195 protein-coding genes, 6 tRNA genes and 1 pseudogene (2 of these 202 only partly in view) are annotated in these 230,686 nt (G+C 58.4%); 119 read left to right on the top strand and 83 right to left on the bottom strand.

Annotated features, from left to right (window positions below; translation table 11 throughout):
• Together CKW31_RS06365 and CKW31_RS06360 are read left to right on the top strand one after the other, a co-directional pair.
• A protein-coding gene (locus CKW31_RS06365; RefSeq protein ID WP_095093531.1) for an ankyrin repeat domain-containing protein crosses the window boundary here: on the top strand, positions 1-204 show its 3' portion. Its footprint begins 858 nt before the window's first position; only the last 204 of its 1,062 coding nucleotides appear in the window; its start codon lies beyond the left edge, outside the window; the stop codon is at positions 202-204.
• 222 nt (positions 205-426) lie between these two features.
• The gene (locus tag CKW31_RS06360; protein ID WP_095093530.1) at positions 427-1,194 is read left to right on the top strand and encodes a lipopolysaccharide biosynthesis protein; all 768 of its coding nucleotides are present in this window, start codon (positions 427-429) and stop codon (positions 1,192-1,194) included.
• Here the strand turns inward: CKW31_RS06360 and CKW31_RS06355 are convergent.
• Positions 1,191-1,781 carry a biliverdin-producing heme oxygenase gene (locus CKW31_RS06355; RefSeq protein WP_095093529.1) on the bottom strand — a complete coding sequence of 197 codons (591 nt, stop codon included), beginning with the start codon at positions 1,779-1,781 and terminating at the stop codon, positions 1,191-1,193. The two genes, CKW31_RS06360 and CKW31_RS06355, sit on opposite strands and share 4 nt — an antisense overlap.
• A 67-nt stretch (positions 1,782-1,848) precedes the next feature.
• Entirely contained in the window at positions 1,849-2,748 is a 900-nt protein-coding gene (locus tag CKW31_RS06350) for a LysR family transcriptional regulator (RefSeq protein ID WP_095093528.1), read from the bottom strand.
• 132 nt (positions 2,749-2,880) lie between these two features.
• On the opposite strand from CKW31_RS06350, the gene CKW31_RS06345 reads away from it, so the two are divergent.
• The 8 genes from CKW31_RS06345 to nadA all read left to right on the top strand — a co-directional run bounded on the left by CKW31_RS06345 (position 2,881) and on the right by nadA (position 10,443).
• Positions 2,881-4,086, top strand: coding sequence for an aminotransferase class I/II-fold pyridoxal phosphate-dependent enzyme (locus CKW31_RS06345; protein WP_095093527.1), 1,206 nt, complete (start codon positions 2,881-2,883; stop codon positions 4,084-4,086).
• 87 nt (positions 4,087-4,173) lie between these two features.
• Complete coding sequence (locus CKW31_RS06340; protein WP_202973086.1) at positions 4,174-4,980, top strand: ABC transporter substrate-binding protein; 807 nt, start codon at positions 4,174-4,176, stop codon at positions 4,978-4,980.
• A gap of 40 nt (positions 4,981-5,020) precedes the next feature.
• Positions 5,021-5,722, top strand: a complete 702-nt coding sequence (locus tag CKW31_RS06335; protein WP_206197296.1) for an amino acid ABC transporter permease — start codon at positions 5,021-5,023, stop codon at positions 5,720-5,722.
• A 2-nt stretch (positions 5,723-5,724) separates the two neighbouring features.
• Positions 5,725-6,471, top strand: coding sequence for an amino acid ABC transporter permease (locus CKW31_RS06330; protein WP_095093526.1), 747 nt, complete (start codon positions 5,725-5,727; stop codon positions 6,469-6,471).
• Positions 6,468-7,196 carry an amino acid ABC transporter ATP-binding protein gene (locus tag CKW31_RS06325; RefSeq protein ID WP_095093525.1) on the top strand — a complete coding sequence of 243 codons (729 nt, stop codon included), beginning with the start codon at positions 6,468-6,470 and terminating at the stop codon, positions 7,194-7,196. The genes CKW31_RS06330 and CKW31_RS06325 overlap by 4 nt, the downstream gene beginning before the upstream one ends.
• Positions 7,196-8,233 (top strand): amidohydrolase, encoded by a 1,038-nt coding sequence (locus CKW31_RS06320; RefSeq protein WP_095093524.1) that lies wholly within the window; start codon positions 7,196-7,198, stop codon positions 8,231-8,233. Before CKW31_RS06325 ends, CKW31_RS06320 begins: the two co-directional genes overlap by 1 nt.
• 188 nt (positions 8,234-8,421) lie before the next feature.
• Complete coding sequence (locus CKW31_RS06315) at positions 8,422-9,099, top strand: RraA family protein (RefSeq protein WP_095093523.1); 678 nt, start codon at positions 8,422-8,424, stop codon at positions 9,097-9,099.
• Between the two features lie 285 nt (positions 9,100-9,384).
• The gene (gene nadA, locus CKW31_RS06310) at positions 9,385-10,443 is read left to right on the top strand and encodes a quinolinate synthase NadA (RefSeq protein WP_087274332.1); all 1,059 of its coding nucleotides are present in this window, start codon (positions 9,385-9,387) and stop codon (positions 10,441-10,443) included.
• Between the two features lie 134 nt (positions 10,444-10,577).
• Here nadA and CKW31_RS06305 read toward each other — a convergent pair whose 3' ends face one another.
• Positions 10,578-12,008, bottom strand: coding sequence for a M48 family metalloprotease (locus CKW31_RS06305; protein ID WP_095093522.1), 1,431 nt, complete (start codon positions 12,006-12,008; stop codon positions 10,578-10,580).
• Positions 12,009-12,156: 148 nt separating this feature from the next.
• Here CKW31_RS06305 and CKW31_RS06300 point away from each other — a divergent pair, with 148 nt between their 5' ends.
• Together CKW31_RS06300 and CKW31_RS06295 are read left to right on the top strand one after the other, a co-directional pair.
• Positions 12,157-12,408: a sulfurtransferase TusA family protein gene (locus CKW31_RS06300; RefSeq protein ID WP_095093521.1), complete on the top strand. Its 252-nt coding sequence runs from the start codon at positions 12,157-12,159 to the stop codon at positions 12,406-12,408.
• 36 nt (positions 12,409-12,444) lie between these two features.
• The gene (locus tag CKW31_RS06295) at positions 12,445-13,515 is read left to right on the top strand and encodes an AI-2E family transporter (RefSeq protein WP_027899147.1); all 1,071 of its coding nucleotides are present in this window, start codon (positions 12,445-12,447) and stop codon (positions 13,513-13,515) included.
• A gap of 103 nt (positions 13,516-13,618) precedes the next feature.
• On the opposite strand, the gene CKW31_RS06290 is transcribed toward CKW31_RS06295, so the two are convergent.
• Together CKW31_RS06290 and CKW31_RS06285 are read right to left on the bottom strand one after the other, a co-directional pair.
• A complete protein-coding gene (locus CKW31_RS06290) occupies positions 13,619-14,092 on the bottom strand; it encodes a peroxiredoxin (RefSeq protein ID WP_095093520.1) in 474 nt (157 codons plus the stop codon).
• A 9-nt stretch (positions 14,093-14,101) separates the two neighbouring features.
• Positions 14,102-14,665, bottom strand: coding sequence for a glycine cleavage system protein R (locus CKW31_RS06285; RefSeq protein ID WP_027899149.1), 564 nt, complete (start codon positions 14,663-14,665; stop codon positions 14,102-14,104).
• Between the two features lie 327 nt (positions 14,666-14,992).
• On the opposite strand from CKW31_RS06285, the gene dapA reads away from it, so the two are divergent.
• The 6 genes from dapA to CKW31_RS06255 all read left to right on the top strand — a co-directional run bounded on the left by dapA (position 14,993) and on the right by CKW31_RS06255 (position 19,281).
• The gene (dapA, locus tag CKW31_RS06280) at positions 14,993-15,871 is read left to right on the top strand and encodes a 4-hydroxy-tetrahydrodipicolinate synthase (RefSeq protein WP_095093519.1); all 879 of its coding nucleotides are present in this window, start codon (positions 14,993-14,995) and stop codon (positions 15,869-15,871) included.
• An 18-nt stretch (positions 15,872-15,889) separates the two neighbouring features.
• Positions 15,890-17,005: an outer membrane protein assembly factor BamC gene (bamC, locus tag CKW31_RS06275; RefSeq protein ID WP_095093518.1), complete on the top strand. Its 1,116-nt coding sequence runs from the start codon at positions 15,890-15,892 to the stop codon at positions 17,003-17,005.
• Positions 17,006-17,764 carry an MBL fold metallo-hydrolase gene (locus CKW31_RS06270; protein WP_095093517.1) on the top strand — a complete coding sequence of 253 codons (759 nt, stop codon included), beginning with the start codon at positions 17,006-17,008 and terminating at the stop codon, positions 17,762-17,764.
• A 28-nt stretch (positions 17,765-17,792) separates the two neighbouring features.
• Complete coding sequence (gene purC / locus CKW31_RS06265) at positions 17,793-18,506, top strand: phosphoribosylaminoimidazolesuccinocarboxamide synthase (protein ID WP_087265306.1); 714 nt, start codon at positions 17,793-17,795, stop codon at positions 18,504-18,506.
• A gap of 93 nt (positions 18,507-18,599) precedes the next feature.
• Positions 18,600-18,689: transfer RNA gene (locus tag CKW31_RS06260), tRNA-Ser, on the top strand.
• Between the two features lie 316 nt (positions 18,690-19,005).
• Positions 19,006-19,281 (top strand): hypothetical protein, encoded by a 276-nt coding sequence (locus CKW31_RS06255; protein ID WP_095093516.1) that lies wholly within the window; start codon positions 19,006-19,008, stop codon positions 19,279-19,281.
• Positions 19,282-19,825: 544 nt separating this feature from the next.
• Here the strand turns inward: CKW31_RS06255 and CKW31_RS06245 are convergent.
• From CKW31_RS06245 to CKW31_RS06235, 3 genes are all read right to left on the bottom strand, one after another.
• Positions 19,826-22,123 carry an autotransporter outer membrane beta-barrel domain-containing protein gene (locus CKW31_RS06245; protein WP_095093514.1) on the bottom strand — a complete coding sequence of 766 codons (2,298 nt, stop codon included), beginning with the start codon at positions 22,121-22,123 and terminating at the stop codon, positions 19,826-19,828.
• A gap of 270 nt (positions 22,124-22,393) precedes the next feature.
• Complete coding sequence (locus tag CKW31_RS06240; RefSeq protein WP_095093513.1) at positions 22,394-23,200, bottom strand: alpha/beta hydrolase; 807 nt, start codon at positions 23,198-23,200, stop codon at positions 22,394-22,396.
• A 125-nt stretch (positions 23,201-23,325) separates the two neighbouring features.
• Positions 23,326-23,976 carry an HAD-IA family hydrolase gene (locus CKW31_RS06235; protein ID WP_095093512.1) on the bottom strand — a complete coding sequence of 217 codons (651 nt, stop codon included), beginning with the start codon at positions 23,974-23,976 and terminating at the stop codon, positions 23,326-23,328.
• 378 nt (positions 23,977-24,354) lie between these two features.
• Between CKW31_RS06235 and CKW31_RS06230 the strand changes: the two genes are divergently transcribed.
• The 5 genes from CKW31_RS06230 to CKW31_RS06210 all read left to right on the top strand — a co-directional run bounded on the left by CKW31_RS06230 (position 24,355) and on the right by CKW31_RS06210 (position 29,626).
• The gene (locus tag CKW31_RS06230; RefSeq protein WP_095093511.1) at positions 24,355-26,043 is read left to right on the top strand and encodes an NAD-dependent malic enzyme; all 1,689 of its coding nucleotides are present in this window, start codon (positions 24,355-24,357) and stop codon (positions 26,041-26,043) included.
• A gap of 329 nt (positions 26,044-26,372) precedes the next feature.
• Complete coding sequence (locus CKW31_RS06225) at positions 26,373-27,008, top strand: methylated-DNA--[protein]-cysteine S-methyltransferase (RefSeq protein ID WP_371856695.1); 636 nt, start codon at positions 26,373-26,375, stop codon at positions 27,006-27,008.
• A 147-nt stretch (positions 27,009-27,155) separates the two neighbouring features.
• The gene (gene rnd / locus CKW31_RS06220; RefSeq protein ID WP_095093510.1) at positions 27,156-28,289 is read left to right on the top strand and encodes a ribonuclease D; all 1,134 of its coding nucleotides are present in this window, start codon (positions 27,156-27,158) and stop codon (positions 28,287-28,289) included.
• Entirely contained in the window at positions 28,286-28,579 is a 294-nt protein-coding gene (locus tag CKW31_RS06215; RefSeq protein WP_027901859.1) for a YcgL domain-containing protein, read from the top strand. Before rnd ends, CKW31_RS06215 begins: the two co-directional genes overlap by 4 nt.
• A gap of 114 nt (positions 28,580-28,693) precedes the next feature.
• On the top strand, positions 28,694-29,626 hold the full coding sequence (locus CKW31_RS06210; RefSeq protein WP_095093509.1) for a D-2-hydroxyacid dehydrogenase: 933 nt from the start codon (positions 28,694-28,696) through the stop codon (positions 29,624-29,626).
• A gap of 446 nt (positions 29,627-30,072) precedes the next feature.
• On the opposite strand, the gene CKW31_RS06205 is transcribed toward CKW31_RS06210, so the two are convergent.
• Entirely contained in the window at positions 30,073-30,666 is a 594-nt protein-coding gene (locus tag CKW31_RS06205) for a nitroreductase family protein (RefSeq protein ID WP_095093508.1), read from the bottom strand.
• A 228-nt stretch (positions 30,667-30,894) separates the two neighbouring features.
• On the opposite strand from CKW31_RS06205, the gene CKW31_RS06200 reads away from it, so the two are divergent.
• Positions 30,895-31,344 carry a YcgN family cysteine cluster protein gene (locus CKW31_RS06200; protein ID WP_095093507.1) on the top strand — a complete coding sequence of 150 codons (450 nt, stop codon included), beginning with the start codon at positions 30,895-30,897 and terminating at the stop codon, positions 31,342-31,344.
• Positions 31,345-31,793: 449 nt separating this feature from the next.
• On the opposite strand, the gene CKW31_RS06195 is transcribed toward CKW31_RS06200, so the two are convergent.
• The 4 genes from CKW31_RS06195 to CKW31_RS06180 form a co-directional block, all read right to left on the bottom strand.
• Positions 31,794-32,168, bottom strand: a complete 375-nt coding sequence (locus tag CKW31_RS06195; RefSeq protein WP_095093506.1) for a DUF2892 domain-containing protein — start codon at positions 32,166-32,168, stop codon at positions 31,794-31,796.
• Positions 32,169-32,254: 86 nt separating this feature from the next.
• Positions 32,255-32,743 carry an RNA methyltransferase gene (locus tag CKW31_RS06190; RefSeq protein WP_087265375.1) on the bottom strand — a complete coding sequence of 163 codons (489 nt, stop codon included), beginning with the start codon at positions 32,741-32,743 and terminating at the stop codon, positions 32,255-32,257.
• Positions 32,744-32,869: 126 nt separating this feature from the next.
• Positions 32,870-33,241 (bottom strand): YajD family HNH nuclease, encoded by a 372-nt coding sequence (locus CKW31_RS06185; RefSeq protein ID WP_095093505.1) that lies wholly within the window; start codon positions 33,239-33,241, stop codon positions 32,870-32,872.
• A gap of 71 nt (positions 33,242-33,312) precedes the next feature.
• Positions 33,313-33,999, bottom strand: coding sequence for a spermidine synthase (locus CKW31_RS06180; RefSeq protein WP_095093504.1), 687 nt, complete (start codon positions 33,997-33,999; stop codon positions 33,313-33,315).
• Positions 34,000-34,092: 93 nt separating this feature from the next.
• Here CKW31_RS06180 and CKW31_RS06175 point away from each other — a divergent pair, with 93 nt between their 5' ends.
• On the top strand, positions 34,093-34,377 hold the full coding sequence (locus CKW31_RS06175; protein ID WP_095093503.1) for a hypothetical protein: 285 nt from the start codon (positions 34,093-34,095) through the stop codon (positions 34,375-34,377).
• Positions 34,378-34,709: 332 nt separating this feature from the next.
• On the opposite strand, the gene CKW31_RS06170 is transcribed toward CKW31_RS06175, so the two are convergent.
• On the bottom strand, positions 34,710-35,186 hold the full coding sequence (locus CKW31_RS06170; RefSeq protein WP_095093625.1) for a cyclic nucleotide-binding domain-containing protein: 477 nt from the start codon (positions 35,184-35,186) through the stop codon (positions 34,710-34,712).
• 106 nt (positions 35,187-35,292) lie between these two features.
• Positions 35,293-37,353 carry a S9 family peptidase gene (locus tag CKW31_RS06165; RefSeq protein WP_095093502.1) on the bottom strand — a complete coding sequence of 687 codons (2,061 nt, stop codon included), beginning with the start codon at positions 37,351-37,353 and terminating at the stop codon, positions 35,293-35,295.
• A 142-nt stretch (positions 37,354-37,495) separates the two neighbouring features.
• Here CKW31_RS06165 and CKW31_RS06160 point away from each other — a divergent pair, with 142 nt between their 5' ends.
• From CKW31_RS06160 to CKW31_RS06150, 3 genes are all read left to right on the top strand, one after another.
• The gene (locus CKW31_RS06160) at positions 37,496-37,984 is read left to right on the top strand and encodes an MFS transporter (RefSeq protein ID WP_095093624.1); all 489 of its coding nucleotides are present in this window, start codon (positions 37,496-37,498) and stop codon (positions 37,982-37,984) included.
• Positions 37,985-38,043: 59 nt separating this feature from the next.
• Complete coding sequence (locus tag CKW31_RS06155; RefSeq protein ID WP_095093501.1) at positions 38,044-38,817, top strand: class II glutamine amidotransferase; 774 nt, start codon at positions 38,044-38,046, stop codon at positions 38,815-38,817.
• A gap of 217 nt (positions 38,818-39,034) precedes the next feature.
• Positions 39,035-39,559, top strand: a complete 525-nt coding sequence (locus CKW31_RS06150) for a DUF2937 family protein (protein ID WP_095093500.1) — start codon at positions 39,035-39,037, stop codon at positions 39,557-39,559.
• Between the two features lie 186 nt (positions 39,560-39,745).
• On the opposite strand, the gene CKW31_RS06145 is transcribed toward CKW31_RS06150, so the two are convergent.
• The 3 genes from CKW31_RS06145 to CKW31_RS06135 form a co-directional block, all read right to left on the bottom strand.
• Positions 39,746-40,924: a VWA domain-containing protein gene (locus CKW31_RS06145; protein WP_095093499.1), complete on the bottom strand. Its 1,179-nt coding sequence runs from the start codon at positions 40,922-40,924 to the stop codon at positions 39,746-39,748.
• A 12-nt stretch (positions 40,925-40,936) separates the two neighbouring features.
• Complete coding sequence (locus CKW31_RS06140) at positions 40,937-41,782, bottom strand: MoxR family ATPase (protein ID WP_027901874.1); 846 nt, start codon at positions 41,780-41,782, stop codon at positions 40,937-40,939.
• Between the two features lie 201 nt (positions 41,783-41,983).
• Positions 41,984-43,051, bottom strand: coding sequence for a DUF748 domain-containing protein (locus tag CKW31_RS06135; RefSeq protein WP_095093498.1), 1,068 nt, complete (start codon positions 43,049-43,051; stop codon positions 41,984-41,986).
• Positions 43,052-43,186: 135 nt separating this feature from the next.
• Here CKW31_RS06135 and cysK point away from each other — a divergent pair, with 135 nt between their 5' ends.
• Positions 43,187-44,161: a cysteine synthase A gene (gene cysK, locus CKW31_RS06130; protein ID WP_095093623.1), complete on the top strand. Its 975-nt coding sequence runs from the start codon at positions 43,187-43,189 to the stop codon at positions 44,159-44,161.
• A gap of 139 nt (positions 44,162-44,300) precedes the next feature.
• Entirely contained in the window at positions 44,301-45,239 is a 939-nt protein-coding gene (locus CKW31_RS06125; RefSeq protein WP_095093497.1) for an aspartyl/asparaginyl beta-hydroxylase domain-containing protein, read from the top strand.
• A 190-nt stretch (positions 45,240-45,429) separates the two neighbouring features.
• Here the strand turns inward: CKW31_RS06125 and CKW31_RS06120 are convergent, their stop codons facing one another.
• Positions 45,430-46,329, bottom strand: a complete 900-nt coding sequence (locus CKW31_RS06120; protein ID WP_095093496.1) for a DMT family transporter — start codon at positions 46,327-46,329, stop codon at positions 45,430-45,432.
• A 409-nt stretch (positions 46,330-46,738) separates the two neighbouring features.
• On the opposite strand from CKW31_RS06120, the pseudogene CKW31_RS30275 reads away from it, so the two are divergent.
• Both CKW31_RS30275 and CKW31_RS30270 read left to right on the top strand, forming a co-directional pair.
• Positions 46,739-47,713, top strand: a pseudogene (locus CKW31_RS30275) (cache domain-containing protein); the annotation flags it as partial.
• 54 nt (positions 47,714-47,767) lie between these two features.
• Complete coding sequence (locus CKW31_RS30270) at positions 47,768-48,619, top strand: methyl-accepting chemotaxis protein (RefSeq protein ID WP_371856700.1); 852 nt, start codon at positions 47,768-47,770, stop codon at positions 48,617-48,619.
• Between the two features lie 123 nt (positions 48,620-48,742).
• On the opposite strand, the gene CKW31_RS06110 is transcribed toward CKW31_RS30270, so the two are convergent.
• A complete protein-coding gene (locus CKW31_RS06110; RefSeq protein ID WP_095093494.1) occupies positions 48,743-49,930 on the bottom strand; it encodes an FAD-dependent monooxygenase in 1,188 nt (395 codons plus the stop codon).
• Positions 49,931-50,000: 70 nt separating this feature from the next.
• The gene (locus tag CKW31_RS06105; RefSeq protein WP_218192130.1) at positions 50,001-50,480 is read right to left on the bottom strand and encodes a MarR family winged helix-turn-helix transcriptional regulator; all 480 of its coding nucleotides are present in this window, start codon (positions 50,478-50,480) and stop codon (positions 50,001-50,003) included.
• Positions 50,481-50,685: 205 nt separating this feature from the next.
• Here CKW31_RS06105 and CKW31_RS06100 point away from each other — a divergent pair, with 205 nt between their 5' ends.
• Positions 50,686-51,963 carry a serine/threonine transporter gene (locus CKW31_RS06100; RefSeq protein WP_095093492.1) on the top strand — a complete coding sequence of 426 codons (1,278 nt, stop codon included), beginning with the start codon at positions 50,686-50,688 and terminating at the stop codon, positions 51,961-51,963.
• Positions 51,964-52,076: 113 nt separating this feature from the next.
• Here the strand turns inward: CKW31_RS06100 and CKW31_RS06095 are convergent, their stop codons facing one another.
• From CKW31_RS06095 to rdgC, 10 genes are all read right to left on the bottom strand, one after another.
• Positions 52,077-52,526 (bottom strand): DUF411 domain-containing protein, encoded by a 450-nt coding sequence (locus CKW31_RS06095; protein WP_095093491.1) that lies wholly within the window; start codon positions 52,524-52,526, stop codon positions 52,077-52,079.
• A gap of 200 nt (positions 52,527-52,726) precedes the next feature.
• Positions 52,727-54,322, bottom strand: coding sequence for a gamma-glutamyltransferase family protein (locus tag CKW31_RS06090; RefSeq protein WP_176469794.1), 1,596 nt, complete (start codon positions 54,320-54,322; stop codon positions 52,727-52,729).
• A 31-nt stretch (positions 54,323-54,353) separates the two neighbouring features.
• Positions 54,354-55,226: an ABC transporter permease gene (locus CKW31_RS06085; RefSeq protein WP_095093489.1), complete on the bottom strand. Its 873-nt coding sequence runs from the start codon at positions 55,224-55,226 to the stop codon at positions 54,354-54,356.
• On the bottom strand, positions 55,226-56,170 hold the full coding sequence (locus CKW31_RS06080) for an ABC transporter permease (protein ID WP_027898078.1): 945 nt from the start codon (positions 56,168-56,170) through the stop codon (positions 55,226-55,228). The genes CKW31_RS06085 and CKW31_RS06080 overlap by 1 nt, the downstream gene beginning before the upstream one ends.
• A gap of 28 nt (positions 56,171-56,198) precedes the next feature.
• The gene (locus tag CKW31_RS06075; RefSeq protein WP_095093488.1) at positions 56,199-57,701 is read right to left on the bottom strand and encodes an ABC transporter substrate-binding protein; all 1,503 of its coding nucleotides are present in this window, start codon (positions 57,699-57,701) and stop codon (positions 56,199-56,201) included.
• Entirely contained in the window at positions 57,698-58,837 is a 1,140-nt protein-coding gene (locus tag CKW31_RS06070; RefSeq protein WP_095093487.1) for an ABC transporter ATP-binding protein, read from the bottom strand. Before CKW31_RS06070 ends, CKW31_RS06075 begins: the two co-directional genes overlap by 4 nt.
• A complete protein-coding gene (locus CKW31_RS06065) occupies positions 58,834-59,841 on the bottom strand; it encodes an ABC transporter ATP-binding protein (RefSeq protein WP_095093486.1) in 1,008 nt (335 codons plus the stop codon). The genes CKW31_RS06070 and CKW31_RS06065 overlap by 4 nt, the downstream gene beginning before the upstream one ends.
• Positions 59,838-60,575 (bottom strand): FadR/GntR family transcriptional regulator, encoded by a 738-nt coding sequence (locus CKW31_RS06060; protein ID WP_095093485.1) that lies wholly within the window; start codon positions 60,573-60,575, stop codon positions 59,838-59,840. Before CKW31_RS06060 ends, CKW31_RS06065 begins: the two co-directional genes overlap by 4 nt.
• 434 nt (positions 60,576-61,009) lie before the next feature.
• Positions 61,010-61,975 (bottom strand): bile acid:sodium symporter family protein, encoded by a 966-nt coding sequence (locus tag CKW31_RS06055; protein WP_095093484.1) that lies wholly within the window; start codon positions 61,973-61,975, stop codon positions 61,010-61,012.
• 182 nt (positions 61,976-62,157) lie between these two features.
• Entirely contained in the window at positions 62,158-63,078 is a 921-nt protein-coding gene (gene rdgC, locus CKW31_RS06050; protein WP_095093483.1) for a recombination-associated protein RdgC, read from the bottom strand.
• Between the two features lie 161 nt (positions 63,079-63,239).
• Between rdgC and CKW31_RS06045 the strand changes: the two genes are divergently transcribed.
• The 9 genes from CKW31_RS06045 (at position 63,240) to CKW31_RS06000 (ending at position 93,243) form a co-directional block, all read left to right on the top strand.
• Positions 63,240-63,315 (top strand) — tRNA-Val (locus tag CKW31_RS06045).
• Positions 63,316-63,335: 20 nt separating this feature from the next.
• Positions 63,336-63,412, top strand: a tRNA-Asp gene (locus CKW31_RS06040).
• 483 nt (positions 63,413-63,895) lie between these two features.
• Positions 63,896-64,621 (top strand): hypothetical protein, encoded by a 726-nt coding sequence (locus tag CKW31_RS06030; RefSeq protein ID WP_095093481.1) that lies wholly within the window; start codon positions 63,896-63,898, stop codon positions 64,619-64,621.
• Between the two features lie 353 nt (positions 64,622-64,974).
• A complete protein-coding gene (locus CKW31_RS06025; RefSeq protein ID WP_095093480.1) occupies positions 64,975-65,193 on the top strand; it encodes an MbtH family protein in 219 nt (72 codons plus the stop codon).
• Positions 65,194-65,196: 3 nt separating this feature from the next.
• Positions 65,197-65,931 carry a thioesterase II family protein gene (locus CKW31_RS06020; RefSeq protein WP_095093479.1) on the top strand — a complete coding sequence of 245 codons (735 nt, stop codon included), beginning with the start codon at positions 65,197-65,199 and terminating at the stop codon, positions 65,929-65,931.
• A gap of 14 nt (positions 65,932-65,945) precedes the next feature.
• Positions 65,946-66,932, top strand: coding sequence for a TauD/TfdA family dioxygenase (locus CKW31_RS06015; protein WP_095093478.1), 987 nt, complete (start codon positions 65,946-65,948; stop codon positions 66,930-66,932).
• Between the two features lie 132 nt (positions 66,933-67,064).
• Complete coding sequence (locus CKW31_RS06010) at positions 67,065-79,901, top strand: non-ribosomal peptide synthetase (RefSeq protein WP_095093477.1); 12,837 nt, start codon at positions 67,065-67,067, stop codon at positions 79,899-79,901.
• On the top strand, positions 79,901-92,272 hold the full coding sequence (locus CKW31_RS06005; protein WP_095093476.1) for a non-ribosomal peptide synthetase: 12,372 nt from the start codon (positions 79,901-79,903) through the stop codon (positions 92,270-92,272). Before CKW31_RS06010 ends, CKW31_RS06005 begins: the two co-directional genes overlap by 1 nt.
• Positions 92,269-93,243 carry an alpha/beta hydrolase gene (locus CKW31_RS06000; protein ID WP_095093475.1) on the top strand — a complete coding sequence of 325 codons (975 nt, stop codon included), beginning with the start codon at positions 92,269-92,271 and terminating at the stop codon, positions 93,241-93,243. Before CKW31_RS06005 ends, CKW31_RS06000 begins: the two co-directional genes overlap by 4 nt.
• A gap of 62 nt (positions 93,244-93,305) precedes the next feature.
• On the opposite strand, the gene fhuB is transcribed toward CKW31_RS06000, so the two are convergent.
• From fhuB to CKW31_RS05980, 4 genes are all read right to left on the bottom strand, one after another.
• Positions 93,306-95,312: a Fe(3+)-hydroxamate ABC transporter permease FhuB gene (gene fhuB, locus CKW31_RS05995; RefSeq protein WP_095093474.1), complete on the bottom strand. Its 2,007-nt coding sequence runs from the start codon at positions 95,310-95,312 to the stop codon at positions 93,306-93,308.
• Positions 95,305-96,216: an ABC transporter substrate-binding protein gene (locus tag CKW31_RS05990; protein WP_095093473.1), complete on the bottom strand. Its 912-nt coding sequence runs from the start codon at positions 96,214-96,216 to the stop codon at positions 95,305-95,307. Before CKW31_RS05990 ends, fhuB begins: the two co-directional genes overlap by 8 nt.
• A gap of 182 nt (positions 96,217-96,398) precedes the next feature.
• Entirely contained in the window at positions 96,399-98,738 is a 2,340-nt protein-coding gene (locus CKW31_RS05985) for a TonB-dependent siderophore receptor (protein ID WP_095093622.1), read from the bottom strand.
• Positions 98,739-98,916: 178 nt separating this feature from the next.
• Complete coding sequence (locus tag CKW31_RS05980; RefSeq protein WP_176469793.1) at positions 98,917-100,605, bottom strand: cyclic peptide export ABC transporter; 1,689 nt, start codon at positions 100,603-100,605, stop codon at positions 98,917-98,919.
• A gap of 620 nt (positions 100,606-101,225) precedes the next feature.
• Between CKW31_RS05980 and CKW31_RS05975 the strand changes: the two genes are divergently transcribed.
• From CKW31_RS05975 to fhuF, 3 genes are all read left to right on the top strand, one after another.
• The gene (locus tag CKW31_RS05975) at positions 101,226-102,560 is read left to right on the top strand and encodes a lysine N(6)-hydroxylase/L-ornithine N(5)-oxygenase family protein (protein WP_095093471.1); all 1,335 of its coding nucleotides are present in this window, start codon (positions 101,226-101,228) and stop codon (positions 102,558-102,560) included.
• A gap of 122 nt (positions 102,561-102,682) precedes the next feature.
• Positions 102,683-102,931, top strand: coding sequence for a hypothetical protein (locus tag CKW31_RS05970; RefSeq protein WP_141230112.1), 249 nt, complete (start codon positions 102,683-102,685; stop codon positions 102,929-102,931).
• Positions 102,932-102,986: 55 nt separating this feature from the next.
• A complete protein-coding gene (fhuF, locus tag CKW31_RS05965; protein ID WP_095093469.1) occupies positions 102,987-103,742 on the top strand; it encodes a siderophore-iron reductase FhuF in 756 nt (251 codons plus the stop codon).
• Between the two features lie 62 nt (positions 103,743-103,804).
• Here fhuF and CKW31_RS05960 read toward each other — a convergent pair whose 3' ends face one another.
• Positions 103,805-104,572, bottom strand: a complete 768-nt coding sequence (locus CKW31_RS05960; protein ID WP_095093468.1) for an ATP-binding cassette domain-containing protein — start codon at positions 104,570-104,572, stop codon at positions 103,805-103,807.
• 527 nt (positions 104,573-105,099) lie between these two features.
• Here CKW31_RS05960 and CKW31_RS05955 point away from each other — a divergent pair.
• From CKW31_RS05955 to CKW31_RS05940, 4 genes are all read left to right on the top strand, one after another.
• Positions 105,100-105,849, top strand: coding sequence for an FKBP-type peptidyl-prolyl cis-trans isomerase (locus CKW31_RS05955; RefSeq protein WP_087265420.1), 750 nt, complete (start codon positions 105,100-105,102; stop codon positions 105,847-105,849).
• A gap of 381 nt (positions 105,850-106,230) precedes the next feature.
• Positions 106,231-106,683, top strand: coding sequence for a YkvA family protein (locus tag CKW31_RS05950; protein ID WP_027899635.1), 453 nt, complete (start codon positions 106,231-106,233; stop codon positions 106,681-106,683).
• Between the two features lie 135 nt (positions 106,684-106,818).
• Positions 106,819-107,166, top strand: a complete 348-nt coding sequence (locus CKW31_RS05945) for a helix-turn-helix transcriptional regulator (protein WP_095093467.1) — start codon at positions 106,819-106,821, stop codon at positions 107,164-107,166.
• Positions 107,163-107,522 carry a hypothetical protein gene (locus tag CKW31_RS05940; RefSeq protein ID WP_176469792.1) on the top strand — a complete coding sequence of 120 codons (360 nt, stop codon included), beginning with the start codon at positions 107,163-107,165 and terminating at the stop codon, positions 107,520-107,522. The genes CKW31_RS05945 and CKW31_RS05940 overlap by 4 nt, the downstream gene beginning before the upstream one ends.
• 185 nt (positions 107,523-107,707) lie before the next feature.
• Here CKW31_RS05940 and CKW31_RS05935 read toward each other — a convergent pair whose 3' ends face one another.
• Together CKW31_RS05935 and CKW31_RS05930 are read right to left on the bottom strand one after the other, a co-directional pair.
• The gene (locus CKW31_RS05935) at positions 107,708-109,483 is read right to left on the bottom strand and encodes a bifunctional diguanylate cyclase/phosphodiesterase (protein ID WP_095093466.1); all 1,776 of its coding nucleotides are present in this window, start codon (positions 109,481-109,483) and stop codon (positions 107,708-107,710) included.
• Positions 109,484-109,877: 394 nt separating this feature from the next.
• On the bottom strand, positions 109,878-111,959 hold the full coding sequence (locus CKW31_RS05930; RefSeq protein ID WP_176469791.1) for a carboxy terminal-processing peptidase: 2,082 nt from the start codon (positions 111,957-111,959) through the stop codon (positions 109,878-109,880).
• Between the two features lie 142 nt (positions 111,960-112,101).
• Here CKW31_RS05930 and CKW31_RS05925 point away from each other — a divergent pair, with 142 nt between their 5' ends.
• Positions 112,102-113,064 carry an NAD(P)H-quinone oxidoreductase gene (locus CKW31_RS05925; RefSeq protein ID WP_095093464.1) on the top strand — a complete coding sequence of 321 codons (963 nt, stop codon included), beginning with the start codon at positions 112,102-112,104 and terminating at the stop codon, positions 113,062-113,064.
• A gap of 138 nt (positions 113,065-113,202) precedes the next feature.
• Here the strand turns inward: CKW31_RS05925 and CKW31_RS05920 are convergent, their stop codons facing one another.
• The 6 genes from CKW31_RS05920 to CKW31_RS05895 all read right to left on the bottom strand — a co-directional run bounded on the left by CKW31_RS05920 (position 113,203) and on the right by CKW31_RS05895 (position 118,554).
• Positions 113,203-113,856, bottom strand: a complete 654-nt coding sequence (locus CKW31_RS05920) for an HAD family phosphatase (protein WP_095093463.1) — start codon at positions 113,854-113,856, stop codon at positions 113,203-113,205.
• A 133-nt stretch (positions 113,857-113,989) separates the two neighbouring features.
• Positions 113,990-114,976 carry an ABC transporter ATP-binding protein gene (locus CKW31_RS05915; protein WP_095093462.1) on the bottom strand — a complete coding sequence of 329 codons (987 nt, stop codon included), beginning with the start codon at positions 114,974-114,976 and terminating at the stop codon, positions 113,990-113,992.
• Position 114,977: 1 nt separating this feature from the next.
• Positions 114,978-115,775 carry an ABC transporter permease gene (locus CKW31_RS05910; RefSeq protein ID WP_095093461.1) on the bottom strand — a complete coding sequence of 266 codons (798 nt, stop codon included), beginning with the start codon at positions 115,773-115,775 and terminating at the stop codon, positions 114,978-114,980.
• Positions 115,762-116,604, bottom strand: coding sequence for an ABC transporter permease subunit (locus CKW31_RS05905; protein WP_095093460.1), 843 nt, complete (start codon positions 116,602-116,604; stop codon positions 115,762-115,764). The genes CKW31_RS05910 and CKW31_RS05905 overlap by 14 nt, the downstream gene beginning before the upstream one ends.
• A complete protein-coding gene (locus CKW31_RS05900; protein ID WP_095093459.1) occupies positions 116,601-117,407 on the bottom strand; it encodes an alkaline phosphatase family protein in 807 nt (268 codons plus the stop codon). Before CKW31_RS05900 ends, CKW31_RS05905 begins: the two co-directional genes overlap by 4 nt.
• Before the next feature lie 79 nt (positions 117,408-117,486).
• Positions 117,487-118,554, bottom strand: a complete 1,068-nt coding sequence (locus CKW31_RS05895) for an ABC transporter substrate-binding protein (RefSeq protein WP_095093458.1) — start codon at positions 118,552-118,554, stop codon at positions 117,487-117,489.
• 361 nt (positions 118,555-118,915) lie between these two features.
• Between CKW31_RS05895 and CKW31_RS05890 the strand changes: the two genes are divergently transcribed.
• Entirely contained in the window at positions 118,916-119,635 is a 720-nt protein-coding gene (locus tag CKW31_RS05890; protein ID WP_095093457.1) for a UTRA domain-containing protein, read from the top strand.
• 170 nt (positions 119,636-119,805) lie between these two features.
• On the opposite strand, the gene CKW31_RS05885 is transcribed toward CKW31_RS05890, so the two are convergent.
• From CKW31_RS05885 to minC, 5 genes are all read right to left on the bottom strand, one after another.
• The gene (locus CKW31_RS05885; protein ID WP_095093456.1) at positions 119,806-121,095 is read right to left on the bottom strand and encodes a M18 family aminopeptidase; all 1,290 of its coding nucleotides are present in this window, start codon (positions 121,093-121,095) and stop codon (positions 119,806-119,808) included.
• Positions 121,096-121,290: 195 nt separating this feature from the next.
• Positions 121,291-121,926, bottom strand: coding sequence for an RluA family pseudouridine synthase (locus tag CKW31_RS05880; RefSeq protein WP_095093455.1), 636 nt, complete (start codon positions 121,924-121,926; stop codon positions 121,291-121,293).
• Positions 121,927-122,006: 80 nt separating this feature from the next.
• A complete protein-coding gene (gene minE, locus CKW31_RS05875) occupies positions 122,007-122,261 on the bottom strand; it encodes a cell division topological specificity factor MinE (protein ID WP_027898645.1) in 255 nt (84 codons plus the stop codon).
• On the bottom strand, positions 122,261-123,073 hold the full coding sequence (minD, locus tag CKW31_RS05870; RefSeq protein ID WP_027898644.1) for a septum site-determining protein MinD: 813 nt from the start codon (positions 123,071-123,073) through the stop codon (positions 122,261-122,263). Before minD ends, minE begins: the two co-directional genes overlap by 1 nt.
• Positions 123,074-123,282: 209 nt before the next feature.
• The gene (gene minC / locus CKW31_RS05865) at positions 123,283-124,023 is read right to left on the bottom strand and encodes a septum site-determining protein MinC (protein ID WP_095093620.1); all 741 of its coding nucleotides are present in this window, start codon (positions 124,021-124,023) and stop codon (positions 123,283-123,285) included.
• Positions 124,024-124,142: 119 nt separating this feature from the next.
• Here minC and CKW31_RS05860 point away from each other — a divergent pair, with 119 nt between their 5' ends.
• On the top strand, positions 124,143-125,075 hold the full coding sequence (locus CKW31_RS05860; protein ID WP_095093454.1) for a lipid A biosynthesis lauroyl acyltransferase: 933 nt from the start codon (positions 124,143-124,145) through the stop codon (positions 125,073-125,075).
• Between the two features lie 19 nt (positions 125,076-125,094).
• Positions 125,095-126,279, top strand: a complete 1,185-nt coding sequence (locus CKW31_RS05855; protein WP_095093453.1) for a patatin-like phospholipase family protein — start codon at positions 125,095-125,097, stop codon at positions 126,277-126,279.
• A 74-nt stretch (positions 126,280-126,353) separates the two neighbouring features.
• Here CKW31_RS05855 and CKW31_RS05850 read toward each other — a convergent pair whose 3' ends face one another.
• From CKW31_RS05850 to CKW31_RS05835, 4 genes are all read right to left on the bottom strand, one after another.
• Positions 126,354-127,130, bottom strand: coding sequence for a DeoR/GlpR family DNA-binding transcription regulator (locus CKW31_RS05850; protein WP_095093452.1), 777 nt, complete (start codon positions 127,128-127,130; stop codon positions 126,354-126,356).
• Positions 127,131-127,461: 331 nt separating this feature from the next.
• Positions 127,462-128,316, bottom strand: coding sequence for a pirin family protein (locus CKW31_RS05845; protein ID WP_095093451.1), 855 nt, complete (start codon positions 128,314-128,316; stop codon positions 127,462-127,464).
• Between the two features lie 367 nt (positions 128,317-128,683).
• Complete coding sequence (locus CKW31_RS05840) at positions 128,684-129,496, bottom strand: VacJ family lipoprotein (RefSeq protein ID WP_095093450.1); 813 nt, start codon at positions 129,494-129,496, stop codon at positions 128,684-128,686.
• Positions 129,489-130,787 carry a serine/threonine protein kinase gene (locus tag CKW31_RS05835; protein WP_095093449.1) on the bottom strand — a complete coding sequence of 433 codons (1,299 nt, stop codon included), beginning with the start codon at positions 130,785-130,787 and terminating at the stop codon, positions 129,489-129,491. Before CKW31_RS05835 ends, CKW31_RS05840 begins: the two co-directional genes overlap by 8 nt.
• A gap of 1,245 nt (positions 130,788-132,032) precedes the next feature.
• Between CKW31_RS05835 and CKW31_RS05830 the strand changes: the two genes are divergently transcribed.
• From CKW31_RS05830 to CKW31_RS05820, 3 genes are all read left to right on the top strand, one after another.
• Positions 132,033-132,881, top strand: coding sequence for a glycine betaine ABC transporter substrate-binding protein (locus tag CKW31_RS05830; RefSeq protein WP_095093448.1), 849 nt, complete (start codon positions 132,033-132,035; stop codon positions 132,879-132,881).
• Between the two features lie 635 nt (positions 132,882-133,516).
• A complete protein-coding gene (locus CKW31_RS05825; RefSeq protein ID WP_002552552.1) occupies positions 133,517-133,828 on the top strand; it encodes a DUF485 domain-containing protein in 312 nt (103 codons plus the stop codon).
• Positions 133,825-135,483 (top strand): cation acetate symporter, encoded by a 1,659-nt coding sequence (locus CKW31_RS05820; RefSeq protein ID WP_027899412.1) that lies wholly within the window; start codon positions 133,825-133,827, stop codon positions 135,481-135,483. The genes CKW31_RS05825 and CKW31_RS05820 overlap by 4 nt, the downstream gene beginning before the upstream one ends.
• 503 nt (positions 135,484-135,986) lie before the next feature.
• Here CKW31_RS05820 and CKW31_RS05815 read toward each other — a convergent pair.
• Complete coding sequence (locus CKW31_RS05815; protein WP_080238018.1) at positions 135,987-136,145, bottom strand: DUF3309 family protein; 159 nt, start codon at positions 136,143-136,145, stop codon at positions 135,987-135,989.
• Positions 136,146-136,377: 232 nt separating this feature from the next.
• On the opposite strand from CKW31_RS05815, the gene CKW31_RS05810 reads away from it, so the two are divergent.
• From CKW31_RS05810 to csrA, 4 genes are all read left to right on the top strand, one after another.
• On the top strand, positions 136,378-136,749 hold the full coding sequence (locus CKW31_RS05810) for a DUF2784 domain-containing protein (protein WP_095093447.1): 372 nt from the start codon (positions 136,378-136,380) through the stop codon (positions 136,747-136,749).
• Positions 136,750-136,866: 117 nt separating this feature from the next.
• Positions 136,867-137,682 carry an SDR family oxidoreductase gene (locus tag CKW31_RS05805; protein ID WP_095093446.1) on the top strand — a complete coding sequence of 272 codons (816 nt, stop codon included), beginning with the start codon at positions 136,867-136,869 and terminating at the stop codon, positions 137,680-137,682.
• 239 nt (positions 137,683-137,921) lie between these two features.
• Positions 137,922-138,254 (top strand): YnfA family protein, encoded by a 333-nt coding sequence (locus CKW31_RS05800; protein ID WP_095093445.1) that lies wholly within the window; start codon positions 137,922-137,924, stop codon positions 138,252-138,254.
• A 149-nt stretch (positions 138,255-138,403) separates the two neighbouring features.
• Entirely contained in the window at positions 138,404-138,616 is a 213-nt protein-coding gene (gene csrA, locus CKW31_RS05795; protein WP_095093444.1) for a carbon storage regulator CsrA, read from the top strand.
• On the opposite strand, the gene CKW31_RS05790 is transcribed toward csrA, so the two are convergent.
• From CKW31_RS05790 to mnmC, 8 genes are all read right to left on the bottom strand, one after another.
• Positions 138,617-138,844, bottom strand: coding sequence for a YheU family protein (locus CKW31_RS05790; RefSeq protein WP_027899418.1), 228 nt, complete (start codon positions 138,842-138,844; stop codon positions 138,617-138,619).
• A 220-nt stretch (positions 138,845-139,064) separates the two neighbouring features.
• Positions 139,065-140,267: an osmoprotectant NAGGN system M42 family peptidase gene (locus CKW31_RS05785; protein WP_095093443.1), complete on the bottom strand. Its 1,203-nt coding sequence runs from the start codon at positions 140,265-140,267 to the stop codon at positions 139,065-139,067.
• 95 nt (positions 140,268-140,362) lie between these two features.
• Entirely contained in the window at positions 140,363-142,111 is a 1,749-nt protein-coding gene (gene ngg / locus CKW31_RS05780; RefSeq protein ID WP_095093442.1) for an N-acetylglutaminylglutamine synthetase, read from the bottom strand.
• A 4-nt stretch (positions 142,112-142,115) separates the two neighbouring features.
• Complete coding sequence (locus CKW31_RS05775; RefSeq protein ID WP_095093441.1) at positions 142,116-143,888, bottom strand: N-acetylglutaminylglutamine amidotransferase; 1,773 nt, start codon at positions 143,886-143,888, stop codon at positions 142,116-142,118.
• Between the two features lie 442 nt (positions 143,889-144,330).
• Positions 144,331-145,410, bottom strand: a complete 1,080-nt coding sequence (locus CKW31_RS05770; RefSeq protein WP_176469790.1) for a lipocalin-like domain-containing protein — start codon at positions 145,408-145,410, stop codon at positions 144,331-144,333.
• On the bottom strand, positions 145,394-147,874 hold the full coding sequence (locus tag CKW31_RS05765; RefSeq protein ID WP_095093439.1) for an ABC transporter permease: 2,481 nt from the start codon (positions 147,872-147,874) through the stop codon (positions 145,394-145,396). Before CKW31_RS05765 ends, CKW31_RS05770 begins: the two co-directional genes overlap by 17 nt.
• A 1-nt stretch (position 147,875) precedes the next feature.
• A complete protein-coding gene (locus CKW31_RS05760) occupies positions 147,876-148,544 on the bottom strand; it encodes an ABC transporter ATP-binding protein (protein ID WP_095093438.1) in 669 nt (222 codons plus the stop codon).
• Positions 148,545-148,810: 266 nt separating this feature from the next.
• On the bottom strand, positions 148,811-150,787 hold the full coding sequence (gene mnmC, locus CKW31_RS05755; RefSeq protein ID WP_095093619.1) for a bifunctional tRNA (5-methylaminomethyl-2-thiouridine)(34)-methyltransferase MnmD/FAD-dependent 5-carboxymethylaminomethyl-2-thiouridine(34) oxidoreductase MnmC: 1,977 nt from the start codon (positions 150,785-150,787) through the stop codon (positions 148,811-148,813).
• Between the two features lie 260 nt (positions 150,788-151,047).
• Here mnmC and CKW31_RS05750 point away from each other — a divergent pair, with 260 nt between their 5' ends.
• A complete protein-coding gene (locus CKW31_RS05750; RefSeq protein ID WP_095093437.1) occupies positions 151,048-155,781 on the top strand; it encodes a dermonecrotic toxin domain-containing protein in 4,734 nt (1,577 codons plus the stop codon).
• 218 nt (positions 155,782-155,999) lie between these two features.
• Complete coding sequence (gene pap / locus CKW31_RS05745) at positions 156,000-157,496, top strand: polyphosphate:AMP phosphotransferase (RefSeq protein WP_095093436.1); 1,497 nt, start codon at positions 156,000-156,002, stop codon at positions 157,494-157,496.
• 173 nt (positions 157,497-157,669) lie between these two features.
• On the opposite strand, the gene CKW31_RS05740 is transcribed toward pap, so the two are convergent.
• The 3 genes from CKW31_RS05740 to CKW31_RS05730 form a co-directional block, all read right to left on the bottom strand.
• Positions 157,670-157,864 carry a hypothetical protein gene (locus CKW31_RS05740; RefSeq protein ID WP_095093435.1) on the bottom strand — a complete coding sequence of 65 codons (195 nt, stop codon included), beginning with the start codon at positions 157,862-157,864 and terminating at the stop codon, positions 157,670-157,672.
• A gap of 192 nt (positions 157,865-158,056) precedes the next feature.
• Positions 158,057-158,458: a YbaN family protein gene (locus CKW31_RS05735; protein WP_095093434.1), complete on the bottom strand. Its 402-nt coding sequence runs from the start codon at positions 158,456-158,458 to the stop codon at positions 158,057-158,059.
• Between the two features lie 10 nt (positions 158,459-158,468).
• Positions 158,469-159,056, bottom strand: coding sequence for a YecA family protein (locus CKW31_RS05730; RefSeq protein WP_027900056.1), 588 nt, complete (start codon positions 159,054-159,056; stop codon positions 158,469-158,471).
• A gap of 187 nt (positions 159,057-159,243) precedes the next feature.
• Between CKW31_RS05730 and recQ the strand changes: the two genes are divergently transcribed.
• Entirely contained in the window at positions 159,244-161,373 is a 2,130-nt protein-coding gene (gene recQ, locus CKW31_RS05725) for a DNA helicase RecQ (protein ID WP_095093433.1), read from the top strand.
• Between the two features lie 302 nt (positions 161,374-161,675).
• The gene (locus CKW31_RS05720) at positions 161,676-162,110 is read left to right on the top strand and encodes a MarR family transcriptional regulator (protein ID WP_095093432.1); all 435 of its coding nucleotides are present in this window, start codon (positions 161,676-161,678) and stop codon (positions 162,108-162,110) included.
• 82 nt (positions 162,111-162,192) lie between these two features.
• On the opposite strand, the gene CKW31_RS30020 is transcribed toward CKW31_RS05720, so the two are convergent.
• Positions 162,193-162,342 (bottom strand): hypothetical protein, encoded by a 150-nt coding sequence (locus CKW31_RS30020; RefSeq protein ID WP_246475610.1) that lies wholly within the window; start codon positions 162,340-162,342, stop codon positions 162,193-162,195.
• Here CKW31_RS30020 and CKW31_RS05715 point away from each other — a divergent pair.
• The gene (locus CKW31_RS05715) at positions 162,341-164,365 is read left to right on the top strand and encodes a FimV/HubP family polar landmark protein (protein ID WP_256582491.1); all 2,025 of its coding nucleotides are present in this window, start codon (positions 162,341-162,343) and stop codon (positions 164,363-164,365) included. The genes CKW31_RS30020 and CKW31_RS05715 overlap by 2 nt on opposite strands.
• A 285-nt stretch (positions 164,366-164,650) precedes the next feature.
• Complete coding sequence (locus CKW31_RS05710) at positions 164,651-164,947, top strand: SelT/SelW/SelH family protein (RefSeq protein ID WP_095093430.1); 297 nt, start codon at positions 164,651-164,653, stop codon at positions 164,945-164,947.
• On the opposite strand, the gene CKW31_RS05705 is transcribed toward CKW31_RS05710, so the two are convergent.
• Entirely contained in the window at positions 164,941-165,822 is an 882-nt protein-coding gene (locus CKW31_RS05705; RefSeq protein WP_095093429.1) for a DMT family transporter, read from the bottom strand. The two genes, CKW31_RS05710 and CKW31_RS05705, sit on opposite strands and share 7 nt — an antisense overlap.
• Positions 165,823-166,138: 316 nt before the next feature.
• Between CKW31_RS05705 and CKW31_RS05700 the strand changes: the two genes are divergently transcribed.
• The gene (locus tag CKW31_RS05700) at positions 166,139-166,966 is read left to right on the top strand and encodes a UDP-2,3-diacylglucosamine diphosphatase (RefSeq protein ID WP_095093428.1); all 828 of its coding nucleotides are present in this window, start codon (positions 166,139-166,141) and stop codon (positions 166,964-166,966) included.
• On the opposite strand, the gene CKW31_RS05695 is transcribed toward CKW31_RS05700, so the two are convergent.
• A complete protein-coding gene (locus CKW31_RS05695) occupies positions 166,963-167,274 on the bottom strand; it encodes a DUF962 domain-containing protein (protein WP_095093427.1) in 312 nt (103 codons plus the stop codon). The genes CKW31_RS05700 and CKW31_RS05695 overlap by 4 nt on opposite strands.
• Positions 167,275-167,355: 81 nt before the next feature.
• Positions 167,356-168,810 carry a TrkH family potassium uptake protein gene (locus tag CKW31_RS05690; RefSeq protein WP_095093426.1) on the bottom strand — a complete coding sequence of 485 codons (1,455 nt, stop codon included), beginning with the start codon at positions 168,808-168,810 and terminating at the stop codon, positions 167,356-167,358.
• 162 nt (positions 168,811-168,972) lie between these two features.
• Between CKW31_RS05690 and CKW31_RS05685 the strand changes: the two genes are divergently transcribed.
• Positions 168,973-169,533: a nitroreductase family protein gene (locus tag CKW31_RS05685; protein ID WP_095093425.1), complete on the top strand. Its 561-nt coding sequence runs from the start codon at positions 168,973-168,975 to the stop codon at positions 169,531-169,533.
• A 110-nt stretch (positions 169,534-169,643) separates the two neighbouring features.
• Here the strand turns inward: CKW31_RS05685 and CKW31_RS05680 are convergent, their stop codons facing one another.
• The 6 genes from CKW31_RS05680 to CKW31_RS05655 form a co-directional block, all read right to left on the bottom strand.
• Entirely contained in the window at positions 169,644-170,975 is a 1,332-nt protein-coding gene (locus tag CKW31_RS05680) for a HAMP domain-containing sensor histidine kinase (protein WP_095093424.1), read from the bottom strand.
• Positions 170,976-171,040: 65 nt separating this feature from the next.
• Positions 171,041-171,478, bottom strand: a complete 438-nt coding sequence (locus tag CKW31_RS05675) for an LTXXQ domain protein (protein ID WP_095093423.1) — start codon at positions 171,476-171,478, stop codon at positions 171,041-171,043.
• A 206-nt stretch (positions 171,479-171,684) separates the two neighbouring features.
• Complete coding sequence (locus CKW31_RS05670; protein ID WP_095093422.1) at positions 171,685-172,362, bottom strand: response regulator transcription factor; 678 nt, start codon at positions 172,360-172,362, stop codon at positions 171,685-171,687.
• A 7-nt stretch (positions 172,363-172,369) separates the two neighbouring features.
• Positions 172,370-172,777, bottom strand: a complete 408-nt coding sequence (locus CKW31_RS05665; RefSeq protein WP_095093421.1) for a translation initiation factor 2 — start codon at positions 172,775-172,777, stop codon at positions 172,370-172,372.
• 170 nt (positions 172,778-172,947) lie between these two features.
• Positions 172,948-173,247 carry a YciI family protein gene (locus tag CKW31_RS05660; protein ID WP_095093420.1) on the bottom strand — a complete coding sequence of 100 codons (300 nt, stop codon included), beginning with the start codon at positions 173,245-173,247 and terminating at the stop codon, positions 172,948-172,950.
• Position 173,248: 1 nt separating this feature from the next.
• Complete coding sequence (locus CKW31_RS05655) at positions 173,249-173,851, bottom strand: septation protein A (RefSeq protein ID WP_095093419.1); 603 nt, start codon at positions 173,849-173,851, stop codon at positions 173,249-173,251.
• Between the two features lie 66 nt (positions 173,852-173,917).
• Between CKW31_RS05655 and CKW31_RS05650 the strand changes: the two genes are divergently transcribed.
• From CKW31_RS05650 to CKW31_RS05585, 14 genes are all read left to right on the top strand, one after another.
• Complete coding sequence (locus CKW31_RS05650) at positions 173,918-174,781, top strand: PHP domain-containing protein (protein WP_095093418.1); 864 nt, start codon at positions 173,918-173,920, stop codon at positions 174,779-174,781.
• 13 nt (positions 174,782-174,794) lie between these two features.
• Positions 174,795-175,424 (top strand): L-threonylcarbamoyladenylate synthase, encoded by a 630-nt coding sequence (locus CKW31_RS05645; protein WP_095093417.1) that lies wholly within the window; start codon positions 174,795-174,797, stop codon positions 175,422-175,424.
• Between the two features lie 119 nt (positions 175,425-175,543).
• Entirely contained in the window at positions 175,544-176,242 is a 699-nt protein-coding gene (locus tag CKW31_RS05640; protein ID WP_176469803.1) for a ScpA family protein, read from the top strand.
• A gap of 204 nt (positions 176,243-176,446) precedes the next feature.
• Entirely contained in the window at positions 176,447-177,214 is a 768-nt protein-coding gene (gene scpB / locus CKW31_RS05635) for an SMC-Scp complex subunit ScpB (RefSeq protein WP_095093415.1), read from the top strand.
• A 135-nt stretch (positions 177,215-177,349) separates the two neighbouring features.
• Positions 177,350-177,541 (top strand): DUF1289 domain-containing protein, encoded by a 192-nt coding sequence (locus tag CKW31_RS05630; RefSeq protein WP_095093414.1) that lies wholly within the window; start codon positions 177,350-177,352, stop codon positions 177,539-177,541.
• Positions 177,542-177,738: 197 nt separating this feature from the next.
• Positions 177,739-178,995 (top strand): 23S rRNA pseudouridine(2605) synthase RluB, encoded by a 1,257-nt coding sequence (rluB, locus tag CKW31_RS05625; RefSeq protein WP_095093413.1) that lies wholly within the window; start codon positions 177,739-177,741, stop codon positions 178,993-178,995.
• 173 nt (positions 178,996-179,168) lie between these two features.
• A complete protein-coding gene (locus tag CKW31_RS05620; protein WP_095093412.1) occupies positions 179,169-181,385 on the top strand; it encodes a DNA internalization-related competence protein ComEC/Rec2 in 2,217 nt (738 codons plus the stop codon).
• Between the two features lie 81 nt (positions 181,386-181,466).
• Entirely contained in the window at positions 181,467-182,141 is a 675-nt protein-coding gene (locus CKW31_RS05615) for a MotA/TolQ/ExbB proton channel family protein (protein WP_027898764.1), read from the top strand.
• Positions 182,138-182,569, top strand: coding sequence for a biopolymer transporter ExbD (locus CKW31_RS05610; protein ID WP_027898763.1), 432 nt, complete (start codon positions 182,138-182,140; stop codon positions 182,567-182,569). Before CKW31_RS05615 ends, CKW31_RS05610 begins: the two co-directional genes overlap by 4 nt.
• Positions 182,569-183,564 (top strand): tetraacyldisaccharide 4'-kinase, encoded by a 996-nt coding sequence (gene lpxK, locus CKW31_RS05605; RefSeq protein WP_095093411.1) that lies wholly within the window; start codon positions 182,569-182,571, stop codon positions 183,562-183,564. Before CKW31_RS05610 ends, lpxK begins: the two co-directional genes overlap by 1 nt.
• Positions 183,565-183,581: 17 nt before the next feature.
• A complete protein-coding gene (locus tag CKW31_RS05600; protein WP_095093410.1) occupies positions 183,582-183,767 on the top strand; it encodes a Trm112 family protein in 186 nt (61 codons plus the stop codon).
• Entirely contained in the window at positions 183,764-184,528 is a 765-nt protein-coding gene (gene kdsB / locus CKW31_RS05595; RefSeq protein ID WP_095093409.1) for a 3-deoxy-manno-octulosonate cytidylyltransferase, read from the top strand. Before CKW31_RS05600 ends, kdsB begins: the two co-directional genes overlap by 4 nt.
• Positions 184,525-185,544, top strand: coding sequence for a UDP-N-acetylmuramate dehydrogenase (murB, locus tag CKW31_RS05590; protein ID WP_095093408.1), 1,020 nt, complete (start codon positions 184,525-184,527; stop codon positions 185,542-185,544). Before kdsB ends, murB begins: the two co-directional genes overlap by 4 nt.
• A 195-nt stretch (positions 185,545-185,739) precedes the next feature.
• The gene (locus CKW31_RS05585; RefSeq protein ID WP_095093407.1) at positions 185,740-186,333 is read left to right on the top strand and encodes an NTP transferase domain-containing protein; all 594 of its coding nucleotides are present in this window, start codon (positions 185,740-185,742) and stop codon (positions 186,331-186,333) included.
• A 275-nt stretch (positions 186,334-186,608) separates the two neighbouring features.
• Here CKW31_RS05585 and rne read toward each other — a convergent pair whose 3' ends face one another.
• Positions 186,609-189,884, bottom strand: a complete 3,276-nt coding sequence (gene rne / locus CKW31_RS05580; protein WP_218192129.1) for a ribonuclease E — start codon at positions 189,882-189,884, stop codon at positions 186,609-186,611.
• 724 nt (positions 189,885-190,608) lie between these two features.
• Between rne and rluC the strand changes: the two genes are divergently transcribed.
• Genes rluC through CKW31_RS05565 form a run of 3 tightly spaced genes read left to right on the top strand, consistent with a single transcriptional unit; the run spans position 190,609 to position 193,265 of the window.
• On the top strand, positions 190,609-191,565 hold the full coding sequence (gene rluC, locus CKW31_RS05575; protein WP_095093405.1) for a 23S rRNA pseudouridine(955/2504/2580) synthase RluC: 957 nt from the start codon (positions 190,609-190,611) through the stop codon (positions 191,563-191,565).
• Positions 191,555-192,253 (top strand): HAD-IA family hydrolase, encoded by a 699-nt coding sequence (locus CKW31_RS05570; protein ID WP_095093404.1) that lies wholly within the window; start codon positions 191,555-191,557, stop codon positions 192,251-192,253. Before rluC ends, CKW31_RS05570 begins: the two co-directional genes overlap by 11 nt.
• A gap of 7 nt (positions 192,254-192,260) precedes the next feature.
• Positions 192,261-193,265 carry a S49 family peptidase gene (locus CKW31_RS05565; RefSeq protein ID WP_095093403.1) on the top strand — a complete coding sequence of 335 codons (1,005 nt, stop codon included), beginning with the start codon at positions 192,261-192,263 and terminating at the stop codon, positions 193,263-193,265.
• Positions 193,266-193,693: 428 nt separating this feature from the next.
• Here CKW31_RS05565 and CKW31_RS05560 read toward each other — a convergent pair whose 3' ends face one another.
• Positions 193,694-194,272 carry a nucleoside triphosphate pyrophosphatase gene (locus tag CKW31_RS05560; protein WP_095093402.1) on the bottom strand — a complete coding sequence of 193 codons (579 nt, stop codon included), beginning with the start codon at positions 194,270-194,272 and terminating at the stop codon, positions 193,694-193,696.
• 105 nt (positions 194,273-194,377) lie between these two features.
• On the opposite strand from CKW31_RS05560, the gene CKW31_RS05555 reads away from it, so the two are divergent.
• The 30 genes from CKW31_RS05555 (at position 194,378) to CKW31_RS05410 (ending at position 220,967) form a co-directional block, all read left to right on the top strand.
• A complete protein-coding gene (locus CKW31_RS05555; RefSeq protein ID WP_027901079.1) occupies positions 194,378-194,905 on the top strand; it encodes a YceD family protein in 528 nt (175 codons plus the stop codon).
• 13 nt (positions 194,906-194,918) lie between these two features.
• Positions 194,919-195,101: a 50S ribosomal protein L32 gene (rpmF, locus tag CKW31_RS05550; RefSeq protein ID WP_002552688.1), complete on the top strand. Its 183-nt coding sequence runs from the start codon at positions 194,919-194,921 to the stop codon at positions 195,099-195,101.
• A 4-nt stretch (positions 195,102-195,105) separates the two neighbouring features.
• On the top strand, positions 195,106-196,113 hold the full coding sequence (gene plsX, locus CKW31_RS05545; protein WP_095093401.1) for a phosphate acyltransferase PlsX: 1,008 nt from the start codon (positions 195,106-195,108) through the stop codon (positions 196,111-196,113).
• 155 nt (positions 196,114-196,268) lie between these two features.
• Positions 196,269-197,207: an ACP S-malonyltransferase gene (fabD, locus tag CKW31_RS05540; RefSeq protein WP_095093400.1), complete on the top strand. Its 939-nt coding sequence runs from the start codon at positions 196,269-196,271 to the stop codon at positions 197,205-197,207.
• A 14-nt stretch (positions 197,208-197,221) separates the two neighbouring features.
• Positions 197,222-197,962, top strand: a complete 741-nt coding sequence (gene fabG, locus CKW31_RS05535; RefSeq protein WP_087265499.1) for a 3-oxoacyl-ACP reductase FabG — start codon at positions 197,222-197,224, stop codon at positions 197,960-197,962.
• Positions 197,963-198,148: 186 nt separating this feature from the next.
• On the top strand, positions 198,149-198,385 hold the full coding sequence (gene acpP / locus CKW31_RS05530) for an acyl carrier protein (RefSeq protein WP_087265500.1): 237 nt from the start codon (positions 198,149-198,151) through the stop codon (positions 198,383-198,385).
• Positions 198,386-198,505: 120 nt separating this feature from the next.
• Positions 198,506-199,750, top strand: a complete 1,245-nt coding sequence (fabF, locus tag CKW31_RS05525; RefSeq protein ID WP_095093399.1) for a beta-ketoacyl-ACP synthase II — start codon at positions 198,506-198,508, stop codon at positions 199,748-199,750.
• Positions 199,750-200,568: an aminodeoxychorismate lyase gene (gene pabC / locus CKW31_RS05520; RefSeq protein ID WP_095093398.1), complete on the top strand. Its 819-nt coding sequence runs from the start codon at positions 199,750-199,752 to the stop codon at positions 200,566-200,568. The genes fabF and pabC overlap by 1 nt, the downstream gene beginning before the upstream one ends.
• Complete coding sequence (mltG, locus tag CKW31_RS05515; protein ID WP_095093397.1) at positions 200,568-201,728, top strand: endolytic transglycosylase MltG; 1,161 nt, start codon at positions 200,568-200,570, stop codon at positions 201,726-201,728. Before pabC ends, mltG begins: the two co-directional genes overlap by 1 nt.
• A gap of 19 nt (positions 201,729-201,747) precedes the next feature.
• Positions 201,748-202,380, top strand: coding sequence for a dTMP kinase (gene tmk, locus CKW31_RS05510; protein ID WP_095093396.1), 633 nt, complete (start codon positions 201,748-201,750; stop codon positions 202,378-202,380).
• Positions 202,373-203,359 carry a DNA polymerase III subunit delta' gene (locus tag CKW31_RS05505; RefSeq protein ID WP_095093395.1) on the top strand — a complete coding sequence of 329 codons (987 nt, stop codon included), beginning with the start codon at positions 202,373-202,375 and terminating at the stop codon, positions 203,357-203,359. The genes tmk and CKW31_RS05505 overlap by 8 nt, the downstream gene beginning before the upstream one ends.
• A 65-nt stretch (positions 203,360-203,424) precedes the next feature.
• A complete protein-coding gene (locus CKW31_RS05500) occupies positions 203,425-203,781 on the top strand; it encodes a PilZ domain-containing protein (protein WP_095093394.1) in 357 nt (118 codons plus the stop codon).
• Positions 203,782-203,792: 11 nt separating this feature from the next.
• A complete protein-coding gene (locus tag CKW31_RS05495; protein WP_095093393.1) occupies positions 203,793-204,578 on the top strand; it encodes a TatD family hydrolase in 786 nt (261 codons plus the stop codon).
• Between the two features lie 479 nt (positions 204,579-205,057).
• Entirely contained in the window at positions 205,058-205,720 is a 663-nt protein-coding gene (locus tag CKW31_RS05490) for a TetR/AcrR family transcriptional regulator (RefSeq protein ID WP_095093392.1), read from the top strand.
• Positions 205,721-205,860: 140 nt separating this feature from the next.
• Positions 205,861-206,466 carry a DUF4823 domain-containing protein gene (locus tag CKW31_RS05485; protein WP_095093391.1) on the top strand — a complete coding sequence of 202 codons (606 nt, stop codon included), beginning with the start codon at positions 205,861-205,863 and terminating at the stop codon, positions 206,464-206,466.
• A gap of 9 nt (positions 206,467-206,475) precedes the next feature.
• Positions 206,476-207,036, top strand: a complete 561-nt coding sequence (locus CKW31_RS05480; protein WP_095093390.1) for a DUF1285 domain-containing protein — start codon at positions 206,476-206,478, stop codon at positions 207,034-207,036.
• A 79-nt stretch (positions 207,037-207,115) separates the two neighbouring features.
• A complete protein-coding gene (locus tag CKW31_RS05475) occupies positions 207,116-208,126 on the top strand; it encodes an aspartate-semialdehyde dehydrogenase (RefSeq protein WP_095093389.1) in 1,011 nt (336 codons plus the stop codon).
• Positions 208,127-208,240: 114 nt separating this feature from the next.
• Positions 208,241-211,108, top strand: a complete 2,868-nt coding sequence (locus CKW31_RS05470; protein ID WP_095093388.1) for a FimV/HubP family polar landmark protein — start codon at positions 208,241-208,243, stop codon at positions 211,106-211,108.
• A gap of 156 nt (positions 211,109-211,264) precedes the next feature.
• Positions 211,265-212,089 (top strand): tRNA pseudouridine(38-40) synthase TruA, encoded by an 825-nt coding sequence (truA, locus tag CKW31_RS05465; RefSeq protein WP_095093387.1) that lies wholly within the window; start codon positions 211,265-211,267, stop codon positions 212,087-212,089.
• Positions 212,090-212,150: 61 nt separating this feature from the next.
• Complete coding sequence (locus CKW31_RS05460) at positions 212,151-212,771, top strand: phosphoribosylanthranilate isomerase (protein WP_095093386.1); 621 nt, start codon at positions 212,151-212,153, stop codon at positions 212,769-212,771.
• 283 nt (positions 212,772-213,054) lie between these two features.
• Positions 213,055-213,975, top strand: a complete 921-nt coding sequence (gene accD, locus CKW31_RS05455) for an acetyl-CoA carboxylase, carboxyltransferase subunit beta (RefSeq protein ID WP_027901098.1) — start codon at positions 213,055-213,057, stop codon at positions 213,973-213,975.
• Positions 213,972-215,279, top strand: coding sequence for a bifunctional tetrahydrofolate synthase/dihydrofolate synthase (gene folC, locus CKW31_RS05450; protein WP_095093385.1), 1,308 nt, complete (start codon positions 213,972-213,974; stop codon positions 215,277-215,279). Before accD ends, folC begins: the two co-directional genes overlap by 4 nt.
• Complete coding sequence (locus tag CKW31_RS05445; RefSeq protein ID WP_095093384.1) at positions 215,263-215,940, top strand: SPOR domain-containing protein; 678 nt, start codon at positions 215,263-215,265, stop codon at positions 215,938-215,940. The genes folC and CKW31_RS05445 overlap by 17 nt, the downstream gene beginning before the upstream one ends.
• A gap of 332 nt (positions 215,941-216,272) precedes the next feature.
• Entirely contained in the window at positions 216,273-216,860 is a 588-nt protein-coding gene (locus CKW31_RS05440) for a CvpA family protein (RefSeq protein WP_095093383.1), read from the top strand.
• Between the two features lie 12 nt (positions 216,861-216,872).
• Positions 216,873-218,381 (top strand): amidophosphoribosyltransferase, encoded by a 1,509-nt coding sequence (gene purF, locus CKW31_RS05435; RefSeq protein ID WP_027901102.1) that lies wholly within the window; start codon positions 216,873-216,875, stop codon positions 218,379-218,381.
• Between the two features lie 18 nt (positions 218,382-218,399).
• Positions 218,400-219,611 carry an O-succinylhomoserine sulfhydrylase gene (locus tag CKW31_RS05430; RefSeq protein ID WP_095093382.1) on the top strand — a complete coding sequence of 404 codons (1,212 nt, stop codon included), beginning with the start codon at positions 218,400-218,402 and terminating at the stop codon, positions 219,609-219,611.
• 11 nt (positions 219,612-219,622) lie between these two features.
• Complete coding sequence (locus CKW31_RS05425) at positions 219,623-220,384, top strand: SDR family oxidoreductase (RefSeq protein WP_095093381.1); 762 nt, start codon at positions 219,623-219,625, stop codon at positions 220,382-220,384.
• 169 nt (positions 220,385-220,553) lie between these two features.
• Positions 220,554-220,629: transfer RNA gene (locus CKW31_RS05420), tRNA-Val, on the top strand.
• A 56-nt stretch (positions 220,630-220,685) separates the two neighbouring features.
• A tRNA-Asp gene (locus tag CKW31_RS05415) sits at positions 220,686-220,762 on the top strand.
• A 128-nt stretch (positions 220,763-220,890) separates the two neighbouring features.
• Positions 220,891-220,967, top strand: a tRNA-Asp gene (locus CKW31_RS05410).
• A gap of 230 nt (positions 220,968-221,197) precedes the next feature.
• Here the strand turns inward: CKW31_RS05410 and CKW31_RS05405 are convergent.
• Together CKW31_RS05405 and CKW31_RS05400 are read right to left on the bottom strand one after the other, a co-directional pair.
• Positions 221,198-221,845 (bottom strand): DsbA family protein, encoded by a 648-nt coding sequence (locus CKW31_RS05405; protein WP_256582490.1) that lies wholly within the window; start codon positions 221,843-221,845, stop codon positions 221,198-221,200.
• Entirely contained in the window at positions 221,842-222,720 is an 879-nt protein-coding gene (locus CKW31_RS05400) for an MBL fold metallo-hydrolase (protein ID WP_095093379.1), read from the bottom strand. Before CKW31_RS05400 ends, CKW31_RS05405 begins: the two co-directional genes overlap by 4 nt.
• 105 nt (positions 222,721-222,825) lie before the next feature.
• Here CKW31_RS05400 and CKW31_RS05395 point away from each other — a divergent pair, with 105 nt between their 5' ends.
• The 4 genes from CKW31_RS05395 (at position 222,826) to CKW31_RS05380 (ending at position 225,679) form a co-directional block, all read left to right on the top strand.
• Positions 222,826-223,728, top strand: coding sequence for a LysR family transcriptional regulator (locus CKW31_RS05395; RefSeq protein WP_095093378.1), 903 nt, complete (start codon positions 222,826-222,828; stop codon positions 223,726-223,728).
• A 124-nt stretch (positions 223,729-223,852) separates the two neighbouring features.
• Entirely contained in the window at positions 223,853-224,824 is a 972-nt protein-coding gene (locus CKW31_RS05390; protein WP_095093377.1) for a T6SS immunity protein Tli4 family protein, read from the top strand.
• A gap of 97 nt (positions 224,825-224,921) precedes the next feature.
• On the top strand, positions 224,922-225,194 hold the full coding sequence (locus CKW31_RS05385; RefSeq protein ID WP_095093376.1) for a colicin immunity domain-containing protein: 273 nt from the start codon (positions 224,922-224,924) through the stop codon (positions 225,192-225,194).
• 107 nt (positions 225,195-225,301) lie between these two features.
• Complete coding sequence (locus CKW31_RS05380) at positions 225,302-225,679, top strand: hypothetical protein (RefSeq protein WP_095093375.1); 378 nt, start codon at positions 225,302-225,304, stop codon at positions 225,677-225,679.
• Positions 225,680-225,857: 178 nt separating this feature from the next.
• Here the strand turns inward: CKW31_RS05380 and CKW31_RS05375 are convergent, their stop codons facing one another.
• From CKW31_RS05375 to CKW31_RS05360, 4 genes are all read right to left on the bottom strand, one after another.
• Positions 225,858-227,480: a methyl-accepting chemotaxis protein gene (locus tag CKW31_RS05375; RefSeq protein WP_095093374.1), complete on the bottom strand. Its 1,623-nt coding sequence runs from the start codon at positions 227,478-227,480 to the stop codon at positions 225,858-225,860.
• A gap of 418 nt (positions 227,481-227,898) precedes the next feature.
• Positions 227,899-228,666 (bottom strand): DeoR/GlpR family DNA-binding transcription regulator, encoded by a 768-nt coding sequence (locus tag CKW31_RS05370; RefSeq protein ID WP_095093373.1) that lies wholly within the window; start codon positions 228,664-228,666, stop codon positions 227,899-227,901.
• Positions 228,667-228,745: 79 nt separating this feature from the next.
• Positions 228,746-229,432: an SDR family NAD(P)-dependent oxidoreductase gene (locus tag CKW31_RS05365; RefSeq protein ID WP_095093372.1), complete on the bottom strand. Its 687-nt coding sequence runs from the start codon at positions 229,430-229,432 to the stop codon at positions 228,746-228,748.
• Positions 229,433-229,612: 180 nt separating this feature from the next.
• Positions 229,613-230,686 carry the 3' portion of an exo-alpha-sialidase gene (locus CKW31_RS05360; RefSeq protein ID WP_095093371.1) on the bottom strand. 51 nt of this gene lie beyond the right edge of the window, so 1,074 of the gene's 1,125 nt are visible here — the last part of the coding sequence; its start codon lies beyond the right edge, outside the window; the stop codon is at positions 229,613-229,615.

Raw genomic sequence — 230,686 nt, 5'->3', positions numbered from 1 at the left:
ATGCTTGATGCGCTCGTGGGGCATTTAGGCAGTGCCGTGCCTTTAAGTGGTCTGGAACTGGCCGAAGCCCGCACGCTCGCTGCCGCACTGAAAAACGGTAACGATCCCGCCGGGCACACCGATCGCCTCTGTGAACTGGCCGTATGCTGGGTCATCGCCAACCCGCAGCCAGTGCTGTTGAGTACGCCTTCCTACGGACGATAAACTCAGGTGCTGCCTTGGTAAGGCTCGCATCAGGTCATGATGAAGACAGGCCCCAAAGGGTATCCTCCTTGTCTTAGCGGCCATGAAGTGGAGGGCAATCATCAGACCTTTTGAAACCTTAGGGCGCGCGATTTGGTACATTGGGCGTACTGTCCCTCCAGAACCCTCGCGTGACGTGTGGTTTTAGGGGGCGATTCAGAATTTGATGTTGGATGTCGTGAAATGAATGTTAGTCCGGATGTTCGTGACTGGGATGAATGTCGAGATATTCGTCAAGGCACGGTTTTTATTGTTGCGTCAGGTCCGTCCGCCAAGGATTTTCACCTTGAGGACTTCGCGCACATACCGATGATCACCATGAACGGTGCTATCTCCAAATTCATCGATGCCGGGGTCAGACCGTTTTTTTACGCATGCACTGATAAAGATTTCGCCAGTCAGCAACCCGCATTATTTTCTCAGGCGATGGCGCTGAGTGAGCGGGTTGCGCTTTGGGAAGAGACCCTTGAGGGACATTCCATAGTGCCTGGAGGGAAGGCGTTTCTCTTGCGCAAAGCGCCCAAGCTCTCATGGGCTGAGCTGGTGGGTGCGGAAGATGAACTGGTGCGAAGCGGGAGCTTGCTGAGCCGCCGCCGTAAGCGTCGAATCGGTTTCAGTAAAAATCTCAAGCGAGGTTTTTTCGACGCGCGCACCGTCGCATACCTTGCTCTGCAAATTGCTTACCACTGCGGTTTCAAGACTGCGGTGATGGTAGGGGTGGACCTGAATCAGTCAGCCCGGCGTTTTTATGAAACGGCAGGCTGCAAGCGTTCTCCTTGTGGATTGGATCAGCATTTTCATACGAGGATTTTGCCGTCGTTCTCGGTGGTTTCCGAGAAGGTCGTCGGCGAACGCTTTCAAGTGTTCAACCTCTCTGACGCATCGAGAATCCCTGCTGATGTCATCCCGAAAGTAGATCTGAATGAGCTTGATCGGCTTATCGACGTCTAGCTATGGAAGCATTCTCGCAGAGCGTTTCGATAGAAATCGAAAGCGTCAATTGCCCCCTGGATAGCCTCGGCTTTCTGCGCCTCATCCAGTTTCAGCCCGTCAAGTAACGTCACGAACTCGCGCCAGTGCAGGGCGCGACCATCGGGGTGGGCAGCGAGGTGGCGTGCGCCGTGTTGGGCGCCAAAGCCCATTTGCTGGGTTTCCTTGAAGAGGAAGGCCGCCCCCAGATTTGAACCCTCGGCGCAATACAGCCAGCCCAGAGCCGCATGGATCGAGTGCGGTTTTACCGCAGCGGGCGCGATCGGTGTTGGCAGGCCTATATCATTCATGTCGGCACGAACGGCATCAAAACGCGGCAACTCACTCAGGCCAGGCAGCAACTGATTCAGCTCGGCATCGTGATACAGCTCATGGATCGCGCCATGAAACCGATGCTGAAGGCGCAGAAAACAACCATAGCGCTGATTGTCTGCGAATGGCCGGGACTGCATGACCAGCGTGTCGACGCTATCGTGGTCGCGGGCGCTCCCTGCTTTAAGGCGTTTACTGAGCGGAAGGTCTGGAGTGGTGGGTGCATCTACAAGCATTGATAAAAGTCCTTTGGGAGCCGCGACAAGTTACCAGATGGCGGGGCTTGCTGCTCGGGCACGCATGTCAGTGAATAATGAACTTGGTGAAGTCGCATGCGTTGCGCGTGATGCCCAGAATGTCGGCCATGAACCTGTCATCTTCAGTGCTGCGGTGCATCGCTTTGTAGGTGATCTGCGGCAACGCTGGCGTGACATCCAGCCGCTGTAACTGTTTGCGATCCAGCACGTGACCCAGACAGTGTAGTGGCAGGCAAGCGGTTGCCAGTCCGGACACCGCCAGGCCGATCTGCGCCAGCAGGTTATTGCAGGTAATGGACTTGACGATGTCGATGCCTTTCATCTTGAACCACTGCCCATAAGCCATGCCCATCCCTGACAGCGCGCCCTGAATGATCAACGTGCGCGATGCCAGTTCTTCCAGCGTCATGCTCGTCTGCTCACCCGCCAGAGCCGGTGTACACATCCAGGCGTTTTCCACTGAATCGAGAATCTCTGCGGAGAAGCGATTGTCCTGAAAGATGTCCGGAACAATGATCAGGTCGATGGAGTTACTCGCCAGACGCTCGTAAAGCACGGGGCTCAGGTCCACCTCCGGGATGATTTCCACCAGCGGATAAGCGCTACGGATGCCGCTGACCAGATCCGGCAACCAGGTCAGAGCAGTCAGTTCCGTGACCCCCAGCCGCAGTTTGCGTTGCAGGTTCTCCGGGCTCTCCAGACGCTGCAGCATGGCATCTCGCTGATTCAGCAGGCTTGAGGCCAGCGCCACCAGTTCTTCCCCCATGGGCGTAAGTTGCGCACTGCGCCGTGAACGGTCGAAAAGCGGTTGCCCGTAGCGCGTTTCAAGATCATGAATGCGCTTTGAAATGGCTGACTGCGTGGTGTTCAGGTGATCGGCCGCCGAGTCGAAACTGCCCAGCCGGGCGACCCAGAAAATCGCTTCAATCTGCTTGATGGTGATCATCTTCAAGTCCTGATTCGTTGATCGAAAGATGCCTTTAAGTGATGAATAAAGCCAACAAAAAATCGCTTTTTGTTCGTTTTGGCAATCAGTAGTCTTCAAGGCAACCGAGCCTAAACCCACAGGTCATTCACCATGTCGTACCCGCTTTCGAACAAACTGAATCGTTTTGCATCGTCCGCCAGTGTTGCCGCGAAGGCGCGGGTCATGGAGCTGGAAGCTGCTGGCAAGAAGATTCTTGATTTCTGCGTCGGCGAGCCGGACTTCGTCACTCCGACCTCGATTATTGAGGCTGCACGCACGGCTGCTCTGGCAGGGCAGACTCGCTACACCGCGACCACCGGCACACAGCAGTTGAAGACCGCCGTGCAGCGCAAGTTCAAGCGAGACAACGGTCTGGATTATTCGCTGGCTGAAATCGTCGTAGGTTCGGGCGCCAAACAACTGATCTACACCGCGTTCACGTGCACGGTGGATGACGGCGACGAAGTGATCATCCCTGCGCCTTACTGGGTCAGCTACCCGGATATCGTCAAGCTCAATGGCGGCGTGCCGGTCATTCTCGAATGCCCGGACTCCCAAGGCTTCAAGCTCAAGCCTGAGCAACTTGAAGCGGCAATCACGCCGAAGACCAAATGGCTGGTGCTCAACTCACCGAATAATCCCAGCGGCGCGATTTACAGCGAAGCCGAAATGCAGGCCATCGTCGATGTGCTGGTGCGCCATCCCCACGTGTGGTTGATGACCGACGAAATTTACGAGTATTTCAATTACGCCGGTGCTGCGTTGCCCGCTCCGGCTGTACAGGCTCCTGAGCTCAAAGAGCGCACCCTGGTTATTAACGGCGTGTCCAAGGCCTACGCCATGACCGGCTGGCGCATTGGTTATGCGGGTGGTCCGCTGCCCCTGATCAAGGCCATGGACAAGCTGATGTCGCAAAGCATCGGCGGCGCGTCGGCGGTGAGTCAGGCTGCCGCAGTGGCAGCGCTGGAAGAGGGTGGTAGTTTCGTCGAAGAGGCGGCGCGAGTCTTTGGTGAGCGACGCAATCTGATCATCGGGCTGTTGAATGATGTGCCGGGCCTCAAGTGCCTGGATATCGAAGGCGCGTTTTATGCGTACCCTAACTGCGGCGGCCTGATTGGCAAGCGCACGCCAGACGGCGTGGTGCTGCAGTCGGATCTGGATGTACGCAACTATTTGCTCGAAAGCGCCAACGTGGCGGTTCTGGATGGCGCGGCTTATGGGCTTTCGCCTTATCTGCGTCTGTCGTTCGCCACGTCCACCGAAATCATTACTGAAGGGTGCCGGCGAATGAAAGAGGCCTGTCAGGCATTGAGTTAACGGTGGTCGTGACTAACAACTGCTTTCTATAAAACTAAAAAAAGATCCGTTTTTATTTCTGCCCTCATTCTTGAAGAGATACCGACCATGATGAAAAAGGTTTTGCTTACTTTGATGGGGTTGATGGCAGCGACCACGGTAATGGCTGACGGCTTACAGGACGTCAAAGATCGTGGCACGCTACGTTGCGCGACACTGACTGACAGCGTGCCTCTGGGCTACCAGGACCCGACCACCCGGGAGATCGTCGGGCTGGACGTTGACCTGTGTAAATCCCTGGCCAAGCATTTGGGCGTAAAGGCCGAGCTGCAAGGCGTTGCCGTCAGTGCGCGGATTCCAACGTTGATTTCCGGTCGCGCCGACGTAGTGGCGGCAGCCCTGGGTTACACCAAAGAGCGTGCCGAGCAGATCGATTTCTCCTCGGCTTACTATCAGGTGCCGATCAAGGTGCTGGTCAAAGGCGACAGCGGGATCAAAACCTTTGCTGACCTGGCCGACAAGCGCGTCAGCGCTATCAAGAGTTCCACGCCTGAACTGTATGCGCGCCAGCAGATCACCGACGCCAAGGTTGTAGGTTTTGAAGACGCACCATCAGCGTTTCTCGCCCTGCAACAAGGCAAGGTGCAAGGCATGGCCATGACCGAGCCTGCGTCGATTCGCTTTCATACCCGCAGCCAGAACATGCGCTTTCTCGATCAGGCGCTGCACTTCGAGCCTAACTGCGTAGGTGTCAAAAAAGGCGAAACCGCACTGACCAACGCCATCAATCAGGCACTAGTGGACATGGAAGCCAGCGGCGAGCTGCAAGCACTGTGGGATCACTGGTACGGCGACCAGACCGAATACAAGCTGGTACGTGAGAAGAAACTCACCGCGCTATCTGATTTCCAGTGATTGAAAGCGGGCCGCTTCACGCGGCCCGATCGAGGTGCTTGTGTCAATTTTCAATGGCTTCGGTTCCCTGCTCCAGGGGGATTACCTGCAGGCGTTTCTGGGCGGTGCAGGGGTAACGCTGCAGTTGTTCTTCATTTCGGCGGTGCTGGCGTTCGTGCTGGCTTGCCTGTTGATGGGCATCCGGTTGATCCCCGGTCGGATCGGCGATTTCGTGGTGGCAGTCTTCGTTGAGTACCACCGCAACGTGCCCAGCCTTGTGCAGTTGTTTGTGTGGTACTTCGGTATCCCGCAACTGCTGCCGATGGCTGCTCAGGACTGGATCAACGGCCACGGCGGTGAAGTGATTTTCGCCATCATCGCTCTGACCCTGAACAGCGCCGCTTATGTGTCCGAAGACTTGCGCAGTGGCTTCCGTTCATTGCCCAACGGCCAGACCGAAGCCGCACGTGCACTGGGCATCAATTACGTGCAGACCCTGCGCAAGATTCTGATTCCACAGGCCATGCGCGCATCGGCTCCGTCGCTGGTCAATCAAGCACTTTCGCTGTTCAAGACCACCGCGCTGGCCATGGCCATTGGCACCGCAGAAATGATGTACATCACGCGGCAAATCGAAGGTGAAACCTACATGACCTTCCAGACCTTTGCCGTGGCGAGTCTGTTCTACCTGATCGGTTCTTGGACGATCATGATTCTGGGTGCCGTCTGGCAGCGACGCATCGACCTGCGGATGGCGAGGTAACCATGCTCGAGATTCTTCACGATTACGGGATTCTGCTGCTGATCGGCCAGTATCCACAGGGTCCGCTGGGCGGTCTGGCGCTGACTGTCATCATCGCGTTGCTTGCGCTGATTATTTCGTTCCCGCTGGCGGTCATGATGGGCCTGGCGCGTACGTCATCTATTGCACCGATTCGCAACGTGGCCATGGGGTACACCTATGTCGTGCGGGCGATCCCTTTGTTGTTGCTGATCTTCTGGTGCTACTTCGCGGTGCCTTTGATCACCGGAATCAACATCTCCGGCTTCGTCACCATGCTGGTGGCACTGGTGGTGTACGAAGGCGCGTATCTGGGCGAAGTGGTGCGGGCGGGAATCAACGCGGTGCCTAAAGGCCAGGTTGAAGCTGCCCGGGCGATTGGCATGAGTTACGGTCAGTGCATGCGCAAGATCTTGCTGCCGCAGGCACTGTTCAACATGCTGCCGAGCATCCTCAACCAATTCATCATGATCACCAAAAACACCTCACTGGCCTATCTGATTGGTACGCAGGAAGTCACCTTCGCTGCCTATCAGATCAACAACCAGCTATTGACCCAGCCGTTCGAGGTCTATGCGCTGCTGGCCGGTTTCTACTTTGTGTTGTGCTTCACGCTGAGTCGTCTCGCCAAATGGCTGGAAGACACCATCAACCGCAAGCGCCTGGGTTCTGCCCGCGTCCAAGATGAAAGCGTCGAAGAAAATCCAGTTCTGGTGGGGCAACCGAAATGATCGAATTCAAGAACGTGAACAAGTGGTACGGCGAATATCGCGCACTGAGCGATATCACCGAGCAAGTATCGGCCGGTGAGGTGGTTGTCGTGTGCGGGCCGTCGGGGTCGGGTAAATCCACGTTGATTCGTACGGTGAACCGCCTGGAAGAGATTCAGGACGGCAGCATTCTGATTTCCGGTGAAGACGTGCACGCGTCGAAAAAGAACCTCAATGCGTTGCGCAGCCGGGTGGGCTTCGTCTTCCAGAACTTCAACCTGTTCCCGCACATGAGCGTGCTGGATAACGTAATGATCGGGCCGATCACTGTGCTTAATCGCAACAAGACCGACGCCGCGAAAACCGCTCGTGACCTGCTGGCGAAGGTCGGGTTGGCGCACAAGGCCGACGCGATGCCGCTGCAGTTGTCCGGTGGTCAGCAGCAACGGGTGGCGATTGCCCGGGCCTTGGCCATGGAGCCGCCGGTCATGTTGTTCGATGAGCCGACCAGCGCGCTGGACCCGGAAATGGTCGGTGAGGTCCTGCAGGTCATGAAAGACCTCGCGTCCGAAGGCATGACCATGATCTGCGTGACCCATGAAATGGGCTTTGCCCGGGAAGTGGCTGACCGCATCTGGTTCATGGACGCGGGGCAGGTGCTGGAACGTGCCGCGCCGGAAGACTTCTTTACCGCGCCGAAACACCCACGTGCGGCCAAGTTCATCTCTGATATTCGGGCCCACTGATGAAACCGCTTGCATCGCCGCACCTGCCCGTTCGCAAGGACTGGCTGGCGAGGGTGGATGAACCGGCGATCGATCCGCAGTTGGCGATTGTCGATGCTCATCACCATCTGTGGGATCGCCCGGAAAACCATTACCTGCTGGATGACTATCTGGACGACATCGATAGTGGGCACCGGATCGTGGCGTCGGTGTATATGCAATGTCGCTCGATGTTCAACACGGATCGGCCCGAGCCTTTCCAGTGTGTGGGCGAAGTGGAATTCGCCAACGGTATCGCGGCGCTCAGTGCCAGCGGGCTTTACGGCCCGGCGCGGATTTGCGGCGCGATTGTGGCCGGTGCGGATTTGCGTCTGGGGCAGGCTGTGGTGCCGGTACTGGAAGAGATGCTTGAGCGGGCCGGCCCAAGGTTGCAGGGGATTCGTAATGTAACGGCCTGGCATGCTGATCCTCGGGTGATCTCCAATCCCAAACCGCCACCGTCAGGCATCCTCATGGACCCCCGTTTCCGCGAGGGCGTGAGCCGCCTCAAAGACTACGAGCTGACCCTGGATGTCTGGGGTTATCACACCCAGCTTGAAGAGGTGCTGGATCTGGCCAGGTCCTTCCCTGATCAGATCATCGTGCTGGATCACGTCGGTGGGCCCATTGGCGTGGGGCCTTATGCTGGCCGCCGGGATGAGGTTTTCGCTGAGTGGTCGCGGCTGATCTGCCAGCTGGCGAATTGCCCGAACGTACGGATCAAGCTGGGTGGGTTGGGCATGAACCTCGGTGGCTTTGATCTGCACACTTATGAATTGCCCCCTGATTCGGACATGCTCGCGACGTTGTGGCGGCCGTACATCCTGCATTGCATTGATGCTTTTGGTGTCGAGCGTTGCATGTTCGAAAGCAACTTTCCGGTTGATAAGGGAATGTATTCCTATGGCGTCATGTGGAATGCCTTCAAAAAGATAACAGCCAACTTCACTTCTGGAGAGAGGCGCTTTCTGTTTAGTCAGACAGCCGCTAGTACCTATAACTTGACGATTGCTGATTAGTGTTTACGGCACGTTAACAGCGAAGGCTGTTATTTAGAATTTTCGAATGTCCGGTATACGGGGTGCGGTTTCGTTCGCCCTGAAGAAAGCTTCATGCAGTTTTTATGTTGTTTGATTTTGAATGTTTATTTAACTCATGACAGAGCAGGGCGGTTGGTTTTGCTCGTCAGCTATTGCGAGGCTGCATTATGTCCAGTGGATTCAGAGTCTTGAAGCGTACCCGTCAGGTCAGCGCTGAACAGGTTGAAGGTTATCGTCAGGTGCCTGTGGCCAATGTCAGCGATTCGATGAACCGCATGACCGCCGGGGGCGTGACTTTGCGGCCCATGCACCGTTCGGGTGTGCTGGCCGGTCCTGCGTTGACGGTTAAATCCCGCCCCGGCGATAACCTGATGGTGCATTACGCTCTGGACATCGCTCAGCCGGGCGATGTGATTGTGGTGGATGCCGGAGGTGACCTGACCAATGCAATTATCGGCGAATTGATGGTCGCTTACGCCATCAAGAAGCGCTTGGGCGGTATTGTCATCAATGGTGCTATTCGTGATGCGGCCAGTATTGCGGCAGGTGACTTCCCGGTATTTGCCGCGGGTATTACTCACCGTGGTCCTTACAAAGATGGTCCTGGCGAGATCAATGTTCCGATTGCAATCAACGGCATGGTGATCGAACCAGGCGACATGATTATTGGCGACGATGACGGCCTGTTAAGTATTCCTTTTGATGAAGCTGACAGTGTACTGAACAAAGCCAGCGCAAAACATGCGGCTGAAACTCAGCAACTTCTGGATATCGCCGAAGATAATAGCGATAGGCGTTGGGTGATTAATAGCCTCAAACAGAAAGGCTGTGCATTACCGGAATAAACGCTACGCAATCATGTGGTCAATTGCCAGGAAATGATCAGGCGCCGCAGGCCGCTGAAACAGATGGTAAATCTGTAGGGGGCTGGCTAAAATCCGCGCGCCTTCTGCGGCTTGAGCCAATCGGACGTGACCGATTGGCCTCAGGACCGAACCACGACCCCTGGTCGACATACTTATAAAGCTGGAAGGCCCGTGAAAATGAGGATCTCCAGCTTTTTTTTGTGTCTGCTTTTCGGGTGTAAACTCGCCTTGTGCGCTATCAGAGCGCTTTCAGGTCCAGCGAACATGACGCAAATTTCCGAACGCCTGTTGGTCCAGGCCCATCTCGATGCCAAACAGCCCAAAGAGCTGAGCATTGAAGAGCAGGCTCATTACCGCGCTGCGATTGCGGCCGAACTCAAGGCCCAGGACGCTGTGCTGGTGGCGCATTATTACTGCGATCCTGTCATTCAGGCGCTGGCGGAAGAAACCGGCGGCTGCGTATCCGACTCGCTGGAAATGGCTCGTTTCAGCAATAACCATTCGGCGAAGACCGTTCTTGTCGCTGGCGTGCGCTTCATGGGCGAAACCGCCAAGATCCTCAATCCTGAAAAACGCGTGCTGATGCCGACCCTTGAGGCGACCTGCTCGCTGGATCTGGGGTGTCCGGTGGATGAGTTCACGGCGTTCTGTGATCAGCACCCGGAGCGTACGGTGGTGGTTTACGCCAATACCTCGGCAGCGGTCAAAGCCCGTGCGGACTGGGTTGTGACGTCCGGATGTGCGCTGGAGGTCGTTGAAAGCCTGATGGACAACGGCGAGAAAATCATCTGGGCACCGGACAAGCATCTGGGTCGTTACATCCAGCGCGAAACCGGTGCGGACATGCTGCTCTGGGACGGCGCTTGTATCGTCCACGAGGAGTTCAAGTCCAAGCAACTCGAAGACATGAAGGCGCTGTATCCGGAGGCGGCGATTCTGGTCCACCCTGAGTCGCCGGAGTCAGTGATCGACTTGGCCGATGCGGTCGGCTCGACCAGCCAGATGATCAAGGCCGCACAGACGCTGCCGAACAAGATGTTCATCGTGGCCACCGATCGCGGCATTTTTTACAAGATGCAGCAGCTGTGCCCGGACAAGATCTTCATCGAAGCCCCAACTGCCGGTAATGGTGCGGCCTGCCGCAGTTGCGCTCATTGCCCGTGGATGGCGATGAATACCCTTGAGCGTACCTTGCAGTGTTTGCGAGAGGGGACCAACGAGATCTTCGTCGACCCGGCGGTGATTCCTCATGCGGTCAGGCCGTTGCAGCGGATGCTGGACTTCACTCAGGCCGCGCGGATGAAGCAGATGGGAAATGCCTGACGGCTAACGGAGCAGATCCTGTAGGAGCGCACGAGCACCGCGAGGCCGCGATGGCGGTCTGTCTGATACACCGCCATCGCGGCCTCGCGGTGCTCGTGCGCTCCTACAGGGGGTCATATTTGTGGCGTGCTGCGCTACATCATGTCCTTGACCATCCGCTCCTGATCCGCCAACTCTTTCTGCCGTGCATCGATGCGTGAAGCCAGCTGGAAGTTGTTATTGGCGCGACGTTTGGCGAAGTCCAGTTGCTGGATGGCTTGTCTGAAATCACCCACCAACGCGAAGTACTCGGCACGGGCCTGATGCAGGCCAATGGTGTTGCCATTCAAGCCACGGGTTTCGGCGACCAGATACCAGATGTCCGGATCATCAGGACGACTCTTGAGCAGCCCGTTCAGAGACTTTTCCGCTTCGGCGGTACGGTTCTGTTTGAGCAGCACATCAACCCGGACCTGATTCAACGGATAGTTATCCGGGAACTGCGTCAGCATCCGGTCAACCCGCTGTTGCGCGTCGTTGAGTCGGTTGTTGGTGATGTCCAGATCGATCTGCGTCAGGTTGTAAGTGATGTCGTTCGGCGACTTGTCGAGCAGTGGCTTGAGGGTTTCCCGGGCTTCGTTGAGTTGCCCGCCTTTGATCAGCGCAATGGCGAGACCGTAGCGTGCAGGTTCGGATTTAGGATTTTCGGTCAGCTGGGCACGAAAGCGTTTTGCCGCGATGCCAGGTGTTTCTTCATAGATCAACGCCACACGAGCACGCATCAACTGATAGCGCACGCTGTCTTCCTTGCCGCCCGGTTTGGCTTGCTCGGCACGGTTGCGGGTATCCGCAATACGCGATTCTGTTACCGGGTGAGTCAGGAGGAATTCGGGCGGTTTGGCGTCGAAGCGATATTGACGCATCAAGCGTTCAAACATGGTCGGCATGTTGCGCGGATCATATCCGGCCTTTTCCAGATTGAGGATGCCGATCCGGTCAGCTTCCTGCTCATTCTGGCGCGAGAAGCGTCGCTGCTCCTGGATGGCGGCAGCCTGTGAGCCCGCGATGGCGGCAATACCTGCGTCACCAGCCCCCGCAGCCGCCATGACGATACCGGCGAGCATCGCCGCCAAGACCGGCACCTGCATACGCTGCTGGGCTTCGACTCCTCGCGCAAAGTGGCGTTGCGACAAGTGAGCCAATTCGTGCGCAAGTACCGAGGCATATTCGCCCTCAGTTTGTGCATTGAGGAACAACCCGCCGTTCACGCCGATAATCCCGCCGGGTGCGGCGAAGGCGTTGAGTTGCGGGCTGTTGATCAGGATGAACTCAAGGCGTCGGTCCTGCACCTGGCTGGTTTCCGCGAGGCTATAGACCGAGGTTTCGACGTAGTCCTTGAGTTGCGGATCCGAAAGTTGCGCCACCTGGGCGCGTAGCAGTCCAAGCCAGGCACGGCCCAACTGGTGTTCCTGCTCCGGCGAAACAATCGCGGAACTGGCATCGCCAAGGGACGGCAGGTCATCGGCATGCGCAGGAACAGTCAGCAGGCATGCGAGCGTCAGCAGGGTGGGGCGCAGAAAATTCATCCATGGAGCTCTGAGTTGGAGAACCTCTACTGTAGCCGTCTCGATGGCCTGATGACCAGAGTGCGGTATTCTTCCGGGCTGTAAGACGTATCTGAAAAAACATTTTGCCTTCCCATGGCAATTTGATGTGCCTGCCTGGAGAGAAACGATGTCTGACGCTGTAACGCGCCCCGAAAGCTGTGACGCCGAAGTCGATGCCAGTGGCCTTAATTGCCCGCTGCCGTTGCTCAAGGCCAAGCTTGAGCTCAACCGCCTGAATCGGGGCGATGTGCTCAAGGTCATTGCGACCGACGCTGGATCCCAGCGCGACTTTCGCTCCTTTGCCAGGCTTGCCGGCCATGAATTGCTTCATGAGGAAGCCGACGCGGGGATCTACACCTACTGGTTGCGCAAGGCGTAACCCAGCGGGGCTTATCCGCTTTCACAAGGATTTTTGATGTTCAACGTGCTTCGCAACTGGGTACAACGTTACTTCTCCGATGAAGAGGCCGTGGTACTCGCGGTGTTGCTGTTTCTGGCGTTCACCATTGTTCTGACGCTAGGCGGCATGCTGGCGCCGGTGCTTGCCGGGATGGTGCTGGCGTTCCTGATGCAAGGGCTGGTGAGCCTGCTTGAGCGCTTTCGGGTTCCGGAGTCCGGCGCCGTCGGGCTGGTCTTCATGTTGTTCATGGGCGCGTTGCTGGTATTTCTGCTCGTCCTCGTGCCGCTGCTCTGGCATCAGTTGATTACGTTGTTCAACGAGTTGCCGGGGATGCTTGCCAAGTGGCAGTCATTATTGCTGCTGTTGCCGGAGCGCTACCCGCATCTGGTTTCTGACGAGCAAGTGCTGCATGCCATTGAAGTCGCGCGGGGCGAGATCGGAAAATTTGGCCAGTGGGCCCTGACGTTCTCGCTGTCGAGCCTGCCGTTGCTGGCCAATATCATGATCTACCTGGTGCTGGTGCCGATTCTGGTGTTCTTCTTTCTGAAGGATCGCCGTCTGATCGGTCGCTGGGTGGTCAGTTACCTGCCGCGGGAACGCGCCTTGATGACGCGGGTGGCCGAGGAAATGAACCGGCAAATTGCCAACTACATTCGCGGCAAGGTCATCGAGATATTTATCTGTGGGGGCGTGACGTACATCGGTTTTGTGGCGCTGGGCCTCAACTATGCGGCCTTGTTGGCGATGCTGGTGGGTATTTCCGTTGTAGTGCCCTACGTCGGCGCGGTCGTGGTAACCGTTCCGGTGGCGTTGATCGCTCTGTTTCAGTGGGGCTGGAGTGACCAGTTCATCTACCTGATGGTGGTCTATGGCGTGATTCAGGCGCTGGATGGCAACGTGCTTGTGCCGCTGCTGTTCTCGGAGGCGGTCAATCTGCACCCGGTCGCAATCATCTGCGCGGTGCTGTTGTTTGGCGGGTTGTGGGGCTTTTGGGGGATCTTCTTCGCGATTCCGCTGGCGACCCTCTTCAAGGCCGTGCTGGATGCCTGGCCGCGGCAAGAACCGACCGTGGCACCGCTTTTGTAAGTGTCCAGCCTTATCGTCGGAATGCCGCCCAGACCAAGCACCGCTCCCACATATGGACTCAATCTCATGTGGGAGCGGTGCTTGCCCGCGATAAGAGCGACGCTTATTTAACTGCCAACGCCTGGGCTTTCTCCAGCACCGCCTCAACATGCCCTGGCACTTTCACGCCGCGCCATTCGTGGCGCAACACGCCGTCTTTATCGATCAGAAAAGTGCTGCGATCCACGCCAAGGTATTCCTTGCCGTACAGCTTCTTGAGCTTGATCACATCGAACAACTGGCAAAGGGCTTCGTCCTTGTCCGAAATCAGCTCGAACGGGAACGACTGCTTGGCCTTGAAGTTCTCGTGAGACTTCAGGCTGTCCCGCGACACACCAAACACCAGTGTGTTAGCCGCCTGAAACTGTTCGTGCTGATCGCGAAAGTTCTGACCCTGAGTGGTGCAGCCCGGCGTGCTGTCTTTCGGGTAGAAATAAATCACGACCTGCTTGCCCTTCAGTTCAGACAGGCTCACAGCCTGTCCGCTGGTGGCTTGCACCTGAAAATCGCTAACTGGTTGATCTACTGCTACAGCCATGGGATTTCCTCACATAGGGGCTTGCGGACGCCACGGTTCAATCAGTGCATCGAGGTTCAGCGCGTCGGCGAAATCCAGGAATTGATCGCGCAGCCAACTGATCTGAATGCCCGCAGGCAGGGTCACGGTAAAGGTTGCGTTGAGCATGGTGCCGCCGGTCTGCGGAGCCAGATAGGTATCGCAGATCAGGTTTTCCAGTTCCACATTGTGATCCATGAAGAACTGGCACAGCTCATTGATGATGTCCGGGCGATACGCCGAGCTGACGTAAGCCACGTAAGGCAGCGCCTCGGGACGGCTTTCCAGCGTGGCACTGCGTACCACACTGGTGGTGAAATCATGTTTCTTGGACAGGCCGGGCAGGCCGGTTTCCAGACGGGCCAGGGCATCCCAGCTACCGGAGACTTGCAGAATCAACGCACTGTATTCGCCGTGACGGGTCAGGCGGGAGCTGACTACCGAGCAACGACTTTCGTGACTGGCACGGCACAGGACGTTGGTCAGCTCCATTGGATTTGCGCCAAGGGCACTGATGACAAGGAATTGTTCGCGAACTGTGGGGGTGGACGACATGCAGCATTCCTAGATGATGAGCGGTCGGTACATTTATTGGCTTGCAGGACCGAATCGACGATCAACAGCGCCAGACACCAACCGCAGCTTCTGGCGAAGTGCGTCTGCCCGATTGACCGAAGGCAGGCTGCAACAGCGCTGGAGCAGGGGTTCTGACGATAAAATCGACCGTTTGAAGGAGGCGCGCAGATGACCAGTACCGATCAAAGAACGAAGGGTAGCGAAAACCATCGCTCAGGGGAATGCTCACAGCGTGGTACTTCGCTTGTACTAGGCTGATAGCGCCAGTACCATTACCGCTCTCTTTTTCCGGCAGGAGCGGTTTGCATGATTGCGGGCAGTATGGTGGCACTGGTCACACCCATGGATGCACAGGGACGTCTGGACTGGGACAGCCTGAGCAAACTGGTGGACTTCCACCTGCAAGAGGGCACCAACGCCATTGTTGCCGTTGGCACCACAGGTGAATCGGCCACGCTCGATGTGAACGAACACATCGAAGTGATCCGTCGTGTGGTCGACCAGGTTGCAGGACGTATCCCTGTCATCGCAGGCACTGGCGCAAACTCCACGCGCGAAGCGATCGAGTTGACCAACAACGCCAAGCGCGCTGGCGCCGACGCGTGCCTGCTGGTCACGCCTTATTACAACAAGCCGACCCAGGAAGGGCTGTATCAGCACTTCAAGGCTATCGCCGAAGCGGTCGACATCCCGCAGATCCTCTACAACGTGCCGGGCCGTACAGCCTGCGACATGCTGCCCCAAACCGTCGTGCGTCTATCCACGGTGCCGAACATCATCGGCATCAAGGAAGCCACTGGCGACCTGCAGCGCGCCAAGGACATCCTGGCCGGTGTCAGCAGCGACTTCCTGGTGTATTCCGGTGATGACCCAACGGCAGTCGAACTGATTCTGCTGGGCGGCAAAGGCAACATTTCCGTGACGGCCAACGTCGCCCCGCGCGCCATGAGCGATCTGTGTGCCGCCGCCATGCGCGGTGATGCCGAGACTGCGCGGGCCATCAATGAAAAGCTGATGCCGCTCAACAAGACCCTGTTTATCGAATCCAACCCTATCCCCGTGAAATGGGCCCTGAATGAAATGGGTTTGATGCCGGACGGTATCCGTCTGCCGCTCACCTGGCTCAGCCAGGCCTGTCACGAACCGCTGCGTCAGGCCCTGCGCCAGTCCGGCGTTCTGGTTTAATTGAGGAAGCATTACGCAATGAAGCGATTGGCCGGACTTTCCGCACTTGCCTTGATTATCTCCAGCACCAGCGGTTGCGGTTGGCTCTGGGGTGAAGATGGTTACTTCCGTGACCGTGGCAGCGATTACCTCGAAGCACAGCAAACTGCACCGATGCAGATTCCACCGGGTGTCTCGGAGACCAAGCGTCTCGACCCGCTGCTGCCGATCCCGCGCAACGTGGCGGACGATACTGTTAAGGGCGAATTCGTAGTTCCTCGCCCGCAACCGCTGTCGACCGTAGCCGATGCGAGCGATTTCAGCCTGCAGAAGAGTGGCAACAACAGCTGGGTGCTCGCTCAGCGTGCGCCTGCCGAAGTCTGGCCAGTCGCGCATCAGTATTTCGAAGATAACGGTTTCCGTATCGCCGAAGATCGCCCGCAAACAGGTGAGTTCAGCACTACCTGGCAGCGTCTGGACGAGTTGTCTGCTGCGGTTGCCAAGCGCCTGACCGCCAGTGGCACCGCCTCCGATGCTGAAACTCGCGTGCGTGTACGTATCGAGCCAGGCGTGCAGCGCAACACCAGTGAAATCTATGTCGTAAGCGCAGAGCGCCCGGCCGGTAGCACCGCTGACGTCGCTTTCACAGATCGCGCTACCAACGTGGCACTTGATGCAGCGCTGACCGATGACATGCTGGCCAGCCTGAGCCGCAGCTCTGCCCAGGGCGGTTCCATTTCGCTTCTGGCAGCACGTGACTACGACACTCCAAGCCGTGTCGCCTTGAGCGAAGACGGTAGCGGCAACCCGGTTCTGAACGTCGGTTCGGACCTGGATCGCGCATGGTCTAGCGTAGGTCGTGCCCTGAATCAGGGTGAATGGCGCGTAGAGGACATCAACCGCAGTCTGGGTCTGTACTACATCAACCTGGCAGAGCGGGCTGATACGCCTGAGAACAAACCTGGTTTCTTCGGCCGTCTGTTCGGCAGCAAGGAAACCAAGGAAGAGATCGATGCCCGTGCCGAGCGTTACCAAGTGCGCTTGAGCAAAGTAGGTGACAACGTTCAGGTTACCGTCGAGAAGAACATCAACACCGTCGCGCCGGCCGATATTGCCCGTCGTGTACTGGGTGTCATTCAAGACAACCTGGGTTAAGTGCGTTTCGCAGTATTAGGCAGCGGCAGCCAAGGGAATGGCACGCTGGTGGCCAGCGGCACTACTCACGTGCTGGTGGATTGTGGTTTCTCCCTGCGGGAAACCGAACGAAGACTGGCGCGGCTAGGCCTGAGCGCGCATCAGTTGAGCGCGATTCTGGTGACCCACGAACATGCCGATCACGTGCATGGCGTGGGTTTGCTGTCTCGGCGCTACAATCTTCCGGTGTATATGAGCAGCGGTACGGCTCGAGGGTTGCGCAAGCCTGTTGAAGTCGCCGGGTATGTGGCAGGCGGGCAGGATTTGCAACTGGGGGCGTTGAACATCCACGTGGTGTCCGTCGCTCACGATGCCCTTGAGCCGACGCAGTTCGTCTTCACCGATGGCACGCGTCGCTTTGGTCTGCTGACGGATCTGGGATCGTACTGCCCGACGGTGCTGCAAAGCTACCACGGCCTGGACGCCCTGATGATCGAGTCCAACCACTGCCGGGACATGCTCGCCCGCGGCCACTACCCGTACTTCCTGAAACAGCGGGTCGGTGGCAGCGAAGGACACTTGAATAACCATCAGGCCGCAAGCCTGGTGAACGAGCTGGGCTGGCAGGACTTGCAACATCTGGTACTGGCCCACCTCAGCAGCAAGAACAATCTGCCGCATCTGGCCCGGCAATGTTTCGTCGACACCCTCGGGTGCGATCCGGACTGGTTACAATTGGCCGATCAAGATTCAGGGCTCGACTGGCGACATATCGCCTAGCCCAACTACTTAGCAAGCGGAGCCCATCATGGAAAAACGTGAAGAACTCTACCGCGGCAAAGCCAAATCGGTTTACAAGACCGACGACGCTGACCGCTTGATCCTGCTGTTCCGTAACGACACCTCGGCGTTCGACGGCAAGCGTATCGAACAACTGGACCGTAAGGGCATGGTGAACAACAAGTTCAACGCCTTCATCATGCAGAAGCTCGAAGCCGCAGGCATTCCGACCCAGTTCGACAAACTGCTGGCCGACAATGAAGTGCTGGTCAAAAAGCTCGACATGATCCCGGTCGAATGCGTCGTGCGTAACTACGCCGCCGGTAGCCTGGTCAAACGCCTGGGCGTCGAAGAGGGCCTCAAGCTCAACCCGTACACCTTCGAGCTGTTCCTGAAGGACGACGCCAAGGGCGACCCGTTCATCAACGAATCCCACGTCGTCGCATTCGGTTGGGGCACCGCCGAGCAGTTGGCGCGCATGAAAGAACTGTCGCTCAAGGTCAACGACGTCCTGAGCAAACTGTTCGATGACGCCGGTCTGCTGCTGGTCGACTTCAAACTCGAGTTCGGCGTGTTCAGCGATGGCTCCATCGTTCTGGGCGACGAATTCAGCCCGGACGGCTGCCGCCTGTGGGACAAGGACACCAAGAAGAAAATGGACAAGGACCGCTTCCGTCAGGGCCTCGGTGACGTCATCGAAGCCTACGAAGAAGTCGCCAACCGTCTGGGCGTACCGCTCTAAGACGGAAAAAGTAACGCAAGCGCTTGATAGCACGAAAAAAAATCAGCAAAAGGTATCGCCTTCTGCGATTGAACTGTTATGATGCGCGCCGTTGGAGAGATGCCGGAGTGGCCGAACGGGACGGATTCGAAATCCGTTGTACTGGCGACAGTACCTAGGGTTCAAATCCCTATCTCTCCGCCATACAAATGAAAGCCCCAGAAGTTATGCTTCTGGGGCTTTTTTGTGTGGGCTGTTGATTTTTAGGTCGTTTTGCATGGGGCGACGGTAACCTCCGTGTTCGCAGCATTGAAGCAGATATTCGCTACAGCAGTGAGCAGGGCTTACGTACCTATCGCCTCAGCTGAATCTATCGGTGTCGGTAGTCAAATGTGGCATAGCTCAGCTTCACCGATGAGGCGTGATTCGTTAAGGTGGGTTATTACTGATGCAGTTGATGATCGCCTGCTGATCGTCGAATGAAGGGCAAGAAACTCACCCGGTTTAGGAATCAGAAAAGATGTCAGTCTCAATTAGAGAAGCCTCTCGTATAGCTGTTGAGGTAGTCGAAGAGCTGTTCGATGATCAATCGATTTCGAATGTCATGTTCGAGGAGGTCGAGAAGGATGAGGCTGGTCATTGGCTGATTACCGTCGGTTTTGATCGTAAGGTTGAGGGGAGAAGTTCTTTACTGGGCGGAGCGGTTGGGAGCTTTGCCAAAACCGAGCGAAAATATAAAGTTGCAAAGATCGACGGTGAAGGTGATCTGGTATCTCTGAGAGATAGGCTTTTGTGATCCATGAAGCCTAAAGTTCTGATCGACACGAATCTGCTTATGCTGTTGGGAAGACCATCAACTGATTGTTACTTCAAATATCCTGACTGAGGTGAGCAATCTCTTGTGGAGCGGGGCTGATGCTCACAAAATTCCTATCCGAGAGATTCTGAAGGATGTCATTACGCTCAGTCGCGAGTATTCACTGGATAGCTCGGAAGTAGCGTCTTGTGCCGAGTTTATGAAATTAGGGTTAACAGATGCTGGCATACTGGAACTGAAGGGGCTGGCGGGCATTATTCTAACTGCAGACCTTGATCTGCATTTGGCAGCACTAGAGCGAGGGCTGGAGTCAGAGAACTTTACTCACTATAGAAAACTTCTTTAGATCAGGTGCCTCTTCGATAGCGTTTTGGTATGCGTCAAACCAGAAGCTGTGCATCTTCATCACAAGTCCTCTATACGGCGAGGAGGGTGGTTGCCCGATTTCATTGCCAGCATTTCTATCACCTGAAACAACAAAGCCCGCATTAGCGGGCTTTGTTGCTTCAGGCTAAGATCTCAATCAGAAGTCGTAACGCACATTCGCGGTGAAGGTGTCGGCGTCGAAGCCACTGCTGGTCAGGTAGTTGTACGTCCCGCCCACGCTCCACGCACCCACGCGGTAGTTCGCGCCCAGTCCCAGCTCGTAGCTGTCGCGGGCCGGTGTTGCGCCGGTGGTGGTGAACGGCGTACCGCCGAGCACGAAGGTGGAGGTGGTGCCGGCCTTGTCGCCGATGAAGTCGTGCCAGGCCATCAGCTTGGCTTCCGGCTCCAGGCTGCCCACGCCTACGTCGAAAGCGGCTGCCAGGCGGGCACCCAGCCCCATCTCGCCGATTTCATAGCGCTGGCTGCCAACGTTGAGAGCGGCAGAGCTGCCTTTTTCACGGTACGAGTCAATCGATACGTTGGCGTAGCGCGCACCGACCTGCGGTTCCACCACCCACTGCTTGTCGAGCTGGAACGTGTAGCCTGCCAGTGCATTAACGCCGAAGATCTCACTGTCGTAGTCGGCCTTGGCGCGAGTGCCCGCGATGTAGCGCTTGGACTCGTTGTCGTTCCAGCCATACATCAGGGAGGTGTCGACGAAGAAGTTGTCACGTGCCCAGTTGCCGTACAGGGTCAGTGCATGGCCGGTGACATCGGTTTTGCTACCCAGGTCGGATTTGACGTCGCTGGTCAGGTAGCTGTAAGCCAGGCCCACGGTGGTATCGGCATTGAGTTTGCCATCGGCGCCCACGGCGATGCCGTTGGTGTTGGCGTCGTAGCCGTCGATACCGTGGCGGCTATCCTGGTTGGCGTCGCTGGACAGCGCCTGTAGCCATACGCCTTGATTGGCCAGGACGTCACCCGAGGACAGACCGTTACGTGCTTTGCTGGCGCGGCGATTCACGGCACTGCTGACCAGATTCTGGCTGTTGGTGGCGGCGTTGATCGCTCCACGGCTGACGTCCGGGGTCAGGGTTTCGGCAAGTTTCGCCAGTTCTTCGCTGGTGGCGGCGTTGGCGAAACGCTGGAATACCGGGTCGCTTTCGTCCAGCTGGCCCATGACCGAGTTTTTGAACGGCTTGATGGCGTTCACTGCATTGCGTGAGCCACGAGCGCCCAGCAGGTCTTCTGTGATCGTCTCATCGCTGCGGGTGGCTACCAGTGCTTTTACGTCCTGGCCTTCAATGCCGAAGTTCTTCACTTCAAGCAATGCCGAGGAGGAAACCACGGACAGGTTTTGCGGCTCTTCCCAGGTGCCAGAGTTGATGAGGGTGTAGCGGGTGCCCTGAGCCGAGGTGCGGAAGTCGTCCGAGCGGGCCTGCAGTTCGACCTGGCTACCTGGAGAGAAGTAGGTATTGCCAGTGACTTTCAGGATTGGCGTATTAGGCTGTGTGTCGTTGTCCAGCAGCAGGCGCAGGCGAGCAGTGTCGCTGTCCATGTCGAGGTCGCCGACGATCGTGGTCTGCGGGCGAAGCAGCGTCAGGCGGCCACCGTCGATATCGACAAAACCGGAACGGATGGTCGAGCCATCGAACATCGCGTCGCCTTGCACCAGCACACCGCTCAAGCCCAGTAGGTCACCCTTGACCTGGCCACCTTGCCAGTAGAAATATGAAGGGGAGGCATTGTCGTCCGCCAGAATTGCTGCGGTGCCGCCTTCGATCAGGCCGCCTGTCTGTCTGATGGAGAAGATGTCGAAACCGCCGGAGGTGTCGAGGCTGACAAAGTGGATACCCACGCCGTCGGCGGAGATAGTCCCGCTGTTGTTGATGTCGCTCTTGAAAGGGGCGCCTGACATAACGCCTGTAAAGCGAGCTTTTTCGATCTCGATACCTGCAGAATCGATGCCGCGAGCGGTAATAGTCCCCGAGTTGTTGATGCTCGCCTGGGTCGACGTAATCATCATGCCATTGGCATTTTCGCCCGTGACGGTGATGTTGCCGGTGTTATTCACTTCACCCGCGATGGTCGCCAGGTACAGGTCCAGCCCCGAGGTACCGTTGCCGGTCACCGTAATATCGCCCTGGTTGACCAGATCACCAGCGACGGTGGAATCGAGGGTCAGCGAGATACCGGCCGGGAAGTCGGTGGAGTTCGCAGCCGTCCGGTTAATCTTGCCCAGGTTGACCAGGCTGCCTTCCAGGGTCACGTCGTTCAGATCTACACCTGCGTTTTGCGACGTCCCGGTGAAGGTGGCGTTATTGAAGACATCGCCGGAGCTGCTGTATGCCCCGGTGCTCAGGTCATAGTTGAAGTCGGGTGCAGGTGCTGCATGGGCAGTGGCAGACGCAACGGAGAGAGCCAGCAACGAGCGGCGCAGGTGGGAAATGTTCAAGGCAGTATCCTTACAGGGCAGAAACTGACAGGGAACAACCGGCGCGTCAGCGTCTGTTTTAGGCATCCCTGCCAGCTTGTCAGTTAAGTGCTGATTCAAGCGGGGGAAAATTTACACATTTGTGTAGGACAATTCATCTTCGAATTGCTGAAATAGGTAAAAAAAAGCGCAAAACTGCGACGCGATAGTTATTTTTATCAGTCTTATCGGATTAGTCAGCAGTAAGCGGAACTTAATGGCGTTTTCTGTGGTCTGCGCCAAGCCATTGCGCTAATGGTCGTCCTGAATCTCAGGATTCTCATGTTCCAAAGGTGTTTTCATCCATCCGCCCCATGTCTTTTCCCATCCCTCATCATGGCTGACTGCTGGTACAGAGATGCATTGGGAAAGGGGCGAGCCAAGCGCCTGTTGATACGCATCTGCCAAACGACCAGGAATAATCAGGTCTGCTTCCCCGATCAGATGACGCTGGGGCAAAGAGGCGAGTCGATCACGATAGTCCAGCGGATCCAGTGAGCCCTCCAGTGGCGACAGGCCTTGCATGGTCGCCCATAGCCGTGGACTTAGATTGCCAGCAAGGGTTTGCACTTGGGTAACATCATTGCGCTGCGCCGCTAACAAGAGTGCGAGAGCGGCTCCTCCGGAATAACCCACGATTTCAAACTCTCGGTTGCCATATCGATGTTTTAACTGATCCAGCGCCTGGCTGAGACGGGTAACCACTTCCTGAGAAAAACGTCGATGGGTCCAGAGTGCTGATTGACATCCCGCCGCCATGACGAACTGGCAGGGGCGCGCCAGGTAGGCGTTGGGCGTCGGGTCACTAACCGCAAGCCGTGGCACCAGCAGATTGTGCGGGCTGGGGTCCAGACTGGGCTGAGTGGCCGTTGCCCAGGAGTGGCCATCACCTTCCAGATAGACGCGCAGGCGAGTCGGTATTTCTGCGCTGCGTGGTGCAAGGATGACGAGGGGGAATTGGGAACCTGACAGGACTTCCAATTGGCGGCCGTGCTCTTCCGCGAGTTGCTGCAACGCCTCGCGCGGCGATTGGCAGGCGATGAGAAGCGCGCTGACCATTACCATCCAGGCTTTACAGAAACCGGCCAACGGCGATCGACAGGGAAAGTGCCTTTTCATAAAAAGTTATACCGCACTTTGGAGGCCGACAAGTTCATCGCTGAAGTGGGCATGATGCCTCGTGGTCAGTTTCGAACAAGACCCAACCCCTCTGCATCAACCACCACCGTCACCCCTTCATAACTCGCCAGCGTCCCATGCTGCGTGTCCATTTCATGCTCATGCGTCGCCGTAATCACCACCACACTCGCGCCCGCTGCTTCAGCCGCTGCAATGCCTGCGGGTGCATCTTCGAATACCAGACAGTCTCTCGGATCAACGCCCAGTCGTTTGGCTGCAAGCAGGAAGCAGTCCGGGGCGGGTTTGCCTTGGCTGACGTCTTCGGAAGTGACGATGTTGACCGGCAGTTTCAGTCCGGCGGCTTTCAGGCGGGCTTCGGCCAAAGCGCGTGGGGCGGAGGTCACGATGGCCCAGCGCTCGGGTGGAAGCGAGGCAAGGAGGCGGGCGGCGTCGGCGACTTCTATGACGCCTTCCACGTCATCGATTTCTGCTTGTGAAATGGCTTCGGCTTCCCGTTCTGCGTCTACGCCGGGCAGATTCAGGTTGCGGATGGTGTCGATGCAGCGCACGCCGTGGATGGTAGGCAGGAAGGTTTTGACGTCCAGGCCGTGGCGTTCTGCCCAGTGGGTCCAGACCCGCTCGGCAGCGACGATGGAGTTGAGCAGCGTGCCGTCCATGTCGAACAGGAATGCCGAGAAGCGTCGGTTGTTGAGCATGGGATACCTCTTTGAAGTGGGGGTAGTGTGAAGATGTGCGCGATTTTGTAGGAGCTGCCGAAAGCTGCGAAATACGGTGTGTCAGGAAAAACGCCTTCGCAGACTTCGGCAGCTCATAAAGAGGCCAACATATTCCGTGACAATTCCGAGTCTGCCCAGCAGTAGCAGGGGGTACGAACCTGATTTTTTGCCATCCTTTCGCCATGTAGTAGCGGCAAATTGTCGCAACACGGTTTTGCGCGAGTAAGATACGCACCTTGATTTCACGACCCCGATTTTTTCGAGGCTGGCCCTGATGCGCTCTTTTGGAGATTCCGGGTTGCCAGTCTCGGTTGTACGGACTGAATACGAGTAGACAAGAAAAGGCGATCACTGAAAATGACCAAGACTTCGCGACCTTTATATATTTCCTATGCCGGCCCTTCGCTGCTGGAAATGCCGCTGCTGAATAAGGGCAGTGCTTTTACCCCGCAAGAGCGGGTCGAATTCAATCTGATCGGGCTGCTGCCGCAGAACGTAGAAACCATCGAAGAGCAAGTCACGCGGGTGTACAGCCAGTATCAGCAGTGCGCGAGCGATCTGGACAAGCATATTTATCTGCGTTCGATCCAGGACAACAACGAAACGTTGTTCTTCCGCCTGCTTGATTCCCACCTCGATGAAATGCTGCCGATCATCTACACGCCGACGGTAGGGCAGGCGTGTCAGGAATTCTCCAAGATCTACCGCACGCACCGTGGTTTGTTCATTTCCTATCCGGATCGCGACCGCATCGATGACATCCTGCGCAGCGCCACCAAGGATCGGATCAAGATCATCGTCGTGACTGACAGCGAGCGAATTCTCGGTCTGGGTGACCAGGGCATTGGTGGCATGGGCATTCCAATTGGCAAGCTGTCGCTGTACACCGCGTGCGGCGGGGTCAGCCCGGCTTACACCCTGCCCATCGTGCTGGACGTCGGCACCAACAATCAGGAGTTGCTCGACGACCCGATGTACATGGGCTGGCGCAACAAGCGGGTGACCGGCAAGGAGTACGAAGACTTCATAGCGCTGTTCATCGAAGCCGTTCAGCGTCGCTGGCCGGACGTATTACTGCAGTTCGAAGACTTCGCTCAGACCAACGCCATGCCGTTGCTGGACAAGTACCGCGACGAGCTGTGCTGCTTCAACGACGACATTCAGGGCACCGCATCGGTTGCGGTGGGGACTTTGCTCGCGGCCTGTAAAGCCAAGAACGAAACCCTCGGTCAGCAGCGCGTTGTATTCCTCGGCGCAGGTTCGGCCGGTTGCGGGATTGCCGAGCACATCATCGCCGCGATGGTGATTGAAGGCCTGACGGAAGCAGAAGCGCGCAAGCGAGTGATGATGGTTGACCGCTTCGGCCTGCTGACCGATAGCATGGACAACCTGCTGGACTTCCAGAAGAACCTGGCCCAGAAAGCGGGGGACGTGGCGGGCTGGTCGAGCGGTACAGGTTATCCGGAACTACTGGATGTAGTGACCAATGGCAAGCCGACTGTATTGATTGGCGTGTCCGGTCAGCGCGGCTTGTTCACCGAGCAGATCATTCGCGAAATGCACAAACACTGCGCCAAGCCGCTGGTTATGCCGCTGTCCAATCCAACGTCGAAAGTTGAGGTCACCCCGCAAGAGGTTCTGACCTGGACCAACGGTGATGCGCTGGTGGCAACCGGTAGTCCATTTGCGCCCGTGACTGTGGGCGATCGCACGTTCCACATTGCACAGTGCAACAACTCCTACATCTTCCCGGGCATTGGTCTGGGCGTGATCGCGGCCAAAGCCACGCGGATTTCCGACAAGATGCTGATGGCTGCTTCCAACGCGCTGGCCGAGTGCTCGCCGATGGTGACGGGCAAAGGCGACGCGGTATTGCCGCCGCTGAAGGAGATTCAGGACGTCAGCAAGAAGATTGCTCTGGCCGTGGCCAAGCAGGCTCAGGCTGACGGTGTGGCGCTGGAAACCACTGAAGAGTTTCTGGTTGAGGCAATCCAGCGTAACTTCTGGCAGCCGAAATACCGGGCGTACCGTCGCAGCGCGGTTTGATCGCGGGCTGACGAATTGAGCTATAGCCGCGACAGGCAAGCCTGTCGCGGCTTTTTTTATGGGTTTAAAATGAAACAGAGTTAACGATCTGAAATGCAATCTCTGTGGGAGCTGGGCTTGGTCTGGGCGGCATTCCGACGATAAGCGCGCTGCGGTTAGTCAGAATGACCGCGTTATCGTTAATGGCGGGCAAGCCCAGCTCACACAGGAATCACTGATGCCGTGGGCGAACATGGAATCTCCCACAGGTTCGGTGTTTGCCGTTAGAAAGCGCTGAGTCATGGGCTCCGCGCGATTATCAGTACCTATATAAAATACAGGAGCATCCGTTGGAAGGATTCGACAAGGCAGGAGCTGAGCTCATCAGCGCCTTCAACGCCGCCCTGAAAACCCTGCTGCAAACCAAACCTGCGAAACCCTGCACCGGCGAGCCCCTGTATTTCAAGCCGCTGGATACACCCATAGGCCCCATGCTGGCCATGGCGGAAAAGCGCGGGCTGGTAATGCTCGAATTCCTGGATCGGCCGATCCTGATGCGTGAAGTCGAAGAACTGCGCAGTCGCTTCGGCTATCTGATCGGGGCGGGTGACCATCCGCATCTGCTGCAGATTGAAGATGAGCTGAAACGCTACTTCGAAGGCACGTTGACCCGCTTTGAAGTCCAGCTCCATACGCCCGGTAGTATTTTTCAGAACCAGGTGTGGGAAGCGTTACGTCAGGTGCCTTACGGGACTACTTGCACGTATGGCGAAATCGCGCTGTTGCTGGGCAAGCCAGGCGGCAGCCGTGCGGTCGGGCTGGCTAATGGCAGCAATCGCATGTCCATCGTTCTGCCGTGTCATAGAGTCATCGGCGCCGACGGCTCGCTGACCGGTTACGGCGGTGGCAAGCATCGCAAGGAATTCCTGTTGCGTCTGGAGCGCGTAAAACTGCCCATCGACGAGCAAGGCCACTTAGCGTTCTGAAAGTCGCAGCGCTGGCCCGATGAACGGTCACTTTTTGCCTGTATTAGCTACAAATCCAAGATGAAGATGTTTAACACTTGCAGGACAGATGCGCGGTAATTGCCGAGGGCGATATATACTGCGCGCCATTCTTCAAGGGAGAGCCGTGTGGCCATCGATATTCACTGGATTCGCGACGACGACAGCCTCGCCCTGCATTGCGCACAGTGGCAGTCATTGCCCTTTGTAGCCCTCGACACCGAGTTCATGCGGGTCGACACTTTTTACCCCATCGCGGCTTTGCTGCAGATTGGCGACGGTACCAGCGCGTGGCTCATTGACCCGCTGCTGATCAATGACTGGCGCCCGTTGGCGGCACTGCTGGAAAACCCTGACGTCATCAAAGTGGTGCATGCCTGCAGCGAAGACCTGGAGGTTTTGCTGCGTCTGACCGGCAGCCTGCCAGCGCCGCTGTTCGATACGCAACTGGCGGCTGCTTACCTGAACCTGGGTTTCTCCATGGGCTACTCGCGTCTGGTTCAGGACGTCCTGAACATTGACCTGCCTAAAGGCGAGACCCGTTCGGACTGGCTGCAACGTCCGTTGTCCGAAACACAGATCAGCTACGCAGCGGAAGACGCGGTGCATCTGGCCGAGCTTTACAGCCTTCTGCGTCCGCGCCTGTCTGACGAAAAATACACGTGGCTGCTGGATGATGGTGCCGAACTGGTCGCCAATCTGCGTCGCGATGTCGACCCGAACGAGGTTTATCGCGAGGCCAAGCTGGCCTGGAAACTGTCCCGCGCTCAGTTGGCAGTCTTGCGTGAGCTGTGTGCCTGGCGTGAGCGTGAGGCCCGTGCCCGTAATGTGCCGCGTAACCGCATCGTGCGTGAGCATTCGCTGTGGCCGTTGGCCAGGACTCAGCCGGACAGCCTGGCTGCGCTGGCAAAGATTGACGACATGCACCCCAAGACCGTGCGTCAGGATGGCGAGTATCTGCTCAACCTGATCAAGACGGCCAGCAGCTTGCCGCCTGATCAGTGGCCGCCGGCGCTACCTGAGCCTTTGCCGATCGAAGCCGCGGCCGTGATCAAGACGCTCCGTGCGGTGGGCCAGGGCTATGCCGAACAACTGGACATGGCGCCAGAGCTGATGTTGCGCAAAAAGACCCTGGAAGCCCTGCTTAAAAGCGGCTTCCCGAACGGTCCCTATCAATTGCCCGATTCGCTGCGTGGCTGGCGTCGCGAATTGATGGGCCAGGCGCTGCTCGACAGCCTGGCCAACGCAGGAGAACAGCAGTGAAGCGTATTTGCTCGATTTACCGTAGTACCAAAAGAAATGAGATGTACCTGTACGTGCTCAAGAGCGATGAGCTCAAACGCGTACCGCCCGAGTTGATGGTTGCGTTCGGCAAACCGTTTCATGCGTTCGATCTGGTATTGAGTCCAGAGCGTGCGCTGTCTCGCGAAGACATCAATAAGGTATTGGAGAATCTCGACACCCAGGGTTATCACTTGCAGATGCCGCCAGCGGAGGACGAGTACATCGAACACTTGCCCGAAGAGCTATTGCGTCGCAATGATCCGGTCTGAGCCAAAGCCAACACCCGTTAGCCGAAGTTATAAAGATTGATACTGGTGAGAGCGCCAAGTCAGGGCGCATTGCCGGTCATTGGTCGCCTGTATTGTTTTTAAGGTTTTGAAGCCATGCGCGTTCTGATCGCCGAACACGATTACCCTGTCTACACCCAACTGCTGCGCAAGGCTGCGCCGGAACTGGAAATCCTCAGCACGGGCGACTCTGCCGAGTTGTCCAGGTTTGCCACTGATTGTCCGGTGTGGCTCGGCCAGCCGGACCTGTTGGCCAACCTGCTGCGTCAGGGACACAAACCCGCATGGATGCAATCGACCTGGGCAGGCATTACCCCGCTGCTGGCCGAAGGTCTTACCCGAGATTACCGCTTGACCCGTGCGGTTGGCATATTCGGCCAGGTGATGGCCGAGTTTGTCCTGACTTACATGCTGGGTCACGAACGTGAAGTGCTGGCGCGTCTGGTCAGCCAGGTCGAACGCAAGTGGGACAACCGCAGCGGCCAGAGTCTTGCAGGCCGCAAGGCCTTGATCGTCGGCGCAGGTGACATTGGCGTGAGCGTGGCGCAGTTTCTGGTGCCGTTTGGCGTGCAGGTCTATGGCATCGCGTCCAGCGCCCGCACCCAGACACCTTTCGTTGAAGTCGGCGCGATGGAGGATCTGGATCGGCTGGTAGGGGAGGTGGATTACGTTATTAACCTGCTGCCTAACACGCCGCAAACCCATGATCTTTACGATGCGAAGCTGTTCGCCAAATTCAAGCCTACGGGGTTGTTCATGAACGTCGGGCGCGGTACTTCGGTGGTGGATGCTGATCTGGTGGAGGCCCTCAAGGAAGGGCATCTGGCGGGCGCAGTGATTGACGTTTGCCGTCAGGAACCGCTGCCGCAGCGTCACCCCTTCTGGACCGCCTGGGGGCTGCTGCTGACCGGTCATAGCTCGGCGCCAACGTCGCCAGTGGCAATGGTCGGGCTGTTTCTTGAGAACCTCAAGGCCTATGAGACGGGTGAGCAACTGCGCGGGGAAGTGGATTTTTCGCGGGGGTATTGAGTCTGGGTCTATCGTTGCATCTGGGGTAGGAGCCAACCTGCTGGCGAGGCGTATCAGGGAAAATTCTCGCGAACAAGTTCGCTCCTACCGGTGCGCTGAAAGCTTCACGCGTCACTTTCAGGTTTTCGCCGGGCCGGGTAGGAGGCAACTTGTTGGCGAGGAGGTGTGTCAGTTACCGCCTCTCGCGAACAAGTTCGCTCCTACCGATGCGGTGAAAGCTCGCGCGTCATTTTCAGGTTTTCGCCGGGCCGGGTAGGAGCCAACTTGTTGGCGAGGCGTTGTGTCAGTTACCGCCTCTCGCGAACAAGTTCGCTCCTACCGATGCGGTGAAAGTTTCACGCGTCACTTTCAGGTTTTCGCCGGGCCGGGTAGGAGCCAACTTGTTGGCGAGGACGTGTGTCAGTTACCGCCTCTCGCGAACAAGTTCGCTCCTACCGGACTGGTGTTTACAGGCTGAAATCACCTTCAGCTGCCAACTGCGCCACGGTCTGGCGTGGGCTTGGCACTTCCCGGCCTTGCAGGTATTCCGGCAAGATCGATTTGTCGCCCAGCTTGCCGATCGCCACTGCTGCGTGCACCGCGTAGCCTTCCGGAATATTCAGTTCTTTGCGGGTCAGTTCCTGATCGAAACCGGCCATGCCGTGTGTGTGCCAGCCGCTCAGGCTTGCTTGCAGAGCCAGGTAGCCCCAGGCGGAACCGGTATCGAAGGTGTGCCAAAGCGCCGGGCTTTCTTCCGTGGCGCCGGGTGCAGTGAAGGTGGTCTTGGAGATCACGATCACCAGTGCCGCGGCATGTTGGGCCCAGTTACGGTTGAACTCGACCAAAAGGCTCAGGTAACGCTCCCAGTTCGGCGTGTCCCGGCGTGCATACAGGAAACGCCAAGGCTGCGAGTTATAAGCCGAAGGCGCCCAGCGTGCAGCTTCGAAAAAGCTCAGCAGGGTTTCCTGAGGAATGCTTTCGCCACTGAACGCGCGAGGCGACCAGCGCTCGGTGAATTGTGGATCGATAGGGAAATCGGCGACGCGAGGGTTTGTGCTCATGAGAATCCTGAAAGGCAAGGATGGAGGAACGCTCAAGCGGTGGGCCGTGGACGGCAGGCATCGCGGGTGTCGTATAGCGGATGTTGTATAAAAGCCGCGCACTAAAGCTACTGCGCCGTCCGTCCGATGACAAGTCTTGAGTACCGGCAGTCGATCACACTTGGCCCGTAGCCCCTGTCGCACTAGACTGGCCGCCTTTTTCCTACCTGATGTTGATAGCCCGAACCCATGGCCGCTAAAGTCGAACCCTTCTGGATCCGCAAGACCCTCGCCCAACTGGACACTGCTGAGTGGGAGTCGCTGTGTGACGGCTGTGGCCTGTGCTGTCTGCAGAAGCTTGAGGATGAAGACGACAACAGCGTTTATTACACGCGTATTGCCTGCAAGCTACTCGACCTGAAAACCTGCCAATGCACCGATTACCCGAATCGCCGTGCATCGGTTCCTGACTGTATCCAGCTCACGCCGGGGCAGGCTGACGAATTCAAATGGCTGCCGCCGACCTGTGGTTATCGTTTGGTCAGCGAAGGCAAGGACTTGCCGCTTTGGCATCATCTGGTGTGCGGTGATCGGGAGAGGGTACATAAAGAACGCATCTCTCAGTCTGGTCGCATGGTCAGCGAGAACAGCGTGCCTGAGGATGATTGGGAGGATTACCTGATATTTCGGGCGGGGTGAATCATTGCGCGTATCGGTAGGAGGCAACTTGTTGGCGAGGCGGTGTGACAGTCAGCACCTCTTGCGAACAAGTTCGCTCCTACCGGTGCGGTGAACGCTTCACGCTTTATTTTCAGATTTGTAGCCGGACAGGGTAGGAGGCAACTTGTTGGCGAGGCGTTGTGTCAGTCAGCACCTCTCGCGAACAAGTTCGCTCCTACCGGCGCGGTGAAAGCTTCATGCGTTATTTTCAGATTTGTCGCCGGACCGGGTAGGAGGCAACTTGTTGGCGAGGCGGTGTATCAGTCAGCACCTCTCGCGAACAAGTTCGCTCCTACCGGTGCGGTGAGAGCTTCACACGTCATTTTCAGGTTTGTCGCCGGACCGGGTAGGAGGCAACTTGTTGGCGAGGCGGTGTGTCAGTCAGCACCTCTCGCGAACAAGTTCGCTCCTACCGATGCCGGGAGTGCTTACAAGCCGTTCTTCGGCTTGGTCAGCGCTTCCAGGCCTTCAGTCAGCGCGTCTTCAGTCGCCACTTCAGCTTTGGTCTTCAGCAGGCTCAGCTCGTCACCGGCACGTTTGATGCGCGATTTGGCGATGTCCAGATCGTTGCGGCTCTTCTCGATCATGCTCTTGGCCGAGCAATGCCCGGTGATACCGCGGGCCAGCACGGCGCCGCCGATAGCCAGCTGGATCAGGCCGAAGAAACCGCCCCGACGCAGGCCTTTGCCCATCATCAATACGCCGCCTGCCAGCGAGCCCACACGCTCCCAGCCTTGAACGTTCTGTTCTGGTTTGCCTTCGATGGCGTCGTCAATGCGTTCTACAATCGGGGTATCGCTCATGATCTTGCTCCATGATGGGATGATTTCGGTTCAGTAAGAACTGACTGTTGCCTTCCGAAACTGTTCAATCCATTTCACTCAGCTGTTTACGAATCAGCCTGTTCCCGGCCGAATTGCGGACCCGAACGAGTGTTGACGCCCTTCGCCATGCGGTCGTAAAGCACCACGTTGACGGTCGCAGCCAGGTTCATGCAGCCCTGAGTCGGGATATAGACGACGTCTTCGCACCAGTCGCGAATTTCTTTGTCCAGCGAACCGTCTTCAGGGCCGAAGATGTACAGCGCACGGTCCGGGTGAGTGTATTCCGGCAGGGCGCGAGCGCCGTCCACCAGTTCCACCGCGACCGGAATGCAGCCCAGCGGCAGAATACTTTTCAGGTCTTCGATGCCGATTAACGGGATGTCCTGATGGATCTTCTTGGTGTCGGTAACGAAGTCCCGGGCGCGCTCATAGCGTTTGCCGGTGTAGAACACCGAAGCCACTCCGTAACAACCCGCCGCACGCATCACGGAGCCTACGTTTTCCGGAGACTTGGGATTGAACAGGCCGATGCAGGCATAGCGTTTGTTTGCCACGGAGAGGTGCTCGCTGGGAAAAGCGGGCGATTATACGGTGGCAAAGCCGCAAGCGGTAAGCTACAAGCTACAAGCGGATTGGGTTGCTCTTACTTGCAGCTTGAAGCTTGCAGCTCGAAACTGCTTCTATTCCTTCTTCATCAACCCCGCCAACGCCGCAAACGGGTTGTGCGTCGCCTTGGCGGCTTTCGGACTGCTGGTGGAGCTTTCAGAGAAGTACTGCTGGTCGGTATAGCGCGAATGTTCATTGTCGTGGCAGTAAAGGCAGAGCAATTCCCAGTTGGAGCCATCCTGAGGATTGTTGTCGTGGTTGTGGTCGCGGTGGTGCACGGTCAGTTCGCTCAGGCGCTTGCCGGCGAATTCACGGGCGCAGCGGCCGCAGACGTGCGGATACATGCGCAGCGCCTTGTCGCGATAACCCATCTCGCGGTCGCGCTGGGCGTCGGCCAGGATGCGATCCAGCTTGGCGGTGTGGGAGGGTGGGTTGGCCGTGCTCATGGGATCACCTGTATCGAATTCGGTCGTTGAAACAATAATGAATGTGCCAAGTCTAGCGCGTCGCGACGGGTTCAGCCTTTGAGTTTTTCGGCGATCCAGATGGTGTGTCGCGTGCCCTTGTTGCCGTGGGCGAAGACTTGCACTTCCTCTGCCTTGAAACCGGCCTTGCGCAGCTTGTCGGAAAACTTCTGATCGGCGCTGGCTGACCACACAGCCAGAATACCCTTGGGGCGTAAAGCCTGCGCACAGGCTGCCAGTCCACCGGACGAATACAGCCAGCTGTTGGACTTCTGCGTCAGGCCTTCGGGGCCGTTGTCCACGTCGAGCATGATCGCATCGAAGCCATGAGGCTCGCTTTTCAATACCTGAGCGACGTCCTGAACGATCACTCTGGCGCGCGGGTCTAGCAGCGGATTACCAGACTTCTCGCCCAGCGGCCCGCGATTCCACTCCACAACACCGGGTACCAGCTCGGCCACCACGACTTCGCCATTCTTGCCCAGATGCTTGAGTGCCGAGGCCAGAGTGAAGCCCATGCCGAGGCCGCCGATCAGTACGCGAGGCTGAACCCGTGAGGCGACTTTCTTGCAGGGTATTTCCGCCAAAGCGTCTTCGGAGCCGTGCATGCGGGTGTTCATCAACTGGCCGCCATCGCCGCCCTGAATCTTGATTACAAAGTCTTCTCCGTATTCGAACAGGCACAAAGCACCGCCGTTATCGGGAATGGCAGTGGTGTCGAGCAGCACGAAACGTTTCATTGAGGACTCATTTGGAGGTAGATTTTTGACCACATGTCGTTGGCCAGGAGTAGGCTGAACGGCACAACAATCGTTTGGCACAGGAGGCCATTGATGAAGCGCGCTATTCTACCGGCGATTATCCTGACTGCGCTCTGGGTAAATGTCGGGTATGCAGATAATCAGTCTGCGGCATCTATCCCCGCATCGGGCTCGCCGGGCACCGCCACACCGACGCCGTATCCTCAGGTCGTTCCGCCTGGGCCTGCACTCATAAACGGCACACAGGGCAACGGGACATTGCTGCCCAAAGTCGAACTGCCGCAGCCACCCAAGGGGCAGCCAGTGCCAGGGCTGGATCAGAATGCCCCGACGCCGATGCCGGCTCGGCCTAAATAGATTCCCCTGAAATCGATGTCATGGAGCGGGTCGAGGGCCTGCGGGAGTTCTATGTTTGCCCGCAAGCTGATTGACGACGTGGGACCGGCTTCAGCCGGGAAGGCGGTATTTCACAGATAAAAATTCAACGTCTGTGCCGGTCTCTTCCCGGCTGAAGCCGGTCCCACCTCATCAGTGAATCCTATGGAAGCGGTGCTGTGTCTGGGCGACATTCCGAGGATCATTAGACGCAGTTTGCAGGCATACCGCGTTATGGTTTATCGCGGGCAAGCACCGCTCCCACATTTAAGCCAGTTTCTGCTCAGACGTTGCGAATTACTTGAGACAAACAACTAAACCTGCTGCGCCAACAGCTGGCCATCAACCATGCGCAAGCGTTTGGACAGCGACGTGGCCAGCGCCCGGATGATTTTCGCGGCAACCCGCGGCGCTTCATCGAGCATTTTTTCCAGCGCGTCCCGGCCCAGATTCAGCAACTGACAATCGGTTGCTGCAATGCAACTGGCCGAGCGACGCTCGCCATCCAGCACGGCCATTTCGCCAAATGCCCGGCCGCGACGCAACACGGCAATTTCCACCGTTTGCCCCTCAGGGTTGAGCTTCTGCACCGAGACCGTGCCCAGGTGGATGATGCTCATGAACGAGCCTGGATCGCCTTCACTGAAGATGGCTTCACCTTTGGCAATCGATGCCATGTTGAAGTAGCCCGCAGCGGTCTGGAAATCAGCAGGCAGCAGTGGGTCAAACAGCCCACAGTCCATGAGCATGTCGCGGATTTCGTTATTCAGGTGTGACGGTTGTTCTGACATGGTCGGGTCTTGTTTTGGCCAATCAACGGTGTTGATGTATTTGAGCAAAGTCGGACGTTTCAAGGTCCGACCCCACAGCTACTAAGACACGGATTTCAAACCGAGTTCATGGGTTGATCTGCAATACCTTGAAGATAAACCCGTATTCGAGTGCCACGTCACGCAAACCCTGATAGCGACCGCTCATGCCGCCGTGGCCTGCGCCCAGTTCGGTTTTGAGCAGCAGCAGGTTATCGTCAGTCTTGTGCGCCCGCAGTTTGGCGACCCACTTGGCCGCTTCCCAATACTGCACCCGGCTATCGTTGTAGCCCGCGATCACTAGCATGGCCGGATACTTTTGGGCGCTGACGTTTTCATACGGCGCATAGGCTTTGATTCGCTCATAAACCTCCGGCTCCTGCGGGTTGCCCCACTCGTCGTACTCGGTGACGGTCAGTGGCAGGTCGGGATCAAGCATGGTATTGAGCACATCAACGAAGGGCACTTCGGCAATCGCGGCCTTGAACAACTCGGGACGTTTGTTGACCACTGCGCCAATCAGCAGGCCGCCGGCGCTGCCGCCACTGATCACCAACTGTTCGGCGCTGGTGCGCTTCACAGCGATCAAGTGCTCAGCACAGCTGATGAAGTCGTCGAAGGTGTTCTGCTTGTGTTCCTGCTTGCCGTTCCGATACCAGGCTTCACCCAGCTCGCCGCCGCCACGCACGTGGGCGATAGCAAAGGCCACGCCGCGATCCAGCAAACTCAGGCGAGCGTGGGAAAACCACGGGTCAAGGCTTTCGCCGTAAGCACCATAGCCATACAGATACAGCGGCGTTGGCTGGTCTGCCAGCTCACGTTTGACGACCAGGCTGATCGGCACTTGCGTACCGTCTTTGGCGGTGGCCCACAAACGCTGGCTGACATAGGCGTCGGCATCGAACGGGCCGAGCACCGGGGTTTCCTTGAGGACCGATTGCTCGCCGCTGGCCAATGTCAGTTGCCGTACCTGGGCCGGGCGATTCAGAGACTGGTAGCGCAGGCGGATTTTATCGCTGTCGAACTCCAGCGTGTCCTGCACGTAAAGGCTGTAAGCCGCGTCCGGCAACTGCACGCGATAGGTCGGCAGACCTTGCGGACGCACCTCGATGATCGGCAAGCCTCCTTCGCGGAGGCTAAGGGTCAGGCCCTTGGCGTTGAGGCTCAGACCCTCAAGCATCACCGTGTCGCTGTGCGGGACCAGTACTTTCCAGTCATTGCGGGTCGGCACGCCGGTGGCTTTTTGCTCAGCCTGATACAGCGCAAAGTTGATGCCGTCCTGATTGCTACGGATCAGCCAGCTCCACACGCCGTCCACCTGGCCGTGATCGATGGAGTATTCATGACCTTCAACGCGCGGCGCCATGCACGCGAATGCGTGTTGCGGTTGATCGGCATCCAGCACCCAGGCTTCGCTGGTGGTCTTGCTGTCGAGCCCGAGAATCAACTGCTTTTCCGAGCTGCTGCGATAGCAATGCAGGAAAAACCGGCCATCCGGCTCGTTGAAAACCAGATCCGCCGCGTCATCACCCAGGCGATGGCGATACAGCTTGTGCGGCCGATGGGTGTCGTCCAGCTCGCCGAAAAACAGCGTCTGACTGTCGTTGGCCCACGTCATGCTGCCGTCGCAATCCTCAAACGGCAGACTGCTGACTTCACCATTGCTCAGCTCTTTGACGTAAAGCTGATAAACCTCTTCGCCGGTAGTGTCCAGACTGTACGCCAGACGCCGATGGTCAGGGCTGATGCTGAATGCACCGAGGGAAAAGAAGCCGCCCCCCGCCAGCACATTGGGGTCGAGCAACACTTCTTCATGGCTTTCGTCGATGCTCAGCGAACCGTCTACCGGACGCGGGCAGCGGTAATGACGGGCGTATTCGTCACCTTCGGTGGTGCGGGTGTAATACAGATACGGTCCCCAAGGGGAGGGCAGCGACAGGTCGGTTTCCAGAATGCGGCCTTTGATCTCCTGAAACAGCGTCTCGCGCAGCGCTTCCTGATCGGCCAGTTGTGTCTGCTGCCAGGCATTTTCCGCCTTGAGGTAGTCGAGCACTTCGTCCGTGTCGCGGTTTTGCAGCCAGGCGTAGGGATCTGCACCCTCGGCTTTGCGGGCAAGGGGGGCAGTGGATGGTGAATTCGATAGGGTCATGCAGGGCTCTCTCGTGGAGGCGCCTGGCGCAAGCGGAAAAAATGAAAAGCCGCTGCGCCGGACTAATACTCAAGCCGGACAAGCCGGGTTGGCGAAAAGCCGTTATCATAAGCGCCTCTTTACCTGCCTTACCACGGATGTCATGACCGAGAACGACTATACGATCGCCTGGGGGCTCTACGCATTTGCTGCGTTGGGCTGTCTGCTGGTTTGGTTTCTGGCGACTCGCTGGATGTGGCGTTACCTGCGCGAGCCCCTGGTGGTGATCGTTGCGGTGTTGCTGTTTACCCCGACAATGATCGACGCCACCAAGGAAATTTACGCGCCCGCCGTTGCCATTACGGCCCTGGACCTGTTGTTCAAGGTGGGCAGTAACGTCTGGAACGCGCTGTCTGATCTGGCCATGTACGGCATGATTGCCCTGGTGGTTTACGTGCTGTTCGCGTTGATTCGCTGGCCTCTGGAAAAAAGCTGGAAAGCTCGCCACCCGGAAAAACCTGTCCAGCCTGAAACCGCAACGGATGTCGAAGACGAGGATGAGCCTTTTTCCGACACTGACCGCCTTGCGCGTAAACCGGTGGCGCCCAACGTCAATACCAGCAGCCGTTCGCGGGTCGAACCGCGCCTTTGAATCGTCCTCCGGCGCTTGTGTCGCCATGCTGCTGAACGTTTGCAATCGAGAACCTGAGCATGTGTGAACTACTGGGCATGAGCGCCAATGTCCCGACTGACATCGTTTTCAGCTTTACCGGCCTGATACAGCGCGGCGGGCGTACCGGCCCGCATCGTGACGGCTGGGGGATCGGCTTTTACGAAGGTCGTGGCTTACGCTTGTTTCAGGACCCCGCCGCCAGCAGCGAATCGGAAATTGCCCAACTGGTGCAGCGTTATCCCATCAAAAGCGAAGTGGTGATTGGCCATATCCGTCAGGCCAATGTCGGTCGCGTATGCCTGTCCAATACCCATCCCTTTGTGCGCGAGCTCTGGGGCCGTAACTGGTGTTTCGCCCATAACGGCCAATTGGCAGGTTTCGATCCCCTTGCTACGTTTTATCGGCCGGTGGGCGACACCGACAGCGAGGCGGCGTTCTGTGATTTGCTCAACCGCGTGCGCGAAGCCTTCCCTGAGCCGGTAGAAGTCGAAGAACTGCTGCCATCACTGGTCGAGGCGTGCAGTCACTATCGCAGCAAGGGTGTGTTTAACTGCTTGCTCAGTGATGGCGACTGGCTGTTTTGCTTTTGCAGTACCAAACTGGCCCATATCACACGTCGCGCTCCGTTTGGTCCGGCACGTCTGAAGGATGTCGACGTGATCGTCGATTTTCAGGCCGAAACCACACCCAATGATGTCGTGACGGTGATTGCTACCGAGCCGTTGACCGAGAACGAAAACTGGAACCGCTACGAGCCGGGTCAGTGGGCGTTGTGGCGGCGGGGTGAGTGTGTGGCGAGCGGCAATACCTGATTTTTGGGAGCGGTACGCAATTTTGTAGGACTGGCTTTAGCCGGGAGGACGTCGGAACATTCACCAAATCTCCGTTGCCTGAAATACCGCCCTCCCGGCTAAAGCCGGTCCTACGAGGTCGAGGGCCCAGGCGCCAGCTTGCAGGCAAACATAGAATCTCCCACAGTAGGGATGCAGTCCAAATCCAATAGATGTGCCTGGTTTGAGAGGGATCTAAATGCTGCGAAGTTATCTGCGATTGGTCTTGTTCACGGCGGGCCTGTTGTTCGGGGTTCAGATACCGGGTTTTATCAGTGATTACGGCAAGCGGGTCGAGGCGCATCTGCTTGAGGCTCAGCAGAGTGTGCGAGGCTACAATGCGACCGCGCAGCAGTTCTTCAAAGGCGATGTGCAGGCGTTGATTCAGCACTACCGCGACAGTGAAGACCCGGTGTTCCGCAGCGACGCCGATACCATCAATACGCTCTTGACCCGCACTCAGGTCCTGGAACGTGAATGGCTGGCCATGCAAGGCCCTTGGTATGCCCGAGCGATTCATGTCGCTGTAGCTTCCGATGCCGATATCCGCAGAGAGACCTGGAACGGTTACACCTGGCAGGTGTTGCTGGCACCAGACGTCATTGCCTGGGGCATCGTCAGCGCGCTGTTGTTGGCGTTCCTGATCGAGAGCTTCTTCCTGATGATCAATTGGGTCGTCAACGGCGGCCGTCGCAAGCATCGGCCGGAGCGGGATTGGCGCTGATTTTAGCCCCGGTATCTCTACACCGCGCTATATCGCGGCAAACATTGGACCTGTAGGAGCGAGGCTTGCCCGCGAAGCAGTCGATGCGGTAAGTCAGACGCACCGCATTATTGTCTTTCGCGGGCAAGCCTCGCTCCAACAGGTTCTGCGTAGATTCAGATAGCTCCGCGCTGTTTGATGAGAGTGCTACTTCGACAAAAACCTCATCCCTTCTTCCAGCCCCCGCAGCGTCAGCGGATACATCTGATCCTCGATCAAGTCCCGCACGATATTGGTTGATGTGGTGTAGGCCCAGGCGTCTTTAGGGTAGGGGTTGATCCAGATGAGCTTCTTGAACTTGGCCGTAAAGCGCTGCATCCACAAATAGCCCGGCTCTTCGTTCCAGTGCTCGACACTGCCGCCCGCCTGGGTGATTTCATAGGGCGCCATAGCCGCATCGCCGATGAAGATCACTTTGTAGTCCGCACCGTATTTATGCAGTAAATCCTGGGTCGAAAAGCGTTCCGAGCCGCGGCGCATGTTGTTCTTCCACACCGATTCATAGATGAAGTTGTGGAAGTAGAAATACTCCAGATGCTTGAACTCGGTTTTGCACGCCGAGAACAGCTCCTCGCAGACTTTGACGTGGGCATCCATCGAGCCGCCGATGTCGAACAGCAGCAACAGCTTGATAGTGTTGCGTCGTTCCGGACGCATCTGGATATTCAGCAGACCTGCGTCGCGAGCGGTGTGGTCAATGGTGCCGTCGATGTCCAGTTCTTCCGCCGCGCCCTGTCGGGCGAATTTTCGCAGGCGGCGCAGGGCGATCTTGATGTTGCGCGTGCCCAGTTCCACTTGATCATCGAGGTTTTTGTATTCCCGCTGATCCCACACCTTGACCGCTTTGCCTTTGCGCTCGCCAGCGTCGCCAACCCTGATGCCTTCCGGGTTATAGCCGCCTGAGCCGAAGGGGCTGGTGCCACCGGTACCGATCCATTTGTTGCCACCGGCATGACGTTCCTTTTGCTTTTCCAGGCGCTTCTTGAATTCTTCGATGAGCTTGTCGAGGCCACCCAGGGATTGAATCTGCGCGCGCTCTTCATCTGTCAGCGAGCGCTCGAACTCCTTGCGCAGCCAGTCCTCGGGGATCAGCGCCTTGAGATGATCGTCGAGTTTTTCCAGACCATTGAAATAGGCGCTGAACGCCCGATCAAACTTGTCGAAATGCCGCTCGTCCTTGACCAGAATCGTTCGGGCGAGGAAATAAAACTCGTCCATATCGGCGAAGGTGACCCGCTGTTTCAGGGCATTGATCAGGTCCAGCAGCTCGCGCACCGAGACCGGGACCTTGGCGGCGCGCATTTCATTGAACAGATTGAGGAGCATGGTCTCTCCGGATCAGCGGTTGCCGCGACGGCTCATGAACGCCAGACGCTCAAGCAGTTGCACGTCCTGTTCATTTTTGACCAGCGCCCCGGCCAGTGGCGGAATGGCCTTGGTCGGATCGCGCTCGCGCAGTACCGCCTCACCGATGTTGTCGGCCATGAGCAGTTTCAGCCAGTCCACCAGTTCGGAGGTCGAAGGCTTTTTCTTCAGGCCTGGCACTTTGCGCACGTCGAAGAACACGTCCAGCGCCTCGCTGACCAGATCCTTCTTGATATCCGGGTAGTGCACGTCGACGATCTTCTGCAGCGTGGCGCGGTCCGGGAAGGCGATGTAGTGGAAGAAGCAGCGGCGCAGGAAAGCGTCCGGCAGCTCTTTTTCGTTGTTGGAGGTAATGATAATGATCGGCCGGACTTTGGCTTTGATAGTCTCGTCGGTCTCGTAAACGTAGAACTCCATCTTGTCGAGTTCTTGCAGCAGATCGTTGGGGAATTCGATGTCGGCCTTGTCGATTTCGTCGATCAGCAGAATGACCCGCTCTTCGGCTTCGAAGGCTTCCCAGAGCTTGCCTTTCTTCAGGTAGTTACGCACGTCGTGGACTTTATCCACGCCCAGTTGTGAGTCCCGCAGGCGGCTGACCGCATCGTATTCATACAGGCCTTGATGGGCCTTGGTGGTGGATTTGATGTGCCAGGTAATCAGCTTCGCACCAAAGGATTCAGCCAGTTGCTCGGCGAGCATGGTCTTACCGGTGCCGGGCTCGCCCTTGACCAGTAACGGACGCTCCAGGGTAATGGCCGCGTTGACCGCCAGCTTGAGATCGTCGGTGGCGACGTATGCGCGGGTGCCTTCAAACTTCATCGGTAAATCCTCGGTAAACAATGCGCGGACTATAGCGCGAGGCCTTGGCGACTGTGAATGTGGGGCGGGTATTCAGTGACTGAATGGCGAGGTTGGTGCGCTTCCCGTAGGGCCGGCTTTAGCCGGGAGGGCGTCGGAACATCCGCCACATTTTCTCCGCCAGAAAAAATGCCCTCCCGGCTAAAGCCGGTCCTACAGGCGTTAGCCCTTGCTGTTGTCATACCGCGTATTGAACGCCTGCACAAACGCATTCCTCAGGATCTGCAGGAACGCCTGAAACGCGCTGACATTCTGCTTGTGCACGCTCCCGCTCAGTTCAACCCGAGTAGCAAACTGGTTTTCGCTCTGGTTCTTGAGCACGGTTTCGCCGCCGCCCACCACGGCTTCCCAGATAGACCGAAAGAAGCCTTTATTCTGGTTTTCGACGTCCTGCTTCCAGTTGAAGACTTCAACATCGCGCAGCAGGGGTTTGATGTAACCACTCAACTGGCCTTTGTTCGCTTGAGCTTCGATCACCAGATCGCCTTGCCCGGCGTTGAAATCGAAGTTGCCGTAGGCAGATGCAAAGTCGTTCAAGCGCTTGAGCTGGATGCCCGTGGCTCGCAGGCGCAAGTCAAAATCCTCGAAGTTGGTGAACGGATCGAAGGTCGCGAAGGCTTCCATTTTGGCGTGGCCTTCAAGCATCGCCTTGCCTTCGAAGCGTGCATCGCGATTGCCTTTTACGTCCTCGACGTTCGTCAGGTTGTAAAGACTGGCATTGAGCGAGTCGGCCTCGATTTTCACTTTAGGCGTCGTGCTGAAGTTGTTGAAGGTGATCCTGCCGTCATTGATTCGGACTTCGTTGAGCGTGATCGGCAGCAGCTTGTTGATTTGCTCTTGCCAGTCGGTGCCCTGACCCGTCTGTGACGCTTGCTTGTTGTTGCCGCCGTCGACGAAGTTGACCTCTGGTTGAGCGAATATCATCTCGGCAACCACCGCATGGTCGTACCACAGATGTTTCCAGCTCACGGCCAAATCGATGACCGGTACTTTGACGAACGGGACCGGCACCTTGCCGTCCACCTTGACGATGTTCAGCCCGTTGATTCTGTAAGCGCCGCGCCACAGGGCCAGATCGACATCCGTGACCTGGCCGCGGTAATCGCCCATGTCGGCGAGCTTGTCGTTGAGGTAGTTGCGGACCAGCAAGGGCAGGGTGATATGCACTGCGATCAATAGCACAACAATCCCGGCCAGGGTCCAGAGTGGCCAGCTATAGCGACGTTTCATGGCAAGGGTCTCAAGTTGCGATGAGTTGTTGACTCTTTGCGTTCGCATCCGTTCGCTGCGACTGGACGCATGCCGGTCATGAGGCATAGGCTTCCAACTCTCTGACATCTGATGAACGTGCACAAGGACACCGCCATGAGCCGTATCTACGCTGACAACGCCCACTCGATCGGCAACACCCCACTGGTGCAGATCAACCGTATCGCCCCCCGTGGAGTCACGATTCTGGCCAAGATCGAGGGCCGCAATCCGGGTTACTCGGTGAAATGCCGGATCGGCGCCAATATGATCTGGGACGCTGAAAGCAAGGGCAAACTCAAGCCCGGCATGACCATCGTCGAGCCTACCTCCGGCAACACCGGTATCGGCCTCGCATTTGTCGCTGCAGCCCGGGGCTACAAGCTGATGCTGACTATGCCCGCGTCCATGAGCATCGAACGCCGTAAGGTCCTCAAGGCATTGGGTGCCGAACTGGTTCTGACCGAACCAGCCAAAGGCATGAAAGGCGCTATAGAGAAAGCCGAAGAGCTGCTGGCCAGCGATCCTGAAAAATTCTTCATGCCAGCCCAGTTCGAGAACCCGGCCAACCCGGCGATCCATGAAAAAACCACGGGGCCGGAAATCTGGAACGACACGGATGGCGCGGTCGATGTGCTGGTCGCGGGTGTTGGCACCGGCGGCACGATCACCGGGGTTTCCCGCTACATTAAAAACACCGCAGGCAAACCGATTCTGTCTGTTGCGGTGGAGCCTATGGTTTCGCCGATCATTACTCAGGCGCTGGCGGGTGAAGAAATCAAGCCAAGCCCGCACAAGATCCAGGGGATTGGTGCCGGTTTCATCCCGAAAAATCTCGATCTGTCGTTGGTCGACCGGGTGGAACTGGTCAGTGACGATGAAGCCAAAGCCATGGCACTGCGCTTGATGCAGGAAGAGGGCATCCTGTGCGGTATCTCCTGTGGTGCAGCCATGGCTGCCGCGGTACGCATGGCGGAAACCCCGGAAATGCAGGGCAAAACCATTGTCGTGATCCTGCCGGACTCGGGCGAGCGCTACCTGTCGAGCATGTTGTTCAGCGACTTGTTCACTGATCAGGAACTGCAGCAGTAAGACCTCGTTTGCACGCCGCTGCTTCTTGTCAGGTCGGCGAGGGTTTATGATGCCCGGCTGGCGAACCATCCAAGATGATGGTTCGCCTTCACGCATGATCACCACGGCAAGACATACAGCGGTAAGCAAGGAGAGTTAGATGACGTTTTCATTGGCTGCCAAGGTGTCGATTCTGATGCTTTTTGTCGGCAGCACGCTGTATGTGCATTTGCGTGGCAAGGCACGTTTGCCCTTGTTGCGTCAGTTCGTCAATCATTCGGCGTTGTTCGCTCCTTATAACGCCCTGATGTACCTGTTTTCCCGCGTGCCGTCCAAGCCTTATCTGGACCGCAGCGCGTTCCCCGAGCTGGATGTGCTCAAGAATAACTGGCAGACCATTCGCGAAGAGGCCATGCACCTGTTCGACGAGGGTTACATCCGGGCTGCCGAGAAGAATAACGATGCCGGTTTCGGTTCGTTCTTCAAGAAGGGCTGGAAGCGTTTTTACCTGAAGTGGTACGACAAAGCGTTGCCGTCTGCCGAGGCGCTGTGCCCGAAGACCGTGGCACTGGTCAACTCCATTCCCAACGTCAAAGGCGCAATGTTCGCCCTGTTGCCGGGCGACAGCCACCTGAACCCGCACCGCGATCCGTTTGCCGGTTCACTGCGTTATCACCTGGGGCTTTCGACGCCTAACTCCGACGATTGCCGGATTTACGTCGATGGGCAGGTGTATGCCTGGCGCGATGGCGAAGACGTGATGTTTGACGAAACTTATGTGCATTGGGTCAAGAACGAGACTGATGTTACCCGCGTGATCCTGTTTTGCGACATTGAGCGTCCGTTGCGTACCCGCATCATGACCCGCCTCAATCGTTGGGTCAGCGCATTTCTGGGCCGTGCGACCGCGCCGCAGAACACTGACGACGAACGCGTTGGCGGCATCAACCAGGCCTATGCGTGGAGCAAGCGTTTCAGCGATACCTTCAGTGGCAAGGTCAAGCAATTCAAGCGCAAGCATCCAAAAGCCTACCGGGTACTGCGCCCAGTCCTGGCGGTGGTGGTACTGACGTTGTTGGGGTATTGGTTGTTTGGTTGAGTGTGACAAAGGATTGCTAGCGACATAAATCCCAGGGGGACTGCATAGATTCCTGTGGGAGCGGGCAAGCGCCCACAGAATCTATGTGATGACGTGGGACCGGCTTTAGCCGGGAAGAGGCCCTTACAGTCACTGAAATGGGGCGCCAGACATATCGCCTTCCCGGCTAAAGCCGGTCCCACGTCGCACATCAGCTTGCAGTTTTCACCACCGCCACAGGCCGTAGCACCAGCCACAGCGACGCTGCAATCAGCACGCCGCCATAGACATGCGCCATCGACAGCGGCTCATCCAGAAACAAAGCCCCCCACAGCACGCCGAACGGCGGGATCATGAAGGTGACCGTCATGGAACTGAGTGGTCCGATGCTGCTCATCAGGCGGAAATACAGGATGTAGGCGAGTGCTGTGCATACCAGCCCCAACCCCAGCAGCGATACCCAGACACTGACGCCACCCCAACTGGCCGGCAGGTCGGTGAACACGCGATAGCCAAAAAATGGCAATAGCAACAACGTCGCGCCAAGCATGCTGCCCAGTGCTGAAAGACGACTGTCCAGTCCGCCCTGGCGGTCCAGCCAGCGGCGGGTCAGGAAGCCGGCGAACGCGTAACACGTGGTTGCCAGCAGGCAGGCGAGGGCACCCATCAACAGTTCCAGATTGAAAGCCACAGGGCCGGCGCGCGTCAGGATGCCGACACCGATCAGTCCCAGAAACACGCCGCAGATCTTCACGGCCGAGAGCTTCTCGCTGAAGAACAACCCGCCGACCAGCACGCCCATCAGGGGCGTCGTGGCATTGAAAATCGACGAGTAACCGGCAGGCAGTGTTTGTGCCGCAATCGAGTAAAGCGTCGCTGGCAGCCCCGAGTTGATTACCCCCAGCAGCATGCAGGTCTTGAGCTTGCCGCGAAAATCCAGGTGCACGCGCATCATCAGGAAAATGATCAGCAGGCCTGCTGCGGCAATCGATACACGGAAGAAGGCAGTCGGCACGCTGCCCAGCACGGGCGCAACAATGCGCATGAACAAAAAGCTCGCGCCCCAGATGGCGGCCAGCACCAACAGGTTGACGATATCGGCAGGTTTCATGAAAGGTCCTTCTTGTTAGAAGGGCGGGAGTTTTACCGGGAGACGGATGCTGTTGCAATAGTCTGTAACGTTATTGGGATTGCTTGGCTTCGATTGCGTGATGGTAATAAACCGGCTAACTCGTCATACAACTGCATGCAGTGTTAATTATCTAATACTTCAGCGTAATGCCTGAATTATCGATATCTGGTCATTAATTTATCTTCTCAGCTGCCGACACAAGGTAATAGGTCGCCGTACTGCGGTAAACACTGCACGGTGACTTTAATCCAACGCCAATGTATTGGCTTCATGCCTTGGAGGGCCCGTTTTCAAAGGGGCTCAGCAATCACCATGAAAAATGCAAATCTATTAAAACTATCGCATCCCACCGTTTTAATCGGTTTGTGATCGGAGAGGAAGTGTCGTAATGGCTTTGAAGTTTCGTCATAAAATTCTGCTGGCTGCTTCGCTCATTGTGGTATTGGCGTTCGCGTTATTCACGCTGTACAACGATTATCTGCAGCGCAATACGATTACCAAAAACCTTGAGAACTCGGTGGCTCAGGCGGGCGAGCTGACAGCGACCGGCATTCAGAGCTGGTTGAGCGGACGCATTCTGGTTCTGGAAAACCTCGGGCAGAACGTCGCGCGGCAAGGCACTCAAAGCGATCTGGGTGGCCTGATCGGTCAACCGTCACTGACATCGACTTTCCAGTTCACCTATGTCGGTGATACTGACGGCGTATTCACGCAGCGGCCGGACGCCGAAATGCCTGCCGGTTATGATCCGCGCAAGCGTCCCTGGTACACCTCGACGGTCACCGCCGACAAGACCATCATCAGCGCGCCTTACCTGGCCTCGGTAGGCGGGCTGGTGGTGACCATTGCCAGTCCGATCAAAATCAACGGCAAGCTTGCCGGTGTCGCAGGCGGCGACTTGAGCCTGGAGACCCTGGTTAAAATCGTTAACTCAGTAGAGTTCGGCGGCCTGGGACATGCCTTCCTGGTCAGCGGCGACGGACAGGTAATCGTCAGCCCGGACAAAGACCAGGTGATGAAAAATCTCAAGGACATCTATCCAGGGCAGACCCTGACGCTGGACAAGAAGTTGCGTGAAGTTACCCTCAACGGCCAGCAACGCTTGCTGTCATTCGCCCCGATCAGTGGGTTGCCGGGGGCGGACTGGTACATCGGACTGTCGATCGATAAAGACAAAGCTTACGCGCCACTGGGCGAATTCCGGACCTCGGCGCTTATTGCCATGGTGGTGGCCGTCATCGTCATCGCTTTGCTGTTGAGTCTGCTGATCAGCGCGCTGATGCGTCCATTGACGGCGATGGGCCGGGCCATGCAGGACATCGCGCAAGGTGAGGGTGATCTGACCCGCCGCCTGAGCATTCAGGGCAAGGATGAGTTTGCCGAGTTGGGTGGTTCATTCAACCGGTTCGTCGAGCGCGTGCATGCGTCCATCTCGGAAGTTTCTTCAGCGACGCTACTGGTTCATGACCTGTCGCAACGGGTGGAGCAATCGTCCAATTCCTCGATTCTGGGCTTTGACGAGCAGAGCGCTCGGACCAATAGCGTGGCCGCCGCGATCAACGAACTGGGCGCTGCCACCCAGGAGATTGCCCGCAACGCTTCCGATGCTTCCGCTCAGGCCAGCCAGGCCCGTGAGCAGGCAGAAGACAGCCGCGCAGTGGTGGAAAAAACCATTCAGGCCATGACCAGTCTTTCATCCAAGATCAGCGATTCGTGCACGCAAATTGAAACCCTGAACACCAGCACTGAAAACATCGGGCAGATTCTCGACGTGATCAAAAGCATCTCGCAGCAGACCAACCTGCTTGCGCTCAATGCGGCGATTGAAGCTGCGCGCGCAGGTGAAGCCGGTCGTGGCTTTGCGGTGGTAGCCGATGAAGTACGTAACCTGGCGCACCGGACTCAAGAGTCTGCCGATCAAGTGCACAAGATGATCGGCGAGCTGCAGCAGGGTTCTCATGACGCGGTGGAGAACATGAACCAGAGTCAGGCCAGCAGCCGCGACAGCGTTGACGTCGCCAACCAGGCAGGCACCCGACTGACCAGCGTCACCCAGCGCATCAGTGAAATCGACGGCATGAACCAGTCAGTGGCGGCTGCCACCGAAGAGCAGACCGCCGTGGTGGAGACGCTCAACGTCGACATCAGCCAGATCAACATGCTTAACCAGCAGGGCGTCGCCAACCTCAACGAAACCCTGTCCGACTGCGCAGCACTGTCTCAACAGGCAGGGCGCCTGAAGCAATTGGTGGCAAGCTTCAAGATCTGACCGGTCTATCGGTGATGTCAGCAAAGGCCAGTGAGCGTTGTAACTCCTGGCCTTTTTTCAGCGCGATGGAAAGCACGATTCATGTCAGTGAGCGCTCGACGTACTGGGTGTTCTGTCAAAGGCTCAGGTTGACTCGTAATCTGGAAGCTCCACCTTCTCCGAATCACGAAGGAACAGATTGGCGAAGGTTTTTCGTATCATCGGCCTGGCTGCAGTCCGCATTGCGCCCCTGAGTAACATCAGCCCAGCGGGGGTGTGAGGCCAGAGCATACGTGGAACGATCTTCGGAACGCCTTGGCCTTCTTTCACGAATGGCCGCATGACCCGCTCGTACGCCGCCAGAGCGGATGGAATATCCTCTGTTCTCGACAACTCGCCCGCCAGTACGTATCCGCCAATAATCGCGAGCGTGGTGCCGATCCCGGACAAAGGAGTCGCGCACCAGGCCGCATCGCCAGTCAGGACGATGCGACCCTCGGACCATCGGTTCATCCTGACCTGTCGAAGCACATCAAAATAAAAATCATCTGTCCTGGACATACCGTCGAGAATGCGCGGGAAGTGCCATCCTGCATTCGCGAATCTCTCCTGCAGGAACTGCTTCTGACGTTCGGCACCCCATTCATTCTCACCCTCGGGCTTCTTCTGCATCCCCATGTAAACATGGACGGTGTCCTGTCGACCGGGCTTCAGCGTCGCACCGATGCCGCCAACTGTATTGTATTGACGGGCAAACACCCCATCCTCGGACGTCTTCGGGATTGCGAAGTAGGCGATCGTCATATCCATCCACTTCGGCTTGTTCTCGCCCGGGAAAATCAATTCGCGGGTGGGTGAGCCAACCCCTTCTGCAACGATTACGACATCGTAGCGATCGCTTGGGCTGTTCTGGAAATGGACAGTGACGCCGTGGGCATCCTGTTCCAGAGCCTTGATTGTCTCGTTGAAGCGAAAAGTCGCCCGCTGACTTGCAGGCTCGTAGATCATGCTGGCGATATCGCCGCGCATTATTTCCAGCTCGGCTGTAGGCCCGTCGCCCATGTCCTCGACTGCAAACCGCGCGATAGTGTTGTCATGCTGGTCGACCCAGTCCGTGCCCGCCTCACCGGTGGTGAGGTCGAGAGCCGCTTGCTCCAGCCCCATCTTTCGCAAGACCTGGCGACCAGCGCCACGCACATCGACGTTCTGGCCGCCATCGCGAAATTGAGGGGCCTTTTCTATAACGGTCACATCAAAGCCATGGCGGGAAAGCCACCAGGCTGTGGTGTTGCCTGCAACACTTGCCCCACTGATGAGGATTCTTCTGGACATGCGGATTCTCCTGTAATCCGCACTTTGTATCACGCGTGATATAAATAAACATCACGCGTGATGCAAAATGTTACTCTTCCAGATTGCCGATGAAGCGCTGGAGCAACGCCACGAAAACCGCAGCCTCCTCTGAACTGAAGCCCTCCAGCCCACGAGCATTGGTATCGAGCAAAACCTGTTTTCCTAATGCTGCTACCTCCTGACCACGTGTTGTGATGTTCACCTCTGCAGCGCGCTTGTTTGTGGCGATAACGGAACGCTGGATGAGGCCTGCAGCTTCCAGTTTGTCCAGAGTCGCAACCATCGCGGGCTGTTTGACGGCAGAGGCTTTCACAAGGTCGCGCTGAAGCATGGGGCCGCGCCATGCAAGCCACAATAAAGGACCGAGGAGGGTCAACGAAATACCGTATTGCCGTAAGGCAGCGTCAGTCGCACGGTTGAACACGCGTTCCGCGTGATTGGCGAGATAGCCCGGAGCGACGGCGGCTTCCGGGTGGATGTCTTTATCATTCTTCATCGGAACATTTTGTCGGATTTTGAAAGGTTCCACTACCTGTTGCTGGGGATTCGCATCAAAGGCGTCGTCCGGTCAGCCTGATCCACGCCTGATCAGACTCTCCTCGTCCGACAAACCTTTGATTTTCTGGCGTAATCCCGGACAATCGCGCCCCTCTTTTCTGAGGGGACGCGAAACTGCCCAGTTTTTCTGACGCGTCCCTGCCATGTTGTATTAACCGGCACGGAGATTCGACCGGATGAATGATCAGGCCAATAGCGTCGAACAGCGTTTCGATGCAGCCGCTACACCGATTGCGGCGTGGAGTCGTCATGACACCACCTGGATGCTCGGGTTGTTCGGCACCGCCATCGGCGCAGGCACGTTGTTCTTGCCCATCAACGCAGGTATTGGCGGCTTCTGGCCGTTGCTGGCCCTGGCGTTGCTGGCGTTTCCGATGACTTACTATGCACATCGCGGTCTAACCCGCTTCGTGCTGTCCGGTCGAGAAGGGGCGGACATCACCGAAGTTGTCGAACAGCATTTCGGCAAAAGCGCCGGCACGCTGATCACCGCGTTGTACTTCTTTGCGATCTTCCCGATTCTGCTGATCTACAGCGTGGCGCTGACCAACACCGTCGGCAGCTTTCTAGAGCATCAACTGCACATTCAGCCGCCGCCACGTGCATTGCTGGCATTTGTGCTGATCCTTGGCTTGCTGGCAGTGGTGCGCTGCGGCGAACGGTTCATCGTCAAGGCCATGAGCCTGATGGTCTACCCGTTCATCGTGGCCTTGCTGTTCCTTGCGGTGTTCCTGATTCCACACTGGAACGGCGGCATTCTCAGCACAGCCACCACGCTGCCGGCGCCTTCGGCATTCCTGCATACCTTCTGGCTGGCGATTCCTGTGATGGTGTTTTCCTTCAACCATTCGCCGATCATTTCTGCGTTTGCCGTTGACCAGAAGCGCAGGTATGGCGCTCAGGCTGAAGGTCGAAGCTCACAGATCCTTGCGCGTGCCCACGGCTTGATGGTGATCATGGTGATGTTCTTCGTGTTCAGCTGCGTGCTGACCCTGTCACCGGCACAGCTGGCTGAAGCCAAGACCCAGAACATCTCGATCCTGTCGTACCTGGCTAACCACTTCAGCAACCCGACCATCGCGTTTGTCGCGCCGCTGATTGCCTTCGTGGCGATTGCCAAATCGTTCCTGGGCCACTACATCGGTGCCAGTGAAGGTTTGAAAGGTATTGTGGTGAGAACCGGTCTGCGCCCGGCGCCGAAAGCACTCGACCGCCTGACCGCGGCCATGATGCTGGTGGTGTGCTGGGTGGTCGCTACGCTTAACCCAAGCATCCTCGGCATGATCGAAACCCTTGGCGGGCCGATCATTACCGCGTTGCTGTTCCTGATGCCGATGTACGCCATCCACAAGGTTCCGGCCATGCGTCAGTACGCAGGCAAGGCATCCAACGTGTTTGTGGTAGTTGTGGGTGTGGTGTCGATGCTGGCGCTGGTTTATTCATTGATGCAGTAGTCGTTGGAATGCAATTCCTGTAGGAGCTGCCGAACGCTGCGAAGCGTTAATCCTGATACACCGCCATTCGCAGCCTTCGGCAGCTCCTACGGGGTTGTGTCTGCAGGGAAAACTCACTGCGCCGGGTAGTCCGCCACTACCTGCTCTTCACCCGAAGCGGTCAGGCCAATGATCTGGTGAGCGCTTCTGCGATTACCCGACTCCATACCCGGCGAGCCCATCGGCATGCCGGGTGCGGCGACGCCGATCAGGTCTTTCCGGGCCACGAGCTCGCGAATCTCCGAGACTGGCACATGACCTTCGACGAACTTGCCGTTGATCACGCCGGTGTGGCATGAGCCCAGTTTCTCGGGCACGCCGAGTTTTTCCTTCACGGCACTCATGTTGTCTTCGGGATGATCATTCACGGTAAAACCGTTTTCCTTGAGGTACGCCATCCACTTGGTGCAGCAACCGCAATTCGGATCGCGGTGCACGTCAATGGTTTGTGGCGCGGCGTGCAGCAGAGTGCTGAAGCCGAGGAGGGCGATCAGGCTGGCCTGTTTGATCTTCAAAAGCGTCATGAGAGATGTGCTCAAGGAATATTCAAAGGGCAAAGGCTACACGGGTTGTGAGGGCTGGAAAACCTTGGCCCTAAACGATGTACGCGGTTCCTTGTGGGAGCGGTGCTCGCCCGCGATGCATGAGACGAAGCTTGAAGACACACCGCGTTATCGTTTCTCGCGGGCAAGCACCGCTCCCACATTTAACCGCGCTTAGTCAGTTAGTACGCAGCGACTAGCCCATCCTTCCGCGGATCAGTCCCACCCACATACCCATGGGCCGTGCGCTGGATGATCTGTGCGCCACCGAAGGCAAACACGCCGCTTGGCTCTTCGACATCGATGTCATGGCCTTTGGCGCGCAGTGCCTTGACCACTTCCGGATCAAACGCACGCTCCACAGCAACCTTCAGACCCGACTCGATCCTCCAGCGCGGTGCGTCGGCGGCGGCTTGCGGGTTCTGTTTGTAGCGCAGGATGCGCATCATCATCTGCAGGTGACCCTGCGCCTGCATCGGGCCGCCCATCAAGCCGAAGGACATCAACGGCGTGCCGTCGGCATTCATCACGAATCCGGGGATAATGGTGTGGAACGGACGCTTGCGCGGCGCCACGTAGTTCACGTGGGTCGGGTCCAGCGAAAAGCCCGCGCCGCGGTTCTGCATGCTGATGCCGGTGCCCGGCACGACAACGCCGGAGCCAAAGCCCATGTAATTGGACTGGATGAACGAGATCATCATGCCGCTTTCATCGGCTGCTGACAGGTACACAGTGCCGCCCGGTTTTGGCGAGCCGTGCCCCGGATTAGCGGCCTGATCGGTGACCAGTCCGGCGCGCTCCATCAGGTACGCCTTGCCTAGCAAATCCTCGGAAGGCACACGCATGTGATCGCTGTCGGCGACGTGTTCGTCAAGATCGGCCAAGGCCAGTTTCATGGCTTCCAGCACCGGGTGAACGGTTTCAAGGCTGTCCACCGGATGCTCGCCCACGCCCAGTGCTTCCAGCATGGTCAAGCCAGCCAGTGTGGCGATGCCCTGGCCATTCGGTGGCAATTCGTGAACCACGGCCCCGGCATAAGGCACTGACAGCGTGTCGATCCAGTCCACGGTGTGCGTCGCCAGATCATCGAGGCTCATGACGCTGCCATTGGCGTTGGCATGGGCAATGATGGTTTCAGCCAGTTCGCCACGGTAGAAAGCTTCGCCTTTGGTCTGGGCAATCAGCTCCAGGGTGCGGGCGTGATCCTTGAGCTGGATTTTTTCGCCAGCCAGCGGCGCCTTGCCATCCGGCATGAAGCACTCGGCGAAACCCGGTTGATCCTTGAGCAGTTGCGAACCGCGTTTCCACAGTTCGGCGATGATCGGCGTGACCTGATAACCGTCACGGGCATAGCCAATCGCTGGTTCCGCCAAAGTAGCGAAGGGCAGTTTGCCGTAGCGTTCGGACAACTCAACCCAAGCGGATACCGCACCCGGCACGCTGACGGCTGGCCAGCCACGTTGTGGCATCTGTTTTTGGCCAGCGAAGTACTCGGGCGTCCAGGCTTGCGGCGCACGACCGGAAGCGTTCAGGCCTTGCAGCTTGCTGCCGTCCCAGACGATGGCAAAAGCATCGCTGCCAATCCCGCAACCGGTGGGTTCGACCACGGTCAGCACCATGGCCGCAGCGATAGCGGCGTCGACCGCATTACCGCCCTTGCGCAGCATGTCCAGCCCGGCCTGAGCAGCCAATGGCTGGGAGCAGGCGACCATGTTGTTGCCCATCACTGGCGAACGTGCGGAAGCGTAAGGTTGGCTGTAATCCAGATCATCGAACATAAGCGTTTCTCTTTGGCAGAAAACGAAAGGTTTAGCCTTTGGGGTCCAGCGCATCGCGCAGGCCGTCACCCAGCAGGTTGAAACACAGGACCGTGATGTAGATCGCCACGCCGGGCGCAATCGACATCCACGGAGCCTGCTCCATGAAATTCTTCGCAGTATTGAGCATCGAGCCCCAGGACGGCGAGGGCGGTTGCTGGCCCAGGCCGAGGAACGACAAGCTGGCTTCAGCCAGAATCGCCGAAGCGATGGTCAGCGTCGCTTGCACCACCAGCGGCGACATCACGTTGGGCAGTACGTAACGCAGGATGATCCAGCGATCCGGCAGACCAATCGCACGAGCACCTTCCAGATAATCCTCGTGCTTGATCGACAGCACCTGGCCGCGAGTCAACCGGGCGAAAATCGGCATGGCGGAAAGACCGATGGCGATCATCGCGTTGGTCAGGCTTGGGCCGAGAAAGGCGCCCAGCGCGATGGCCAACACCAGAAACGGGCAGGACAGCAGCGCTTCCATGACCTGCGAAATGATCATGTCCAGTTTGCCGCCAAAATACCCGGCCAGCAGGCCCAGGGGCACGCCGATAAACATGGCGATGGCCACCGAAACACCACCGGCCAGCAGCGAACTGCGAGCGCCAAACAGCAACCGCGAAAACAGATCCCGGCCCAGTTCGTCAGTGCCCAGCCAGTAGATCAGCGAGGGCGCTTTACGCACGGCGAGGAAGTTGGCTTTGAGCGGATCATGGGGCGCAATCCAGGGCGCCAGAAGGGCCGCCAGGACAAACAGCAGCAACACCGCTGCGCCAATCACCGCGCCTTTGTTGGCGAGGAATTTCTTCAGGAACGGCGAGCGACTGCGGGGCAGGATCGCGCTGTGCGGGAGGCTGGCAATAGCGGTCATCAGGCTGTCCTCAGACGCGGGTTGATCAGGCGGTAAAGCACGTCGGCCAGCAGATTCAGCATCAGGAAGCCAATCGCGACACACAGCACCACGCCTTGCACCACGGCGTAGTCACGGTTGAACACCGCATCGACAATCATCTTGCCGAAGCCCGGAATACTGAAGACCTGCTCGGTCAGCACTGCGCCGCCAAGCAGTTCACCGAACAGTAAGGTGGTCAGCGTGACGATGGGCATCAATGCGTTGCGCAGCGCATGCTTGAGAATCACCGTGCGCGGGAACAGTCCTTTGGCCCGGGCAGTACGCACGTAATCGGTACGCAACACTTCGAGCATCGCGCTGCGGGTGTGGCGCATGAGAATCCCCGACAACCCGGCACCCAACACGAAGGCGGGCAGGATCAAGGTCTTCAGGTTTTGCCCGAAATCCTCTCCCATGGGCACGAAACCGGAGGCGGGCAGCCATTGCAGTTTCACCGCAAAGATCATGATCAGCAGGATGCCCAGCCAGAAGTGCGGAATGGAAATCCCCGACAGCGCCACCACGTTGGCTCCGTAATCCACGGCGGTGCCTTTGCGCACCGCCGAGATGATCCCGGTGGGGATGCCGATCAGCAGCGCAATCAGCAAGGCCAGCACTGCCAGCTCAATGGTCACCGGCAACTTGGACGCCAGCAGCGTGGTCACCGGTTGCTCGGTGCGCAGCGAGGTGCCGAAGTCGCCGGTCAGCACGTTGCCGACCCAGTTCAGGTACTGCAACGGGATCGGGTCATCAAGCCGGTACTTGTCGCGCAGGTACTCCATGACCGCCGGATCGCGTTCTTCCCCGGCCATGGCCAGCACCGGGTCACCCGGCAGCAGCTTCTGCAGGGTGAAAACGAACAGCGAAACCAGAATCAGCGTCGGGATCGAGCTGAGCAGGCGTCGCAGGATGAACATCAGCATGCCGGAACCTCGCAGGTGCGTCCGTCAGTCATGGTTTGAACGCGACGTTGGCCAGACGAATCAGACCGTCCGGGTTTGGCACGAAGCCGGTCACGTTGTTACGCATGGCAATGATGCGCGGGTCGAAATACAGGTACGCGGTCGGTACTTCGTCAGCCAGCAAACGCAATGCTTCGTTGTACAGCGCCTGACGTTGTGGGACGTCGTTGACGGTGCGTGCCTTGTTCAGCAGTTCGTCGAGCTTGGCGTTGCAGTATTTACCGTCGTTCTGGCCACCTTTGCAGGTCACGAACTGGTGGATGTCGCCATCCGGATCAGGACGGCCCGACCAGGCGCTCATGCCGATCTGGAAGTTGCCGCTCTGCTGTTCGCTGAGCATCGTGGCGTATTCAGTGGCGATCAGATTGACCTTGAAGCCCGCTTCTTCAGCCATGGCCTGAATGATCTGCCCGACCTGTTGCGCGATCGGGTTGTTGGCCACTTTCAGGTCTACCGCCAAAGGCAGTTTCACACCTGCCGCAGCCAGCAGCGCCTTGCTTTTCTCGACGTCCCGAACCGGGATTGGCAGCGCCTGATCGTAGTACGGGCTGTTTTTCGGGAACGGCTGAGCGCTTGGGGCGTACAGGCCTTCGAATACCACCTGATTGATCGCATCGCGGTCGATGGACAGCTCGAATGCCTTGCGCACGCGCTTGTCTTTGCCCATGGGCGTATTGGCTTTTTCACCGTTGCCGATATTGAACATCAGCTGCATATAGCCCAGGCCTGGCGTGTTGTAGATCGCCAGCTTGCTGTCGCCCTTGACGGTTTTTACGTCGGTCGGCGCGACGCGCTCGATGATGTCCAGATCGCCGGAGCGCAGGTTGGCCAGGCGAACCGAGGTGTCCGGAATTGGCAGGAACACGACTTTGTCGAAGTGATAGGCCTGCTTGTTCCAGTAGTTATCAAAACGCTCCAGTACGATGCGATCCTGCTGCACGCGCTGGACGAATTTGTAGGGCCCGGAGCAGACAGGTTTGGACGCGAATTCGCCCTGAGCGGCCTTCGGCGCGAGCATCATCCCGGCACGGTCCGAGAGTTGCGAAACCAGTGTGGCATCGGCTTGTTTGAGCTTGATGGCGACGGTTTTCGCGTCGATCACTTCCACGCTGTCCACCGAGGCCAGTTCGCTTTTGCGCAGGGAGTCGGGCAGGGTGCGGGCGCGGTCGAGGTTGAACTTCACCGAGGCCGCATCGAAAGGTTCGCCATCGTGGTAGGTCACGCCGTCCCGCAAGGTCATGGTCAGGGTCTTGCCGTCTTCGCTCCAGTTCCAGGCAGTGGCCAGTTGTGGTGCGTACGTCAGGTCCGGATTGACGTCCACCAGCTTGTCGCACAGCGCGGTGTAGACCAGACGCCCGGAATAGGTGCGCGAGCGATGCGGGTCAAGCACATCGGGATCGTCCTGAATACCGATGCGCAACGTCGATTCGGCAAAGGCGGCGTTGGCGGCCAGCAATAACAATGTTCCTGTCATGACGCGTGCGATTTTCATGGCTGGCTCTCCACTGCAAGGGATTGATGGTTCTTGAACAGATTCAGGCGCTGGGTGTAGGCAGCGCTGGGTGTTGGAAGGATCAAGGTGCCGCTGCCTGCGTTGGCGATTTCACGCCAGAAGTGGCACGCCACCTGACGTTCGGCCTCGACGGTTTCCATGACCGGCACGGCCTCTTTGCACAGCGCACGGGCGTGGGGGCAGCGGGTATGAAAACGGCAACCGGAAGGCGGGCGGCTCGGGCTGGGCATGTCGCCGCCCAGCAATGGCCGTGGCTGGCGCAAATCCGGATGGCTGACGGGTACAGCGGCCATCAGCGCCTGGGTATAAGGATGCAAAGGGTTTTCGAACAGCGCGTTGACCGGCGCGAGTTCGACGATTTCGCCCAGGTACATCACCGCCACGCGGTCGCTCATGTGGCGGATCACTGCCAGTCCGTGGGCAACAATCACCAGGGTCAGGCCGAACTGATGCTTGAGGTCTTCCAACAGGTTGACCACTTGGGCTTGCACCGAAACGTCCAGCGCCGACACCGGTTCATCGCCGAGGATCAATCGCGGCTCGGAGGCCAGCGCACGAGCGATACCGATACGCTGGCGCTGACCACCGGAGAATTCGTGGGGATGACGGCCGCCGTGTTCCGGGGCCAGGCCGACCGTGCGCAGCAGTTCGGCAACCTTGGCCTGACGGTCACTGCGGCTGGCTTCGCTGTGCAGCCAGATCGGTTCGCCGACGATGGATTCCACGGTCATGCGCGGGTTCAGCGACGCGAACGGGTCTTGAAAGATGATTTGCAAGTCGCGGCGTACCTGACGCAGCTTTTCCGGCGGCAGGTTGGCCAGGTTGCGACCTTCGTAAATCACGTCCCCCGCGGTCGGTTGCAGCAAGTTGAGCAGCAGGCGACCGAGGGTTGATTTACCCGAGCCGGACTCGCCCACTAACGCCAGTGTCTCGCCTTTGCGAACCGACAGGTTGACCTGATTGACCGCCTGCACAGGTGGTTTCTTCGGCTGGAACAGACCGCTTTCCACGGCAAAGTGTTTGCTCAGGCCGATGCCTTCCAGAATGGGTTTCTGCGTGCTGCTTTCGGGGCTGCCTTTGCTGCGCTCGGCGATGTCTCGTTCGGAAAGGCTCACGCACTGACTCCCACATGCTGTTCCAAAGGCGCGCGGATACACGCGGCGAAGTGTCCGGGGGACAACTCAAGCAGCGGCGGACGCTCGTCTCTACATTGCTGGATGACAAACGGACAGCGCCCGGCGAAGCGGCAACCGCTGGGCATTTCTGCTGGCGTCGGCACTCGGCCATTGATCGTTGCCAGACGACCTTCACGTGGGCCAATCGACGGCATCGAACCCATCAGGCCGATGGTGTACGGGTGCTGTGGATCGTCAAAAAGCGTCTTCACCGGACCGCTTTCCACCACGCGTCCGGCGTACATCACCATCACGTCGTCAGCGACTTCGGCGACCACGCCCAGGTCATGGGTGATCAGAATCATCGCGGTGCCGGTTTCGGTCTGCAGGTTGGCGACCAGCGAGAGGATCTGTGCCTGAATGGTCACGTCCAGTGCAGTGGTCGGCTCATCAGCAATGATCAGCGCCGGATCGTTGGCCAGCGCCATGGCGATCATCGCCCGCTGCCGCATGCCGCCGGAGAGTTCGTGAGGGTAGGCGTCCAGTCGTTGCCGGGCGTCCGGTACGCGAACTTTCTCAAGCATTTCCAGCGCCCGTTGTCGGGCGTCCTTGTCCGAGAGGCCCTGATGCCGGATCACGCTTTCGGCGATCTGCTCACCGATGGTGAACACCGGGTTCAGCGATGTCATCGGTTCCTGAAAGATCATCGCCATGCGATTACCGCGCACGTCCAGCAGGCGTTCTTCGGACATGCCCAGCAACGCTTCGTCTATAAGCAGAGATTCACTGGCGCCCACCTCGGCCGTCGCGGGTAACAGGCCCATCAGGCCCATGGACGTTACGCTCTTGCCACAGCCGGACTCGCCGACAATGGCCAGGGTCTTGCCGCGCTTGACCGAGAATGACACGCCATCCACCACATTGGCGGGAGCACCTGCGAAGCGCACGGTCAGGTCGCTGACGCTGAGAACTGTGTTATCGGTGGTTGAGGCGGTGGCGCTCATAAGCTGGCCTCCAGGTCTTGATTGATGACGTTATCCAGCGCCTGTTGCAGGGCCCGTAAATGGCCGCGCATGGCCGTGGCGGCCTTGATCGGGTCGCGCGTTTCGATGGCGCTGACGATGTCGTCGTGATCGTGGCTATAAGTGTCGAGGCGGTCGGCGTTGCGCGCCCGTTGACGCAAGTCGCGCCATGCCGGGTCCAGACGGATCGCATCGAGCATTTCGAAAATGTCCAGCATCAACCGATTGCCCGCAGCTTCAGCAATGGCGCGGTGCAGGGAGCTGTCCCAGAGCTCGATGCCTTCCGCATCGGGATGCTCGGCTGCCTGCTGACGGGTGGTGCGCTCGGCAAGGCGGCGCAGGATCGCCATCTGCTCACCGTTGGCCCGGACTGCGGCAAGTGACGCCAGCGCGGGCTCCAGATGCAGACGCGCTTCCATGACCTCGCTGAAATTGGTCCGCCCGGAAAGCCGGGCAAAGCTCATGGCCGCGCTGGGCGGCGTTGGGCCGACAAAGGTTCCTTTGCCTTGCCGCCGCCAGATCTGGCCTTCGGCTTCCAGCACTGCCAGCGCGCGACGAATCGCCCGTCTGCTGACACCGAAATCGGCAGCCAGCTCGCGCTCGGTAGGCAGCGCCCGCTGGGGGAACGCAGCATGCTGGGCAACGATCTGCCGCAAGGCATCGAGCGCCAGTTTCGAGGAGTTGTCGATGGGCGTGTCAGGGTCGAACCTTTGCATCGTGGTACTCGTGCCAGACCAGAAAAAGATGCCCTGAGCTGCCTGCAGGCAGTGATTCGAGGCAACAGGGCTGGTGCAAGAGCGATGCCAATGGAAATTGGTTCGATCAGTTTCCAGGCGCAACAGGCTGTGTGATTGCTAGCGATCAGTGCTGGCGGGGCCAATGTGCAAAGGTTCGGCAGAGTGGTTCGGAGGGATGAACGGTAATTGGTTCGCGGGTGGGTGGACCAATTTCAGGGGAGGTTCAGATTTTGTGCATCAATGCGGGCGTGGTGCGCCGGGGTGGTGCCCGGTATCAAGGCGGAATGCGATTCCTGTGGGAGCGGTGCTTGCCCGCGATAAGGCTGGACGCGATCTAAAGTGATTGTGTTCAGCCTTATCGCGGGCAAGCACCGCTCCCACAAGGATTGCGTTTCAATCCACAGGCGTTTTAATCAATCAACCGCAGCCGACCGAGCCTTCACCGGCTCATCGTCATCCTTCATCTTGCGGAAGTAGGTCGAAAGCAGTGCCCCGGAAATGTTGTGCCACACGCTGAACAGCGCACTTGGCACGGCCGCGAGTGGTGAGAAGTGGGCGCTGGCCAGTGCGGCACCCAAGCCGGAGTTCTGCATGCCGACTTCCAGTGCCAGTGATTTACGCTGAGGCAGCGGCAGTTTGAACACCTTGCCGGTGAAGTAACCCAGCAGGAAGCCGAAGGTGTTGTGCAGGATCACTACTGCCATGATCAGCAGGCCGGATTCAGCGATCTTCGCCTGGCTGGCGGCAACGACGGCGCAGACGATCATCACGATGCTCACCACCGAAATCAGCGGCAGCACGTCGATCGCGTAAGTGACCCGGGCACCCAGCAGGCGCTGGGCCAAAACGCCAAGCACGATGGGCAGCATGACCAGTTGCAGAATCGACCAGAACATATCCATAAAGGACACCGGCAACCAGGCCGACGCCAGGAACCAGATCAGTGTTGGCGTCAGCAGCGGAGCGAGCAGGGTGGTGACCGCTGCAATGGCAACGGCCAGCGCCAGATCGCCCTTGGCCAGCCACGCCATGACGTTGGACGAGGTACCGCTCGGGCAGCAACCGACCAGAATGACACCGACGGCGATTTCTGGCGGCAGTTGGAACACTTGGCACAACAACCACGCCACGCCGGGCATGATCACGAAGTGCGCGACTACACCGAGGGCAACACGCCATGGGTTGCGCGCCACTTCGGAGAAATCTTCAAGCTTCAGGGTCAGGCCCATGCCGAACATCACCAGACCCAGCAACGGCACGATGAGGGGCTTGAGCCCGATGAACGCTTGGGGGAACACGAAGGCCAATATGGCGAACAGAAGCACCCAGTACGCAAAGGTATTACCGACAAAACGACTCAAGGCTGCCAATGCACGCATGGCGGGTTCCTTTCTTATTAGGTTGGAAAAAAAACCTGTAGGAGTGAGCTTGCTCGCGATAGCGGTCTTTCAGATAAAAAAAGGTATCTGGAAGACCGCTATCGCGAGCAAGCTCACTCCTACAGAAAGCAGCTCTCAATTCAGCCAATGAGTTCCGAAAAGAGGCGGATTACTGGTGCTGTTTAAATCCCCTGCGGAATCTCTTCACCGCCCAGCGCTTCAAACAGCTCTGGCAGGAACTCACCGAAAGTCAGCATCATCAGGGTGAAGCTGGCGTCCAGTTGACCCAGGGCTTCGTCGCCGCCGTCCTGTTCTGCTTGATCCTGCAGCAGGTCTTCGAACTTCAGGCGCTTGACCGTCATCTTGTCGTCGAGCACGAAGGACAGCTTGTCTTGCCATGCCAGGGACAATTGGGTCACAACCTTTCCAGTGCTCAGGTGCAGCTGAATTTCATCGCTGGTCAGGTCCTGACGTTTGCAGCGCACGATCCCGCCATCTTCGTGGGTGTCGCGCAGTTCGCATTCATCCAGCACGAAGAAGTTGTCGGCAGCCTTCTGCGTGGTGACCCAATCGGTCATCACAGCGGTAGGTGCGGTCTTCACCGTCAGCGGACGTACCGGCAGGGTGCCGATCACTTCACGCAGCGTCGACAGCAAATCCTCGGCGCGCTTCGGGCTCGCCGAGTTGACCAGAATCAGGCCCTGTTTCGGCGCGATGGCAGCGAAGGTCGAGGAACGACGAATAAAGGCACGCGGCAGGAACGCCTGGATGATTTCATCCTTGATCTGCTCGCGTTCCTTCTTATAGACCTTGCGCATTTGCTCGGCTTCGATCTCGTCGACCTTTTCCTTCAATGCGTCGCGCACAACGCTGCCCGGCAGGATGCGTTCTTCTTTGCGGGCCGAAATCAGCAGGAAGTCGCCGCTGACGTGCACCAGAGGTGCGTCTTCGCCTTTGCCGAAAGGGGCGACGAAACCGTAAGTGGTCAGCTCCTGGCTGGCACAGGCACGGGCCGGTTTGGTGGCCAAAGCGGTTTCCAGTGCTTCGGCTTCAAAAGGCAGATCCTGGGTCAGGCGGTAGACAAGCAGGTTTTTGAACCACATGAGGTGAATCTCTCCTTCTGTAAAAAGTGGGGCATTATTCGCTGCTATTACCCTGCGGCCAACCCTGAGCTAAGCCTTTGGAAGGATTATAAAAATTATTTAAAAAAGTGCTTGCCAGAGGTTAGGTCGCTCCGTAGAATGCGCGCCACACCGAGAGTGAAGGGTGATTAGCTCAGCTGGGAGAGCAGCTGCCTTACAAGCAGCGGGTCGGCGGTTCGATCCCGTCATCACCCACCAACTCGCTCTAAGTGTTACGCGCAGCGGTAGTTCAGTCGGTTAGAATACCGGCCTGTCACGCCGGGGGTCGCGGGTTCGAGTCCCGTCCGCTGCGCCATATTTCGCTTCAAGGCCCTTGAACTCCTTGAAGCAACAGAAAGCCCGCCTAGTGCGGGCTTTTTGTTGTCTGGGTTTTTTGCTCCTGCGATTTGATCAGGCGTCAGCCCGGGAATCTGTAGGAGCTGCTGAAGGCTGCGATGGCGGTGTGTCAGGATGAATGCTTCGCAGCCTTCGGCAGCTCCTACAAAGTAAACAGCGGGTACAGTCTTTTACGATTCTTCGCGCGTCAATTTTCGTATGGGTTCGTCTATTGCTGGATTGTGTCCCCCTCCTTGGTGCAAACGCTGGATCCGTGTAGCCTGAACACCGCAGCTGAACAGAAAGTCGTTGACCAGTGTTGCTCTCAAGAGAATGAGGCAGCTCGTCCTGACGACCCGATTGAACGTCCCAGCGCCTTTGTGCCGGCCCACCAGGTTATGTCGGCGAGCGGTATTGGATAAAGGCAGGACGTAGGTGCTGAGCAGGACAAGGAGAATCTACTATGTTTGCCAGGCAGGATTTATTAGAGTCTTTTGATGTAGTCGATGAGGACAGTTCTGGGCATCTTTTTTTTCAGTATGATTTTCCAAAGAAAACTTTTCGATACTGTTTGAAAAGCTGTGCTCATCATTATGCTGTCGTTGGGTCTGAAAATGTAGATGACCGCCAGTTTGCATCTGCTGTACTGGATCAATTGCCATATTTTCTGTCTCCCGTTAAGCCTACCCTATATAGTCTGCAAGAAAATAGTTATGGCTTTACTCGTGCGATAGCGGTTCCAAAGGATTATCACGGGCATTTGAAAGGGGATTTGCGGGATAAACGTGATGGGCTATTTCTCTGTGTTCCGATTTTCAAGTGTGAATTTTCCGGGAGGGAGAGTGAGGTTGAATTCAAACAATTGGTACGTATGTTGCCGATTTTTGAATGGAAGAGAGCCGTTTTTCCTAAGTTAAATGTTTACTTTGATAATCCCTCCATAGGGGCAGGGACAGATGAAGAGGGTGCGCTATTTAAGTTTTCGACTTTGGTTTCAGAAGTTGAAAATCTAAATGGTGTTGTCAGTGGTTTTATCGAAATAACGAACTATAAGGGCGATGTGATAGAAGTCTTGTCGCCTGCTATCGATGCGTATACGTTGATAAGAAATCGTTGTGATGATGAGGCTGAGACGCCATTGAGTTTTTCCGAGCTTGTGAAAAAGATAGCCGAGTTCTCCCAGCTTTAGTTGAGCTGTTGATGACATAGGGTCGGAAGCAAAGTCGAACTTGATTGTTGGGGGCGATGCCTGCGTTCAGGTTCCACCTCCTCAAGGCCCTTGAACTCCTTGAAGCAACAGAAAGCCCGCCTGGCTCGGGAGCAGGTCGCACGCTTGCGCGGCACGCTGCGCTGACCGTCCTTCGCAAAACACCCGCAACACCCGCAGCACGGTGCAATGCCGGCTGCGGCACAGGCTGAAACAATCTCTCACTTAATCATAATTATTCTCATCCTCCCTTCGTCTTATTGGAAAGCAGGTAAAAAGGCCGACGTAAAAGGCCTTCTACCGATCTATTCGCTGGCGACAGGAGAGTAAGTCCGATGGCATTTGATCGCGAAGACGCGCTGTACAAGGTTCTGATCAATCAGCAAGAACAGTATTCGTTGTGGCCCGACTACAAGGCCGTGCCGGCAGGCTGGCGTGAGGCGGGCAAGCAGGGCAACAAGGCTGACTGCCTGGCCTACGTCGAGCAGGTCTGGACCGACATGCGGCCCCTGAGCCTGCGGCAAAAGATGGACGGGCAGACGGAGGCGCGTTAAGCCATGCAGCGTCCTGCCCTGCGACTGTTCTGTCTGCCTTACTCCGGTGCCAGCGCCATGGTTTATCTGCGCTGGCGTCGCTCGCTGCCAGCATGGATCGAAGTCTGTCCGCTTGAGTTGCCCGGCCGTGGCCGACGTTTTAACGAGCCGCTGCAAACCGATATGCCAGCGCTGGTGGCGCAGCTTGCCGTCGAACTGGAAGGTCGCCTTGATCTGCCTTACGTCCTGTTCGGTCACAGTCTGGGAGCGTTGCTCGCCTTTGAGTTGGCCCACGCCTTGCGGCGTAAGGGGGCACCACCTGCGCGCATGCTGTTCGTCTCCGGCGCACCGGCTCCCGCCCACCGCGAATACCACACTGACTTGCAGGCGGAGCAGAGCGATGAGCAGTTGCTGGCCCGTTTGCGTCAGTTGGGCGGGACCGACGAGGCGGTGTTCGCGGACCCGGAAATGCTGCTCCTGACTCTGCCGGTACTGCGTGCTGACTTTCTCTTGTGTGGCCGTTACCGCTATGACCGCCGGGCATTGCTCAGTAGCCCGATTCATGTGTTTGGTGGCAAGCAGGACCGCATGTCGGTAGAGGCTTTGTCGGCGTGGCAGAACGAAACCGCTGAAGGCTTCTCCCTGGAGATGTTTGACGGCGACCACTTTTTTATCAATGCCCATGAAGCGCACCTGCTCGAGCTGATGGTCGAGCGACTGCAGCCAGTCGGGCCAGTGCAACAGCCGGTCACGGCTTGAGCGGAGAATGCGCGATGGATTCCAGTCAACTGTTTACCTTTGATACGTTGCCCGGCGTTCGCGGCGACCTGCCGTTGTTGGTCCAGGCGCGCCACGAAGGCATTGATCTGCAGGATGCGCTCGCTGAGTTGCGTGTGTTGAGCGCCGAGCGCCTGGAAAAGTGCGGCGGCCTGTTGCTGCGTGGTTTTCACGTCGGCGGTGCCGAGCGCTTCAGAGAGTTCGCGGCAGGCTTTGGTCATCCGCTACTCAACTACGAGTTCGGTTCAACGCCCCGCAGCAATGTGACCTCCGGTGTTTATACGTCCACCGAGTATCCGGCCCATCAGCACATTCCGCTGCACAACGAGCAGGCCTACACCCGCGAATGGCCGATGAGAATCTGGTTCTATTGCGTGCAGGCCGCGCTGGTCGGCGGTGAAACGCCAGTGGCGGACAGCCGCGAGGTCTATCGGCGCGTGCCGCAGGCTATTCGCGAGCGCTTTACCGAACGCGGCCTGATGTACGTGCGCAATTTCGGCAACGGTCTGGATGTTGCGTGGGAACAAGTGTTCAACACCGATAACCAGCAGGAAGTCGAAGCCTACTGCCGTCAGCACTCTATCGAGTGCGAGTGGAAAGACGACGGCGAACTACGCACGCGCCAGCTCTGCCAGGCGGTGGCGCGTCATCCGCGCACTGCGGAGTGGGTCTGGTTCAACCAGGCGCACCTGTTTCACATCTCCAACCTGCCACAGGAAGTACGGGAAAACCTGCTGGAGGTGGTCGACGAGGAGGACTTGCCGCGCAATGTGTACTACGGCGACGGCAGCCCTATCGAAGACTCGCTGCTCGATGAAGTGCGCGGCGTGCTGGAGGAAACCAAAGTGGTTTTTCCGTGGTACAGCGGCGACGTCCTGATGCTCGACAACATGCTGGCTGCCCACGCCCGCTCGCCGTTCAGCGGGCCGCGCAAAGTAGTGGTGGCTATGGCTGAAGGTCATCAAGTCAGCACGCTTTCCTGAAGCGTTGATTACCGCGTCAGCTTTTTAGCTTTGGCTCTTCAGCGCTTGAGGCAAGGCTGACGCGGCTTTTTTCTTTTTTCAGAACTGCCCCGGCGGGCGGGCCACTGCCCGTCGTCCATAACAGGTGATGCCATGAATGACCCCTACGAAGCCGTCAACCTGGTTGAGGTGTTGCAGCAGCGTGCCTGCCAGACACCTGAAAAGATCGCACTGCGTTTCATAGCCGAAGACGGCGATCAACCGCTCAGTTACCGGGAGCTGGACGAGCGTGCACGAGCCCTGGCTGTACAGATGCGCCAGCATGCCGCTTCGGGAGCGCGTGCGGTGTTGTTGCTGCCGAGTGGTCCAGATTACGTCACCGCCTTTTTCGCTTGTCTGTATGCGAACATTATTGCCGTTCCGGCCTATCCGCCAGAATCGGTACGCCCGCAGCATTTGATGCGCCTGCGCGCTATTCTCGACGATGCCGAGCCGAGCCTGGTACTGACCGATTCGACTCTGATCGAGGCTCTGCGCCCAGCCTGCGAGCGTAGCAACGGTGAGTCGCCACTACTGCTGGCGGTCGATCAGGTGCCGAGCGCGCTGGCCGAACAATGGCAACTACCGACGCTGCATGACGACGACATTGCCTTTCTGCAATACACCTCTGGTTCCACGTCGACTCCCAAGGGGGTACAGGTCACTCAGGGCAACTTGTTGGCCAATGAGCGGCTGATTCGTCACGGGCTGTCGATTGGCGATGACGATGTGATGGTCAGCTGGCTGCCACTGTTCCATGACATGGGCCTGATTGGCGGTCTGCTGCAACCGATCTACAGCGGCGTTCCCTGCGTATTGATGTCGCCCCGTTACTTTCTCGAACGGCCGCAGCGCTGGCTCGAAGCGATCAGCAAGTACCGGGGGACCATCAGCGGCGGCCCTGACTTTGCCTATCGTCTGTGCTGCGAGCGACTCAAGGAATCCGCGTTCAAAGGCCTCGACCTGAGCTGCTGGCGACTGGCGTATTCCGGCTCCGAGCCGATCCGTCCCGACACGCTGGAACGCTTTGCCAGCCAGTTTGCCGTGGCCGGATTCGACGAAAACGCCTGGTTCGCCAGTTACGGCCTGGCGGAAGCCACGTTGTTCGTCAGCGGCAGTCGGCGTGGTCAAGGTATTGCCCAGATTGAGGTGGATACCCACGCGCTGGCCGATAACCTCGGTCGCCCGGGCTCCGGCAGTCGTCTGGTCAGCTGTGGCTGGGGCCAGCCACAGCATCCGTTGATGCTGGTTGATCCGGTCAGCACTGAGCCGGTAGCCGAGGGCGGTGTCGGCGAAGTCTGGAGCTCTGGCCCGAGCGTGGCCAGCGGCTACTGGCGCAACCCACAAGCCACTGCCAAGAGCTTCATCGAGCGTGACGGCCGTGTCTGGCTGCGCACCGGCGACCTGGGTTTCATGCACGGCGGTGAGTTGTTCATCACCGGTCGCCTGAAAGACATGATCATTATTCGTGGCCAGAATCTGTACCCGCAGGATCTCGAACGCTGCGTTGAAGAAGAAGTGGACGTGGTGCGCAAGGGCCGTGTTTCGGCGTTCGCCATTGAACATGATGGCAATGAAGGGATTGGCATCGCTGCAGAAATCGGCCGTAGCGTGCGCAAACTGGTGCCTGCCGAGGCGTTGATCAAGGCCATCAGTGAGGCCGTGGCAGAGCGTTTTCAGGAAGTCCCTGTGTTGATCGCGCTGCTTGAGCCGGGTGCCTTGCCAAAAACGTCCAGCGGCAAACTGCAACGTTCAGCCTGTCGCCAGGGCCTGGCCGACGGCAGTGTCGCCAGCTATGCCATACAGCGTGCCGGGCGGATGATCGACGATGCGAAGCAGGACAATGCGCCGCTCAGTGCTGCCGAACAGGCCATGGCCGAGCTATGGACGCAGGTACTGGAGGTGCCTGTGACGCAGCGTGAAGCCAACTTTTTTGCCTTGGGCGGTAACTCGATCAAGGCAGCGCAACTGATGGCTCGACTGCGTGAACGCCAAGGTCACGCAGTGGAGTTGCGCCTATTGTTCGAGGCGCCACAACTGGACGCTTTCGTCGCCGCGCTGGGCAACCAGCCGCAGCACTCGGTCGCCCCCGTCGTGCTGCTCGACCGTCAGGGCCTATTGCTGCCATCTGCTGCCCAGCAGCGTTTGTGGTTCCTGTGGAAGCTCGAGCCGCACAGCGCGGTGTACAACATTGGCGGCCGTTTGCGGCTGCGTGGTCAGCTCAATCTGACCGTGTTGCAGGAGGTTTTCGCGGCCTTGTTGCAACGGCATGAAGTGCTGCGCAGCCGTTTTATCGAGTCTGAAGACGGCGAGGTAACGCTGCAGTTTGCCGCGCCCGGTGCGGTCCCGCTCAGCGAGGTCAACCTCGGTTCCCTGGCCGAGGCCGAGCGTGAAATCGAAGCCCGTGCCGATACCGAGCGCTTTATCGCTAAGCCGTTCGATCTGGCCAGCGGCCCGTTGCTGCGTCTGCGTGTGCAGCAGCTGGACACTGACCGGCAACAGCTGTTGCTGTGTGTGCATCACATCGTTGCCGATGGCTGGTCCCTGAACCTGCTGCTCGGGGAGTTCGCCGAGCTGTACAGTGCACGTCTGCAAGGTCGTGAAGCCGCTATCGCGCCCTTGTCACGCCAATACCTGGACGTTGCCGAGGCCCAGCGCCAGCAACTGCAAGCGGGTGAGGGCGAGCGTCAGTTGCACTGGTGGAAAGAGCGTCTCGGCACCCGGCATGTGCCGCTGGAGCTGCCTTATGCGCTGCCTTACAACCCACAGCAAAGCCGACGTGCTGCGTTTATAGACGACAAACTGGGCGCTGAGCTGAGCGCGCAACTCGGCCAGTTGGCACTGCGCCATGGCGTCACCCCGGCGATGCTGTTGCTGGCGGCGTTCAATCTGCTGCTGCAACGCTATAGCGCAACCCACGACTTGCGCGTGGGCCTGACCCAGGCGGGACGCGAAAGTCTGGACAGCGAAGCGTTGGTAGGTTTCTTCGTTAATCTGCTGGTTCTGCGTTGCGAGCTGCCTGCCGGTCTTACCCTGGCAGACCTGCTGCACCAGGTGCGAGACAACGTGCTGCAGGCGCAGGCGCATCAGTCTTTGCCGTTCGAACAATTGGTGGAGGCCTTGCACCCGGAGCGTGGTCACGGTCGTCATCCGCTGTGCCAGGTGGCCTTCGATTATCAGTGGCAAACCCGTGCCGCCGACAACCTCAGCGGCTTGCAGGTCGAAGCGCTGGAGCAGATCGACCTGCAAACGCCCTTCGATCTGGTGTTGCGTGTGCGTGAAAGCCAGGACGGCCTGCATCTGAACTTCTGCTATGCCAGCGAGGGCTATGCCGCCGCAGGCATGCAGCGTCTGGCGAGTAACTTCCGGCGCTTGCTGCAAACCCTGCTGCAACAGCCTGCTGATCAGCCACTGCAGGCCTCGGCCTGGCTGCCTGAAAGCGAATGGCGTGACACCGCCGATTGGCCAGTGCAGGCTTTTACCCCGCTGAGCGAGCGGATTGCCGAGCAGTGTCTGGCGCTGGGCGACCGCCCAGCCCTGATTGACCAGCAGCATCAGCTCAGTTTTACCCAGTTGGAAACGCGTTCCAACGCACTGGCGAATCACCTCATCGCCCAAGGCATTGGCGCCGAAGTACTAGTCGGTGTGGCCCTGCCGCGTGGAGTGGAAATCCCTCTGGCCCTGCTGGCGATCATGAAAGCCGGTGGCGCCTATGTACCGCTGGATATCGATTACCCGCGCGAGCGTCTGACGTGGTTGATACAGGACGCCGGTATTCACCGGGTACTGACCCACAGCAGCTTGCGCGACCGGTTGTCTCTGCCGGACGGTGTGCTGAGTCTGGAGCTTGATCAACTGGACCTGAGTCGCGAATCTACGCAGCGCCCGGCAGTGACTGTCGAGGCGCAAAACCTCGCGTACCTGATCTACACCTCGGGTTCGACTGGCCAGCCCAAAGGGGTGGCGGTCGCCCACGGCGAAATCGCCATGCATTGCCAGGCGATTGGTCAGCGTTATGCGATGAGCGCTGCCGACCGTGAGCTGATTTTCATGTCCTTTGCGTTCGACGGTGCTCACGAGCGCTGGCTGACGGCGCTGTCGCACGGGGCCAGTGTGCTGATTCGCGGTGACGAGCTGTGGACCGCCGAGCAAACCCTGAATCAACTGCGTGAACATTCGGTCAGCGTGGCGGCTTTCCCGCCGGCTTACCTGTTGCAGTTGGCCGAGGAGGCCGCACACCACGGCCCTGTGCCGAGCATGCGGATCTATTGTTTTGGCGGCGACGCCGTGCCCGAAGCCAGTTTCGAACTGGCCCGGCGGCACCTCAAGGCCGAACATCTGATCAACGGCTACGGCCCGACCGAAACAGTGGTCACGCCTCTCTTGTGGAAAGCCGATGCCAGCGCCAAGTGCGGCGCGGCGTATGCGCCGATTGGCGAAGTGGTCGGCGCTCGTCGCCTGTACGTTCTCGATGACCAGTTGCAGCCTCTGCCACGTGGTGTCGCGGGCGAGCTGTACATCGGCGGCGAAGGCTTGGCGCGGGGGTATCACCAGCGTCCGGCAATGACCGCCGAGCGTTTTATTGCTGATCCGTTCAGCGCGGCTGGCGGCCGTTTGTACCGGACCGGTGACCGGGTTCGCCTGCGTGAAGACAACGCCATGGACTATCTGGGGCGTGTCGACCAACAGGTAAAAATTCGTGGCTTCCGGATCGAACCGGGGGAAATAGAAGCGCGCCTGCAAGCGTTGCCGGGCGTTCATGCGGCGGCGGTATGCGCCCGTGAGTCGGCACAGGGTCTGCAACTGGTAGGCTACGCGGTTGCCGTCAGCGGTCAGTCATTGAGCACCGACAGCTTGAAAGCAGCACTGCGCGATCAGGTGCCGGACTACATGGTGCCTGCACACATTCTGTTGCTCGACAGCCTGCCGCTGAACATCAACGGCAAGCTGGACCGCAACGCGCTGCCGGAACCGCAAGGGCAGGGTGCCGAGTTTGTTGCACCACTGGACGGCCTCGAAAGCCAGGTAGCGGCGATCTGGGGTGAAGTGCTCGGCGTGGCGCGTGTCGGTCGTCAGGATGATTTCTTTGATCTGGGCGGGCACTCGCTGCTGGCGACTCAGGTGGTGTCGCGGATCAAGCGTGACCTGGGCCTGGAGTGCCCACTGCGTACCCTGTTCGAATGCTCACGGTTGAACGAGTTCGCGGCGCGACTGGCTGCCCAGGACGTCTCGACCAGCACTCACCCAGAGCTACGGGCCCTGCCGCGCAATGGCACGATGCCGCTGTCACCCGCCCAGAGCCGCCTGTGGTTCTTCTGGCAGATGGAACCGCAAAGCGCGGCCTACAACGTGCCCGGTGCGCTGCGTTTGCGCGGTGCGCTGGATCTTGCCGCGCTGCGTCGCGCTTTCAATGTGCTGGTACAGCGCCACGAAACCTTGCGTACTCGTTTCGACGAAATCGACGGCCACCCATTCCAGGTCATCGAGTCCGCGCAACCATTGCCTCTGGTCGAACATGACCTGTCTGGCGTCGTTGATGCTGAGCAGCAGGCACGACAATTGGCGGCAACCGAAGCGCTGCAACCCTTCGATTTACGCGAGGGACCGTTGCTGCGTCTAAGCCTCATTCGTTTGGGTGACGATCACCACGTGCTGCTGTTGACCATGCACCACATGGTCTCCGACGGCTGGTCGATCCGGGTACTGGTCAATGAGTTCAGTGAGCTGTATGGCGCATTCACGGCGCAGCGCGAACCAGTTCTGGCTCCGCTGTCGGTGCAATACGCTGACTATGCCCAGTGGCAACGCGAGCTGTTGGCCAGCGCCGAGGGCGCGCGGCAGCTTGCCTGGTGGAAGGAGCGTCTGGGCACCGACCAGACCGTGCTCGAACTGGCGACCGATCGTCCGCGTCCTGCCGTACAAAGCTACCGTGGCGCGAGCCTGGGCTTCGAACTGGACGGCGAGCTTGGTACTCGCCTCAAGGCATTGGCCAAAGCGCATGACGTGACATTGTTCATGCTGCTGCTGGCCGCTTACGGTGTCTTGCTGAGGGGCTATAGCGGTCAGCGTGACCTGCGTGTTGCGGTGCCGGTGGCCAGTCGGCAGCAGATGGAAACCGAAGGCCTCATCGGCTTCTTCGTCAACACTCAGGTCATGCCGTGCCACATAGACGACTCAGCCAGCTTTGCTGCGCTGCTCGCCGAAACCCGTCAACTGGCACTCGGCGCCCAGGCCAATCAGGACTTGCCGTTCGAACAACTGGTAGAAGCCTTACAGCCCGAGCGCAGCCTGGCGCATAACCCTTTGGTGCAGGTGAAATTCAACTTCGGCTTTGATGTCAGTGTGCTGCCGAATGCCGGCGACCTGAAGCTTGAGCTGTTCAGTGAAGAGCAATACGGCGCACGGTTCGACCTCGCGCTGGACATGGCCGAAGGGCAGGACAACGTGCTGCGCGGCAGTTTTGTCTATGCCAGCGACTTGTTTGATGCACCGAGCGTGACGGCCATGGCGCAGACCTTCCGCCAGCTGCTTGCTCGTCTCTGTGAAGCACCGGCCCGGCCGTTGTCCGAGCTGCCGCTGGCGGCATTGGGCGAGGCTGCCGAGTTGCGCGGCGAACTGCAGCAGTGGCCGTTCAGCGATGTGCTGGCCGGGTTCGCCGCTCAGGTCGTGACACGACCAGAGGCGATTGCCGTGCAGGCCTGGGACGGTCAGTTGAGTTATGCCCAGCTTGACGCTGCAACCAATCGACTGGCGCGACGCTTGCAAGCCGCCGGTGTGCAACCGGGCGACCGCGTGGCGCTGTGTCAGGCGCGCAGCAGCCAGTGGGTGCTGATGTTGTTGAGCGTCATGAAGGCGGGGGCGGCGTACGTGCCACTGGACCCGGCGCTGCCGTTGGCGCGGCTGCAACGTATCGTGGTCGAAAGTGGCGCCCGCTGTGTGTTGCTGGGTGATCCGGCATGGCTAACCAGCTTCGGTGATGCGGCACTGTTGGTCGATGCTGGCAGCGAGGACGGTTTCTCCGACGCCGCACTGTCACTGCCTGTCGATGTTACCAACGCAGCCTACGTGATTTTCACCTCCGGTTCGACCGGACAACCCAAGGGCGTGGTGGTCAGCCACGGCGCCTTGGCCAACTACGTTCAAGGCATTCAGGCACGTTTGGATCTGTGCGCCGGGCAGGGCATGGCGATGGTCTCGTCGGTGGCCGCCGACCTGGGCAACACCACGCTGTTCGGGGCGTTGTGCTCCGGTGGCCGACTGTGTCTGGCGAGCCAGGATGATGTAGCGGATGCCGAATGTTTTGCCGCCTTCATGCAACAGCATGCGGTGGATGTACTGAAGATTGTTCCCGGTCATCTCAGTGGCTTGCTCGCCGCACTGCCCGAAGCCCGGCTGCTGCCGCGTCAACTGTTGGTAGTAGGGGGCGAGGCATGCGACCGCAGCCTGCTGCAGCAGGTGCGCGAACTGGCACCGGCTTGCCGCATCGTCAACCACTATGGTCCGAGCGAAGCGACAGTCGGTGTCCTGACCCATGAGCTGCTGCAGGACGCCGAACTGCCGTTGGGCGCGCTGGCAATCGGTCGGCCATTGCCCAACTGCCACGTGCGGATTGTCGACGAGTACCGCAACCCGTTGCCGGTTGGCGTGCCGGGTGAGCTGTTGATTGGAGGTGCCGGGCTGGCTGATGGCTACCTTAGCCAGCCTGAGTTGAGTGCCGAGTATTTCGTGCACATCGACGGTGAGCGTCTGTACCGCAGCGGTGACCGCGTGCGCCTGCGCCATGACGGCCTGATCGAGTTCCTCGGACGTCTCGATGAGCAGGTCAAGATTCGTGGTTACCGGGTTGAGCTGGGGGAAATTACCCAAGCCCTGAAAGCGCTGCCCGGCGTCAGTGCTGCGCTGGTACTGGCCGAGCGCGAAGCCGAGGGGCCATTGCGCCTGTTGGCATGGTGCGTCAGCAGTGCCGGCGACGCTGAAAGCCTGCGTCAGGCACTGGCGGAGCAAGTTCCGGAATACATGCTGCCTGCACAGTTGATGCTGTTGCCGAGCATTCCATTGACTGCCAACGGCAAGGTTGATCGCCAGGCGCTGCCTCGTGGCCCGGTGGTGGAGGCTGGCAGTGCGCCGGAAACGGCGATGAACGAACTGGAAAGCCAGTTGGCCGCCATCTGGCAGGCCGTGCTGAAGGTTGGAACGGTGCGTGCCGAAGACAACTTCTTCGAACTGGGTGGCGACTCGATTCTCAGCCTGCAAATCATCTCGCGTATCCGCAAGCTGGGTTACAAACTCAGCCCCAAACAGCTCTTCGAGCGTCAGAGTGTTCGCCAACTGGCGCAGTGGCTGGAAAGTCGCGGCCCGGCCAAACCGGTGGCGACAGCCGCCGCAGCTGCCGTGGCCGTCAGTGGCGAGTTGCCGTTGGCGCCGGTGCAGGCGCGGTTCTTCGAGCGGGTCCAGAGTGACCAGCGCAATCACTGGAACCAGGCAATTTTGCTGCAACCCAAGTCGCCGCTGTATCTGGACAGCCTGGAGCGTGCGCTGCACTGGTTGCTCGGTCAACACGACAGCCTGCGCTTGCGCTTCGACAGCCGCACCCAGCCTGTGCGGCAGGTCTATGCCGAGCCGGGTTTGCTGGACCTGACGCTACTGTGGCGTCGCCGTGCCAGTGATGAGCAGACTCTGGAACGCCTGTGTGACGAGGCGCAACGCAGCCTTGACCTGAACGCAGGTCCGTTGCTGCGAGCGATGCATGTCAGACTGGAAGATGGCAGCGAGCGCCTGTTACTGGTTATTCATCACCTGGCGGTAGACGGTGTGTCGTGGCGGGTGCTGCTGGAAGACCTCGAAAGCGCCTACCGTCAATTGTTGGCGGGCAAGACTGCGACGCCACGGGTTAAAAGTGACAGCTATCAGGCCTGGGCCCAGCGTCAGCATGCCTTCGCCAACAGCGCCGAGTTGCACGCCGAACTGGGTTACTGGCAGGCGCAGCTGCAAGACGCCCCGGCTTTGCCACAGTCGCGCAGTGATGCTCGCACCACTTGGCGCGAAGCCGCACACTCAGGCTTCAGCCTGGACAACGAAGCTACCCGGCAACTGCTCGGCCCGGCTCAGCAGGCGTACCGCACCCAGATCAACGACCTGTTACTCACCGCACTGGCCCGCGCGCTGTGCAGCTGGAGTGGTGCCGAACAGGCGCTGATTGAACTGGAAGGCCATGGCCGCGATGCTTTTGATCAGGGTGCGGCACTGGACCTGAGCCGCAGCGTGGGCTGGTTCACCAGTCTTTACCCCGTGCGCCTGAGTCCTCAAGGCGATGCCGGTGCTTCGTTGAAAGCCATCAAAGAGCAGTTGCGTGGCGTGCCGCGTGCCGGTATCGGGTACGGCTTGCTGCGCTACCTCAGTCCATTGGGTGCCCAGTTACAAGAGCTGCCGCCAGCGCGAGTGACCTTCAATTATCTGGGGCAGTTCGATCAGCAGTTCACTGATTCGGCATTCCTTCCGGCCAGTGAGTCGGTCGGCCGCAGCCATGCCGATGACGCGCAATTGGGCAACTGGCTGGTGTTCAACGGCAAAGTGCTCGGCGGTTGTCTGCAGTTGGAGTTGCATTACAGCCGCGAGATGTTCGACGCCGCACTGATTGACCAATTGTTGAGCGTGCTGCAGGCCGAGCTTCAAGGTTTGTTGCAGCACTGTCTGCAAGCCGCTCCGGCGCTGACCCCAAGTGACCTGCCACTGGCGGGCCTTGGTCAGGCCACGCTGGACAGCTTGCCGGTGGACGCCAGTAACCTCGAAGACTTGTATCCGCTGGCGCCGATGCAGCAGGGCATGCTGTTCCATGCCCTTGATGTGCCGGGCTCGGCGCTCTACGTCAACCAACTGCGCGTGGACCTGGACAACCTCGACGAAGCCCGCTTCGTGGCTGCCTGGCAGCAGGTGCTGAGCCGCCATGCCACGCTGCGCAGTGGCTTCCTGACTGAAGGCCTTGAAGTGCCTTTGCAGTTCGTATTGCGCCACGCCGAACTGCCGGTGGAGCATTTCGACTGGCGCGAGCGCAGTACCGACCGGGTAGCGCTCGACGCATTGGCCGACAGTCAGCGCCAACGCGGTTTCGACCTGACGCGTCCGCCCTTGCAACGTCTGGCACTGGTACGTCTCGGTGAACGGCGCTTCCACTTGCTGTGGACCTGTCATCACCTGTTGCTGGACGGCTGGAGCAGTGCACGCCTGATTGGTGAAGTGCTGGCCGCCTATCAGGGCAGCAGCTTGCCGCCGGTCGCGGGCCGCTACCGTGATTACATCGCCTGGTTGCAAGCGCAGGATGCCAGCCTCGGTGAGCACTTCTGGCGTCAGCGTCTGGCTGATTTCGACGAGCCGACGCTGTTGGCAACCGCCTGCGCGGGCAGCTATGTCGTCGAACCGACTCGGGAGGTGCGCAGCCAGTTCGATGCTGCAGCCAGCCAGCGTTTGCAGCAGTTTGCCCAGCAACAGCGCGTGACCCTCAATACCCTGTTGCAAGGGGCGTGGCTGTTGCTGCTGCAACGCTATAGCGGTCAGTCGCGTGTAGCCTTCGGGGCTACCGTGGCCGGGCGTCCGGGCAACTTGCCGGGTGCCGAGGACATGCTCGGGCTGTTCATCAATACCCTGCCCATCGTCCAGCAACCGCAGGCCGCTCAGTCACTGGGTGACTGGCTGCGTGAATTGCAGGCCTGCAACCTGGAAGTGCGCGAGTTCGAACACAGCCCGCTGTACGACATCCAGCGCTGGGCCGGGCGTGGTGGTCAGGCATTGTTCGACAGCATTCTGGTGTTTGAGAATTTCCCGATGGATGCCGCGCTCACGCATTCTGCGGCAGGCGAAGACGGCCTGCGTATCCTCGGTCACCAACCGGTGGACTCCACCAACTACGCGCTGACCCTGGTCGCCAGTGCCGGTGAGTGCCTGGATGTGCGTTACGGCTATCGTTCCGAGCGCTTCTGCGCCAGCCAGGTCGAGCGTCTGCGCGAGCATTTCGAGTGCCTGCTGCTGAGCTTCTGTGACAGCGCCGAGAAAGCACTGGCGCACTTGCCGATGCTGGCCGTGACTGAGCGCGAGCAGTTGCTGCATGGCTGGAACGACACCACCACTGACTTCCCTGATCAGGTGCAGCTGCAAAGCCTGATCGAACAGCAAGTCGCCGCCACACCTGACGCCCTGGCGGTGCAGTTCGGCAAGCAGCAACTGAGCTACCGCGAACTCAACGCACGCGCCAACCAACTGGCTCGCTGGCTGCGCGAGCAGGGTGTAGGCCCGGATGTGCTGGTCGGTGTGTGCGCGGAACGTTCGCTGGAACTGGTGCTGGCCTTGCTGGCCATCGTCAAGGCCGGTGGTGCTTACGTGCCGATGGATCCGGACTACCCGCGTGAACGTCTGGAACACATGCTCGGCGACAGCGGTGTGCAACTGTTGCTGACTCAGCAGCACTTGCTTGAGCAACTGCCCGCCAGTGCCGCGCAGACCTTCTGCCTGGACAGCCAGTGGCCTGAGTTGCAGGCGCTGGATGCCAGCGATCTGCCAACCCTGGGCAGCCCGCAGAACCTGGCGTATCTGATTTACACCTCCGGCTCCACCGGCAAACCCAAGGGTGCAGGCAACAGCCATGCGGCGCTGATCAACCGTTTGCACTGGATGCAGAAGGCGTATCAGTTGGATCACACCGACCGCATCCTGCAAAAGACCCCGTTCAGTTTCGACGTGTCGGTCTGGGAGTTCTTCTGGCCGTTGCTGACCGGCGCTGCGCTGGTGGTTGCAGAACCCGGAGCGCATCGCGACCCATTGGAATTGCGTCGTGTGATCAACGAAGGTCAGGTCAGTGTGCTGCACTTTGTGCCGTCCATGCTGCAAGCCTTTGTCATCTCTGGCGAGCTGGAACACTGCCCGTCACTGAAACAGGTGATGTGCAGCGGCGAAGCGCTGCCTTACGAGCTGCAACAGCAGTTCCGTCAACGCCACAGTGCACGGCTGCACAATCTTTATGGACCGACCGAAGCGGCCATCGACGTCAGCTACTGGGCCTGCGATGAAGAAAATGATCGGCATCAGGTGCCAATTGGCCGACCTATCGACAACCTGCGGCTGTACATCCTCGACACATTCCTGGAACCCGTGCCGCAAGGTGTAGCGGGCGAGTTGTACATCGGTGGCGTGGGCCTGGCGCGGGGTTATCACCTGCGTCCGGGGCTGACCGCCGAGCGTTTCGTGGCCGACCCCTTCACCGCGGGCGAACGGCTGTATCGCACCGGCGACCTGGCTCGCTGGCGTGCAGACGGCGCCATCGAATACGCCGGGCGTATCGATCATCAAGTGAAGATCCGCGGATTGCGTATCGAACTGGGTGAAATTGAAGCCCGCCTGCAAGGGCTGGAATCGGTCGAAGAGGCCGTGGTAATTGCCCGCGACACGCCGCAAGGCAAGCAACTGGTGGGCTATGTGGTGGTTCATGGCACTGAAGGCAGCGACAGCGAAAGCCTGCGCCGTGAACTGCTGGAGCACCTGCCGGAATACATGGTGCCTGCGCAGATTCTAGTGCTGCCCGCCATGCCGCTGTCGCCTAACGGCAAGCTGGACCGCAAGGCCTTGCCTGCACCGGAGTTCGCTTCCAGTCCGCGTGGTTATGTCGCGCCGGGCACTGAACTTGAGCAGCAACTGGTCGAGATCTGGCAGAGCGTGCTGGGGATCGAAAAGGTCGGCATCACTGACGACTTCTTCGAACTGGGCGGGCACTCGCTGCTCCTCACTCAGGTCGGCATGACCCTGCGCAAGCGTCTGAACGTGGAGTTGCCGCTGCACCGATTGTTCGAATTGAGTTCCATCCAGGCGTTGGCCGCTCACCTGCAGGCTCAACCTGACGCTGCGCAAAATAAACAGGTTGATCTGGACCTGATGGACGAGTTGTTGGGCGAGTTGGAGAATTTTTGATGAGTAACACCGAACAACAGAAGTTGCAGCAGGTTGCCGAACGCCTGGCCGCTCTGCCGGAAGACCGCCAGCTGATTTTCCTGCGTCAACTGGGCGAAAAAGGTGTGCGCCTGGAGCGCCTGCCGATTGTGCGTCAGCCCTGTGAGCAGGCACCGTTGTCAGCTGCGCAAAGCCGCTTGTGGTTTCTGTGGCAGATGGAACCGCACAGCGCGGCCTACAACATCCCGGCGGCGGTGCGGCTGCGCGGTGAGCTGGATGAAGATGCGTTGCAACGCAGTTTTGCGGCCCTGATCGCCCGGCACGAAAGCCTGCGCACGCTGTTTCGCGAAGTAGAGGGGGAGCATGGCTCGCAAGCGGTCCAAGTGATACTGCCGAGCCTTGATCCAGAACTGCAACGTTTTGATCTGAGCACGCTGCCCGTTGAACAGCGCGAGGCACGTGCCCGTGAACAACTGGAGCACGCGGCCCGGCAACCCTTTGATCTGAGCACTGGGCCGCTGCTGCGTCTGGCGCTGATTCGGCTCGATGCCCGCGAACACATCCTGCTGCTGACACTGCACCATATCGTCTCTGACGGCTGGTCGATGGGGGTGCTGACCGACGAGTTCGCCAGCCTGTATACCGCGCACGTCAGCGGTGCGGCGGCGCAACTGGAAGCCTTGCCGGTTCAGTACGCCGACTATGCGCGATGGCAGCGCTTGTGGATGGCTGCTGGTGAGGGCGACCGTCAACTGGAATACTGGACCCGGCAATTGGGCGGCGAAGCGCTGGTGCTGACCCTGCCCAGTGACCGCCCACGCCCGGCAGTGCAGAGCTACCAAGGTGCGGCGCTGGACTTTCAGTTGCCGGCAGCCTTGAGCAGCGGCCTGCGCGAACTGGCTCGCAGCCAGGGCGCAACGCTGTTCATGCTGTTGTTGGCGGCGTATCAGGTGCTGCTGTTTCGTTACAGCGGCCAGCGTGAACTGCGGGTCGGTGTGCCAGTGGCCAACCGTGGTCGGGGGGAGAGCGAGCGGCTGATAGGTTTCTTCGTCAACACTCAGGTGTTGGGCACGGAGATGAATGAGCACGAAACCTTCGTCGCGTTTCTGGACCGGACCCGTCAGGCGGTACTCGGTGCTCAGGCCCATCAGGACTTGCCGTTCGAGCGTCTGGTCGAGGCTTTGCAGCCAGAGCGCAGCCTCAGCTACAACCCTTTGTTCCAGGTGGCCTACAACCATTTGCCGAGTCAACGCGACAGCTTGCGCGAATTGCCTTCAGCCGATGGTCGTGGGCTGACCCTGGAAAGCCTCGAACTGGACGTTGGCATCGCCAAGTTCGACCTGATGCTGAGCACCGAAGAGAGCCGTGATGGCCGGGTGCGCGGTCAGCTTAGCTATGCTACCGATTTGTTCGATACTGCGAGCATTGCGCAGATGCGCGAGCATTTCCTGCACCTGTTGCAGGCGCTGCTCAATGATCCACGCCAGGCAGTGGGCCGCTTGCCCATGCTCTCGGGCAATGATCGCGAACAGTTGCTGCATGGCTGGAACGACACCACCACTGACTTCCCTGATCAGGTGCAGCTGCAAAGCCTGATCGAACAGCAAGTCACCGCCACACCTGACGCCTTGGCCGTGCAGTTCGGCAATCAGCAACTGAGCTACCGCGAACTCAACGCACGCGCCAACCAACTGGCTCGTTGGCTGCGCGAGCAGGGTGTAGGCCCGGACGTGCTGGTCGGTGTGTGCGCGGAACGTTCGCTGGAACTGGTGCTGGCCTTGCTGGCCATCGTCAAGGCCGGTGGTGCTTACGTGCCGATGGACCCGGACTACCCGCGTGAACGTCTGGAACACATGCTCGGCGACAGCGATGTGCAACTGTTGCTGACCCAGCAGCACCTGCTTGAGCAATTGCCCGCCAGTGCCGCGCAGACCTTCTGCCTGGACAGCCAGTGGCCTGAGTTGCAGGCGCTGGACGCCAGCGATCTGCCAACCCTGGGCAGCCCGCAGAACCTGGCGTATCTGATTTACACCTCCGGCTCCACCGGCAAACCCAAGGGTGCAGGCAACAGCCATGCGGCGCTGATCAACCGTCTGCACTGGATGCAGAAGGCGTATCAGTTGGATCACACCGACCGCATCCTGCAAAAGACCCCGTTCAGTTTCGACGTGTCGGTCTGGGAGTTCTTCTGGCCATTGCTGACCGGCGCTGCGCTGGTGGTGGCAGAGCCGGGTGCGCATCGCGACCCGCTGGAATTGCGTCGGGTGATCAACGACGGTCATGTCAGTGTGCTGCACTTTGTGCCGTCGATGCTGCAAGCCTTTGTCATCTCTGGCGAGCTGGAACACTGCCCATCATTGAAACAGGTGATGTGCAGCGGCGAAGCGCTGCCTTACGAGCTGCAACAGCAGTTCCGTCAACGCCACAGTGCACGGCTGCACAATCTGTATGGCCCGACCGAAGCGGCCATCGACGTCAGCTACTGGGCCTGCGACGAAGAAAATGATCGGCATCAGGTGCCGATTGGCCGACCTATCGACAACCTGCGGCTGTACATCCTCGACGCATTCCTGGAACCCGTGCCGCAAGGTGTAGCGGGCGAGTTGTACATCGGTGGCGTGGGCCTGGCGCGGGGTTATCACCTGCGTCCGGGGCTGACCGCCGAGCGTTTCGTGGCCGACCCCTTCACGGCGGGCGAACGGCTGTATCGCACCGGCGACCTGGCTCGCTGGCGCGCAGACGGCGCCATCGAATACGTCGGGCGTATCGATCATCAAGTGAAGATCCGCGGATTGCGTATCGAACTGGGTGAAATTGAAGCCCGCCTGCAAGGGCTGGAATCGGTCGAAGAGGCCGTGGTGATTGCCCGCGACACGCCGCAAGGCAAGCAACTGGTGGGCTATGTGGTGGCTCATGGCACTGAAGGCAGCGAAAGCTTGCGCCGTGAACTGCTGGAGCACCTGCCGGAATACATGGTGCCTGCGCAGATTCTAGTGCTGCCCGTCATGCCGCTGTCGCCTAACGGCAAGCTGGACCGCAAGGCCTTGCCGGAGCCTGACTTCAGCCAGCAACAGAAGCAATACCAGGCCCCGCGTGATGAGCGCGAGACCCTGCTGGCAGAGATCTGGCAGTCGGTTCTGGGCATTGAACGGGTCGGTATCGACGACAATTTCTTCGAGTTGGGCGGCGATTCGATTGTCTCGATTCAGGTGGTCAGCCGTGCCCGCCAGGCCGGCTTGCAACTGAGCCCGAAAGACCTGTTCCTGCACCAGACCCTGAAAGCCCTGGCCGCTGTTGCGCGTCAGGGCGACAGTGTGGCCGTGGTCAACGCACCGGCCAGCGGCCGCACGCCGTTACTGCCGATCCAGCACTGGTTCTTCGAACAGCAACTGCCACACCGCGCGCACTGGAACCAGTCGGTATTGCTCCGTTGCCAGCAACCATTGGAAAGCGCCTTGCTGGAGCGCGCCCTCGGGCACGTCTGCCAACTGCATGATGGTTTGCGCCTGCGTTTCGGCAATGAGCCGAGCAGTGCCGAATATGCCGTCTACGAACAGGATCCCGAGTTGCTGTGGATTCGTCAGGCCGCAGATGCCGACGAATTGCTGATGCACTGCGAGGCGGCCCAGCGCAGCCTGGATTTGAGCCAGGGCCCACTGTTGCGTGCGCTGTTGGTGGACTTGGCCGATGGCAGCCAGCGCTTGCTGTTGGCGATTCATCACCTGGTGGTGGATGGCGTTTCCTGGCGAATATTGCTTGAAGACCTGCAGACGGCTTACCTGCAACTGGCGAGCGGAGTCAGCGTGCAACTGCCACCACGCAGCAGCTCGTTCCAGCAATGGGCCGAGCGACTGGCGGCCCATGCCCACAGCGCCGAAATGAGCGCCGAACTGAAATACTGGCAGACCAGCCTGCAAGGTCCGAGCGGTGATTTACCAGCCCGTGACCCACAGGCCAGCCTGAGCGGACGCCATGCGCGCACGCACAGTGTTGAACTGGATGCCGCGACCACCGCCGCCTTGTTGCAGCAGGCCCCTGCGGTGTTTCGCACGCAAGTCAACGATCTGCTGCTCACCGCCCTGACCCGCAGTCTGTGCGCCTGGACGGGCGAAACCTCGGCGCTGGTGCAGCTCGAAGGACATGGCCGCGAAGCACTGTTCGACGACCTCGATCTAAGCCGCACGGTCGGCTGGTTCACTAGCCTGTTTGCCCTGCGCCTGCACGACGGTGGTGAGCCGATAGCAACGCTGAAGTCGGTCAAGGAACAACTGCGTGGCGTACCGCAGCGTGGCCTGGGCTATGGTCTGCTGCGTTACCTGGGTGGCGAAGGGCAAAGCCTTGCCGCACTGCCGCAGGCGCGGGTTACGTTCAACTATCTGGGGCAGTTTGACCACAGTTTTGGTAGCGATGCCTTGTTCCAGCCTGCCAGCGAAAAATCGGGCGCCAACCGTGATGCCGAGGGGGCGCTGAGCAACTGGTTGAGCGTTGACGGCCAAGTCTTTGGCGGCAAGTTGAGCCTGCGCTGGACGTACAGCACAGCGATGTTCGATGACACAGCCATCGAAGCGCTGGCCCAGTCTTATGTCGAGCAATTGCAGGGTTTGATTGCACTGTGCCTGGAGGAAGGCGCGGGCGGTGTGACACCGTCTGACTTCCCGTTGGCAGGCGTGGACCAAACGCAGCTTGATGTCCTGCCGCTGGCCGCTCGGCAAATCGAAGACCTTTATCCGCTGGCACCGATGCAACAGGGCATGCTGTTCCATGCCTTGTATGAAAACGAGGGTGGGGTTTACGTCAACCAGTTACGCGTCGACATCGACGGTGTTGATGCCGAGCGCTTCCGTACGGCCTGGCAGGCTGCGCTGGACAGCCACGACAATTTGCGTGCGAGCTTCCTTTGGGAAGGTCTGGCGCAACCGCTGCAATTGATTCATCGGCAACTCAAACTGCCGCTGGAAGTGCTCGACTGGCGCCATCGCGACGATCAGGCCAGCGCCCTCGATGCGCTGGCTGAAGCGCAACGCGCCGCAGGTTTTGCCCTTGATCAGCCGCCACTGTTACGGCTGGTGCTGGTGCGTTGTGACGAGCGGCGTCACCAGTTGATCTATACCCATCACCACATCCTCATGGACGGCTGGAGCAACGCGCAGCTGTTTGCCGAAGTGTTGCAGCGCTACGCCGGGCAAACCGTCGCAGCCAGTGGTCATTACCGCGATTACATTCAGTGGCTGCAAGGCCGTGATGTGGCCGCCAGCGAGGCTTTCTGGCAGACGCAACTGGCGGTGCTGGACGCGCCGACCCGCTTGGCAGAATGTGTGCCGCAGAGCCCTGCGCAGGACGGTTTTGGTCAGGTACAGCACTTGTTGACCGTTGCGCAGGGCGCACGCTTGAGTGCGTTTGCCCGTCAGCATAAAGTCACCGTCAACACCGTGTTGCAGGCGGCCTGGGCGTTGCTGCTGCAGCGCTACAGTGGCCAGGCCACCGTGGTTTTCGGCGCGACCGTGGCCGGGCGTCCGGCTGAGCTGGCCGGGATCGAGCAACAGTTGGGCCTGTTCATCAACAGCCTGCCGGTGGTGGTCAGCCTGTGCGACGAACAGCCACTGGCAGATTTCCTGCAAGCTTTGCAGGTGCAGAACCTGCAACTGCGCGAACACGAACATACGCCGCTGAGCAGCATCCAGCGCGCCTTTGCTCAAGGCGGCGAAGCGCTGTTCGACAGCCTGTTGGTGTTCGAAAACTATCCGGTTGCCGAGGCCTTGCGTCAGGCACCGGGCGGTTTGAGTTTTTCCGGCATGCAGGCGCAAGAAAACACCAACTACCCGTTGACGCTGATGGTTGCTCAGGGCGAGCGGCTGCGCCTGAACTTTGACTACCGCTGCAGCCACTTCCACGCGGAAACCGTGCAGAGCATCGGCGACCAACTGTTGCACCTGCTTTGGCAGTTTTGCGCCGACGGTCGCCAACCACTGGGTGAAATCGGCTTGCTGGACAGCAGCGCACGTCAGCGCGTGCTGCGTGATTTCAACGCCAGCGCCAGGGACTATCCACGGCAGGCCTGCCTGCATCAGTTGATCGAGCAACAGGCTGCGCTCAATCCCCAGGCGCTGGCTCTGGACGACGGCAATGCCCAGCTCAGCCACGCACAGTTGAACGCCCGCGCCAATCGTCTGGCCCGCTGGTTGCGTGCTCAGGGTGCAGGCCCGGATTGTGCGGTCGGCGTTGCACTGGAACGTACAGTGCAGTTGCCGGTGGCGTTGCTGGCGGTGCTCAAGGCTGGCGCTGCGTATGTGCCGCTGGACCCTGAGTTTCCTGCTGAGCGTCTGGCGCACATGCTGGCCGACAGCGAGGTGCGCTTGCTGTTGACCCAAGAGCATTTGTTGAGCGAACTGCCGGACAGCCAAGCGCAGGTGTTCTGCCTGGACCGCGACTGGTCGCAGCTGGACAGTCTGGCCGAGCACGACCTGCACCCGGGCGAATTGCAACGGCCAGTGAACATCAACGATTTGGCGTATGTGATCTACACCTCCGGTTCCACCGGCAAGCCTAAAGGCGTTGCCGTGCGTCATGGCGCAGTGGTCAACTTCATGTCAAGCATGGCTCGGGAACCGGGCCTGACTGGCCGCGACCGGGTGCTGGCGCTGACTTCGCTGTCCTTCGACATTTTCGCCCTGGAGCTGTACCTGCCGTTGCTGGTCGGTGGCAGCGTGCAACTGGTGGACCGTGATTGCGCCCGAGACCCGGCGCGGCTGTTGGCCACTGTGCTGGAAAAAGGTGTGACGGTGATTCAGGCGACGCCGTCGACCTGGACGCTGCTCAGCGCCCATGAGGATTTCTCGCGCCTGCAGGGCTGTCGTTTCTTCTGCGGTGGTGAGGCGCTGTCGGTTGAGTTGGCAGCAGTGCTCAGTGCCCAGGCGGATGAGCTGTGGAACCTTTATGGCCCGACCGAAACCACCATCTGGTCTGCGGCCTGGCGTATCCCTCGTGGCGGTCGGGCGTTGCTCGGCAAGCCGATTGCCAACACCCAGCTCTACGTTCTGGACGCTGCACTGCAACCGCTGCCAGCGGGTGTCGCCGGGGAGCTCTACATCGCCGGTGACGGCCTGGCGCGTGGTTATCACGCACGGCCGGGCCTGACTGCCGAGCGCTTTGTAGCCGATCCGTTCAACGCGCAGGGCGGTTGCATGTACCGCACCGGTGATCTGGCGCGCTGGAGTCAGGACGGTGTGCTGGAGTATTTCGGGCGTATCGACCATCAGGTCAAGGTGCGTGGTTTTCGTATCGAACTGGGCGAAATCGAATCGTGCCTGTTGGCGTGCGACGGTGTGCGTGAAGCGGTAGTGATTGCCCGCGAAACCCCATTGGGCAAGCAACTGCTGGGCTACGTTGTCGCTGACGGCGAAGCCGCTCCTGGGCCCGAGGCGCTGCGCGCTGCGTTGCAGGCTCAACTGCCGGATTACATGGTACCTGCGCAGGTGACGGTGTTGGCGTGCATGCCACTGACGCCGAATGGCAAGCTCGACCGCAAGGCCTTGCCAGACCCGGATTTCAGCAGTTTGCAAAAGCGTTATCAGGCGCCGCGCAGCGAGCTGGAACAGCGTTTGGCCCAGCTGTGGCAGCAGGTGCTGGGGCTGCAACAGGTCGGCATCGACGACAACTTTTTCGAGCTGGGCGGCGACTCCATCATGTCTATCCAGTTGGCTGGCCGCGCACGTCAGGCCGGGCTGCAACTCAGCCCGCGACAACTGTTTGGGCACCCAACCGTCGCGCAACTGGCGCAGGTGATCACTGCTGTGGGCGCGCCTGTAACTAGCAGCGTCAGCGACTCGACCGCTGCACAAACGGGGCACTTCCCGCTGGCGCGTCTGGACGCTGGGCAGATCGAGAAGCTGGGACTGGACCTGACTCAGGTCGAGAACCTCTACCCGCTGTCACCCATGCAGCAGGGCATGCTGTTCCATGCGCTGGACAATCCTGGATCAGGGCTGTACGTCAATCAGATCAGCGTACCGGTCGAGGGGCTCGACAGCACACGTTTCGCCCAGGCTTGGCGCCGCGCCGTGGCTCGCCATGACACGCTGCGCAGTGGTTTCATCTGGCAAAGCGGCCTGCGTGAACCGTTGCAGGTGGTGTATGCCACGGCCCCGGCGCAGTTGTGCCTGCGTGACGATGTGCAGGATATCGTCGCCTTTGCCGAAGCGGATCGTCTGGAAGGTTTCGACCTGGCTCGGCCGCCACTGCAACGCCTGACCCTGATTGATCTGGGCGACGGTCGCCAGCATTTGATCTGGACCACTCATCACTTGCTGATGGATGGCTGGAGTGGCGCGCAACTGATCAAAGAGGTGCTGCAACTGTATGCAGGCGCTGAATTGCCAGCCGTCAGTGCGCGCTATGCGGACTACATCGGCTGGCTGCAACGCCAGGATGGGGTGGCAGCCGAAGCGTTCTGGCGTGCCCGCCTGGCCCAGGTGCAGCAGCCGACACTGCTTGCCGACAGCCTGTCGCGCCCGGCCGAAGGTGAGGGGCACGGCCTGAGTTACAGCCACTACGATGCGACGGCCACCGAGCGCTTGAAAACCTATGCGCGCAGCCAGCGCATCACCCTCAATACCTTGCTGCAAAGTGCTTGGCTGCTGCTGTTGCAGCGTTATACCGGGCAGCAACAGGTGGTGTTCGGTGCCACGGTGGCCGGGCGTCCGGCACAACTGCCGGGTATCGACAGCCTGCTCGGGCTGTTCATCAATACCTTGCCGATTGCCCAGGCACCCCAGGCTCAGGATGATTTGGGCGAATGGCTGCGTCAGTTGCAGGCTTACAACGCAGAAGTACGCGAGTTTGAACACACGCCGCTGTATGACATCCAGCGTTGGGCCGGACACAGCGGTCAGGCATTGTTTGACAGCATCATCGTGTTCGAGAACTACCCGGTAGACGAGGCTCTGCGCCGTGGTGCCGGTAACGGCCCGCGCTTTGGCGAGCTGAGCCTGAAAGATGTAACCAATGTGCCGATGGATTTGGCCATACGTGTGGGTGAAGGCCTGGAGATTGAGTACCAGTACCTGCGCAGCCATTTCGATGCGGTGGCGGTCGAGCGGATTCGCGGCAACATGGAGCAGATACTCGACGCCATGGTCGCTGGTCAAGCGCGCTTCATTGGCGATCTACAATGCCTGTCCGAGGCTGATCGCAGTGCTCTGAGCAATTGCCGTGGCCCGCATCAGGCTCGCTTGACGGCGCCGCCGGTGCATCTGGCGATTGCAGATCAGGCGCGCCTGCGTCCGTCGTCAACTGCCTTGCTGTGCGGCACAGAACAGCTTGAGTACGCCGCGCTGGAGCTTGGCTCCAATCAATTGGCGCATCATTTGATCCGCCTGGGTATCGGGCCGGAAGTGCGGGTCGGCGTGGTGCTGCCTCGCGGGGTTGCGATTCCGCTGGCACTGCTGGCGGTGCTCAAATCGGGCGGGGCTTACGTGCCGCTCGACGCGGATTACCCGCGTGAGCGTCTGGCGTTCCAGATGGCCGATGCCGGAATTGCGTTGCTGATTACCGACAGCCGACTGCGTGAGCGCTTGCCGCTGCCCGACGACGTGCTTTGTCTGGAGCTCGACACGCTGGATCTGAGCACCGAACGCAGCGATTTGCCGTCGGTAAAACTGGAGCCTGAAAACCTCGCTTACATCATTTACACCTCAGGCTCCACGGGGCAGCCGAAGGGCGTCAGCGTGGCCCATGGACCGTTGGCGATGCATTGTGCCGCGATTGGCGAGCTATACGAAATGGACAGCTCGACCCGCGAGCTGCACTTCATGTCGTTCGCGTTCGACGGTGCTCACGAGCGCTGGCTGACCACGCTGGTACACGGTGGCAGTCTGGTGCTGCGTGGTGAAGAGTTGTGGACACCGGAGCAGGTCTACACGGTGTTGCACGAACAGCGCATTGATGTGGTTGCCTTCCCTCCGGCCTATCTGCAACAACTGGCCGAGCACGCCCTGCGTGACGGTAATCCGCCGCCGGTCCGGATCTACTGCTTCGGTGGTGATGCTGTGCCAAACGCCAGCTTTGAACTGGCCAAAAAGGCGCTGCGTCCACAGTGCATCACCAACGGTTACGGGCCAACCGAAACGGTGGTGACCCCGCTGCTCTGGAAAGCCGACGCAAACACGGCTTGCGATGCGGCGTATGCGCCGATTGGTAAAAGCGTAGGTGCACGTCAACTGCATATCCTCGATCCGGACCTGCGCCCGGTGCCATTAGGTGTGGCGGGTGAGCTGTACATCGGTGGCGAAGGTCTCGCTCGCGGTTACCATCAGCGTCCTGACTTGACTGCCGAGCGTTTCGTGGCTGACCCGTTCAGCACAGACGGCGGCCGCTTGTACCGCACAGGCGATCTGGTGCGTGGCCGCGTCGATGGCGTGATCGACTATGTCGGGCGTATCGATCATCAGGTGAAAATTCGCGGGTTCCGTATCGAACTCGGGGAAATCGAAGCGCGTTTGCAGGAGCACCCGCAGGTTCGTGAAGCGCTGGTCGTCGCCCGCGACGGCCATAGCGGCAAGCAACTGATCGGCTATGTGGTCAACCACCCAGGCGTTGCGCTGAGTGGCGACGACTTGCGCAGTTACCTGCGCGCACGGCTGCCGGACTACATGGTGCCGGTGCAGGTCATGCTGCTGGAGCGCATGCCGTTGTCGCCTGCCGGCAAGCTCGACCGCAAAGCGCTTCCGGAGCCGCAATGGAACAGCGGCAGCTCGTATGTTGCACCACGTAATGACACCGAGCAGGTTCTGGCCGCGATCTGGCAAGAGGTGCTGCAGGTTGAGCAAGTCGGCATTCACGATAACTTCTTCGATCTGGGTGGCGACTCGATTCTCAGTCTGCAAGTGATTTCCCGGGTGCGTCAGGCCGAAGGCCTTGGGCTTGAGATCCGTCTGCGTGATCTTCTGCAATACCAGACCATTGCCGGTCTGTTGGAACGTGCCCAAGAGAGCACCGAAGCGGGTCCTGCCGAGCCACAGGCGGTGGCCGAAAGTGTCGGTGATGAAGCGTTCGGGCTGATCCCGATTCAGCAATGGCTGTTCGAGCAGGATCTGCAAGCACCTGAGCACTTCAACCAGGCGATCCTCTTGCAGTGCCGCAAACCGTTGGACGTGGTGCATCTGGCTGCGGCGTTGCAAGCGATACTCAGCGAGCACGCCAGCCTGCGCCTGGCGTTTGTTCGCGGCAACGATGGCCAGTGGCGCCAGCGCTACTGCGAGCTGAGCGAACTGCAGGACGGACTGCGCGCCGACCCGGTGTTGTGGCTGCGTGACGCACTGGACAGCGAGGCCGCGCTGGCGATTGCCAACCAGGCCCAGCGCAGTCTGGACATTACCAACGGACGTTTGCTGCGGGCGGTTTACAGTGAGTTGGCCGACGGCAGTCAACGACTGTTGCTGGTGGCTCACCACTTGGGTATCGACGGTGTCTCGTGGCGGATCCTGCTTGAAGACCTGCAACAGGCTTATACGCAGCTGTGTAACGGCCAGGAGCCGCGCTTCAGTGCGCGTACCAGCAGCTATCGGGCCTGGGCGCAAAGTCTGCGCGAGTATGCTGCGCATCCGCGTCTGCTGGCCGAGCTGCCTTACTGGCTGGAACAGACCGAGCCTGCGGGCCTGGGCGAACCGTCGCCGGACAACCCGCGTGGCAGCCAGCGTGTAGCGCATATGCAACAGGTGCAGTTACGCCTGGACCGCGACTTGACGGCGCAATTACTGAAAGTTGCACCCGAGGCGTACCGCACGCAGATCAACGATTTGCTGCTCACGGCGCTGGGCCGCGTGCTGTGTCGCTTCAGTGACAGCGAGTCGGTGTTGCTCGGTCTTGAGGGCCATGGCCGCGAGGACATTTTCGAAGGACTGGATCACAGTCGCACGCTTGGCTGGTTCACCAGTCTGTTCCCGTTGCGCCTGACGCCGGGGCAGGGCGGTTATGCCGAGTCGGTTGTTGCCACTCGCGAGCAACTGCGTGCGGTGCCTGATAAAGGTATCGGACATGGCGTGCTGCGTTACCTGGGTGATGCCCAGACGCGCCGCTTGCTGGCAGGCAGGGTGCAACCGCGTGTGACCTTCAACTATCTGGGGCAATTCGACCAGAGCTTTGATGACAAGGCGCTGTTTGCGCCGCTGCAGGAGCGTCCCGGCGATGCGTATGCGGCCAGTGCACCGCTGAACAACTGGCTGGAGATCATCGGTCAGGTTTACGACGGTGAGCTGGCATTACGTTGTCTGTTCAGTAGTCGGGTGTTCCGCACCACGACCGTCGAACAACTGATGGCGTTGTACCGCCAGGAACTGCAAGGCCTGATCCAGCACTGTTGCGCACAGGTCGCTGAACGCGAGCAGATGCCGGTATGAGCCGAACACTAGTTAACGAGGTGAGTATGTTGCACCCGGATATTTCTGCCTTTCTCGATATGGTTGACGAAGGCCGCCAGGCCGGACGTCCGGCGCTTCATGAGCTGAGCGTCGTGCAGGCGCGGGAAGAGTTCGAAGCCTCTTCGCAGGCGCTCAAGGCCAGTGCGCCGCTGATGCCGGTCGAGCATTTGCTGTTGCCTGGGCGGCAAGGGCATGAATTGCCAGCGCGTCTGTACCAACCGGTATCCGACGCGTCGGCACCCAGGCCGGTGTTGCTGTATCTGCATGGGGGCGGTTACACGGTGGGCAGTCTGGATTCTCACGACGATCTGTGCCGTTCGCTGGCCCAGGCCTGTGGCTGTGCGGTGCTTGCACTGGGTTACCGGCTGGCGCCTCAAGCGCCATTCCCGGCAGCGCTGGATGACACCCGCGACGCCTGGGACTGGCTGCAAAAGAATGCCGCGTCTTACGGCCTCGACGTGAAGCGCATTGCTGTCGCCGGTGACAGTGCCGGGGCCACTCTGGCCAGTGTGCTGGCCGCCCAATTGGCCAGCGAGGGCGGGCCGCAGCCGCGAGCGCAGTTGCTGTTCTACCCGGCCACTGACGCAACCCGGCGCAGCGAATCTCAAGAGCTGTTTGCGGAAGGTTATTTGCTGGAAACCGCCAGCCTGGACTGGTTCTATCAGCACTACGCAGCGGATCTGGCACAGCGTCATGACTGGCGTTGTTCACCACTGTATGCGGCTGATGCATTGCGCGGCAGTGCGCCTGCCTTGCTGTATGCCGCGCAATACGATCCGCTGCTGGACGAGGGCCTGGCCTATGCCGAGGCGTTACGTGAACAGGGCGTCTCGGTGCACGCGCAGCTGTGTCATGGCATGACCCATGACTTTCTGAGGATGGGCGGGCTGGTGCCCGAAGTGGACAGCTACTTCCGGCAAGCGGCGCAGTTTCTCTCGCGTCACTGGTAAACATCGAGTGAAGCCTGAACAGGCCTCTGTTCAGGCTTCACCACGATTGGCAGCGCAACCGATCAGCGCCGCTGGCGGTGCATTAGCCAGAGGAAGTACGGGCAACCGATAAAGGCTGCCAGCAACCCTGCAGAAACTGGCCACGGGTAGGCGATATTACGTCCCAGCCAGTCGGCTACGAGCATGATCAGGCCGCCGATGATTGCACTCAGCAAGATCTGCGGCGCAGTACGGTGCACGCCGAGCTGGCGGGCGATGTGCGGCGCGATCAAACCAACGAAGCTCAGCGGGCCGACGATCAGCGTGGCGGTCGCGGTCAGCACTGCTGCCACGCCGAGAATCGCCAGGTGGCTGAGACGCAATGGCAAGCCGAGGGCCGAGGCTGTGCCGCCACCCAGGGTCAGCAAGTCCAGCGGCCGCGAAAGCAGCAGGCTGACCAGCAGCATGACGCCAGCGATCACCAGCGCCGTCAGCGCGGCCGGACCGTCGACGTGATAGGTCGAACCGGTCATCCAGCTCAACAGCAAGGTCATGCGCGGGTCTCCGCTGGCCATCAGCAGCGTGCTCAATGCCCCCATCAGCGTGGTCAGGCAGACCCCGGTCAGTAACAGGCGCTCCGGGCTCAAGGCGCTGCGCCAGTTGAACCAGAACAGTGCGCCGAGTGTGAGCAGGGTACCGGCGCAGGCTGCTGGCACCATCAAGGCCTGTGGCTGTGGCACCAACAGGAACAGCACCATCACCCCCAGCGCTGCACCGGAGCTGGCACCCAGTACTTCCGGGCTGGCCATCGGGTTGCCGGTCAGGCGCTGGATCAACAAACCAGCCACCGCCAACATGACTCCGGCGCTGAGCGAACCCATTACCCGTGGCAATCGCCATTGCAACGCGCCGTCGAATTGCTCCGGGCCGCTCCAGTGCCAGCCGTGCAAGCCAATGCCCAGGCTGATTGCCGGTATGACCAGCAACACGAGCAGTACTGCACCGACGCTGATGTACCGGCCAGGGTTGTGAAGCCTGCGCCACGTGCTGCCCTGCTGCGCGACGATGCCGCCGTTGCGCTGACGCTTGAGCAGCCAGAGCAACAGCGGCACGCTGAACACGGCGGTGAGAATGCCGGCCGGCACTTCACCGACAAATCGTGAAAGCTCACGCGCGCACTGGTCCACCAGACACAGCAGCGCTGCGCCCATCAACGGTGCCCATATCAGCCGTTGGCGCAAGGTGCGCGCCCCGCTGAGGCGGGCGATGGCTGGCGCTGCGAGACCGACAAAACCGATGATGCCGACGGCGCTGGTAACGAAGGCGCTGAGTGCCACGGCGACTACTAGCCCCAGGGTGCGCGTGGTCCGCAGAGAAACCCCAAGGCTCGCCGCGCTCTGGTCTTCAAGCCCCAGCACGGCCAGAGGTCTGGCGAGCAAACCGGCGATCAGTGCGGCGACGGCCAGACGAGGCGCCAGATAAGTCACGCCTTCCCAGCCACTCTGGTTGAGTGAACCGGCTTGCCAGAGCAGCAGGTCGACGAGGTAGTCATGGTTGAACAACACCAGCAGTGAATTGATGGCGTTGCAATACAGGCTGATCACCATGCCCGCGAGGATAAAGCGCAGCGAAGACATCGTGCGGCTCCACGCGAAGGCGAACAGCGCCAGCGTGGCCAGTCCGGCACCGACCAGCGTCACTCCCTCCAGGCCATGCAGCAGCAGGGCAGGTGCTGCGATAGTGGCAATCGACAGGGCCAGATTGGCTCCGGCCGCCACGCCGAGCGTGACCGGCTCGGCCAGCGGGTTGCGCAGAATCTGCTGAAACAGCGTCCCCGCCAGTCCTAACGCAGCCCCTACCATCAGGCTGACCAGCAGGCGTGGTGCGAAGCTGAAATGCAGCAGGACCTGACGGCCGTCGTCCAGGTCTGGGGTCCACAGTGCCTGCCACCACAGCGCGCTGGGCAGCAGGGCCTGTAAGCCATGCAACGCGATCAGCATCGCCAGCAAGGTCAGCACCAGAACCCAGGGCAGAGGTCCCTGGAACAGCGCAGGGCGAGGGGCCGCCAGGCCGATAGCCGGTTCAAGCATGCTCTTGTTCTCCGCGATGGCTCAGGTACGCGCCGATCAGTTCGGCCAGGTTGAGTGCCGAGGCAGCCGCGCCGTAAGGGAAGAATTTACCCAGCGCCAGGGTGTTGCCACGTCTTACTGCGGGCAGGTTTTCCCACAGCGCGTTGGTCTGGCGCAGGCTCTGCAGGCGCGCCGACGTCGTCGGAATTTCGATGTACAGCAGGTGCGCGTCCGGGGTTTCGGCGAGTCGTTCGACGCCAATCAGGGAAATGCCCATGGCGCTGCTTGGGCCTTGCCAGGCATTGACCAGACCGAGCCGGTCGAGCACGTCCTGAATCATGCTGTTCTTGCCGTAGACCGTCGCATGGCGACCGTCCTGATTGAGCACTACCACACAGATTGGCGGCTGAGGGCGTTGCGCCAGTTGTGCGCGCAGTTGAGCGAGACGGGTTTCACCTGCCGCGATCCAGCTTGCAGCCTGTTGCTGGCGGTCGATACGGGCTGCCAGCCGGGTCATGAAGCCCGTGGCGCTGGTCCAGACGCTACGGGCGCTGGGGTAGACATCGACCACTTCGGTGGGCGCAATGCCCTGCAGCGAGCGGGCGATGGCAGGCGGCATTTGATCGCTGAGGATCAATTGCGGGGAGAGTTCTTTGATCAATTCAAGATTGGGTTCCCAGTAGGGGCCCACGTCGAGGACTTCGGGAGGCAGTGGCGCAGTGGGCATGCGTCGGCTGTAATAACTGCCGTCGGAGATCGCCAGTGGCGTGACTCCCAGCGTCAACAGCGTTTCGGCGGCAGCCCAGTTGATGGCGATGATACGTTGCAGCGGGGCGGCGAAAAGGCTCATGGCAGGCAGACCGCTGGCCAGCGCAAGGCCGCCGACGGCGAATCGCTTAAGCAGGTGACGGCGGGTCAGAGGCATGTTCGTTCTCCTCGGTGGTAACGGCTCATCGTGATCCTCCAAAAACGACACCGGGCCCCTTGATCAAAGGAGCCCGGCTGAGGGTTCAGCAACGCACTGACACAGTCTGGACAGGCGCTGCCTGCCCGACGCAGCATGGTGCTGCGCGGACAGACGCGTACCCCTGAAAGATCAGGCGTTGATCACCATTTGTATTTCACGCTGGTCAGCAAGGTGCGACGCATGCCCGGGTAGCACTCGTACGAGTCATCGCAAGTGGCTGAATATTTCTCGTCCAGCAGGTTCTGGGCATTGACCGAGACAGTCACGCTCTTATTGAGCGGGTAGCTCGCGCCCGCGTCGAACAGGGTGTAGTTGTCGATGTGGAAGGTGTTGGCGTTATCGCCGTAGAGCACCCCGGTATAACGTGCGCCGCCACCCAGGCTGAGGCCATTGAGAATCGTGTCGTTGAAGGTGTAGTTCAGCCAGGCCGAAGCCATGTGTTTGGGCACGTTGGCCGGACGATTACCCTCGTCGCCAGCGTTGCTCTTGGTGATCTCGGCCTTGGTGTAGGTGTAGGACGCAATCAGGTCCCAGTTCTGGTCCAGTTTGGCCTTGACCTCGGCTTCGATACCGCGCGACTGCTGTTCGCCATTGGCGACCGAGAAAGCGGTATTGCCCAGATCCCGGGTCAGTACGTTGGTCTTGGTCAGGTCGTAGGCTGCCAGGGTCATCAGGATAGCGTCGGTAGGCTGGTATTTGACACCCGCTTCCCACTGGTGCGCTTCGCTCGAATCAAAGCCCCTGCCGCTGCTGTCCAGGCCAGTATTAGGCGCAAAAGACTCGGAATAGCTGACGTACGGCGCCAGGCCGAACTCAGTCAGGTAGGTCAGGCCCAGACGGCCAGTAAAGGCATTGTCTTTCTGGTTCGTCGGGTCAGCGACGTGGTTATCCAGGTCATTGCGCACATAGTCGTAGCGACCGCCTGCGGTCAGGATCCAGTGATCGTCGAACTTGATCTGGTCCTGAATGTAGCCACCGATCTGCTCGATGGTCTGGTCATAGTCGATCGAGCCGATGCTGTTGGCCTTGGTTGGGCGGGTCACCGGCTGGCCGTAGACCGGGTTGTAGATGTTCAGGTCCGGGCCGCGAACGCGCCAGCGAGTGACGTCGGCGTCCTGCCATGTGTAATCCACGCCGGTCAGCAGCTTGTGCGTGAACGGGCCGGTCTGGAAGTCAGCCTGCAACTGGTTGTCCAGCGCAAAAGTGTTCATGTGCTGATCAAAACGGTCTGCGCCACGAATGGTGTTTCCGGTGCTGGTATCAACACTGAACGGCAGCAGGTTCTGGAAGATCACGTCTACCTGACCATAGCGGGCGTTCTGGCGGAATTCCCAGGTGTCGTCGAAACGATGACGGAACTCATAACCGAAGCTGTACTGATCCTGATTCAGGTGGTTGAAGCTGTGATCACCCATCAGCGTATCGGTGGTGTGCCCGTTTGGCGTGCTATAAGCAAACAGCGAGCCGCCGTTACGGTCACGCAGGAAGTCGCTGAGGAACGTCAGGCTGGTGTCTTCGTCCGGTGCCCAGGTGAAGGATGGCGCGATGTACAGGCGGTCATCTTTGACTTCGTGGCCATCGTCGTATTCCACCTGCGTGTTGGTGTCCCGTACCGAACCGACGACGCGATAAAGGAAGTGCTGCTGATCGTCCAGTGCGCCACCGAGGTCGAACTGGCCTTGTCGGCGGTCATAGTTGCCGACTGAAAGCTGTACTTCGTTGACATGGTTGACTTCGGGTTTCTTGCTGACGCGGTTGATGATACCGCCAGCGTCACCTTGGCCGAACAGGGTCGAAGAGGGGCCTTTTACCACGTCGATACGGTCAAACGCATAAGGTTCGCTGCGGAAGAACGCATAGCTGTTGTTCTGCTGACGCAGGCCATTGAGGTAGTCGCTGGTGGATTGACCGTTGAAGCCGCGAATGTACAGCCAGTCGAAACCTTTCGGATCGAGACCATAAGCTTCGACTTTGACGCCCGGGACGTAACGCAACGCATCCGTGACGGTTTGCGCGCCCTGGTCTTCCATCTGCTTGCGGGTGACCACGGAGATGGACTGCGGGATCTCGACCAGCGGCGTATTGGTCTTGCTGGCGCTGTTGCTGGTTTTCGGAACGTAGCTCTCGTAACCCTCTGGCACCGCCGCGCGACCGGAAATGATCTGGTCGGGTATGGTCAACTGGCCGCTGGTCGGTGCCGCGGCAAGCAAGGTGACCCGGCTGCCTTCTATCTGATACTGGATGCCCGTCCCACGGAGCAGCGAGTTCAGTGCTTGCGTTGGTTCAATTTCCCCGTGCAGCTCGGGGCTGCGCAGGTTCTGCAATTGAACCGGGTTGAACACGATTTGCAAGTCAGACTGTGTACCGAGACTGATCAGCGCCGAACCCAGCGGTTGCGCCGGAATATCGATGCGCACCGGCGCGGCAACTGCGTTGGTGGCGGTCAATGCCAGACCCAGGGCGGCGCTGCTGATCAACATCGCCAGATGGCTGGCTGGGTGTTTGAGGGTTGGGGGCTTGCTTTTACCAATCAATTTTTACGCTCCTGGATACTGGTTTTTAATAAAACTTTTTTAGTTTTTTAGTTTTTTGGTATTGGCGATGACAGACAGCTTTTTACAACTACGGCGCCACTGTAATCAGGGGCGCCGTGACGGATCAGGTGAGTGCGACGTCGGGGCTGGTTGACGAGGTGTCCTTGTTCTTGCGCTGGACCTCGACGATGTTTCCCGCGCTCATCCGCAGTAATCGGTCGGCGACATCGAAGTAGCGATCGTCGTGAGAAATCACGATCAAGGTCTTACCCTGGGCGCGCAGCTCCGGCAGCAACTCGGTGTAGAAAATGCGCCGGAACTCAGGGTCCTGGTCTGCGGCCCATTCATCGAACACCAGCACCGGGCGCTTCTCGAGCCAGGCTTGAACCAGAGCGAGACGTTTGCGCTGACCGGTGGACAGGTCGGTGGTGGAATAGCTGTGGTCGTTCAGTGAGACCTTGTGGGCAATTTCCAGCCGTTCCAGGTAGCGGTTGGCTTCGGCGGGGATTTCAGCGCTGTCCTTGAGCAGGTCTTCGAACAGGAAGTAGTCGGCAAAAATAGTCGTGAACAGCTGGCGATAGTCGTCGCGGTTGCTGTCGTCGACAGGTTTGCCATCAATCAATACCTGGCCGCTCTGGGGCACATAAAGGCCCAATAGCAGTTTGATCATGCTGGTTTTACCGCAGCCGTTTTCGCCCGCAATAAACAGAATCTCACCGCGCTGGATGGTCAGGTTGAGCGGACCGACACCAAAACCGGTGCTGCCGTCTTCGGTAGGGTAGTGGTAGCTCAGGTCACGCAGTTCGATCTGCTCAATGTCCAGGGGCTTGCGCTCATCGTCGCGCAACAGCAGGTTGGGCTCCGGAGAAGAGAAGCGAATCGACAGCTCGGCAATGCGCCGGAAAGCAACCTGGGCACGACTGACGATGGGCAGGTTGCCGACCAGATGCTCAAGCGGACCTTTCATGTACAGCAACACCAGAATAAAGCCGCTGAGGGTGGCTCTATCGGTGCTCGGCCAGATTGACTCATAGGCCAGAGCCAGGCCTATGACGATGAAGAACAGGGTGGAGCCGAAGCCTTTGGCGACCACAAACAGGTTGATCGAACGAACCTGGATATCGCAGATGCGATCAATGGTGCCTTGCAGGCGCTCGTTGTAGTGCTGGAAGCGGCGCGGGCGGCTGATACGCAGTTCCTTGGCGCCTTCAGCCAGGGCACGGTAGTGCTTTTGCAGTTCGTCTTCTTCTTCGCGGGCCTGAAAGAACCCACGGATGCCACGGCTGCGCACCAGAAACTGGATGGCGCTGCCAATGATGATGGCGACCGCCGTGGTGAGGAACATCGGCAGCGACAAGACCGCCAGGTAGCCCAGGCAGCTGAGGCAGACCGTCAGCGATACCGCCAGCGGTGCAAAGGCGAACACAAAGTCGCTGATGGTATCGATGTCGTGCGTCAGTACCGGGATCAGGCGATGACTGCGATAGCGCTCGATCTGCTCGATAGGGGCGGAGATGATCTTGCTGCCCAGCTCTTTACGTAACCGTGCAATGGAGTGCTGCCCGACATAGTTGGTGCCGATGTCAGAAATGATCGATCCCACCAGCGCCAGCACACAGAGGCCGGCAAACCCTGCCAGCAAGCCTGATTGCATGCCACCTTCGGCATTCAGGCTGTGGTTGATGGTGGCAAGTAGCGCAGTAATGCTGGCGCCGCCGATGATGCCGAGGACCGTCGCCATCAGCAACTGTGGCCAGAACGGCCGCAGTAGCTTGAAAAGCTCACCAAGGGTGCTTTGTGGGGGAGTCTGCATCATTTTTTCCTAGGCTCTGCGGCCACCGTCGGGCACGCTGGAATTCAAGGGCTGATCGGTGCGTTGGCCCTGAGAGGGGAAGCCAAGCCGAATCATTTTTGTTAAGACGAGCGAGCGAAGGAAAATTTAAGAAAAATTGCATGCTGGCAATTCGCCTTTTATGGTGCGGGATTCTTCGTCTGAGCCAGACCTTTCACGAACAGGCTCGCTGCTGCAAAAAAACAGCATGAATTCAGAGGTTTATGTGGTGTTTCTCAAGCGGGGCCGCGGTGTCTTTGACACCGCGCTCTAGCGCAGTCGGCACTGCCCTGACCGGCACCGAATTTATCCGGGAATGCGGCATTCCGACACTCCCTGCGAGGGGGGGGCGACTGCGCTTTAGCCTGGCGCTCCACTTCTGCGGCCCGATACGCAAATGAGAAACATTACTAAAGTTTTTCTGAGCGCTCTCGTCACTACCTTTGAATGCACTTTTGAAAGCGCTTCTTCTGGCCGATGCGCAGGTGTTGGAAAAGGCAGGCTGCGCCGTGAAGGCGGAGTAACGCCACCCTCAGGGTGAGGAAGATTTATTCCGGCCCGCGTCGTGCTACACAGCTACCGTGAAACAGGACACTGGCATCATGACTCAGTTGATCTCACCGACCTACGACGTACTTGGCATTGGCTTTGGTCCGTCTAATCTGGCGCTGGCGATTGCTTTGCAGGAACAGGCTCTGCAGCAGGGGCGCAATTATCAGGCGCTTTTCCTCGACAAACAGCACGACTACCGCTGGCATGGCAACACCCTCGTCACCCAGAGCGAGTTACAGATTTCCTACCTCAAGGATCTGGTCACCTTGCGTAACCCGACCAGCCCTTTCAGTTTCGTGAATTACCTGCACAAACACGACCGACTGATCGACTTCATAAACCTGGGCACACTTTATCCGTGCCGTATGGAATACAACGACTATCTGTGCTGGGTGGCCCGACAGTTTTCCGAGCAGTGCGCCTATGGCGAAGAAGTTTCCCGCGTCGAGCCCGTTCAAGGTCCTGATGGCATAGAACTGCTCAAAGTGCTGTCCACCGATGTGCGGGGTCAGGAGCGTTTCCGTCTGACGCGCTCCGTAGTCGTCAGTACCGGTGGGACGCCGCGCATCCCGGCGGCGTTCAGTCATCTACGTAACGACGCGCGCGTGTTCCACCACTCGCGCTACCTGGAAAGTATCGCCAGACAGCCATGCCTGAAGAACCCGTCGATGCGCATTGCGGTGATTGGCGGCGGGCAGAGTGCGGCCGAGGCGTTCATTGACCTGAATGACAGCTACCCGTCGGCACAGGTCGACATGATTCTGCGTGCAGCGGTGCTAAAACCAGCGGATGACAGCCCTTTCGTCAACGAAATCTTCGCGCCGAGCTATACCGATCTGGTGTTCAACGAGCCGCAGGCAGAGCGTGAAAAGTTGATCCAGGAATACCACAACACCAACTATTCGGTGGTGGACCTCAACCTGATCGAGTCGATCTATTCGATTTTTTACCGACAGAAAGTTGCCAATCAGCAGCGTCATGCGTTTCTCAGCCGGCGCACTGTCGAGTTGGCCGGTGCCGACAGCAACGGCATCGAACTGACCCTGCGCGACAGCGCCACCGGCGCGACCGAGCAACGCCGTTATGACGTGGTGATTCTGGCTACCGGTTATCAGCGCAGCTCCCATCGCGAGCTGCTCGCGCCGCTCAAGGATTACCTTGGCGACTATGAAGTGGGTCGCGATTACCGTTTGCAAACCGATCCGCGTCTGCGTGCGAGCATCTACATGCAGGGCTTCAGCCAGGACAGCCACGGCCTCAGCGACACGCTGCTGTCGGTGTTGCCGATGCGTGCTGCGGAAATCGCTGCATCGATTTTCGATCAGCCACAGGGTGGCAAAAGCATCAATCGCGATACGAAGAGCCGGGCGGCACAAAGTGCCTGAGCGACTCTGACTGCGGTGTGATTTACACATCCGGACTAAATCCGCAGCGCCCCTGAGCGTCATACGAGCCGGGGGCGCTGTTTTCAATGCGCATCTTTTTCGCGGCCCGAGGTGGTCCTGCCATGTCCTGCAACTCTACCAACGGAACGCTGTTACTGCCCGACGGGCGCCGACTGTTCGCCGATGCAGGCGAGCGCTTCCTTGTGTTGATGGTCGACGATAAGCCGCTGCTTGAAGTGGCGCGTGACGGCGATGTCTGGCAGGTGCCGCATGATCGCGAGCCGTCACAGATTAATTTCGCACTGTGGGCATTGGCTGCGCTGATGGTGCAGAGCCGCGAAGTGTTCTTCGAGCAATGCCAGTTATGTTGACGTTATTTCAGCTGAGCGTAATCACTCCCGACGCCAGGCAGCGCGGGGCGCAAGCATGATTGCTGCCCTAGCGCCGCTGTTCATGGGGCAGTTCGCAAGCTATCGCGACGTGCTGGTAACGCGTGATGATCCCCGGCCCTCGATTGCTTCCACGCGGCTGTTGCAGCCTGAGTATCTGGAGCCTTTGCTGCAGCGTTTTTCACCGGAACACGCGGGCCAGGATCGTCGCGCCCTGGCGTCACAATGGTCGAAGTATTATCTGGTCAAACTGATTCCGCCGGTGGTGGCTGCTGCTCTGGTACTTGGCCGTCGCCTGCCGTTGGACTTTGCTGACGTCGGGGTGGTGCTTGATGCACAGGGCTTGCCTGAAGCCTTCAAGCTGACGGGCGACGGCGAGGTGTTCAGTAGCCCTCCGAGCGATCCGTTCCAACGTTTCAGCGACCTGATCGACACCCATTTGCAGCCTTTTGTGCAGGGCCTGGCCAGTGAGGTCAAGCTCTCACCCAAAGTGCTGTGGAGCAACGCCGGTAACTATTTCGAGTGGTTTATCGGTGAAATGGCGCGAGTGCCGCTGCCGCCGCATCTATTGGCGGATGGCAAGGCACTGCTGGAAACCGAACGGCGCCCGGACGGTTCACGCAATCCGCTGTTTTTACCGATTCGCTACGAACCCGTGTCCTGTGACCTGCGCGCAGACGGACGCTGGCGTCAAAGGCGAGTCTGCTGCATTCGCTATCGTCTGGACACGCTGGCTCATTGTGATAACTGTCCTTTGATCGACGAGCCGCCGCCGGAAATGATTACCCTCTAGCCGCCCTTGGCGCTGCCGGGCGGTAAACCACCGCGCTGCGCTCGATGATTCACCTCAATCAGTCAGATCGGGTAGCTGATCGGTGAGCCGTCGACAGGGTTGGGCAGCACGCCCATCGCAATGCCATAAATGTCTTGCAGGATTTCACTGCGCATCAGTTGGCTTGGGCTGCCCTGGGCCAGCAAACGTCCACCGTGCAGTGCCAGCAGATGGTCGCAATAACGAGCTGCCATATTGACGTCATGCAAGACCACCAGCACCCCGAGGTTGAGTTCGCGGCTAAGGGTCTTGACCCTGCCGAGCACTTCCACCTGATGGGCGATGTCCAGTGCAGACGTCGGCTCGTCGAGCAAAAGGAAACGGCTGTTTTGCGACAGCAACATGGCCAGCCATACCCGTTGGCGCTCGCCACCGGACAACTGGTCGACCATCCGTTCGGCAAAGGTGTCGGTGTCGGTCAGTTCCAGCGCACGATCAATGTGCATGTTGTCTTCGCGCGTCACGCGACCCAGCGCCCCATGCCAGGGGTAACGCCCGAAAGCGACCAGTTCGCGGACATTCAAGCTGTCGGTCTGCGGCAATTGTTGGGGCAGGTAAGCGACCTGACGGGCGAAATCGCGACCGTTCCAGCTGCTCAGCGGCTTGCCGTCCAGGCTGATCGTTCCTGAGGACGGTTGCAGCTGACGGGCCAGCAGTTTGAGCAGGGTCGATTTGCCCGAGCCGTTGTGACCGATCAGGCCGATCATCTCGCCATGAGGCAGTTGCATGCTGAGGGGGTGGAGCAGAGTGCGCTCGGTGACGTTGAGGCTGACGTTTTCCAGATCGAACATTAAGTCACCCTGACCGATTGAATCGCGGGGGAGGAGTATAAGTTTTAATGCTAATGATAATCAATGTTGAAAATGGTAGTCGGCAGGTTATAGCAGCCCGCATATTCTCGGCCAGTCAACGTGCAGTCTTTCGCCTACCGTTATCTTGCTGAACGCGAGAAACGGCATCCCGGGTCGATCACACTGACCTTCGACGCCGCTCATCGACACTGAAATGATTAGCGATTGATCGCGGCCTTCTTTTGCGCGTGCGCTGTCTGAACGAAGGGCGCAACCAATACCAGCCGTCACAACAAAAACGGATATGTACACAAAATGCACTAAACGAAGGTTGGGCCTATGCCAGCCCGATTGCCCCCCAGACCTGAACCCCAACTGAACATCCCACGCTCTTGCCAAGAAAACCTTTGGATACCTGAACTTATCTGCATTTTCTGCCTCTCATGCCGGTAGCCATTGATCGCGGCACCCTGATAAGCTCGCGGCTTTACTCGTTTGCCCTATTGGCGCATGAACAAGGAATCAGAATGAAACAGCATCGGTTGGCAGCGGCGATTGCCCTGGTCGGTCTGGTACTCGCAGGTTGTGATAAGCAAGCCAGCACTGTTGAGCTGAAAACCCCGGCACAAAAAGCGTCTTACGGCATTGGTCTGAACATGGGCAAAAGCCTGGCTCAGGAAGGCATGGATGACCTTGACTCCAAAGCAGTAGCCCTTGGTATCGAAGATGCCGTCGGCAAGAAAGATCAAAAGCTCAAGGATGAAGAATTGGTTGAAGCCTTCGCAGCGCTGCAAAAGCGCGCCGAAGAGCGTATGGCCAAAATGAGCGAAGAGTCGGCAGCAGCCGGCAAAAAATTCCTTGAAGAAAACGGCAAGAAGGCAGGTGTAGTGACTACCGCTTCGGGCCTGCAGTATGAAATCGTCAAGAAAGCCGATGGCCCTCAGCCTAAGCCAACTGACGTAGTGACTGTTCACTACGAAGGCAAGCTGACTGACGGCAAGGTTTTCGACAGCTCTGTTGAGCGTGGCAGCCCGATTGATCTGCCGGTTAGCGGCGTGATCCCGGGTTGGGTCGAAGGTCTGCAACTGATGCACGTTGGCGAGAAGATCAAGCTCTACATTCCGAGCGATCTGGCCTACGGCGCACAGAGCCCAAGCCCGACGATCCCTGCCAACTCGGTTCTGGTATTCGACCTGGAACTGCTGGGCATCAAGGACCCTGCAGCCGCAGGTGCACCTGACGCCGAAGAAGAGCCGGCGGCTCCCGCTTCCAAGTAAGCGACGCACCGGTTTGACCACAACGCCCCGTTTCGACGGGGCGTTGTCGTTTCTGGTCGAACGGATTCGGATGGGCGCAGTCGGAGTAACAGAACCGACGACAGAAGCCGTGTGCTTTGTCTGACGATCCAACATTTTTGTGACAGTGGCTGTGGGTAACTTCTGGGCAGGCTTAAGTCAACGATTTTTATAGCTTTTTTTATGTGACTAAAAAACGCCCGATTTGACTCCGGACCCCGTAAAACAAGGGTTGTGGCCAGAAAAAACGCCTCTGTTCACAAGGTTATCCACAAGTTGTGTGGATAACCTTTTTGAGTACCGGACACCGACTTTGTAGGGACGGTGTTTATCGGCAACAAACGTCGTTCAACGGGAGTTGACATGAAAGCACCGTGGAATTTGCTTCGATATCTGCCTATGGCGCGACGATTGATCGCTGCCGGACGCTTGCCAGCCTTGCTATTCGCCGTGGCGCGAAAAGGTTCTGCTGAAGGCAGTCGCCTTGGCAAGATAAAGGATGACCTGCGCCTGTTGCAGGCGTTGTGTCTGGCTTACTGGCGGGGCGAGTATCGATCGATCAGCCCCAAGGCGCTGCTGTCGATCGTGGCCGGTCTGATGTACTTCCTGAGCCCGCTGGACGCGATCCCCGACTGGATACCCGGGCTCGGTATGTTCGACGACATTGCCGTTCTAGCCTGGATCATGAAAAGCCTCGATGGCGAGCTGAATGCGTTCCGCGAGTGGCGTGCACGTCAATCACCGGAAAAGCTGATTGTAGTCGAGCGTCTGCCTGCCACTGCTGCCTTGCTTGAGCAGGAAAAAGCCAAGGATTGACGGATCAGTCCTCTCAACCCGATCAGGAGGCTGGGGAGCGCACTTGGAGTGGGCAAGTAGCCCATGACCGCTGTTAAACTGCGGCCATGGGAATAAACCTACTCGATGTGTGTAGTTGTCCTACATGGGGGTTGTATGGATCTGCAGGTTATTTCTCGCGATGGTGAGCCCGAGTACGCGGTTCTGCCGTGGGCCCAGTATCAGGCGTTGCTCAAGGCCGCCGGCATTTCTGGTCACTCAGAGGCTCAGCCAAATCCCGCACCGGTCGTGTCTGTTGGTGAGGTTGCCGAACTGCCGGGTCTTGATCAGTTGGCGGCGCTACGTGCCGCCAAAGGGCTTGAAGTCGCGCAATTGGCAAGAACCGTTGGGATTAGTCCGTCGTATCTGGAAATGATTGAACGTGGCGAGCGTAAACCTGACGCCGCAATTCTTCGCAGCCTTGCCTGGGAAATGGGTTTGACGGGCTGGCGGGGTGAGGCATGAGTGTGCGCATCAGTCGTCAGCATTGGGACGGGCTGCTGGCCGAGCTGGATCAGGCACGTCGCCAGCGACATCTGTTGACCTATCGCGCATTGCTGGAGCGTCTGCAATTGCCAACTCCGGCCATGCAGACCCTGACTGCAGCCCTGGAACACCTCGCGGCCATTGATGCCAAAGCCGAGCAGCCGTTGCGTAGTTCGCTGGTGATCAGCCAGGGCGCGAGTCGATTGCCGCGTACCGGGTTTTTTGAGTGCGCTGAGCGTTTGGGGCGGTTCTCAGGGCCTTCAGATGGCGTTGCTGCCGCGTCGTGGCATGCGTCGGAAGTGGTCCGGGTGTTTGAGTTCAGTTATCCCGAGTAGCTGCGGCTTGGAATAAGATCTCCTGTGTGAGATCTCTGGCTGCCTGCAATTTTCCTGACGTGGGACCGGCTTTAGCCGGGAAGAGGCCAGTAAAGGCAATGAGAACTCCTGTACCGAAACATTGCCTTCCCGGCTAAAGCCGGTCCCACGACAACCACCGCACCGCCTTGGCATTGCACAGCCCATCACCCCACCTGAGCCAACCCCAACTCCCGCGTATCAATCACATGCACGCTCGCGCCAATAATGTCCTTGGCATGATGCTTGGCCTCTGACGCCAGTTCGGCCAATTGGCTTGCATCGAGCTCGCTGCAGGATTCGCTGTGCAAATGAATCACGCCAATGGACAGCGACAGCAGGGGGAATTCCTGGCGCTGGCCTTGACGATTGGAGGCGATAAAGCAGCCCGCTTCCAGATGCTCGACGCGATAGAAGCGGCGGCACTGATTCTGGAAGTCTTCCAGCAGTATGTTCAGGCGCTTCCGCCAGTCCTCGGAGCCCAGCACCATCAGGAAGTCGTCGCCGCCAATGTGGCCGACGAAGTCCTGGCTAGGGTCAATACGGTCATTCAGGCATTGCGCCAGGCACAGCAAGACTTCGTCGCCACGGCCGTAACCATAGATATCGTTGAAGGGTTTGAAGCTGTCGATGTCCACGTAGCAAATCATCGACTCGCGGCCCTGCTGTAGCAGGCGGGTCAGGCATTGCTGGATCGGGACGTTGCCGGGCAACAGTGTCAGCGGGTTGGCATAACGGGCCTGCTGAATCTTCAGTTCGGTAATCAACTTGAGTACATCGATCACTCGGCCAAGCCCCAGGTAGCTGCCGTTCAAGGTGATGATGAAGTCTTCTTCGATGCGCTGTCGGGCGCGGCTGGTCAATAAACGACTGACTTTCTGCAGCGACTGGTTCAGTTCAACCGCGAGAAAATCGTCGCTCATCAAACGGCTGATCGGCTTGCGGGCGAACAGTTCGGTTCCGAAGGGTTTGAGCAGCACTTCAGACAGCGAATGCCGATGCACGATGCCGCACGGTCGCCCCTGGTCATCCAGTACAGCCATGGAGTTCAGCGCTGCCTGCTTGCGAAAGGCTTCGAGCACCGAAGCGGTGGGAGTGCTTTGCTCGACGGCCGGTTGCTCGTTGAGTAAAGCGCTCAGGTCGCTGCCTTCATCGGTCAAGGTGGGCGTCGCCACAGCATCCAGTTTTGGCAGCAGCTTGCGGGCGTCGCGTGGAGGTTGTTCCTGCGGGCGGCACAGCAGGTAACCCTGCACCAGATCTACACCCATCTCGCTCAATACCGAGAGTTCTTCCGGCAGTTCGATGCCTTCGGCGATGACTGAAGCGCGTGAAGCTTTGGCCATTTGCAGCATTGAACCGACGAACTCACGTTTGACGGCATCCTGATGAATGCCGTCGATGAAGTGTCGGTCGATCTTTACGTACTCGGGGCGCAACTCTGACCATAAGCGCAGGCTGGAGTATCCAGCCCCGAGATCATCCATGGCGATGGAAAATCCCATGTCTCGATAGTGATGCAAAGCGGTGTACAGCAGCTCGAAATCTTCCGTCGGGGTTTGTTCGGTCAGCTCGATCACGACCTTGTTGGGCGCGATGCCATACCTTTGCAGCAACTCCAGCGTGCGACCGGGCGGATGCGCGGACTCCAGCAGGGATTCCGGCGAGATGTTAAGAAACAGCTTGCCTTCAAGTTGCTGTTCACTGAATCGACGGCAGGCACTTTCGCGACAGGCCATCTCCAGCTCGCTCAAGCGTCCGGCATGACGGGCCACCGCGAACAGGTTGACAGGGGAGTGCAGGGCGCTGTTGGAGGGGCCCCGCGTCAGGGCTTCATAACCCAGAATTCTTCGTTCGGTCAGCGACACGATTGGCTGGAACAGGCTGTGCAGATCGCTGTGAGCGAGAATCGAGCTCAGTGCGCTCAGCTGTTCTGTCATGGTCATGGCAATCTCGAGGCAAGAAAAAGGGGCCAAACGACAGTGCGCTTGAGCCCCTTATTTCACGACAGCTTCATGACTGTTTGATGACGATTGCCATCAGATCGCCATTCCTCAGGATTCAATCCGAATTTTTGTACGGGGTCACCCAGTTTCCCTGACACTGCGCTGTCGCGCGACAAACATGGGACCTGTAGGAGTGACCGGGGTGGCGATCCACATTGCTCGCGATTCGGTCTATCAGGCGATAAATATATTGCCTGTACTGGAGCTATCGCGAGAAAGCTCGCTCCTACAGATCCTGTAGGAGCTCACGAGCAACGCGAGGCAGCGATTACATTCGCCTGACACACCGCGATCGCGGGCGTCGTAACCTCCGTGCGCTCCTGCAAGGACCGGTTTACTTCTTGGCGACCGAAGCACTCAAACCCAGATAGTCGATCAGAATACGACCGGTTTCGGACAGATACGCATCGTCCTCCGGTTTGGCGTTCTCGTCTTCTACCGGCAGGGCATCTTCGTCTTCTTTCTTCAGTTCTTTGAGCGGCTCTTCACCTTTGGCCTTACGACGGGCGTTTTCCAGCGCCAGTTGCTTGGCTTCGATCGAGGCGTGCTCGGCGCGACGGTCCGCTTCGTTGAGGCTGACCGTTTTCTCATTCATCAATTGCTTGGCCAGGGCCAGGCGATTTTCGATGAACACGAATTCTGCATCCTTCGCCGAACGGGTTTCATGTCGCGACTGAAGCTGGGCCAGGAACGGCTTGAACGGATCAACAGCCGGTTTGATCGCCGGTTTGATGCTGTCCCATGGCATTGCCTCAGGCAGCGCACTCTCGCCGATTTCCTTGGTGTCGATGATCGACGGATAGTTGATGTCCGGCACGACGCCCTGATGCTGGGTGCTCTGCCCGGAAACCCGGTAGAACTTGGCCAGGGTCAGTTTCAGCTCACCGTGATTGAGCGGCTGAATGGTCTGCACGGTACCTTTACCGAAGGTCTGGCCTCCGATGATCAACGCGCGGTGGTAGTCCTGCATGGCGCCGGCGAAAATCTCCGAGGCCGAGGCAGACAGGCGGTTCACCAATAGTGCCATCGGGCCTTTGTAGAAAGCGCCGGTGTCTTCGTCTTCAAGTACATCAACCTTGCCGTCGGCATTACGCACCAGAACAGTCGGGCCTTTGTCGATGAACAGGCTGGTCAGTTCGGTCGCTTCCTGCAGCGAGCCGCCACCGTTGTTACGCAGATCCAGAACCACACCATCGACCTTTTCGGCCTGCAGTTCGGTCAGCAGTTTCTTCACGTCACGGGTGGTGCTCTTGTACTGCGGATCACCCGCACGGTAAGCCTTGAAGTCCAGATAGAAAGCCGGAATGTCGATCACGCCGAGTTTGTAGTCGCGGCCATCCTGTTTCAGATGCAGGATGGATTTCTTCGCGGCCTGTTCTTCCAGCTTCACCGCTTCGCGAGTGATAGCAACGATTTTGCTGGTCTGGTCATTCGGCGCATTGCTGGCCGGAATCACTTCCAGGCGCACAACGGAGCCTTTCGGACCGCGAATCAGCTTCACGACTTCATCCAGACGCCAGCCGATCACGTCGACCATTTCCTTGTCGCCCTGAGCGACGGCGACGATCTTGTCGGCAGGCGCAACCTGTTTGGTTTTGGCGGCAGGGCCGGCCGGTACCAGACGCACGATCTTCACGTTGTCGTTGTCGCTCTGCAACACGGCGCCAATGCCTTCCAGCGACAGGCTCATGTTGATGTCAAAGTTTTCCGCGCTGTCCGGAGACAGGTAGTTGGTGTGCGGATCGTAAGACATGGCGAAGGTGTTGATGTACGCCTGGAAGATATCTTCAGCGCGGGTCTGACTCAGACGTGCCAGTTGATTCTTGTAGCGCTTGGTCAGCGTCTCCTGAATCTTGGCCGGGTCTTTACCCGCGATCTTCAGGCGCAGGACTTCGTCCTTGACGCGCTTGCGCCACAGGTCATCCAGTTCAGCTTCGTTTTTCGGCCAGGCGGCGTCCTTGCGATCTACCAGCAGGCTTTCCTTGGCGGTGAAATCAAGTTTGTCGACGCCTTTGTTCAATTCAGCCAGGGCGAAATCCAGACGCGACTTGATGCGGTCCAGATAACGCTTGTAGATGGTAAAACCAGGATTCAGGTCGCCGCTTTTCAGGAAATCGTCGAACTGGGTACGCCACTTGTCGAACTCGGCGACATCGCTGGCGAGGAAGTAGCTGCGCGCCGGGTCCAGAAGCTTGAGGTAGCTTTCATAGATGATCACCGAACGTTTGTCGTCCAGGGGCGGTTTGCTGTAATGGTGACGCTTGAGCAGCTCAACCACGTTGAGACTGGCGATCACTTCGTCGCGATCCGGCTGGAGATTATCCCAGCTGTTGGCGGCAAAGGAGCTGGCGGACATCGGCAAAATGCTGAGACCCACAACCAGCGCAAGGGCGGTACTTGGTAAGAAATGCTTCATGCTGATTCGACGCGGGGACAATTGATAACGCATATTAGGCCGTCTTTGGAAGTCGCCGGTTCCGTCGGATCCGGTCGCATAATGCAAGAAAGCCCGTGCTGTTTCAGCTTCGGGCTCAGTCCAGACTCACTATGGAGGCACTGTGAAGGCATTGCAAGGCGTTGAAGGTCGTGTGGAATGGGTCGATGAGCCAAGTCCGGCTCTGGATGTAGGGCAAGTTCGTATCAAAGTTGCGGCTGCGGGATTGAATCGGGCCGATTTATTACAGCGTGCGGGGCTCTATCCGCCACCGCCCGGGGCGAGCGAAATTCTCGGGATGGAGTGTTCTGGCGTGATCGCTGAAGTCGGGCCCGGCGCTTCCTGGCAAGTGGGCGACAGAGTCTGTGCGCTGCTGGCTGGCGGGGCGATGGCGGAAGAAGCGGTGGTCGATGGGCGGCATGTCTTGCCGGTCCCTGAAGGCCTGTCACTGGCCGAGGCCGCCGCTATTCCGGAAGTCTATGCCACTGCATGGCTTAACCTGTTTCAGTTGGCGGGTCTCAAGCCCGGCGAGAAAGTGTTGTTGCACGCCGGTGCAAGTGGAGTTGGTTCAGCTGGTATTCAGCTTTGCAAGGCGTTCGGCAACCCTGTCTGGGTCAGCGTGGGGTCGGCAGATCGTCTTGAGTACTGCATCGAATTGGGGGCTCAGGGCGGCGTAGTGCGCAATGAAAGCCTGGACAGCCTCAAGGATTTTGCGCCGTTCAATGTGATCCTTGATCCCGTGGGCGCGAACTATGCCGAGCTGAACGTCAAACTGCTGGGTGTCGATGGTCGTTGGGTGCTGATCGGCTTGATGGGCGGCCGTGAGGCACAGCTGGACATGGCACAGGTTCTGGGCAAACGCATCCAGTTACTGGGTTCGACGTTGCGCAGCCGTGACGACACGTTCAAGGCTGACCTTTTGCATGATCTGGGGCAGCACGTCTGGCCACTGTTCACCGAAGGCCGCCTCAAACCGCAACTGGCCCGCAGCTACCCGATCAAGGACGCAGAAGCAGCTTATGCCGAGCTGGCGACCAACAAGGTCAATGGCAAGCTGGTGCTGGTGATTGACGAGAGTCTGGTTTAAAGGCTGATCTGGCCTCCTGGCTCTATCCCGTTGTGAGAGCGGTGCTTGCCCGCGATAAGGACACCGCGAACTAAAGTGAATCGCGTCCAGCCTTATCGCGGGTAAGCACCGCTCCCACAGGGAATGTAGCCAGACTTGTTACTTCCAGCTATGCACAGGCCAACCTGCTTTCTGGGCATGTTCCAGCAAGGTGGGGTCCGGATTGACGACATGGGGATGATCAACCTTGAGCAACAACGGTAGATCATTGCGTGAATCCGAGTAGAAACTCGCGCCTTCGAGGTTTTCACCTTCGGCATCCAGCCATTCCATGAGACGGGTGATCTTGCCTTCGCGGTAGGTCAGGGTGCCGACGGTCTTGCCGTTGTACACACCGTGAGCGACGTCCAGTTCGATGGCCAGTACTTCATCAATGCCAATACGCTCGGCAATCGGTTTCACCAGATGAACCCCCGACGCTGAAATCACCAGAATCCGGTCGCCCGCAGCGCGGTGTTCGGCGATGCATTTAGTGGCGTCGCTGAAAATGATCGGCTCGATGTAATCCTCGACCCAAGGGCCGACCAGATGGTCGACTTCTTCCGGGGTGCGGCCAAGCATCGGCTCCAGGCTGAAGGCCATGTAGTCTTCCATCGCCAGCTTGCCTTCGCTGTAGGCCTGCATCAGTTCGTGATCGCGTTTGATGAACGACGCTGGATCCACCCAGCCAAGCCTGGCCATCTGCTCACTCCACAGACTGGCGCAGTCGCCGGCAATCAGGGTTTCGTCCAGGTCAAAAATTGCTAAAGCCATGGCGCGCTTTTCCTTACTCTTTATCTGTTCTATCTGTGTTTAGCGCGCAGCGGCAAGCTTCAAGCTATAAGCGGCAAGCAAAGCCGTGCGCCGTATCTGCTTGCGGCTTGAAGCTTGCCGCTTGCAGCTGTCTTCAGACCTCACACAACGCCGAAGCATCAATCCTCAATGTCACCCGCGTCCCGTCAGCCAGCAAATCCTCTGCCGAGCGATTGAGCACGTCCACCACCAACTCCACGCCGCGGGCTGCAACCCGGTAGCGGATCACGTTGCCCAGCAGGCTGTGGCTGCGGATTTGCCCTTCAAGCTCGCCGGTCAGGCTCAGTTGAATGGCCTCCGGACGAATCGCGATGCGGCTGGTGATCGGTCGTTGCATAAGGCGGCTGGCGTCTTCGGCTTCGAGCAGGTTGTAGTTGCCAATGAAGCCTGCGGCGAAAACATCCACCGGCGCAGTGTAAAGGGTTTCAGCATCGCCGCTCTGCACGATACGACCCTGATTCATCAGGAAAATGCGATCTGACATGGTCAGCGCTTCCTCCTGATCATGGGTCACGAAGATCGTGGTCAGGCCCAGCTCACGCTGAATGGCGCGGATCTGCTCACGCAAATGCTTGCGAATTCGCGCATCCAGCGCCGACAACGGTTCATCCAGCAGCAACAGGCGCGGCCGGGTCACCAGGGAGCGGGCGAGGGCGACACGTTGGCACTGCCCGCCGGACATCTGATGCGGGTAACGACTGGCGAAATCCGTCAGCTCTACCAGTTTCAACACCTCGGCAACCCGCTTGTGGGTATCGTCGGCGTTGACCTTTTGCATGCGCAGACCAAATGCGACGTTCTGCTCCACGGTCATGTTGGGGAACAGCGCATAGCTCTGGAACACCATGCCGATGTTGCGCTTTTGCGGGGTCACCGGCACCAGATCGACACCATCCAGCAGAATGCGCCCGCTGTTGACCGAGGTCAGCCCGGCGATGCAGCGCAGCAGGGTTGACTTGCCACAACCGGACGGGCCGAGCAGGGTGACGAACTCACCACGCTCGATGGTGCAGTTGATGTCACTGAAGACTGCCGTGCTGCCGTAATTCTTTTGCAGGTTTTCGACGCTGACAAAACTCATATCAGTCTTTGTCCTTATTCAAACGATTGGCGGCCAGGGTCAGCAGCAACACGAAGAGGAAGTAGGAAATCACCAGCGCACTGTTGAAGTGGCCGCTGCTGTTACGCATGTTGTTCAAGTACACCTGCAGGGTTTCATAGCGCGTGCCGACCAGCAGGTTGGCGAACACGAACTCGCCGAACAGGAAGGAAAACGACAGCAGCAGGGCGACCATCAAGCCTTTGCGCAGGTTGGGCAACACCACTAGAAACGCAGCCTGCCAGGTGTTGGCGCCGAGCAACTGCGCCGCGTCCATCAGGTCGGTCAGGTTGATCGCTTGCAGGTTGTTGCTGATCGCCCGGTACATGAATGGCAGGGCGACGGTGAAGTAGCAGCCGATCAGAATCCACGGCGTACCGACCATCGCGAACGGCCCGGAACCATACAGCTGCAGAAGGCCCACGGACGATGCCACCGGCGGCACCGCGAAGGGCAACAGGATCAGGATGTTCATCAGCGCATCCAGGCGCGGGAAGTGGTAATGCACCACAAACAGCAATGGCAGGATCAGCACCACGGACAAGATCAGCGCGCCAACGCAGACCAGCAGCGACTGGCCAAATGCAGCGAGAAAGCGCGGATCGCTCCACAGCGCGATGTACCATTTGAAGGTCAGGCCGCTGGGCAGAATGCTTGCCGACCAACTGGTGGCCAGCGAATACAGCAGCGTACCGGCGAGAGGCAGCAGCAGGATGAAGAACAGCAGATAAACGACCGCTCGGTGATAAAACCGGGCTGGGCCTCTTTCAGCGCGAGACATGGTAGCTCCTCTTCAGCAACCACTGATGAACGACAGTGACCAGCGTCATCAACCCGACCAGAATCATCGCCAGCGCGCTGGCCATGTTTGGATCGAGGCTGATATCACCTGCAACCATGGCTGCAATGCGGATCGGCAGCACGTTGAAGTTGCCGGTGGTCAGGGCGTAGACCGTGGCGTAAGCGCCCAAGGCATTGGCCAGCAGAATGACGAAGGTGCCGAGCAGGGCAGGGGTTAGCACTGGCAAGCCGATGTAGCGCCAGAACTGAAAGCTGCTGGCGCCAAGCAATGATGCCGAATCACGCCAGTCCTGACGCAGGGCATCGAAGGCCGGGTACAGCAGCAATACGCCAAGGGGGATCTGGAAGTAGGTGTACAGGATGATCAGCCCGGTTTTCGAATACAGATTGAAATCTTCGATGATCCCCGCCTGCTTGAGCATTAAGGTTACGGCGCCGTTGAAGCCGAGCAGAATGATGAACGCAAAGGCCAACGGTACGCCGGAGAAGTTGCTGGTCATGTTGGCGAACGAATTGACGAAGTCCCGCAGGCGCGAATCCACGTTGCGCAGCGAATAACTGCCCAGCACCGCAATGATGATGCCGAACAGGCTGGACCAGAAACTGATCTCCAGGCTGAACTGCATGGCTTGGCGATAGAACCGCGAGTCGAAGGCCTTGATGAAGTTTTCGAGGCCCCAGCCAGCTTCGGAATGCAGGCTGTTGATCGCTACCCAGCCCAGCGGCGCGATCTGAAACACGAAGAAGAACAGTGCAAACGGAAGCAGGCAGAGCAGCCCGAGCCATTTGCCGCGATTGTTAGTGCTCACTTGAGAATCTCCCTGCAGACCGGTTTGTCGTGGGGCACACCGAGCAGTTCGCAGACGATGCCGCACAGCTCGGTTTGCTTGGGCGCAGCCGCAGAACTCAGGCTGAACGCGTCGCCCAGCACGAACAGTGGGACTTCGCGCTCTTCGGGCAGCAGGCCATTGTGGGAGCGGTCGTTGTTCATGCCGTGATCGGCAGTGATCAAGACCTGATAGCCAGCGTCGAGCCAGCCTTGCAGGTAATCCGCGATGATGATGTCAACGCTGCGCGCGCTGTTGCGGTATTGCGGGCTGTCGAGGCCGTGCTTGTGCCCGGCGTCGTCGATATTCATGGGGTGAATCAACAGCAGATTCGGCGCGTGCCTGACCCGCAGGCTTTCTGCGTCGGCAAACAGGTGCGAATCGGGGTAATGGTCAGCGTAGTAAAAATGGCCGTGCTGAATCGGTAATTCGACGTCATCCGTGTGGCGATCACGGGCGGCATCGAACGGCGTACGGTTATACAGCTCGCTGACCCAGTGATAGGCCGCCGCGGCGGTACTGAGCCCGGCATCGGTGGCGTAGTGAAACATGCTGCGCTGGTTGGAAAGGCGTGACACCTGATTGTGGGCGATGCCGCTTTCAATCGGCGGTACGCCGGTCATGATGCATTCGTACAGCGGGCGCGAGAGTGCCGGCAATTCGCATTCCAGCTTGTGAAGCGAGGCTCGACCTGCGTTGGCGTAAGCCTGCAGATGGCCCATCGCATGTCGGGCCACTTCGTAGTTGAGGCCGTCGAGCACGATGAGGATGACATTGTGGTTCATGAGCCAATCGCTCCGGCAGGCACAGGCTTTTTGGGGAATGACGGTGGAAAACGGCCTCATCCTTGAGGCCCGTAGCGCATCAGTTCATTTCAACGATGACTTGCTCGTTCCACATCTGTGGCAGCGCTTTGGAGGTTTTCTCCCATGCTGCTGCGTTTTTGATTGGCGTCACGCCTTTGTACTGCTCGTTTGGCAGCAGCTTGGCCTGCACTTCAGGTGGCAGGGTAAGGTGCTCGGCACGAATCGGGCGGGCGTTGCCTTTGGCCAGGTTGATCTGACCGGCGTCACTGAAGATGTATTCACGGGCCAGCTTGGCAGCGTTAGGGTTTTTCGCGTATTTGTTGATGATAGTGGTGTAGCCGGAAATGACCGAGCCATCGGACGGGATCAGTACCACGTAGTCATCCGGATTGGTCATCTTGGCCTTGTAGCTAAGGCCGTTGAAATCCCAGACGATGCCCACTTCAACTTCGCCTTTTTCCATGCTCTGGATATTCGGGTTGTTAAGGGCCAGACGCTTTTGCTTGGCCAGTTCGGTGAACAGTTGCAGACCGGGCGCGATATTGCTTTCGTCGCCTTTCATGGCAATCGCGGCGGCCAGAACCCCGTTGGCGGCCTGAGCCGCGGTGCTCACGTCACCCACGGTAACCTTGTACTTGCCTTCCTTCAGGTCAGACCACTTGGTGGGTACTTCGGAACCGTGCAGCAACTTCTTGTTGACCACGAAAGCGATGGTGCCGGTGTAGGCCAGTGCCCAATGACCATCTTTGTCTTTCGCCCAGTCAGGAACCTGATCCCAAGTGCTTGGCTTGTACGGCTGGGTTACGCCTTTGGCGGCTGCGATAGGGCCGAAGGCCGCGCCGACGTCACCGATGTCAGCGCTGGCGTTGTCTTTTTCCGCGTCGAACTTGGCGATTTCCTGGGCCGAGCTCATGTCAGTGTCCATGTGCTTGAGGCCGTATTTGGTCTGCAAGTCGGCCCAGGTGTCTTTCCAGTTAGCCCAGTCGTCCGGCATGCCAACACTGTTGACTGCGCCTTCAACCTTGGCGGCTGCTTCAAGGGTTTTCAGGTCAGCGTCTGCCGCCATGACTGACGTGCTGAGAGCGATAGCGGAACCGAGGAGTGATGCCAGCAAAAGGTGTTTCATTCGAAGCTCCTTGTGCACTTCTGAAAGATCTTTTTAGAAGTGATCGTTGCGGGTTGGTTGGTCTAGGTCAGCAATACCTGAGCCAAGTTAAGCTTTTTCGATGACATTTTTATGTTGCTGCGGCGCATTGTCTGCCGAAGGTTGAGTCGGCTCGCCACGTGCGGACTAAGCGTAGACCATGATGAAAGCCTTGATCTGAAAGGCCTTCAGCAGTTTTTCAAATGAGGCTGGCATGGTTTGTGATGGGCGTTGTCATGGAGCAGTCATCTACACTCCGTAGGCTGTTTCTGCGCACTGATGCGTGCAGCGAGAATAAAGAGTGCGCTGTTTTGGCGCTGGTCTAGTCCAGAAAGGAAGCCTGATGCGCGAAGAAGTGCCCCGTGCGGTCACAACGATTTGTAATGCCCTGCAAGAGCAGATCGAGCATGGTCTTTTGCCGCCCGGCAGCAAGTTGCCCGCAGAACGCAAGTTGAGTGAGGTGTTCGACACCACGCGTATCACCTTACGTGAGGCATTGGTGCAGCTGGAAGCGTTGGGGCTTATTTATAGAGAGGAGAGACGCGGATGGTTTATTTCGCCGCCACGTCTTGCCTACGACTTGATGCGCCGCAGCCACTTCCACGCCATGGTCGAGGCCCAGGGCAGGGTTGCCGATACCCAGGTCATTTCTGCACGCCTGCAACCGGCTTCTGCAAAAATCTGTGAAATGCTGCAATTGCCTGCGTTGTCCAGCGTGATCCAGATCTGCCGTGCGAGGCGCATTGACCAGCGTCTGGTGCTGTACGTCGAGCATTACCTGAACCCGGAATACTTTCCCGGCATCCTCGATTACGACCTCAATCAGTCACTGACCGAGCTTTACGCCAGCCGCTATGACCTGCGTTACGGCCAGGTCCGCTTCGAGATGGTGCCCACCGCGCTCCACGCAGAAGCCTCGGCGGCGCTCAAGGTTTCACTGGGTAGCCCAGGCTTGCGTATCGCAAGGGTGAACTTCGATCAGAACGGCCGCTTGATTGACTGTGATCTGGAGTACTGGCGGCATGATGCGATTCATGTGAGTGCGGTGGTGCGGGATATCTAAGGTCATATGAGCAGTAAGGCGTGGGACCGGCTTTAGCCGGGAAGGGGTCGGTTCAATCACTACATTTTCATCTGCCGAACACCGCCTTCCCGGCTAAAGCCGGTCCCACGTCAGTACTTCAGTGAGACAGGCTTGGGCAAGCCGGAGCATGGACCTGCTTGCCCTCTTACTTATGGCAACTCATGACTCGCATAAAATGCGGTCAGTACTTTCACCAGATGCGCCAGGTCCTGACTGCCCGCCAGTTCCCGGATCGAGTGCATGGCAAACGTCGGCAAGCCGATGTCCACGGTGCGCACGCCCAGGTGGCTGGCGGTGATCGGGCCGATGGTTGAGCCGCAGGCCATGTCGCTGCGTACCACGAAGCTTTGCACTGGCACTTCTTCGGCCATGCACAGATGGCGGAAGAACCCGGCGGTTTCGCTGTTGGTGGCGTAGCGCTGGTTACTGTTGACCTTGATCACCGGACCGGCATTGAGTTTCGGGCCGTGGTTGGCGTCGTGCTTCTCGGCATAGTTAGGGTGGATGCCGTGAGCGTTGTCAGCCGAAACCAGCAATGATTTCTGGATAGTACGCACGTAATCTGCGCCGTCGGGCAGCAGGCGCTGAATGATCTGCTCCAGCATCGGGCCGTCAGCGCCGCAGGCCGACGACGAGCCTACTTCTTCATGGTCTGTGCAGACCAGCAGGCAGGTTTCGTCAGTGTCGGTGCCCAGCAGCGCTTGCAGACCGGCGTAGCATGACAACAGGTTGTCCAGACGTGCGCCCGCGATGAAGTCGCCATTCAAACCAACCACGGCAGCGCTTTGCGTATCGTAGAAGCTCAACTCGTAATCGAGCACCACATCGGCGTTCAGGCCGTGTTCACGCGCCAACTGGTCGGTGAGCAATGCGCGGAAATCTGCGCGCTCATCACCGGCGACCTGAGCCAGAATGGGCGGGAGCTCGGTTTGCGGGTTGATCGTCCAGCCTTCGTTTGCAGTGCGGTTGAGGTGGATCGCCAGGTTGGGGATCACTGCAATCGGCTGCTTGAAGTCGATCAGTTGGCTTTCGACTTTACCGTCGCGACGGAAAGTAACGCGGCCAGCCAGGGACAGGTCACGGTCGAACCACGGCGCGAGCAGGGCGCCGCCGTAGACTTCGACGCCCAGTTGCCAGAAACCCTGACGCTGCAGCTCAGGTTGTGGCTTGACCCGCAGGCAGGGGCTGTCGGTATGGGCGCCGACCATGCGGATGCCGCCGGTCAGTGGCGATTGACGGCCCATGCGGAACGCCACAATTGATGAGTCATTGCGTGTGACGTAATACCGGCCACCGGTTTCAGTGGCCCAGGTTTCGCGTTCGTCCAGGCGCTGGAAGCCAGCAGCTTCAAGGTGTTGAACGAGGGTGGCGGTCGCATGGAAAGGGGTAGGAGAAGCCTTGAGGAAATCAATCAGGCCTTTGTTCAGCTCATCGCGCATAAGTCACTCCAGACAGCAATGGCGGGAGTTTACCGTATTGGTGTCGGGCGCGGTGGCAAGTCATTTGAGTTGTGATGACCTTATCGTCCGGATGCGGCCCAGACCAAGCACCGCTCCCACATGAGATCGAGTTCCCCTGTGGGAGCGTTGCTTGCCCGCGATAGATACGCCGCAGAGACAACGGCCAAAGCTCAATCAAAACGGCGCAGGACACTCAAACCGCAACCGCTCGCCACTCTGCGGATGGGTAAAGCTCAACATGCTCGCATGCAGGCACAAGCGCGGATACGCGGCCAGTGCTTCCGGATGTGCATACAGACCATCGCCCAGCAGCGGATGCCCGATCGACAGCATGTGTACCCGCAATTGATGAGAGCGTCCGGTAATCGGCGTCAGTTCGACACGGCTGTAATGGCCGCAACGCTCCAGTACCTTCCAGAACGTCTGCGCATGCTTGCCAGCTTCGTGATCCACCACATGCCGAGGCTTGGTGGGTGGGTCGTAACGCAAGGGGAGGTCGATGCTGCCGCTGTCCAGCGTTGGTTCACCCCAGCACAGCGCGGTGTAGGCTTTTTCTGTTTCCCGATCATGAAACTGCCGGGACAGTTCGCGATGGGTGTCCGGATCGCGGGCCAGCAGAATAATCCCGGAGGTTTCCCAGTCCAGGCGATGAACGATGCGAGCTTCGGGGTAACCGTTTTCCTGCAGGCGGGTGATCAGGCAATCCTTGTTGTCCTCGGCACGACCGGGGACGGAAAGCAGCAGGGTCGGCTTATCGATCACCAGCACGCCAGCGTCCTGATGAATGATGCGGATGTTCGACAACGGCATTTAACGGCCTCTAAACGCAACGGCGGCATCAGCCCCACTCGTAAGAATGGTGCTGATGCCGCCGCAGGCAACCGCCGGATCTAGCGATCTGGCAGGGTGATATTGAGTTCCAGAATCGAACAGCTGCCCTGGTTTTCCAGAGCAACCTGCACGTCGTTGGACTCGATGTTGACGTACTTGCGGATCACTTCGACCAGCTCTTTTTGCAGGGCTGGCAAGTAGTCCGGAGTCGTACGTTGGCCGCGTTCATGCGCCACGATGATCTGTAGACGCTCTTTCGCAACCGACGCGGTACTGACTTTTTTGCTGGCACGAAAGAAGTCGAAAATGTTCATCAGTTACCCCCGAACAGGCGTTCGAAAAATCCTTTCTTCTGAATGTCCAGGAAACGGTGCTCGCGCTCTTTGCCCAACAGACGATCAACGGCATCGCTGTAAGCCTGACCAGCATCGCTCTGATCGTCGAGGATGACCGGCACGCCCTGGTTGGAAGCTTTAAGTACTGCCTGGGACTCCGGGATCACGCCCAGCAGAGTCACCGCGAGGATTTCCTTGACGTCATCGACGCCCAGCATCTCGCCCTTGCTGACACGCTCCGGGTTGTAGCGGGTCAGCAGCAGGTGTTCCTTGATCGGGTCTTCGCCGCGCTCGGCACGACGGGACTTGCTGGCCAGCAGGCCCAGCATGCGGTCCGAGTCACGTACCGACGATACTTCCGGGTTGGTCACGACGATGGCTTCGTCAGCGAAGTACATCGCCAGGTGAGCACCGGTTTCGATACCCGCCGGGGAGTCGCAGACGATGTACTCGAAGGATTCCTTGAGTTCCATCAGGACTTTTTCCACGCCTTCTTTGGTTAGCGCGTCTTTGTCACGAGTCTGGCTGGCCGCCAGCACGAACAGGCCTTCGATCTTTTTATCCTTGATCAGCGCTTGTTGCAGGTTGGCTTCGCCGTTTACCACGTTGACGAAGTCATACACCACACGACGCTCGCAGCCCATGATCAGGTCGAGGTTACGCAAGCCGACGTCAAAGTCGACGATGACAGTTTTGTGGCCGCGCAGTGCGAGACCGGTACCGATGGCGGCGCTGGTGGTGGTCTTGCCCACACCACCCTTGCCGGATGTAACCACGAGAATCTTGGCCAAGGTGTATCACCCCTAGAGGAAAAGGACATTGAGTCCTGAAGAGCGTCCCTTGAAGCGGCGACCGTCGAACAATGATGGAAATTGAAAGCTGTCAGGCGTCCTACCTTGAGAGCGATTTGCCAGGAACGATGAAAGCCCCTGGATTTCCTACTACCTTTGCTACGTTTTCGCGACGAATCAGGGATGCTTTGAAAATGGCGCAGTATCCGTTAAAGCCGGATGATGTTCAACACGTCACCTGACAGGCTGACCTGTACCGACGTACCCCACAGTGGATCCCTGCGTAAATCTTCCGAAACCTTGTACTGCCCGGCGATGGATATCAGCTCGGCACCCATTTGCTGACAGAAGATTCGCGCCTTGGTGTCGCCTTTTATTCCTGCCAGCGCTCGGCCGCGCAGTGGACCGTAAACATGGATGTTGCCATCGGCGAGAAGTTCCGCACCGGGACTGACCGGGGCAATCACCACGAGATCACCGCCGGGGGCATAGATCTGCTGACCACCGCGTACGGGCGTGGTGATCACGCGGGTCGGTTTGACGGTTGGCTCGGGCGGTGTTTCGGCTTTTTTCTTCGCCGCTTCACCTTCCAGCGGGTCCAGTGGGCGCTCGCGGGCACCTGAAGGCGGCAATACCGGCAAATCGATTGCGATGGCTGCGGCGATGTCTTCGATACGGTTGGCGCGGATCGCCAGGGTGCGCAGGCCGTGCTGACGGCACACACGCATCAGGCCGGGCAGGTCCACGGCGCCGCTGTCGGCGGGAAGTTTGTCGAGGGCCAGCACCAGCGGGGTATTGCTGAAAAAATTCGGTGCCTGGGCCACTTTCGCTGCCAATTGGCGGTCGAGGGCCTCAAGGTTGTTACGGGCCAGCTCCAGCACAGTGATGGCGAGCATGCTGCCCTTGAGTTGGAAGACAGGTTCCTGTTCTTGCGATTCGTTTTGGCTCATGGTCGGCATACAACGGCTTGTCGCTAAAAGTGCCGAGACTTATAACGATAACGCCCGCTAGCCGCAAGCGGGGTCGAACCGTTGTAGAATGCGCGGCCATGGTTTTGATGGACGCTTTAATGGATCGCCCGCGTTTTCGAGCTTATTTTCTTCACCCCCGTTTCTGGCCGCTATGGCTGGGGCTCGGGCTGTTGTGGCTGGTTGTTCAACTGCCATTCCGCGCGCTATTGATCATCGGGCGGCTGCTGGGCGCGGTGATGTATCGGTTTGCCACTGATCGCAAATACATTGCGTCGCGCAATCTGGAGCTGTGCTTCCCGCATCTGTCCAGCGATGAGCGCAAGCGTCTGCTCAAGGAAAATTTCGCATCCACAGGCATCGCCTTTTTTGAAATGGCCATGAGCTGGTGGTGGTCGAAGGAGCGTCTGGCCAAACTGGCGCACATCGAAGGTCTTGAACACCTGCAGGCCGCGCAGCAGCAAGGGCAGGGCGTTATTCTCATGGCGCTGCATTTCACTACGCTTGAAGTGGGCGCTGCATTGCTGGGCCAGCAACACACTATTGATGGCATGTACCGCGAGCACAAAAATGCGCTGTTCGATTTTGTTCAGCGTCGCGGTCGTGAGCGCCACAATCTGGATTCACTGGCGGTAGAGCGTGAAGACGTGCGGGGGATGCTCAAGCTGCTGCGTGCCGGTCGCGCGATCTGGTACGCACCTGATCAGGACTACGGCGCCAAGCAAAGCGTGTTCGTGCCGTTGTTCGGCATTCAGGCCGCCACCGTGACGGCCACCAGCAAATTTGCCAAGCTGGGGCGTGCTCAAGTCGTACCGTTTACTCAGCAGCGATTGGCTGACGGAAGTGGCTATCGGCTGGTTATTCATCCGCCGTTGCAGGATTTTCCGGGCGAAAGTGATGAAGTCGATTGCTTGCGCATCAATCAATGGGTAGAAAGTGCCATTACGGAGTGTCCTGAGCAGTATCTCTGGGCGCACCGTCGATTCAAAAGCCGACCTCCGGGCGAGCCAAAAATCTATAAGAAGCGTACGTGATCAACTGAGGCGCAGCTAAATGCTCGAACCCGTCATCGCAATGGATGCTGTGAATGATGTAGAACCCGTTACCGGGTTGATTCTGTCTGGTGGTGGGGCGAGGGCTGCTTATCAGGTTGGGGTGTTGGCGGGGATTGCCGATTTACTGCCTCCGGGCGCGCCCAATCCGTTTCCGGTCATTGTCGGGACGTCCGCAGGCGCGATCAACGCGGTCAAACTGGCCAGCGGAGCATTGCACTTCCGTACGGCAGTGCATCAATTGACCGAGTTCTGGCAGGGATTTCGCAGCCATCAAGTGCTGCGTAGCGACTGGCGAGGCGTGATGAGTCAGGCCGGGCGTTTCTTCGGCAACAGCCTGCTGGGGATTGGCTCCCGAGTGCCAGTCGCCTTGCTCAACAGCTCGCCGCTACGAGACCTGCTCACTGAGCGGCTTGACCTGTCAGGCATTGATGCGGCAATTGCAGCCAAACACCTGCGGGCGGTAGCAGTAACTGCGTTTGGTTATGAGTCTGGCCACGCCATGACGTTCTATCAGGGCAAGGGCACCATCGATCCGTGGCTGCGCCATCGTCGACTCGGAGTGCCGACGCAACTGACCATTGATCATTTGCTCGCCAGCTCGGCGATCCCGTTGCTGTTTGCGCCGGTAAAGATTGATCAGGAATATTTTGGCGACGGTGCGGTGCGACAGTCAGCACCGATCAGTCCCGCGCTGCATCTGGGAGCCAATCGAGTCCTGGTAGTGGGTGTCAGCGGTAATCCGCGAGGTGCTGATGCCAACCGGCAGGTGCAGCGTGTCACGAACGGCAGTCAGCCAACCCTCGCGCAGATCAGCGGACACATGCTCAACAGCACCTTCATCGATAATCTCGAAAGCGACATCGAAGTGCTGGAACGGATGAATCTGGTCAGTGACATGCTGCCCTGCGAGCATCGTGTGCGTGAGAAAGGCCTGGCCCCTGTGGAGGTCTTGATCATTGCTCCGAGCCAGCCCATCGACCAGATCGCTGCCCGCCATCGTCATGAACTGCCGAGAGCTTTACGCACGTTTTTGCGCGGGCCGGGGGCGACCAAAACCAGTGGTGCCAGTGTGCTCAGCTATCTGTTGTTTGAAGCAGGATACTGCCGGGAATTGATTGAGCTGGGGCGTTATGACGCCATGGCGCAGGGCGAACAGTTGAAGCGTTTTTTGCGGATTGAGTGAGCCGGGAAGGCTGACTATCTGACGTTGATAGACAGTTCGGTACCGGCACTTTATTGCGCTGGCTGCCGGCGATTTCAACGTGCCGTGACGACATTGGAAATCTGTGTAAAGAAGGGCTCCAGCCTTTCTCGTGGAGCGTCATGTTCAACCACCAGGGCTGCTACCTCGCGACACTCCGCCACTTGATAATGCGCAACGCTAGAGAGCTTTTCATTCGTCGCTGCGACAACCAGTTGGCCGCTCGCCGCGATGACCGCGCGTTTAAAATCGGCGTCATCTAATTCGAATGCGGTCACGCCGTTATCAGGGTCGATGGCGCAGGCTCCGATAAAGCAACAGTCAAAGTTGAACTGCTGTAATTGCTGGACTGATCTTAATCCGGTCACACCCCCTGTCTTCGGATTCAGACGCCCTCCCAATAGAATGACTTCGGCGCGGGGCAGTTTCATCAATTGCACTGCAATCAATGGTGAGTTAGTCGCCACGGTCAGTTGCAACTTGGGATCTATCGCGCAGGCGATCGCCATATTCGTAGAGCCCGCGTCAATGAATACATGTTGTCCTGAGGTCAAAAACGAGGCGGCAGTCTTACCAAGTCTTTCCTTGCGCGACGAGTCCTGAAGTACCCGGACGTCCATCGGATCTTCCGATTCACGCATCAGGATCGCCCCACCGTAGACGCGCTTACAAAGTCCAGCCGCCGCCAAGGCACTCAGGTCGCGTCTTATGGAGTGCTCGGATACACCGAACTCACTTGCCAGATCAGTCGCAATCACACGTCCGTGCCTTACCAGGCGCTCTTGAATTAATTGCTGGCGTTCTCCAGGGAACGCTTCAAGTGTGGAGATCATGCTTCAAAACCCTTCAAGACCAATCATAAACGAGCAGAACCAAGCGCGAATATCCTGTTCTTTTATCCTGAAGTCAAACGTATTACCGGAACGCTTACTCTCTGACGGCACAGATGTAGCGACTGCACTGGCTTCTTCCCGGCTGAAGCCGGTCCTGCGGATCGCATAAATCCTGTGGGAGCGAGGCTTGCCCGCGATAAGAGCACCGCAGATATCAGGTATATCGCGTCCAGCCTTATCGCCGGCAAGCCTCGCTCCTACAATTAATCTGATATCTCCCGCAGGAGTGCGGCTGCCCTAGGGCGTCAGTGCCGACAACCCAAAACAGCATTCACGCCGTCAACCGATCATCCCGAAAATCCCGCAGAGCCTGTTCGATCTCTTCACGGGTGTTCATCACAAACGGGCCGTACTGCACGATGGGTTCACGCAGCGGTTTGCCAGCGATCAACAATACCCGGGCACCGTTTGCGGTGTTCAGTTGCAATTCGCCTTCTTCGGACAAGCGCACCATTCGGCTGGTACTGACAGTCTGCGGCTGGCCTGCAACGTCCAGGCTGCCTTCGTAGACGTACAGCAGCACCCGGTGCCCATCAGGAACACGCGGGCTGATGCTGCTGCCAGCGGGCATGTGGAAGTCGAAATACTGCGGTTCGGTGTCTGGACGCTGCACGGCACCGGCCTGCTGAATCTGGCCGTCATCGAACTGCCCGGCGATCACCACCACCTCGACACCATCGCTGGTGGTCAGGCGCGGAATGTTCTCCGGCTGAATGTCCTGGTAACTGGCGTCGCTCAGCTTGGTCTTGCCCGGCAGGTTCAGCCACAGCTGGAAGCCACGCATCGTACCTTCTTCCTGTTCCGGCATCTCGCTGTGGATAACGCCTCGCGCTGCGGTCATCCACTGCACACCGCCACCCTGCAGCAAGCCGACATTGCCCATGTGATCTTCATGGCGCATACGACCCTCAAGCATGTAGGTCACTGTTTCGAAACCCCGATGCGGGTGCGGCGGGAAACCCGCGATGTAGTCATCTGGCTTATCGGAACCGAACTCGTCGAGCATCAGAAACGGATCGAACTGCTCAACACCCTGTCCTCCGAAAACGCGGGTCAGCTTTACACCGGCACCATCCGACGCGGGTTGCCCGGCTTGAATCGACAGCACTTTGCGAAATTGGCTCATGGAGTTTCTCCTCATCAATGGCGACCATGCTATGCCTGTTTGATTGATTGATGGGTGAAGATTTTCCGGGTAATTGATCGGGTTTGTTGATGGCTTGCGGCGTGATTGGGAATGCGATCAGTTCGTGGGAGATTCTATGTTTGCGCGCAACCGGATGTGACGACGTGGGACCGGCTTTAGCCGGGAAGAGGCCAGTACATCCACGCCATATTCATCGTCTGAAATTCCGCCTTACCGGCTGAAGCTGGTCCCACGTCGCTACCCCAAGCTTCACAGGGTGATCGCATTCTCGACCAGGGTGTGAGTGTGCACAAAAAAACGGCCAGCCGGATCACTCCGGCTGGCCGTTTTCTGTACCGCCTTACTGTTATTCGGCGATCTGCAGCTTGCGGGCTTCGGTATAGACGTAACGCACTTTCTCGTATTCGAACGGTGAGTTCATCTGGCCGTAGCGGAAGCTGGTGCTGTAGCGGCGATCAATAGCACGCAGCAGGAGGAGCTCCGGGTGATCGCTGCTGACCTGAGCCACGTTGAGGAAGTTGATCTGCGATTCGGCCGTGAAGTCGAAAAGCAGGCCGCCAGTGTCACGCAGGTTGGATGGGCCAAGCAGCGGCAGCACCAGGTAGGGGCCGGCCGGTACGCCGTAGAAGCCTAGCGTCTGACCGAAGTCTTCGCTCTGACGTGGCAGGCCCATCATGGTGGCCGGGTCCCAGAGGCCGACAACTCCGATGGTGGTGTTAACCAGCAGGCGACCGGTTGTTTCCAGCGAGCGCTGGCCTTTGAACTGGAACAGGCTGTTCAGCAGGTTGGGAATTTCACCCAGGTTGGAGAAAAAGTTGCTGACGCCGGTACGCACGAAACCTGGGGTGACGTAGCGGTAGCCGTTGACCACCGGCAGGAACACCCACTCGTCGAAGCGGTAATTGAAGTGGTAGACGCGACGGTTCCAGGATTCCAGCGGGTCATAGACTTCCAGCGCCGTCAGCGTGGCGCGTTCGAATTCCCGTTGATCCAGGCCCGGGTTGAACTGCAATGACTTGAGCGGCTGGGTAAAGCCGTCGGCATCGTCCTGACGAAGCACGGTGGCCGGGTGTTCAGCAATGTTGCTGTTGACGACGTCGGCAGCCTGGACGGTTCCTGCGCAGAGCAGGGCAGCGAGGAGTAAAAGACGTTTAGCCACGGAAGAACTCCAGCATGGCGTCGCTGTTGACGCGGTAATTGATGTTGCCGCAATGGCCGCCGTAAGGGTAAACGGTCAGGCGATCGCCGAAGGTCTTGCGCAGGAAACCCAGGTCGCCAGAGCCAAGAATCACGTCGTCAGCGTTGTGCATGACGGCGATCTTCGAGCTGCTGTGCAGGTAATCTTTCAACGCATACAGGCTGACCTGATCCACCAGTTGCAGCAGGCTGCCGCCATCGGTGCGGGCGCGCCACATCGGGATAACCTGCTCGGTCAGGTAGCAATCGAAGTCGCATTGCAGCGCACGACGCAGGAACGGTGACAGGCTCGTGCCTTCGGTGATCGGAAACTTCGGTGGCGTGATCAGGCCGCGACGGTTGATCAGGTCGGACGTGAAAGCGATATCGGCTGACGAGAAGCGGAACGAGGTGCCGATCAACATCGCCATCTGTTCATTGGTCAGGTGCTGCTTCGACTGCTGGAAGTCGTACAGCAGAGCATCGTTGAGATCGATGTAACCTTTCTGACGGAAGTAACGGGTCAGTTTGGCCAGTACCAGCTCATAGAAAGTGGTGCTGTTATCGATGCCCTTGACGTTGGTTTGCACCAGTTTGTCGAGGTTGGAAATCGAGGTGTAAAGGTTGACCGGCGGATTGAGCAGCAGGACTTTCTTGAAGTTGAAGCTGCGGCGGGTCTCGTCCAGACGGCTGACGAACGCGGCGTTGAGGGCCCCAAGGCTATAACCCGTCAGGTAAAAGTCGGTGATTTTCAGCTCGGTTTGTTGAGCACGCACCGCCTGCATCACGCGATACAAGTCTTCAGCATCTTCGGTGGAAATGCCCGGTGTCGCGAAACGTGAGGCGGAGCTCATGAAGTCGTAGCTGGTTGGCGACGACAGCTGTACGACGTGATAACCCGCGCCGTAATAAAGCTTCTTGAGAAATTCGTTGATGGTGCTGTTATACGGCGCGCCGGTGCCGGCGATCAGGAAGATCAGCGGTGCGGCATGATCCTGCTTTGCCAGGCGATAACGCAGCTTTTTCACGGCCCAGAAATTGTCCGGCAACGTGAACTCGCGCTCCGGACGCAGATTCAGGGTGTAGTCGTCCTGATCGATGTCATCGTCGGCGGGCAACTCTGGACGCATGTCGGGAGGCGTGGTGGCAATGGTCGCTTCAAAAGGGTTCTTTAAAGGAAAGCCATACGTGGCGGGGTCGACATCGACCGCCATAGCGGACGCACTCAAACAGAGGCCGCCGACAATGGCAGCGAAGCGCAGGAAACGGAGCATGACTAGATCCCTTGGGAAAGAAGTGCTGATGAGATACGCGGGCTATGACCATCGGTGTAGTGCCAAAGTGCCCTACTCGCAAGCGAACCTTTGTAAATAGATCGAGACAATACACGTTCTCTGGCGTCAAGAGAGCAGTGGTGTGGTTTTTTATAGCGGTAAGGGATGGAATCAAACCTTGTAGGAGCTCACGAGCAACGCGAGGCAGCGATAGCGGACTGCCTGACACATCGCTATCGCTGCCTCGCGTTGCTCGTGAGCTCCTACAGACATAGGGTGATTCAAACAACAGGCCGGGCGTCACAAATCCCAGACAGCATAAAGGGGAGCCGAGGCTCCCCTTTAAATGGTTTTACGTGCTCTTTTTTTATTGTTTTAGGGTGGCCTGTTGTTGTTTTTGGCGACCGATCCCTTTACTGCGTTCTTGTTCGATCCCCATCCGGGATCAAGAGCAAACGTATTTTTTTGAGCGCTGACTCACTTCGACCTTGCGATCCAACCAGTTCTGGAGCTACCTGAAGGTAGTTTTATTATTCTCTGCCCGGTTGCGAGAGCCCGAAGGCGCCTCTGTGAAGCTGATCCACTCCAAAAAAATCTGTTAGCTGCGTCTCTGTGCCTTTGTTCTTGTTATGTCAGAGCCGATACGTCTTGTTCTTATTAGGTGTGCCGCATTTTTATTCTTGTTATGCCAGAGATATAGCAGAAGCTGTGCCAACTTTAATAAACCCATATAAAACAATGAGTTGTGTTTTTCGTGAGTCGGGGGCGGGGAGGGAGGCGGGTAAATCTGTTCCCGTGTTACACGCTGTTACAGCGGTTGCCGGGCTGTCGGTAACACTCCTGTCATCAACGCGCGTTACCCGGTAGCGCTCGTTGTCACGTGGGGCCAGGGCAAGCTGATGCACTTAGCTGGCCCTGACCTTGAGCAGGATCTTCGAAAGCGTTAACGCAGTGGACGCGGTTCGACATGCAATTTCCGGACGGAAGCGACTGCTTTTTACGACAAGGTTGTCGCTGATGGCACGCCGATGTCGTTTCTCCGTGTCTTGATGTCGCTGACAGAGCATGTCGGATTGCCTCGGGGGTTGATGATCAACGGGCGATACGATGCTGGCCATCATTCGCCGAATCACTGAGGCGTGAAAAAGTGCGCGGTGCTCCAAGGCTGGGCGCGGACTGCGGTCTTTATAAAAACGTTAACGATGCCTGACCGATGTCGGGCGCGAGACTACCGGGGAAGTAACGATGAAGATGCGAAAAATCCTGGGCGTGGGTGCCGCACTGGCACTTGCTGTCAGTTCCACGCTGGCACATGCCAAAGAAGTGAGTATCGGTTACGTAGACGGTTGGTCCGACAGCGTTGCGACGACCAACGTCGCCGCTGTGGTGATCAAGCAAAAGCTGGGTTATGACGTGAAGCTCCAGGCAGTAGCTGCCGGGATCATGTGGCAGGGCGTTGCCACCGGCAAGCTGGACATGATGCTGTCGGCCTGGCTCCCGGTCACTCATGGCGAGTACCTGGCGAAGAACAAAGACAACGTCGTGAACTACGGCTCCAACTTCAAGGACGCCAAAATCGGCCTGATCGTGCCTGAGTACGTGGAGGCCAACAGCATTGAAGATCTCAAGACCGATGCTTCCTTCAAGAAGAAAATTGTCGGTATTGATGCGGGCTCGGGCGTCATGATCAAAACCGATCAGGCGATCAAGGATTACGGGCTGGACGGCTACAAGTTACAGGCAAGTTCCGGCGCCGGGATGATTGCAGAGCTGACTCGCGCTGAAAACAAGAAGGAATCCATCGCAGTGACCGGCTGGGTGCCGCACTGGATGTTTGCCAAGTGGAAACTCAAATTCCTCGAAGATCCAAAAGGCGTCTATGGCGCGGCTGAAACCGTTGATAGCGTCGGCAGCAAAGAACTGGCGACCAAGGCACCGGAAGTTGCCGAGTTCCTGAAGAAATTCCAGTGGAAGTCCAAGGATGAAATCGGCGAAGTCATGCTGGCTATCCAGGATGGCGCCAAACCTGAAGCCGCGGCCGAGGCCTGGGTTGCCAAGAACCCTGATCGCGTGAAGGAGTGGACGGGTAAATAAACGCCACGTCTGACGTAACATCCTGAGCCGCCCGGTTAACGACCGGGCGGTTTTTTATTGGCAGGTTTTTGTGTCTGGTGAAGATGCTGGATGCTTGGCAGGGCCGAATCTGATCTATAAACAATAACTTTGTATGCCTTCTACCTGCGTCTCATGTATCGCGGGCAAGCCCATCTCCTATCAAACAAAATGCAACTACCTGATTTGGAATGCTTTCACTGTAGGAGTGAGCTTGCTCGCGATAGCGTCAGTCCAGGCGACAAATTAGTCGATCAAGAGATCGAATCGCGAGCAAGCTCACTCCTACAGGTCCAATGTTGCTACGCGACAGCGCTGTGTCAGGGACACCGGGCGATCTCCCACAGGACCTGCGCCATTCAGTGGGACCGGCTTCAGCCGGGAAGAGGCCGGGACAGACGCTGAATCTTTATCTGCAGAAAAACCGCCTTCCCGGCTAAAGCCGGTCCCACGTCAGCTTGCAGGCATACATAGAATTTCCCACATAGACCGCGCTACTCCTCAGGCCCGGTTTCAGCCGGGAATGTCGCTCTAATACTAAGGTCGTCTGGAGAGCTTGCCAGACCGGACTAAAGTGCAATACGTGACATCTCATCTGTGCTGCGAGGACAAAAACAATGAACGACAGCATTTACCTCTCGATTCAAAACAGCCCCCGTTTCAAGGAGCTGGTATCCAAAAGGGAGCGGTTCGCCTGGATTCTTTCAGCGATCATGCTCGGGCTTTACGCCGCTTTCATCCTTTTGATTGCTTACGGACCACACATTCTGGGCGCGAAACTTAGCCCGACATCGACTATTACCTGGGGAATGCCGATTGGGGTCGGCCTGATCTTGTCTGCTTTTGTGCTGACAGCCATCTATGTTCGCCGTGCCAACGGTGAGTTCGATGACCTGAACAACGCCATCCTGAAGGAGGCACAGCAATGATCGGGCGCCTATCAGCAGCATTCGGCCTGGCCGCTTTTGCACCGTCCCTCTGGGCGGCAGATGCGTTGACCGGCGCTGTGCAGAAACAACCCCTGAACATCTCCGCGATCGTCATGTTCGTGGTGTTCGTCGCCTTCACCCTGTACATCACTTATTGGGCCTCGAAAAAGAACAAGACAGCGTCGGACTACTATTCAGCGGGCGGCAAGATCACCGGTTTTCAGAACGGTCTGGCTATCGCCGGTGACTACATGTCGGCGGCGTCCTTTCTGGGGATTTCCGCGCTGGTGTACACCTCGGGTTATGACGGTCTGATCTACTCGATCGGCTTCCTGGTGGGCTGGCCGATCATTCTGTTCCTGATCGCCGAGCGCCTGCGTAACCTGGGCAAATACACCTTTGCTGACGTGGCGTCCTATCGACTCAAGCAGAAAGAGATTCGCACCCTGTCTGCCTGCGGTTCGCTGGTGGTGGTTGCGTTCTACCTGATCGCACAGATGGTCGGTGCCGGTAAGTTGATCCAGCTTTTGTTCGGCCTGGACTACACCGTTGCCGTGATTCTGGTCGGTATCCTGATGTGCCTGTATGTGCTGTTCGGCGGCATGCTGGCCACCACGTGGGTACAAATCATCAAAGCCGTGATGCTGCTCTCCGGTGCATCGTTCATGGCGCTGATGGTGATGAAGCACGTCAACTTCGACTTCAACATGCTGTTCTCCGAGGCGGTCAAGGTTCACCCTAAAGGTGAAGCGATCATGAGCCCGGGCGGTCTGGTGAAAGATCCGATCTCGGCGTTCTCGTTGGGCCTGGCACTGATGTTCGGTACCGCTGGTCTGCCGCACATCCTGATGCGCTTCTTCACCGTAAGCGATGCCAAGGAAGCCCGTAAATCCGTGCTCTATGCCACTGGCTTCATCGGTTACTTCTACATCCTGACCTTCATCATCGGCTTCGGCGCGATCCTGCTGGTCAGCACCAACCCGGCGTTCAAAGATGCAGCGGGCGCTTTGTTGGGTGGTAACAACATGGCAGCGGTGCACCTTGCCGATGCGGTGGGCGGCAGTCTGTTCCTGGGCTTCATCTCGGCAGTAGCGTTCGCGACCATTCTGGCAGTGGTTGCCGGTTTGACCCTGGCGGGTGCTTCGGCGGTCTCCCACGACCTGTATGCCAGCGTGATCAAAGCCGGTAAAGCCAACGAGAAGGACGAAATCCGTGTCTCGAAGATGACGACGATTGCTCTGGCAGTTGTGGCAATCCTTCTGGGTATCGCGTTCGAAAGCCAGAACATCGCGTTCATGGTGGGCCTGGCGTTCTCCATCGCTGCCAGCTGTAACTTCCCGGTCCTGCTGCTTTCCATGTACTGGAAAAACCTGACCACCCGTGGCGCCATGATTGGTGGCTGGATGGGCTTGATCAGCGCCGTGGTGTTGATGGTTCTGGGTCCAACCATCTGGGTGCAGATCCTGCATCACGAGAAAGCCATCTTCCCGTACGAATACCCGGCGCTGTTCTCCATCGCCATCGCATTCGTGGGTATCTGGTTCTTCTCGATTACCGACAAGTCGAAAGCGGCAGAGGGGGAGCGCGCCTTGTTCTATCCGCAGTTCGTACGCTCGCAGACTGGCCTGGGTGCCAGCGGTGCGGTGTCGCACTAAACAGTAGGAAGTGCTCTACAAGAAGCAGCCTTCGGGCTGCTTTTTTATTGCAGTGAGGATCTTGGTAGCGATGGCGGCTTGTCTGACACTTCGCCATCGCTGGCCTCGTAACCTCGGTGATCTCCTACAGAACAGGATTCAATCTGGAAGCTGCAGTGTTGTCGATAAGAGCACCCCGCGTTCCTGACACGGTGCTACATACACTTGTAGGAGCGCACGAGCACCGCGAGGCCGCGATGGCGATTTATCAGAAAGGACGCTCTCGCCGCCTCGCGGTACTCGTGAGCGCCTGCAGAAAACGCATTCCAAATCAGGTGGTTGAATTTTGTTTGATAGAAGTCATCGAAGTTTACGACGGCCGAGATGGAGGATTGTCAGACACTTTGCCATCAAGTGGTTAGATGAAAAGGGAATTTGGTAGTTAAGCGCTGGAAGTTATTAGTTGATATTCCAATAAAAAGCCCCGCTATAAGCGGGGCTTTTTTACTGCTGGTGCGGGAACGTTATATCCGTCCCAGCAACACCAGAATCAACAGGATCACCAGAACGGTACCGATGATGCCCGATGGACCGTAGCCCCAGCTGCGGGAGTGCGGGAATACTGGCAGACCGCCGATCAACAGCAGGATCAGGACGATGATAAGAATAGTGCCGATGCCCATGATGATTTCCTTCCTTAGTTCTTGGTAGATGGCTAGAACAGTTCAAGCTTCCGCCCGATGGCATAAAGTTTGTGCTGCTTCATTGATCCGACTGTAGGCGTTCGGAAAAAGTCCATCGGAAACGTGAGAAAGTTTACATTTTGAAAAAAGTTTATAGTTGCCTAAATCAGGTTGAACTTTAAACACCCGTAGCTGTTTTCATTTTCGTCTGCGCCCGCTGAGGACATTTTAAATGCTCTATCGTCTCGGAGCTGATGCTGTATTGGTCGTCCACCTGTTGTTTATCGTCTTCGTGCTGTTTGGCGGGCTGCTGGTTTTGCGCTGGCGGTGGGTGATGGTGTTGCATGTGCCCGCGATGATATGGGGCGCGGTGGTGGAGTTTTTTCACCTCTACTGCCCACTGACCCCTCTGGAAAACGCCCTCCGGGTACGCGCTGGCGGCGAGGGTTACGAGGCTGGCTTCATCGAACATTATCTGGTCGCGCTGATTTATCCCGCAGGCCTGACTCCGCAGATCCAGCTCTGGCTGGGTGCGATAGTGCTGACCAGTAACCTTGCGGTGTATGGCTGGCTCATCATCCGTGTATGGCGAAAGCCCGCGTAGGCCGTGGGTTTGCCCGGGTCATTCAGCGCCCTGATGGTGGGGCGAAGTGACGAATTCCGTGGTTACACTGGGCCCACGTCGTAAAAAACACGAGCCCCTAACCACAAGGCGTTTGCTATGCACAATCGCATCATGATCACCGGTGCAGGTTCCGGCCTGGGTCGCGAAATCGCTTTACGCTGGGCCCGGGAGGGCTGGCATCTGGCATTGTCTGACGTCAACGATCTCGGTTTGCAGGAAACTCTGAAGCAAGTGCGCGAGGTCGGTGGCGATGGCTTCGTGCAGCGCTGTGATGTGCGCGACTACAGCCAGCTCACGGCACTGGCGCAAGCGTGTGAAGAGAAGTTTGGCGGTATCGACATTATCGTCAACAACGCAGGTGTGGCGTCGGGTGGTTTCTTCAACGAGCTGTCCCTCGAGGACTGGGACTGGCAAATCGCGGTCAACCTCATGGGCGTTGTTAAAGGCTGCAAGGCTTTTCTACCGATGCTGGAGGCGAGCAAGGGCAAGATCATCAACATCGCGTCCATGGCCGCCCTGATGCAGGGCCCCGCCATGAGTAACTACAACGTCGCCAAAGCGGGGGTGGTGGCGCTGTCGGAAAGCCTGCTGGTGGAGCTGCGTCAGCAGGAAGTCGGTGTCCACGTGGTGTGCCCGTCGTTTTTCCAGACCAACCTGCTGGACTCTTTCCGCGGGCCGACGCCGACGATGAAAGCTCAAATCGGCAAGTTGCTGGAGAGCTCGCCGATCACTGCTACGGATATTGCTGATTACATTTTCGAACACGTCGCTCAAGGGGAATTCATGATCTTGCCCCACGAGCAAGGACGTATGGCCTGGCAATTGAAGCAGAAGAATCCCCACGCGCTGTACGACGAGATGGCAGGCATGTGCCAGAAAATGCGGGCGAAGGCGCGGCAGGTCAGGGAGTAAGTTACCAGCTGTGAATTTGATCTATGTGGGAGCCGGGCTTGCCCGCGATAAGGCTGGACGCAATTCAGGATAGATCGAGGTGCTTTTATCGCGGGCAAGCCCAGCTCCCACATGACCGCGTCCCGGTTCAACCGTCGTGGTGTTCATAAGCGCTCTCTTTTAGCCGCATGCCTTTCGTTACAGCCCATATTTTCTGATACGGTTGCCGCCATCCATTGCAACCGTTGAAGAGAATTTCTGTGCTCAATTACCTGTGGTTTTTCCTGGCGGCATTGTTTGAGATCGCGGGTTGCTATGCGTTCTGGATGTGGCTGCGGCAGGGCAAGAGCGCGCTGTGGGTGATTCCCGCGCTGATCAGTCTGACTCTGTTTGCTGTGTTGCTGACCCGGGTCGAGGCGGCGTATGCCGGTCGGGCCTATGCGGCTTACGGCGGGATCTACGTTATTGCTTCGATCGCCTGGCTGGGGATCATCGAGCGGGTCAGGCCATTATCATCAGACTGGCTGGGCGCAGCGCTTTGTGTGGTCGGCGCGAGCATTATACTGTTCGGTCCGCGCTGGTCAGCGCCGTAAATTTCCTACGTATTTCACAGCTATGTAAGACATTTCCTTCGGCTGGTTCCGGCGGGGACGAAGGACGTTACTGAATTTTTCCCGACCAATTGATGACCGTACACAGGCCATGCACTCTGCTCTCTGGTAAACAATAAGAGAGCAGGGACATGCTGGTAATAATGCGCGACATAGGAGAAGTCTTCTCCATCGGTGATGAAATCACCATCCAGATTCTGGCCATTCACGGTAATCAGATACGTTTGGGAGTCGAGGCGCCGAAGCACATCAAAGTGCACCGGGCGGAGGTTTACAAACGCATCGCTCAAAGGGTTTCACAACAGGCAAAAGCGAACCGGTCGCTTCCGGACGCAAGCTCGTGATCAGTCAAAAAACTCTTTGGGCACGTCATGCTTGAGCATGAGCTGGCACTGTTGGCTTTCCAGATCGAAAAAAATCACCGCCTGGCCTTTGCTCAATGCATGTCTCACACGCAATACGCGAGTTTCCAGCGGTGTTTCATCGCCGTTGTCAGTGCCGTCACGGGTGACGAAGTCCTCGATCAGACGGGTAAGAGTGTCAGCTTCGAGTTGGTCGTAAGGAATCAGCATAGGCGTTCTCGCATCAATTCCCGGCGATGATAGTGCCGATGCATGGAAAAAGCAGGTGGAATAATCGCGGCTTATCCCCGCCAGTAAATTTGAAACACGATTCCCTTGTGGGAGCGGTGCTTGCCCGCGATAAGGCTGGACGCGATTCACTTAAGATCGCGTCCAGCCTTATCGCGGGCAAGCACCGCTCCCACAGGGCGAATTCCAAGCCGGGTATTTGCTACTCCACCTCTTCCCGATTCTGCCCTACGAGACTGTCCACACTCGGCACGCGGGTGTCGGTTTCCATCTGCGCATCGTGCTCGATCTGATGGCTGAAGCGCTCCAGCGAAGATTGCGCGGGTTGGGCATCGCTGGCGAAGACCGGCGGGCTGAGCATGTAGGCGCCCAGCAAACGGCTAAGTGCCGCAAGGCTGTCGATGTGAGTGCGCTCATAACCGTGGGTGGCGTCGCAACCAAACGCGAGCAGGGCGGTACGGATATCATGGCCGGCGGTGACTGCCGAATGGGCATCGCTGAAGTAGTAGCGGAACATGTCGCGACGCACCGGCAGTTCATTTTCGCTGCCCAGGCGCAGCAGGTGGCGGGACAGGTGATAGTCGTAAGGGCCGCCGGAATCCTGCATGGCCACGCTCACCGCATGTTCACTGGAGTGCTGGCCAGGGGCGACCGGGGCGATATCGATGCCAACGAACTCACTCACATCCCAAGGCAGTACGCCTGCAGCGCCGGTGCCGGTTTCCTCGGTAATCGTGAACAGCGGATGGCAATCGATCTGCGGCTCGGCGCCACTCTCGACGATGGCCTTGAGCGCTGCCAGCAATGCGGCGACACCGGCTTTATCGTCCAGATGGCGGGCGCTGATATGGCCGCTTTCAGTGAACTCAGGCAACGGGTCGAAAGCCACGAAGTCACCGATGCCAACGCCCAGGGATTCGCAATCAGCTTTGGTGGTGCTGTAGGCATCGAGGCGCAGTTCGACATGATCCCAACTGATTGGCATTTCATCGACCGCAGTATTGAACGCGTGACCGGACGCCATCAGCGGCAGCACGCTACCGCGAATCACGCCGTGATCAGTGAACACGCTGACGCGGCTGCCCTCGGCAAAGCGGCTCGACCAGCAGCCAATCGGCGCCAGTGACAGGCGGCCGTTGTCTTTGACCTCACGCACGGCTGCGCCAATGGTGTCCAGATGCGCGGAAACGGCGCGGTCAGGGCTGTTCTGCTTGCCTTTTAACGTGGCGCGAATAGTCCCGCGTCGTGTCAGTTCGAAGGGGATACCCAGTTCCTCAAGACGCTCGGCGACATAGCGCACGATGGTGTCGGTGAAGCCGGTAGGGCTTGGGATCGCGAGCATTTCCAACAGGACTTTCTGCAGGTAGTTCAGATCCGGCTCGGGGATTTTTTTTGCAGTGGTCATTTGAGCTCCTTCGGAGCAGCTGCAAGTTATTAGCCGCAAGCTACAAGCTGGACCGGGTCCGCTTTTGGCTTGCAGCTCGAGGCTTGAGGCTGCTCTCAGCTATGTGCAGGCAAACTGTGCGGGAACAGCAGGTCAACGAATTTCTCTGCCGTCGGTTGCGGTTCGTGGTTGGCGAGGCCGACGCGTTCGTTGGCCTCGATGAATACGTACTCGGGCTGATCGGCGGCAGGGACCATCAGGTCCAGGCCTACCACCGGAATGTCCAGAGCGCGAGCGGCACGGATCGCTGCGTCGCTGAGTACGGGGTGCAGAATCGACGTTACATCTTCCAGGCAGCCTCCAGTGTGCAGGTTGGCAGTCCGGCGTACGGCCAGGCGTTCGTCCATGGGCAGTACGCTGCTGAATTCGTAACCGGCGTCGCGCACCGTGCGTTCGGTTTCTTCATCCACGGGGATCTTGCTTTCGCCACTGGTGGCAGCAGCGCGGCGACGGCTCTGGGCTTCGATCAGTTGACCAATCGTGTGGCGACCATCGCCCACCACTTCTGCAGGGCGGCGAATGGCCGCTGCGACTACTTCAAAACCAATCACGACAATGCGCAGATCCAGACCTTCGTGGAAGCTTTCCAGAATCACCCGCGTGTCGAACTGCCTGGCGCGTTCGATGGCGCCGTGCATTTCTTCGGGAGTGCGCAAGTTGACTGCAACGCCTTGGCCTTGTTCGCCATCCAGCGGTTTGACGACGATCTGCTGGTGTTCCTCAAGAAACGCTAGATCAGCTTCTTCGTCACCGGCCCGTTGCTGAGCGGGCAGCTTCAAACCTGCGGCTTTCAGGGCCTTGTGGGTCAGGCTCTTGTCCTGACACAACGTCATGCTGACTGCGCTGGTCAGGTCGCTCAGGGATTCCCGGCAGCGAATCCTGCGTCCGCCATAAGCCAGCGTGAACAAGCCCGCTTCTGCATCATCGACTTGCACTTCAATACCGCGACGATGAGCTTCTTCGACAATGATCCGCGCATACGGGTTGAAATCCGCCTGCGGGCCTGGGCCGAGGAAGAGGACTTCGTTGATACCGTTTTTGCGCTTGATGGCGAAGGTGGGCAAATTACGGAAGCCGAGCTTGGCGTACAGCGCTTTGGCTTGATGGTTGTCATGCAGCACCGACAAGTCCAGATAACTCAGGCCACGGCTCATGAAATGCTCAACCAGGTGACGTACCAACACTTCCCCAACACCAGGGCGTGTGCATTGTGGATCAACCGCCAGACACCAAAGGCTGCTGCCGTTTTCCGGGTCGTGGAATGCTTTGTGGTGATTGAGGCCCATGACGCTGCCGATCACCGCATTGGTCGTTTCGTCTTCCGCCAGCCAGTACACCGGACCGCCCTGGTGACGCGGGGTCAGCAGCTCCGGATCGATGGGCAGCATCCCGCGAGCGATGTATAGATTATTGATCGCCTGCCAGTCAGCACTGTTCTGCGCGCGACGAATCCTGAAGCCACGAAATACTCGCTGCGCAGGACGGTAATCGCTGAACCACAGGCGCAACGTATCCGACGGATCGAGAAACAGCTGCTGTGGTGATTGAGCCAGTACCTGCTGCGGCGCAGCCACATACAACGCGATATCACGCTCGCCGGGTTTCTCGTTGAGCAGTTCGTGAGCGAGCGCCGCCGGATCGGGATAAGTATGACCGATCAGCAATCGCCCCCAGCCGCAATGCAGAGCAAGCGGCTTGGCTTCAGTGTCGCTGCCGTCTTCGGCAAAGCGCGCCTGAAGACGTTCATAGGAGGGCGACTGACCGCGCAGCAGGCGCTGGCTGTACGTCGTCGAATGCTGTTTCATCTAATCAGAGTCCTTGTTCGCTGAGCCACAGGTTCAGCGCCGCCAACTGCCACAACTTCGAGCCGCGCAGAGGAGTCAGTTGACCTTCCGGGTTGGTCAACAGTTTGTCGATCATGGCTGGATTGAACAGGCCGCGATCCTGGCTTGGGTCTACCAGCAAGTCGCGCACCCAGCCCAATGTTGCCCCTTCAAGATGCTTGAGGCCCGGAACCGGGAAATAGCCTTTTTTACGGTCGATCACTTCCGACGGAATGACCAGACGCGCAGCTTCTTTCAACACCTGCTTGCCACCATCGGGCAGCTTGAATTTGCCGGGAATACGCGCCGACAGTTCAACAAGGCGATAGTCGAGGAACGGCGTACGCGCTTCCAGGCCCCAGGCCATGGTCATGTTGTCGACGCGCTTGACCGGGTCATCAACCAGCATGATCGTGCTGTCCAGACGCAGCGCCTTGTCCACAGCAGCGTCAGCGCCCGGCTGTGCGAAATGCTCGCGGACGAAGTCGCCGGCGGCGTCATTGGCAGTCAGCCACTTGGGCTGAACAGTCGCTGCATATTCGTCGTAGCTACGGTCAACAAAGGCATCGCGATAGGCAGCAACCGGGTCGGCTGCGCCATCCACCTGCGGATACCAGTGATAACCGGCGAACAGCTCGTCTGCACCCTGACCGCTTTGCACCACTTTGCAGTGCTTGGCCACTTCTCGGGACAGCAGGTAGAACGCGATGCAGTCATGGCTGACCATCGGCTCGCTCATGGCGCGGAACGCCGCAGGCAATTGCTCGATGATCTCGTGTTCCTGAATGCGCAACTGATGGTGGTTGGTGCCGTAATGCTTGGCGATCAGGTCCGAATATTGAAACTCGTCACCACGTTCGCCGCCTGCATCCTGGAAACCGATGGAAAAGGTCGACAGGTTTTCGACGCCGACTTCACGCAGCAATCCAACCAGCATGCTCGAATCGACACCGCCGGAGAGCAGCACGCCGACATCCACCGCAGCACGTTGACGAATCGCAACGGCTTCGCGGGTGCTGTCGAGCACACGATCACGCCAGTCTTCCAGAGTGAGGTTGGTCTCGTCAGCGTGCGGGCCATAAGGCAGACGCCACCAGACTTTCTGCTCGGTCTTGCCATGGGCGTCAATGCGCATCCAGCTGGCAGGCGCGAGTTTTTCCACACCGGCAAGCAATGTGCGCGGAGCAGGGACCACAGCGTGGAAGTTCAGGTAATGATTGAGCGCCACCGGGTCGAGCATGCCGCTGATGTCGCCGCCCTTGAGCAGCGCAGGCAGCGTAGAGGCGAAACGCAGACGTTTGTCGGTGCGAGAAAAATACAGCGGCTTGACGCCGAGACGGTCGCGAGCGATGAACAGCTCTTGTTTGTCGCGATTCCAGATCGCGAACGCGAACATACCGTTGAGTTTAGGCAGCAGATCGACGCCCCAGGCGTGATAGCCCTTGAGCAACACTTCGGTGTCGCCATCGGAGTGGAACTGATAACCCAGGCCTTGCAGCTCGGTACGCAGTTCCGGGTAGTTGTACACCGCGCCGTTGAAGGCCATGGACAAGCCAAGGTGGCTGTCGATCATCGGCTGCGCCGAACCGTCCGAAAGGTCCATGATTTTCAGGCGACGATGACCAAGGGCAATCGGCCCCTGGCTATGAAACCCCCACGCATCCGGGCCGCGAGGCGCCAGCTCATGGGTAATGCGTTCAACAGCGGCTAGGTCCGCTGGTTGATGGTCAAAACGTAGTTCACCTGCTAATCCGCACATAAGTCCTTACCGGTTTTCCGTTGGGGAGGAGGCTGAGAAAATGCAGCCACCCATGAACTGACCCATGGGAAACGGGGGAGTTTTAGATCAATCGGTTATAAGCAGGTGTTGGCTACCTGAATATCTGCAGAAGCCGAGCTCATCTGAGCCCTCACACTAACGGGTAGGAGCGAACTTGTTTGCGAGGGCGGTGTGCCTGAATCACCGCGTGAAGCCTCTCGCGAACAAGTTCGCTCCTACCGTTGATTAGTCGCATCGCTTTATTGGCTGCCACTCAAGGCGTTCGCAGGTCCATCCGCTGGAGGCACACACCCACATGCGCGGAACCGCAATCCGGTAGGAGCGAACTTGTTCGCGAGGGCGGTGTGCCTGAATCACCGCGTGAAGCTTCTCGCGAACAAGTTCGCTCCTACCATTGATTAGTCTTCTTGAAAGCGAGGGATCAATATCCGGTCATCTCCAGATAACCCACGCCCTTATGACTGCCACTCAAGGTAATCGGCCCTTCCCAGTAGGGGATCTGCAAATCCATCCAGGCCTTGGGGTTCAGCGCTTCGGTAATGATCTCCAGACCCTTGCCGGGAATCTTTACCGACCAGCGGGTCGGCATGTCGTGGCCTGCAACGCGGGTATTGGCCAATGGCGACAGGCTGATGTCTTTGGCGGTCAGCAACTGAGTGCTGCCGTCAGCGTTGATCCATGTGCCCGTCAGATACGGCTCACCCTGTTTCTGGCGCATGCGATACAGCATCAGTTCTTCGCCGCTGTCCAGGTGCACCGAGAACCAGTCCCAGCCGGTCTGGTTCGCGGTCAGCGGCTGGCTGCTCCATTCGCGATCCAGCCACGCAGGGCCGCTGACTTGATAGCGTTTGCCAGCAATGGTCAGTTCGCCCTCGGCCTGAAAGTACGGCTGGCTGTAATAGTAAGAAGCCTGGCCCTGCTCGGATTTCTGACTGAAACCCTGTGTGCCTTGCAGGACCAGCGGTTTGCTGGACGTCAGGTGAAGTTGATAAGCGAACTGCGTCCCCGTGGCCTGGAGTTGCATGTCGGCCAGCGGGTCTGCTGTGGGCGAAGTGCTGTGCAGCTTCCAGTCGTCTATCCACGCTGAAAATGGCGCGAGCGTCACGCCGGCCTGCTCGATGCCTCCTCGGGCATAACGCTCTGCCGCGTAATGTTGCGTGGCCGAAGTCACGGCGGCATGCCCCATCCAGATCGTGCCGTCGTTCCAGCCGGAGCCCTGACTGCCAGCCTCCAAAGCATTGCGGAACAGCGTCCATTGCACGCCGAAATTCTGCCCTTGCTCGTCTTTGAGATTGGCCGTGATGTACCACCACTCAATACGGAATCCCGGGTGCGGGCCATGATCCGCCGGGAAGGTGAACTCACGGCCTGGTGTGACCGGGGTGAACTGTTCGGCGTGATTACCCATCCCGGCGAACCCCTGCTCGGATTCGGCAGGTTTATCGCAGCCAGCAAGGGCCAGCAGAATCAGCAGGAGCAAGAGATTAGTTTTCACTGGCAAACGTCCTCAGCAGATCGGCCGGGCGAGTGCGGGATAGCTTCCACAGCGGCCACGCAGAGGCGAGCAGGGTGGCAAGCAGTGCCAGCGCTGCCAGTTGCAGCAACTGAGCCGGGAAGATATGCAGCGGCAAGCGCCAGCCAAAGGCTTGCACGTTGATCACTGCATCCAGACACCACGCCAGTAACAAGCCCAACGGCAACGCCAGGACCAGCGTCAGTACAGCTAGCAACCACGTCTGGCCGAGGTTGAGCAGCATCAACTGACTTCGCGTTATACCCAGCGCCCACAGGGGCGCCAGTTGGCCGAGCCGGCTTTGACTCTGGGTCAGCAGGCTGATGAACAACGCAATGCCCGCCACGGCCAGCGTCAGGCTGTTGAGGGCGGCGGTGGCGGCAAAAGTGCGCTCGAAAATCTGCTTGGACCAGCCTTTGAGCTGGCTCTGATCGATGATGTGGTTATCGTCCAGGGCGAAGCGCTGTTGCAGGTCGCTGACCAGCGCAGGCACTGCGGCCGGATCGATGCGCAGATTGAAGCGGTTGGCAGCCAGTTGCGGCCAGTGGCGCAACAAGCGTTCGGCGTTGACCAGCAAGTGGCCCTTGGGATTGCCGTAGTCGGCATAAATACCCACGATGCGCGGCGTCCATTGGCCAGCCGGCACTGGAATGGTCAGACTTTCGCCAACGCTCAGCTTGAGACGACGGGCCAGTTGCTCGCTGATCATCACGCTATCAGTCTGCACCAGTTGATCCCATGGATCGCCACTGGCGGACTCCAGCAGCGGCCAGTGCTCACGGTAGGTTGGATGATCCATCACGCCGAACAGGTCGGCTGGCCAGCCTTGCAGCTGGGTCGACACCTGCCGGTTAGGCAGCACGGCGCTGACGTTGGGCTGTTGCATAAGCCAGGCCTGCATTTCAGGGGCTTGGGCCGCGTTTTGCGGCGTGACGTACAACTCGGCGGTCAGCCGTTGTTCAAGCCAGTTGCCGAAGGTTTGCCGAAACCCGGACGTCATGCTCCCCGCGCCGATGTTCGCCGCCAGCGCCAGGAGTAACGCCATCAGCGCCAGACTGAGCGCTGGTAGTTGCTGACGGCAATCAGCCAGAAACCATTGGCCCAACACTGAACGGCTGCGCCCCAGCAAGGTATTGAGCAGACCATTGAGCAGCACCGGCAAACCCAGAGCCGCAGATAGCAACAGACTGCCCGTCAAGACGAAACCTGCGGCGAGGCTGTCGCCGATCAGCAGCGCAGCCAGTGCAACAATTGCCGCGCCGCCAGCCACCCAGCCTTGGCGGCGCAGCCAGCGACTGTGGGCCTGATGCCAGGCCTGTGGACTGGCCAGCGCGAGCAACGGCAAACGCGCCGCGCGCAGCAGACTGTTAGCCCCGGCCAGCAATGCACCCAATACACTCAAGCCAAGACCGCCCAGCCACCAGATCGGGCTCAGGCTCAGTTGGCCTGCGACTTCCGCGCCATACAAACCGCGCAGGCTGGCAGCGACATCGGGCAGCAACAGACTCGCCAACAGATAACCGCTGGCAATCCCGAGCAGCCCGCCAAGCAAGGCCAGAACCCCTAATTCCATGGCGAGCGCTGCAATCAGCATTCTGGCGCTGACCCCGCAGGCGCGCAGGTTGCGCAACAGTCCGCGCCGCTGCTCCAGTGCCAGGCCGATGGCCGCATGCACGATGAACAGACCGACGATGAAGGCCAGCACGCCCAGAGCGTTGAGGTTCAGATGGAAGCTTTCGGTGAGGCGCGTCAGATTGTTCTCTTCGCCGCTTTTCTTCAGTTGAAGCACACCGTTCAATTCCGGTGGCAACACAGGATTGCTCGCGGCGAAGTCTTTGGGCAGCAGCAGACGCGACACTTGATCAGGCATTTGCAGCAGTGGCTGAGCGAAGCCGATATCCGTGAGCAACACGCCGGGTGCCATATCGACTCGACTGTGCAGCGGTGGCAGGCGCTGGCCGTTGCTGGTCAGAGGTTGTTGCCCTTCATTGAGGCCCAGCGCCTGCAGCGTCTGGGTCGCGATCCAGGTCTGGCCGGGCGGAGTGAGGAAGTCGACGATTCCGTTCAGGTCCAGAGTCTGTCCGGCCACTGCTGTACCGCTGGGCAATGACACCGGTTCGATGCCCATCAGTTGCACACGGCGGTCTTCCAGCCCTTGAAGAAGGATTCGGCCCTGTACCACGGGCGATACCGGCCAACCTTCGCGGCGCAGGCTGATAAACACATCTTGCGAGAACGCCGCGTTGTTGGCGGTGGCCAGACTGCTTTGTGGTTCGCCGCCGATCAGTTGGCTGGCCTGGGCATAGCTCTGCCGAGCCTGACTATTGAGCGCCTGGACACCGGTCAGTAGCGCCGTTGCGAGCCAAAGCCCTGTCAATACACTGAAAAATTGCACCGGGTGACGTCGCCAGTGGCTAAGCAGGGCGCGCAGTGTCCAGTAGAAAACCCGCACCTCAGCGATCGCTCTCGGTTGCCAGGCGGCCGTGATGCAGGATCACTTTGTGAGTCAGACGCTCGGCAACCCGCGGGCTGTGGGTGACCATTAACAGACTGGTCGAGCTGTCCGCCAGCAGGTCCAGGAGTAGTTGCAGGACTTCATCGCTGGTGGCTTCATCGAGGTTGCCGGTGGGTTCGTCGGCCAGCAGCAAACCGGGTCGCGATGCCAGCGCCCGGCCAATGGCTACCCGCTGCTGTTGGCCGCCCGATAATTGCTCCGGATAGCGCTTGAGCAGATCCCCGAGACCCAGCCGCTCCACCAGTTGTGCCTGCCATTGCGGCTCATAACGCCCAGCCAGCCGCGCCTGAAACGCCAGGTTGTCCTCAACCTTGAGGCTGCCGATCAGGTTGAACTGCTGGAACACCAGGCCGATTTCCGTGCGGCGCCAGTTGGCCAGTTGTGATTCATTCATGCGGTCCAGACGCTGCCCTGCAATCTCGATCTGCCCTTCGTCAGCCTGATCAAGGCCTGCCACCAGATGCAGCAAGGTGCTCTTGCCGCTCCCGGATTCCCCCATCAAGGCCAGGCTGCTGCCGTTCTGCAAAACCAGATCCACCCCGCGCAACACCGCCAGAGGGCCTTGCGCAGTGGCGTAGCTCTTGAAGACGTTTTTTACCTCAAGCATGGGCTACTCGATTGGTGGGGTTGGAAGGGGGAGGATAGCAACAAGTTGTGTGGCAGACCGCATTCCCTGGGCGGGAGACTTCACATTGGCCTGCATGCTCAAAGGAGACTCTATATTTGCCCGAAAGTTGATTGACGACGTGGGACCGGCTTTAGCCGGGAAGGCACTAGTTCTGCACATGAAGATTCAGCGTCTTTCCCGGCCTCTTCCCGGCTGAAGCCGATCCCACGTCATGAACTGCCCCACAACAGCACCCTGAGAAGCCCTTACTTCCCGCGAATCAACTCCCGCAGCATGAAGCGGTTCGGATGGCAGGCTTCGGCCACGCTGCGGGGTAGCGGCAGCGGTTCATCGTCTAGCCAGGCAGCGAGCAGTTCGGCGCAGAGGGGCGCGGTGATCAGGCCGCGGGAACCGTGGCCGCTGTTGATGTACAGACCGTCCAGCCAGGGGCAGGGCGCTTCGGGAGTCTGTCGGGCGTCCTTGCTCAGTGCGGCATAGGACCGGACAAACGCGTCCTTGTCTGCCAGTGGTCCGATAATCGGTAGATAGTCCGGGCTGGTACAGCGAAAGGCTGCCCGGCCCTGCAACTGTTCTGTAGGCAAACGGGCGACGTCGAGACGCTCACTCAAATCCGCAGAGATCTCCTGCAACAGTTGCAGGTTGCCCAAGTGATCAGATGTGCTCGGACTCAAATCCTCATTGGTGAAATCGAAACTGGCCCCCAGCGTATGTTCACCCAGTCGTGCCGGAGCGACATAGCCTTCGGCGCACACCACCGTGCTCAGCGTCCTGCTGGCCTCAGTCTGCGCCAGACGCGTGATCTGTCCGCGAATACGCTTGAGCGGTAGCCCGGCACTCAAAGGGAATTGCTTGATATCCGCCGCACCCGCAAGGACCACGACCTCGGCGTGATCCAGCAATACATCGCCATCCCAGGCTTGCCACTGGCCGGACTCTCGACGCAACTCGACGACATTGTGATGAAGTTGCACGCGAACATTCGGATGACCTACGTGCGCACGACACAGCGCAGGCGGATGCACCCAGCCGCCTTCAGGAAAGAACAGGCCGCCGTTGTCGAGGCGCACACCGCTACGAGCTTCGGCCGCCGACTTGTCCAGGAGATGCAGTAACTCCTCAGGAAATGCAGCGGCCAGTTGCGCCTGACGCTGGGCCTCCTTGTCGTTGAAAGCCAGTTGCAGAACGCCGCAAGCATCCCAATCGACGCCCCTCTGCAGGCGCTCCAGCATACGGCGGGTATAACCAAAACCGCTGAGGATCAATTGCGACAACGCCGTGCCGTGGGCCGACAATTTCAGATAAAGCACGCCTTGCGGATTACCCGACGCTTCCTGTGCAAGGTCGCTGTGGCGCTCTATCAACGTCACTCGCCAGCCCCGTGAGGCAAGGCTTGCGGCCGTGGTGCAACCGGCCATGCCGCCGCCAATCACAATCGCTTTGCGTTCGCCGGTGAGTGGTGCAGGGCGGGCGAACCACGGCTTAATCATCGGGACGGGCGTTGCAGCTTCCGGCCAGCCAAGAAAGGTGCCGCGCAACACTTCCCACTTGTGGCCGATGCCCGGCACACGCTTCATTTTGAAACCTGCAGCGTTCAGAGCGCGACGGACCCAACCGGTGCTGGTGAAGGTGCCGATGGTCGAGTTGGGCGCAGCCAGTCGGGCCAGTTCTGCGAACAGCTCGGGCGTCCACATCTCCGGATTTTTTGCCGGGGCAAAGCCATCGAGAAACCATGCATCGATCTGCGCATCCAGTTGCGGCAGCATGTTCAGCACGTCGCCAATCAGCAGGGTCAGCGTCACGCGTCCGCCGTCGAATACCAGACGCTGAAAACCTTCGTGCACGGCGACATATTGCTCTAGCAGCGGGCCTGAAAAGGGCGAAAGCTCCGGCCAGAGGTTCAACGTACGGTGCAGGTCTGACTGGCTGAGGGGGAATTTCTCGACGCTGACAAAATGCAGTCTCGCCGAGGCGGGCGCACACTCGGCGAACAGCTGCCAGGCACAGAGAAAATTCAGTCCGGTACCAAAACCCGTCTCGCCAATCACCAGCCGACCGTCTTCCGACAATGCGCTGAAACGATCGCGCAGGTCGTTTTGCACCAGAAAAACGTGTCGGGTTTCTTCAAGGCCCGCTCCGGTCGCGAAGTAGACGTCGGAAAACTCTCGGGAGTGGGGGTTGCCCTGATCGTCCCAGTCGATCTGGGCATGGCGGGTGATGGTCACAGTCTGGCTCGGCTTGTGTGCGGGGGCGTGCATCTTAGCTCAGCAAGCACTGGACCTGTGCAGACTGTGCAGGCACTGCCGAAGGCTGCGATCGTGGCAGGTCAGGTTGAACGCTTCGCAGCCTTTGGCAGCTCCTGCAAGGACTGGGTTTACTGCATGACTGGGCATGTATCGAGAAATCAACCCCGGTATTAACTATCTACCCCCTCCAGCGCTGTAGAAACTGATCACTTGTAGACTTCTTTCATAGGAGTTTAGCAATGAACCCGACTGTCATTCAGACCCAACAGAACCTCGTCAAAAGCACCTTGCCGTCCTGGTACATCTACACCACCGCGGAGCTGCGCGAGCGGCTGCGTCGCGACATGTTGCGCAGTCACCATTTGCGAAGCCAGGTACGAAAGGCATTGAGCGGCATGCAGGACCTCATCACATTCGCAAGGCCGCGCTTGGCCAAAGCGCTGACGCAGGCGTTCGGGCCGGGGCTGGACATTGATCGTGATCACTTTCGCCATGTCCGTTTTGCAGACAGCATATGGCCCCTGCCGAGCAAGTTGGTGGAGCGCAGTTTTACCGTGCAGTCATTGCTGGAGGCGGCGCTGCAGAACTTTCATCAAGAGGAAGTCGACGAGGTCACGGCTGACTCGGTGATTTATCAGGGCCAACCCAATCTGGCGACTTTTGCGGCGGGCACCAGCTTTCCCCATCCGCTGAAAGTTAGCCCGGCGAAATTCATGGCGTTATGTCGAGCGCTGGACCTGGGCGGCCAATATCAGGCCCATCTGAAGAGCGTGCTGGAGCCGGTCGCCAGCGAGCTTCCAGCAGACGCGTTGAGCGGTGCGCAGATTAAGCATGTGCTCAGTCATCAGGTACGCAATGCGTTTTATGTCGAGGCGCATGTTGCGCACATGTTGGGCAGTGACGTGCTCTCCCACAATGCTTATCGTTCGATCCTGGCGGCGAGCGGCCATTGGGCTGAAAAAGGCCGGAGCGAGGCGGTGGACGTTCAGCGTCTGACCCTGCTGGGGTTCGCCGTACGCGACGTATTGGTATTCCAGCCCCGCAACCTGAACGGCTGCGTGGTGTATGTGCCCGGCGACCCGGTTGCGCCACTCAAGGAATACGACTCGTTGGACCAGTTCATGAAAGAACTGCGCAAAAAGCTGAGAAACGTCAGGTATCAGCAGTTTTTCGCTGGCTTGATTGCCCAGCGCCGCAGGGCTGAATTCCTGGTCAAACTCCGTGCCTGCCTGACGCCTATGCGCGAACGTCCTGTGCCAGGCGACACAGGGTTGATTCCCAGGCAGTGGAGAGTCCCCGAGGTGGACGAAAATGCTGACTTGAGACTGGCCACGGAAATCATCCCTTATTCGCTGCTTGAGTACTTTCATTTCCAGCGAATGCTGCGCATCAAGGACGATGCCCGGGTATTGGCCGTGCCTACCAGTGATGAGGACGAAGCTTCACGCAGAGCGCGCCTGGCTCACTATCTGGCGACCGGCATGAACGTGGTCAATCTGGCTGCGCTGTTTGTGCCGGTGTTGGGTGAGGTAATGATGATGGTGGCCGGTGCGCAACTCCTGGTAGATACCTTTCAGGGCGTTGAAGCCTGGGCTCAGGGCGACATGGACGAGGCTCTCGAACATTTGACCAGTGTCGCGCAAAACCTGGCGATGCTTGCGGTGTTTGCCGCTGCCGGTAAAGCCGCTTCTCCGGGGGAATTGCCAGCCATCAAAGACTCGGCGTTTGTGGGCAGGATGATCCCGGTCAGGCTGGAAAATGGTCAGATGCGATTGTGGTCACCGGATCTTGCTCCCTTCGCCACCGATGTGACGCTGCCGCAGGGCATGAAGCCCGGTGCTGAAGGGGTATTCGATCACCAAGGGGTGAAATACATCGGGCTGCAGGGCCGGTTTTATCGTATTGAGCTGGACACGGCACTCAACAGATGGCGGATCAAGGCACCCCGCACGAGCCGTTTCTCTCCGAGACTTGAGCACAACGGTGCGGGGGCCTGGAGGCATGAAGGTGAGAATCCTCTGAGCTGGGACATCAAAACCTCATTCAAGCGCCTGGGCTATTCCGTTGCATCGCTTTCTGATCAGGCGGTGGAGGGCATACTTGCGGTAACAGGGACTGACAAGAACTTGCTCGCAACGCTGCACCTGGAATCTCTACCACCGCCCTCCGCGCTGACTGACGCTATAGAAAGGTTCGGGTTGGATGAGCAAGTGTCGCAGTTGCCCGACGGTAACGCCGAACTGCAGTTTGATCGCCTGAATCAGTTACGTGAGACCAGCACTGATCCGCTGATACAACTCATAAAACGAGACTTTCCAGGCATGACGTGCGCAGCCGCGCGTGAACTATTGAGCGAAGCCAGTACCGAGCAATTGGCGAGCCTGAAAACGACACAATCCCTTCCGCTGAATCTCGTGGGCAGGGCGCGGGGTTACTTGCATCAGACGCGTATCAATCAAGCACTCGAAGGCTTTTATCTGAAGTCCAAGGCCGCCAGTCCCGACACGCTGAAACTGTCATTGCACGGTCTGGAACATCTGCCTGGATGGCCGAAGAACCTGCGTATCGAACTGCGCGATGGTGCGTTCGGTGGGGCGCTGCTCGACGGTATCGGTGAGCGCTCGGCGACTCAACGTAGGGTGCTGATCAAGCAGGGTGATCTTTACACGCCATGTGATATGGCGGGAAAGAAGCTCGCCCCTCAAGATGACTTTTTCGCATCTGTGCTGAACGCGCTGCCTGGCGACAGCGTGCGCGACCTTGGCATTAATGACCCCGTCGCGCTGCGCAAGCAGATTGTCAGGGATGCAACCAGCCAGCGCAGAAGGGTCGCGAAGACGCTGGGCCTTCAGGAAATCTCTCCCGGGTTTCGAGGCCCGACACGTCTGGCGGATCGTCGTTTTGGCTACGCGTTGAGCGGTCGCGGCACGGCGTTACCCGATTTGCCGACAGTCTCCGATGGGGTGATTGCTGCTCTGAGCGAGTTGTATCCTGAGTCTCCGGGTATTGCGATGCATGCACAGAACCTGATGTTTCGAGGATGGAGTAACGCGCAGATACTGGAGATGACCCAGGCCCGATTGCAATCCTGGGAAATGCTGCGCAGTGCGCTGGAAGGATGGGTGAACCCGGTCGGGCCAGGCCCCTCGATCAGCAGCCAACGCTTTGCGGTCCGCCAGGCCATGGCCGAAGCAATCGGACGCGCCTGGCGCTTCAGTGATTCGATGTCGCCGATGCACTCAAGCAATCTACTGTTTGAAAACCTCGACCTTACGGGCTTTTCAGATATGCCCGAGTTGCCCGCTCATTACGCTGAAATCCATTACCTGACCCTGAACAGGGTTACCGGCGGAGTCGAAGATGTAAATCGCTTGCTGGGACGTTTTTCCCACGTCAGGCGGCTTGAAATACTCGGCGGTGGCTTGACTGAGCTACCGGAAGGCCTGACGGGGATGCGGGAATTGTCTCACCTGTCACTGGAAGGCATGGGACTGACCATCGAACAGCAATCCATGGACCTGCTCATGAGAATTCAAACCCTGAACGAGCTGGATCTGTCCGGTAACGTGCTGGGAGAGATTACTGATGTGAACCGGCTTCGGGTCTCGATGCTTTGGCTTAATGATACGGGATTGACTCAGTGGCCATCCTGGATTGAAGACCTGCCGTTGCAGTCGCTGGATATCAGCGACAACCAGATAGTGCATTTGCCCGATCACATCCTGGACAACAGCATGGGGCAGCCGTCGCAACTGGTCATACATGCTTATGACAACCCCATCGACCATGAAGACTTGCGCAGATTCTGGATCAATGATCGGGGCTACGATATGACCTATCGCCTTGAGTGCGACTTTCCGGAGGACATCCGTGATCTGATCGTGGATACCACCACCAGCGATGACGAGTCCTCGTCGGATGATGGTGTAGCCTGGCATACCCATAACGCTGGTCACACACCGCTGGCTCCGCCTTTGCCGGAACTCGAAATATGGCTGGTTGACGGGCGGACTGAGCTGAATTCCCGGTTGGGTATCGCCTGGCATCAGCTGGAAGAGGCAGGCGATGCCCCTCATCTGTTGGTGTTACTGCAACGCCTTCGAGAGACTCCAGACTTCCAGCGTTTCCGCGAAGAGCTGGCCAATGACGTGATGAGGGTGCTTGAAGCGGCGGCGGAGAACCCGGCACTGCGCGCTGAGCTGGAAGTCATGGCCAATGACCGTCTGTTTGGTGCCGACCAGACCTGTGAAGACGGCGCGAGACTCATTTTCAGCGACATCCAGGTTGCGGTGTATGCCCGGAGTGCGTTGGAGGGGGTGTCAGAGGCGCAGCATACCGAAACTCTGTTCCGGGTCATGCGGGGTCTCTTTCGCCTGAATGAGGTGCAGACGATCGCCGATCTGGAAATCGCCGGTCGAGAAGCCAACGGCGTTTATGTCGACCATGCCGAAGTGCGCATGGCCTATCGAATCGGTCTGGCTCAGGATCTGAATTTGCCCGGGCAGCCCTTGAGCATGACCTGGGGGCGACTGGCGTCAGTGGACCGACAGGCAATTCTCACCGCTCGCCGGCGGGTGCTGGAGCACGAAAACGGTGATGAGTTCATCAACTATGCACTGGCTGACCGTCGCTGGAACGAGCGCCTGCGTGCCGAGCACCAAGCGGATCTGGCGCGAGTGACGGCGTCAATCAAGGAACAGATGAACGCCCTTGAGGAGCACCCGCCAGTAGATGCCGCCGAGGAATTGCGCCGCCGTACCGAGATCAATGTCCGCCTCATGGCGGCCCAGATGACGACCGATCTGGAAACCTTGGGCCGGGCAACTGTCGAGCTTGAAGAACTGACGGCCAACCCGCCCATTGATAACGATGAGTACGACCGACAGGGCCGGGCCTTGATTGCCAGCCTGAACGCGGCCGAGAAGGCCTTGCTGGAGCAGTTGACCAACAACATGCGCCAGCAGTGGTTCTGATTCATTGATCCATCTCCGGCAACTTTGCCGGGGGTGGATTAGTCTGAGGTTTGCCGGCGATTACATATCTCGTTGTTGTGGGAGCCGGGCTTGCCCGCGATACAGGCGCTGCGGTCTATCAGGCAGGCCGCGTCATCGTTCATCGCGAGCAAGCTCGGCTCCTACAGGGGGATCGTCGTTGCAGATGCTTATGTGGGTTTAGGCTAGAGGAGTCATGCATGTTCGAATCCGCTGAAATCGGTCACGCCATCGCCAAGGAAACCTACGACGCTGAAGTACCCGCTTTGCGCGAAGCATTGCTGGAAGCGCAATACGATCTTCATGAACAGGGCAAACGCCAGATCATCGTGCTGATCAATGGCATTGAGGGCGCGGGCAAGGGCGAGACGGTCAAGCTCTTGAATGAATGGATGGACCCGCGGTTCATCGAAGTACGCACCTTTGATCAGCAAACCGATGAAGAACTGGCACATCCCGCCGCGTGGCGTTATTGGCGGCAATTGCCAGCCAAGGGCCGGATGGGGATTTTCTTCGGTAACTGGTACAGCCAGATGCTGCAAAGCCGCGTTCACGGATTATTCAAGGACGCGGTACTCGATCAGGCCATCAACGGCTCGGAACGCCTGGAGAAAATGCTCACCGATGAAGGCGCGTTGATTTTCAAATTCTGGTTTCATCTGTCAAAGAAACAGATGAAGTCGCGCCTCAAGCAGCTCAAGGATGATCCGCTGCACAGCTGGCGCATCAGCCCGCTGGATTGGCAACAATCTAAAACTTACGACAAGTTCGTTCGATACGGCGAGCGCGTGTTGCGTCGCACCAGCCGCGAGTATGCGCCGTGGCATGTGATTGAAGGCGTTGATCCGTATTACCGCAGCCTGACCGTGGGTCGCTTGCTGCTTGAGGGTATGCAGGCAGCCTTGAGTGTTCCCGGGAATAAGCCACAACCCTTGAACATCGGACCATTGGCGCCTGTTCATGACGATGTGACCCTGTTGGGCAGCCTCGACATGAGCTTGAGTCTGGACAAGGACGATTACGAGGAGCAGCTGATCACCGAGCAGGCGCGACTGTCAGGCAACATTCGCGACAAGCGCATGCGCAAACATGCGCTGGTCGCGGTGTTCGAAGGCAATGACGCGGCCGGAAAGGGCGGCGCAATTCGTCGCGTAGCCGCGGCACTCGATCCGCGCCAGTACAACATCGTGCCTATTGCGGCACCTAGCGAAGATGAGCGCGCCCAGCCTTACCTCTGGCGCTTCTGGCGGCAGATTCCGGCAAGGGGCAAGTTCACTGTGTTCGATCGTTCCTGGTATGGCCGGGTACTGGTGGAGCGCGTGGAGGGTTTCTGCAGCGAGACCGACTGGTTACGAGCCTATGGCGAGATCAATGACTTCGAAGAGCAATTGACCGATGCCGGCATCGTCGTGGTCAAGTTCTGGCTGGCCATCGATGATAAAACCCAGCTGGAGCGATTCAAGGCCCGGGAGAAGATTCCGTTCAAGCGCCACAAGATCACCGACGAAGACTGGCGCAACCGCGAAAAATGGCCACAGTACCGTCAGGCAGTGGGGGATATGGTGGACCGCACCAGCACCGAAATCGCACCCTGGACTCTGGTTGAAGCCAATGACAAACGCTGGGCACGTGTAAAGGTGTTGCGCACGTTGAATGAGGCGCTGGAAGCAGCGTTCGCCCGGGACAAGAAAAAGTAGTCGTTGATGCTGAGAGGTAACTCAACCGTGGGACCGGCCTTAGCCGGGAAGGGCCTGGCGAATTTGCTACATCCTTATCGTCAGAAATGCAGCCTTCCCGGCTAAAGCCGGTCCCACGTCATCTAAAACCTGTCAGATCTTGCAGGCTCCGAAAGAGGTGTACCTCGCCACGGTTACCCTTGAAGCGTCTGTGATTCATCACTCCGGTAACGGGCCACTTCAAATACGGGCAGGTAACCGGTTTCGATGACATCTATGTGTTGCTTATCGGGAATGCTCTGAATCAAATCGGCCAACGGAATGGCCTGCCCTTGAACACTGGCTACCGCCAGCACGACGGCACCGTAGAGCGGGGTCAAATCGCGCATGAATACTTCTCCCTAAGTAAGTCTGTTCTTGTTTGCCAAAAAACTGACGATTGAGCGTTTAAAACCGTATCAGGTTTGTAACATCACAGCTAAGAACAACTTTGGGAGTTGCCAAGACGTTTTTCTCATAACCCTTATACCGAAAAAAAACCGTGATGTCGGACGGGGGCGAGGGGATAACGTGGCCTTGACTCAAGCTTTGTGCAGCGTCTTCTGCCGCAGGATATAAACCGTGACCAATACCGCACAGGCCACCATAAATACTCTTGCCCAGATGAAAGAGACGAGATAACAGGAAAACCCGATGCTGATCCACATCGTGACTATTGCGTAAACCTTACCCTTGAGCGGAATACCGTTACCTTCCAGGTACCCACGAATCCACGGGCCCAGTCGCTTATGATTGACCAGCCAGTTATAGAAACGTGGAGAGCTGCGAGCAAAGCACGCGGCGGCAAGCAGTAGAAAAGGCGTGGTGGGCATGATCGGCAGGAAAATCCCGATCACACCCAGCACCACGCTTGTCCAGCCAACGCCAAGAAAGGCATAGCGCACGAACCGATTACGACTCGTGCGTGGTGAGGCCTGCGCCATAGGCGCAGACTCAGTGGTGGCGGGGTTTGAGGATTGCCGGCTTCTCATCCGGCGCCTGGCACAGCAGGTACAGCGCCGTCAGGGCTTCCGGGATCTGCACGATCATGTCGTCCATCAGATTGGCATCTGCGGCGATATCGGAGAACTCAGGCTGCTCATCGAACAGACCCGAGCCGACCATGATCGGCAACAGCATTTCGCTGACCTCTTCCTCGGCGGTTTCGAACCAGGCGCTTTCACGCAGGAACACACCTTCCATGAAGCCAATGCACCAGCCGCGCAGATCGGAATCGTCCGGCTCGTCGCCCAGATCCAGATCGCATGGCAGTTCAAATTCTTCGTCCGAAGCCAGTTGACGCGCGATGTGCGCCTGCAACTGAATCAGCGTGCCTTCGATTTCTTCGCGCTGGGCGTCATCGGCGTAATGGGGTGGCTCGGAGAACAGCGCATCGATCCACTCGCGCTCGGGCACGCTTTCAGCACAGATCGAAAGGGCGGTCAGGTAGCCATGAGCGGCCACGTAGTCCAGTGCCTCGTCATGCAGTTCATCTGCATCGAGGAAGACTTGCAGGCGGTTGAGTTGCTCAGCGAAGGACATTGACAGGCTACCTTGAAAATAAACGATGCTGAATTCTAGGCCCTGAGCGTCCCGGGCGCCAGCGCGGAGGTAGACGCATTACGCTATAGCTTAATTTCGACCGCTTATATCCATGCCCCCCCTTGCCTGTGACACGTCGGGTATACTGCCGCGCTTTAGCAGTGCAGCAGGACATTCTGGGGTTTTTATGCTCGAACAGGCGCAACGCGTACTTAAAGACATCTTCGGCTATGACAGCTTCCGTGGTCGCCAGGGTGCCATTATTGAACGCGTGGCCAGCGGTGGTGATGCGCTGGTATTGATGCCCACTGGCGGCGGCAAGTCACTGTGCTTCCAGGTGCCCGGCCTGTTGCGTGACGGCCTTGCGGTCGTGGTATCCCCGTTAATCGCCTTGATGGACGATCAGGTCGCGACCCTCGAAGAGCTGGGCGTCTCGGCGGCGGCGCTGAACTCGACCTTGAACGCAGATCAGCAGCGCGAACTGGCCAACCGGATTCGTCTGGGCGAAATCAAGATGCTGTATCTGGCACCGGAGCGTCTGGTCCAGCCGCGCATGTTGGCGTTTTTGCAGAATCTGCAGATTGCCCTGTTTGCCATCGATGAAGCTCACTGCGTATCCCAGTGGGGCCATGACTTCCGCCCTGAATACCTGCAACTGGGCCAATTGGCCGAACTGTTCCCCGATGTACCGCGTATTGCCCTGACTGCCACGGCAGACAAGCGTACCCGCGAGGAAATCGTTACCCGCCTGCATCTGCAGAACGCCGAGCGTTTCCTGTCCAGCTTCGACCGGCCGAACATTTTTTATCGCATCGTGCCCAAGGAGGCACCGCGCAAGCAGCTGTTGGCGTTTTTGTCCGAGCGCCGCAGCGATGCCGGTATCGTCTATTGTCTGTCGCGCAAGAAAGTGGATGAAGTCGCCGCCTTTCTTTGTGAAAACGGTTATCCGGCGCTGCCATATCACGCTGGTCTTCCGTCCGAGACCCGTGCCGCCAACCAGAAGCGCTTCCTTAATGAGGAAGGCCTGATCATGGTTGCGACCATCGCCTTCGGCATGGGCATCGACAAACCCAACGTGCGTTTTGTTGCGCACATGGATTTGCCCAAGTCGCTCGAGGCGTATTACCAGGAAACCGGTCGGGCGGGGCGCGATGGTTTGCCCGCCGATGCGTGGATGGCCTACGGCCTGCAAGACGTGCTGATGCTCAAGCAGATGCTGCAAAACTCCGAGGGCGACGAACGGCACAAGCGTCTGGAGCATCATAAGCTGGATGCCATGTTGGCGCTTTGCGAAGAAACCCGCTGCCGCCGTCAGACGCTGCTGGCTTATTTCGACGAAGATATGCCTCAACCGTGCGGTCATTGCGATAACTGTGTTGATGGCGTACAGACCTGGGATGCCACGGAGCCTGCACGTCAGGCTTTATCGGCGATCTATCGCACCGGCCAGCGTTATGGCGTGGGTCATCTGGTCGATGTGCTGCTGGGTAAGTCCACCGAGAAGGTGCAGAGCTTTGGTCATCAACACCTCTCGGTATTTGGCGTCGGCAAGGCGCGCGCCGAGGGCGAGTGGCGTTCGTTGTTCCGCCAGCTGGTTGCCCGCGGGCTGGCTGATATCGATCTGGAAGGCTACGGCGGCCTGCGTCTGAGTGACACCTGTCGCCCACTGTTGCGGGGCGAGGTGACGCTGGAGTTGCGTCGCGATCTGAAACCGCAAACCGCCGCAAAAAGCAGCTCCGGCAGCCCGGCCAGTCAACTGGTGCGGGGTGAAGAGCGCGAGCAGTGGGAAGCGTTGCGCGCTCTGCGGCGCAAGCTGGCCGAAGAGCACGGCGTACCGCCTTACGTTATTTTCCCGGATTCGACCTTGCTGGAAATGCTGCGCAGCAAACCGGAAACCATGTCTGACATGGCCCAGGTCAGCGGGGTCGGTGCACGCAAGCTGGAGCGTTACGGCGAGGCCTTCCTTGAAGTGTTGGGCGGTGCAGCGCAAGCGCCGAAAGTCGTGGCCGATGTGCGCCACGAACTCATCAGTCTGGCCCGTGCCGGTATGACCCCTGCGCAGATTGCCGGTCAGTTGCAGTGCACCGAGAAGAATGTCTACACCATGCTGGCCGAAGCGATCGGCAAGCAGCAGCTTTCGCTGGAGCAGGCACTGGATTTGCCGGAAGACTTGCTCAGCGAAATCCAGGATGCATTCCTGGATGGCGAGGGCGAGTTACCTCCGGTAGCCGCCATCGCCGAACAGTTCACCGGGCGCGTGCCCGAGGGTGTTCTGTATTGCGTGCGCGCTGCGTTGCAGGCTGAATTCGAGGTTTGACTTTCTAAGCAGTTACAGCCCGGTGACGCCAGCTTGAATGGGAACCCTGCCTATTTGGGAGCACTGCGTTTCAGGACGTGGGACCGGCTTTAGTCGGGAAAGGGACGGTACGGTCGCAGCATATTTGCCGTCTGCTAGACAGTCTTCCCGGCTAAAGCCGGTCCCACGACACAGATGCCGCTACACAGTACCCCCCACGCAGGTAGCAGATCTCCCATTCATCTACTTACAACCCCTCACTTGCCTCAATCCTGACGTCATGGTTAGCTGACTAATAATTAGTATCGACCACGAGTTTTTCTATGCCAATGACAGATGAACATCGCTTCGGTATGCAGCTGGCCCATATGTCCCGAGGCTGGCGTGCGGAGCTGGATCGGCGCCTTGCCGATCTGGGGTTATCCCAGGCGCGCTGGTTGGTGCTGCTGCATCTCGCCCGTTTCAAGGAACCGCCAACACAGCGCGAACTGGCGCAGAGTGTGGGTGTTGAAGGTCCGACCCTCGCACGCCTGCTCGACAGCCTTGAAGCACAGAGCCTGGTTCAGCGCCATGCAGTGGCTGAAGACCGCCGGGCCAAGAAAATCGTCCTGTGCGACACCGCCTGGCCTTTGATCCAGAAGATCGAAGCCATCGCCACGGCACTGCGGGTCGAGCTGTTTGCGGGTATCGATGAAGAGGAGCTGCGGGTTTGCATGCGCGTCCATACGCGAATCCTTGCAAACCTCGAAAGATCCTGAGGCGCACGAGCTTCTTCTCGCTCATACTTGCAGCCAAGACATTGAAGTCCACGCCATATATTGAATATGCAGAGAAGCCTTCTCAGGTTTCGATAAGGGTTTGTATGCGCAACAGCTCTCCGGCGGCTACACGATCAGGTTTTGCCAGGACCGCTTTACGTCGCGGCTTGATAGTTGCGGCTTTATCTTCGGCATCGATGTTGTATTCGACGTTGGCGTCCGCATTGGGCATGGGCGACATCACCCTGCACTCGGCCCTTAATCAGCCGCTGAACGCTGAAATCGAACTGGTTGAAACAGCAGGCCTGAGCGCGGATGACATCGTCGCGAGGCTGGCTTCACCCGAAGAGTTTGCCCGCGCGGGTGTTGATCGGGTGTTCTTCTTCAATGATTTCCGTTTCACACCGATCATTCGCGGTAATCGTGGCGTGATTCGCGTGGTGTCGAGCAAACCGGTCACCGAGCCGTACTTGCAGTTCCTGGTGCAAGTCATACGGCCAGGCGGCGACATGCTGCATGAATACACGTTGCTGCTGGACCCGGCGACCTCTGCGGAAGGTCGTGCTGCGGTGGCGGGACGGCCCCGGTCGTCTGCGACGCCAGGTTCCGAGCAGTCACGAATGCCGGTTGCGCCACCCGTGGCACTGGAAGGTAAGCGTTACTCTGTAGTGGGCGGCGATACCCTGAATTCCATTGCCCGACGCATGCAGGGTACGGGCGCCGGTGCTTCGGCAGGGCGACTGGCTGACGGGATCAAGGCGCTCAATCCACAGGCCTTTCCTAACGGCGACAGCACTGCGCTGAAAGTCGGGCAGAGTTTGTTGCTGCCTGACGCAGCGGTCTTGCCCAACAGTAATCCGGCACCCGCATCAACAGCCGTCACCCCGCAACCAACTGCCGAGGCCCAGCGGGGCGCTGAACAACTCGCCGTTTCAGCCATCGAAAATCAGCTGCTGACCAAGACCGTGGAGGATCTGCGCCTCCAATTACAGGGCATGCAGGCGTCCATGGATGGCAAGGAAAAGCAGATAGTCAGCCTGCAAACCGAGCTGGCGGAAAGTCGTGCTGCCTCGGCACAACCCGTTCCGGTCGCAGCACCGCCGGGCGACGCGCCTGTTGCAGCGCCGACGGCCGGTCCAGAGCCGCAGGGTGATTCTTTCCTGACCTCACCGCTGTTGGTGGGGGCTCTGGCGATTCTGCTCTTGCTGCTCGTGCTTGCCTGGTCGGTGCAACGTAACCGTCGGAAGCAATCCGCACGCAAGCCAGCCATGGTTGATCCAGCCCTGAGCAACCCGGTCCGTGAGCCCGTTGTTCCCACTTATGACACACCAGCCGTAGCCGCCAGAGTGACCACGCCTGTTGCCACGGCTCCGGCACCTTCACGCCCGGCTCCGGCCCGTCCTGCCGCAGGCAGTACCGATGCGCTGGATGGCGTCAGCATCTACATCGCCTATGGGCGGTTTGCCGAGGCCATGGGGATTTTGCGCGATGCGTTGGCCAAGCAGCCCGAGCGAACGGACATTCGTGTGCGTATTCTCGAGTTACTGGCAGAGCAGGGTGACTCGGCAGGTTTTGCTCAGGAAGAACAGCTTGCTCTGGAGAATGGCGTGGAGGCTGAACAGGTTCAGCAAATCCGCTCACGTTATCCACAGCTCAAACCCGCCGAGCAAGCTTCCGGCGAGATGCCTACGGTACTTGCTGCAGCGCCCGTAGCGGCAGCAATCGTTGCGGCCGAAGTTGCGAAGGAGGAGCCTGCCCAGCTTGATGAGAGTGCTGCCGCAGCGCTCCACCCTGAACCTGCTTTTGATGATTTCCAGCTGAACCTCGATGATTTGTCGATGGATGCCGACTGGGATTTGGTGGATCCCTTCGACAAGCCAATGGCTGCGCGAACTGAAGCGCCGAAAGAGGATGCACCGGTTCAGGAGCCCGAGTTCTCTTCGAATCTCACCGAGCTGCCCGGCGTAGAGGAAATTCCGGATGATCGCTTCCTCAGCGATTTTCCCGAAGAGGAGGGGATCATCGAGTCAAACAGTGACGCTCTGGACGACTCATTCCTGGATGGCTTTATGGATGAATCAGGCGAATTCGACCTGCTCGATCTCGAAGACGTCCCGCTGAGTAAAGTCAATCAGGCTCAAGTGCTGATCGATGAAGGTGATATCGAGGGCGCTCGCGAGCTGCTGCAGCAGGTGATCGATGAATCTGATGAAGAACATCAACAGACGGCTCGCGATTTGTTGGCTGGTTTGTAGGCGCGGCCCTGATTCCCATGAAAACACCGCGCTGTCGCAAAGCAGGCACGGCCTTCATGTGGGAGATTCTATGTTGGCCTGCAAACTGGATCGCGACGTGGGACCGGCTTCAGCCGGGAAGAGGTCTGGACAGACGATGAATCTTCATCGGCGGAAATACCGCCTTCCCGGCTGAAGCCGGTCCCACGTCGCACCAGCACCGCTCCCACATTAATCACATCTATTCAGCGATTCATGGTTTGTTTGACAGGAAACCATTTGTGATTCGTCCCGGAGACCCTTTCCATGTCTACCGTAAAACCTGAAATCGTCATCACCTACTGCACGCAATGCCAGTGGCTATTGCGCGCAGCATGGCTGGCTCAGGAATTGCTCAGTACATTTTCCGATGACCTTGGCAAGGTCTCTCTGCAACCCGGCACTGGCGGTGTATTCATCATCACCTGTGACGGAGTGCAGCTATGGGAGCGCAAGGCCGATGGTGGATTCCCCGAGGCGAAGATACTCAAGCAGCGGGTTCGCGATCAGATCGATCCTCAGCGTGATCTGGGGCACAACGACAGGACCACGCCGGGTCAGTGAGTCGTGGCGGCTTGAAGTTTTGTCTTACTGCTCATCAAGCCGGAAACCACAATGGCGATGATGATCAGTGCGCCGCCCAGCAGCATGCTCAACGTGGGGATTTCGGCGAACAGCAGCCAGGCGAAGGTAATGCCGTAAACCGGCTCCATTGCAAAAACCACCGCGGCGGTTCTCGCCTTGATCACTGCCAGGCTGGCCACGAACAGGCTGTGAGCCAAGCCGGTGCAGAATACGCCCAGCAGACCTATCCACAACCAGTCCAGCGCCGGAACACTGCCCAGCTCAGGCGCGGCCACCGGCAGCAGGCAAGCGGCGACGATCAGGTTCTGATACAGCGCCGCCTGCACCGGCGGGACGGTTTTCGAGCTGACGCGATTGACCAGCGACAGCAACGAAAAGGTCAGCCCGGAAAAAACCGCCCACAACAGACCGCTGGTGGCCTCGCTGGCCAGATTGAATTCGGGGGTCACCAGCACCAGTCCGACACTGACCAGTACCACCAGAATGATTTCATTGCTGCGGATGCGTTCCCGAAACAGCAGCCCTTCGAGTATCACGGTGAAGGCTGGAAAGCTGGCAAAGCCCAGCGTGGCGACAGCGACACCGGCAATTTTCACCGCAATGAAAAAACTCACCCAGTGCGCGGCCAGCAGCACGCCTGCCAGGGCTAGTCTCGCCCAGTCGGCGCGCTGCAAGGTTTTCCATGCAGTCTTGCTGGCAAAGCGGGCGAAGAACGCCAGGGCAATGACAGCGAATATTCCGCGACCGAACACAATGACGTAGGGTGAGGCGCTGGCCAGTTTGCCGAATACGCCTGTCAGGCCAAACATCAATGCGCCGATATGCAAAGCGCCAAGGGCGGAGCGGGGAGTCATGGAGTTCCTTACTGGGCAGCTCTTATCAAACATGAAATGGCTATTTGACCTGTAGGAGCGCACGAGCACCGCGAGGCCGCGATGGCAGCGTATTAGGCAGAACGCTATCGCGGCCTCGCGGTGCTCGTGCGCTCCTACAGGTCCATCGTTTGTCGCCAGACGGCGTGTGTCAGGGGCGCTAGGGCAGTCTACCAGCGCTCGTCTTGAAGCATTCAGTCCAACTATTCCTGTTCATTGTCATGACATTGCCACAACCCGGTCACATTCGATTAACCGGCACCGGGCACTCTCATGCAAACCCAGCAGGAGATGGTTCATGACCAGTGCTCAGCTTGCCAAACCCAGCCGTAAGCAACGCGTTCGCACTTTGTGGATTTCCGATGTGCATTTGGGCACACGGGATTGCCAGGCGGAACACTTGTCACATTTCCTCAAAGGCTACGAGGCCGACAAGGTCTATCTGGTCGGCGACATCATTGATGGCTGGAAGCTGCGCAGCGGCATGTATTGGCCCCAGGCTCATACCAATGTGATCCGCCGCTTGCTGACCATGAGCAAGCGCGGCACCGAGGTGATCTATGTCACCGGCAACCATGATGAGTTTTTGCGCCGCTACTCGAAACTGATTCTGGGCAACATCCAACTGGTGGATGAAGCCGAGCACGTCACGGCTGACGGGCGTCGTTTTCTGGTTATCCATGGTGACCAGTTCGACGTCATCACCCGCTACCACCGCTGGCTGGCATTTCTGGGTGACTCGGCCTATGAATTCACCCTGACCCTCAACCGCTGGCTGAACCACTGGCGGGCGAAGTATGGCTACGGTTACTGGTCGTTATCGGCGTATCTCAAGCACAAGGTGAAGACTGCTGTCAGCTTCATCAGCGACTTTGAGGAAGCCATTGCCCACGAGTGCGTCAAGCGCGGCCTGGATGGCGTGGTCTGCGGGCATATTCACCACGCCGAGATGCGCAGGGTCGGGGGCGTGGAATACCTCAACTGTGGGGACTGGGTCGAATCCTGTACCGCGTTGATCGAACATCTGGACGGCACTATTGAGCTGTTTCGGCTCGCGGATGCTCATCTTCAGCGCGATGAAGTGCCTGTCGAAGAAGAACTTGAGGCCAGCGAGCCGGTGGTCTAGAACGGTACTTTGCCCGTCAGCATGTCGCGGTACATCACGAAATCGCCCAGCAGGCTGTAAAGCGGATGCTTGAATGTAGCGGGGCGGTTCTTTTCGAAGAAGAAGTGGCCAACCCAGGCAAAGCCATATCCCGCCAGCGGTACGAGCCAGATCAGGCCCCAACTGCCGCTGCCAATCACAAAGGCCAGCAGGAAAATAACCAGGCTGGTGCCGACGAAGTGCAGGCGACGGCAAGCGCTGTCGCGATGCTCCTGTAGATAGTAAGGGTAGAAATCGGCGAAGCGGGTAAACGACTTGGTGGTTTCCATGGCTGGAGTTCCTGATCGTTGGCGCTATTGGGTTTAATGCCAGCTGGCTTTTGCGTCAGCTGACATTAAACGCCATTACGATCAGTGACGCCAGAATGCCGGAATGCACAGCACCAGCACGGTGATGATCTCAAGACGCCCCAGCAGCATGCCGCCTGACAGAATCCACTTCGCCGCGTCGGGCAGGGTGGCGAAGTTACCGGCCGGGCCGATGGTCTCGCCCAGACCAGGGCCTACGCCGGACACCGTACTTGCCGCGCCCGTCAGCGCGGTCATCCAGTCGAGTCCCAGTAGCGACAGCAACAGGGCGATGCCGCAAATCGTGATGGTGAAGAAGAACGAGAACGTCAGGATCGAACGCACGATTTCGTCGTCCAGGCGGTGGCCGTTATACGTCTGCTTGAGCACTGCACGCGGGTGGATCAACTGATTGAGGTTGGCCTTGAGCAGGATGTAGGCCACCTGGAAGCGGAAAATCTTCACTCCGCCAGCGGTGGAGCCGGAGCAGCCACCAATAAAGCCCAGATAGAAGAAGAACATCAGCGCGAAGTTGCCCCACAGACTGTAATCCCCGAGGGCGAAACCGGTGGTGGTGACCACGGACGTCACGTTCAGGGCCACATGGCGCAGTGCGTCGTACCACGGCAGATCGGTGGTCGCCCAGTACCAGCCACCGAGTACCTGCCAGGTGACCAGCAACAAACCCAGCAACCCGCGCACCTGTTCATCCCGAAACAACGCGCCGCGGTTGCCTCGCAGTGTTGCGACGTACAGGGTGAACGGCAGGCTACCCAGGATCATCACCACAATGGCCACCCAATGCACTGACGGCTGTGGCCATTTGGCCAGGGACATGTCCGAGGTGGAAAAACCGCCTGTGGAAATGGCTGACATGGCGTGGTTGATCGCATCGAACAGGCTCATGCCCGCTGCCCAGAAGGCCAGACTGCCCAGCGCGGTGATGCTGACGTAGGCCAGCACGATGAACTTGGCCACCATGTGCGAGCGGGGCATGACCTTCTCCGAGCGGTCGGAAGATTCGGTCTGGAACAGACGCATGCCACCAATACGCAGCAGCGGCAGAATCGCCACCGCCATGCCGATGAAGCCGATGCCGCCCAGCCAGTGGAGCATTGAGCGCCAGATCAGAATACCCGGCGACATGGTGTCCAGGCCGCTAAGTACCGTAGAGCCCGTCGCGGTAATGCCGGACATGCTTTCGAAGAAAGAGTCGGTGTAACTGATGTGCTGGGTAAGCAGAAATGGCAGGGCGGCAAACACGCAGACGACAATCCAGCTGGAAACCGTCAGCAGATACATGTCCCGCGGCCGCAAATGCACGTGTTCCGGTCGGCCCGGCAGGATCAGCGCCAGACCGGCCATGAACGTCAGCAGACTGGCCCAGAGGAAGGATCGCAGGTCTTCAAAGCGATCGTAGATCACCAGGGTCACCATGGGCACGATCATGGCGATGGCCAGGGTGATCAGGAATATGCCGATAATGAAACCGATGATGCGAAGGGTCGGCAACGCCATGCAGTCACTCTGACTAGTTCGGGGAAAGGCGCCATTCTACCTGCGGCCCACGGCAAGTAAACCGTGGCCTGTGTGCCGCAGCATGTAAGTAATTGCCTCAGCCGTTCGTTATCCGTGTGCACAGGCTCTAGAATGGCCCATCATTTTTCAAGGAGGTAGCCCATGGAGGCGCTCGACGTATTGCTCAATCGTGTATCGGTCCCACGATTGATCGACCCGGCCCCGGATGCAGCCCAGCGTGAAATTCTATTCAGCGCGGCCATGCGTGCCCCGGATCACGGCCAGCTGCGGCCATTCCGCTTTATCACGGTGGAAGGCGCAGCCCGTGAGCGGATGGGGGACTTGCTTGCCCAGGCATTGCAGGCCAGCGGATCGGAAGTAACCCCGCAAGCACTGGAAAAAGCACGCCTCGGCCCATTGCGCGCGCCGCTGGTTGTGGTGGTAGTTGCCCGTTTGCAGGATCACTACAAAGTGCCGAAGGCCGAGCAACTGATTACCGCAGGTTGTGCGGCCCATAGCGTATTACTGGCGTCTTATGCATTGGGTGTGGGTGCGGTGTGGCGCACGGGTGAACTGTCCTATTCGCCGCTCGTCGCCAAAGGTTTTGGCCTGACGGATGACGAAGAGGTGATTGCTTTCCTGTATCTGGGCACGCCTCAGAACCCACCACGGGTAGCTGCGAAAGTGGATGTGGTGGATTTTGTCAGTGAGTGGCAGGGCTGAGTGCCTGCGCTCAAAATAGCGGCGCCCTTATCGCGGGCAAGCACCGCTCCCACAGGGAAAACGCTATCTCATGTGGGAGCGGTGCTTGCCCGCGATAAGGGCGCCACAAATTAAGAACTAACCACCTCCGCCGGCAAATCAATAATCGCCAGAAACCCGCCCTCGGGATGATTGCCCAGAATCAATTCCCCGCCATGACGTTGCGCAGCGCGGCGGGCGATTGCCAGTCCGAGCCCGTGACCCGGTGCGGTCTGACCGGGTGCGCGGTAGAACGGTTCGCCCAATTGCGTCAGATGCTCAGCCGCTACGCCAGGGCCATGATCGCGGACACTCAACTGCAAGCGATCACCCACCCGTTTCGCCTGCACGTCGACTGACTTTCCTGGCGGACTGAAGCGCAGCGCATTACGTAACAGGTTATCGGTTGCCCGTTCGATCATGTCCGGCCAGCCATGCAAATGCAGGTTGTCTTCGACATGCACATTGATGTGCTGGTCGCTGCCATCCAGTGTCGCGTCGTTCTTGAGCCTCATCAGCAGTGCCTTGAGATCAACCGATTCGGCGCTGCTCAGTTGTGCATCGAGCCGTGCCAAGGCGAGAATTTCGCTGATCAGCGCTTCCAGACGATCACATTCACGGCTGAGGCGTGGCCAGAGCTTTTCCCGTTCGGCCGGTTCCGCCCGTTCTGCCAGCGCCAATGCGATACGCAAGCGAGCCAGCGGCGAACGCAGTTCATGGGATACATCGCGCAGCAACTGACGCTGACTGCCGATCAGACTCTGCAGCCGCGCGCCCATGCGGTTGAAGTCATTGGCCAGCACGCCAAATTCATCCCGGCGGTTGGCCAGTTGCGCGAGGCTGTTCTGTTGATAAGTGGTTTGCCCAAGATCATGCACTGCGCCGCGCAAACGGCTGAGCGGGCGAGTGATGGACAAGGTCACCAGCAGGCTGAACAAGGTCAGCACCACCAGCGAAATACCCAGCGCACTCAGCGGCCACATCAGACTGTCACGGTGCCACGCATCCAGCTCCGGGTGAGGGATACGATAGATGAACAGGTAGGTTTCGCCGGTTTTTTCGCTGGTGTATTCACTGGTCAGGCGACGCCACGGAAGCTGTCCCGGATCATCGCCCTGACGTGCTTCAAGTGCTGCAGCACGAGGTGAGAAGGTACCGCGCACCACCGGATCGCCATTGTCGTTGAGGACCTGAACGTCCATGTGATTTTTGCGTTTGAGGCTTTGCAGGTAGTCCTGTGCGGCATCTGCACCCTGGTTTTCATACTGCTCGGTCCATGTCTGCGGCAGATGACTCAGCAGCGGGTGACGGCTGAGGATCCACGCGTCTTGATTAAGCATGTGGCCGAGCAGGATCGACAGCCCTGCAACCAGGGCAATGGCCAGCCAGAAGCTCGCCAGGATTCGCCAAAACAATGAACGCACGGGAAACCCTCAAATAGGAAAACCCGGCACGCTTGGGGAGTGCCGGGTTCAGGTGGATCAGTAGCTTACTGGGCTTTTTGTGCCTTTTGCGCTTTCCATGCTTCGAATTCAGCGCGTTCGGCCATTTTTGCTGCGCGCTCTTTCTGCATTTCGTCGAATTCCTTCTGCTGGTCAGGCTTGAGCAGCGCACGGATATCGCTATCGGTTTTGGTGCGCTTGGCGTCCAGTTCGTCTTTCATGGCTTTCTGGTCCGCGGGCGACAGCTTGGCCAGGTACTTCTCAGTGATGTCCTTGCGGTCGTGCATTCGCTCGCCCATCAGTCTGCCGATCTGTTGACGCTGTTCGGGGCTCAGGTCCAGCTTGCCGAAGGGGCCGCGGTCATGATGCATGCCTGGACGTGGACCTTCAGGACCTGGACCGAAACCAGGGCCATCGACAGGTGCAGCCATTGCAACGGTAGGCAGTGCAGCAGCGAACATCAAAGCGATCAGAGTCTTGCGCATGGTGTATCTCCTTGTCTCGAATCCGGCTCGTTGCCGGTTGAGGCCAGTTTAGGGAGATCAAGGTCAAGAGCGGTCAGGCTACTGTAAAGCTTGGGTAAAGAGGGAGGGGAGCAGTTATCAGTTTCAAGCTACAAGCTTCAAGAGGTACAGCTCATGTGCTCCATGCTCTTCTTGCAGCTTGCAGCTTGCAGCTTGCAGCCTGGTCGTCAGACCGCGTAGTAATAACCGCGGCTACGCAGCGCGACGATTCTTGGACGACCGTCAGGGTGCGGGCCGATTTTCTTGCGCAGGTTGCTGACGTGCATGTCCAGGCTGCGGTCATACAGGGTCAGTTTGCGGCCCAGCGCCAGTTGCGCCAGTTCCTGCTTGTCCAGCGGTTCACCCGGCTGGCGCAGCAGGGCTTCGAGCAAACGGCTCTCCGACATGGTCAGGACCAGTTCCTGATCATTGATGATCGCCACGCCGCGCACCGGGCTGAAGCTCAGGTCGCCCAGTTCGAGTTGGGTCGATACGGCCGTAGGATGGCTGCGACGCAACACGGCGCGCAGGCGTGCAGTCAGTTCACGAGGGTCGCAGGGTTTGGCCAGGTAATCATCGGCACCCAGTTCCAGGCCCAGAATCCGGTCCAGCGGCTCGCCGCGGGCCGAGAGCATCAACACTGGCAGATCAGGGTGGTCGCTGCGCAATTGCTTGAGCAATTCCAGGCCGCTGCCGTCGGGCAGCATGACATCCAGAACCACCGCAGCTGGCGCGGATTCGGCGAGGGCGCGACGGGCACTTTGGCCGTCATGGCAGGCACGAACCAGAAAACCTTCCTGGCTCAACCAGCTACTCAGAAGCTCACACAGCTCCTGATCATCATCAATAAGTAACAGCTCGCTCATGTCTCACTCAATTTAGCCACTGTCGACGCTGCTTACGTCCACCGCGGGCAAAGATACCGCACAGGAGGGCTATCAGCGCAACACCCCCTCCGGTGACGAACCATTGTTGCTGTTCGCTCAGGATACGTTGCGGTTCAGCCGATTGTGCTTCTTTGAGCTGCAACTTGAGCCTTTGGTTCTCTTGACGCAGACGACTGAGCTGGGCGCTGTCGCGGGCGGCGTCAGCGTTCTGTACCTGTTTGAGAAGATCTTCGCGCTGGCGCTCGCTTTCCTTGAGGCGATGCTGGAGATCACTGATCTGAGTGGCAGTGGTCGGCAGCGGCAACTCATAGGCGTTACCGGAACCGTTTGTTTCCTCGGCCTGGGCCGCAGTAGCACCCATTACCAATACAGCAACCAGCAGACATGCCCGCATCTGAACTCCTGTTTCAGCGTCCGTGTTTCCAACGGCCGCATTTCTGGACGGCAGTATTTTTATAGAACATTCAGCAGGTTGTCGGCAGGGCGTTGAGAATGATTAGCGTCAGAGCGGAGAATGTGCAGTCGCCGCCCCGGCGGGCAGCGATTACACCGTACAGGCGGGGATTAAGGCAGGACTTTCTTGAAAGGCTTCACGACGACATTGGCATAGACGCCGGCCTTGACAAACGGATCCGCCTCAGCCCAGGACTTCGCCGCGCTCAGGGACTCGAACTCGGCAACGATCAGGCTGCCGGAAAAGCCTGCTGCGCCAGGGTCGTTGCTGTCTACCGCCGGGTTGGGTCCGGCCAGGATCAAACGGCCTTCATCTTTGAGCGCATTGAGGCGATCCAGATGGGCAGGACGTACGCTCAGGCGTTTTTCCAGGGAGTTTTCGACGTCTGTGGCAATGATTGCGTAGAGCATGTCAGTCCTCGGTTTTTGTCGGTGGCGGTGTGGAAGCAGGGTCTTGCATGTGCCTGGCAAGGTACAGGCCCTGAGCGATCAGGAACACCAGGGTCATGCCCAGGCTGCCGAATACCTTGAAGTCCACCCAGAATTCCTGATAGGTGAACGCCACATAAAGGTTGGCCGCACCGCAGAACAGGAAGAAGATGATCCAGGCAATGTTCAGTCTGGTCCAGATTGCCTTCGGCAGACTCAGCGCATGACCCATGATTCGCTGGATCAGCGGGCGGTCGCCAATGAAGTGACTGCCGGCAAACGCCAGCGCAAACAGCCAGTTCACCACCGGAGCTTTCCATTTGAGAAAGGTCTCGCTGTGGAAGGCCAGAGTCAGGCTACCGAACACCAGGCAGGCGACCAGTGTCAGCCACTGGCTTTTTTCCAGCTTGCCCTGTTTGAAAAACAGAATGCCGTAAACCACCACCGAACTGATGATCAGCATGGCGGTCGCACTGAAAATACCGCCCAGCGTGTAGCTGTTGCCGAGGATTTCCACAGCACGAGGCTCTATTTTGTAGACGATGAAAAACAGCAGCAGCGGGATGAAGTCGATGAATTGTTTCACAATGGCAGCCAGAAGCAGGATGTGGCGGCATAATAACAAACATCAATGACAGCGAAAGCGCTACCTATGAATGTTGACCTGCACTGCCACAGCACCGCCTCCGATGGCGCCCTTGCGCCTACGGCTCTGGTCGCCCGTGCTTATGAAAACGGCGTGCGCGTCCTTTCCCTGACGGATCACGACACCCTCGAAGGTCTTGAAGAAGCCCGTACTGCGGCGCTTTCACTGGGCATGCAACTGGTAAACGGGGTCGAGCTTTCCTGTACCTGGGGCGGTGCGACCATCCATGTTCTTGGCTATGGCTTTGCCATGGATGCACCGGCTCTGGTGGCGGCTATTGCTCGTTTGCATGACGGCCGCTGGTTGCGGGCTGAAGAAATCAGTCGCAAATTAGCGATCAAAGGTATGCCCGGAGCGCTGGAAGGTGCCCGGGCCATCCAGCAAGAACTCGGTGACAGCGGTAATGCACCGGCTCGTCCGCACTTCGCGGACTTCATGGTGCGTGCCGGGTTCGTCAAGGATCGCGCCGAGGCTTTTCGTAAATGGCTGGGGGCGGGCAAGCTGGGTGATGTGAAACAACATTGGCCCACGCTTGAAGAAACCGTCGGCACATTGCGGGAATCCGGGGCCTGGGTCAGTCTTGCTCACCCCGTGCATTATGATTTCACCCGTAGCAAACGCCGTAAGCTGGTCGCCGCCTTCATTGAAGCAGGCGGCCATGCGATTGAAGTAGTCAATGGCCTGCAACCTGCCGAGCAGGTTGGAACCCTGGCCATTCTGGCGCGTGAATTTGGCCTGCTGGTCTCCGCCGGCAGTGATTTCCATGCTCCTGGTGGCTGGTCCGAGATAGGCATGTATCGTCCGGTGCCCGAAGACCTGCCACCCCTTTGGTCTCGGTTCAAACATGATCAGTCTACTGCTGCCTTCTGAACAGGAAGATACCGTGAGTCAATTTTTCCAGGTCCACCCGGAGAACCCGCAAGCGCGCCTGATCAAACAGGCCGTGGAAATTATCAAAGCGGGCGGTTTGGTGATCTATCCCACAGATTCGTCATACGCATTGGGCTGCCAGCTTGGCGATAAAAGCGCCATTGAGCGCATTCGCCGTCTGCGGCAACTGGACGACAAGCACAACTTCACGTTGATGTGCTGTGATCTGTCCCAACTGGGGCTGTTCGCGAAAGTCGATACCGGTGCCTTTCGGGCGCTCAAGGCCCATACGCCGGGGCCATACACCTTCATTCTCAATGCCACTCGCGAAGTGCCGCGGCTGATTCTGCACCCCAAGCGCCGAACCATCGGCCTGCGGGTACCGAAGCACCCCATCGCTCAGGCGTTGCTGGAAGAGCTGGGCGAGCCGCTGATGAGCGTCAGCCTGATCCTGCCGGGGGAGAGCGTGCCAATGAGCGATCCCTATGAAATGCGCCAGACCCTTGAGCGTCAGGTCGATCTGATTATCGATGGCGGTATGGGCGGTATTTCTGCGTCGACAGTGATTAACCTGACCGGCGACGAGCCTGAGGTGGTCCGGGTCGGCTGCGGCGATCCTTCACCTTTTGGTGTAGAGGCTTAATGACTACGGTAGAAGCCGTCGACACTCAGGCCGACGCTCAGCAGGAACTGCCTTTCGCCATGGTCTATGGCCAGGCGGTCACACAGATGCCGATGGACCTGTACATCCCGCCGGATGCGCTGGAAGTCTTTCTTGAGGCGTTCGAAGGGCCGCTGGACTTGCTGCTGTACCTGATCCGCAAGCAGAACATCGACATTCTTGATATCCCGGTGGCCGAAATCACCAAGCAGTACATGGGTTACGTCGAGCTGATGAAGACGGTGCGCCTGGAACTGGCTGCCGAATATCTGGTGATGGCCGCCATGCTGGCCGAGATCAAGTCGCGCATGCTGCTGCCACGTTCGGCCGAGGCCGAGCAGGAGGAAGACGACCCCCGTGCCGAGCTGATCCGTCGTCTGCAGGAATACGAGCGCTTCAAGGTGGCCGCCGAAGGTATCGACCAGTTGACGCGTGTCGGTCGTGACGTCGTCGTGCCCAGGCTTGATGCACCTGAAGCGCGGGCTCGCAAGCTGTTGCCTGAAGTCAGCCTCGAAGAGTTATTGATGTCCATGGCGGAAGTGCTGCGCCGTGGCGACATGTTTGAAAGCCACCAGGTCAGCCGCGAGGCCCTGTCCACCCGCGAGCGTATGAGTGATGTGCTGGAACGACTCAAAGGCGGCGGCTTTGTGCCGTTTGCCGAGCTGTTCACCGCCGAGGAAGGGCGCCTGGGTGTGGTGGTGACATTCATGGCCGTCCTCGAGTTGGTCAAGGAGTCGCTGGTGGAGTTGGTACAGAACGAACCGTTTGCAGTCATCCATGTACGGGCGCGAGCCGAATAAAATATCACCCTTCATCCCTGATTTAGGCTGCGGGATTTACCGTGGGATCACGTCGTGGGACCGGCTTCAGCCGGGAAGGGGGCGGTACATCCGACACATATGTGGTGTCTGCAAAATAGCCTTCCCGGCTAAACCCGGTCCCACGTCAGTGAACTGAAACCCCATGAACCCGGCCGCTATGTGTTGTTTGACAGGAACTGATCAATGAACCTCAACGAACCCCGCGAGCTGGCTCCGCTGCTCGAAGCTTTCCTGTTGGCCTCGGGTAAACCGCAATCGCTGGAACGTCTCTACGAGTTGTTCGAAGAAGGTGAGCGTCCTGAGCCGCCGGTGTTCAAGAAAGCGCTGCAATTGCTGGGCAAATCCTGCGAGGGCAGGGCCTTTGAACTCAAGGAAGTGGCGTCTGGTTATCGCCTGCAGATTCGCGAAAAGTTTTCCCCTTGGGTCGGTCGTCTCTGGGAAGAGCGTCCGCAGCGCTATTCCAGGGCCATGCTGGAGACCATGGCGCTGATTGCCTACCGCCAGCCGATCACTCGGGGCGAAATCGAGGACGTGCGCGGGGTGGCGGTCAACAGCCATATCGTGAAGACCCTGCTGGAGCGCGAGTGGATCAGGGTGGTGGGGTATCGGGAAGTACCGGGCAAGCCTGCGATGTTTGCCACCACCAAGGCGTTTCTCGATCACTTCAACCTGAAGAATCTTGATGACCTGCCGCCGCTGGCTGATCTGCGTGAGCTGGAACCTGATCCGGTTCTGGACTTCGAAGACGCCCCAGTGCCTGCGCACCTGCAAGCCCTCGCTGACGCCAGCGCCGATCCTGACGTCGAACCCGAGCCGCCGAGGGACGAAACCAGCTTCCGCAGCTTATTGGTCGAACTCGACTCGATGGAGCAGGGTCTGAAGATCGACTTTGATGATTTGCTGCCGGATGAGCCTGATGAAAAAGCCAAAGACGACGCAGACCACTTGTAGGCGCAGTGCCCTTGTGGGAGCGGTGCTTGCCCGCGATAGGGGCTCTGCGATTCTGTTGTCGGACCGCAGTGCTCTTATCGCGGGCAAGCACCGCTCCCACAACATATCGTGCAGTACTTATGCGGCGTACCTCTGATGAGCGACACCAAGAACCCCTGCATCAGCCTCTGTAAATTCGACGCCGATATCTGCATCGGCTGTGGCCGTAGCAAGAAGGAAATCAAGGCCTGGAAGAAAATGGACAAGGACGAGCGTCGTGACGTGCTCAAAGAAGCTGCCGTGCGCATGAAGGGTTTTAAAAGTGCCGGTCGGCGGAAAAAGAAGTAAGGCGCAAATTTTCGTCTAGCGTCTAATGCGCAAAACCTTGTGTGAGCGTATCATTCGCGACCTTTTGGCGATTCTGCTCGTGATGAGTTTAGCGCCAGAAGTTTTTCAGTATTACGCCTCGTGGCTATCCACAGCCCAGGCACCAGGTTGCGCCGGTCCTCGGCGCCCCCTGAATCGACACACCGGGAGGTGCCCAGATGAGTGAACAAGACAAGCAGGACAGCCAGGAAATCGGACCCGCAGGCGAAAAGCTGCAGAAGGTTCTGGCACGTATTGGCGTAGGCTCGCGTCGCGACGTTGAAGCCTGGATCAGCCAGGGCCGAATCAAGGTCAATGGCAAGGACGCGACCCTTGGTCAACGCGTAGATCTGCACGATGCGATCACCGTTGACGGCCGCGTCATCAAACGCGAAGAGGCCGCCGAAACGGTGCGCCGCGTGATCATGTACAACAAACCGGATGGTGAAATCTGTACCCGTGACGACCCTGAAGGTCGCCCGACGGTGTTCGATCGCCTGCCGCGTCCAAAAGAAGGCCGTTGGGTCAACATCGGTCGTCTGGACATCAACACCACCGGTTTGCTGATGTTCACCACCGATGGTGAGCTGGCCAACCGCTTGATGCACCCGTCCTTCGAAATGGACCGCGAATACGCTGTGCGTGTGCGTGGCGAAGTGGACGATGACATGATCGCGCGGCTCAAAGCTGGCGTTGTTCTTGAAGACGGTCCGGCTCGCTTCACCGACATCCAGCAAGCGCCGGGCGGTGAAGGCTTCAACCACTGGTATCACTGCGTGGTGATGGAAGGCCGTAACCGTGAAGTGCGTCGTCTCTGGGAATCCCAAGGGCTGGTGGTCAGCCGTCTGAAGCGCGTGCGTTACGGACCGGTGTTCCTCAATTCCGACCTGCCGATGGGTCGCTGGCGCGAAATGAGCCAGTACGAAGTGGACATCCTCAGCGCTGAAGTGGGCCTGACCCCCGTGGCTCAGCCGCAGATGAACGCCAAGACCAAGGACAAGATGGAGCGCTTGCAGCGTCAGTCGTCTCGTCCATTGGGCAAAAGCGAGCGCGTGCGCACTCTGCGCCCGGCGAAGGACGGTGCTCCGACTGGCGATCGTGCTCCACGTCAGCCGCAAGTGACCGGCAGTGATCGCGATCGCGCCCAGCGTCCAGCTGCACCGCGTACGGATTCCGGCCGTGGTCAGCGCAACGACCCTAACAAGTCGTCGCCGCGCACGCCGCGTCCAGCCAACGGTCGCAGCGACACCCGCAATGACAACAGCCGTGGCACGCCAGTGGCTGAGCGTCCAAGCGACATGAACAAGCGTCCGGCCAAGCCGTCGCCGAAACGTCCAGGCATCACCCTGGTCGATGACGCGCCGTCCGGCAAGCGCCGTGGCCCGGCATCGGGTTCGGGTCAGCGCCCGGGCTTCGGTCGTCGCAAGCCCCAATAACGCATAAGCAATTAGCAGCGCGTCAGTAGCTAAAGAAACGCCCCTCGAAAGACGGGCGTTTTTTTTCGTCCCGACATACCCCGCCCAAAACCTTGTGACACTTGATCCCGACATCTTCACCTCAATGAGCTAAGCCGTAGGGGGACCTTCGACGTTATCGGGATGAGCTGCTTATGCGCACAGGGATGTTCGCGCTGGCCTTGGGTTTACTGGCATTACGCTTTTTACCGGCATTGCCGCCGGGGTGGCTGTTGCTGTGCATGCCGCTGCTGGCCTTGATGCTGTTGCCATTTCGTACATACCCCGTGGCTTTCTTTCTATTTGGATTCACCTGGGCCTGCGTTTCGGCTCAATGGGCACTGGATGATCGTCTTTCACACCGGCTGGATGGCCAGACAGTGTGGTTACAAGGCAAGGTCGTCGGTTTGCCGGCAGTCGCTGAAGGCGTAGCGCGCTTTGAGCTGGAAGATCTGCAATCTCGACGCTTTGGTTTGCCGGAGCGCATGCGGGTGGCCTGGTATGGCGGCCCGGAGATACGCAGCGGCGAGCGCTGGCGTCTGGCGGTCAAGCTCAAGCGGCCGGGCGGATTGGCCAATCCACATGCCTTCGACTACGAAGCCTGGCTGTTGGCCCAGCGTATCGGTGCTACAGGCACAGTCGCCGATGGACAGAAGCTGGCGTCCGCCGGTTCAGGCTGGCGGGATGTGATACGCCAGCGTCTGCTGGCGGTTGATGCGCAAGGTCGAGAAGGCGGTCTGGCCGCACTTGTTCTGGGTGATGGCTCGGGACTCAGCGCGGTCGACTGGCAGATCCTGCAAGACACTGGCACCGTGCATCTGCTGGTTATTTCCGGGCAGCACGTGGGCTTGCTGGCGGGTGTGATGTACGCGCTGATCGCTGGCCTGGCACGTTGGGGGTTGTGGCCGCGCGCGCTGCCTTGGTTGCCATGGGCATGCGGACTGGCATTCAGTGCCGCGCTCGGGTATGGCTTGCTCGCAGGCTTTGAAGTGCCGGTGCGCCGGGCATGCGTTATGGTCGGCATGGTCTTGCTCTGGCGGCTGCGCTTTCGGCACCTCGGGGCTGTCTTGCCGCTGCTGCTGTCGCTGAATGCCGTGCTGGTGTTTGAACCGTTGGCCAGTTTGCAGCCGGGTTTCTGGCTGTCCTTTATCGCTGTTGCAATCCTGATGCTGATATTTGGTGGGCGGCTGGGGGCGTGGAGCTGGCTGCAAAGCTGGACCCGGGCACAGTGGTTGATTGCCGTTGGTTTGTTGCCGGTGTTGCTGGCATTGAACCTGCCCATCAGTCTGACGGGTCCTTTAGCCAATCTTGTTGCAGTACCGTGGGTGAGTTTTCTGATCCTGCCACCTGCGCTGCTCGGAACCTTGCTGCTGCCTGTTCCTTATCTGGGTGAAGGGCTGCTATGGCTGGCGGGTGGCGGGTTGGAGTGGTTATTCAGATTTCTCGGGTGGGTCGCCGAGTGGCTGCCCGCCTGGATGCCGAGCGTCATTCCGTTCTGGGCCTGGGTGCTGAGTGGATTGGGTGGCGTGATGTTGCTGTTGCCCAGCGGCGTGCCGTTTCGTGGACTGGGGTGGCCGCTGTTGCTGCTTTGCGTGTTCCCGCCCCTGAAAAGCGTGCCTCACGGGCAGGTCGAAGTTCTGCAACTGGACGTAGGGCAGGGGTTGGCGATTCTCTTGCGCACCCGGCATCACGCGCTGCTTTACGACGCCGGACCGCGCTTTGGAGAGTTTGATATAGGTCAGAGGGTCGTATTGCCCGCCATCCGCAAGACCGGCGTGCGTGAACTTGATCTGATATTGATCAGCCATGCCGACGCCGATCATGCCGGTGGTGCGCAGGCGGTCCATCAGGGCTTGCCGGTCAAGCGGGTGCTGAGTGGCGAACTGGAAAGGCTGTCGCCGTTGCTGAAAGCGCAACTGTGCGCCCACGACGAACGCTGGGAATGGGACGGGGTACTGTTCTCGACCTGGCGTTGGGGTAAAGCCCGGGAGGGGAATCAGGCCTCGTGCGTATTGATGGTCGAGGCTCAAGGCGAGCGTTTGTTGCTGACAGGGGATATTGACGCCGAGGCCGAGCAAGCCCTGATCGACAGCGGTCGGGATGTGCGCGCCGACTGGCTGCAAGCGCCGCACCACGGGAGTCGCACCTCTTCCTCGAAAGGCTTTCTGCGAGCTGTCGCCCCGCATGGCGTGTTGATTTCCCGTGGTCGCAATAATGCCTTCGGGCACCCGCATCCGCTGGTCATGGCGCGCTATCAATGGTTCGGCATTCCCACTTGGGACAGCGCCGACCTGGGAGCCATCAGCCTGCAACTCGGGACATTCGAAAAGCCCCGCTCCCAACGGGCTGAGAGACGATTCTGGCGTGGTTGACGCAAGGATATCGATCGCAGGCTTCGGCGAGTCGCCGACCCTATGTTAGAGTGGCGCCAATTTTTCGAGGGAGTCGTCACTGTGTGGGAACTGGTCAAATCTGGCGGCTGGATGATGCTGCCGATCATTCTGAGTTCCATTGCTGCGGTCGGCATTATCATCGAGCGCCTCTGGACCCTTCGTGCTAGCCGCATAACCCCGCCGCATCTGGTAGGGCAAGTCTGGCAGTGGATTCAGGACAAAAAACTCGACAAGGAAAAACTCAAGCAACTGCGCGCCGATTCTCCTCTGGGTGAAATCCTTGCCGCAGGTCTGGCCAATTCACGGCATGGCCGGGAAATCATGAAAGAGTGCATTGAAGAGGCTGCGGCCCGGGTCATTCATGATCTGGAGCGTTACCTCAGTGCGCTGGGTTCCATCGCCGCCATGGCCCCGTTGCTGGGCTTGCTGGGTACGGTGCTGGGCATGATCGACATTTTTGGCTCGTTCAACGCCACGGGCAACACGGCCAATGCCTCGGTACTGGCAGGCGGCATTTCCAAGGCGCTGATCTGCACGGCGTCGGGCCTGATCGTCGCGATTCCTGCGATTTTCTTCCACCGTTACCTGCAAAGCCGGGTCGATGAGCTGGTCGTCGGCATGGAGCAGGAAGCCATCAAACTGGTGGAAGTGGTGCAGGGCGATCGTGAAGTCGACCTGAATGATCCGAAGATTGACCTCAAGTCCCAGGCCCGGGGCGAGGGTCGCAAGAAGTGAAGTTTCGTCGTCGCAAGGCCAGGGAAAACATCGATATCAACCTCGTTTCGTTGATTGATGTGGTGTTCATCCTGCTGCTGTTCTTTATCGTGACCACTACCTTCACTCGCGAAACCCAATTGCGCGTCGACCTGCCGCAAGCGGTGACCGGCGCTCCGGAAACCGACGCAGATCTCAAGCATCTGGACATCACCATCAATGCTGATGGGGTCTTTTCGGTGAACAATCAACTGCTGCCGAAGAACGACCTGCAGACCTTGATTGATGCGCTTCAGCGTGAGTCTGCCGGCGATACCAGCCTGCCGCTGTCGATCAGCGCCGATGGTAAAACCCCGCATCAGTCGGTGATCACCGCCATGGACGCCGCAGGCAAGCTGGGTTTCAGCCACCTGCGCATGACCACGGTCGAAGCTGCACCCGCTAACTGATGGCCTTTTCTGATCGTTTGCTCGACGCCTGGTACAAAGGCCATCCGGCGCTGACGCTGTTGCGTCCGCTGGAGAGCCTTTATCGGCGAGTCGTGCAGGGCAAGCGTGAGCGTTTTCTGGCGGGGCAGGGCGAGATTTACAAGGCGTCTGTGCCGGTCGTGGTCGTGGGTAACATTACTATTGGAGGCACCGGCAAGACCCCTCTGATCCTGTGGATGATCGAACATTGTCACCGCCGCGGCTTGCGGGTCGGGGTGGTCAGCCGTGGTTACGGTGCCAAACCGCCGAGCCTGCCGTGGCGCGTGACCGCAGAGCAAAGCGCCGCTCAGGCGGGGGACGAACCTCTGCTGATCGTACAGCGCAGCGGCGTACCGTTGATGATCGATCCGGATCGCAGTCGTGCGGTGCAAGCACTGCTCGACAGTGAGCCGCTGGATCTGATTCTTTCCGATGACGGTTTGCAGCATTATCGGCTGGCGCGGGATCTTGAACTGGTGTTGATCGATGCTGCCCGGGGGCTGGGCAACCGCCGTTGTCTGCCCGCTGGACCGCTGCGCGAACCGGTGGAGCGCCTCAAGAGTGTCGATGCGTTGCTCTACAACGGAGCCAGTGCTGATCGAGACGACGGCTATGCCTTTCAGTTGCAACCGTCGGCGCTGGTCAATCTGCGCAGCGGCGAGCGCCAGGCACTGGATTTCTTCCCGGCCGGGCATGCAATTCATGCCGTCGCAGGTATCGGTAATCCACAGCGTTTCTTCAATACCCTTGAAGGGCTACACTGGCGACCGGTCACCCACGCGTTTGCCGACCATGCTGTTTTCAGTGCTCAGGCGCTGACTTTTTCTCCGGCGTTGCCCGTTGTCATGACCGAGAAGGATGCCGTGAAATGCCGGCCCTTTGCGGCGGATGACTGGTGGTACCTGGCTGTGGATGCCGTGCCATCCGATGCTTTCGTCAGTTGGTTCGATTCGCAGTTGTTACGTCTTTTGCCATGATTCGCTCAGGATTTCCTATGGACACCAAATTACTCGACATCCTCGCTTGCCCCGTCTGCAAGGGCCCGCTGAAACTTAGCGCCGACAAGACCGAGCTGATCAGCAAGGGCGCAGGTCTGGCTTTTCCGGTTCGCGACGGCATTCCAGTGATGCTGGAAAGTGAAGCGCGTACGCTGACCACCGACGAGCGTCTGGACAAATGACCGCAGTGTTTACTGTTGTCATCCCGGCACGCTTCGGGTCCAGCCGTTTTCCGGGCAAGCCGCTCAAAGAGATCGCGGGCAAGCCGATGATCCAGCATGTCTGGGAACAGGCACGTAAAAGCAGCGCGGCGCGGGTTGTGGTCGCCACTGACGATGCGCGCATCGTTGAGGCCTGTAAGGCCTTCGGCGCTGAAGTGCTGCTGACCCGCGAGGATCACAACTCCGGCACCGATCGTCTGGCGGAAGTCGCCACGCAACTGGGTCTGGAAGCCGACGCTATCGTGGTCAACGTTCAGGGCGACGAGCCGATGATTCCGCCTACGGTGATCGATCAGGTCGCTGCTAATCTTGCTGCTCACCCTGAAGCACGCATGTCGACGCTGGCCGAGCCTATCGATGACGTGGCGGCGCTGTTCAACCCGAACGTTGTCAAAGTGGTGTCCGACATCAACGGCCTGGCGCTGACGTTCAGCCGAGCGCCGTTGCCTTGGGCGCGGGATGCATTGGCCAGGGATCGCGAGCAATTGCCTGCGGGCGTGCCGTATCGTCGGCATATCGGCATTTACGCTTATCGCGCAGGTTTTCTGCATGATTTCGTCAGTTGGGGCCCATGCTGGCTCGAAGACACGGAAAATCTGGAGCAGTTGCGTGCGCTCTGGCACGGCATACGGATCCACGTGGCTGACGCGCTGGAAGCTCCACCAGCTGGTGTTGATACCCCTGAAGACCTTGAGCGCGTGCGCCGCTTGCTGGAGGTTTGACGTTGCAATTGCAGTCCGCTGTTTCACTCAAGCCTTTCAACACCTTTGGCGTTGATGTCACGGCGCAGCTGTTTGCCGAAGCCCATAACGACGATGACGTGCGCGAGGCCCTGGCCTATAGCGCGGAGCATGACCTGCCATTGATGGTCATTGGCGGCGGCAGCAATTTGCTGTTGACCGGTGATGTTCAGGCATTGGTTCTGCGCATGGCCAGCCGTGGAATCCGGATCGTCCGGGAAGATTGCAAGCACGCGGTCATCGAGGCTGAAGCAGGCGAACCCTGGCATCCTTTCGTGCAGTCGTGTCTGGAGTTGGGGCTCGCGGGGCTGGAAAATCTCAGCCTGATCCCCGGTACGGTTGGGGCTGCGCCCATGCAGAACATCGGTGCTTATGGGGTCGAGATCAAGGATGTGTTTCACAGCCTTACCGCACTTGATCGCCAGACCGGCGAGCTGCGCGACTTCTCCCTTGAGGAGTGTGGGTTCGGTTATCGCGACAGCCTGTTCAAGCATGAAACGGGTCGCTGGGTGATTTTGCGCGTGCGCTTTACCCTTAATCTCAGTGCGGAGTTGCATCTGGACTACGGTCCTGTGCGTCAACGCCTGGAAGAGCAGGGTATCGCGCAACCAACGCCTCGCGACGTCAGTAAAGCAATTTGTGCCATTCGCAGTGAAAAGCTGCCGGATCCTGCCGTATTGGGCAACGCGGGTAGTTTCTTCAAGAATCCACTGGTGCCTGCCGAACTGGCCGAGCAAATCCGCTTCAAGCACCCCGGGCTGGTGGGTTATCCACAACCCGACGGACGGGTAAAACTCGCGGCGGGCTGGCTCATCGAACAGGCAGGCTGGAAAGGCTACCGCGAAGGCGACGCTGGCGTGCATCGTTTGCAGTCGCTGGTGTTGGTCAACTACGGTCACGCCACGGGCGTGCAGTTGCATGCTCTGGCTAAACGTATTCAAGCCGACATTGCCAAGCGCTTCGGTGTCGAGCTGGAAATGGAACCTAATCTTTATTGAACTGAATTAAAAAGGATTCTTGTAGGAGCACACGAGCAACGCGAGGCCGCGATGGCGGTGTGTCAGGTAGACCGCCATCGCGGCCTCGCGTTGCTCGTGCGCTCCTACAGAATCTACGTTTGCTTCACGACAGATATGTACACAAAAACCACTGTCAATGTTGTGTAGTGACCTATGCCCAGGAAGGGAGTAACCATGACCAGCACTGTTTGCGCCGTCGTGCTCGCTGCCGGAGAAGGTACTCGGTTTCAAGCCATTGCCGGACAAGGTCAGAGCAAGTTGCTGGCTCGTTGTATCGGTCGCGATGGAGTCGAGCGTCCGGTGCTGGAGCACGCTCTCGTCAACCTGCAAGGGGTTGTCGACAAGGTTCTGGTGATTACCCGACCTGATTGCTCACAAATCATCTCACTTGCCCAACGGTACCGCTGCGAGCTGGTCATGCTGGCCTCAGCGGGTATGGGCGACAGCATCGCTGCAGCGGTGGCTGCCGAGCCCGATCATCGTGCCTGGTTGATCGTTCTGGGTGACATGCCGTTTATCCTGCCTCAGACCCTGCATAAAGTCGTTGCCTCGCTGAAGGAAGGTCGGATTTCTGTGCCTGTCCTGAACGGCGAGCCCGGTCATCCGGTGGGTTTTGGTCGTCAGTATGGCCCCGCGCTGATGGCATTGAATGGCGATCAGGGCGCACGACGGTTGTTCAAGGATGGCTGCGTTGAGCAGGTCGAGGTGAATGATCCAGGTGTGCTGTGGGATGTGGATGTGCCGGACCGGTTGGTGTTTATTCTATAGGTTTATCTCAATCCTGTAGGCGCTCACCGAGGTTACGAGGCCAGCGATAGCGGTTAGCCTGACACACCGCCATCGCTGGCCTCGTAACCTCGGTGAGCTCCTACAGGTCCGGGCAACTTTTGGATACGCTGCATTTTATGTAGGAGCTGCCGAAGGCTGCGAAAGCGGCCTTCCTGATACACCGCCATCGCAGCCTTCGGCAGCTCCTACGGATCACTCGTCCACAAAAAAGCCCCACCTGCTTTCACAGGTGGGGCTTTTTATTCAGTCAAGGATCAAGCGAGGGGTTTAGGCTCGGTGCTTTCTTCCTTGGCTTCGTGGTGCTGCGTGACTGCGTGATCCACCGAATGCTGATTCTCATCAGCCACCGGAGCAGCTTCAACTGACTCGACTGCTGGTTGAACCGCTTCGACTTCAGCAGCTACAGGAGCAGCAGCGGTGTTGGCTGCGGCTTCTTCGGCTTCCTTCTTCAGACGCTCTTCTTCACGCTTGCGGCGACGCACTTCACGTGGGTCGTTTGGCGCGCGGCCGTTGCTGCTCACCGGCAGTGCAGGGGCTTCAGGGGCGACAGCCACTGCTGCTTCCGCGGTAGGCGGTGTTGCAACAACTTCCGGAGCAGCGTAAGGCGCAGGCTCTTCAGCCACGACTGGCGCAGGAGTAGGCAGTTCAGCCGATTCAGCGGCCGGAGCCTCTTCGCGGACTGGAGCGACCTCTTCAACCTGTGGTGATGGTGTGGACGGCTCTGGCGTTGGCGTGAACGGTACAACACGTTCAGCGTGTGGCGCTTCGAACATCTCGGTCTGCGCTGCCAGGGCAGGTGCCTCTGCAATCACTTGCGGAGCCATTTCAACAACCTGCTGCACTTCTACGTCCGGAGCGGTTTCAGCTTTCGGCGCCTTGTCAGCAACCGGTGCTTCTACAGCCGGTGTTTCAACGGCTGGCGCTTCGAACGCTGGAGTCTGGATCGAAGGGGTTTCGATCACGGCTTCCGGTACGAACGAGGAGTCAGCTGAGTCAACGGTTGCAGTCGCTCGCTCGGCCTGACGGTGAGCTTCGGCTTCTGCAGGTGCGCTGATGACGCTGCTGGCAACGGCTGCGGTTGCTGCGGTGATAGCCAGACCGGCTGCCACTTCAGTGTTGGCGGATTCAGTGTTACCGGATTCGCTGCCTTCTTCCTCGCTGCCTTCCGAACCTTCGATCACATTGCCGTTTGCGTCACGCTGACGCTCACGACGGTTGCTGCGACGACGCTGACCACGGGAGCGGCGGCGAGGGCGATCGCCTTCTGCACCGTCCTGATGGTCTTCGGTTGCCAGTTCTTCGTTGTTCAGCACTTCGTCTTCGCTAACCTCGGCAACGGCCTGCTCGGCGCGAGGCTGGCGTTCTTCACGAGGGGCGCGTGGTTGACGTTCTTCACGTGGTGCACGCTCAGGACGCTCTTCACGCGGCGCTGCATCGGCTGCCGGAGCGGCATCCAGCGGCTCGCGCAGTTCACGAACGCGTTCTTCACGAGGCTTGCGGTCTTCACGACCTGCGCGTGGTGTACGAGGCGCACGCTCTTCACGTGGAGCACGGGCCGGACGCTCTTCACGTGGCGCTGCACTGTTTTCTTCAACAACGGCTTCGCGTGGAGCGCGCGGTGCGCGCTCTTCACGAGGCGCGCGTTCCTCACGCGGTGCACGCTCTTCGCGTGGAGCACGTTCGGCACGTTCTTCACGTGGCTTGCGCTCTTCATCGCGACGGTTGTTGCGGCCACGGCTCTGTTGACGACCGTTGCGGCGCTCTTCGTTGCGGGCAGGACGTTCGGCAACTGGTTTTTCAACGACAACCGGAGCGGCTGGCTCTTCCTTGGTGGCGAACAGGCTCACCAGGGATTTGACCAGACCCTTGAACAGGCTTGGTTCGTGCGCAACCGGAGTTGGCGCGGCAGGAGCGGCTTCAACCGGAACCGGAGCGTTGGCACGCGGCGGAGCGGTTTTAACGGCGGCTTCCTGGCGAACCAGAGTGCGGGTTGCAGCGGCTGGCTGAACTTCTTCAATTTCGGCGGCAGCGGCAGCGATTTCGTAGCTGGACTGCAGAGTGTGAGCTTCCGGGCTGTCATCACGCAGGCGCTGAACTTCGAAGTGCGGCGTTTCGAGGTGATCGTTCGGCAGGATGATGATGCGGGCGCGGGTGCGCAGTTCGATCTTGGTGATCGAGTTGCGTTTTTCGTTGAGCAGGAAAGCCGCAACCGGAATCGGCACCTGGGCGCGTACTTCGGCAGTGCGGTCTTTCAGGGCTTCTTCTTCGATCAGGCGCAGGATGGCCAGCGACAGCGATTCAACGTCACGGATGATGCCGGTGCCGTTGCAACGCGGGCAGACGATACCGCTGCTTTCGCCCAGAGATGGACGCAGGCGCTGACGGGACATTTCCAGCAGACCGAAGCGCGAGATGCGACCGACCTGAACGCGGGCACGGTCGGCCTCCAGGCTTTCGCGGACTTTTTCTTCCACGGCGCGCTGGTTCTTGGCCGGGGTCATGTCGATGAAGTCGATAACGATCAGGCCGCCGATGTCACGCAGCCGCAATTGACGGGCGATTTCTTCAGCCGCTTCAAGGTTGGTCTGCAGAGCCGTTTCTTCGATGTCGCTGCCTTTGGTGGCGCGAGCCGAGTTGATGTCGATGGACACCAGGGCTTCGGTTGGATCGATAACGATGGAGCCGCCGGAAGGCAGTTCAACGACGCGCTGGAAGGCGGTCTCGATCTGGCTTTCGATCTGGAAACGGTTGAACAGCGGAACGCTGTCTTCGTACAGCTTGATCTTGCTGGCGTATTGCGGCATCACCTGACGGATAAAGGTCAGTGCTTCTTCCTGGGCTTCGATGCTGTCGATCAGCACTTCGCCGATGTCCTGGCGCAGGTAGTCGCGGATGGCGCGGATGATGACGTTGCTTTCCTGATAGATCAGGAATGGAGCAGCGCGATCCAGCGAAGCTTCTTTGATGGCGGTCCAGAGTTGCAGCAGGTAGTCGAGGTCCCACTGCATTTCTTCGCTGCTGCGGCCCAGGCCGGCAGTGCGAACGATCAGGCCCATGTCAGCTGGAGCGATCAGGCCGTTCAGCGCTTCGCGCAGTTCGTTGCGCTCTTCGCCTTCGATGCGGCGGGAGATACCACCGGCACGCGGGTTGTTTGGCATCAGGACCAGATAACGACCGGCCAGGCTGATGAATGTGGTCAGGGCCGCGCCTTTGTTGCCGCGCTCTTCCTTCTCGACCTGAACGATGACTTCCTGGCCTTCGCTCAGGACGTCCTTGATGTTGACGCGACCTTCAGGGGCTTTCTTGAAGTACTCGCGGGAGATTTCTTTGAGAGGCAGGAAGCCGTGGCGCTCAGAGCCGAAATCGACAAAGGCAGCCTCAAGGCTGGGTTCGATGCGAGTGATCCGGCCTTTATAGATATTGGCCTTTTTCTGCTCGCGGGCACCGGACTCGATGTCCAGGTCATATAAGCGCTGGCCGTCTACCAGTGCAACGCGCAACTCTTCGGGTTGAGTTGCGTTAATCAGCATTCTTTTCATGTAGTACCGTCGGTTTCCGGGCTGCCGGAAACGGCGTTCGGCACACACGACTTCTCACGGTCGGTGTCAGGGCACGTCAGGAGTGGTTGGACACTCCAGTGTCTAGCGAGATTACCGGCCAACGGGGCCGGAGTCGCGACGACGTTTCCTGCTTGCTGTGGTGACAAAAAGACACCCTTTCAGCAAAAGCTTTGTCAGGAGGAGGAATCGACCATCGGTAGCGGACGAGATGAAGCGTCTAAAACAAGCCTTGTGCTACACAGTCCGATGGTTGTGCGTCTCCACCCTACACGTATCCCTGATAATTCGGGTGCTGCCGCGCGCAGAATCCGCAACGGGTTGGCATTTACCGCAGCCTTCCAGAGGGAAGGTTGCGCATCATGGCTTAAGGCGTTTGTTTCCGAAGCATTCGCCCGGACCGTCTGTAAACGACTGCACTTTGTGAACTGGCCGTGATTTATTAGCTCTGAAGGCGAGTGATAACTCTGCGATCTGGCGTGTATCAGGCCTCATGTCACCTGCGCTTGTAACGTTTGCAGCCCATCCGTTGTCACCGAAAGCCCCGTAGGACGGCCTCGCGTCCTCGTGAATTGCGTAGGGCAGGGTCGGTCATAAACCGTTTGTCCGCTGTCCAGGCCGCTTTTGGCGGCGTTCGCGACTATAGCAGCAATCATTAAGTGCTTCAAATCCATAAAAAATTGTTATGATTTGCGCCATGACGAATATCACCCCTCCAACCCCCGGCGTCCAGCTGGTAGAGGTTGCGCCGGAATATGCCGGTCAACGTATCGATAACTTTCTTGTCACTTTCCTCAAAGGCGTGCCCAAGACCTTGATCTATCGCATTTTGCGCAAAGGCGAAGTGCGGGTGAACAAGGGGCGGATCAAGCCCGAGTACAAGTTGCAGGCAGGCGACATTATCCGGGTTCCGCCGGTGCGCGTGCCTGAGCGTGACGAACCTGTGCCTGTGGCCCAAGGGCTTTTGCAGCGGCTTGAAGCGGCGATTGTCTATGAGGACAAGGCGCTGATCGTGCTCAACAAGCCTGCGGGTATCGCCGTGCATGGCGGCAGTGGCCTGAACTTCGGTGTCATCGAGGCCTTTCGCCAGATGCGCCCGGATGCCAAGGAGCTCGAACTGGTACACCGCCTGGATCGCGACACCTCCGGGCTACTGATGATTGCCAAGAAGCGCAGCATGTTGCGCCACCTGCATGAGGCCTTGCGCGGCGACGGCGTGGACAAGCGCTACATGGCGCTGGTCCGCGGTCGCTGGGACACCGCTCAGAAACGTGTCAGCGCCCCGTTGCTCAAGAGCAACCTGCGTTCCGGTGAGCGCATGGTCGAAGTCAACGACGAAGGCAAGGAGGCACTGACGATTTTCAAAGTGCTGCGCCGCTTCGGTGATTTTGCCACCATGGTCGAGGCCAAACCGGTCACCGGTCGTACCCACCAGATTCGGGTGCACACGCTGCACGCCGGGCATGCGATTGCGGGCGACACCAAATACGGTGACGAAGATTTCAGTCGCGAGATTCGTGACATGGGCGGCAAGCGCCTGTTCTTGCACGCTTACATGCTGACCGTGCCGCTGCAGGATGGTGGCGAGCTTAAATTGCAGGCCCCCGTAGATGAGATGTGGGCTAAAACAGTGGAGCGTTTGAGTGCGACCTGATTCTGAATCGTCGAAGTATGATTTATTGATTTTCGATTGGGATGGCACGCTGGCTGACTCTATCGGCCGTATCGTTGCTGCCATGCGCGCTGCTGCTGTCGAGAGTGGTAGACCGGAACGTGACGAAAATGCCATCAAGGGCATTATCGGCTTGGGTTTGCCCGAGGCGATTCGCACGCTTTATCCGGATATCACGGCCAATGACCTGATCGACTTTCGCCAGCATTACGCCGACAGCTACATGGCCATGGACAATGACGTTGCTTCGCCTTTGTTCGAAGCGGTGCGCGAATCCATTGAAGGTTGGCGGGCCGAGGGTTACAGGCTGGCCGTGGCCACTGGCAAGGCGCGTCGCGGCCTTGATCGCGTGTTGAAGGCGCATGACTGGCTTGACTACTTCGACATCACCCGGGCGGCGGATGAAACCGCCAGCAAGCCTGACCCTCTGATGCTGAATGAAATTCTTCAGCATTGCGGCGTTGAGCCGGGGAGGGCGTTAATGGTGGGTGATTCCTCTTTCGATCTGCTGATGGCGCGTAATGCGGGTATGGACTCCGTGGCAGTGGGCTATGGCGCCCAATCGCTGGATTCATTGCGTACTTATGAGCCGCAGTTGGCTATCGAGCATTTTTCCGAGCTGCGTACCTGGTTGGGTAAGCGCAGCGATCAGTCTTCATTGTTGGGGTAGTCAGTAAATGTCGGACGAATGGAAAGCACCGGTTTCCCGTGACGAGGAAGAGGTCGTAGACAGCAAGGCTGATGCGAAGAGCTGGAAATTACTGGAAAAAACCCTGCTGGCGGGGATTCAGGAGCAGCGTCGTTCACGCCGCTGGGGCATTTTCTTCAAGTGCCTGACTTTCCTTTACCTGATCACGGCATTGTTTCTGTTTACACCGTTGGGCGATTTCGAGAAAAGCGCTTCGGGCAGTGCACATCATACTGCGCTGATTCAGATCGAAGGCATGATTGCCGACAAGGAGCCTGCCAGCGCCGATAACATCGTTGGCAGCCTGCGCGCAGCCTTCGAGGACCCGAAAACCAAGGGTGTGATCCTGCGCATCAACAGCCCGGGTGGCAGCCCTGTGCAATCGGGCTATGTTGCTGATGAAATTCGTCGCCTGCGCGCCGAGAAGCCGGAGATCAAGGTCTACGCCGTGATCACCGACCTGGGCGCCTCAGGTGCTTACTACATCGCCAGCGCGGCTGACCAAATCTACGCCGACAAGGCCAGTCTGGTGGGTTCCATCGGCGTGACCGCGGCAGGCTTCGGCTTTGTGGGTGCCATGGAAAAGCTGGGTGTTGATCGCCGGACCTACACATCAGGCGAACACAAGTCGTTCCTGGACCCGTTCCAGCCGCAAAAAGCAGACGAAACCGCATTCTGGCAAAGCGTGCTGGACACTACTCACCGCCAGTTCATCGCCAGTGTAAAACAGGGCCGAGGCGATCGCCTCAAGGATAAAGATCACCCTGAACTGTTCTCCGGGCTGGTCTGGACGGGCGAACAAGCCCTGCCGCTGGGCCTGATCGACGGCCTTGGCAGTGCCAGCTACGTAGCACGGGACGTCATCGGCGAAAAAGAAATGGTCGACTTCACCGTCCAGGAATCCCCGTTCGATCGCTTTTCGAAAAAACTGGGCGCCAGCGTGGCTGACCAAATCGCAATGTGGGCAGGCTTCAAAGGGCCGACGCTTCGCTGATTGCGATTCGTAGCCAACAAAAACCCGACCATTGGTCGGGTTTTTTATTTCTCGCTGAGCTATTACCGCTGTGTACCAAGTAGCTCAAACAAACAGGTCGGCTATCAGGCCGCCAAGCTTTTGATTTTGATCTGAGGCGCCCCGTTAAACCACGCCGGCCGGAATTCGATATTGCTGCGTGGGGCAAACCGGCAGGGATGCCGGTTTAGCCGCCTCAGGCCATGGATGGCCGGTGGCGGCGGCCCCACGCAGCAATGTCGGATTACGGGTATGCCGAGCGACAGCGAGGCACCCAGTGGTGGGGTAAGAGCGTTTTGCTTACTTTTGCGCTCTATCAAAAGTGAGGCGCTGTAAAAGCGCAACCAATATCAGCCACGCCCGCGGTAACGGATATGTACACAAGAAGAAGGGAGTGGAGCCGGCGCCAATCACGGCACCTGCACACCTTCCTTTATAAGCATATCCACCAACCGAATTAGCGGCAGCCCAACCAGACTCGTAGCATCACTCCCCTCAGTACTCTGAAACAAACTGACACCCAACCCCTCAGCCTTGAAACTACCCGCACAATCAAAAGGCTGCTCCGCATGCAAATAACGCTCAATACTTCCCTGATCCAGCGTGCGCATATGCACCGTAAACGGCACATGATCAACCTGACAGCCACCTGTCGAACTATTAAACAACGCAAGACCCGTCAGAAAGACCACACTGGAACCGCTGGCCGCACCCAGCTGCTCCCGAGCGCGCTCAAAAGTATGAGGCTTGCCAAGAATCCTGCCGTCCAGAACAGCCACCTGATCCGAACCAATGATCAAATGGCCAGGGTATGCGGCCGCAAGGGCTCGAGCTTTCTCCTCAGCCAGGCGACGAACCAGCTCAATCGCACCCTCATCGGGGCGGTGACTTTCATCGATATCAGGCGAGGCGCAGACGAACGGCAGCCGCAGTCTGGCAAGCAATTCCCGGCGATAAGGTGAGCTGGAAGCAAGAAGCAAAGGCAACATGCGGTTCTCCAATAAGTGAAAACCGATTCTAATCAGTCTTGTGCAGGATTATTGGCCTGAATTTCCTTTGACATGCCTTGGGGTCGTCCCTAGAATGCTGCGCCTATGTTGAATGACCCGATTCCACCTCACGTTGACCCGCGCAAATTGGCTGATCGTGGCACTACCCTTCAAGGTGAAGTGTTGCTGGCTGATTTGGAGAGACTCTGCGACCCGCTTTCCGACACTGTCGGTTCGGTGCAGGCCAAATTCATTTTTGAGCGTGACGAACGTCGCTCCGTGGTTATCCACAGTGCAATTGACGTCGAAGTCAAAATGGTTTGCCAGCGTTGTCTTGAGCTGGTCACCCTGCCGATTCACAGCGAGTGCAGTTACGCTGTGGTGAAGGAGGGTGCGAATACCCAGTCGTTACCGAAAGGTTATGACGTGCTGGAACTGGGCGAAGATCCATTGGATCTGCTGGCATTGATCGAGGAGGAGCTTTTGCTCGCCTTGCCCATTGTGCCTGCTCATCATCCGGAAGAATGCCAGCAGCCGGCGGGTCTCGATGAGCCCGAACCGAGCGTGGACGAGGTAACGCGGTCCAACCCGTTCAGTGTATTGGCGCAGTTAAAGCGTGACCCAAACGTTTAGGAGTTAATCAATTATGGCTGTTCAGCAGAACAAAAAATCCCGCTCTGCCCGTGACATGCGTCGTTCGCACGACGCTCTTGAGGCAAGCACTCTGTCGGTAGAAAAGACCACTGGTGAAATTCACCTGCGTCACCACGTTTCGCCGGAAGGTGTTTACCGTGGTCGTAAAGTGATCGACAAGGGCGCTGACGAGTAATTTCTTGTCCGCTCCGATCATCGCGATCGACGCAATGGGCGGGGACTTCGGTCCCCGCAACATTGTTCAGGCCAGCCTCGCGTGCCTGTCTGCTACGCCCTCGCTTCATCTGATCCTTGTGGGTCAAGCCCCTCTTATTGAAGAACTCATTGCCCGCCATTCTGGTGTGGATCGCTCACGTCTGCGCATTGTGAATGCCAGCGAAGTGATCGCCATGGATGAGCGGCCGTCTCAGGCGTTGCGTGGCAAGCCTGACTCTTCGATGCGAGTGGCGCTTGATCTGGTGGCGGGCGGGCAGGCTCAGGCGTGCGTCAGTGCGGGGAATACCGGTGCATTGATGGCGCTCTCGCGTTTTGTCCTGAAAACTCTGCCAGGCATTGATCGCCCGGCCATGGTTGCGGCCATTCCTACCCAGCGTGGCTATTGTCAGTTGCTGGATCTTGGGGCGAATGTCGATTGCAGTGCTGAAAATCTTTATCAGTTTGCCGTGATGGGCTCGGTGGCCGCCGAGGCATTGGGTGTGCAGCGACCAAAAGTCGCACTGCTCAATGTGGGCACCGAAGACATCAAGGGCAATCAGCAGGTCAAGCTGGCTGCAAGCCTGTTGCAGGCTGCGCCGGGCTTGAACTATACCGGTTTTGTCGAGGGTGACGGGTTGTATCGCGGCGAAGCCGATGTGGTGGTCTGTGATGGTTTTGTCGGCAACATCGTGCTCAAGTCCAGCGAGGGTTTGGCAAGCATGATTGCTGCACGAATTGAAACCTTGTTCAGGCAAAATCTGCTGTCGAGGACGGTGGGGGCGCTGGCAATGCCGTTGCTCAAGCGTCTTCAGGCTGATCTTGCGCCTGCGCGGCATAACGGGGCGAGCTTTCTCGGGTTGCAGGGCATTGTGGTTAAAAGCCATGGCTCTGCCAGTGTGCAGGGCTTTCAGAGTGCGATTCAGCGTGCGCTGATCGAGATTCAGGAAAACCTGCCTCAACGCTTGCACGGGCGTCTTGGCGAGCTGTTATAGGCTTTCCATGGCGACGTTTGCAGCCCGCGTCGCTAGAATGTGACGCTGCTGACTGACCGGTCATCAAAACCGGCAAGTGGCTGTAATAGAATTTCTCGCGCTCAGCCAAGAAGGCCGGGCGTTTATTTCGACGACCATAATCAGGGGCTTGTTTAATGTCTGCATCCCTCGCATTCGTCTTTCCGGGTCAAGGATCGCAATCGCTTGGCATGCTCGCCAATCAAGGCGCGCAGCATCCGTTGATCCTCGATACTTTCGCGCAGGCATCCGATGCCTTGGGTTATGACCTCTGGGCGCTGACTCAGGAAGGTCCTGTCGAGTCGCTCAATCAAACCGATAAGACCCAGCCGGCAATTCTCACTGCTTCAGTTGCCCTGTGGCATGTGTGGCTGGCCGAAGGCGGCACTGTTCCTGCTTTTGTCGCCGGTCACAGTCTGGGCGAATACAGCGCGCTGGTCGCGGCTCAAAGCCTGAGCCTGGCTGATGCGGTCAAGCTGGTCGAACGTCGTGGTCAGTTGATGCAGGAAGCTGTTCCGGCCGGTCAGGGCGGCATGGCTGCCATCCTCGGTCTGGATGATGCCGATGTCATCGCTGCCTGCGCTGAAGCGGCTCAGGGTGAAGTGGTCAGCGCGGTCAATTTCAACTCGCCAGGTCAGGTGGTCATCGCCGGTTCCGCCGAGGCCGTAAAACGCGCCATGGAGCTGTGCAAGGCGCGTGGCGCAAAGCGTGCGCTGCCATTGCCGGTGAGTGTTCCTTCGCACTGCGAGCTGATGCGTCCTGCGGCCGAGCGTTTTGCCGAATCGATCGAAGCCATCGAGTGGCAGGCCCCCCAGATTCCGTTGGTGCAGAACGTCAGTGCAAGTGTCGTGACGGATCTCGCCACGCTGAAAACCGATTTGCTGCAACAGTTGTACAAGCCGGTCCGTTGGGTCGAGTCGATCCAGGCCCTTGCTGCAAATGGCGCTACCCAGCTGGTTGAGTGTGGTCCTGGCAAAGTGCTTGCCGGCCTGAACAAGCGTTGCGCCGAAGGCGTGACGACCTACAACCTGGATACCCCAGACGCCTACGCCGCCGCCCGTGCGGCACTGGCCTGATTAGGAGAGCTTGCATGAGTCTGCAAGGTAAAGTTGCACTGGTAACTGGTGCCAGTCGTGGTATTGGTCAAGCCATTGCCCTGGAATTGGGTCGTAATGGTGCTGTTGTGGTCGGGACAGCGACTTCCGAGTCGGGTGCCGAGCGCATCAGCGCGACGTTCAAGGAAAACGGCATCGAAGGCTTCGGTCTGATGCTGGACGTCTGCAGCGCCGAGTCCGTGGATTCCGTGCTGTCGCAGATTCAGGAGCGTGTTGGCGCACCGTTGATTCTGGTCAATAATGCCGGCATCACCCGTGACAACCTGATGATGCGCATGAAAGACGACGAGTGGAACGATGTCGTCAACACCAACCTGAACAGCCTTTTCCGTCTGTCCAAGGGCGTTTTGCGTGGCATGACCAAGGCGCGTTGGGGTCGAATTATCAGTATTGGTTCGGTTGTGGGTGCCATGGGCAACGCAGGCCAAGTAAACTATGCCGCCGCGAAAGCGGGTCTGGAAGGTTTCAGTCGCGCTCTGGCGCGTGAAGTGGGTTCGCGTGCGGTAACCGTGAACTCGGTAACTCCTGGTTTTATCGACACCGATATGACTCGCGAGCTACCTCAGGCGCAACGAGATTCCCTGACGGCGCAGATTCCTCTGGGTCGCCTGGGGCAGGCAGAAGAGATTGCGCATGTTGTCGCTTTTCTTGCCTCGGAAGGTGCAGGCTACGTTACCGGGGCTACAATCCCCGTCAACGGCGGCATGTATATGTGATCGCCCGTTTTAAAAAAATGTAATACGGGCTGTCTAAAATCCGTTATAAAGCTGAAATCTTTTAATGGGCAGAAGGGGGATGGGCGTATCGGGAATTGCGTTGAGCTTGAAATTCGCAAATCCTCTTCTATACACTTACCCATCGGCCAGCTGCCTGAATTTGTCTACTAGGAGTTAAAACACGGTATGAGCACCATCGAAGAGCGCGTCAAGAAAATCGTTGCCGAGCAACTTGGCGTCAAATCTGAGGAAGTTGTTAACACTGCTTCTTTCGTTGAAGACCTGGGTGCCGACTCCCTTGACACCGTGGAGCTGGTAATGGCTCTGGAAGAGGAATTCGAGACCGAAATCCCTGACGAAGAAGCCGAGAAGATCACCACTGTTCAAGCTGCTATCGATTACGTTACTGCCCACCAGGCGTAACATTCAGTAATCGTTGCTGGGTCATGGGAAAACCGCACTGCCTTACCGGCGTGCGGTTTTTTCTTTAAAACGATGTCCTGTGATGTCCTGTCGTAGTCAATGAGAGAAAAGGAGAGTCCTGTGTCGCGTAGACGCGTCGTGGTCACCGGTATGGGTATGCTGTCGCCATTGGGTACGGATGTGCCGAGCAGTTGGCAGGGTATTCTGGCTGGTCGCAGTGGCATTAACCTTATCGAACACACAGACCTTTCGGCTTACACGACCCGCTTTGGCGGTTCGATCAAGGGCTTCAACGTCGAAGAGTACCTGGCACCCAAAGAGGCTCGCAGGCTCGATCTATTCATCCAGTACGGTCTCGCTGCCAGCTTTCAGGCTGTGCGTAATTCCGGTCTGGAAGTCACCGATGCAAACCGTGAGCGCATTGGCGTTGCCATGGGTTCCGGAATCGGTGGCCTGACCAATATCGAAAACAACAGCCGTTCTTTGCATGAGCAGGGGCCGGGGCGTATTTCGCCGTTTTTCGTGCCAGGTTCCATCATCAACATGATTTCCGGTTTCCTGTCGATCCATCTGGGCGCACAGGGACCTAACTATGCCATTGCGACCGCTTGCACCACGGGCACGCATTGCATTGGCATGGCTGCACGCAACATTGCCTATGGCGAAGCCGATGTGATGATTGCGGGCGGCGCTGAAATGGCGGCCTGTGGGCTGGGCATGGGTGGCTTCGGTGCCTCCCGTGCGCTGTCGACCCGCAATGACGATCCAACCCGCGCCAGTCGTCCCTGGGACAAAGGTCGCGACGGTTTTGTCCTGTCCGACGGTTCCGGTGCGCTGGTGCTTGAAGAGCTTGAGCATGCCAAGGCCCGTGGCGCGACTATCTATGCCGAACTGATCGGCTTTGGCATGAGCGGCGATGCATACCACATGACTTCGCCGCCAGACGATGGTGCCGGTGCTGCCCGCTGCATCCGCAATGCGCTGAAAGACGCCAGGGTCAACCCTGATCAGGTTCAGTACATCAATGCCCATGGCACTTCGACCATGGCGGGCGACCTTGCCGAAGCCAATGCGATCAAGAATGTGTTTGGCGATCATGCCTACAAGCTGGCGGTCAGCTCCACCAAATCCATGACCGGTCACTTGCTGGGCGCGGCCGGTGCTGTTGAAGCCATCTTCAGTGTGCTGGCGATCAACGGTCAGGTGGCGCCGCCGACCATCAACCTGGACGAGCCGGGTGAGGGTTGTGATCTGGACTTCGTGCCGCACGAGGCGCGTAGCATGCCCATCGACGTGGTGGTTTCCAACTCCTTCGGTTTTGGTGGAACCAACGGCTCACTGGTGTTCCGCCGGTTCGCTGAGTGATGTCAGGCTGGGTCGATGGACGTCCAGCCGACACGCTTTCTGTCAGAAATAGAGGGCTGGCTTATGGTGATGGTCTCTTTGAGACCATTGCGGTAAGGGCAGGGCGACCATCGCTGCTGGATCAGCACTTGCAGCGCTTGCAGCTAGGCTGCGATCGTCTTGGTATTGCGGCTGATCGGGTTCTGATTCGTGAAGAGCTGCTGGCCTTTGCCCGGCAACTTGGCGAAGGCGTCATGAAGCTGATTCTTGCCCGTGGCGATAGCCAGCGCGGCTATGCGCCTGATCCACACTCCCAACCGCTGAGAATTCTTCAGGGCAGTCCGCTGCCTGTCTATCCCGCTGCCCATGCGGAGCAAGGCATTCACCTGTTTCCCTGCGTCACGCGTCTGGCCGAGCAGCCTTTGCTGGCAGGTTTGAAACATTTGAATCGCCTCGAACAAGTGCTTGCCCGCTCGGAATGGCAAGGCCCGGAGTTTGCCGAAGGGCTGATGCGCGATCTATCCGGCCGCGTTATTGAAGGGGTTTACAGCAATCTTTTTGTGGTCCGCGATGACCTGTTGCTCACGGCTGACCTGAGTCGTAGTGGTGTCGCCGGTGTCATGCGTGGCGCGTTGCTGGAGCGGTCGCCGGAGCTCGGCATTCATGTCGAGGTTCGTGACCTGCATATGGCTGATCTGGAACACGCCGACGAAGTATTTGTCTGCAACAGTGTCTATGGCGTCTGGCCGGTGCGTGGCTTCGAACAGCTTCGCTGGTCGGTTGGTCCGCTCACCCGTAAACTGCAGCGCACAGCTCTTGCCCTTCTGGATATCGCTTAGTGATTCGAAAATTTTTGCTGTTGCTGGAAACGGGTCTGGTCCTGGCGGGTTTGGCGCTGGGTTATGCCTACTGGCAGCAGAACGAGGCTCTGCATCAACCCTTGAATGTCACCCAGGAACAGATGCTCGACGTTCCTGCCGGTTCGACGCCGGGTGGTTTGCTCAATCGCCTGCAAACCGAGGGTGTAATCAAAGATTCCTTCTGGTTGCGGTTGTACTGGCGCTTCAATCTGTCGGGGGAAGCCCTGCACAGCGGCGAATACCGCATGACGCCGGGCATGGACGCGCAGTCTCTGCTTGGTCTTTGGCAGCGCGGTGAAGTGGTCCAATACAGCCTGACGCTGGTGGAAGGCTGGAACTTCCGTCAGGTGCGCGCAGCACTCGGCAAGCAGCCCAAGCTTGAACAAACCCTGGGTAATCTCAGCGACGCTGAGCTGATGACTAAAATTGGTCATCCGGATGTGTTCCCCGAAGGCCGGTTCTTTCCGGACACCTACCGTTACGTGCGGGGCATGACCGACGCTGAAATTCTCAAGCAGGCCTACAAGCGTCTCGACGACGTGTTGGAGGAGGAATGGGCCAAGCGTGCAGCGGATGTGCCGTATACCGATGCTTATCAAGCGCTGATCATGGCGTCGCTGGTTGAAAAAGAGACCGGTGTCCCGCAGGAACGTGGGCAGATCGCCGGCGTTTTCGTTCGCCGGTTGGCCCTGGGCATGCTGCTGCAGACAGACCCCACAGTGATCTATGGTCTGGGCGAGCGCTACAACGGCAAGTTGACCCGCGCTCATCTGAAAGAGCCAACGCCTTACAACACCTACGTCATCGCCGGTTTGCCGCCTACGCCCATTTCGCTGGTAGGCCGTGAAGCGATTCACGCCGCGCTCAACCCGGTGGCGGGGCGCAGTCTTTATTTCGTCGCCCGGGGCGATGGCAGCCACGTATTTTCCGATGACCTGGACGCGCACAATGCCGCGGTCCGTGAGTTTCAGCTCAAGCGTCGCGCTGACTACCGATCGAGCCCGGCGCCGGCCGCAGCTCCGGTAGTCGTTCCGGCAACCCCGGCAGAGCCCGCCCCGGCCGTCGAGCCCAATCCGGCGGTGACTGATGAATCGAAAGCTGAAGAAAACACCGCGCCGAGCGAGCAAAAATCACAATGAATTTTACTGAGTACAACCTGTGACCGGCCTGTTTATCACCCTTGAAGGCCCGGAAGGTGCGGGTAAAAGCACCAATCGTGAATACCTTGCCGCGCAACTGCGCGCCGAAGGCATTGATGTACTGCTGACACGTGAGCCGGGCGGTACGCCGCTGGCTGAACGCATTCGCGAGCTGCTGCTGGCACCCAGCGATGAGGCCATGCACGCCGATACCGAATTGCTGCTGGTGTTTGCTGCGCGAGCGCAGCATCTGGCGGAAGTGATTCGTCCGGCCCTGGCACGTGGCGCGGTTGTCCTGTGTGATCGTTTCACGGATGCCACCTACGCCTATCAGGGCGGCGGCCGTGGCTTGTCCCATGAGCGGATTGCTGCGTTGGAGAATTTCGTACAGGGCGATTTGCGCCCGGACCTGACGCTGGTATTCGATTTGCCGGTAGAAGTGGGGCTGGCACGCGCCACGGCCCGGGGGCGGCTGGATCGTTTCGAGCAGGAAGGCCGAACCTTTTTTGACGCCGTGCGCAGTACGTATCTGAATCGCGCCAATGCTGAACCTGATCGTTATCGCCTGGTGGACGCTGCGCAATCCCTGCCTGACGTGCAGCGTTCCCTCGACGCATTGTTGCCCGAGCTGTTGAGTCTGCACCGTGGCTGAAGCTTATCCCTGGCAGGAGCAGCTCTGGCAGCAATTGGCCGGTCGTGCTCAACACGCCCATGCGTATTTGCTGCATGGGCCGATCGGCATTGGCAAGCGAGCGCTGGCTGAGCGGTTGATGGCCAGTCTGCTGTGCCAGCGCCCGGAAGGTCTGGAGGCGTGCGGCCAATGCAAATCCTGCCTGTTGTTGCTGGCGGGAAGTCACCCGGACAATTACGTGCTGGAGCCGGAAGAGGCGGACAAGGCGATCAAGGTCGATCAGGTCCGCGATCTGGTGAGTTTCGTGGTCCAGACTGCGCAAATGGGCGGTCGCAAAGTGGTGTTGATCGAGCCGGTAGAGTCGATGAACATCAATGCCGCCAACGCCTTGCTCAAAAGCCTTGAAGAGCCTTCGGGCAATACCGTTCTGCTGCTGGTCAGTCATCAACCCAGCCGACTGTTGCCGACGGTCAAAAGCCGTTGTGTACAGCAGGCCTGCCCGCTGCCCAGTGAAGACATGAGTCTCACCTGGCTGGCCAAGGCACTGCCGGAGAGCAGCGAGGATGAGCGGCGCGAGTTGCTGACACTCGCCGCCGGTTCGCCGCTTGCTGCTGTCAGTCTTCAGACCCAGGGCGTGCGTGAGCAGCGTGCTCAAGTGGTGGATGGCGTGAAGAAGCTGCTCAAGCAGCAACAATCGCCAACCCAGCTGGCTGAGGGCTGGAAAGATATCCCGCTGTTGCTGCTGTTTGACTGGTTCTGCGACTGGTCGCACCTGATTTTGCGATATCAACTGACCGGGGACGAGCAAGGTCTGGGTTTGGAGGATATGCGCAAAGTAGTGCAGTATCTGGCGCAGAAGTCCGCGCAGGGCAAGGTGCTTGAGATTCAGGACTGGATTCTGGCTCAGCGTCAGAAAGTCATGTCCAAGGCCAACCTGAACAGGGTATTACTGCTTGAGGCTTTGCTGGTTCAATGGTCAGGGTTGATCAGTCAGCGCTAGCGTTTAGTCGTTAGACAGAAATGCATTTAAATTCAGCTGGTTATGTTTGTTTGATAGGAGTTGTCATGAGCTTGCCGCCGAGTTCCGGTCCACGAAATGGCATTTTGTCTCTGACCATCAAGGACAAGTCCGTTCTCTACGCAGCCTATATGCCCTTTATCAAAAATGGCGGGCTGTTCATCCCTACCAGCAAAAGCTACAAACTGGGGGATGAGGTATTCATGCTGCTGAACCTGATGGAAGAACCGGAAAAAATTCCGGTGGCGGGCAAGGTGGCGTGGATTACCCCCAAGGGTGCGCAAGGTAATCGTGCGGCTGGCGTCGGCGTGCAATTCAATGACGGCGACACCACCGCTCGTACCATGATCGAAACCTATCTGGCCGGCGCTTTGAAGTCCGACCGTCCCACTCACACGATGTAGTTGCCTATTCCATGCTTGTAGATTCCCACTGCCACCTTGACCGCCTGGACCTTGCCGAGCATTCCGGATCGCTGGATGCTGCCCTTGAGGCGGCACGTGACCGGGGTGTCGGACACTTTCTCTGCATTGGCGTCAGCGCTGATAACGCCGGGGCGGTCAAGGCGCTGGCTGAACGATACGACGACGTTGATTGCTCGGTGGGCATTCATCCACTGGACCTGACCCCGGGCGAAACGCCGGCGCTGGACTGGTTGCTCAAGGAACTGGATCACCCGCGGGTGGTAGCGATTGGCGAAACCGGCCTGGATTACCATTACGAGCCTGAAGCGGCGGAACTGCAGCAGGCGTCGTTTCGGCTCCATCTGCAAGCCGCGAACATGACTGGCAAGCCGGTCATAGTTCACACCCGAGGCGCGCGGGCCGACACCTTGAGCCTGCTGCGCGAGGCTGCGTTGCCCCAGGGCGGGGTGCTGCATTGTTTCACCGAAGACTGGGAAATGGCCAAGGCAGCGCTGGATCTTGGCTTTTACATATCCCTGTCCGGAATCGTCACCTTCCGCAACGCCGATGCGCTGCGAGACGTGGCACGTCAGGTGCCAGCGGATCGGTTGTTGGTAGAAACGGACTCGCCTTATCTCGCGCCGATCCCGTACCGAGGCAAGCCTAACCTGCCTCAGTACGTGCGTGAAGTGGCTGAGTTTCTGGCCATGTTGCGCGGTGAGTCGTACGAGCAGTTTGCTGAAATGACGACTGCAAACTTCGCCCGACTGTTCCCCTTGGCGCATCTGAGGGCTTAACAGAATCGCGGGCAAAAAAAACCCGGGTTCTGGGGGGGGAATCCGGGTTAAGACCATTAGGAGTAAAACAAAGGTGCGCTATCCATCGGCACCTTTATTGGCACGCCACTTGGGGGAGATGTCGCGCCAACGTAATAAGTATTGGTCATGATCTGCCTGCGTCCAGTAGCTTCTGTACGTTTTTTAAACAGATTTGGAATAGCGCCAGGGTTCTTGAGTACATTTGAGTTTTGAGTCGATCTTATCGCGGGCAAGCACCGCTCCCACATGGAACCGCAACCTCATGTGGGAGCGGTGCTTGCCCGCGATAAGATCGACGCCATTCTCTCCTTGAAATGAAGTCCCGGATTGTCCGACACTTTCCCGTCAAAAAACGCACTTCACGCATTTAACGCACCATGATCGGATGATCCGTGCAATTTCGCGCGGGTTAGGCATAATGCAGAGCTTCGATTTTGAGCCGTGCAGACCTTCTTAATATGCAAAAAGAACCTCGTAAGGTCCGTGAGTTTCGCCGTCGTGAGCAGGAAATCCTCGACACGGCGCTTAAGTTATTTCTTGAAGAAGGCGAAGACAGCGTTACTGTCGAGATGATTGCGGACGCCGTCGGTATTGGCAAAGGCACCATCTACAAGCACTTCAAATCCAAGGCGGAAATCTATTTGCGCCTGATGCTCGACTACGAGCGTGATCTCAACGAGTTGCTGCATTCTGCGGATCTGGAAAAGGACAAGGAGTCGCTCTCGCGCGCCTACTTCGAGTTCCGCATGCGCGACCCGCAGCGTTATCGCCTGTTTGATCGTCTTGAAGAGAAGGTCGTCAAAGGCAATCAGGTACCGGAGCTGGTGGAAGAGCTGCACAAGATCCGCGCCTCGAACTTCGAACACCTGACGCTGCTGATCAAAGGCCGGATCAACGAAGGCAAGCTGGAAGACGTCCCGCCGTATTTCCATTATTGCGCCGCCTGGGCGCTGGTCCATGGCGCGGTTGCGCTGTACCACTCGCCGTTCTGGAGCAACGTCCTTGAAGATCAGGAAGGCTTTTTCCAGTTCCTGATGGACATTGGCGTGCGGATGGGCAACAAGCGCAAACGCGATACCGACGCAATTGCCGACCCTAAGCCGGATTCGACAGATCAGTAACCGGGTTGCTACAGGGCGCTGTTTCAGGCGCGCTTCGCATTAAAAACCGCATTATTCAGCTTCCCGACGCGGTCTGGCGCGGAAGCTGCATCCGACGACCATTCGCCGGTTTTCCGTCACCGGCATTTGGGAGGGGAATAATGCGTAGCCTGGTTCTGTTACTGGCGCTGTTGGCGTTGAGTGGTTGCATGAGTGTCAGCGATCTGGCCCAGGGCACCAAGGATCAACTGAGTGATGCCGGGATTCTTGACCACGGCGAAACCCGTCGTATCGGCAATTGGCGCATACAGGCCGACTCGTTCATCTATATCGCTCAAGGCGCGTTCGTACCGCCTAATTCCAGCCCCCATCCCAAGCAGAACGTAGTGGCTGAAGAGGCGTTTAACGGCTTCGTCGAATATTTTCCAATGGTCCGCCGTGCCCGTGCACCGCTTGGGCTGGATGAGGCAATGACCGAAGCCCGTGGGTTCGGCGCGCATTACTTGCTCTACACTCGTTTTGCCAAGGCTGATGATCGTATCGGCAACACGGATGAATGGTCCGACCAGGAAGCGCTGGACCGACTCGGCATCGATAACGGCGTGATCCAGTTGATGTTGATCGAAACCAGCACTCGCTATCTGATCGACACTGCCCGTATTCGTATTCGTGGCGGATTGCTGACGTTCTACGACAATAAACCAGAAGATCTGCTCGGCCCGCCGCTTGAGGAATATGCTCGCAGTCTGTTGGGTTTGAGCCGCTAAGGAGAAAAAATGACCGGTCCGGGCAAGGCCAATGATCTGTTTGCGCAGATCCCCAAGAGCAAGGGATTACCACCGGTTCATCTATGGAATCCGGATTTCTGCGGCGATATCGATATGCGTATCGCGCGGGACGGCACTTGGTACTACCTGGGTACGCCGATTGGTCGCAAGCCCATGGTCAGGTTGTTTTCCACGATCATGCGCCGTGACGGCGACGATTACTTCCTGATTACTCCAGTGGAGAAGGTCCGGATTCGCGTCGATGACGCCCCATTCGTTGCGGTCAGTCTGGTGGTGGAAGGCGAGGGCGAGCAGCAGATTCTGCGCTTTTCGACCAATGTCGAGGACGACACCGAAGCCGGTCCGGATCACCCGTTGCGCGTGATGGTCGATCCACAAACCGAAGAGCCTGCGCCTTACATTCATGTGCGGGCCAACCTTGAAGCGCTGATTCATCGCAACGTGTTCTACCAGTTGGTAGAACTGGCGGTTTCCCGTGACATTGACGGTCAGCGCTGGCTGGGCGTTTGGAGCCACGGGGAGTTCTTTCCCATAGGCCTTGAGCCGTGAACCAATAAGTTGCCGGTCAATTGCTTGCTTTGTACTCGGCGGTTAAAGTGCCGCTCCCCGTTTTACCTGAGGTTTTTGCATGAATCAGTCCTTTGATATTGCCGTTATCGGCGCCACCGGTACTGTCGGCGAAACCATCGTCCAGATTCTCGAAGAGCGTAACTTCCCGGTTGCGCAGTTGCATCTGCTGGCCAGTATCGAGTCGGCAGGTCATTCCGTGCCGTTCAGGGGTAAGAATGTGCGCGTGCGTGAAGTCGACGAGTTCGATTTCAGCAAGGCGCAGGTCGCATTCTTTGCCGCTGGCCCGGCGATTACCCGCAGCTATGCTGAGCGTGCGACTGCCGCCGGCTGTTCGGTCATTGATCTGTCCGGCGGACTATCCCCGGAAGAAGCGCCGAACGTGATTCCCGAGATCAATGGCGCGCTGATCGAGTCGTACGGCAAACCGTTTCAGGTGGGTAGCCCGAGCCCTTCCGGCGCAGCGCTGGCGCTGACACTGGCGCCTTTGCTGGCGGTGTTGGACATTCAGCGGGTCAGCGTCACGGCCTGCCTGGCGGTATCGAGTCAAGGGCGTGAAGGCGTCGCCGAACTGGCGCGCCAGACGACGGAGTTGCTCAATGTTCGTCCGCTTGAGCCGCGTTTTTTCGATCGGCAAATGGCCTTCAACCTGCTGGCCCAAGTGGGCACGCCGGATACAGAAGGGCATGTCCCACTGGAAAAGCGTTTGGTCGCGGAGTTGCGAGAGTTGCTGGCTCTGCCTTTACTGAAGGTTTCCGCGGCAAGCGTGCAGGCACCGCTGTTTTTTGGCGACAGCTTCACGGTTTCGCTGGTAACGGCGGCACCTGTAGATCTCGGAGCGGTCAACAAAGCACTTGAGTCGGCGGCTGGAATCGAGTTGGTCGAAGCCGGTGATTATCCGACTGCGGTCGGTGATGCTGTAGGGCAGGACGTTGTTTATGTAGGACGCGTGCGGAGTGGAATCGACGACCCTTGTGAGTTAAATCTGTGGGTTACGTCGGACAATGTACGCAAAGGGGCCGCTCTCAACGCTGTGCAGCTCGCTGAATTGTTGATAAAAGACTATGTGTAAAAGATACTTGGCGGCAATTTGAAGAATCATTCTAGCCAGGCGTGTCCTCCAAGCTCCTGAGATGAGTACTTTTACCTCTCGGATGCCGAGGAATTTTTTAACAAGGGATGGGCTATGGTTCAGGTTCGCAAACTGGTTTTAGCAATTGCTGCGGCTTCCGCGCTGTCATCTGGAATGGCGCATGCGCTGGGGCTTGGGGAATTGTCGGTCAAGTCGACCCTGAACCAGCCATTGGTAGCCGAAATCGAACTCACGGAAGCGCAGGGCCTTAACGCCTCGCAAGTGGTGCCGAGTCTGGCAACGACCGCCGATTTCGCTCAGGCCGGTGTCACCCGTCAGGCGTTTCTCAACGACCTCACGTTTACTCCGGTGATCAACGCCAATGGCAAGAGTGTCTTGCGTATCACCTCCAGCAGGCCGGTACGCGAACCCTTCGTGAAATTCCTCGTTCAAGTGTTGTGGCCAAACGGTCGCTTGCTGCGCGAGTACAGCCTGCTGCTTGATCCGCCTAAATATTCCCCTGAAGCGGCGGCCGCTGCTGCGACCGCTTCAGCTCCATCTGCTGCAACCCAGTTGCCATCTACGGCGCCGGCTGCGGAGCAACCGGCTGTTCCTCCGGCACCCACGCCAGCCGCAGAGACACCAGCCGCTCCAGCGCCAACTGCGGACACCAGTGCCAAGCCAGCTCTCTATACCACCAGCAACAACGACACGTTGTGGGAAATTGCCGAGAAAAATCGCAACGGCGGCACCGTGCAGCAGACCATGCTGGCGATTCAGGCGCTGAATCCGGATGCATTCATCGGCGGCAATATCAACCGACTGAAGAAAGGTCAGGTGTTGCGTTTGCCTACGCCGTCGCAGTCAACCACCATGCCTCAGCCCCAGGCGATCACTGAAGTGGCCGCGCAGAATCAGGCGTGGCGTCAGGGACGCAGAACGCCTTCCGGCACGCGCCAGGTGGATGCCACTCGTCGTGATCGTGCCGGAGAGGCACCTTCCCGTGTGGAAGCAGGCGATAACCTGAGCCTGGTATCAGCAGGTTCAAATGCTGCGGGCAAAGGTTCGGCAGGCGAAAAAGAATTAAGCAACAAACTGGCTGTGGCTCAGGAGAACCTGGACACCGCACGTCGTGATAACGCGGAGCTCAAGAGCCGCATGAACGACCTGCAAAGCCAACTGGACAAGATGCAGCGTCTGATTCAGTTGAAAAGCGATCAACTGGCCAAAATGCAGGCTGCCGGGGGCGTAGTTCCACCTGCAACCCCGGGTGCGGCCCCTGACGCAACAGCGGCTGCGAATCCTGCTGACTCGGCAATGCCTGCAACAGTGGTTGGCGCGCCGGGTACGCCTGAGGCTGCCGCCAAACCGCCAGGTGAAATTGCCCCTGAAGATGCGCTACCCGCCGGTGCCGCTCAGGTCACCGCGCCGGGTGCAGATCAACCGTTGGCCGTTGAGCCGGTAGTCGCGCCGGAGTCCGATGCGGATAACGCTTTCAAGCAGTTGCTCAACAATCCAATCGTGCTCGGCATCATTGGCGGCGCTGTGGTGCTGTTCCTGCTTCTGCTGATGCTGTTCCTGGCCCGTCGTCGCAATGCCAAGGCCGAAGCCGAGAAGCATAAGCGCATGGCGCGTGCGCTGGCTGAAGAGTCTGATTTTGTGTCTGATATGGACATGGAGCTGCCGCAAGCCAGTTTCGAAGGGTTGGGCGTCGCTTCGCCTAATGTGGCAATGACGCCACCGCCTGCTGCTGGCGGTCCGAAAGAACGTCCTGCTGATCCGCTGGTTCAGGCTGAAATCCATATCGCTTACGGCCGTATGAATCAGGCCGTCGAGCTGCTGGAAGAAGCAGTCAAGGAAGATCCTGATCGTGATGATATCCGTCTGAAACTGATGGAAATCTACGCCGAGCAGGGCAACAGCAAAGCCTTCGCCGCGCACGAGCGCAAAGTGGTGGCACGGGGAAAGCATGAAGCTGAGGTCGAGCAGCTAAAGAGTCGTTACCCGACCATGGTTACCGCAGCTGTTGTAGCTGCGGCGGCAACAGCGACGGCAGCAGCAGTGGCGGCCGAGCTGGATGCGAAATACGTCGAGGAACTGTTGCTCGACGAAGAAGAGCCGCAGCCGCCTGTCGCTGACGTACAGCCAGAGCCAGAGCCAGAGTTGGCTTCGGAGCCGGAGCCGGAGCCGGAACTGGAACCTGAGCCAGTTGTGGTAGCGCCAGCCCCTGAATCTGAAGTGTCGGCTGCTGAGGCTGATGACTTCGAGCACGATTTCGACCTGAGCCTGGACGATCTGGAGCAGGCTTCGCCGGAACACGTCGTTGATCTGACTGCGCCAGCTGAAGCGAATGATTTTGAACTGGATGCGCCGACACCTGAGCCGCAAGAGCCAAGTTTTGAGTCGCTCTTGAAGCAGCAGACCGAAGCGCCGGTGGTCAGCACGCCTGATGATCTGGAGGATTTTGATCTGGATCTGGCGGAAGACGAGCCAGGGTTGACCACGGAAGATGAGTTCCTGCTCAGCCTCGACGAGGAACCGTTGGACCTGGGTGAGCCTGCGCCTGTGGTGGCAGCTGCTCCTGAGCCTGAACTGGAGCACGATCTGGATTTGCCGGATGACTTCGACCTGTCGCTGTCTGACGAAATCGAGTCTGATCCTGCTGCCCAGGCGTTTGCTTCGGAGATCGAAGACGTCAACGCCGAGCTGGAGCGTTTGTCGCAGAATCTTGAACACCCGCCGATGGCAGAGCCTTTCGAAGCGCCGAGCTTCACCGCTGATGACATGGCATTGATGGACGATGAGCCGGAGTTCGACTTCCTGTCCGGCACCGACGAAGCTGCCACCAAGCTCGATCTGGCCCGCGCCTACATCGAAATGGGGGACAGCGATGGTGCTCGCGATATCCTCGATGAAGTAGTGACCGAAGGTGATGACGGTCAGAAGACCGAGGCGCGGGACATGCTCTCTCGTCTGGTCTGATTCGTTACCGCTGTATTGCAACGGCCGCTTATGCGGCCGTTTGCTTTTATAGCGTCGGGCACATGGCGTCTTTTTTCGACGGCCCTATAATGGCCGCCATTTTGCAATCCGACAGGCTTTTACCTCTTGGCGAACATAGATAACCCGGCAGCTGAAATGGCTGCTGAAGGCTTTTCCCGAATTGCGCTCGGAGTCGAGTACAAAGGCTCGCGTTACTCAGGTTGGCAGCGTCAGGCATCCGGCGTGCTGACGGTTCAGGAAACCCTCGAAGACGCCTTGTCGAAAGTCGCCGACTCGCCAGTCTCGTTGATGTGTGCCGGACGAACCGATGCCGGTGTACATGCGTGCGGACAAGTCGTGCATTTTGATACTCAGGCCCAGCGCTCCATGAAAGCCTGGGTGATGGGCGCCAATATCAATCTGCCTCATGACATCAGCGTCAGCTGGGCCAAGATCATGCCTGCAGATTTTCATGCGCGCTTCAAAGCCATTGCGCGCCGGTACCGCTACGTTATCTATAACGACCAGATCCGTCCCGCGCACCTGAATCAGGAAATCACCTGGAATCATCGCCCGCTGGATGTCGAGCGTATGGCGCAAGCAGCGCAGTACCTGGTCGGTACCCATGATTTCAGTGCTTTCCGTGCCGGGCAGTGCCAGGCCAAGTCGCCTGTCAAACAGCTGCATCATCTGCGAGTTACGCAGCACGGCAAGATGATTGTCATTGATGTGCGCGCCAATGCGTTTCTGCACCACATGGTTCGCAACATCGCTGGCGTGCTGATGACCATTGGCGCAGGAGAGCGGCCGGTCGAGTGGGCGAGCGAGGTACTGGAAAGCAAGGTTCGTCGTACGGGCGGGGTGACCGCTCACCCGTTCGGGCTGTATCTGGTTCAGGTGGAGTATCGCGATGAGTTTCCGTTGCCGGAGCGTTATATCGGTCCGCACTTTCTCACAGGGTTCTCGGAACTTGACGGCTGACGCCTGTAGCAGCATTTGTTAACATCCGGGCCTTTCCCGAAAGGCTTGAGGTTTTCTTTACATGTCAGCCGTTCGCAGCAAGATCTGCGGGATTACCCGCATAGAAGATGCATTGGCTGCCGTCGAGGCGGGGGCCGATGCCATCGGCTTCGTGTTTTACGCCAAAAGCCCGAGAGCGGTAAGCGTTCAGCAAGCGCGGGCAATCATTGCCGCCTTGCCGCCGTTCATCAGCACGGTCGGTTTGTTCGTCAATGCCAGTCGTTGCGAGCTCAACGAAACTCTGGATGCTGTGCCACTGGATATGTTGCAGTTCCACGGAGATGAGACGCCTGAACAGTGTGACGGCTATCATCGTCCGTTCATCAAGGCGTTGCGGGTGCAGGCCGGTGACGATATTGCTGCCAGTTGCCGTCTTTACTCGAGGGCCAGCGGTATCCTGCTCGACACGTTCGTCGCGGGCGTTCCCGGCGGAACGGGCGAAACCTTCGACTGGGCGCTGATTCCGAGCGGTCTGGAAAAGCCGATTATCCTGGCCGGTGGTCTGACCTCTGCCAATGTGGCTCAGGCCATTACCCAGGTTAGGCCTTACGCGGTGGATGTCAGCGGCGGGGTAGAGAAGAGCAAAGGCATCAAGGATCATGACAAGATTCGTGCATTCATGAGTGCAGTGCACGGCTGCTGATGGCGGTTCGATGTGACGGGATTTCGTCGGCCACCGTCCATAATCCTGTCTGTGCGACAGGCAGCCAGCCCCGGATAAGCGGGGGAGATTTTTTACGGGTGAGGTTCGAATGGCCTCGCCACGGTTGTTGAATCGCGATTGAAGCTGCGCGGCTGGCTGGCCAGGACAAGATATGTGTCAGCCACAGGCAAGCTGCTTCGATTCATTTACGAATTAGTTAAAGGGCATGCGCAGGGTGCTGAGTCACCCGGCGTTCGAGCCACCGGTACTGGAGATATAAAGCATGAGCAACTGGTTGGTAGACAAACTGATCCCTTCGATCATGCGTTCCGAGGTCAAGAAGAGCTCGGTTCCTGAAGGCCTCTGGCATAAATGCCCATCCTGCGAAGCGGTGCTCTATCGTCCAGAGCTGGAAAAGACCCTGGACGTTTGCCCGAAGTGCAATCACCACATGCGTATCGGCGCTCGTGCTCGTCTGGATATCTTCCTGGATGAAGAAGGCCGTTCCGAAATCGGTGCCGATCTGGAGCCGGTTGACCGTCTCAAATTCCGCGACAGCAAAAAGTACAAGGACCGTCTGGTCGGTGCTCAGAAGCAGACCGGTGAAAAAGATGCTCTGATTTCCATGAGCGGCTCCCTGTTGGGCATGCCGGTCGTGGTCTCGGCGTTCGAGTTCTCCTTCATGGGCGGCTCGATGGGCGCGATCGTCGGCGAGCGCTTCGTTCAGGCTGCCAACTATGCTCTGGAAAAACGCTGCCCGATGATCTGCTTCGCCGCTTCCGGCGGTGCGCGCATGCAGGAAGCGTTGATCTCGCTGATGCAAATGGCCAAGACCTCGGCCGTGCTGGCCCGTCTTCGCGAAGAAGGCCTGCCATTCATTTCCGTACTGACCGATCCGGTTTACGGCGGTGTTTCTGCAAGTCTGGCGATGCTGGGTGACGTGATCGTCGCTGAGCCAAAGGCGCTGATCGGCTTTGCCGGGCCTCGCGTCATCGAGCAGACCGTTCGCGAAAAACTGCCGGAAGGCTTCCAGCGCAGTGAATTCCTGCTGGATCACGGCGCTATCGACATGATCATTCCTCGCCAGGAACTGCGTCAGCGTCTGGGTAACCTCCTGGCGCAAATGATGAATCTGCCGACACCCAAGTTCGTCGCGCCGGTCATCGAGCCAATCATCGTTCCTCCGGCGCCCGCCAACGTATGACGCCAGGATCCCTGGGCGACTGGCTCGCCTATCTTGAGCAGCTGCATCCCTCTGCCATTGATATGGGGCTGGACAGGTCACGGCAGGTCGCTCGGCAATTGGGCCTGACCCGGCCTGCGCCCAGGGTGATTACCGTAACGGGGACCAACGGCAAAGGATCGACCTGCGCCTTTCTGGCCTCGTTGCTCCGTGCCCAGGGTCTTAAAGTCGGTGTTTACAGTTCCCCGCATCTGCTGCGCTACAACGAGCGTGTGCAGGTGCAGGGTGTTGAAGCCACTGATGTAGAGCTCTGTGATGCGTTCGCCGTTGTAGAGGCCGCGCGTGGCGATGTCACGCTGACTTATTTCGAGATCGGGACGCTGGCGGCTTTCTGGCTGTTCGAGCAGGCGGCGCTTGACGTTGCGGTGCTTGAAGTGGGGCTGGGTGGTCGTCTCGATGCCGTTAACCTGATTGATTCCGATCTGGCGGTAGTGACCAGTATCGGTATCGACCATGCCGACTGGCTGGGTGATACCCGCGAGTCCGTAGCGTTCGAAAAAGCGGGGATTTTCCGTGAAGGTTGCCCAGTCTTGTGCGGTGATCCTGATCCGCCTGTGCCATTGCTGGATAAGGCCGAACAACTCAATTGTCCGCTGATGCTGCGCGGTCGTGAGTTCGACCTGTCGATCACTGAGCGTAACTGGAACTGGACGGGGCGAGACGGGCAGGGCGAGCCGGTTGAGTTGCTCGATTTGCCATTGCTCGACCTTCCTATGGAAAACGCTGCCTTGGCCTTGCAGGCTTATCTATTGCTGGATATTGCCTGGCAGCCGGAGCTGATTCGTGCTGCATTGCTCGATACGCGGATCATCGGTCGTCTGGATCGTCGCGTCTTCAACTGGCATGGCAAGCGCCTGAATCTGCTGATGGATGTGGGGCACAACCCCCATGCTGCGCAGTTTCTGGCCCAGCGCATGGCTCAGCGTCCGGTGGCGGGTAAACGTCTGGCGGTCTTTGGTCTGTTGGCTGACAAGGAACTGGAAGGTGTCGTTGCCGAGCTGGCTTCCAGTATCAATGACTGGGCCGTTGCACCGCTTCCGACATCACGCAGCCGGCCTGCGGCTGATTTGCAGGTGGCGCTTGAGAACCTTGGCGCACACGTGACGTCCTATCAGAGTGTTGCGTTGGCACTGGAAGCCCAGTGCGCGCACGCTACAGCCGATGACGAAATTCTGCTGTTCGGGTCTTTTTACTGTGTTGCCGAGGCCCTGGAATGGTTGACCCGGCACGCCATAGAGGAAGCTGCAAATGGCTCTGCTGGATAACGTATTCAAACAGCGAATGGTCGGTGCCCTGGTGCTTATCGCCGTGGCGGTGATCTTCCTGCCGATGCTGTTCACGCGTCAGGATGAGACGCGCCATGTTCAGGTCGATGCACCTGCTGCCCCGCAAGCGCCTGCAGCACCTCAAGTGCAGGTTCAGCCGGTGCCGGTGCCTGATCCTCAGGTTCCCACTCAGGAGCCTATTCCTGGCGACGATGAAATAGCCGCGCAAACCCAGGCACCGTCCATGCCTATCGCTCCGGCTCCGCCTGAAGTGAAGACTGCGACCCCGCCTGCAGCCAAACCGGCCACCAAGCCAGTGACTCCGCCAGCTCAGACGCCAGCTCCGACGCCAACACCGGCGTCGCCGCCAGCACAAGCGGCTGCCAAACCTGCCACGCCATCAGGTGTCGACGCGAACGGTCTGTCGGTAAGCTGGTCGGTGCAGCTGGCGAGCATGTCCAATCGTGCCAACGCCGACAACCTGCAGAAGACTCTGCGTACTCAGGGCTACAACGCCTACATCCGTACCGCAAACGGGGTGAACCGGGTGTTTGTGGGGCCACTGATCGAGCGTGCAGAAGCTGACCGCCTGCGTGATCAACTCGACAAGCAGCAGAAACTCAAGGGCATTGTGGTGCGGTTTCAGCCTGAGCAGGGTTGATGCTTTTCAGATGAATTCACGCCGCCCAGACTGTGTGAAAACGTAGCGAGCGACGGCAAGACAAGGCGCAACGAGCGGAGCGAGTAAAAGCCGCAGGCTGGCCCGGAGGGTGAGCGGAGCGAATCAAGCAGGCGAAAAACGGCTGGGGTCGCGTCCGACTCCAGGTGTTCTAAATGCGCATTTTTCGCCTGCTTTTAACGCAGTATTGCGTGCGTAAAAACGAAGTTTCCCAGCCTGCAGTAGTTTTCACGCAGCCTGGGCCGGAAATGTCGCTTACCGGCAGGTGAGCGCTCTGCTAAAATGCGCCGCCTTATCTGTTTGCAGGCTCAAACGTGCCCTTTACCCCGGTCGACTGGGCGATCCTCGCGATCGTCGCTATCTCCGCTCTGATCAGTCTCAAGCGCGGCTTCGTCAAGGAAGCCCTGTCTCTGGTGACCTGGATCATTGCAGGTGTCGTTGCCTGGATGTTTGGTGCGGGATTATCGGGTTATTTCGTCAATTACATCGAAACGCCGTCGTTTCGGGTTATTGCGGCCTGTACTATTCTATTCATCGCCACCTTGCTGGTTGGCGCAATGATCAACTTTCTTATTGGGGAACTGATTCGTGTCACCGGGCTTTCCGGAACCGATCGCTTTCTCGGCATGGTCTTTGGCGCAGCGCGCGGAGGCTTGCTTGTAGTAGTGGCAGTCGGGCTGTTGAGCCTGGGGCCGGTACAACAGGATCAATGGTGGCAGCAATCGAGGTTGGTGCCGCAATTTCTCATGGTCGCTGACTGGTCGAAAAACCTGATTCTCGGGATGTCCAGCAAGTGGCTCGCCAGCGGAGTCAGCGTACCTGCTGAACTGCCGTTCAAGGAACACCTCCTGCCGCCTACAATGCCGCAGGAAGTGCTCGGTAAATCCAGTTCCACTAAGTAGGGGTTGTGTCGCATGTGTGGCATCGTCGGTATCGTCGGTAAGTCGAACGTCAATCAGGCGCTGTATGACGCGCTCACCGTCCTCCAGCACCGCGGCCAGGACGCTGCCGGTATCGTAACCAGCCACGACGGCCGGTTATTCCTGCGCAAGGACAACGGACTCGTACGTGATGTGTTCCACCAGCGCCATATGCAGCGCCTGGTCGGTCACATGGGTATTGGTCATGTGCGCTATCCAACGGCAGGCAGCTCGACTTCGGCCGAAGCTCAGCCGTTTTACGTCAACTCGCCGTATGGCATCACGTTGGCGCATAACGGTAACCTGACCAACGTTGAGCAACTGGCCAAGGAGATTTACGAATCTGACCTGCGCCACGTCAACACCAATTCCGACTCGGAAGTGCTGCTCAACGTTTTCGCTCATGAGCTGGCCGTGCGCGGCAAGTTGCAGCCAACCGAAGAAGACATCTTCGCCGCTGTGACCGACGTGCATAAGCGCTGCCGTGGTGGTTACGCCGTGGTCGCCATGATCACCGGTTACGGTATCGTCGGTTTCCGCGATCCGGATGCCATCCGCCCGATCGTCTTCGGCCAGCGTCATACCGACGAAGGCGTCGAGTACATGATTGCCTCCGAAAGCGTCTCGCTGGACGTGCTGGGTTTCACCCTGATTCGCGACCTGGCGCCGGGCGAAGCGGTTTACATCACTGAAGATGGCAAGCTGCACACTCGTCAGTGCGCAACCAATCCCAAGTATGCACCGTGCATTTTCGAACACGTCTATCTGGCGCGTCCGGACTCGATCATCGACGGTATCTCGGTCTACAAGGCGCGTCTGCGCATGGGCGAGAAGCTGGCCGACAAGATCATGCGCGAGCGTCCGGATCACGACATCGACGTGGTTATCCCGATTCCGGACACCAGCCGTACGGCGGCACTGGAACTGGCGAACCACCTGGGTGTCAAGTTTCGCGAAGGTTTCGTCAAGAACCGTTACATCGGCCGCACGTTCATCATGCCCGGTCAGGCTGCACGCAAGAAATCCGTACGCCAGAAGCTCAACGCCATCGAGCTGGAATTCCGCGGCAAGAACGTCATGCTGGTGGATGACTCCATCGTGCGTGGCACCACTTGCAAGCAGATCATCCAGATGGCCCGTGAAGCCGGTGCCAAGAATGTCTACTTCTGCTCCGCTGCACCTGCCGTTCGTTACCCGAACGTCTACGGCATCGACATGCCAAGCGCTCATGAGCTGATCGCTCATAACCGCAGCACTCAGGACGTTGCCGATCTGATCGGTGCCGACTGGTTGATCTATCAGGACCTGAATGACCTGATCGAAGCTGTCAGTGGCAGCAAGAAAATCAAAATCGACAACTTCGATTGCTCGGTCTTCGACGGCAAGTACGTGACCGGTGATATCGACGAGCACTACCTGAACAAGATCGAGTCGGCGCGTAACGACGCCTCCAAGGTCAAGACCCAGGCGGTCAGCGCGATCATCGATCTGTACAACAACTAATCATCACGGAGAGGGCGCATGACTCAGGAATGGGATGCCGGTCGGCTGGACAGCGACCTTGAGGGCGTTGGGTTCGACACACTCGCTGTGCGTGCCGGTCAACACCGCACGCCGGAAGGCGAGCATAGCGATCCGCTGTTCTTCACCTCAAGTTATGTGTTCCGTTCAGCCGCCGATGCGGCTGCGCGTTTCGCAGGCGAAGTGCCGGGCAACGTTTACTCGCGCTACACCAACCCGACGGTGCGCTCGTTCGAAGAGCGTATCGCGGCGCTGGAAGGCGCCGAGCAGGCCGTTGCCGCTTCAAGCGGCATGGCTGCGATCATGGCGGTGGTCATGAGCTTTTGCAGCGCTGGCGATCACGTGCTGGTTTCCCGGAGCGTATTCGGCTCGACCATCAGTCTGTTCGAGAAGTACTTCAAGCGTTTTGGCGTTGAAGTGGATTACGTGCCGCTGGCCGAACTGGCTGGCTGGGACGCCGCTATCAAACCCAACACCAAAATGCTGTTTGTTGAATCACCGTCCAATCCTCTGGCCGAACTGGTCGATATCTCCGCTCTGGCAGAAATCGCTCACGCCAAAGGCACCCTGCTGGTAGTCGATAACTGCTTCTGCACACCAGCGCTCCAGCAGCCGCTGGCGCTGGGTGCTGACATGGTGGTGCATTCCGCCACCAAGTTCATCGATGGCCAGGGCCGTTCCATGGGCGGTGTGGTGGCCGGTCGTAGCGAACAGATGAAAGAAGTGGTGGGCTTCCTGCGTACTGCCGGGCCGACGCTGAGCCCGTTCAATGCGTGGATCTTCCTCAAGGGCCTCGAAACCCTGAACCTGCGTATGCGCGCACACTGTGCCAGTGCGCTTGAGTTGGCCGAGTGGCTGGAGCAGCAGGACGGCATTGAGAAGGTGCATTACGCCGGTCTCGAAAGCCATCCGCAACATGCTCTGGCAAAACGTCAGCAGAAGGCTTTCGGCGCGGTTTTGAGCTTCGAGGTCAAGGGTGGCAAAGATGGCGCGTGGCGTTTCATCGATGCGACACGCCTGATTTCGATCACCGCCAATCTGGGCGATAGCAAAACCACTATCACTCACCCAAGCACCACGTCCCACGGACGTCTGGCGCCTCAGGAGCGTGAAGCTGCGGGTATTCGCGACAGCCTGATCCGGGTTGCTGTAGGTCTGGAAGATGTCGCTGACCTGAAGGCGGATCTGGCGCGTGGTCTTGCGGCACTGTGAATGACTGGGTGATGGAGGCCGCCAGCACCAGTCATGGGCGGGTGGCCCTGGTAACGGGGGCTGCACGAGGGATCGGCCTGGGCATTGCTGCCTGGCTGGTTACCGAGGGCTGGCAGGTGGTGCTGGTCGATGTGGATCGCACGCGAGGCGCTCTGGTTGCTCAGGCGCTGGGTGATAACGCGATCTTCATTGCCATGGACGTTTCCAGCGAAGAGCAGGTCGCGGCTGGCGTGGCCGATGTTATCGGCCAGTTTGGTCGTGTCGATGCGCTGGTGTGCAATGCTGCGATTGCCGATCCGCATAACACCACGCTTGAAAGTCTGAGCCTGGCGCACTGGAATCGGGTGCTGGGGATCAACCTCAGTGGCCCGATGCTGCTGGCCAAGCACTGCGCTCCCTACTTGCGCGCTCACGCGGGCAGCATTATCAACCTGACCTCAACCCGGGCTCGCCAGTCAGAAGCCGATACCGAAGCGTATGCCGCGAGTAAGGGCGGTCTGTTGGCGTTGACCCACTCGCTGGCCATCAGCCTTGGGCCTGAGATTCGCGTCAATGCAGTCAGCCCTGGCTGGATCGACACACGTGATCCGTCTGTGCGCCGCGCTGAGCCGCTCTCAGAGGCCGATCATGCGCAACATCCGGCGGGCAGGGTAGGCACGGTGGATGACGTCGCGGCAATGGTCGCATGGCTGTTGTCGCGCAATGCCGGTTTCGTTACGGGCCAGGAGTTCGTGGTTGACGGTGGCATGAGCAAGAAGATGATTTATCTGTAGCAGCGGCAAGTTTCAAGCTGTAAGAGAAAGCGAGCCCTCGGGTTCGCTTTTTTGGTTCTGGCTTGGAGCTTGAAACTTGCGGCTTGAAGCTGCTCTTAAAAAAAACTTCAAGCAGGGTATTGACTTAGGTTCGTTAGGTGCGTAAATTTCGCGGCCTCAACGAAGCAAAGGGTGATTAGCTCAGCTGGGAGAGCAGCTGCCTTACAAGCAGCGGGTCGGCGGTTCGATCCCGTCATCACCCACCACTTCGTGAGTTTCAAAGTTGTAAACATAGCTACAACGGACGTAAGTCCACCGACAAGCAGCGGTAGTTCAGTCGGTTAGAATACCGGCCTGTCACGCCGGGGGTCGCGGGTTCGAGTCCCGTCCGCTGCGCCATATTTGACGGATCAGATCAGTCTGGTCTGCGATTGAAAAGCCTCAAGGCTTCTCGGTCAGGGTTACAACGAAGCAGGTTCTCGAAAGCCTGCTTCAACGATTCAAACGGACGCAAGTCCGAGCGATACGCAGCGGTAGTTCAGTCGGTTAGAATACCGGCCTGTCACGCCGGGGGTCGCGGGTTCGAGTCCCGTCCGCTGCGCCATACATAGCTTCGGGGCCCTTGAACTCCTTGAAGCGAAGAAAAGCGACCTTAACGGGTCGCTTTTTTTTTGCCTGATTTTTATGTTCAGGTATGACGCCCTCGCGGCTGAAGCCGCTCCTACGGATCTGCGCAATACCGTAGGACTGGCTTTAGCCGGGAGGGCGTTATGTCTGTCAGCGCGAATATGGCGGATGTACTGGCCCTCTCGCGGCTAAAGCCGCTCCTACGGCCTATTTTTCGGCACGCAAATCCTTGATCAACCCCTCCCAACCTCCAAACAGCGCATTCGAGCTGATCAGGCGTCTCGCCTTGCCAGCCCCGAGCACAAGCGCAGGAACACCACCGGTGCCGACCTGAGCCATGATCGCCTGCGCTAGCTTGACCCTTTCACGGGAATGACTCAGTAGCCCATCATCCTGCGCAAGCAACAGGCTGGCGGACTCGCTCAGCCCGATGTCTGTGAGAATCCGGGCAAGAGTCTCAAGGTCGGTGATGTCCAGCCCTTCAACATAGCGGCCGCGTTGCATCGCTGCCAACGCCTCCAGCTCCCGGCATGGCTCAGTCATTGCCACCGCGCTGAGGGCCCGTGTCGCAGGCCCTGAATCGAAACGGCGAGTGCGATCCTCAAGTACCTGACGTTGGTAAACCTCGCTGAATGGCTGGCCGGTCAGCGCGCCGATTCGCAGGTCGTTGGACCAGGCAAAATCAGCAAAACCGGCGTCCATCGGGCGAGAGTTGTTATCCGCGAACAAGCCGGTAGGGAGAAGCGTGATGCTGAACTCGTCCAACGCATCAATGTGCTGTAGCACTGACGAGGCTCCATAGCACCAGCCACACAGTGGGTCGAAAAGGTAAGTGACGCTGATCGGCGCACTCACCACTTCATTTCACCTTTGGCCACTTTCGCGCTCAGCACCAGCGAAGAGTCATCCGCCAGTTTCGGGTAATGCGCTTTCATCGCTGCAATCAGTGCGGCAGAGTCTTTGGCCTTGGCCGTTTCGGCATCAAAGGTTTTGATGTAGTCCGCTGTGAATGTCGGTGATTGCAGGGCGGTCTGCTCGCCCGGCAGGAAGTGGCCCGGCACAATCGTCGCTGGCTTGAGCTTTTCGATGGTCGCCAGAGTCTCCAGCCAGTCCTGATGGGATTTGGCGCTCTGGGTATCGGCCATCCATACGTGAATGTTACTGGACAGCACCACGCCGCCTATCACGGCCTTGATCGACGGGATCCAGACGAAGCTGCGGTCGGGTTGTGGACCGTTGAGGCCAATGACCTGCAGTTTCTGATCTTCCAGCTTCAGTTCAGTGCCCTGCAGTACGTCAGGCACGATGACCTTGCCCGGTGCGGCCGAACCCAGCTTGGGTCCCCAATAAGCCAGCTTGGCATGCTTGGTCTCGTTGATATGTGCGACGGTCTGGGCGCTGGCCACTACCTTGGCCTTTGGGTAGGCCGAGGTGATGGTTTGCAGACCGAAGTAGTAATCCGGATCGCCATGGCTGATGTAAATCGTGGTCAGATTTTTCCCGCTCTTGCGGATTTTCTCGACGATCTGCTCGGCTTGAGTGTTGGAAAACTGCGCATCCACCAGAACCGCGTCTTTCTCACCCGTTACCAGTACTGATGAGACCGGGAAAATGGCACCTTCACCCGGGTTGTAGACGTCCAGCTTGAGGGGCTGTGCGGCCTGGCTTGCACCCGCAAAGCCGAGCAGGGCGAAAGTGGCTAATAAGCGTCGTGCGGACAGCGAAATCATGTCGAGCTCCATCGTGGCAATGAGAAGAGCAGGCAGATTAGTTGAGATTTATAACCCGAAAAACGCTAGATTGGGCTCAGGTTTGTTTCTGAAAACGGTCGAATCATGGACAAGTTGTTGGCAATGCAGGCTTTCGTCACCGTCGTGGATTGCGGAAGCCAGACCGCGGCGGCGGACAAGCTCGGGTTATCAAGGCCGGTGATTTCCAGATTCCTCGCCGAGCTGGAGGACTGGACCGGAGCCCGTTTGATGCACCGCACCACGCGACGCCTGAATCTTACCGCTGCCGGAGCGGAAGTCTTGCCCCTGTGTCGACGAATGCTGGATCTGGTCGAGGACATGCGTGCAGTGGTTGCAGCGCCAGAGGATGAGCCGAAAGGACTGCTGCGCGTGACGGCCAGTACGTCGTTCGGTCAGGCGCAACTGATGCTCGCGGTGACTGAGTTTGTCGGGCAGTACTCACAAGTCAGTGTGGACATGGTGCTGCTCGACCGCACCGTCAATCTGGTGGATGAGCGCATGGATCTGGCGATTCGCATCACCAATGAGCTGGACCCCAATCTGATCGCCCGACGCCTGACCACCTGCCGTTCAGTGGTGTGCGCCTCGCCGGATTATCTGAAAAGGCATTCAGCGCCCAAGGCTATCGAAGACCTGACACTGCATAACTGCCTGACGCATACCTATCACAGCAGCAGCCTCTGGCACTTCACCCATAAAGGCCTGCCGAAAAGCGTTGCGGTGAAGGGTAACCTCACCAGCAATGATTCGATCACCACAATGCAGGCGGCCCTGTGTGGGGCAGGAGTGGCGCTATTGCCGACCTACCTGGCGTCGCCGCTGATTCAACAAGGTCAACTGGTTGCGCTGCTGCCGTCGTACCAGCCCATGGAGTTGGGGATCTTCGCGGTGTATGCCTCACGAAAGCACATGTCTTCAGCCTTGCGCGCCATGCTCGATTTTCTCGCGCAACGCTTCGGTCCTGAACCTGTCTGGGATCGAATCTAGTGTGCTCTTCGCGAATGTGTTTTTTTTGGTGATTTCAATGCGTTTCAGATCTCATTCGAGCCCGGTACACTGGCATAAAAATGCAACATGCAACGCGGTCTCGCAGGGTAAGGATACTTGAAACATGTTCCAGTACAAAAAAAATATAAGCTTGCTCAATACCGCAGGTCTTTTAATATTTGCGCTCTTAGCCAGTGTCGATAGCGAAGCCAATGATATGTCTACCACAAAAAAACCATTTTATTTTGGCAGGTATACATTTGAGGTGCCTACCGATGGAGCGAATATTTGGTCGGCCTATAAGATCATTGACAAGAAAATACAACTCGTTAGCCATAATGGAAAGCGCGACCTCATTGCGGAGGTTTCCGACACGATTAAAAAAATAAATATACTCCATGAGTCGGGTGCAGCAGATTATGACCGAACCGTCGAGCTGGACGGAGGGGGTGCCATTGTTGTGTCCAAATTAACCAATTACTCTATGGATATATTTTATTTGACCAAGGGTGATACGTTATATAAACAATCTGTAGGATCTATTTCTTTAGCAGGAATAAATAAGGCCATTGCACTTGCAAAAGAGGTCAATACGCTAATTCATGATCGCAATCCGGCTGAACGCCCGCCAGCCGGGACATTCGCTATTGAAGCCGGTTATCTTACTTTACCCCTTGATACTTTCGAAGAGCAGGTCTCGATCGGATTGCCTGTATCATCCGTTCCTGGTATTCATTTAATATTTGATACTCAGCGTATTGGTGAGCCAGAACCGAGCCTTCTGACGCGGTACGAAGAAAGGACGTCGGGTGTCCTGACGTCGTTATTGACTAGCGTTCTGTCCAAAACTTCTGTGCTAAGAAAATCAAAGAAAATAGTAGCCGGATTAAAATTTGAAGAGTTATTGCTCAAATCGAAGGTCGAGGGTAGAACAATCTATTCCTTCCGGCTTGAATACCCGGGCACCCCTGAGTCGAGCATGGAGCCTTACACGGCCATTGAAATGAGCACACTCGATCGGGGTGTAAGCTTCCCGAATGATAAAGAGGCATTGCGCTTCTGGGATGATCTGGTTGCAAGCTTAAGGCGGATATGAAAAGAACGTGGCCGACGCTGCTAGCGGACTGGCAGAGAAAAACGGTGTGTGCCGGTAACCCAGCTGCTTGATAAGGTTATTGAAAAGGAGTGCTGAGATGAGCCTCACGCTTTTGGAGTTTGCAAAGTCGTATGTTGCGGGAAGGCTGACATCAGAAATTTTCTCTGAGGCCTATAGTGAGCTTTGGAAAATTGAGCGAGACAGGAACGTTCTTCAACTGGATGAGCCTTCATTGAGCGAGTGCTTGTCCAGTATCTTTTGTGCTGCGGATATGTACGAACCAGACAAGTCAAGAGAAGTGTATGAACTCGACGATGAGATACTTAAGGCTAAAGTCGCGAATTTGATAAGAAAAGTAGTCGCTGATTAGCGGGTGAAAAATCAGACTGCGGTTTCAGGGCCAGTATTTCGATGTGAAAGGAGGGCTTCACGTTAATAACTTTGGTATTACGATCCGGAGATTAGAGGTTAATCCAAATGAGCTCGAAAAAAATCAATCAGGAATCCATTGAAAATACATTAAAAATCGACGACTTGGCTATACATACCGTCGAAGTATTAGAGCAGGCCAGGGCATGTCCTGAATTAATCTCTGGTGTAGACCTTGATATCTATAATGTGGATGAAGGTTCAAGCATGAGACAGTTTGTGGACTATAGAATGGGCACGCTCGGAAGAAGTGGCAGGACGCTCCATGGCGTAAAAGAATGTACGCTTAAATTAGACAGGCTCGAACCGGATCACCCCGTTAGCTGGGTCGCTAAAAAGATAGGCAATAATATCCTGATTTTAATAGTCGACCGCGAATTCGACAGCGTTATACACGCCATGTCGACCGCCTCCAAAAACGCCTGATATTAAGTAATAGAGCGCAATCAAGATATGTGTGCGGTGCTCGAAACCGCTCAAGAAAAAACAAACTATTTTTAAAACCGTGCGCTGGAGAGGCGCTGTTTTCGAGTGTTCACGGTAGCGGCGTACGACGGGTGCTGCTACCGCGATATTTCCTGAATCAAACGATCCTGTTGTCGGCTTACAGCTGGAATTTACCCACTTCACGTTGCAGGCTGCTGGCGAGGGTCTGCAGGCCTCCGCTTGTCTTGAGCAGTTCCTGAACAGACATATTGTTCTGTTCAGCCATTTGCGCCGAGCGTTCAACGTTGCGTGCCACATCCTGGCTGGCAGCGGTTTGTTCGCGCAATGCGAAGGAGATCTGGTCGACCACCTGCAGCACTTTGTTTGAGCTGTCGCGGATCTCGACGATTGCCTGTCCTGCAGTGCCGGCCATTTCTACGCCTTCGTTCACTTCCTGGACACCACCGCGCATGCTTTCAACCGTCTCCCGCACACCCGCCTGAATCTTCTCGATCATGCCGGCGATTTCCTTGGTCGACTTGCCGGTGTTCTGCGCCAGCAAGCGCACTTCATCGGCTACCACCGCGAAGCCGCGACCTTGTTCACCTGCACGAGCAGCTTCAATGGCTGCGTTGAGCGCCAGGAGGTTGGTCTGATCGGCAATGCCCTGGATAACGCTGATGATCGACGATATATGTTCGGAATGCTGGCCGAGGTCGGCTACTTGTGCCGAAGAGTGCTGCACGGTCCGGGCGATACCGTTCATGCTTGAAAGGGTACCTTCGATGACCTGGGCGCCGTCTTTCGATTGCTGACCCGACCGACTGGCGATTTCATGGGCTTCGTTGGCATTCTCGGACACGTGATGAATGCTGACCGTCAGTTCTTCGATAGTGGCGGCCATCATCGAAGCAGACGTGGATTGTTCCTGAATAGCCCCGGACAACTGTTCAGATGCACCGGAGATCTGTTGAACAGCGACGACCAGTTGGTTTGCAGCCTGGCTGATCTGCTGAATCATTTCGCGCAGGCGATTCTGCATGCGGTCAAAGGCTTTTGGCAGTTCGTCGTGGCTGCTGGTGTCGATCACGGTGTCCAGCTTGCCGTTAGCGATGGCTGTGGCGGCATCGATTGCCAGTTGCAGGCGTTTGGTGGTGCTGCTGCCGAGTACGGATGCCAGTATCAAAGCGAGTATCGCTGCACCGATGCCACCGTAGACGAGGACCATCAGTGCGAAATGCTTGGCATCGACCATGTTCTGGCTTCTTATCGCCAACAGCTTGTTTTCGGTAGCGCTGATTTCCGCCAGCGTCGCGCGCATGCTGTCCATTTTGGCTTTGTCAGCGCCGGCCGTAATGCGCTTGTCCAGCTCATCGTCGGGCTGACTGCGCGCTGTCAGATCACGGCGTAAAGCAATGATCGGTTTGATATCTTCTTCGAGCCAGCGCTTCTGGGTGTCCCCCAGAGAGGTCAAACGCCGTTGTTGTTCCGGATTATCGGCGGTCAGGCGTTTAAGTGATTCAAGTTTTTCGTTGAATTTTTGCTCGCCTGCTACCAAAGGTTCTAAAAAGGCATCCTTTGAGGCGATGACGAAGCCGCGCATGCCGGTTTCGATATTGATCAATTGCTCAAGAGCGAGCTGTGCTTCACTGAGAACCAGATAGGTATGGACGTTACTGTTGGTGGCGTCCTCAACCTCTTCAAATCCTCGATAAGCGCTTCCTACCAGCACGGCGATCAAAGCGATGATGATAAAGAAGCTGAAGTAGAGCTTTTGCGAAATGCTGAGTTTATTGAGCATGCTGTCGATCCTTGGGTAAAGCCGCTCCTTGGCCTTTAAATGTTTTATTTACCGAGAGCGGATGCTCACCTCGATCACGCCGCAAATGAGTGATGGCATAACGATATCTACTTATTCGCCCATGCTTCATTTAACTTTAAAGAAGTTCCTTACCGTTTGTCGGAAGCTCTAGACCGGGCTTTTCGATGAGTTTGCACGGTATTTTGACGCTGTAAATATGACTATTTTGCGCGGGAGTTATCAGAGGATTAATCGAGGGATCCAGGCGAAATGGCGCTGCTGTCCTGAGCCGCTAATGTGCTCATGTTTGCAGTCGGAAGGAGGGGTTTTTCAGAAGGCAGTCGTTTAAAACGCAGAATTTTTAACAGGGCTGTGTGCTGACTCGATCAGGGTCCTGGACTACCCACCTGTTTCACCATCAAAGTCTGACAACTTCAACCGTAATAGAGCGCCGCGCCTGAAAGGGTGCCAACAACGACGGGTCATCCATTTCGTGGGTGATCAGCGTCCAGGGCTGACGCAGCGGCGTCCAGTGTTGCTGGCGTGCGCGTCCAAGTTTGGTGGCGTCGGCCAGTACATAGATGTGGGCGGCGCGGGCGATCATGGTTTCTTTGAGGTATGCCTGCTCGGCGCTGGCTTCGCACAAACCCAGTTCGGCCACTACGCCATCGGCACTCAGGAATACTTTGTCGGCGCTCAGGTGCTCAAGGGCAGCCTGGGCCGTCACACCATAGGTCGACATGCTCGCACTGCGCAAATCACCGCCGAGCACCGTGATACGGCCCTCGGGAATCAATGCCAGATCCGCCAGGGCCATGAGGTTGTTGGTGATGACATGCAACCCGCGGCGCTGATTGAGGAGCTGAGCCAGCGCGCTGGTGGTGGTGCCGCCTTCAAGGAACAGCGTGTCGTGATCCTGAATATGCGCGAGTGCTGCCCGGGCGATGACGGTCTTTTCCTGGCTGTGCTGCTGGCGGCGTTCTTCCACCGAGGTTTCCGGCTCGCGCATGCCCACGTGGGCCGCGCCGCCATAGGTGCGAATGACCAGGCCTTCTTCAGCCAGCGCGGTGAGATCCCGGCGGACTGTCGCTTCCGATACGCCCAGTTGGGCGCACAGTTCATCGACGTTCGACTTTCCTGAAAGGACCAGTTCCAGTATCGATTGACGGCGATTTGCGACTTTCATGAACAGCCTTGGTAATGAACGAGGAAGACGGGGTTATCACATTAAACAGCGGTGCAATGCAACCGCAGAACCGGCGAGTCTATAGCGAGGCGCCGCCGCAGATCACCAGACTTTGCCCGGTTATTGCACCTGCGTCCGGTCCGAGCAAGAACGCCGCCATGCCTGCTACCTCAGACGGCTGCACAAACCGTCCAATCGGCGGTTTGTTGGGTGGAGTGCCGCTGCGGGCCGGGTCCAGCAACATCGGGGTTTCCGTCGCGCCGGGGGCGATCAGGTTGGCGGTGATGCCGTTGGGCGCCAGCTCCATGGCCCAGGAACGCACCATGCCTTGCAACGCCGCCTTGGTTGCCGCGTATTGGCTGCGTCCATGGGCACCTTGCATGGTGCGGCTGCCGATCATCACGATTCTCGCGCCGGGACGCAGTCTGCCATGCAGGGTATTGACCAGATGGCTGGCCGCCGCGACGTGAACCTGCCACATGGCCTGTCCGTCGTCCGGTTTCAACCGGCCCAGCGGCGCTGTGCGCATGAAACCTGCCGCGTGAACAATGGCGTCCAGCGTGTCTATGGACTGCAAGGCTTGTTCAAGCGCGTGCAAATCGCTCAGGTCGCATTCAGTCCAGTTAAAGAGAGGGTGGTCGATGTTGGCAGGGCGTCGACTCAGACCATGCACGCGCCAGCCTTCGGCCAACAGGCGCTGAGCGATGGCCATGCCGATGCCGGAACTAACGCCGGTTAGTACGGCGGTTTTTCTAGGATTAGTCATGAGAAGTGCTGCTCCTTCACAGGCGCCGCGCAATCGCGGCTAACTCGGTTTCTTGTGGGAGCGGTGCTTGCCCGCGATTGAAGCGCCGCGGTTCCCTGGACAAACCGAGGTGCCTGAATCGCGGGCAAGCACCGCTCCCACATATAAATCGCATCCATTCAATGAATTTTTTTGTTTGATTCAGCGCACGGCCGCCAACGGCAAATGCACATGTTTGATCTTCTGCCGGAAGTACGTGAACGCCACATGCAGGCTGCCATCCCGGGCCTGAATGATGCTCGGGTAGGAGAATTCGCGGTTGAGTTTTTCCTGAGAGTTGTTGGTCAGGCAGAAACCATCCCCCAACTCCAGGTCCAGGCGCACCGGCCAGCTTTGTCCGTCATCATGGGACAGCGCCAGGCTCATGGGTGCGCGGGGGATGCCCCACACTGCGCTCTTGCCATCAGCGCTCTGCCCCGGTGTCACACGGTCGTCGCCTTCATCTTCGATTTCGTCGTACAGCGACGCCCGGCGCTGGCTGTGGCCCTCGGCGCTGACCGGGTTGTAGACCAGCGCCAGTTCGCCAGTGTTGAGCCGCACGAACTGGATCGAAGAGTTGTTGTTGGGCAGCTCCGTGGCAACCGGTGCACTCCAGCTTCGGCCGCGATCCGTCGAGCGGCTGCTGTAGATCGAGTCAGCCCAGCGGCTACGAAACAGGCCGAGCAAGCTGCCGTCGGCCAGCTGATGAACGTTCATGTGTACGGCACCGGTGCTGTCCGGGACGTCATGGCGCGACCAGCTTTGCCCTTGATCGCTGGAAATCATTACCGCGCTGACGTCATGATTACCGATCCATTTTTCGCCGGGGAGGGTGATGCAATACCAGACCGGCAACAGCCAGTCGCCGTTATCCAGCACCACCGGGGGCTGGCGCACAAAGGTGCCCGGCTCATCGAACAGGGTTTCCACCGGGCCCCAGGTTTCGCCCTGATCTTCAGACAGGCGACGGCGAATGATCGCCGTCTCCTGATTGCCGGAAATCTGCGCGGTCCAGATCAGCCACAAAGGACCTTGCGGGGCCTGAAACAGGATCGGGTTCTGCTCGGAGCGAGTGTCATCCTGAGACAGTTTCTCCGGTTCGCTCCAGACACCGGTCTGCGGATCGCGGCGTGAAAGCAGCACGAAAATGTCGGCCATACCTTCCTGGGTTCCGGCGAACCAGGTGCACAGCACCGTGCCGTCTTCCAGTTCATGCAGGTTCGCGGCATGGTTCTG

The organism is Pseudomonas sp. Irchel 3A5, from assembly GCF_900187575.1.
GTDB lineage: Bacteria > Pseudomonadota > Gammaproteobacteria > Pseudomonadales > Pseudomonadaceae > Aquipseudomonas > Aquipseudomonas folii.
This window is presented reverse-complemented; position numbering and strand designations above follow the sequence as displayed.

Coding starts and splice junctions, on each gene's coding strand:
- CKW31_RS05850 (WP_095093452.1), bottom strand. CDS start 127,130: ATGATCTCCACACTTGAAGCGTTCCCTGGAGAACGCCAGCAATTAATT.
- CKW31_RS05425 (WP_095093381.1), top strand. CDS start 219,623: ATGGAGGCCGCCAGCACCAGTCATGGGCGGGTGGCCCTGGTAACGGGG.
- CKW31_RS05445 (WP_095093384.1), top strand. CDS start 215,263: ATGGCTCTGCTGGATAACGTATTCAAACAGCGAATGGTCGGTGCCCTG.
- CKW31_RS06255 (WP_095093516.1), top strand. CDS start 19,006: ATGTCAGTCTCAATTAGAGAAGCCTCTCGTATAGCTGTTGAGGTAGTC.
- CKW31_RS05810 (WP_095093447.1), top strand. CDS start 136,378: ATGCTCTATCGTCTCGGAGCTGATGCTGTATTGGTCGTCCACCTGTTG.
- CKW31_RS05735 (WP_095093434.1), bottom strand. CDS start 158,458: ATGGCGCAGGCCTCACCACGCACGAGTCGTAATCGGTTCGTGCGCTAT.
- CKW31_RS06110 (WP_095093494.1), bottom strand. CDS start 49,930: ATGTCCAGAAGAATCCTCATCAGTGGGGCAAGTGTTGCAGGCAACACC.
- CKW31_RS06005 (WP_095093476.1), top strand. CDS start 79,901: ATGAGTAACACCGAACAACAGAAGTTGCAGCAGGTTGCCGAACGCCTG.
- pabC (WP_095093398.1), top strand. CDS start 199,750: ATGTCAGGCTGGGTCGATGGACGTCCAGCCGACACGCTTTCTGTCAGA.
- CKW31_RS05890 (WP_095093457.1), top strand. CDS start 118,916: ATGCGCGAAGAAGTGCCCCGTGCGGTCACAACGATTTGTAATGCCCTG.
- accD (WP_027901098.1), top strand. CDS start 213,055: ATGAGCAACTGGTTGGTAGACAAACTGATCCCTTCGATCATGCGTTCC.
- CKW31_RS06185 (WP_095093505.1), bottom strand. CDS start 33,241: ATGAGCACGGCCAACCCACCCTCCCACACCGCCAAGCTGGATCGCATC.
- CKW31_RS06240 (WP_095093513.1), bottom strand. CDS start 23,200: ATGGTCAGCGCGCTTCTCATCGCCTGCCAATCGCCGCGCGAGGCGTTG.
- rne (WP_218192129.1), bottom strand. CDS start 189,884: ATGCTGATTAACGCAACTCAACCCGAAGAGTTGCGCGTTGCACTGGTA.
- purC (WP_087265306.1), top strand. CDS start 17,793: ATGGAAAAACGTGAAGAACTCTACCGCGGCAAAGCCAAATCGGTTTAC.
- CKW31_RS05880 (WP_095093455.1), bottom strand. CDS start 121,926: ATGCCGTTGTCGAACATCCGCATCATTCATCAGGACGCTGGCGTGCTG.
- CKW31_RS05630 (WP_095093414.1), top strand. CDS start 177,350: ATGAGCGACACCAAGAACCCCTGCATCAGCCTCTGTAAATTCGACGCC.
- CKW31_RS05660 (WP_095093420.1), bottom strand. CDS start 173,247: ATGCTCTACGCAATCATTGCCACAGACGTCGAAAACTCCCTGGAAAAA.
- CKW31_RS05555 (WP_027901079.1), top strand. CDS start 194,378: ATGTTGAATGACCCGATTCCACCTCACGTTGACCCGCGCAAATTGGCT.
- CKW31_RS05710 (WP_095093430.1), top strand. CDS start 164,651: ATGTCTACCGTAAAACCTGAAATCGTCATCACCTACTGCACGCAATGC.
- CKW31_RS05895 (WP_095093458.1), bottom strand. CDS start 118,554: ATGAAACACCTTTTGCTGGCATCACTCCTCGGTTCCGCTATCGCTCTC.
- CKW31_RS06135 (WP_095093498.1), bottom strand. CDS start 43,051: ATGAAACGTCGCTATAGCTGGCCACTCTGGACCCTGGCCGGGATTGTT.
- CKW31_RS05485 (WP_095093391.1), top strand. CDS start 205,861: ATGCGTAGCCTGGTTCTGTTACTGGCGCTGTTGGCGTTGAGTGGTTGC.
- CKW31_RS06180 (WP_095093504.1), bottom strand. CDS start 33,999: ATGAAACGTTTCGTGCTGCTCGACACCACTGCCATTCCCGATAACGGC.
- CKW31_RS05740 (WP_095093435.1), bottom strand. CDS start 157,864: ATGCGCGATTTGACCCCGCTCTACGGTGCCGTCGTGCTGGCGGTAGCC.
- CKW31_RS05760 (WP_095093438.1), bottom strand. CDS start 148,544: ATGCTTGAGGTAAAAAACGTCTTCAAGAGCTACGCCACTGCGCAAGGC.
- CKW31_RS06290 (WP_095093520.1), bottom strand. CDS start 14,092: ATGGCTGTAGCAGTAGATCAACCAGTTAGCGATTTTCAGGTGCAAGCC.
- CKW31_RS05920 (WP_095093463.1), bottom strand. CDS start 113,856: ATGGCTTTAGCAATTTTTGACCTGGACGAAACCCTGATTGCCGGCGAC.
- CKW31_RS05430 (WP_095093382.1), top strand. CDS start 218,400: ATGACTCAGGAATGGGATGCCGGTCGGCTGGACAGCGACCTTGAGGGC.
- CKW31_RS05720 (WP_095093432.1), top strand. CDS start 161,676: ATGCCAATGACAGATGAACATCGCTTCGGTATGCAGCTGGCCCATATG.
- CKW31_RS05695 (WP_095093427.1), bottom strand. CDS start 167,274: ATGGAAACCACCAAGTCGTTTACCCGCTTCGCCGATTTCTACCCTTAC.
- CKW31_RS06285 (WP_027899149.1), bottom strand. CDS start 14,665: ATGTCGTCCACCCCCACAGTTCGCGAACAATTCCTTGTCATCAGTGCC.
- rdgC (WP_095093483.1), bottom strand. CDS start 63,078: ATGTGGTTCAAAAACCTGCTTGTCTACCGCCTGACCCAGGATCTGCCT.
- CKW31_RS06160 (WP_095093624.1), top strand. CDS start 37,496: ATGACCGAGAACGACTATACGATCGCCTGGGGGCTCTACGCATTTGCT.
- CKW31_RS05930 (WP_176469791.1), bottom strand. CDS start 111,959: ATGAAGCATTTCTTACCAAGTACCGCCCTTGCGCTGGTTGTGGGTCTC.
- CKW31_RS06360 (WP_095093530.1), top strand. CDS start 427: ATGAATGTTAGTCCGGATGTTCGTGACTGGGATGAATGTCGAGATATT.
- CKW31_RS05685 (WP_095093425.1), top strand. CDS start 168,973: ATGGAGGCGCTCGACGTATTGCTCAATCGTGTATCGGTCCCACGATTG.
- bamC (WP_095093518.1), top strand. CDS start 15,890: ATGAAGCGATTGGCCGGACTTTCCGCACTTGCCTTGATTATCTCCAGC.
- CKW31_RS06125 (WP_095093497.1), top strand. CDS start 44,301: ATGACGTTTTCATTGGCTGCCAAGGTGTCGATTCTGATGCTTTTTGTC.
- CKW31_RS30020 (WP_246475610.1), bottom strand. CDS start 162,342: ATGCCCAATGCGGACGCCAACGTCGAATACAACATCGATGCCGAAGAT.
- CKW31_RS05955 (WP_087265420.1), top strand. CDS start 105,100: ATGAAACAGCATCGGTTGGCAGCGGCGATTGCCCTGGTCGGTCTGGTA.
- CKW31_RS05700 (WP_095093428.1), top strand. CDS start 166,139: ATGACCAGTGCTCAGCTTGCCAAACCCAGCCGTAAGCAACGCGTTCGC.
- CKW31_RS05475 (WP_095093389.1), top strand. CDS start 207,116: ATGAATCAGTCCTTTGATATTGCCGTTATCGGCGCCACCGGTACTGTC.
- fabG (WP_087265499.1), top strand. CDS start 197,222: ATGAGTCTGCAAGGTAAAGTTGCACTGGTAACTGGTGCCAGTCGTGGT.
- CKW31_RS05855 (WP_095093453.1), top strand. CDS start 125,095: ATGCTCGAACCCGTCATCGCAATGGATGCTGTGAATGATGTAGAACCC.
- folC (WP_095093385.1), top strand. CDS start 213,972: ATGACGCCAGGATCCCTGGGCGACTGGCTCGCCTATCTTGAGCAGCTG.
- CKW31_RS06230 (WP_095093511.1), top strand. CDS start 24,355: ATGACCAAGACTTCGCGACCTTTATATATTTCCTATGCCGGCCCTTCG.
- CKW31_RS05750 (WP_095093437.1), top strand. CDS start 151,048: ATGAACCCGACTGTCATTCAGACCCAACAGAACCTCGTCAAAAGCACC.
- CKW31_RS05980 (WP_176469793.1), bottom strand. CDS start 100,605: ATGCAGACTCCCCCACAAAGCACCCTTGGTGAGCTTTTCAAGCTACTG.
- fabD (WP_095093400.1), top strand. CDS start 196,269: ATGTCTGCATCCCTCGCATTCGTCTTTCCGGGTCAAGGATCGCAATCG.
- CKW31_RS05915 (WP_095093462.1), bottom strand. CDS start 114,976: ATGAGTTTTGTCAGCGTCGAAAACCTGCAAAAGAATTACGGCAGCACG.
- CKW31_RS05790 (WP_027899418.1), bottom strand. CDS start 138,844: ATGCTGATTCCTTACGACCAACTCGAAGCTGACACTCTTACCCGTCTG.
- CKW31_RS06330 (WP_095093526.1), top strand. CDS start 5,725: ATGCTCGAGATTCTTCACGATTACGGGATTCTGCTGCTGATCGGCCAG.
- CKW31_RS05945 (WP_095093467.1), top strand. CDS start 106,819: ATGGATCTGCAGGTTATTTCTCGCGATGGTGAGCCCGAGTACGCGGTT.
- CKW31_RS06030 (WP_095093481.1), top strand. CDS start 63,896: ATGTTTGCCAGGCAGGATTTATTAGAGTCTTTTGATGTAGTCGATGAG.
- CKW31_RS05970 (WP_141230112.1), top strand. CDS start 102,683: ATGTCCTGCAACTCTACCAACGGAACGCTGTTACTGCCCGACGGGCGC.
- CKW31_RS05805 (WP_095093446.1), top strand. CDS start 136,867: ATGCACAATCGCATCATGATCACCGGTGCAGGTTCCGGCCTGGGTCGC.
- nadA (WP_087274332.1), top strand. CDS start 9,385: ATGACGCAAATTTCCGAACGCCTGTTGGTCCAGGCCCATCTCGATGCC.
- CKW31_RS06200 (WP_095093507.1), top strand. CDS start 30,895: ATGGCCGCTAAAGTCGAACCCTTCTGGATCCGCAAGACCCTCGCCCAA.
- rluC (WP_095093405.1), top strand. CDS start 190,609: ATGACGAATATCACCCCTCCAACCCCCGGCGTCCAGCTGGTAGAGGTT.
- CKW31_RS05785 (WP_095093443.1), bottom strand. CDS start 140,267: ATGACCACTGCAAAAAAAATCCCCGAGCCGGATCTGAACTACCTGCAG.
- kdsB (WP_095093409.1), top strand. CDS start 183,764: ATGACCGCAGTGTTTACTGTTGTCATCCCGGCACGCTTCGGGTCCAGC.
- CKW31_RS05490 (WP_095093392.1), top strand. CDS start 205,058: ATGCAAAAAGAACCTCGTAAGGTCCGTGAGTTTCGCCGTCGTGAGCAG.
- CKW31_RS06020 (WP_095093479.1), top strand. CDS start 65,197: ATGCAGCGTCCTGCCCTGCGACTGTTCTGTCTGCCTTACTCCGGTGCC.
- CKW31_RS06315 (WP_095093523.1), top strand. CDS start 8,422: ATGTCCAGTGGATTCAGAGTCTTGAAGCGTACCCGTCAGGTCAGCGCT.
- CKW31_RS05600 (WP_095093410.1), top strand. CDS start 183,582: ATGGACACCAAATTACTCGACATCCTCGCTTGCCCCGTCTGCAAGGGC.
- CKW31_RS05775 (WP_095093441.1), bottom strand. CDS start 143,888: ATGTGCGGATTAGCAGGTGAACTACGTTTTGACCATCAACCAGCGGAC.
- CKW31_RS06120 (WP_095093496.1), bottom strand. CDS start 46,329: ATGAAACCTGCCGATATCGTCAACCTGTTGGTGCTGGCCGCCATCTGG.
- CKW31_RS05690 (WP_095093426.1), bottom strand. CDS start 168,810: ATGGCGTTGCCGACCCTTCGCATCATCGGTTTCATTATCGGCATATTC.
- rpmF (WP_002552688.1), top strand. CDS start 194,919: ATGGCTGTTCAGCAGAACAAAAAATCCCGCTCTGCCCGTGACATGCGT.
- CKW31_RS05705 (WP_095093429.1), bottom strand. CDS start 165,822: ATGACTCCCCGCTCCGCCCTTGGCGCTTTGCATATCGGCGCATTGATG.
- CKW31_RS06010 (WP_095093477.1), top strand. CDS start 67,065: ATGAATGACCCCTACGAAGCCGTCAACCTGGTTGAGGTGTTGCAGCAG.
- CKW31_RS05910 (WP_095093461.1), bottom strand. CDS start 115,775: ATGTCTCGCGCTGAAAGAGGCCCAGCCCGGTTTTATCACCGAGCGGTC.
- CKW31_RS06165 (WP_095093502.1), bottom strand. CDS start 37,353: ATGACCCTATCGAATTCACCATCCACTGCCCCCCTTGCCCGCAAAGCC.
- rluB (WP_095093413.1), top strand. CDS start 177,739: ATGAGTGAACAAGACAAGCAGGACAGCCAGGAAATCGGACCCGCAGGC.
- CKW31_RS05375 (WP_095093374.1), bottom strand. CDS start 227,480: ATGCTCAATAAACTCAGCATTTCGCAAAAGCTCTACTTCAGCTTCTTT.
- CKW31_RS06140 (WP_027901874.1), bottom strand. CDS start 41,782: ATGAAGTTTGAAGGCACCCGCGCATACGTCGCCACCGACGATCTCAAG.
- CKW31_RS05885 (WP_095093456.1), bottom strand. CDS start 121,095: ATGCGCGATGAGCTGAACAAAGGCCTGATTGATTTCCTCAAGGCTTCT.
- fhuF (WP_095093469.1), top strand. CDS start 102,987: ATGATTGCTGCCCTAGCGCCGCTGTTCATGGGGCAGTTCGCAAGCTAT.
- CKW31_RS06300 (WP_095093521.1), top strand. CDS start 12,157: ATGTCTGACGCTGTAACGCGCCCCGAAAGCTGTGACGCCGAAGTCGAT.
- CKW31_RS05815 (WP_080238018.1), bottom strand. CDS start 136,145: ATGGGCATCGGCACTATTCTTATCATCGTCCTGATCCTGCTGTTGATC.
- CKW31_RS06025 (WP_095093480.1), top strand. CDS start 64,975: ATGGCATTTGATCGCGAAGACGCGCTGTACAAGGTTCTGATCAATCAG.
- CKW31_RS06320 (WP_095093524.1), top strand. CDS start 7,196: ATGAAACCGCTTGCATCGCCGCACCTGCCCGTTCGCAAGGACTGGCTG.
- CKW31_RS06305 (WP_095093522.1), bottom strand. CDS start 12,008: ATGAATTTTCTGCGCCCCACCCTGCTGACGCTCGCATGCCTGCTGACT.
- CKW31_RS05370 (WP_095093373.1), bottom strand. CDS start 228,666: ATGAAAGTCGCAAATCGCCGTCAATCGATACTGGAACTGGTCCTTTCA.
- CKW31_RS06175 (WP_095093503.1), top strand. CDS start 34,093: ATGAAGCGCGCTATTCTACCGGCGATTATCCTGACTGCGCTCTGGGTA.
- CKW31_RS05500 (WP_095093394.1), top strand. CDS start 203,425: ATGAGCTTGCCGCCGAGTTCCGGTCCACGAAATGGCATTTTGTCTCTG.
- CKW31_RS06325 (WP_095093525.1), top strand. CDS start 6,468: ATGATCGAATTCAAGAACGTGAACAAGTGGTACGGCGAATATCGCGCA.
- CKW31_RS06355 (WP_095093529.1), bottom strand. CDS start 1,781: ATGCTTGTAGATGCACCCACCACTCCAGACCTTCCGCTCAGTAAACGC.
- CKW31_RS05825 (WP_002552552.1), top strand. CDS start 133,517: ATGAACGACAGCATTTACCTCTCGATTCAAAACAGCCCCCGTTTCAAG.
- CKW31_RS05860 (WP_095093454.1), top strand. CDS start 124,143: ATGGATCGCCCGCGTTTTCGAGCTTATTTTCTTCACCCCCGTTTCTGG.
- CKW31_RS05820 (WP_027899412.1), top strand. CDS start 133,825: ATGATCGGGCGCCTATCAGCAGCATTCGGCCTGGCCGCTTTTGCACCG.
- CKW31_RS06210 (WP_095093509.1), top strand. CDS start 28,694: ATGCGCGTTCTGATCGCCGAACACGATTACCCTGTCTACACCCAACTG.
- CKW31_RS05365 (WP_095093372.1), bottom strand. CDS start 229,432: ATGACTAATCCTAGAAAAACCGCCGTACTAACCGGCGTTAGTTCCGGC.
- CKW31_RS06155 (WP_095093501.1), top strand. CDS start 38,044: ATGTGTGAACTACTGGGCATGAGCGCCAATGTCCCGACTGACATCGTT.
- CKW31_RS05665 (WP_095093421.1), bottom strand. CDS start 172,777: ATGCGGGCATGTCTGCTGGTTGCTGTATTGGTAATGGGTGCTACTGCG.
- CKW31_RS05975 (WP_095093471.1), top strand. CDS start 101,226: ATGACTCAGTTGATCTCACCGACCTACGACGTACTTGGCATTGGCTTT.
- CKW31_RS06055 (WP_095093484.1), bottom strand. CDS start 61,975: ATGCGTGCATTGGCAGCCTTGAGTCGTTTTGTCGGTAATACCTTTGCG.
- CKW31_RS05650 (WP_095093418.1), top strand. CDS start 173,918: ATGAATGTTGACCTGCACTGCCACAGCACCGCCTCCGATGGCGCCCTT.
- lpxK (WP_095093411.1), top strand. CDS start 182,569: ATGGCCTTTTCTGATCGTTTGCTCGACGCCTGGTACAAAGGCCATCCG.
- CKW31_RS05845 (WP_095093451.1), bottom strand. CDS start 128,316: ATGAGCCAATTTCGCAAAGTGCTGTCGATTCAAGCCGGGCAACCCGCG.
- CKW31_RS05715 (WP_256582491.1), top strand. CDS start 162,341: ATGGGCGACATCACCCTGCACTCGGCCCTTAATCAGCCGCTGAACGCT.
- CKW31_RS06085 (WP_095093489.1), bottom strand. CDS start 55,226: ATGACCGCTATTGCCAGCCTCCCGCACAGCGCGATCCTGCCCCGCAGT.
- CKW31_RS05395 (WP_095093378.1), top strand. CDS start 222,826: ATGGACAAGTTGTTGGCAATGCAGGCTTTCGTCACCGTCGTGGATTGC.
- scpB (WP_095093415.1), top strand. CDS start 176,447: ATGAACCTCAACGAACCCCGCGAGCTGGCTCCGCTGCTCGAAGCTTTC.
- CKW31_RS06090 (WP_176469794.1), bottom strand. CDS start 54,322: ATGTTCGATGATCTGGATTACAGCCAACCTTACGCTTCCGCACGTTCG.
- CKW31_RS06060 (WP_095093485.1), bottom strand. CDS start 60,575: ATGCAAAGGTTCGACCCTGACACGCCCATCGACAACTCCTCGAAACTG.
- purF (WP_027901102.1), top strand. CDS start 216,873: ATGTGTGGCATCGTCGGTATCGTCGGTAAGTCGAACGTCAATCAGGCG.
- CKW31_RS05565 (WP_095093403.1), top strand. CDS start 192,261: ATGTCGGACGAATGGAAAGCACCGGTTTCCCGTGACGAGGAAGAGGTC.
- CKW31_RS06100 (WP_095093492.1), top strand. CDS start 50,686: ATGAATGATCAGGCCAATAGCGTCGAACAGCGTTTCGATGCAGCCGCT.
- CKW31_RS05835 (WP_095093449.1), bottom strand. CDS start 130,787: ATGCTCCGTTTCCTGCGCTTCGCTGCCATTGTCGGCGGCCTCTGTTTG.
- CKW31_RS05940 (WP_176469792.1), top strand. CDS start 107,163: ATGAGTGTGCGCATCAGTCGTCAGCATTGGGACGGGCTGCTGGCCGAG.
- acpP (WP_087265500.1), top strand. CDS start 198,149: ATGAGCACCATCGAAGAGCGCGTCAAGAAAATCGTTGCCGAGCAACTT.
- CKW31_RS06145 (WP_095093499.1), bottom strand. CDS start 40,924: ATGCTCCTCAATCTGTTCAATGAAATGCGCGCCGCCAAGGTCCCGGTC.
- CKW31_RS05990 (WP_095093473.1), bottom strand. CDS start 96,216: ATGCCTCTGACCCGCCGTCACCTGCTTAAGCGATTCGCCGTCGGCGGC.
- CKW31_RS05830 (WP_095093448.1), top strand. CDS start 132,033: ATGAAGATGCGAAAAATCCTGGGCGTGGGTGCCGCACTGGCACTTGCT.
- CKW31_RS06075 (WP_095093488.1), bottom strand. CDS start 57,701: ATGAAAATCGCACGCGTCATGACAGGAACATTGTTATTGCTGGCCGCC.
- CKW31_RS05950 (WP_027899635.1), top strand. CDS start 106,231: ATGAAAGCACCGTGGAATTTGCTTCGATATCTGCCTATGGCGCGACGA.
- CKW31_RS06080 (WP_027898078.1), bottom strand. CDS start 56,170: ATGCTGATGTTCATCCTGCGACGCCTGCTCAGCTCGATCCCGACGCTG.
- minE (WP_027898645.1), bottom strand. CDS start 122,261: ATGAACATTTTCGACTTCTTTCGTGCCAGCAAAAAAGTCAGTACCGCG.
- CKW31_RS06195 (WP_095093506.1), bottom strand. CDS start 32,168: ATGAGCGATACCCCGATTGTAGAACGCATTGACGACGCCATCGAAGGC.
- CKW31_RS05960 (WP_095093468.1), bottom strand. CDS start 104,572: ATGTTCGATCTGGAAAACGTCAGCCTCAACGTCACCGAGCGCACTCTG.
- CKW31_RS06065 (WP_095093486.1), bottom strand. CDS start 59,841: ATGAGCGCCACCGCCTCAACCACCGATAACACAGTTCTCAGCGTCAGC.
- CKW31_RS05585 (WP_095093407.1), top strand. CDS start 185,740: ATGACCAGCACTGTTTGCGCCGTCGTGCTCGCTGCCGGAGAAGGTACT.
- CKW31_RS06015 (WP_095093478.1), top strand. CDS start 65,946: ATGGATTCCAGTCAACTGTTTACCTTTGATACGTTGCCCGGCGTTCGC.
- minC (WP_095093620.1), bottom strand. CDS start 124,023: ATGAGCCAAAACGAATCGCAAGAACAGGAACCTGTCTTCCAACTCAAG.
- CKW31_RS05620 (WP_095093412.1), top strand. CDS start 179,169: ATGCGCACAGGGATGTTCGCGCTGGCCTTGGGTTTACTGGCATTACGC.
- CKW31_RS06350 (WP_095093528.1), bottom strand. CDS start 2,748: ATGATCACCATCAAGCAGATTGAAGCGATTTTCTGGGTCGCCCGGCTG.
- CKW31_RS05400 (WP_095093379.1), bottom strand. CDS start 222,720: ATGATTTCGCTGTCCGCACGACGCTTATTAGCCACTTTCGCCCTGCTC.
- CKW31_RS06345 (WP_095093527.1), top strand. CDS start 2,881: ATGTCGTACCCGCTTTCGAACAAACTGAATCGTTTTGCATCGTCCGCC.
- CKW31_RS06170 (WP_095093625.1), bottom strand. CDS start 35,186: ATGTCAGAACAACCGTCACACCTGAATAACGAAATCCGCGACATGCTC.
- recQ (WP_095093433.1), top strand. CDS start 159,244: ATGCTCGAACAGGCGCAACGCGTACTTAAAGACATCTTCGGCTATGAC.
- CKW31_RS06150 (WP_095093500.1), top strand. CDS start 39,035: ATGCTGCGAAGTTATCTGCGATTGGTCTTGTTCACGGCGGGCCTGTTG.
- CKW31_RS05470 (WP_095093388.1), top strand. CDS start 208,241: ATGGTTCAGGTTCGCAAACTGGTTTTAGCAATTGCTGCGGCTTCCGCG.
- fhuB (WP_095093474.1), bottom strand. CDS start 95,312: ATGCTTGAACCGGCTATCGGCCTGGCGGCCCCTCGCCCTGCGCTGTTC.
- CKW31_RS06205 (WP_095093508.1), bottom strand. CDS start 30,666: ATGAGCACAAACCCTCGCGTCGCCGATTTCCCTATCGATCCACAATTC.
- CKW31_RS06000 (WP_095093475.1), top strand. CDS start 92,269: ATGAGCCGAACACTAGTTAACGAGGTGAGTATGTTGCACCCGGATATT.
- ngg (WP_095093442.1), bottom strand. CDS start 142,111: ATGAAACAGCATTCGACGACGTACAGCCAGCGCCTGCTGCGCGGTCAG.
- CKW31_RS06235 (WP_095093512.1), bottom strand. CDS start 23,976: ATGCTCAACAACCGACGCTTCTCGGCATTCCTGTTCGACATGGACGGC.
- CKW31_RS05380 (WP_095093375.1), top strand. CDS start 225,302: ATGAGCTCGAAAAAAATCAATCAGGAATCCATTGAAAATACATTAAAA.
- CKW31_RS05460 (WP_095093386.1), top strand. CDS start 212,151: ATGTCAGCCGTTCGCAGCAAGATCTGCGGGATTACCCGCATAGAAGAT.
- CKW31_RS05730 (WP_027900056.1), bottom strand. CDS start 159,056: ATGTCCTTCGCTGAGCAACTCAACCGCCTGCAAGTCTTCCTCGATGCA.
- CKW31_RS05385 (WP_095093376.1), top strand. CDS start 224,922: ATGAGCCTCACGCTTTTGGAGTTTGCAAAGTCGTATGTTGCGGGAAGG.
- CKW31_RS05675 (WP_095093423.1), bottom strand. CDS start 171,478: ATGCGCAAGACTCTGATCGCTTTGATGTTCGCTGCTGCACTGCCTACC.
- CKW31_RS06340 (WP_202973086.1), top strand. CDS start 4,174: ATGATGAAAAAGGTTTTGCTTACTTTGATGGGGTTGATGGCAGCGACC.
- CKW31_RS05935 (WP_095093466.1), bottom strand. CDS start 109,483: ATGACCATGACAGAACAGCTGAGCGCACTGAGCTCGATTCTCGCTCAC.
- CKW31_RS06295 (WP_027899147.1), top strand. CDS start 12,445: ATGTTCAACGTGCTTCGCAACTGGGTACAACGTTACTTCTCCGATGAA.
- CKW31_RS05560 (WP_095093402.1), bottom strand. CDS start 194,272: ATGTTGCCTTTGCTTCTTGCTTCCAGCTCACCTTATCGCCGGGAATTG.
- csrA (WP_095093444.1), top strand. CDS start 138,404: ATGCTGGTAATAATGCGCGACATAGGAGAAGTCTTCTCCATCGGTGAT.
- cysK (WP_095093623.1), top strand. CDS start 43,187: ATGAGCCGTATCTACGCTGACAACGCCCACTCGATCGGCAACACCCCA.
- CKW31_RS05900 (WP_095093459.1), bottom strand. CDS start 117,407: ATGAACCACAATGTCATCCTCATCGTGCTCGACGGCCTCAACTACGAA.
- CKW31_RS05390 (WP_095093377.1), top strand. CDS start 223,853: ATGTTCCAGTACAAAAAAAATATAAGCTTGCTCAATACCGCAGGTCTT.
- CKW31_RS05480 (WP_095093390.1), top strand. CDS start 206,476: ATGACCGGTCCGGGCAAGGCCAATGATCTGTTTGCGCAGATCCCCAAG.
- truA (WP_095093387.1), top strand. CDS start 211,265: ATGGCTGCTGAAGGCTTTTCCCGAATTGCGCTCGGAGTCGAGTACAAA.
- CKW31_RS05985 (WP_095093622.1), bottom strand. CDS start 98,738: ATGTTGATCAGCAGCGCCGCCCTGGGTCTGGCATTGACCGCCACCAAC.
- CKW31_RS05495 (WP_095093393.1), top strand. CDS start 203,793: ATGCTTGTAGATTCCCACTGCCACCTTGACCGCCTGGACCTTGCCGAG.
- dapA (WP_095093519.1), top strand. CDS start 14,993: ATGATTGCGGGCAGTATGGTGGCACTGGTCACACCCATGGATGCACAG.
- pap (WP_095093436.1), top strand. CDS start 156,000: ATGTTCGAATCCGCTGAAATCGGTCACGCCATCGCCAAGGAAACCTAC.
- CKW31_RS05670 (WP_095093422.1), bottom strand. CDS start 172,362: ATGAGCGAGCTGTTACTTATTGATGATGATCAGGAGCTGTGTGAGCTT.
- CKW31_RS06095 (WP_095093491.1), bottom strand. CDS start 52,526: ATGACGCTTTTGAAGATCAAACAGGCCAGCCTGATCGCCCTCCTCGGC.